The organism is Microbacterium sp. NPDC057659, from assembly GCF_042799915.1.
Lineage (GTDB): Bacteria > Actinomycetota > Actinomycetes > Actinomycetales > Microbacteriaceae > Microbacterium.
Map to the genome: position 1 here is coordinate 1,597,666 of NZ_JBHVHU010000001.1, position 220,576 is coordinate 1,818,241.

Sequence of the window (220,576 nt, forward strand, 5' to 3'; positions counted from 1 at the left end):
GGCGCCTGGTCGCCGAACGCATCGACGAGGAAGGGCACCAGCCAGTCGTCGACCTGCTCGAGCGGTGCGACGGAGATGCTATAGAAACGGCGCTGGCCGTCTTCGCGGACCGTGACCAGATCGGCGTCGCGCAGCACCTTCAGATGCTTCGAGACCGTGGGCTGGCTGACCCCGAGCTCGCTGACGATCTCGGTGACGCTGGTGCCGCCGTCATCCTCGTTCTCACGGCGCAGCAGGAGCTGGAGGATGTCGCGCCTCGTGCCGTCCGCGATCACGTCGAAGATGTCCGTCATGTGTTCAGGGTAGCCCGCAGGGTGACCCTCGCCTAGCCTGCCGAGGCCGCGCGGCCCCACGGAGTACCATGACGGAGGTCCGGCGGGCACCGCCGCCCGGGTCTCAGACGGAGAGGGGGTCCGATGTCGAGCAGCGCGCCGGCATCCGCTTCTCACGTCTCCCTGCGCTGGCTGGGATCACAGCTCCGCCACTTCGTCACGTCATCGCCGTCGCGCTTCGCGATCGTCGTCTTCGCACTGCTGATCCTGCTCTGGACCACGCTGCTGTCACTGCCGATCGCCTCGGCCGCGGGCACGGTCACCGCACTCAGCGACGCGCTGTTCACCGCTGTCTCCACCATCTGCGTGACGGGCCTGTCCACGGTCGACATGAGCGCGCACTGGTCGCCGTTCGGGCACGCCGTGATCTTCATCGGCGTCAACATCGGCGGCCTGGGCGTGCTGACCCTGGCCTCGCTCATGGGCATGGTGATCTCGAAGAAGCTCGGTCTCAGCGCCAAGCTGATGGCGGCTGGCGACACCAACCCGCTGCGCGCGCACGGCGGTGCGGTCAACGAGAGCCAGACCGTGCGCCTCGGCGAGGTCGGTCAGCTGCTCACGACCGTCGCGATCTCGGCGCTCATCATCGAGATCGGCCTCGCCGTGCTGCTCTACCCGGCACTGGTGCTGGCCGGCGTCGACCCCGTCTCGGCTCTCTGGGAGGCGCCGTACTTCGCGGCCATGTCGTTCACCAACACCGGGTTCGCCCCGAACGACGGCGGCGTGGCAGCGTTCGCCGACGACTACGTGGTGTTGATCCTGCTCATGGCCGGCGTCTTCCTCGGCAGCATCGGGTTCCCCGTCATCTACTCGCTCGCCAAGCACCACTGGCACTTCAAGCGCTGGTCTCTGCACGCGAAGCTGACCATCGTCACCACCGTGCTGCTGTTCTTCGTCGGAGCCGCGGTCTTCCTGCTGCTGGAGCACAGCAATCCGAAGACGTTCGGCTCGATGGACGCCGTCGACACGACGGTACAGGCGTTCTTCCTGTCCGCCATGACCAGATCGGGCGGCTTCAACGTCATCGACATGAACGACCTGTACGGCTCGTCGATGCTGGTCGCCTGCATGCTGATGTTCGTCGGCGGCGGCTCGGCATCGACCGCGGGCGGCATCAAGGTCACCACGCTCGCCGTGCTGGCGATCGCGGTGTGGTCCGAGGCGAAGGGCCGCCAGTCCGTGCAGGTGTTCGGCCGGCGCATCCCCAGCGACGTGCAGCGCGTGGCTCTCAGCGTCGTCGCCTGGGGTGCGACGATCGTGGCGATATCGACCGTCGCGATCACTCAGATCACCGGCGACGACGTGATCGACGTGCTCTTCGACGTGATCTCCGCGTTCGGCACGGTGGGCCTCACTTCAGGAGTGACCGAGACGCTGCCGGAAGCCGGCTCGTACATCCTCGCGGCCACCATCTTCATGGGGCGCGTTGGTACAGTGACTCTCGCCGCGGCGGTCGCCGCGACATCCCGATCGCAGCTCTACTCGCTGCCCGTGGAAAGGCCGATCGTTGGTTGAGATGGTGCGGGGAGACTCCCCGGTGCTCGTCATCGGACTCGGGCGCTTCGGCGCCGCCTGCGCGGGCGAGCTGGACCGGCTCGACCGCGAGGTGCTGGCCATCGACGGCGACCTCGAACTCGTGCAGAAGTGGTCGGAGCGCGTCACGCACACCGTGCAGGCCGATGCCCGCAACCTGGACGCGCTGCGGCAGATCGGCGCGCAGGACTTCCAGGTGGCCGTCGTCGCGGTGGGCTCGCTGATCGAGGCATCCGTACTGATCACCGCGAATCTCGTCGACCTGAAGATCCCGCAGATCTGGGCGAAGGCCGTCTCGCAGTCGCACGGCAAGATCCTCGCCCGCGTCGGCGCGAACCACGTCATCTACCCGGAGCGCGAGGCCGGCGAGCGCGTCGCGCACCTCGTCTCGGGCCGCATGCTCGACTTCATCCGCTTCGACGATGACTTCGTGCTGGCCAAGATGTACCCGCCGAAGTTCATCCGCGGCGTGCGGTTGAACGAGTCCGGCGTGCGCACCAAGTACAGCGTGACCGTGGTGGGGGTGAAGAGCCCAGGCAAGCCGTTCCGCTACGCGGAGGCCGACACCGTGGTGACCAACCACGACCTGATCATCGTCTCGGGCACCAACAGCGACATCGAGCGCTTCGCCGGCCTCGACCGCTGACGCTCAGGCTCCGGCTGCGAGTTCGCGGGCCCGCGCCAGCGCCGCATCCGTGGCCGCTGCGAACACCTCGTCGAGGTGCGCGTCCTGCAGCACGGCGACCGCGCGCTCCGTGGTGCCCTTGGGGCTGGTGACGCGGCGGCGCAGCTCGGCCGGATCCTCGCCGGATGCGTCGAGCAGAGCGGTCGCGCCGATGAAGGTCTGCTCGGCCATCAGGCGGGCGTCCGCCTCGGAGAAGCCTTTGCCGATCGCGGCCTTCGTGAGCTCCTCGATGAGCAGGAAGACATAGGCGGGGCCGGAGCCCGAGATCGTCGAGAGTGCGTCGATCTGCGACTCGGGCACCTCGATCACGGCGCCGACGGTCTCGAACAGGCGCCGCACCAGCGCCATGTCGTCGGCCGTCGCCGCGGCTCCGGCGGCGAGCCCGGTCACGGCCTTGCCGACCGTGGCGGGGGTGTTCGGCATCGAGCGGATCACGTGCGCGTCGGCACCGAGCACGCTCGCGAAGGTGTCGAGCGTGACGCCGGCGGCGAGGCTCACGACGATCGCATCCGGGCGCAGCGAGGGCGCGATCTCGCGGAGCAGGTCGGGCACCATCACCGGCTTCACGCCGACCAGAAGGATGCGGGCGGACGCCGCGGCATCCGCGTTCCCCTCGGGACGCTCGGCGAGAGCGATGCTCGTCACGCCGGGCAGGGCGGCGAGCGCCGCCGCCTTCTCGGCGGTGCGGTTGGTCGCCGTGATCCCATCCGTGCGGATGCCGGAGGCGACGACCCCCTGCAGGATCGCGCCTCCCATCGAGCCGGCGCCGAGGAATGCGAGGGATGGGAGCGTGTCAGCCATGTCTCCATCCTCCCGCATTCGAGGACCGTAGACTCGTGCCATGAGTGCATCCGGCGGCAGCAAGGCGATCATCGCGGCGTTCCTGGCGAACATGGGTATCGCCGCCGCGAAGCTCGTCGCTTGGGCGCTCTCGGGCTCTGCGTCGATGCTCGCGGAGGGCATCCACTCGATCGCCGACTCCGGCAACCAGCTGCTGCTGATGCTCGGCGGACGCAAGGCCAAGAAGACCGCCGATCGCTCGCATCCGTTCGGCTACGGGCGCGAGCGGTACGTGTACGCATTCGTCGTCTCGATCATCCTGTTCTCGCTCGGTGGCCTGTTCGCGATCTACGAGGGCGTCGAGAAGATCACCCACCCGCACGCCCTCGACCCGGTGTGGTGGTGGCTGCCGATCGTCGTGCTGGTGATCTCGATCGGCCTGGAGTCGTTCTCGCTGCGCACCGCGATGCGCGAGAGCAACCAGGTGCGCGAGAAGGGGCAGTCCTGGTTCTCGTTCATCCGCCGCGCGAAGGCGCCCGAGCTGCCGGTCGTGCTGCTCGAGGACATCGGCGCGCTGACCGGTCTGACCTTCGCGCTGCTCGGTGTGGGCCTCACCGTGATCACCGGCAACTCCGTGTTCGACGCGATCGGCACGCTGATGATCGGTACCCTGCTGGTGCTGATCGCACTGATCCTCGGCATCGAGACGAAGAGCCTGCTGGTCGGCGAGGGCGCCACCGACGCCGACTACGTCAAGATCGTGGATGCGATCAACGGCGGTCCCGAGATCGAGAAGCTCATCCACATGAAGACCCTGTACCTGGGTCCGGACGAGCTGATGGTCGCCGCGAAGATCGCACTCACCCAGAACAAGACCATCCGCGAGGCCGCCGACGACATCGACGAGATCGAGAAGCGCATCCGGGCCGCCGTGCCCGTCGCCCGCGTGATCTACATCGAGCCTGACATCTACCGTCCCTCGCTCGACCCGGAGCCCTCCACCGACGCGTTCGTGCTGAAGTCGGCGGACTGACGGCGTGCAGCCGCTGCTCGACGACCTGGAACGGCTGATCCGGGAGGATCCTTCGCGCGTGCGCGCTCGGCTCGACGAGCAGCCCGACCTGGCGCAGACCGTCGGCCTGATCGACCCGGCGACCGCGGCCGAGCATTGGACGCAGCTGTGCGCGCCCTCCGCCGGGACGTCCGGGCACTGGAACGCCGGCCCCGCGCGCGTCGCACTCGAGACCGCCCCGGAGGTGTACGGGAACCTCAACGGCATCCCCGCCGACGACAAGGATGCCGCCTGCCGCATCCTTCTCGAGCGGATGCTGGCCGACGTGGAGCAGCTGACGCCGGCGGCGCGCGAACAGCTCGGACGCGTCGCCGCCGAGCTGCGCCGTGCGGCGCGGGCGCACCTGCTGTCGCTGTTCCTCGACGGCGGCGTCCCGCGCGCCGCGGTGTCGTTCGGCGACCCGGACGCCGCGCGGCTGGTCGTCGTGCTCGCGCACGGGATCGTCACAGACCTGGACAACCTGCCGGAGTGGGCGCGCACCGCACGCCGGATCCGATCGCAGGTGGCCGACGCCGCGGACGTGCCGCACGACGCCGTCGCGGTGATCGCCTGGTTCGGGTACGACTCCGGCACGCACCTGACCGCTCTCGGCACCTCGCATGCGACCGTCGGCGCAGGTCGGCTGGCCGGCCTGCTCGCCGGCATCCGGCACCGCGCGCCGGGTGCGCATGTCGCCCTGGTCGCCTATTCGTACTCGTCGACGATGGCCGGCGAGCTGATCGAGGGCGGGGGCGGACGGCTCGTCGACGACCTGTTCTCGATCGCCTCGGCCGGGATCACGGCCGAGGCCGCCGACGCGATCGAAGCCGACCTGTACGCGAAGGTGTTCCGGTTCCACGCGACCGAGTCGCTGGACGACGGGGTCGCGCCGCTCGGGCGGATGTCGCAGCATCCGATCGATCCGCGCGCGGTTCCCGGGGCTGTGGTCTATGAGTCCGATGGCGGACCGGTGGGCGGCCGCGAGGGGATCGCAACGATCGGACACGCCTCGCACACCCCGACGGACAAGCCGGACGAGCCCGGGTACTTCGACCCGCGCGCGGAGTCGTTCCTGTATCTCGTCGCGACGCTCGCGGAGCGGCTCTGACGCTTCGGCCGGGGAGCCGGTCAGCGGCGGGCTTCGAAGAAGTCCCGGAGCAGAGCGGTCGCGGCATCCTCCCGCACGCCGCCGACGACCTCGGCACGATACGGCAGACGTCGGTCCCGCAGTACGTCGTACATCGAGCCGGAGGCGCCGGCCTTGTCGTCCCAGGCGCCGAAGACCACTCGCCCGATGCGGGCCTGCAGGATCGCGCCCGCGCACATGATGCACGGCTCGAGGGTGACCACCAGCGTGCACTCCTCGAGGTTCCAATCGCCGGTGGCGGATGCCGCAGCGCGCAGCGCGACGACCTCCGCGTGCGCCGTCGGGTCGTGGGTCTGCTCACGCAGGTTGCGCCCCTCGCCGATGATCGCGCCCGTGCTGTCGAGCACGACGGCGCCGACCGGCACGTCGCCGGCCTCGCCCGCCTCGACGGCGAGCGCGAGCGCGCGGTCCATCGCGGAGAGGTCGGCTGCGGTCACGGGACAAGTCTGACATCCGTCCGCGGGAGGACGCCGGAGGCACCGGGTTCAGACCACGGGTGGATGCCCCTGCGACGGCCGACGCGTAGCGTCGGAGACATGGACAGCACACAGGCCCTCGTGATCATGATGATGACGCTGCCGGCCCTCATCGGCTCGGCGATCGTCGCCGCGAACGCCCAGAGGATCAACGCCCAGTGGCGGGAGCGGAAAGCCGCGAAGCGCGCGGCGGCATCCGCAAAGTAATCTGTATCCATGCGCGTTCACGTGGCCGACCACCCTCTCATCACCCACAAGCTCACGGTGCTGCGTGACCAGGGCACTCCGTCGCCCGTGTTCCGCCAGCTGACCGAGGAACTCGTCACGCTGCTCGCCTACGAGGCGACCCGCAACGTGCACGTCACCCCGATCGAGATCCAGACCCCGGTCACGAAGACGATGGGTGTGCGGATCGCAGAGCCGCGCCCGATCGTGGTGCCGATCCTGCGCGCAGGACTCGGCATGCTCGAGGGCCTGGTCAAGCTCATCCCCACCGCCGAGGTCGGATTCCTCGGCATGGTGCGCGACGAGGAGACCTTCGAGCCGACCACCTACGCCGAGCGACTGCCCGACGACCTCAGCGACCGGCAGTGCTTCGCGATCGACCCGATGCTCGCGACCGGCGGCTCGCTCGGCGCCGCGATCCAGTTCCTCTTCGACCGAGGGGCGAAGGATGTCACCGCGATCTGCCTGCTCGGCACGCCGGAGGGCGTCGCCGCGATCGAGAAGCTCGTCGGTGATCGCGACGTGACCCTCGTGCTGGGCGCGCTCGACGAGCGACTCAACGAGAAGGGCTACATCGTGCCCGGTCTCGGCGACGCCGGCGACCGGCTGTACGGCACGGTCTGAGTCCGGCCCGCCGCGAGGATCCGTCCTGTCCCGGGCGGATGTCCGGTCCTCGAGAACGCTGAGCCGCGAAGGAGAAGATCTTGGGCGCCGGAGAGCTGTGGGATGTCACGGACGCCGACGGGGTGCCCACGGGCACGACCTTCGAGCGCGGGACGCCCGGTTGGCCGCCGGAGGGCGGATTCCACGTCATCGGCAGTGTCTGCGTGCGCCGCGATGACGGGATGCTGCTGCTGACGCAGCGCGCAGCGTCGAAGGACTGCCCGCTGGACTGGGAGTTTCCGGGAGGCAGCGTGCTGGCCGGTGAGACGAGCGTCGAGGGTGCTGCCCGGGAACTGCGCGAGGAGACGGGGATAGCTGTGCCCGCCGAGTCACTGGAGTTCGTCGGGCGCTTCGCCGAGGAATCCGCGCTCATCGATCTGTACGTCGCGACGGCGGGGCCGGATGTCGTGGTCACGGTCGATCCCGTCGAGGTTGCTGCGGCGGAGTGGCTCGCTGTCGACGACGTCGAGGCGCGCTGGCGCGACGGGCTGATGGCACCGCCGTGGGAGCCGCGACTCGATGCGCTGTGGGCGCCGCTGCGGGCTGTCCTCGACGGGCGCTGAGGAACGCGTGTCCATCGCCCGGAACAGGAGATCCTTCGAGAACTGCACGCAATTCGTGCATTCGTCCTGTTCTGGGCGGATCTCCTGCGCTCGGTGACGTGCGCGACGCCCCGTCAGGATCCTCAGACGGTCAGGAGGTAACTGCGCTCGTCGCCGTATTGGGTGAATCCGGCGCGGGCGAGGATCGGGGCGGAAGTCGAGACTCTGCCTTTCACGAGCGCGGTGGTCGCGCCGAGCTCGGCGCCGACGCGGAGACGCTCGGCGAGGACGGCGCGGTAGGCGCCGCGGCCCCGGTACTCGGCCAGCGTGGCGGCTCCCCAGAGACGGACGAAGCCGTCGACGACCGTGCAGCCGCCCGCGCTCACGGGACGTCCGTCGAGACGGGCGACCACTCGCGCGCCCTCGCCTGTTTCGAGCGCGTGGGTGACCTCCGCGAGCTCCTGTTGCAGACCCTCCGCATCGAGCGGCTGCTGCTTCCACACCGGGACGTTCACCAGGTCGACGTCACGGACCTGGGCCAGCGTGCGGACGACCTCGACCGTAGCATCCGCCGGCGTCTCGATCGGGTCGCCGGGAACCGGCCGCGCGAACACGGTGACGGTGTCGTCGTGGACCGCGCCCCGGCGACGGAACTCCTCCTCGAGGTCCGGACGGTCCGACGGGTTCGTCCAGAACGTCAGGCGGGTCTCGCCCCAGGCACGGGTGCGTTCGATCGCGTGGTCGACCACCGCCGCGGCATCCGATGAGGAGCGCACCTGCGAGGCGCGCACCCCGCCGCCGAACCGGGCGGGATACCGTACGAGCTGCAGCTCGGTGCTCTCCTGCTCGCTCCCCCGCGGGAACCACACCCACGCGGCGGAGGCTCGGAGGATCTCGTCGTCGCTGTGCACGTCAGTGATCTAACTGCCCTCGTGATCCGCACCCACGAGGCGGGCGAAGGCGCTGAGGCGGGCGACGCCCTCGGGCGTCCAGGGCAGGTCGTCGAGCAGGGCCGGCGAATGCACCAGGTAGGCGATGCTCTTCGCACGCGAGATCGCGACGTTCAGGCGGTTCTGCAACAGCAGGAACTCCGGGCCGCGCGGTGCATCCCTCCCGCTCGAGGCGGCGAGTGAGGTGATCGAGACGACCGCTTCCTTGCCCTGGAAGTTGTCCACGGTGCCGACCGCCACCCGGCCGAATCCGGCGGCGGCCAGAGACTCGTGGATCAGCTGTTTCTGCGCGTTGTACGGCGCGACGACGATGATGTCCTCCTGCTCGAGGGGGCGCGGTGCAGCATCCGTCATGCCGTCGGCATAGGGGCGGCCGAGCAGGTCGCGAACGATGCGCACGACCTCGTCGGCCTCTTCCGGCGACTGCGTGGCGTTGCCGCGGTGTCGCACCGGTACGACGTGCAGCCCGGGCTCGATTCCGTCGACCAGACGTCCCTCGGTGCCAGGCGCCGAGGCGAGCTGTCCGGCGTAGGACAGCCGGGAGACCGGCTCGGCGACGGCAGGATGCATCCGCCATGACGTCGCGAGGAAGTAGCCGTGCGCCGGGTCGATGACCTGCATGCCGGCCATGACCCAGCCCAGCGCGGAGGTGTCGACCGGTTCGGGGTGGGTGCCCTGGCTGACCTGCGGCAGCTGCTGCGGATCGCCGAGCAGCAGCAGGCGCTGCGCGCCCGCCGCAACGGCGATGGTCGACGCGAGCGAGAACTGACCGGCCTCGTCGATGACGAGCAGATCGAGTCCGCCACGCTCGACGCGGCGGCTGTTCGCGAAGTCCCAGGCGGTGCCGCCGACGACGAATCCCTCCGGATGCTCGGCGATGAACGCGGCCATCCCGTCCTTGGGGATGACCGTGTAGCACGGATCGGCCTCGTCGTCCTTGGGTTTCTTCGCCACCTGCACGGCCGGCACGCCGTCCGCCACGACGCGTTCGAGCAGGGTCTCGACGATCGCGTGCGACTGCGCCACGACGCCGACCTTGAAGCCGTGGTCGCGCACCAGCCGCGCGATCACCTGCGACCCCGTGAACGTCTTGCCCGTTCCAGGCGGGCCCTGCACGGCGATGTAGCTGCGATCGAGGTCGAGGATGCCGCGCACGATGGCGTCGATCGTGCGGTCGTCGGCGTCGCCGGTGACCTCGGGCAGCGGCGCCCCCGAGAGCGTGCGGGGTACGGTACGGCGCAGGATGTCACTCGCGGCGTCGTGCGGGAACGACGGGGCAGTGCGGTGCACGGCATCCGCCCACTCCTCGATCGCCTTCTGCTGATTGCCGACGTTCGGTGGCGAAGCGGGCGTGAGCGCGATCGGCAGTTCGGACCAGGTCTCCCCCTGCACGGCGCGCTCACGGACGACATAGCCGTCGTCGAGCACTTCGACGACATCGACCTCGTGCGGCACCTGGATCACCCGCGACGGCGCCTCGAGGAAGAACGGCGCGGGCATCGGGTACAGCGCGAACGGCCGCCCGCCGACGCCGATCGTGCTGCCCGGTGCCACTTCGCCGCGCAGCTCGATGAGCCGGGTGAGTGAGCGCCCACTCTCGCCCAAGCCCCAGTCCTCGCGCACTGCGCTGCGCGCGGCGTCCACGCGCAGCACATCCCGGGTGCTCTCCCACATGGACACCGGTTCGCGCAGCCTCTGGAAGTGCGACTGCCAGAAGCTCTTCGTCTCGCGAGGGTGGTAGTCGATCGCCGCGGCGGCGACCCGGTACACCTCCGCCTCGGTCTCGACCGCCGCGGCGGCCGCATCGGCCATCAGGGCGACGGACAGCGGCGAGGGCTCGTATGCGCGGCTCTCGGGCTCGTCGGGCGGCGCCGGCAGCACGCCCTCCTGCTTCGCGAGGCTGATCAGCCAGTCGCGCAGACGCCGGGTCGAGACGCAGTCGTAGCGGTTGTAGTCGGCCAGGTCGTCGAGGATGCCGCGCGCCTCGGCATCCTGCCCGTCGGCGAGCAGCGCGCGCGCCTGCACGTACTTGACGATCGAGTCGTCGCCCTTCTGCACGTCGCTGGTGCGCACCTCGTCGCCCATGTAGAGCGGCTCGAGCTTCTTGATCGAGTACGACCGCGACCCGATGCGCACGGACCGCAGCACGAGCGGGTAGAGATCGACGAAGACGCCCTCGCGCAGCAGCCTGTCGACGTCGGCCTCACCGACGCCGTAGCGGGCCGCCATCGCGGACAGGTGCGAGGTCTCGTACGGCGCGTAGTGGTAGATGTGCATGTCAGGGTGCGTCTGCCTGCGCAGCTTCACGAACTCGAGGAAGTCGAGCAGCGCCTGCCGCTCGTCATCGAAGGTGTGCGCCCACAGCGCGGAGTACTGCTCGGAGTTGTCGACCCAGCCGAACAGGTAGTCGATGCCCCACTCGGGCTTCTCGCCCTCTTCGCGGACGGGCTCGGTGTAGAGCGGGTCGCCCTCGAAGTCGAAGAAGATGTCGCCCCTGCTGGGCCGCGGCAGCAGGCCGATCGCGTGCGAGGAGACGAGCTCGAACGGCGGCGGCACGCTCGGGTCGTCCCCGACGCCGAGCTGTAGGCGCGCCTGCGCCCGCAGGGCCTGGAACGTGTCTGTGTTCATGCCGTCCGGGGCATCCGCTGCGCTCGCGAGGTCGTCGATGGTGCGTACGCCGGCGGCGCGCAGCCGCTGCCGCTGCACCGGGCGCATCCTCGCGACCATCAGTAGATCGCGGTGCGCGAGCACCTGCTCCTCGCACGTGGCGCAGCGGCCGCACGCGGTGATCTGCAGGTCGCCGCGGTCGTCGCCCCACGCCAGCGGCGCGCCGGCCGCACCGTCTTCGATGCGCCGGTCGGCGATGAGCGCGCGCAGTCGCGCCCGCCGCACGTGGAACAGCGGCAGCAGGTCGTCGACCCGATGGATGCTGGTGCTGCCGTCGCCGAGCAGCAGATCGACCTCATCGGCCCGCGGGATGCCGAGACGGTCGAGCTGGTCGACGTATGCCGCGAGCTGCATGAGGGCGGTGACCCGCGCGGTGCGGGCGAGCTTGGTGTCCTGCACCCGCCAGCGGAGGTCGGTGTCGCGCAGCAGGAAGTCGGCGAAGCCGACGAACTCGTCGGTCGCGAAAGCGGCCTGGAACACGACGGATGCCTCGGAGCGCAGAGCCCGCTCGGTGTCGGCCACGACCGCGGCGAGCGCCTCGGCATCGGTGGACGAGACCTTCGGCAGCTCGACGACGCCCGGGCCGCCGTCGACGGACGTGCCGAGGTCGGCGAAGTACCGCTCGAGCGTACGACGCTCGTGCACGTCGCCGAGCTGCGCAGCGCGCGCCAGCGTGGCGTCTTCCGGCTCTTCGACGGCGGGGACGCGGCCGAGCTTCGCGTCGAGCGCACGCGCCCAGGCGAACTCGCACTCGGCGGCCGCCTTCAGGTCGCTGGCGCTCCAGACGACCCTCGTCGCGACGTTCTGCTCCGTCCTGATGACCCGCACGGAAGCCCCTCTCTACTGCCTGATCCGAGGCTATCGGCAGGGTCGGACACCGCCTCTCGTCAGCGCCACCACTCGTCGTCGGGTGTGACCGGCAGGTGCCGCTTGTGCTGCGTGGACAGGTACTTGCCCTCGATGCGACTCGCCACGTCGTCCGAGACCGGACGCTGCTCGAGGTAGTCATCGATCTCGTCGTAGGTCAGACCGAGCTCGTCCTCGTCGGCACGACCCGGCTGACCGTCGAGCAGGTCGGCCGTCGGTACCTTCAGGTAGAGCCGCTCCGGAGCGCCGAGCTCACGGAGCACCGCGCGCCCCTGACGCTTGGTCAGGCCCGACAGCGGCAACAGGTCCGCGGCACCGTCACCGAACTTGGTGTAGAAGCCGGTCACGGCCTCGGCCGCGTGGTCGGTGCCGATGACCAGCATCCGATCGTGACCGGCGAGCGCGAACTGCGTGACCATGCGGATGCGGGCCTTGATGTTGCCTCGGTTGAAGTCGGTGATATCGGCGCCGAGCGCGTTCTCGATGTCCTTCTCGACGCCGTCCACGCCGTTCTGGATGTTCACCTCGACGCTGCGGTCGGCGGCGATGAACTCCAGTGCGGCGTCGGCGTCGGCGGCGTCGTGCTGCACACGGTACGGCAGCCGCACAGCAAGGAACGACGCCTCCCCGCCTTCTGCGCGGATCTTCTCGACGGCGAGCTGCGCGAGCCGGCCGGCGAGGGTCGAGTCCTGTCCGCCGGAGATGCCGAGCACGAACCCCTTCGCCCCCGTTGCGGCAAGGTAGTCGGCGAGGAAGCCGACCCTCGCGTCGATCTCGGTGCGCGGGTCGATCTCGGGCTTCACTCCGAGAGCCTCGGCGATCTGCTGCTGCATGGTCACGGGCGTCCTCCTCCGATGGGTGCATCCAGTCTGTACCTGAGAGGATGGATGCGTGAAACTCCTCGTCGCCGCACTCGCCTCCGAACTGCAGGCCTTCCCCGCAGAACTCCCCGGTTTCGACCGTCTCGTCACCGGGCCGGGCAAGCTCAAGGCCGCCTACGGCCTGACCCGTGCGCTCGACGCCGCCGCGTACGACGAGATCCTCGTGGTCGGCACGGCCGGCGCCGTGGACGACGACTTGGAATCGGGCGTCTACGAGGTCAGCGCAGCGATCCAGCACGACGTGCAGGACCTGGACGGCGTCGTCGGGCAGCACGTCTCGCTGCCGTCGCACGTCGAGACCGGACGCGACGGGCACACGATCGCGACCGGCGACATCTTCGTCGACGACGCGGATGCCGTGGCCCGCATCCGCTCCCTCGGCGGTGTTCTCGTCGACATGGAGACGTTCTCGTACATCTGGGTCGCGCAGCAGTTCGGCGTGCCGATCCGTGTGCTCCGTGCCGTCTCGGACCGCGCGCAGGACGGCGCGACGCAGCTCTGGGACGAGGTCGTGGCGGCGTGCAGCGCCCAGCTCTGGGAGCGCGTGAAGGACGAGTACCCGGTCTAGACCGGAGCGTCGATCACGCTCGGCCCGTCGGGCAGGGTGCGCACCGTGAGCTGCGCAGGGATCTGCTCCTGCATCGCCTCGACATGACTGATCACGCCAACCGTGCGTCCGCCCTGGCGCAGCTCGTCGAGCGTGCGCATCGCGACCTCGAGGGTGTCGGCGTCGAGTGAGCCGAAGCCCTCGTCGATGAACAGGGTGTCGAGCCGGATGCCGCCGGCCCTGGCCGTGACGACCTCGGCGAGCCCGAGCGCGAGTGCCAGCGAGGACAGGAACGTCTCGCCGCCGGACAGCGATCGCGCCGGCCTGGTCTGGCCTGTGAAGCCGTCGAACACGACGATCCCCAGGCCGGAGGCCTTGCCGTGCGACGCCAGCGCGTCGGAGTGCTGCAGCTGGTAACGGCCGGCTGACATCTCGTGCAGGCGCAGGTTCGCGGCCTCGACGATCTCCTCCAGCTCGGCGGCGAGCACGAACGTCTCGAGGTTCATCTTGTGCGTGTTCGCGCCGCGTCCGGCGAGCGTGTCTGCGAGGCCACGGAGCACGTCGTACTCGGCCTGCTGCTCGGCGCCGGCCGCATGCTCGGATGCCGCGGTGTCGGTGAGGCCGCGCAACTGCGTGACCGTGCCACGGGTGCGGTTCGCGGCATCCACGGCGGCGGTCCAGGTTGCGCGGGCGTCGGTGGCGGCCTGCTGTGCCGGGGCGAGGTCGATGGCTTCTTCTGGCAGCATGCGCAGCTCGAGGTCGAGCAGGATCTGCCGCTCGGTGCCGAGCGCGATGGCGTGGGCGGAGATGCGGTCTTCGAGGGCGGCGAGTTCGGCCGGGGCCAGCAGCGCCGCCTCGGCCGCGGTCACCTCGTCGAACGGCGAGTGCTGGAGCGCTGTGCTGCGCTCCGCCAGAGCCTCGGATGCTGCAGTCGCGCGTGTCTCCCGATCATCGACCGCGTCGGCGAGGGCGACGGCGTCCGCCGCCTGCTCGGTCACCAGCGCGATGCGGGCGGCCACGGACGGATGCTCGCCCCTGGCCTGCGCGATGAGGACCTCGGCCTCACTCGCGGACTGTTCGGCGAGGGCGAGCTGCTCGCGCGCCGCGGAGACCTGCTTCTCGGCGTCGGCACGACGCTGCTCGTTCTCGTCACGGCGGGTCGTCGCGGCCTGCAGCTCACCCTCGAGCGCGATCGCCTGTTCGACGGCTGCGGACGCGGCGGCGAGCTCGGTCGTCGCGGCCTCGAGCTCGATCACGGCCTGTTCGACCGTGCGCCCGTCGGCACGCTCTCGGACCGCCGCAAGCGCGGCGCGCATGCTCGACTCGTGGTCTGATGCGGTTCGCTCGGCGGCTGCCGCGGCGTCGCGGACGGCCTCGGCCTGGGCGATGTCGTCTGCGGAGACCGGGTCCACGTGCTCGGCCGGGCTCGGATGTTCGGTGGAACCGCACACCGCGCACGCCTCGCCGGGGACGAGCGCGGTGGCCAGCTCCCCCGCGTATCCGTCCAGGCGGCGCCGGCGCAGCGCGGTGAGCGCGCTCTGCGCGGCGGTGTGCGCGGTGCTGGCCTCGAGAACCGCACGTTCCGCTTCGGCCTGCGCTGCGGACTGCTTCTCGACATCGACGGCCGCGGCGCGGCGGCGCTCCGCATCGGCCTTCGCCCTGGTCAGGTCATCGAAGCGGTCGCCCTGGCGGCGGGCTGCGTCACGGCGCTCGGTGAGGTCGGCGAGCTGCGCCGGGAGCTCCTCGCGCTCGCGCTCGACGGCGGCGAGAGCGTCCGTCGCGTCCGCGACGGAGTGACGGGCGGATGCCACAGATTCGGCGCGCGCCGCGCCCTGCTGCTCGAGGTCAGCGGCGCGCTGCCACGCCCCGACCTCACGGATGCGGGCGGACGCCCAGGCGCGGAGAGCGGCGGCCTCGCCCGTTTCGTTGTTCCCGTCGATGATGTCGACGCCGTGAGCATTCCAAATCGTCCGGGTCTCGTGCTCGGCGTCCGCTGCGACGGCGCGGGCCTTCTCCGCGCGCGACGCGGCCTGGATCACGCTGCGCAGCGCCTCCGCGGCGCGCGCACCGTCACGTCGCTGCACGGCATCGGCGATCTCGGCCTGCTGCGCATCCAGAGCGGCCAGAGCGGTGCGCGCCCTGTCACGCTCGGCCTGCGCCTGCCGCACCTCCTTGGCCCCTGCGAGGCCGGCATCCGCCGCCGCGAGTGCCTTCTCGGCCTCGTCACGATCGGCCTCCAGTCGCTCGGCACGGTAGTCGCCGCGGGCGAGCGCGCGACGCAGTGCATCGATCCGCGCATCGGTGTCCGCGCCCTGCACGAACTCGGCATCGCCGCCGAAGCCGCCCTCGATGACAAGGACCTCGGCCTGTTCCAACCGGGCGTCGACCGTCGCCCGGCGGGTTCCGAGCGCCTTCTCGGCGATCCGGCGGCGCTCGTCGAACCGCGCCTGGTAGTCCTCGAAGCGCTCGGTGCCGAACAGCCGACGCAGCAGCACCTGCCGCTTGCTGCTGTCGGAGAGCAGGAAGTCGGCGAACCGGTTCTGAGCGAGCAGGATCACCTGCAGGAACTGCTCCTGGGTGAGCTGCAGGATGTCGGCGAGCTCGTTCCCGACATCGACCGCGCGTGCTGCGCGGCCCACCCAGCCGGCATCCGTCCGCTCCTCGAGCGAGACCGCGGCCGCCTGCTTCGTGAGCCCGCCGCCGCGCTTGGCGGGGCGCAGGTACTCGGGCGAGCGCGTGACGCGGAACCGCCCGGCGACGGTGCTGAACTCGACGACGACCTCGGTGGGTTCATCGGGTTGGCTGTGGTCGCTGCGCAGCCGCTTCTCGCCGTCCTTTCCATATCTCGGGACTCCGCCGTAGAGACCGAAGCAGACCGCGTCGAGGATCGACGACTTGCCCGCCCCTGTTCTTCCGCCGATCAGGAAGATGCCGTCGTCGGAGAACGCGTCGAAGTCGACGATCTGACGTGCCCGGAACGGGCCGAACCCCTCGACCTCCAGGCGATGCAGCCTCACACGAGCGCCTCTGCGCGCACGCGGTCGTCGAGCACCTCGCGGATCAGCTCCGCCTCGCGCTCGCTCGCCCCCGCTCCGGCGCGGACGTGCTCGAGGAAGGCTTCGATGCGCTCGGTGTCGGTCACGGCGCCGTGCAGGCGCTGCGCGTAGGACTGCTCTTCCGCGGCGTCGGCTCCGACCGGAGCGTGCTGCACGAGCGCGCAGAACGGGAACCGCTCGCGCAGCCGCCGCATGGGCTCGAGCTGCGGCACCGTGTCGGTGTAGACCGCACACACCCAGTCATCGGCGTGCGCGGCGACGTTCTCGTCGGAGAGGATCTCGTCGAGGGGGCCGGTCAGCGTGATCAGGCGGCGCGGCACCGGCAGGGGCAGCCATTCCGTCGACGCCAGCCCATCCGCATCCAGGTCGACCAGCCAGGAGCCGCGCTCCTTGTGCTGCTCGCCGAAGCTGTAGTGCAGCGGCGCGCCGGAGTACCGCACCCGGTCGCTGAGCTGCTGACGCCCGTGGATGTGACCGAGGGCGACGTAGTCGGGTCCGTCGAACACGGCGAGGGGCACGACGTCGAGCCCGCCCTGGCGGACTTCGCGCTCGAGACCGGCGGTGGCGTCGACCCCCGCGGCGAAGCAGTGCGCGATCGCGACCGCGCGCCCGGGGTTCTGCGCCATGCCCTCGCGCACCAGCTCGAGCGCGTGCGCCATGGTCTGAGCCTGGTTCTTCAGCGACGCCTCCGGCCAGTGCTGCCGGACGATCGCCGGTTCGAGGTAGGGGATGCCGAAGAACTGCACCGGCCCGTGCTCGTCGGAGAGCGTGACAGGCGTCTGGATCGCCGTCGGATCGGTCAGCACGTGGATGCGCTCGCGCAGCAGCCGCGAGTGGAACCCCAGCCGCGCTGCGGAGTCGTGGTTGCCGCTCGTGACGATGACCGTCGCCCCGGTCTCATGCAGGGCGACCAGCGCGTCGTCGAGCAGTGTGTAGGCCGAGGCGGCGGGCGTCGCGGAGTCGAAGACATCACCCGCGACGATCACGACGTCGACGTCGTTCTCGCGCACCTGCACCACCAGCGCCTCGAGCACGGCGGCGAGCGCATCGAGCGTGGCGTGACCGTGGAAGGTGCGCCCGATGTGCCAGTCGGAGGTGTGCAGGATTCGCATACTCCCAAGGTACGGAGAGCCTCCGACATCGCCTTCGAGGCATGCCGAGCACAGGAGCGGAAGATCCCCTGACCCACCCTCGTCACGACGACCGGCACGGGGTGATACGACATGCGCTGTGCGCTGTCACCGGTGCGGTGTGCGGGGCTGCATCGTGCAATCGATGGGCTGCCCTCCGCCCGGAGTCGACCGACTTGCCCCGCCGGTCAAGGGGGTGTGCCCGCTTCGTCGTGACTACCGACTTCCGCTCTACTCGTCCAGATCGTTCCCCCAGTTCGCCTGCTGGATGCTGTTGTCGAGCTCGCGCAGCTCTCGCGCGACGTCATCCGCTCTGGTGTGCAGCTCGCCCACGGGGAGTGCCGGGAGCTGACGCAGCTCCGAGCGCATCTGACGCAGGTATGCACGATCCGAGCCGGAGGCAGCCGCCGCGGCATCCGACAGCAGCGAGTGCCGCAGGCGGAGCACGTCGCGGGTGGCGAGCGCGTCGGTCATCGTGCCCTCGCCGACGGTCACGCGACCGTTGGTCGCGTTGATCCGGCGGATCAGGTCGCGCAACTGATCGAGCGCGGCATCCGCCTCGACGAGCAGTGCGGACGCGTCCTCGGCGGGCTCCTCACCCTCCTGATAGCGGGCGCTGTCCGCGATCCTCTTGCGAAGCTGCTCGATGCGTCGCTGCAGATCGGAGCGGACGGACAATGCCTCGGCGAGTCTCATCCCGCCATGCTCACACAGCCCGGCACGCGGATGCCAGAGCCGGCCGGGAATCCCCGCAATCAGCGCCGGCGCAGCAGGGCCTGCTTCTCGGGGTGCAGCTCGAACCAGTCCGCGACGTACCAGCACACCGGATCGATCACGCGGTCGCCGCGCGACTCGATGTCGGCCACCGCGCCCTCGGTCACCACGGCCGCGTAGCCGCGGCCACGGAACGTCGGGATCGTGAAGGCCCTGGTCAGCGCAACCGTGCGTCCGTCGTCGCGATAGTCCAGCACGCTCACGAGAGTGCCGTCGTGCATCAGCGTGTAGCGGGAGGCATCCTTCTCATCGGTCAGCTGGAAACCCTCGGTCTGCGCGTCGATCGTCACAGATCAACGGTACGTCCGAAATCGGCCCTTCGTCTCGCTCTCGCGGATCCTGAGCGAGGGAGCCTGCGACCGAGACGAAGGGCGCTCAGGAACCGGGGAGCGCGACCAGGTGCCCGTCGCCGACGTCCCGGAGCTCCGGCCGCAGAGCATCCGGATCGTCCCACTCCCTGCTCGCGCGACGGCCGCGGCGCTTGCCGCGCTGTCGCGGATCGGCGATCGGCACGGCCGCGAGCAGCTCCTGCGTGTACGGATGCTGCGCAGCGCCGAAGATCTGGTCGCGCGTGCCCTGCTCGACGATCTGCCCGCGATACATGATCGCCACGCTCGTGCACATGTGCTCGACCACGCTGAGGTCGTGCGAGATGAACAGGAACGAGGTGCGCTGCTGGTCGCGCAGGTCGGTCAGCAGGTTCACGATCTGCCCCTGCACCGAGACGTCCAGCGCCGAGACGGGCTCGTCGGCGACCACGAACTCGGGCTGCAGCGCCATGGCCCGCGCGATGACGATGCGCTGCCGCTGTCCGCCGGAGAACTCGTGCGGGTAGCGATCGAGAGCGTCTTCCTCCATGCCGCACTGCTCGAGCACCTCGATGACGCGGTCGCGCTCGTCCTGCTTCGTCGCCAGGCCGTGCGCGCGCATAGGCTCGCCGATCGCGGCGGCGATCGACAGCCGGGGATTCAGCGCACTGAACGGGTCCTGGAAGACGTACTGCATCTTCGGCCGCAGCCTGCGCAGCTCCTTCTTTCCGAGGCCGAGGATCTCCTCGCCGCGGAACCGCACCGACCCCGAGGTGGGCTCGTGCATGCGCAGCAGCGACTGCCCGAAGGTGGTCTTGCCGCTGCCGGACTCCCCCACCAGGCCGAACATCTCGCCCTCGCGGATGCGCAGGGTCACGCCGTCGACGGCCTTCACGGTGCGCTTCTGCGCGCCGCGCCCCTCACCGCGCGACACGAAGTGCTTGACGATGTCGGTCGCCTCGACGAGAGGCGCATCGGTCACGGTGGCGCTCATGCCGAGGCCTCCGCTCCGGCGAGCGCCAGTCGGCGCACCTCGTCGGAGATCGTCGGGAGCCGGTCCAGGCGCTGGCCCGGCATCGGGCGAGCCTTCAGCAGCGCGTCGGTGTACGGATGCTGCGGATTCTCGAACACCGAGAACACGTCGCCGCGCTCGACGACGTGCCCGCCGTACATGACCAGCACCGAGTCGGCGACCTCGGCGATCACGCCGAGGTCATGGGTGATGAACAGCATCGCCATGCCGGTCTCGTCGCGCAGATCGAGCAGCAGGTCGATGATCTGCGCCTGGATGGTGACATCCAGCGCCGTGGTCGGCTCGTCGGCGATCAGCACCCGCGGGTGACAGCACAGCGCCACCGCGATCATGGCGCGCTGCAGCATCCCGCCCGACATCTCGTGCGGGTACGACCGCATGATCCGGTCGGGGTTGGGCAGACCCACGCGTCGCAGCCACTCCACGGACTGGTCGTGCGCATCGCCGACGCTCACGCTCTCGTGCGCCCTGATCGTCTCGATCATCTGCTTGCCGACCGTGAACACCGGGTTCAGCGAGCGCATCGGCTCCTGGAAGATCATGCCGATCTCGGAGCCGCGCACCTTCTGCAGCGCGGTGCCCTTCATCTTCAGCACGTCTTCGCCGTCGAGCAGCACCCTGCCCGAGAAGATCTCACCGGGCTCGTCGATGAGGTTCAGCAGCGAGAGCGAGGTGATGCTCTTGCCAGAGCCGGACTCGCCGACGATGCCGAGCACCTCGCCGGCGTGCAGGTCGAAGCTCACGCCGTCGACGACGGTGCGGGGGCCGTTCTCGGTCGGGAACCGGACCGAGAGGTCCTCCACCTGGACGAGCAGGTCTCCCATGTCACTCACTTCTTCATCCTCGGGTCGAACACGTCGCGCATCCGGTCGCCGAACACGTTGATCGCGGCGATCGTGATCAACAGGGCGACGCCGGGCGGCACCCACAGCCACCAGTGCTGCTGGAAGTCGATCAGGTTGTTCGCGGCACTGATCATGTTTCCCCAGGACGCGTTCGGCGGCATGACGCCGAGTCCGAGGAAGCTGAGCGCCGACTCGCTGAGGATGCCGGAGGCCGTGCTCAGCGTGGCCACGACGATCAGCAGCGGCATCACGTTCGGCAGCAGGTGCCGGAACTGGCGCGACCTCGCGCTCAGGCCGAGCACCTCGGCCGCGCGCATGTACGGCGCCTCGCGCAACGACAGCACCTGACCTCGGATGAGGCGGGCCAAGGACGGCCACCCGATCAGACTGAGCAGCAGCATCACGTAGTAGATCCGGGTGGAGGGATCGACGCTGTTGGCGGACAGCACCGCCGCGATCACGATCAGCAGGGGCAGACCGGGAATGGCCATCAGCAGGTCGGCCGCGCGCATGATGATCGAGTCGACCAGGCCGCCGTAGTATCCGGCGATGATGCCGAGCACGGCGCCGATCAGCAGCGAGAGCAGCATCGACGCGATGCCGATGGTCAGCGAGAGGCGCCCCGCGAGCATGAGCCGGGTCAGCACGTCGCGGCCGTAGCTGTCGGTGCCGAGCCAGTGGTCCATCGTCGGCTCGTGGTCCGCGATGCGCAGGTTGATCTCGTCGCCGGTGTACCCGGTCAGCAGCGGGCCGACGAAGCTGAACAGCAGCATGAACACCAGAGCGGCCAGGCTGATGCTCGCCGCCGGCATCCGCAGCAGGCGGGCGAAGGAATCGCCCCACAGCCCGCGGCGCTTGCCGTTCCTCTTCCGGGGCGCGGGCGCGGGCGCCTCGGCCGCGGGGCCGAGCCCAGGGTCGGCGACCTGCGTGACGATGAGTTCTCCGCCGCCGCTCATGAGGCCCTCCCCGAATCGATGAGCCGGACCCTCGGGTCGGCGACCGCGTACATGATGTCCGCGAGGAAGCTGCCCAGCACGGTGAGGAAGGCGAGCAGCATGGTGATGGTCATCAGCACGTCGTAGTCCCTGGAGAACACGGAGTCGAGCTGGAGCTTTCCGACACCGGGCCAGCCGAAGATCGTCTCGGTGATGATGGCTCCGGCGAACAGTCCCGGCAGTTCGAAGGCGAGCAGCGTGATCGCCGGCAGCAGTGCGTTGCGCAGGCCGTGCGAGAACACCACCGAGCGCTCCTTCAGGCCCTTCGCGCGCGCGGTGCGGATGTAGTCCGCACGCAGCACCTCGAGCATCCCGGTGCGGAAGTAGCGGGTCAGCGACCCGGCGCCCAGGAAGGTGAGGATCGCCACGGGCAGGACCATGTGCCGCATGACCTCGAACACATACGCGGCACCCGTCGAATTGCTCCCGGTGTCGGTCATACCGCCGGCCGGCAGCCAGTGCAGGTCGATGGCGAAGATCTTGATCATCATCAGGCCGATGAAGAACGACGGGATCGAGAGCGAGGCGAACAACAGGATCGTGACGAGCTTGTCGAACCAGGAGTATTGGCGGGTCGCGGCCAGCACACCGGCGATGATCGCGATGATCCAGGTGAGCACGAAGGCGGCGAACGCGACGATGAAGGAGTTCCACATCAGCGGGCCGAGCACGTCTGCGACCGGTCGCTTGTACACCAGCGAGAAGCCGAAGTTGCCGTGCAGCATGTTGCCGAGCCAGAGGAAGTACCGCACGATCACGGGCTTGTCGAGGCCGGCGAGGGCGCGGAGCTCGGCCTTCTTCTCGGGTGTGAGGCTGCGGTTCGAGCTGTAGTAGTCGCCTGGCATGAGGGTGAAGAGCCAGAAGACGAGGATCGAGACGCCGAGCAGCAGCGCTGCCATCACGGCGAATCTCTTGATTATGTATCGGGTCATTGCACGCAGAGTGTCGGGGGCGTGGACGCACGGAATGCTTCCGGGCGGGGGTCCACGCCCCGCCCGGAAGCATCCTACGTTTTACTGCGCGATCTTCAGCTGCGCGAGCGCCAGCGCGGCGTCATCGGCGCCCGTGGAGTACTTCGCGCCGCCCTCGATCCGGGCGTTCCACGCCGAGATCGACTTGCGGTAGTCGAGCAGGATCGTGGGCGGATCCTCGCTGAGCACCTTGTACAGCTCGGCGTAGATCTTCTGCCGCTTCTCCTGATCGAAGGTCGACGTGCCTTCCTTGATGAGCTTGGTGACCTCGGGGTTCGAGTATCCGGAGACGTTGATGTCCGGGTCGTCGGTGCCGAACTCGCTCACCGCGTCGTTGGGGTCGGACAGGCCGCTGGTGCGGAAGCCGGCCAGGTCGTAGTCGCCGTTGTAGAGCCTGTCGAAGGCGGTGTTCGAGTCGAGCACCTCGGGCACGAAGTCGATCCCGAGCTTGGTGTACGTGCTCTCCGCGATCGGGATGACAGGGTCGTCGTCCTTCGTGGTGATGTACGACAGCTTGAGCTTGACGCCGTCCTTCTCGCGGATGCCGTCCGAGCCCTTCTTCCAGCCCGCCTCGTCGAGCAGCTTGCCCGCCTTCTTCGGGTTGTACTCGTACTTCGTCACGCCCTTGTCCGTGAAGGACCACTGGGTGGGCGCCGCATACACGTCGGCCACCTGGCCGAGGCCCTTGTACTTGGCGTCGATGATCTGCTGACGGTCGAGGCCGTAGTACAGCGCCTTGCGGACCTCGGTCGACGCGAGCGCAGGCTTCTTGTTGTTCACCCAGATCTCACCCATGTCGGGCACGACGGCGGCGCGGATGTTGGCGAACCCGAGGCCCTGCAGCTCCTTCAGCACGGCCGGGTCGCTGCCGAAGCCGCCCTGGTCGATGTCGCCGTTCTCGAAGTTCTGCAGTGCGGCGTCGCTCGAGACCACCTTGAAGATGAGGTGCTCGATGGAGGGCTTGCCCGAGTAGTAGTTCGGGTTCGCGGTGTAGCGGATCTCCTGCCCTTCGACGTACTTGTCGAAGGCGTAGGGGCCGGCGCCGAGCGGCTTGGCGTAGAGGGCCTTCAGGTAGTCGAGCTGCCCCTTGACGTAGCCCTTGCCGTAGTACGCCTTCGAGATCACCTGACCGCCGAGCGTGCGCAGCGCGAGGGGGTTCTGCTTCTCGGTGGTGATCTTGATGGTCTGCTTGTCGACGACGTCGAGGCCGGAGAGCGAGGTGGCGGAGCCCTTCTTGTACTCCTCCGTGCCCTTGATCACGATGTCGCTGAAGTCGGTGCCGCCCGCGTACTGCGGGTCGTTGAGCAGGGTGAGGGTGAACGCCACGTCGTCGGCGGTGACCGGCGATCCGTCGCTGAACTTCGCACCGTCGCGGATGTGGAACGTGTAAACGAGTCCGTCGTCCGAGACCTCCCATTTGTCGGCGAGATCGGCGACCGCCTCGCCCGACTTGTCGGTGACGACCAGGGAGGCGAAGATCGGCTGCACGGCGTTGCCGTCCCAGCCGTTGTCGTAGAAGCCGGGCAGGAAGACGCCGCCGGGCGCGCTGATGGTGCTGACGAAGGTGTCGGTGCGGGCGTTGGCCGCTGCCGGGCTCTTGCTCGGGTCGGTCGCCTTGTAGAACTCGTCCTTCATGGAGCTGAGGTCGTTCTTGCCGGCATCCGGCCCGGGGTCGGCGGTGGCGGCGCATCCGCCGAGGGCGAGGACGCCCACCAGCAGTGCCGCGGGGGCGAGGATGGTTCTCTTCGTCAGTCTCATGAGCGGTCCTTTTCGAACACGGTGTCGGGGAGTGGGTGTTCTTGACCGTAATCCTGCGGAAGCGCGCATGAGCAAAGTCGTGACGGGGTGTTACAGATTCGGGATACCAAACCTGGCTCCGGGTCACGTTTTGACATGACGGGTCATGATCAGCAATAATCCCCCCATGACCACCATCGCACGTTCTTTGTCCGCCCAGGAGGCGAACAGGACTGCCGGGATGATGATGCCCGGTCGCGTTGGCATGTGTTGCCGAATGTGTTGCTAAGGCGCAACCACCCTTCTCCGCTCACCTCTTCCGCCATCTGCGGGGCGTGAGCCAGGGCACCGCACCCGTGTGCCTTTCTTTCCGGCTCCGCCCGGTCTTTCTGCAACGCATCAGAGCCATCGGCTCGCATCCCCTTTGAGGATCCATCATCATGTCGAACACCGCCCTTCTCGAGCGTCCCGTCACCGCCCCCGTCCGCATCGTCTCCCCCGCGGATGCCGCTGCCGATCTGCCCTCAGTCCGTTCGCCGCGCGGCTTCGCGCTCTACGTCGGCCTCGATGAGATCAAGGCCGCCGAAGCCGGAGTGAGCCTGCCGGTGCTCGTCGACGCGCTGCGCCGCACGCTCGCCGAGCTCGCCCCGGGCGCCGAGACCCACGCCACCGTCGCCCTCGCACCGCACGGCTCCGGCGGCCGCGACCTCGACGTCGTCCGCCTCGCCCTGCAGGAGCCCGGCGCGATCGCCCGCTCCAAGGCCGCCGTCGAGGAGGAGAAGGACGAGGAGCTCGGCGTCGTCGTCGACATCTCTCGCAAGCGCGTCCTCATCGACGGCGAGTCCGCGGCGTTCACCTACAAGGAGTTCGAGCTGCTGCAGTACCTGGTGCTGCGCGAGGGCCGCACGATCGAGCGCTCCGAGCTGGTCGGTGCGCTGTGGCAGGCCAGCGACGAGGAGGCCGCCCCCGGCGAGCGCACCATCGACGTGCACGTGCGCCGGCTGCGCGCCAAGCTCGGCCGCTACGAGGACATCGTGCGCACCGTGCGCGGTGTCGGCTACCGCTTCGACCGCCACGCCGACGTCGTGATCCGCTACGGCCACGGCACTCCCTCGCCCGACCGCTTCTGATCGCGTTCACCTCCGGCTCTGTCAGGAGCCGGACGTAGAGTGAGCGCATGACCCTGACAGCGGAACCGCGCGAGCGCGCGCCGCTGCAGACCACCTACTCTCCGGATCATCCGCTCGACCTGATGAGCACGGTCGGCGTGCTGCGGCGGGGCGACAAGGATCCGACGATCGCCATCGACGGCGCCGTCATCTGGCTCGCGCTGCGGACGGATGCCGGTCTCGCGAGCCTCGCGCTGCGGGCGATGCGCGGCGAGGTGCACGCCTCCGCCTGGGGGCCGGGCGCGGCGGAAGCACTGGACGCCGTGCCCCGACTCTGCGGGGCGGATGACGACTCCGCCGGGTTCGATGCATCGCGGCATCCGCTCATCGAGGAGTCGGCCAGACGCCATCCCGGCCTGCGCCTGTCCCGCACCGACCGCGTGTTCGAGGCACTCGCGGGCTCGATCCTCGAGCAGAAGGTGACCGGCCTGCAGGCCTACGGCTCCTGGCGGCAGCTCGTCTCGCGCTTCGGCGAGCGCGCCCCCGGGCCCACCCCGCGACCGCTCTTCGTCCCGCCGACCGCGGCCGGGTGGCGCAGCATCCCGTCCTGGGCCTGGCATCGTGCTGGCGTGCAGCCGCCGCTCTCGCGCACCCTCGTGCGCGCCGCGGAGCGCGGCGACAGCGTCGAGCGCGCCGTGCTCCGAGCCTCCGACGGCCCGGAGCGCGACCGGGTGCTGACCAGCCTGCCCGGCATCGGCCCGTGGACCTCGGCCGAGACGCGCCAGCGCGCGCTCGGCGACCCCGATGCGGTGAGCGTCGGCGACTACCACCTCGCCCATCACGTCGGCTTCGCGCTCACCGGCTCGCGCACCGACGACGACGGGATGCTCGAGCTGCTCGTCCCGTGGGCGGGCCAGCGGCAGCGTGCCGTGCGGCTCATCCTCGCGAGCGGCGTCGTCGAACCGCGCCGGGGTCCGCGTCTCGCCCCCGAGGACCACCGACGCCGCTAGGGTGACTCCCATGGACAACAAGCGACGGGGCCGGTTCGCCTGGCTGGGCGGCAGTGTGGTGCTGCTCGTACTGGGAGTGATCTTCGGACTGATCCTGCAGAACGTCTGGCTCGGGATCGCGATCGCCGTGTTCGTCTCCCTGATCTGGCTGATCGCCGTGGAATCCCGCCGCGGAGGGAATCAGGGCGTGAACGACGAGTCCCACGGCCAAGAGGTCTGATCAGAACTTTTCTCGCGGTCGTGTCGATCCCCGGTGTTCTCGTTCGACGTCTGAACAGAGGGTGACATCGGGTCGCCGCCGACGAGAGGATCGATCATGACGCAGTACTTCCTGACCGTGCCGCACGACACGGCCACTGAACCGACGATGGAATCGATGCAGGAGTTCGACCCTGCCGAGCTCGAGGCGGTGCTCGCCGCCGTGGACGCGTTCAACTCCGAGCTCAAGGAGGCCGGCGCGCTCGTGTTCGCCGCCGGACTGAACCCGCCGTCGACCGCGAAGACGGTCGACGCGACCTCGGGCGAGGTGCGGGTGCTCGATGAGCCGTTCACCGTCGCCGATTCGTACGTCGGCGGCTTCTGGGTGATCGAGGCGCCCGACGACGAGGCCGCTCTGGTGTGGACCGCGAAGGCGTCCGCGGCATTGCAGGGCCGCATCGAGATGCGTTCCGTGCAGGAGATCCCCGAGGGCTGAGCGGAGCCGGAGGACGGGGCCGCGCGATCGCGCGGCCCCGTCCTCCGTGTCAGTAGTAGACCGCGAGCAGGCCGTGCGGCCCCTCGATCACTTGCACAGGGGTGTCGAAGACCCGGGTGAGCACCTCGTCGGTCATGATCTCGGCCGGGGTACCGAACTCGACGACCTGTCCGTCGCGCATCGCGCAGATGCGGTCGGCGTAGTGGCCGGCGAAGTTGATGTCGTGCAGAACGATCACGATCGTGCGGCCGAGCTCGTCGGCAGCGCGGCGCAGCTGCGCCATCATCCGCACCGCGTGCCTCATGTCGAGGTTGTTCAGCGGCTCGTCCAGCAGCACCACGTCGGTGTCCTGCGCGAGCACCATCGCGACGTAGGCGCGCTGGCGCTGCCCGCCTGACAACTCGTCCAGGTATCGGGTCTCCAGCTCGGTGAGGTCCAGGAACTCGATCGCCCGGCTGATCGCCTCCTCGTCCGCCACGGTCAGCCGCCCGCGGGAGTGCGGGAACCGGCCGAAACCGACCAGCTGCCGCACGGTGAGCCGGGTGATGAAGTGGTTCTCCTGGCGCAGCACCGAGACGACCTTGGCGAGGTCCTTCGACCTGCTGCGGGTGACGTCGAGCCCGGCGACCTCGATCGTGCCGGCATCCATCCCCAGCAGCCGCCCCGCCATCGTGAGCAGCGTCGACTTGCCGGCTCCATTGGGTCCGATCAGCGCGGTGATCCCGCCGGACGGGATGCGCAGATCGATGGGTCCGATGCTGACCGAGTCGGAGTAGTCCTTGCGGACTCCGGCGATGGCGAGCGCGGTCACAGGCGCCCCTTTCTGAGGATGACGAAGAGGAAGATGCTCCCGCCGACCAGCTCGATGATGATCGAGACGACGCCCTGCGCGGAGAACACGTGGCGCATGACGAAGTAGGCGCCGGTGAGGATCGTGAACGCGGTGAGCACCGCGATGGGGAACACGAAGCGGTGGTCGTAGGTGTCGGCGAACTGGTACGCGAGTGTCGCGACGAGGAAGCCGAGGAAGACCATGGGGCCGATCAGCGCGGTCGAGGTCGCGATGAGCACGGCGACGAGCGCGAGCACGATCATCAGCATCCGCCGGTGGTTCAGGCCGAGCGAGGTCGCGGCATCCGCCCCCAGCGCCATGACGTTGAGTCTTCGCGATGACACCCAGAGACCGGATGCCGCCAGCAGCACGAGCGGGATCGCGATGGGTAGCGTCGCCGGATCGGCGTTCGCGACGCTGCCGAACAGGCGCGCGGTGAGCACGTCGAACTCGCTCGGCGTGAGCAGTCGCTGCATGAAGGTGGAGACGGCGCCGAGCCCTCCCCCGATCACGATGCCGATCAGCAGCATGATCTGCAGGTTCGCGTAGCGCCCCGAGAGCAGCCACCCGTAGAGCGCGACGGCCAGGCCGACCATTATCGACACCTGCAGCACGAACTGCCACGGGCCGCGCAGCGCGGTGACGCCGGCCACGCCGAGCACGTAGACGGCCGTGGTCTGCACGGCGACGTAGAGCGCGTCGAAGCCCATGATCGACGGCGTGATGATGCGGTTCGCGGTCACGGTCTGGAACGCGACGGTCGCGGTGGCCTGCGCGACCGCGACGATCGCCAGCACCACCACGGTCATCACGCGCAGGCGTGCGATGCGCCAGAAGCCCTCGGTGCCGACCGGCATCGGATTGCCGTAGGCGAGCAGCCCGAAGGAGAACAGCAGAGAGAGGATGCCGAGGACCGCCAGCACGATGATCATGCGGCGCCTCGCGCCGGGGGCTGACAGCGGGCCGGAGCCGCGGATGCCTGGCATCCGTCTTTCGGGAACAACGGTCCTAAGCACGGCGACGCTGCCTCAGGAGCAGGACGACGAAGACGGCTGCGCCGACGACGCCGAGGATCAGTGACACCGGCACCTCGAAGGGCCGGACCACGGTGCGGCCGATGAGGTCGCAGAGGGTGACGATGCCGATGCCCAGCACGCACACCCAGGGCAGATTGCTGCGCAGGTCGTCGCCGCGGATCATCGAGACGATGTTCGGCACGATCAGTCCGAGGAACGGCAGGTTGCCGACGACCACCGTCACGACGCCCGTCGCGACCGCGATGAGCACGGTGCCGAGCAGCACGATGCGGCCGTGATTCAGTCCGACGGAGGTGGCGACCTCCTGTCCGAGGCCGGCCACCGTGAAGCGGTCCGCGGCGACGAACACCGCGGCGCCGACCAGGGCGACGATCCAGAGCAGCTCATACTGGCCGCGCAGCACCGAAGTGAAGCTGCCGGCGAACCAGACACCGAGACTCTGCAGCGTGTTGGTCTGCAGCGCGATGAAGGTCGACAGGGCACCGACCACCGCGCCGAGCATGATGCCGACGATCGGGACGATCAGCGAGGAGCGCAGCGACACCCGGCGCAGGAACAGGAAGAACACCATCGTGCCGACGAAGGCGGCGAGCACGGCGCCGGCCATGCGAACCGGGATCGGCGCGCCCGGCCACAGGATCATCACGGCGAGCAGGCCGAGACCCGCCCACTCGGTGGTTCCTGTGGTGGTCGGCTCGACGAAGCGGTTCTGCGTGAGCAGCTGCATCACCAGGCCGCACATCGCCATCGCCGCGCCGGCCAGCACGAGCGCGATCGTGCGAGGGATGCGGGTGATCGCGAACATCTCGGCGCCGCCATCCGCGCCGAGATCGTAGACGCCGGTGAACAGCGAGAGCGCGAGCAGCACGGCGACGACGAGAATGCCGATCAGCAGTGCCGGGTCGAACAGCCGCCCGCGCGTGGTGCGGGTGGGCGGTGATGGTGCGGTGATGGTCGTCATCGTGAACCTTGGCGACGTCCTTCGTCTCGCTTCGCTCGCTCAGGATCCGGATGTACGGACCCTGAGCGAGGAGCGCAGCGACGAGCGCCGTACTGAGCGAGCGCCAGCGAGACGAAGTGACGAAGGGTGGTCAGGCCTTCGCCTTCTCCAGCGCCTTCGCGAAGTCGTTGAAGAAGGTCGTGTAGGTCTGGATGCCCTCGTTCAGGTACGTGTCGACGGGCATGTACACGATCTGCGCGTCCTTGACCGCGGTGACGCCCTTGAGCGCCTCGGAGTTCTCCAGGATCTGGGCGGCCTGCACGTAGTCGGGCTCCTCAGCGGCGAAGACGGCGTCGCGGTCCATGACCAGGATCCAGTCGGGGTTCGCCTTCGCGATCGCCTCGACCGAGATGTCGTCGCCCTGGTGATCGTCGGTGGCCCCCTCGACCTCGAGAGCGGGGGTCAGGCCGAGGATGTCGAACACCGGGCCGAGCGTGCGGCCGACCTTGGGCGCGACATAGCCGATCTCGCCACCGGACGTGGTGACGGCCATCACGGTGTCACCCTCGTCGTAGGCCTTCTTCGCCTTCTCGATCGACGCGTCGAGCTTGTCATTGAGCTTCTTCGCCTCCGCCTGCTTGGCGAAGATGTCGCCGAGTGCGGTGGTCTGACGCTTGAGCTCGGCGTCGAAGGGCTGGCCCTCGCGCGGCTCGAGGTCGATGATCGTGGCATCCGGGACGAGCGAGGCGATCGCCTCGCCGTGCTGCGTGAAGCGCTGGCCGTTGATGACCAGGTCGGGGTCGGCGGCGACGACCAGCTCGAGGTTCGGCTCGCGGTGCGAGCCGAGGTCGACCAGGCCCTCCTGCGTCTTGTACGAGACGGTCTCGGGCATCAGCGACACGGCGGCGGCGGAGAGCTCGATGCCCCACTCGTCGAGGGTCTGGAAGGTGCGGTTGTCGGTCGCGACGACGGATGCCGGCGGCGTGGCGATCTCGTGGCTGCCGGTGTTGTCCTCGATCGTGACGGATGCCGCGGCTGCGGGAGTCTTCTGTTCGGCGGCGGGCTTCTCGGAGGCGCACCCGGCGATCGCGAGCAGAGCCGCGGTGGCCAGGCCGGTGACGGCGAGAATTCGGGGCACGGACATGGAGGGACTCCTTGCTGTGGGGTGTTGAAGATAGGTAAGCCTTACCTATCTCGGCTAAGGTAGCAGTATGACCTCCCCGACCGTCAAATCGTCCGGATTCCGTCTCGAGCGCCACGGACTCGACCTGCGGTTCCGCTCAGTCACACTCACCGCTCGCGAGCGAATCGCCCCCGATTACGTGCGGGTGCGCCTCTCCGGCAGCGACCTGGAGGGGTTCGACTCCCCCGGTTGCGACGACCACATGCGCCTGTTCTTCCCGGCCGGCCCGGTGTCTTCGGTCGAGGAGATGCGCGCCGCTCCCAGTCGCGAGTACACGCCGCTGAACTGGGGGGAGGACTGGCTCGAGGTGGAGTTCGCCGTGCACGGCGACGAGGGCGTCGCGGCCCGGTGGGCCGCCACGGCGCCGCTGGGATCGACGATCGGCGTCGGCGGACCGCGCGGCTCGCAGGTCATCGAGGGCACCCCGGACTCGTGGATGCTGGCCGGCGATGAGACCGCGATCCCGGCGATCCGTCGGTTCGCCCGCGCCCTGCCCGCGGATGCCCCTGCCCGCATCGTCGTCGAGGTGACGTCGGCGGCCGACGAGGTCTGGATCGACGCGCCCGTCGCCGTCGAGTGGCTGCACCGCCGCGGGGCCCCCGCCGGCTCCGCGCTGATCGCATTCCTGAACGGGCTGACCGCGGCCGACCGCCCCGGTGACGACCCCTTCGCATTCATCGCCGCCGAGCAGCAGATCGTGAAGCCGGGCCGCGCCCTGCTCGAGCGCTGGGGGATCCCGTCCGAGCAGGCGATCGTGAAGGGCTACTGGAAGCGCGGCGAGGCCGAGTACCACGCACCCCACTGAGCCCTCGGCTCCCTAGGCTGGACTCGTGCCGCATCCGATCGCCCCGCAGGACAGACACGACGCCTTCCCCGCAGAGCCCACCGGCACCGCGGTGCTGCTGCTCGCCGGGTCGAGCGGACGCGTCGAGGCCGAACGGGCCGACCTGCTCGCCGCGCAGGGCGCACAGGTCAGGGCCATCCGCTGGTTCGGCGGTGAAGGTCAGCGACCGGCTCCACACGAGGTGCCGATCGAGCTGTTCGCCGAGCAGCTCGACCTGCTGAGAGCCGAGGCCGATCGTGTCGTGATCTTCGGCACTTCGTTCGGCGCCGAGGCGGCGCTGACGACGGCGAGCCTCGTGCCGGTCGACGGGGTGATCGCCGTCGCACCCTCATCGGTCGTCTGGGCCGGTGCCGCCGACGGCGCGTGGTCTTCGCATTGGACGCACGGCGGAGTTCCGCTCCCCTGCGTCGGCTTCGACCCGGACTGGGCGCCGGACTCCGAGCCGCCGTCGTTCTGTCCGCTGTACGCCTCGAGCCTGCTCCGCTTCCCCGAGGACGCGGCTGCCGCCCGCATCCGCGTCGAGGACATCGCCGGTGACGTGCTGCTGGTCGCCGGCGGCGACGACCTGGTGTGGCCGGCCGTCGACTTCGCCCACAGCATCGAACGCGACCGAGCGGCTGCGGGGTTGCGCACGACCGTCGTGACGCACCCGGATGCCGGGCACCGGCTGCTGCTGCCGGGCGAGGCGCCCGCCGCCGGCGGCATCCGCATGGCGCGAGGCGGAACGCCCGAGGCCGATGCCGCTCTCGGAACTGCGGCCTGGCCCGAGGTGCTCCGGATGCTGGCGAACCCCTAGACTCGTGCGCATGGGTTCTTTGATCATCAGCGCGCAGTTCGGCGCGCCCCAGCAGATGATTCGCGAGCGCCGCGCCTGACGGCGCGCTGACGCTCACTCATCGCGCGCCGTCTCCGGATGCCTTCCCGCACCCGGAAGCGCGGTCTCTCGCATCCCGCGGGCCGGTCACCGATCGGCGTCCCTTCCGGGTGCTCCGACTCTTCAGGAGCAACCCATGCGTTCCGTTCACGGCGGCCGGCACGAACTCGGCCAGAACTTCCTCGTCCACACGCCCACCCTCCGCAGCATCCGCGACCTCGTCGCCGCGACCCGCGGTCCGATCCTCGAGCTCGGCCCCGGTGACGGCGCCCTCACCGCCGAGTTGATCTCGCTCGGCCGCGACCTGCGCGCGATCGAGATCGACGAGCATCGCGTGCATCGGCTGCGCCGCCGGCATCCCGGACTCGACGTGCAGCACGCGGATGCGCTGCGTGTGAGGTTCGACCGCCCGGTCGTGGTGGGCAACATCCCGTTCCACATCACGACTCCCCTGCTTCGCCGGCTGCTGGCGCAGCGCGACTGGCAGCACGCCGTCCTGCTCACGCAGTGGGAGGTCGCGCGCAAGCGCGCCGGTGTCGGCGGGGCGACGATGATGACGGCGCAGTCCGCGCCGTGGTACTCGTTTCAGCTGCACAGCCGCGTGCCGGCGCATCGGTTCCGCCCCGTCCCCTCGGTCGACGGCGGCATTCTGTCGATCACCCGTCGCGGCTCACCCCTGCTGCCGGCATCTGCGCAGCGCGGATACGAGCGGTTCGTCCGAGACGTCTTCACCGGGCGCGGGCGCGGTCTGGAGCGGATCGTGCGCGCGCTCGGCGGCAGCGCCGGTGCGGTGCGCCGAGCCGGGATCGCCCCGGATGCGCTGCCGCGCGACCTCTCCCCGGAGCAGTGGGCAGCGCTGTGGCAGGGCCTCGGTGAACGGTGAGTGATGCCTCTTGCGGATGCCCCGGCGGCGGCGAATACTGGTCGGCGCCGGGCATCCGGCAACCAACCCGGAAGGCGAACCCATGGCCGTTCTCAATCCGTATCTCTCGTTCCGCGACAATGCCCGCGAGGCGATGACGTTCTACCAGTCTGTGCTCGGCGGCAAGCTCGACCTGGTCGAGTTCTCGTCGTTCCCGCAGATGCCGCAGGACCCGGGCGACGCGAACAAGATCATGCACTCCTGGCTCGCGACCGAGGACGGCATGGTGCTCGCCGGCTCCGACACTCCGAAGGGCATGGAGTACCAGGAGCCGCAGGGCATCTCCGTCTCGGTCAGCACTCAGGACGACGACCGGGCGCAGGCGATCTGGGACGGGCTCGCCGACGGCGGCACCGTCGGCATTCCCTTCGAGTCCGCGCCGTGGGGCGGCCGGTTCGGCATGGTCACCGATCGGTACGGCATCTCCTGGATGCTGTCGGTCGACGCCATGGAGTGATCAGCCCGCGAACTCCAGTTCATCGAGGGAGCGGATGCCGGTGACATCGGGCGTCCGCTCTCCGTCGCGCACGAGGTGCACGGCGTGCAGCCCCGCGGCGAGCGCGCCGTGCACGTCAGCCTCGAGGGAGTCACCGATCATCACGGCCTCGGGTGCGGCGACACCGATCCGTTCGAGTGCTGCATCGTAGGCACGCCGGTCGGGCTTGCCTGCCGGCAGTTCGGAGGAGCACACGATCACGTCGAGGTGCGGACGGAGACCGAAGCGATCGATCTTTCCGTGCTGCTGCGCACGGTCGCCGTTGGTGAGCAGCGCCACGATCAGCCCCGCCTCTCTCGCACGAATCAGCGACGGCACGGCGTCGCCGAACCGCTGCAGTCCGGCCACGTATCTGGTGCCGTACGCGGCGAAGACCTCTGACGCTTCATCGTCCGTCAGTTCCCTGCCGAGGAACTCGCGCACCCGCTCGCGCCGCTGGTCCTCGAATCCGATCTCCCGAAGTTGATATCGCCGGTAATGCCTGTCGGCGATCTCCTCCCAGCGTGCGACGACGCGGTCGTCGACGATGCCGAGTTCAGCGGCGAACGCGACGACGGCGGCATTCTGCGCCGTGCGATGGTCGAGCAGCGTGCCGTCCAGGTCGAAGATCGCAGCGCGCAGCGCGAGATGGGAGAGCATTCCCTCAGCTCTCATCCATGACGGCGGCGATGGCTTCGATCTCGACGAGCTGATCCTCGTAGCCCAGTACAGTGACGCCCAGCAGCGTGCTCGGCACGTCGTGGTCGCCGAAGGCGTCGCGGACCACTTCCCAGACCGCACCGAGATCTTCCCGGTGCGTCGAGGCGACGAGCACCCGAGTGCTGATCACATCTGTGATGCCGGCGCCGGCAGCAGCCAGCGCCTCCTTCATCGTGCCGATGCACGTGGCGGCCTGCCCCGCGTAGTCGCCGACCGCGGCAGTGGTCCCGTCATCGTTCAGCGGGCAGGCGCCGGCGAGGAAGATCAGTCGCGCGTCCTTCGGCGCCGTCGCGGCGTAGGCGTACTGGGCGACATCGGACAGCGCGGAGGCGCGGATGAGCGAGACGGCGGTCATGATGCCAGTCTGCCGTGCTCGAGGATGTCGGCGGCATCCGCAAGACTGTCGGCATGGCGACCTTCGATCATCTCGGCCTGTCCGTGGCGGACGTGCGGCAGGCATCCGATCAGCTCGACCCGGTACTGACCGCGCTGGGCTACACGCGCGCGTACAACGCGCCCGACCACGCCTACTGGCGGCAGACGGATGAGCCCGAGATCCTGCTGTACCCGGCACGCGAAGAGGGGCAGCACGTGCACGGTCGTGTCGGCTGGCAGCACATGGCGTTCGAGGTCGGCTCGCGGGACGAGGTCGACCGGCTGCACGCGATCGCGACGGATGCCGGCTGGACCGCCGTGCGCGAGCCCAAGGAGTACCCGCGGTTCACCGAGCGGTACTACGCGTCGTTCGTCGAGGACGACAACGGCATCCGCTTCGAGTTCATGCACAACCCGCCGCGCGACACGCCTGGGGGCTGACCGGCGCTACGGCAGACTGTCGCGCATGCCTGTTCTCGATCACCTCGGCGTGACCGTCGTCGACCTCCCCCGCGGCATCGCCCAGTTCGATGCTGTCCTCACCGCGCTCGGCTTCGAATACGAGGGCCAGATCAAGCAGTCCGCCGCCTGGTGCAAGGACGACGAGACCGAGATCATCGTGTTCGGCCCTCGTGATGCCGACGACGCCGACCCGCATCTGCACGGGCGACCGGGCTGGCAGCATCTCGCCTTCGCCGTCGACTCCCGCGAGGAGGTCGAGCGGATGCACCGGGTCGCCGTCGACGCCGGCTGGAGCGTCGTGCGGGAGCCGAAGCTCTTCCCCCGGTTCAACGACCGTTATTACGCGTCGTTCGTCGAGGACGACAGCGGCATCCGCATCGAGTTCATGCACAACCCGCCTCGCGAGTCTTGACTGCCCGGCATCCGATCCCCTACTGTTGCAAAGCTGTGCCGACCGGCGCAGCATCCAGCCGAGGAGACGACGGAATGACTGCACTGCGCGCCCTTCCCGCGGTCCTTGCCTTCCCGCAGAAGCGCAATGACCGCGACGAGTCGTACCCTCCGGCGCGCGCCGTGTGACAGCATCCGCTGTTCCCCGCCCCGCACCGTCAGGTCCGGGGCTTTTTTCATGACCTTCCCGTGACCTGTGGCTGAACACCTCACAGAAGGAAAGGAATCATGGAGAGGCTCTCCGCACGGCTGCTGTCGTGGGCTTCGCTGATCGACGAGAAGACGCTCGACCAGGCGAAGACCACGGCGCGCATGCCGTTCATCCACCCGCACCTGGCGCTGATGCCGGATGCGCACCTCGGCAAGGGGGCGACCGTCGGATCGGTGATCCCGACTCTGGGCGCGATCATCCCCGCCGCCGTCGGTGTCGACATCGGCTGCGGCATGATCGCCGTCCGAACGCAGTTCACAGAGAGCGCGCTCGTCCAGCGCGATCTCGCCCCGCTGCGAGAGGCCATCGAGCGGGCCATCCCTCTCTCGGCAGGCCGGTACAACCGCAAGGTGGTCGCCACCGCCGAGCCGCGGATCGCGGAGCTGGAGAGCCTCGCCGAGAAGAACGGCTTCGACCCCGAGGCCTACGCGGGCAACTGGCGGCTGCAGCTGGGCACGCTCGGCTCCGGCAACCACTTCATCGAGGTGTCGGCCGACGAGCTCGGCCGGATCTGGCTGTTCCTGCACTCCGGTTCGCGGGGCGTGGGCAACAGGATCGCCACCCATCACATCGCGGTCGCGCAGCGGCTGGCGAAGCAGTGGTGGATCAACCTGCCCGACCCCGACCTGGCCTACCTGGTCGAGGGCACGCCCGAGTTCACCCGGTACATCCGGGAGCTGCGGTGGGCGCAGCGGTTCGCGCTGCTGAACCGGGAGGAGATGATGGACAGGGTCGTGCGGCAGGTGTCGGAGTTCGTCGGCACCGCGGTGGACGAGCAGGAGCGGATCAACTGCCACCACAACTTCACCGAGTCGGAGAAGCACTACGGCAAGCAGGTCTGGGTGTCCCGGAAGGGCGCCATCCAGGCCGACGCCGGGCGGCCCGGGCTCATCCCGGGTTCCATGGGAACCGCTTCGTACGTGGTGGAGGGACTCGGCGACCCGCAGTCGCTGAACTCCTCACCGCACGGCGCGGGCCGGGAGTACTCCCGGTCCGCCGCGCGGCGCACGTTCACGCACGAGCAGCTGCGAGAGGCGATGACCGGCATCGAGTTCCGCGACACCGACGCCTTCATCGATGAGATCCCGCAGGCCTACAAGCCGATCGACACGGTGATGGCGGATGCCGCGAGCCTGGTGCGGATCCGGCACACGCTGCGGCAGCTCGTCAATGTGAAGGGCGACTGAGTGACCTCCGGGCCCGTCAGTTCAGGACGGGCTCGGATGTCTCGGCCTCGGCGCGGTCGGTGAAGGCCTGCTTCGGCACGAAGCAGAGGATCACCGCCGCGGCGAGCGCCGTCGCACCGCACACCACCCACACCGTCACGTAACCGGCGAAGGAACCCGCGGTGCCCTCGACGGCGGCTCCAGAGACGCCATGCAGCAGCGCGATGCCGAACACGCACGAGGCGATCGCTCCGCCCACGGTCTTCACCGAGTTCGTCAGGCCGGTGGCGACGCCGGTCTGCGTCGCCGGGGCAGCGGATGCCGCAGCGGCGGGCAGAGCGGCGACCAGGGCTCCGGAGCCCAGGCCCACCACGACCATGTTCGTCACGACCTGCACATACGTCGCGTGCAGTGGCAGGAACAGCAGGAACCCGACGCCCACCAGCACCGATGCCCCGATCAGCGTGATGCGCGGCGTCAGTCGGCGGGCCACCAGCGGGAACAGCAGGGCCCCGACGATCATCGCGATCAGGTAGACGCCGATCAGCAGCGACGTCGCGAAGCCGGTGGTGCCCAGACCGTAGCCGTACACCGACGGGTCGGTGCGGGCGAAGGTCGAGAGCGGCGCCTGGGCGCCGAGCACGCTGACTCCGAACAGTCCGGCGGTGAGGAAGACCGGTCCGAGAGCCGGGGAGCGGAACATCCGCACGTCGATGATCGGGTCGTCATGCCGCAGCTCCCAGAGCACGAACGGCACGACGAGCACGAGGCCGAGCAGCACGACGGCCCAGGACCACGGGTTCACCAGCCCGCCCTCGAGGCGCAGCAGGCCGAGCCCGCCGGTGAACGCCACCAGCGCGAGCGAGATCAGCACCAGTCCGACAGTGTCGAAGACGCCGCCGGTCGGCTCGGGCGACTCCTTGACCCCGAACAGGATCACGAAGAAGCACAGCACCACCATCAGCGCCGGCACGAGCAGCACCACCATCAGCGGCAGTGCATCGACGAGCGCGCCGCCGACCAGGGCACCGAGGATCGCGCCGGTCTCGAGCGCCGCCACGAGCAGGCCCGCCGCGCGGGCGGTGATCCCGGAACGGGCATCCATCCGCCGAGAGCGCGACCAGATCAGCGCGATCTCGAGAGGCAGCCACACCGTGTAGAACCCCATCAGCGCCCAGCCCGCGAGGAACACGACGAACGAATCGGTGAAGGGCAGCACGAGGGCGGCCGCGGCGGTGAGGGCGGTCGAGATCAGCAGCATCCGCTTGTGGCCCACCATGTCGCCGAGCTTCGCGAACGCGGGGACGACGAGGGCGGACAGCATCAGCTGCGCGCCCTCGAGCCAGTTCACGTCGGCGTCGTGGATGCCCAGGTGCCGGGCGATGTCCGACAGCATCGGCGTGTAATAGCCCTGGATGACGCCGCTGGTGAACTCGACGAAAGCCAGGAAGCCGACCACGGTCGCGAGCGCGCCGAGAGTCTTGGTGCGCGACATCGCGCCTCCTCGAAAAGGTACGTGCCCTCGGGTAGGGCGCTCTACTGTAACCCCTCGATGAGCGCACGGTGGAATCGCTCCCCGCGCTCGAGGGCCGCGATCTGGACGCTCTCGTCGACGCCGTGGATCGCCGCGCGCTGCGCGCTCGACATCTCCAGGGGCGCGAACCGGAACACGGAGGGCGAGAAGCGGTGGAAGTGCCGCGAGTCCGTCGCCGCCATCATCACGTACGGAACGGCCGGGATGCCCGGATGCGAGACCGCGAGCGCCTGCTCGAGTAGACCGAAGGCCGGAGTGTCGGTGCGCGATTCGGGTGACGGCTCGCTCGCATCGACGAGGCGCACCGAGACCAGCTTGTCGGCGACCCGGCGGCGCACCCGGTCCGCCGCCTGTGCCGTCGTCTCGCCGAGCGCGATCCGCAGGTTGAGGATGGCGGATGCCTGCGACGGGATGACGTTCGCGGCGGTGCCGCCGGACTGCATGGTGGCGGCGACGGTGGTGCGCACGAGCGCGGCGGGCTCGCCGCCGAGCGCGGCGAAGACCCGGGCATTGAGCCATGGGGCGGCGGCGAGGGCGCGCAGCAGGAGCCGGGCCGGTCCTTTCGCGGAGCCGGACAGCTGCTCCAGCATCCGACTCACGGCCTTCGGCGTGCGCGCGCGGAACGTCGACGGGCCCAGCCTGTCGACGGCGCGCGCGACGCGGCGCACGGCGGTGACCGGCGGCGGGGTGGACGCGTGCCCGCCGTCGCCGCGGGCGGACAGCTCGATCGTGGCGATCCCCTTCTCGCCGACGCCGATCATCGCCGCGCTGCCGGGCACGAAGGGCAACGGGGCGTCGACGACGGCGCCGCCCTCGTCGACCACCAGCCACGGCACGATTCCGCGCTCCTGGAAGGCCGAGGCGATCGCCTGCGCCGCAGTTCCGTAGGTCTCCTCGTTGCCGCCGAAGGACAGGTAGACGTCCCGGGCGGGCGTGAAGCCTGAGGCGAGCAGATTCTCGACGGCTTCGATCACGACGATCAACGGGCCCTTGTCGTCGAGCGCGCCACGTCCGTACACCGAGCCTTCTGCGATCCGGCCCTCGAACGGCGGGTAGGTCCACGAGTCGGTCTCGTCGACGGGCACGACGTCGTAGTGCGCCATCAGGACGAGCGGTCCATCGGATGCCTCTGCGCGGCCCTTCCAGTGGAACAGCAGGCCGAACTCGGTATGACGTTCCAGGGTCAGGTGCTCGTGCGTGAGCGGGTACAGCTCGGCGAGCAGGGCGACGAACGCGTCGAAGGGCTCGGCGCCGCGGCGATCCAGCTCGGCCGACACCGTCGGCAGCTGGATCATGCGAGAGAGGCGCTCGGCGATGCCGGGGCGGGGCGGGACTTCGGGCATCTGGCCATCGTACGTCCCGGGGAGCACGTCCTTCGTCTCGTCGCTGGCGCTCCTCGTTCAGGATCCGGGGTGGGAACCGGGGTGGGTCCTTCGTCTCGTCGCTGGCGCTCCTCGCTCAGGATCCGAGGTGGGAACCGGGGTGGGAACCGGGGGGTCCTTCGTCTCGTCGCTGGCGCTCCTCGCTCAGGATCCGGGGTGGGAACCGGGGTGGGTTCGCACCCGGGTCCTGAGCGAGCGGAGCGAGACGAAGTGACGAAGGGCGTGCTTCACGCCAGGGTGAGGAAGAGCTTCTCCAGCTCAGCCAGGTCCGGAGCATCCTCGCCGGCATCCGCGGCATCGGCCACGCAGGTGCGCAGCGCGGTGCTGATCACGGCGAAGCCGGCGCGGTCGATCGCCTTGCCCACTGCGGCGAGCTGGATGACGACGTCGCGGCACTCGGCGCCGGACTCCATCGCCTCGATGACGCCGGTCAGCTGACCCCGGGCGCGCTTGAGCCGGTTCAGGGCCGACTTCAGGTCGGCGTCGGTCGGGTCCATGGCAGTCATGCGAACTCCTTCGTCGTCATCTGCACGCCGGCGCTCCAGGTGAGGTAGCCGCCGTCGAGGTTGCGCACGTGGCGGCCGCGCTGCGCGAGCAGCCGGGCCGCGGTGTGGCCGCGCTGACCGACCTGGCAGTGCACGATCAGGTCACCCTCCGGAAGGTCGGCGGTGCGCAGCTCGTCGACCGGGATGTGGACGCTGCCCGGGATCGCGCCGGCGTCGTTCTCGGCGGCGGAGCGCACATCGATCAGAGTCGCCCCTGATGCCAGCGCCTCGTACAGCTCGTGCCACTGGATCGAGTGCGTCAGACCGGTGGCGTTGTTGTCGGCGATGTAGCCGAGCATGTTCACCGGGTCCTTCGCCGAGCCGTACTGCGGCGCGTAGGCGAGCTCGAGCCGGCTCAGCTGTGAGGCGGTCAGCCCCGCCTGCATGGCGGTGGCGATCACGTCGATGCGGCGATCGGCGCCGCGGCGACCGATCACCTGTGCGCCGAGGATGAGGTCGGTGCACGGGTCGACGAGCAGCTTCATGGTCAGGCGCTCCGCGCCCGGGTAGTACCCGGCGTGGTCGGTCGGGTGCGCGTGGATGACGCGGTGCGAACGCCCCGCGGCGATCAGGCGGCGCTCGCTCCAGCCCACCATCGCGACGGCGAGGTCGAAGACGCCGATGATGGCGACGCCGGCGGCGGACTCGCTCTCGACCGGCATCCGGTCGAAGAGCCCCTCCTCGGCGGCGATCACGTCGGCCGCGATGCGGCCGTGCCTGTTGGCGAGCCCTGCCATCGTGACGAGGGTCGGCTCGCCGGAGACGGCGTCGAGCTTCTCGGCGGCGTCGCCGACGGCGAGGATCCGCGGGTCGGCGGTGCGCTGGTGGCCGTCCACGCGGATGCCGCCGGTGGCGCCCGCCTCGAGGCCGGCGGCCGTGAGCAGGGACCCGGAAGGGCGGACGCCCCTGGCATCGATGACGATGTCGGCGGCGATCGTGCTGCCGTCGTCGAGATGAACCCCGTCTGCGTCGATGCTCTGCACCGTGGTGCGGGTGCGCAGTTCGACGCCGTGCGCACGCAGCTCGTCCACGACGACCGCGGCCATCTCCGGGTCGAGCGGGCTGAGCGGGTGCGCTCCGTGCTGCACCAGCGTGACGTCGAGTCCTCGGCGCACGAGGTTGTCGACGGCCTCGAGGCCGATGAATCCGCCGCCGGCGACGACGGCAGAACCGGATGCTCCCGCGGGCAGCGCGTCGAGCACCGCCGTGATGTGATCGACGTCATCGATCGTGCGAAGGGTCGCGACGGCGGGGCCGCCCGCCGCCGCCTCGAAGGTGCTCACAGGGGCGGCACCCGTGGCGATGATCAGATGGTCGTAGGCCTCGCTGGAGACCGCACCGGTGCGCACGTCGCGCACCTGCACGGTGCGGGCGCTCCGGTCGATCGAGACCACCTCGGTTCCGGTGCGCACGTCCAGGTCGAAGCGCGCACGCAGCGACTCCGGGGTCTGCAGCAGCAGCGACTGCCGGTCGGAGATCACGCCGCCGACGTAGTACGGCAGCCCGCAGTTCGCGAAGCTGACGTAGTCGCCCTGCTCGATCACGACGATCTCGGCGCTCTCGTCGAGTCGGCGCAGTCGCGTGGCCGCAGACATCCCGCCTGCGACACCGCCCACGATGATCACCCGCACGTCAGGCCTTCCCGAAGAGCTTTCCGAAGAATCCGACCGGTGCCGACTCGTCGTCGTGCCCGGAGCACCACTGGGCCGCCGGCACGGTCTTCTTCACACTGTCGACGTGCTGGCCGCATCCAGCCCACGTCGTCTTTCCACACGTCTTGCACGTGACTGCTCGGCACATGTCCGCCGCCCTTCTCTTACGATACCCCCGAGGGTATCAGGCATACCCCTGGGGGTATGCTGAACGTCCTTCGTCTCGTCGCTGGCGCTCCTCGCTCAGGAGCCGGAACCAGACTCTGAGCGAGCGACGACGCCCCCGGATCCTGAGCGAGCGACGAAGGAGCGAGACGAAGGAGCGAGACGAAGGGCGGGCAGATCAGCGCAGCGCGTTCGCCTCGATGAAGGCACGCAGTGCCTGCTCGTCGTCGGGGAGCTCGGTGACGTGCTGCGGCGCAGCGAGCATCTCCTGCAGCTCCGGCGAGTAGTCCAGGTCAACGCCGATCGCTTCGGCGATGGTCTCGGCGAACTTCTGCGGCTTGGCGGTCTCGAGCACCAGCATCGGCACGCCGTCCTCGACGTGCTCACGGGCGATCCGCACGCCGTCGGCGGTGTGCGGATCGATGATCTCGCCGGTCGTCTCGTGCACGGCCTTGATCGTCGCGAGCCGATCGGCGTGCGTGGACGTGCCGCTGACGATGCCGAACTCGCTCTCGAAGCGCGGCTGCTCTGCCGACAGGTCGAAGTACCCCTGGCGCTCGAGGTCGGCCCAGAGCTCGACCACGCGCGAGGCGTCGCGGCCGACGACGGCGTAGATGAACCGCTCCAGGTTCGACGCCTTCGAGATGTCCATCGAGGGGCTCGACGTGGCGAGGGTGTCGGCGGCGGACCTCGGGCGGTAGACGCCGGTGCGGAAGAACTCGTCGAGAACGTTGTTCTCGTTGGCCGCGAGCACGAGTCGGCGCACCGGCAGCCCCATCCGCTTGGCCCAGAAGCCGGAGAGGATGTTGCCGAAGTTGCCGGACGGCACGGTGAACGACACCTCGGTCGGACCCGTGGCATCGGTCGCGCGCAGCCAGGCCCAGAAGTAGTAGACGACCTGCGCGGTGATGCGCGCGAGATTGATGGAGTTGACCGCGCCCAGGCTCCAGGTGCGCTTGAACGGCACGTCGCCGGCGAGCGCCTTGACCAGGTTCTGGCAGTCGTCGAAGACGCCCTCGATCGCGATGTTGTGCACGTTCTCGTCGGCGAGCGAGTACATCTGCGCGCGCTGGAAGGTGCTCATCCGGCCCTGCGGGGAGAGCATGAACACCGACACGCGCTCCTTGCCGCGCAGCGCGTGCTCGGCGGCGGACCCGGTGTCGCCCGAGGTCGCGCCGACGATGTTCAGCACGCCGTCCTTGCGCTCGAGCACGTACTCCATGACCTGGCCGAGGAACTGCATGGCCATGTCCTTGAACGCCAGCGTCGGCCCCTCGCTGAGACCGACGAGCGTGAGCCCGCCGTCGATCGTGCGCAGCGGCACCACGTCCGCCGGGAAGTCGGCGTAGGCGGCCGCGGTCATGCGGGCCAGGTCGTCGCGCGGGATGTCGGTGGCGAACAGACCGAGCACCTCGGTGGCCAGCTCGGGGTAGGAGAGCCGACGCCAGGAGGCCAGCGTGCCGGCATCCACATGGGGAAGCTCCTCCGGAACGGCGAGTCCGCCGTCGGTGGCGAGGCCCTCGAGCAGCGTCTCGGAGTACGGCAGCGGCGCCATGCCGCCGCGGGTGGAGATGAACTGCACGGGGACTCCTCGGGGTCGCGGAACCCCATTCTCTCAGGATCCCGGGCGCGGCGAGGCCGCGTGACATCCTTCGTCACTTCGTCTCGTCTCGGGTCCTGAGCGAGCGGAGCGAGACGAAGAGCGCTCAGGATCCGGAGGCGGTACGGACGTAGTGCAGGAACAGCTCGTCGCCGGAGCGGAGGACAGATGCCAGACGCATGCCGGTCGGCTCAGCCGGGTGGCCTGCCGTGATGCGGCCCGCGTCGCCCGCGTCGAGCGTCGGTGCGAGCGTGAGGTGCAGCGCGTCGACGGCGCCGGCGGCGACGAACGACGCGAACACGTGCGGGCCGCCCTCGCCGTGCACGTGCCGGATCCCGCGGGCGGCCAATTCGGCGCGCACGCGGAGCGGATCGACGTCACCCTCCCCGCACGCGATCACGTCCGCGACATCCGCGAGTTCTCCTGCCTGCGCTCCGGCAACCGTGCAGATGATCGGCCGCACCGGTGCCTCGGCGAACATCGGCGACGCCGGGTCGAGGTCCAGGCTGCGCGAGATCAGCACGAAGACCGGATGCGCGGCGAGACCCCGAGACTCGCGCCACGCGACGGATGCGTCGTCGAGCCGCATCCCGCCGTAGCCCTCGGCGCGCGCGGTGCCGGCGCCGAGCAGGATCGCGTCGGCCGGGCGGCGGAGAAGGTCGAACAACCGCCGATCGGCCGCGTCCCCCAGCCCACCGGACCGGCCATCGCGGGTCGCCGCGCCGTCGATCGACGCGATGAAGTTCATCCGCAGCCAGTCGCGGCCCTCCGGCATCGCGGTCAGCGCGAGCAGCGCCTCGTCGTCGAGTTCGGATGCCGCTCCCGGCCACAGCAGGTCCATGTCAGACATTGTGGGTCGGATGCGTGTTGTGCTCCAGTCGCACGGGCTGACGCCAGCCCAGGATCGCCTCGGTCATCCGCACGGCGTCGACGGTCTCAGCGACGTCGTGCATCCGCACGATCCGCGCCCCGGCGAGGATGCAGGCCACCATCGCCGCGAGCGATCCGGCCTGCCGCTCGCCTTGCGGCCGGTCGATCGATTCGCCGATGAAGTCCTTGTTGGACACCGCCACCAGCAGCGGGTAACCGCAGGTCGCGAGCTCCGGCAGCCGACGGGTGATCTCCAGCGAGTGCAGCGTGTTCTTGTCGAGATCGTGGCCCGGGTCGATGATGATCCGGTCGCGCGGCACCCCGGCATCCTCTGCGCGGGCCGCCCGCTCGAGCAGGAAGGCGCGCACCTCGCCGACCACGTCGTCGAAGCGCGCGGCCGGCTTCTCGGCGCGTGGCGGGCCGACGCTGTGAGTGATCACCACGTGCGCGTCGCTCGCCGCGACGACTCCGGCCATGCGCGGGTCGCCGAGCCCGCTGGTGTCGTTGATCACCCCAGCTCCGGCGGCGATCGCCGCCTCGGCGACGGCGGCGGAGTTCGTGTCGACGGAGATCACGACACCGGCATCCGATGCGGCGATCGCCTCGACGACCGGCACGACCCGATCGATCTCCTCGGCGACCGATACCGCGGGTCCGCGGCCGAACGGCACGCCGCCGACGTCGACCCAGTCGGCGCCCAGCTCGGCGGCGCGCAGCGCGCTGGCGACCGCGTGGTCGAGGGCGAAGTTCACGCCATGGTCCGAGAACGAGTCCGGCGTGCGGTTCACGACAGCCATCACCGCGACCTGGCGGTCGAAGTCGAAGGTGCGTCCGCCGATGCGGCGCACCCCGGCGGACACGGTGGCCGGCCCTGCTTCCACGGTCATCGTGCAGTCCCCACGCTGTCGCGCACGGCGTCCGAGGCGTCCCAGTCGTTGGCCTGCATCGCTGCGACCACCGTGCCGCCGGACACCCAGTAGGCGCGGAAGGCGCCGCCGTTCGCGACATCCGTGTCGCCCTCGACGTCGACGCGGTCGTACCCCTCCGGGCCGACGCTGCCGAAGTACTCCATGCCGAGGTCGTACTGGTCGGTGAAGAAGTACGGCAGGTGCGTGTACGGCTCGCCGGCTCCGAGCAGGTTGTGCGCCGCGACCTTGCCCTGTTCGATCGCGGTGTCCCAGTGCTCGACGCGGATGCGGCGTCCGAGCACCGGGTGGTCGTGGTTCGCGACGTCACCGATCGCGTAGATGTCGGGATCGGAGGTGCGCAGGGTCGCGTCGACGAGGATGCCGTTGTCGGTGGCGAGCCCCGCGGCCTCAGCCAGCCCGGTGTCCGGAGCGGCGCCGACTCCGACGACGAGCACGTCGGCGGCGGCCATCTCGTCCTCGGTGACCGAGGTGCCCAGGCGCAGGTCGACGCCGTGCGCCCGGTGCAGGTCGGCGAACACCGTCGCGACCTCGGGACCGAGGACTCGCACCAGCGGAAGATCGGCGACCTCGTAGACGGTGACGCCGGCTTCCGCGTTGCGGGCCGCGGCGGCGACCTCGAGTCCGATCCAGCCGGCGCCGACGATCACGACCTTCGCGCCGGGAACGAGGCGCTCCTTGAGTCCGGCGCTGTCCTCCATGGTGCGCAGGTAGACCGGCGCGGCGACGCGGTCGGCGACGTCGAAGTGCCGGGGCTGCGCGCCGGTGGCGATCAGCAGCCTGTCGTAGTGCACGACCTCGTCACCGGCCGTGACGGTGTGCGCGGCGGGATCGATCGAGGTCACGCGAGTCCCGGTGTGCAACCGCACGTCGTGTGCGGCGTACCAGTCCGCATCGTGCACGAGCGCGGCCTCGACGGTCTTCTTGCCGAGCAGCACTTCCTTCGACAGCGGCGGTCGCTCATAGGGCGGATGCTGCTCCGCGGCGAAGACCACCAGCCCTCCGTCGTACCCCTTCTCACGCAGTTCGGTGACGGCGGTGACGGCGGCCAGGCCGCCGCCGATGATCACGATGGTCATCATGCTCTCCTCTCGGTGACGAGCGCCAGGAACTCCGAACGCGAGCGGGCGTCGTCGCGCAGCACGCCACGCAGTGCCGAGGTCTTCGTGGCCGCTCCCCCGGCGCGGGCGCCGCGCAGAGTCATGCAGCTGTGCGTCGCCTCGATCACCACGCCGACGCCGCGCGGCTGCAGGTGCAGCGCAAGCGCGTCGGCGACCTGCACGGTCAGGCGCTCCTGGGTCTGCGGCCGACGGGAGAAGTGGTCGACCATCCGCGGGATCTTCGACAGCCCGACGACACGGTCCGCCGGCAGGTACGCGACGTGCGCGACGCCGCTGAACGGCAGCAGATGGTGCTCGCAGACCGAGTGCACCGGGATGTCGCGGACGAGGACCAGTTCGTCGTAGCGGTCGGTGTTCGCGAAGGTGGTGAAGTCGAACGGCTGCGGGCTGAGCAGCTCGGCGTAGGCGGCGGCGAAGCGCTTCGGGGTGCGGGCCAGATCCGGGGTGTCGGGGTCGTCGGCGTCGATGCCCAGAGCGCGCAGCAGCGCGTACGCCGCGACCTCGGCGGCTTCCAGATCCATCGCGCGAGGAATCGCGTGTATCCGCACTCTGTCCTCGGCCGGGACGGCCGCATCGTCTTCCTCGGCGTATGCCAGCGACAAGGTCATGACGGCCCTCCTCGGTTGCTTCTTCCATTGAAGACCCCACTCCGTTCTAAAGTCAACAGTCCTGTTTTTTAGATTCGCCTCCACCTTTCGATCGAGAAGCATCTCCATCGGATTCCCGATCCGCTCGCCGCCGGACTCCGGTGTGCTGGACTGGTGCCGAGATTCCTTCGTTCCCTCCCCCAAGCCCTCACCTCGCGCCGCGGCGCGTGGGTCTCCCTCATCGCCGGCGTCCTGGTGCTGATCGCGCTGATGGGCGCCTTCGGTCGAGTGACACTCGATGCTCGCAGCAGCATCGCCCCGGCCGACTCCGAATCGGCGCAGGTCACCGCGCTCGAGCAGCGGTTCCCGGATGCGGATCGGCAGGCGCTCCTGGTCGTCGCGAGTCGCGACGACGGCGGCGCCCTGACCGCGGCCGACCTTCAGGCGCTCGCGGCTCTCACCGACCCGATCGCGACCGAGACCGGGGAGGACGTCGCAGGCCCGATCCCCAGTGACGACGGCGCGGCCGCCGCACTGCAGGCGACCGTGTCGGCGGGTGATGACGAGGCCGAGGCTGCCGTCGACGGCGTGCGCGATGTCGTCGCGCAGCATCCGATCGACGGCGTGACCGTGCAGGTCACCGGCGGCCCGGCCTTCGGTGTGGATGTGGCGGCGGCGTTCGACGGCGCCGACTTCACGCTGCTGCTCGTGACGATCCTGATCGTGGCGCTGCTGCTGATCATCACGTACCGATCCCCCGTGCTGTGGCTCGTGCCGCTCGCCGTCGTCGCGTTCGCCGACCAACTGGCGAGCAAAGTCACCGCGGCGATCGGCAACGCCCTCGAGCTGCAGTTCGACACCGGCATCGTCAGCGTGCTGGTGTTCGGCGCCGGTACGAACTACGCGCTGCTGCTCGTCTCGCGCTACCGCGAGGAGCTGCAGCGCGACGATGACCACCGTTCCGCACTTGCCACCGCCTACCGTGCGACGGCCCCGGCGATCCTCGCGTCGAACGCGACCGTCGTGCTGTCGCTGCTGACGCTCGTGCTCGCCGTGATCCCTGGCACCCGAGGACTCGGTGTCGCCTCAGCCGTCGGCCTGCTGATCGCCCTCGCGGCCGTGCTGCTGGTGCTGCCGCCGGCGCTGGCGGTGTGCGGTCGCGGACTGTTCTGGCCGTTCATCCCGCGACCCGGCCGCGCGGCGGGTGAGGGACGTGCCTGGCGCACCGTCGCCAGGTCCGTCGTGCGCAGGCCGTGGCTTCCGCTCGTCGGTGGCGTGGCTCTGCTCGCGGTGATGGCATCCGGGCTGCTGGGCGCCTCGATCGGGCTCAGCCAGGTGGAGAAGTTCCGGGTGCCGTCCGAGTCGGCCGCCGGACTGGAGGTGCTCGGCGATCATTTCCCGCCGGGTCTCGCGCAGCCGATGATCGTGATCGCCGATGCCACGGCGTCCGATGAAGTGACCACTGCGATCGAGGGCGTCGACGGCGTCTCACGGGTCACGCCGGCCGGTGAGAGCACCGATGGCGAGCTCGCGAAGCTCGTCGTCACCGGCGACGCGGCACCGGGCACCGCCGAGAACCGGGCACTGATCGAGGACGTCCGCGATGCCGCTCACGACGTGTCCGGCGCGGACGCCCTCGTCGGCGGACAGGGCGCGGCCGAACTGGACGCCCGCGCCGGGAACCTGCGCGACTTCCTGGTGATCGCGCCGCTGGTACTGCTCGTCTCGCTCGTCGTCCTCGTGCTGCTGCTGCGGGCCCTGGTCGCCCCGATTGTGCTGCTGCTGGTGAACGCGGTGACGGCGATCGCGGCGATCGGCGCCGGCGCGTGGCTCAGCCGGGTGCTGTTCGGCTGGGACGCCCTCGACCTGCAGGTGCCCCTGCTGGCGTTCCTGTTCCTGGTCGCCCTCGGCGTCGACTACACGATCTTCCTCGTGCACCGCGCTCGCACCGAGGCTGCCGTCGCGGGCACCCGGGAGGGCATGGTGAACGCGCTCGCAGCGACTGGCGGCGTGATCACCAGCGCCGGCGTCGTGCTGGCCGGGGTGTTCGCCGCCCTCGGGATGCTGCCGCTCGTCACGCTCGGGCAGATCGGCCTGATCGTGGGGATCGGCGTTCTCGTGGACACGCTCGTGGTCAGGACGCTCGTCGTCCCCGCGCTGTTCTCGGTCATCGGGGATCGGATGTGGTGGCCCGGTCGAGTGCGCTGCGCGTCATCCGTGCCGGATGCCTCGGACGACGACGCCGTGCCGGATGCCGCGGACGAGTCCCCCGTCCCGGTGGCCTGACGCTCGGTTGCAGGCCGGGGCGCACCCGTGCTCAGGCCTGCGGCCCCACGTGGCACCAGGACAGGTCGAATCCCGACAGCGTGCTCAGCGGCTTGCCGGATCGCAGGTCGATCAGCTCGGTGTGCACCTTCTTGGGCAGCGGCAGGAGCAGCTCGTCGTAGGGGTTGTCGGTGAGATCGGGCGTCACCGTCACCGCCGCATACTGACCGCTCGGTGAGACGCACGTCTGCAGAACGGCGTCGTCGTCCCCCAGCTCGAGGATCGGCTCGGCCGCGCCGTCCGGCGCGACCGTGATCACCTTCTGCCCGATCGGCATGCCGACCTCGTCGCGCTGCACGACCAGCTGCAGCGCGCCACCCGGGTACGGCACGACGTCTGCGGGCGGACCGTAGTCCGGGTCCGTGCTCGGCATCGGCTTCTCCGACCCGTCGGTGAGGTTCAGCTCCACGATCTCGCCTGTCGCGCGCTCGACGATCGCCGTGAACGTGCCCCGCGCGACCCCGAGGAGCTGCGCTGCTGTGCCCATCGGCTGCACTCCGGCATCGCCGGTGGGGTCCTCGACGGACAGTGCGCCGTCGAAGTCGAGGAACACGAGCGACGAGGTGTCGGGGACGAACTGCCAGTCGTCGATGCCGACCTCCTTGCCGGCGACCTTCACTATCCGCGGATCGCCCTTGCCGGACAGCGGCTGGGTGACCAGCAGGCTCGCGCGGCCAGAGGTCTCGGTGAGCTCGGCATCGGAGTAGGTGTATCCGACCAGATCGCCTCGTTCCGAGACCTGCAGGGTCGAGACGATCCCCTTGCCGGGGAGCTTCAGCTCACGCTCGCCGGAGCCGTCGCGATTCATCACGAGGAGCCGCGATCGGTCATCCTCCTCGACCGCGACGACCAGTCTCGTCGCCGTGGCACGGAAGTCGTCGATGCGCGGAGCACTGAACACGGCGACGCCCTTCTCGCCGGTGAGGTCGGTGCGGAAGATCGTGTCGTCCTTGTCGCTGCGCTGCAGCAGGAAGGCCTGCGAGTCGGGGGTCGTGAACGCCGTCGCGAGATCGGAGGACGGCCCGCCGCCGGCGCGCTGGGCACCGGCGACCCGCACGGAGTACCGGGTGGAGTCGTCGAGCGGCACCGTGAAGCGGATGCCCACGCTGCGACCGGCCGCGTCGATCGTGAACGGCACCGCCGGCTCGACGGTGACCTGCGACTCGTCGATCGCGGCGAGCGGCTGGTTCGCGGTCAGGATCACGCGGCTGCCGGAGGACTCGATCGCCTGCTTCGGGTCGACCTGCACGGCCGCGATGCGGGGCCCCTGCAGCAGGCTCGCGGCGGAGAGGCATCCTCCGACGAGCAGCAGGATGCCGAGCACCGCCGCGACCACGGTTCCGAAGCGCCGGGAGCGGGATCTTCCCCTCGCTCCGGTCTCGCTCTCTGCGGGTCGAGCGGGTTTCGCACCCGCATCCGTCGAGACCGGGACAGAAGGACGTCCGGCATCCGAGGTGACGCCCGCATCCTCGGCACGGGCAGCGGCCTCGGCACGCGCAGCGGCCTCGCGCGCAGCGCGGAGCTGGGCGCGCGTGAGCGGCTGGTCCCCCGACCCGGATCCGTCAGTACTCATACGGGTCCTTCGGCTCGGCGACGCGCTTCACCGAGGTCGGCTCGATGCGCAGGGCGCCGCCGGCGCCGGCCTTCACCGTGCCGGTGACCTCGATCCAGTCCCCGGTCTTGTACGAGCCGGTCTTCGCGTCGACGGGCACGGATGCCGGACGCGCGTCGATCACGCAGTGCGTGATCACCATTCGGGTCAGCCCGAGCGCACCCTTCTCGCCGTCCGATGGAGTGACGAACCCGGTCAGGGTCACCGTCGCGCCGTCGTAGTTCTCCGGCCGGGTGGCGCTGGCGAACACGTTCGCCCAGTCGCCGACGCCGAAGGTCGTGGTGTCGGCGACGCCGAGGGCGACGTCGTCCGCGCCGGCGAAGAGCACCGTGCTCTCGCCCGCGCGCTGCATGGCGATCTCGGCGGACAGCGACGCCGGCGGCAGGAACAGCGCCGCCAGCGCCACAGCAGAGGCGAGGATGCCTGCGGTCCACGCCCCGACCCGCGACAGCGCTCGCCGGCCGGCGTATCCGGCATCCTCGTCGTGACCGTGACCGTGATCGTGACCGTGGTCGCTCTCCGCACCCAGCGGCAGGATGCACGTCCACACGGCGCCGATCAGCAGCAGCACGGCTGCCGCCGCGGCGAACCACACCGTGTCGGGGCTGATGTACAGCGTGAGCCGGCCCGTGATGGCGAGCCCCAGGGTGACGACGGCGATGACGGAGGCGAGGCCGACGCCGAGCCAGCGCGACCCGAGGGCGCGCCTGCGTGCGGAGCGATCGAGCTCAGACAAGGACGTTCACCGCCATCCCGATCGTGAAGGCGGCGAGCAGCACCACCGCGACGATGACGCCGAGCACCCGCCAGCGGAAGGTCGTGCGCAGCAAGGCGAGCATCTTCACGTCGACGAGCGGACCGACCAACAGGAAGGCGACGATCGCGCCGGGCGAGAACGTCGACGCGAACGAGAGCGCGAAGAACGCGTCCACATTCGAGCAGATCGCGACGGTCATCGCGAGAGCCATCATCGCCACGATCGACAGCGCGGGGTTCGATCCGATGGCGATCAGGACCTCGCGCGGCACGAGCACCTGCACGGCGCCGGCGATCGCGGAGCCGATGACCAGCGCGGGCATGACCGCGCGCAGCTCGACGAGGAACTGCGCGAGGCTGCGCCGCACCGGGCTGCCGGGCTCATGGTCGATCAGCTCGCAGGTCGCGATGAAGCGGTCGGTCAGCAGGCCGTCCTGGTCGGGATGCAGGCTGTAGATCCAGCCGATCAGGTTGGCGATGAGGAAGCCGCCGACCAGACGGGCGACGAGGATCCCGGCATCCCAGCCGAAGGCCGCGTGCGTGGTGAGGATGACGATCGGGTTCACGATCGGCGCCGCGATCAGGAAGGTGAGCGCCTCGGCCGGAGCCAGCCCGCGCATCATGAGGCCGCGCGCGAAAGGTACGTTGCCGCACTCGCACACCGGCACCACCATGCCCAGCAGCGACAGCACCCCGCGTCTCGCCCAGGCGTTTCGGGGCAGCCAGCGCTGCAGCGCGTCGGGGGGCAGCCACACCTGGACGACGATCGACAGCACCACGCCGATGAACACCCAGGGCAGCGCCTCGATCAGCACACTGAGGATGAGGGTCAGGCCGTCCTGCATCCGCGTGGGAAGCGCGTCGGCGAACAGGGACGGCGCGAAGCGGTCGATCAGCAGCAGGATCGCGAGGACGCCGGCACCCACGCCGACGCCGATCCACGGAGAGCGGCGCCGGGTGTCGTGCGTGTGCGCGAGGGCGACGCTTCCGGGCATGAGAATCATTCTCCACAACCCGGACTCCTGAAACCCTGAATCTCCTGTCACACTTCACTCCCGTCATCCGACACCTTCAGTGAGAGCCGCAACGACCGGCTCCGGAAGGAACGACGATGACCAGGATCGACATGTCCAGGACCAACAAGCTCGGCTACGCGGCCGTGATCGGCATGGAGGCGTACTCGCGCAAGGCCGTCGAGCCGCGCCTGTACGAGCTCATCAAGCTGCGCGCCTCGCTGCTGAACGGCTGCGGCTACTGCGTGGACATGCATGCGACCGACGGCGCGAACCGCGGCATCCCGCAGCGCACGCTGCACGCCGTCGGCGCCTGGCAGCATGCGCGCGGCTTCTTCTCGGAGGCGGAGCTGGCCGCACTGGCGCTGACCGACGCGATCACGAAGCTCGGCCCCGACACGGTCACCGATGAGGTCTGGAATGCCGCCGCGGCGCACTTCGACGAGGGCGAGCTGGGCGCGATCGTCATGGCCATCAGCACCATCAACGTCTGGAACCGCATCGCCATCGCGACGGCGATGGCACCGCCGATCGACGACAAGCACCCGATCGTCTGAGGGCCCGGCTACGTTAGGGGGCATGACCCTCGCAGCCACCCCCGCCACCCGCGCCTGGGAGGCGGAGCGGGGGCGGCTGATAGGCATCGCGTACCGGATGCTCGGCGACTTCGGCCATGCCGAGGACGTCGTCTCCGAGGTGGCCATCGAGGCGCTGAACGAGGAGCGCGCCGGAGAGCGGGTGCGCTCCTGGCCGGCCTGGCTCACCACGGTGTGCGTACGTCGCACGATCGACCGGGTGCGCTCGCTGGCCGCGTCCCGCGAGGAGTACACCGGGCACTGGCTGCCAGAGCCGGTCGCCACCTCGCGGCTGCCCGAGGACGCGGTGGCCGACCGCGAGCTGCTCTCGATCGCACTGCTGCACCTCGCCGAGCAGCTCGCACCCGACGCCCGCGCGGCGGTCGTGCTGCACCGCGCGTTCGGGATGTCGGCGGTCGAGATCGGCGAGATCCTGGAGCGCTCCCCCGCCGCCGTGCGGCAGCTGATCTCGCGTGGCGAGCGCCGGCTGCGGATCTCGCCGGACGACGCGGATGCTGCCGAGGCGCCGCCCGCCGACCCCGCCGCGCTCGCGAACCTGGTGACGGCGATCGAGGGCGGCGACATCTCCGCCGTGCTGGACCTGCTCACCGACGACGCGATCCTCTGGAGCGACGGCGGCGGTCGCGTGCGCGCGGCTCTGAACCCGATCTTCGGCGCCGACAAGGTGCGCCGCTTCTTCCTCGGCGTCACCGAGAAGGCGATCGCGCACGACCCCGAGCATCCGTTCTCGGTCGCGATTCTCGACGCGAACGGCGAGCCGGCCATCGCTCTCACCCACTCCGGCCGCACCGATGTGCTCGCGCTCGAGTTCGACGCGGAGGGCCGCATCCGCGGCATCCGTCAGGTGTGCAATCCCGACAAGCTGCGGTTCGTGCTCTGACCGCTACCGCGCAGCGAGCGCGAGCGCAGCGGCGACCACGGGCTCGTGCCGTTCGCGCATCGCCTCGTTCCACCAGCCGGCCAGGTGCAGCGTCGCGATGCGGAAGACGAGGGCGCGCAGCACGAGCTGCGGCCAGTCCGGGTCGTCGCCGGCCGTCTCCAGCAGATCGAGCGACACGCCGTGCCAGCACACCGCGTCGGCGACGGCGATCGCCGCGGCCCAGCGCACCGGGCGCCAGTACGGCGCCCAGTCGATGATCGTGGGCGGCTCCGGGTCGGCGAACAGCACGTTGCCGAGCAGGTCGCCGTGGATGAGCTGAGAAGCGGATGCCACGGGGCGAAGTGCGTCGCTGATCCTGTTCAGCATGGGGTCGTCGAGGAGCGGCTCCTCCTGCCAGGCCATCCGGTCCGACCGCGACCACGGATCGTCCGCAGCATCGATGAAGTCGGGACGGGGCAGGTGCGCGATCGCGCGGTGGAACGCGCCGCCCGCGGCGATGACGTCGAGCACCCTGGTCTCGTCTGCCGCGCCGGGCATCCGGGTCCAGGCCTCCCAGCCGTCGATGCTCCAGGCGCCGCTCGTCGAGCGGATCGGCCGGGCGGTGCGGAATCCTGTGTCATGCGGGAGCGTCGCGAGCACCTCCGAGTGCCAGTCCCCCTCCACGGGATCGCCCATCGGGCGCAGGACGACGTCGCCCGCGAGCCAGGTGGTCCCTCGCCCTCCGGGCAGAAGCCGCGCCGCCGCGGGGTCCGCGCCGAAGGCGGTGATGATGGCGTCGGAGGGCCGGGGCGCAGGCATTCCCCGAGCGTAGCGGCGGCGTGTGTCACATTTCGGGTCTCTGCCACGACATTCTGGTGAGGCCGCGCACGGCGGCAGGACGAGGAGGTGCGCGATGCGGATCGCGATCGCGGGAGGAACGGGAACCGTGGGGCGCCACGTCGTGGCCGCCGCGCAGGATCGAGGACACGAGGTCGTGGTACTGGCGCGCTCGACGGGCGCCGACCTGATCACGGGGAGCGGGCTGGACGACGCGCTCACCGGTGTCGACGTCGTGATCGACACGAGCAACACGACGACGCTGTCGGCGTCGAAGGCGCGCGCGTTCTTCGAGACCGCCTCCAGGAACCTGCTCGCCGCCGAGCAGCGCACGGGCGTCGGCCACCACGTGGCACTGTCGATCGTCGGCATCGATGACATCGACGCCTCGTACTACGCGGGAAAGCTCGCCCAGGAGCGCATCGTCGCCGCAGGCGCCGTGCCGTACACGATCGCCAGGGCTGCACAGTTCCACGAGTTCGCCGGGCAGCTGCTCTCCGCAATGCGCGGGCCGGTCGCGCTGATGCCGAAGACGCTGATGCGCCCCGTCGCCGCCCGCGAGGTCGGGGCGCACCTGGCCTCGGTCGCCGAGGCCGCGCCCGCCGGGCGCGCCACCGATCTCGTCGGACCGTGCGATGAGGTGCTCGCCGATCTCGCCAGACGCCAGCTCGCGCACGACGGCATTCGCCGCCGCGTGCTCGAGGTGCGCCTGCCAGGACGCTACGGCGCCGGGCTGGCCTCGGGTTCGCTGCGCGGCACGGATGCTCGGATGGAGGGGCGCATGACGTTCGACGAGTGGCTGCAGAGCGAGGACCACCGGCACTGATCAGGAATCGAGAACACCCCGGAGCGCCGTTCCCGTAGCGTGCTTCACAGAGACGGAGGACGACATGGCCGGTAAGACGACGAACGCCGGGCTGTCAGCGCAGGAGCGCGCGGCGGTCAAGCAGCGCGCGCAGGAGCTGAAGCTCCAGGCGAAGCGCGAGAAGGAGGCCGGTAAGGCCGCGGCCGAGAAGGCCGACCAGCTCGCGAAGATCGCCGAGATGCCGGGCGGCGACCGGCAGATGGCGGAACGGCTGAGCGAGATCGTGGCCGCCGCGGCGCCCGGGCTCGCGCCGCGGCTGTACTACGGCCAGCCCGGTTGGGCGAAGGACGGCAAGGTCGTGGTGTTCTTCCGCAGCGGCCAGTTGGACAAGGACCGGTACTCGACCCTGGGGTTCAGCTCACGTGCTGCGCTCGATGACGAGGGCGGACTGTGGCCGTCCGCGTTCGCGATGCAGGATCCGACCGAGAAGGCGTGGCAGCAGGTCACCGACCTGGTGCGGAAGGCCGCCGGCGCCTGACCTTCAGAACAACGACCGGGGCAGCACGCCCTCGTGCTCGAGCAGCCAGCGCTTGGTGGCGAGGCCCTCACCCGGTGCGCCGCCGGAGTAGCCGCCCAGTCCGTCGCCGGCCACGACCCGGTGGCAGGGCACGATCAGCGGGATCGGGTTCGCTCCCATGATCGAGCCGATCGCGCGGGCGGGAACGTCGGTGCCGCTGCGCGCGGCGAGCTCGCCGTAGGTGACGGATTCGCCGTGCCCGACCGTGTCGTGCAGCGTCTCGAGCACCGCCCGGGTCACCGACGTCTGCCTGCCCAGGCCGATCGGCAGGTCGAAGGCCGCCAGCTCGCCGGCGAAGTAGGCGTCGAGCTGCTCGAGCGCTGCGCTGAGCAGGGGGTCGCCGCCGGATGCGGGGATGCTCGTGGTCCAGGTGACGCGGGTGATCGAGGCGCCGTCGCTCTCGACGCCGATCACGCCGACGGGGCTCTCGAGCAGGCCGAACGAGGTCATGGCTCGAGCGTAATCGGGGTCTCCGACACTTCGGCCGCCTGGGCGCATCACGTCTGAGCGGGGACACTCGTTCCCGGGCTGGTGGGCTCAGACGAACATGACCCGGCGGGGTGCGGCGTCGGTGTAGTCGCGGCCGTCGGGCGCGGTCCAGATGACGGCGCCGTCGGTGGCGATGCGCGCGGTCCATCGGAACCGTTCGGGCACCGAGGGGTGTTTGAGCTGATGGTGCGCGGCGCAGAAGTGCGCGAGGTTGTCGATCGCGGTCGCCCCACCGAGGGCATGGTCGTGGTTGTGGTCGATCTCGCATGAGGCCGCGGGTCTGCGGCATCCGGGGAATCGGCAGTGCTGATCTCGGGCGCGCAGGAATCTGCGCATGCCGTCGGTAGGTGAATAGGCATCGGTCTCGACGATCATGCCGGTCGGATCTAGGAAGAGCCTCGCCCATCCGGAACTTCGGCCGGCGAGTTCCCGCGCGACGTCGGGATGCACGGGCCCGATCCCGTCCATCTCGGCCATCCGGTCGTCGGCTCCGGCGAGGGTGCCCGCGGCGACCGTGACCTGGATGCGGGCGGTGATGCCGTCGAGCCCGGTGCCGGAGAGCTCGGTCGGGTCGGCGCCGAGCAGCAGGTCGGCGAACAGGTCAGCGCGGATCTGATCCAGCGTGCGCTCGCCGGCACGGTGCGCGTCGTCGTCACGGTTCAGGTCGGCGAGGCAGGCATCCATACGGGCGAGGAGGTCCTCGGCCGGCTCGGGGTCGGAGGGGAACCATTCGTCGTCGGGGTGCCCGAAGAACGGACGGCCCACGTCGGCCGGCCCGTCGCCGGGGCCGCCGACGGACTCCGCGGCGAGGAACGCCTCCACCCGGGCAAGAAACTCCTCGATCGAGTCGGGGTCATCGGGCAGCCGATCCGCCCATCCGGCGTCGTTCTCCTCGGCGAGATCATCGTCGCCGTCGTCGATGTCATCGATCGCGGCTCCAGCATCCGACGATCCGGCATCGGACGCCTCGTCGCTCGCCGCCGGCTCGGCGCTCTCGGCCTTCTCGGCGCGCACGACCTCACGGACAAGCTGGTCGAGCCGATCACAGATCGCGAACGCGAGGTGCTCAGGAAGCACCGCTGTCAGGCGCGCCAGGCCGTCCTCGATCGACACGATCTGCACGCACCGCTCCGACGCCGCCCGTTCATGCCTCTCCCGCGCCGTCTCACCCAGCAGCGCTGCCACGAGCTGGCGGGCACGCGTCCCGGTGCGCGCCGGGGAGTCCATCTCGGCGAACGCGAGCACTGCGGCATCGAACAGCGCCGTCATCGCCGGGTCGACCGCGCCGTTGCGGACCGCCTCATCGATCGCCTCGGCTGCCCGAACGATCTGACGGACGTGCCCGATCGTGATCCGGCCGTCCCGCAGCGCGTCCAGCACGGCCGGGTGATGATCGGTGAGCGCCCGCGCCGCGGCGAACGCCGACTCCACCGTGCCCTTGGCCAGGTGCCCCGTCGCGGAGAACTCCGCGATCATCGACCGATGGATCGACTCCCGCGCCAACTGGTGCTCCGCGACATCCGCGTCGAACAGCACCTGGCGCGCAGCGAGCAGTTCAGCGGCCCGCGCCTCCATCTGGTCGATCTCGCGCCGGCACGCAGCCCAGGCATCGAGAAGAGCGTCCCGCTCTTCGAATCTCGACACCTCGTTCACACATCTACCATAGAACATATCTACGAGCATGACAAGAGGTGATCCCGGCCTTTCTCAGCGTATCCGCGTCCTCCGACGCTGAAGCTCGAGGGCGCTCCTCGCACCGGAATCAGCCTCACCCGCTGCCACCGCCTTCGCGGCATCAGACGCGGCTTCCGCACCGTGTGCGCGCACGCGTCGGCTGTCGACTCCCTGCGTTCGATCGCCCGCGACCAGCGCGCCCTCGCGCCCAGGCCGCGCAACGCGGCCGTGGCACATGTCGCGCTCGGCGTGCTGGTCGGCGATGACGCCCCGGTTGGGGGGACCGGTCGCCCCGCCGCGATCAGCGTGCGAACGGCCTCGGTGAGCTCATGCTCCACCTTCGACGAGACCCCGCCGCACGAACGACGAGTCACGGGGCCGTCACGTGCGAGGCCGCGCAGCGTGCCCTGGCACACGTCACGATCGGCGGCTCGTCGGCGAGGTAACCCCGGAAGGCCCGCTGCGCCGGTCATCCACACTGAGCACCGGCGCTCAGTCGAGCAGGTGCCGCAGGTAGCGGCCCGGTTCGTCGAGGTAGGAGCGCCAGTGCCGCACCAGTTCGAGGTCGCCCCATTCCGCCTCGCGCAGCCCCCATTCCCCGACCTCGAGGATGCGGGCGCCGGGGAGCGCGGCGAGCACCGGTGAGTGCGTGGCGCAGAGCACCTGGCCGCCGTCGGCGACGATGCGCTGCAGCACCGAGATGAGGCTCAGCGTCGACCCGAACGACAGCGCGGCCTCCGGCTCGTCGAGGCAGTAGAAGCCGGGATCCGAGAAACGTGAACCGAGCAGCGCGAGGAACGACTCACCATGGCTCATCTCATGGAACGGGACGTCTGGCAGCCCGGTCGAAGGGTTCTCCTCGAGGTACGTGTAGAACGAGTGCATCGTCTCCGCACGCAGGAAGAAACCCCAGCGGTCGGCGCCCACCCCGCGCTGGATGCGCAGCCAGTCCGACAGCGGCGACTCGGTGGGTCGAGTGCTGCGCCGCGCCTGCCGCGAACCACCCTCGGGCGAGAGACCATAGGCGATCGCGATCCCCTCGACGATGGTCGACTTGCCGCTGCCGTTCTCGCCGACCAGGAACGTCACGCCCGGGTCGAGGTCGATCCCGTCCTGCAGCACCTGCGCCACAGCCGGGATGCTGGTCGGCCACTCTCCGCTCGGCGGCGGGGCGTCGTCGTTCGGACGCACCGCGACCACCGGCTGCTGCCTTCGCAGCCCTCCCTGCTCCCAGTACGAACTCATGCGCCCCTCCCCTGTCATGCTCCCGCGGTCCGCGCCGGCAGGTGCATCGTCGCGAGCCGTGCCGGGTCGATGATCGACACGATGTCGATCATGCGGCCATCGGCCACCGTGCACAGCATCAGAGAGATCGGCTTGCCGTTCGTGCCCCAGACCAGGATGCCCGGTTCGCCGTTCACGCTCACCCGACGCGCCTCGAGACGGTCGGGATCGCCACGGCGGACGGCCGCAAGCACCTCGTTGGCGCCGATCCGCACAGTGTGGCCCCTCGGCGTGTGCCGGTGCCACGTGACATCCGGATCGAGCAGCCCCAGCAGCGCGTCGAAGTCGCCGCCCCGCGCCGCTGCCAGGAACGCGTCAACGACCGCGCGCCGCTGACGCAGTCCGCCGTTCGGGCGCGGAGTGCCCTGCACCTTGCGGCGAGCGCGACTCGCCATCATCTTCGAGGCATCCGTCGTCGTGCCGACGATCGTCGCCACCTCGGCGAACGGAACCGCGAACATGTCGTGCAGCACGAACGCGAGACGCTCCTCCGGACGCAGGGATTCGAGCACGACGAGCAGCGCCAGTCCGAGCGAGTCGGCCGTCTCCGCGGCATCCTCCGGCAGCTCGAGGTCTTCAGTGACGACCGGCTCAACGCGCGACCAGTCGTCGAGCTGCTGCTCGCCGCGCGTCGCGCGTCGGCGCAGCATGTCGATGCAGATCCTCCCGATCACCCTCGTCAGCCAGCCGGCGAGGTTCTCGATCTCGTCGCCGTCGTGGCCGGCCAGCCGCAACCAGGTCTCCTGCACGGCATCCTCGGCATCCGCCCGCGAACCGAGAGCTCTCGTGGCCACAGCCACCAGCCGTGCGCGGTGCTGCTCGAAGTCGGCGGCGAGTTCGTTCTCATCCATCTCGGTTACCTCCGGTCGGTGTCATCCGTCATCACTGTGACGAGCCCCGAGGGGCCGACGTAACGAGAAAGGCAAGCAGATGAACATCGCACTGTGGATTCTCACCGGAGCACTCGCCCTCGCCTATGGCACCGGCGGCGCCAGCCAGATCCTGCTCACCAAGGCACGCTACCGCGCCATCGCACCGAGCCAGCACTGGGTCGACGACTTCAGCGCCGGCAAGATCAAGGCCATCGGCACGATCAAGCTGATCGGGGTCGCGGGGCTCGTCCTGCCTCCGCTGGTCGGCGTCCTGCCGATCCTCTCGCCGATCGCAGCCTGCGGCCTGGCGCTGCTGATGTCGGGTGCCGCGACCACCCGGTTCCGCCGCAGCGAATGGGCCTACCTGGCCGGCGACACCGCCTACATGCTGGCCTTCATCTTCGTGGCCTGGGGCCGGTTCGCCCTCGCGCCGTACGGTAGCTGACTCAGGGCAGCTGAGCGCGCACCCCGACGATGAAGTCGTCGACGTTGGGCAGGTGCGCGCGCACGCTGCGCTCGGCGTCCGCCGCGACATCGGGATGCCCGGCCGCGGCGACCACGACCGCGTCGCCCTGCAGACGATGCCCGACCCAGCGCAGCCGCAGCCGCTCGATGCGCTCGACGCCGTCGACGTGCTCGATGGCGTGCTCGGCGCGGTCGACCAGCTCGGGCTCCACACCGTCGAGCAGCCGTCGGCCCACGCTGCGCACCGTGCCGATGAGCAGCACGAAGATCGCCGCCGAGATGACGAGTCCGATGATCGGGTCGGCCAGGGGGAAGCCGAGCAGCACGCCGATCCCGCCGATGACCACCGCGAGAGAGGTGAACCCGTCGGTGCGGGCGTGCACGCCGTCGGCGACGAGCGCCGCCGACCCGATGCGCCGGCCGACGCGGATGCGGTAGATCGCGACGGCCTCGTTGCCGAGGAAGCCGATGACGCCGGCGGCGATCACCCAGCCGAGGTTGTCCAGTGGCTGCGGATGCAGGATGCGATCGATCGACTGCCAGGCGGCGACCACGGCGGAGAGCGCGACGACGAAGACGATGAACAGGCCCGCGAGGTCCTCCGCCCTGCCGAATCCGTAGGTGTAGCGACGGGATGCCGCGCGGCGGCCGAGCACGAACGCGATCCAGAGGGGCACCGCGGTGAGCGCGTCCGAGAAGTTGTGGATCGTGTCGGCGAGCAGCGCGACCGACCCGCTGAACGCGACGACGACGCCCTGCAGCACGGTCGTGAGCAGCAGCAGCACGAGGCTCACCTTCAGAGCGCGGATGCCGGCGCTGCTGGCCTCCATGGCGTCGTCGATCGAGTCGGCGGCGTCGTGCGTGTGCGGCACGAACAGACCGTAGAGGAATCCCTTGAACCCGGTCGGGTGCTCGTGCGCGTGATCGTGGCCGTGCGAGTGGCCGTGCTCGTGCCCGTGATCGTGCGAGTGCCCGTGGCCGTGCTCCGCGTGCGTGTGCGTCGCGGTCATGCGCCTGCCCGCTCCTCGTGGTGGTGCCGCGGCACGCCCCCGAGGGAGTGCTCGGCCTGGAAGATCGCCGAGGCGACGAGCTCGGAGGCGTGCTCGTTCTCGAGCCGGTAGAACACCCGCTGGCCGTCCTGCCGGGTTGAGACGATGCGGGCGAGGCGCAGCTTGGCGAGGTGCTGCGACACGGCTGCCGGGGACTTGTCGACGATCTCGGCGAGGTTGTTCACCGACAACTCGCCGGCGTCCTGCAGGGCGAGGATGATGCGCACCCTGGTCGCATCGGCCAGCATCCCGAACACCTCGACGGCGAGCTCGACGAACGAGCTGTCCGGGGTGTATCCGCATTGCCGCTTATCTGCACTCATACGCAGATACTAATACAAAGATCTCTCGTGAACTCCCCTTGAGCTTGACCTTGGGTCAGGGTTCACACTCGCCGCAGCGCCACCGGAACGGCGGCCGACACCGAGAAGGAGAAGTACGATGACCATCCCCCAGACCTCCCCGACCACCTCCGCACAGGACCGCCCTGAACTGCAGAGCATCCTCGACGACATCGTCGCGTCGGGCATCACCGGGATCACCCTGCGGGTGCACGACGAGCACGGCGACTGGACCGGTGCCGCAGGCGTGAGCGAGATCGGCCGCGACGCGCTCCCGCCGGTCGACGGGCATGTGCGCGTCGGAAGCAACACCAAGACCTTCACGGCGGCGCTCGCGCTGCAACTGGTGGGTGAGGGCCGGATCTCGCTCGACGCGCCCGCCGCCGACTACCTGCCGGAGTTCGGCATCGACCCGCGGATCACGGTGCGGATGCTGCTGCAGCACACCAGCGGGGTGTTCAACTTCACCGGCGAGTACTACCCCGACGGCACGGTCGTCTCAGGCATCGCTGCGACCACCGCCGGCAAGGAGTGGGTGGACAACCGGTTCACGACCTACTCCGCCGAACACCTGGTGCGACTGGCCCTGTCGAAGCCGGCGCGCTTCGAGCCGGGTACCGACTGGAGCTACTCCAACACCAACTACGTGATCGTCCGGCTGATCATCGAGCGGGTCACCGGGCACACCGTCTCCGAGGAGATGCATCGGCTGATCATCGCCCCGCTGGGCCTGGTCGGCACGTCAGCGCCGTCCACGACGACCGAGATCGCCGAGCCTCACGCGCACGCCTACTACCGGTACGACGAGGACGGGCAGCAGGTCACCGTCGATGTCACGGAGCACAACCCGTCGTGGATCTCGAGCGGCGGCGACATGATCTCCACCTCCCGCGATCTGCAGGCGTTTCTCACCGCGCTGGTCACGGGGCGTCTGCTTCCCGCCGAACTGTTCGCCGAGATGCGCACCACCCGCGCCACGCCGATCCCGGGCATGGAGTACGGCCTGGGCATCTTCGTACAGGACCTCGGCGAGGACGGCACCGTCATCACCCACAACGGCGGGGCGGCCGGCCACGCGGCCCTGATGTACTGCACGCCGGACGGGCGGCGCAGCATGACCGCGACGCTGAACTACATCGACGACGCGGCACTTTCCCTGGCGATCCCGTTCCAGCAGGGCGGACAGCGGCTCGTCGACGCCGTGTTCCGCGGCTGAGCGTCGAGGATCGGGCAGGCTGGGCGGATGAGCACCGGACTCACCATCGGACAGGCGGCTGCCTTCGCCGGCGTGACCGTCAAGACCGTGCGGCACTACCACAAACTCGGTCTCGTCGATGAGCCGCCACGGGACTCGTCCGGTTACCGCCGCTACGGATCCTCGGAGCTGCTGCGGCTGGTGCAGGCGCGCACGCTCGCGGGCGCGGGGGTCCCCCTCAGCGAGATAGCCCCACTGCTCGACGCCGACGACGCGGAGTTCTCCTCTGCGCTCGTCGGCGTCGAAAAGCAGTTGTCCGAGCGGATCGACGAACTGATCGCGCGCCGGGACACACTCCGCCGTCTCTCGGACGGCGATAGAGCGCTGCTCCCGGAGCGGGCCGCCGCGTTGCTCGAGCGACTGCCAGCACACGGCTTCACCGCCGAGGAGATCACCGCCGCACGAGAGGGGCTGATCCTCGCCAAGGCGCTGGTGCCCGAGGCCTTCGAGGAGCACCTCGCGGCAGTGGAGACCGCCATGGCCGACACGGCGTTCGTCGCGCTCAGCCGACGCGTGGCCGAGACCGCCGCGTGGCGCGTCGACGATCCCCGCATCCCTGCCCTCGCCGAGGAACTGGCGGACCACTATCTCGCCAATCCTGCGCAGCTGAAGATCGTGACCGGGCTGCAGGCGCGTTCCGATACGGCCGCCAAATACCGCGTCGTGCGCGACTTCGGCGCGGACGAGGGCACAGCCGGTGAGCGCCTGGCGGCGCTGGTCGAAGCACGGTTGCGCGCGGAGGGCGTGCGCATCCCCAGACCGGACTGAGCCGGAAATGCAGGTCGCTCCGGAACGGTTGCACCCGGTGAGGATCGCGCAGTTCAGAGGAGGACAGCGACATGGACTACGGCCACGAGCTCCGGTTCGGCACCTTCATCACGCCGGTGAACAGCGATGCGCAGCAGCCGGTGCGCCTCGCCCAGGCGAGCGAGGACCTCGGCTACGACGTGGTGACGTTCCAGGACCACCCGTATCAGCCGGCGTTCCTCGACACGTGGACGCTGATGTCGTTCGTCGCGGCCACGACCTCGCGCATCCACATCGCGCCCAACGTGCTGAATCTGCCGCTGCGGCCGGCACCGGTCACGGCGCGAGCCGCGGCATCCCTCGACCTGCTCTCCGGCGGCCGCTTCGATCTCGGCCTTGGTGCGGGCGGGTTCTGGGACGCGATCGAGGCGATGGGCGGACGCCGGCTGACGCCGGGCCAGGCGGTGGACCAGCTCGACGAGGGCATCGACGTGATCCGCGGAATCTGGGATGCCGGCAATCGCGAGCACTTCCGCGGCGGCGAGTACTACCCGGTCGACGGCGCCAAGCGGGGCCCGGCGCCCGCGCACGACATCCCCATCTGGCTGGGCGCCCTGAAACCGAGGATGCTGCGGCTGCTGGGCCGCAAGGCGGACGGCTGGTTGCCCTCGCTCGGTTATCTGAAGCCGGGAGATCTGGCCGCGGGCAACGCACGCATCGACGACGCCGCCTCCGACGCCGGCCGCGACCCGGGCGAGATCCGGCGGATGCTGAACGTCGGCGGCGACCTGCCCGCCGAGCGGCTCATCGAGCTCGCGATCGAGGACGGTGTGAGCACCTTCATCCTGGTCGGCGACGACGTGACGGCCATGCAGCGCAATGCCGAGGAGATCATCCCCGCAGTGCGCGAGGCAGTCGCCGCCGAGCGCGCCCGACGCGGCACGGCCCCGGCATCAGCACGCAGCGCCGCAGCGCTCGCCCTTCGGAGCCCGCGCATCGACTACGACGCCATCCCCGCCTCGCTGCGCGACCACGCCGTCGAACCCGGCGACTTCGAGTACCGCACCGTGAAGTCCACATACCTGCGAGCCGGGTCGCCCGGACTCGTGCTGCGCCCGCGCACGGAGGACCAGGTCGCCGATGCAATCGGCTTCGCGCGCGACCATCGCGACGTGCCGCTCGGCATCCGCAGCGGCGGGCACGGCATCAGCGGCCGCAGCACCAACGACGGCGGAATCGTGATCGACCTCAAGGCTCTGAACGGCATCGAGGTGCTCGATGAAGACGCGCGCCGCGTGCGCGTAAGCGCGGGGGCGCGCTGGACGGATGTCGCGCAGGCGCTCGCCCCGCACGGGTGGGCCCTGTCCAGCGGCGACTACGGCGGGGTCGGGGTGGGCGGACTCGCCACCGCCGGCGGGATCGGCTTCCTCGCCCGCGAGCACGGCCTGACCATCGACCATCTCGTCGGGGCGGACGTCGTGCTCGCGGACGGCTCGCGCGTGCGGGCATCTGCTGACGAGCATCCGGACCTGTTCTGGGCGCTGCGCGGCGCCGGCTCGAACATGGGCGTCGTGACCGCTTTCGACTTCGAGGCCGACGCGATCGGCGAGGTGGGCTGGGCGCAGCTGGCCGTCGACGCCTCCGAGATCGCCGGGTTCCTCACCGGCTTCGGCCGAGCGCAGGAGACTGCACCGCGCGACACGACGATCTTCGTGATCCTGCACACCCAGGGCGCGCAGGTGATCGGGCGGATGTACGGCGTCGTCGACTCCGACGTGCCGGACACGATCGTGGAGCGCCTGCAGCCGTTCGCCGACGTGGCGCCGCTGGTCGGGCAGCAGGTGAGCCTCGCGCCCTACGCGTACATCATGGCGAACGCGTCGGATGCGGCGCACGACGGCCAGGGCGAACCCCTGTTCCGCTCCGGCCTGGTGGACCACCTCGACGAGGCGGTGGCCGCGGCCGCCGCCGTGCTGGTGCGCACCCCCGGCACGCACTGGTTCCAGATCCGATCGGTCGGCGGTGCGGTGGCCGACGTGCCGGCTGACGCCACCGCTTACGCGCACCGCACCGCGAACTTCGCGATCACGGCGTCCGGAGCCGGCACCGCGTTCGACCGGGCGTGGAACGATCTCGCCGCACACTTCGAGGGGCTGTACATCAGCTTCGAGTCCCGATCGGATGCCGCGCTGCTGGAGCAGGCCTATCCGGCGGCGACACTCGACCGGCTGCGCGAGGTCAAACGCCGCTACGACCCGGACGGCCTGTTCCGCGACAACTTCAGCGTGCGGGGCTGAGATCGGCGCGAGCCCCGGCATCCCGCGTGCGACCCACCCTCTGAGCGCGGGTCGCACGCGGGACCCGGGCTGTCGGCGGGATCTCGCGGCGCACGACCTCGAGCACGGCGTCGAGCGCGGCATCCGATTCCAGCACCCGGCTGTGGCCGGATCCCTCGGTCTCGATCAGCGCGACCTGTGCCGGGTTCTGCTTCGCGAGCCGGCGACTCTCGGCGATGTCGGCCATCTGATCGCCGCGGTCGTGCACGATCGTGACCGAGAGCCCGGGCGAGAGGGCGCCGCCCAGCAGGTCGTACCGCCCGTCGAGCACGTAGCCGCGGCGGCGCAGCCGGCCGGCGAACCAGGCCTCCTGCAGTCGCATCGCGCTGCCTCCGAGACCCGCCATCCTGGCGAACTGCTCGCTGAGGTATCCCACTCGCAGGATCGGCGCGATGGCGACGATGCGGCTGGTGATCCCGGCATCCGCCACCGCGGCTGCGACAGCGAGGGTGCCGGCGGAATGCGTGACGATCGCGTGGAAGCCGCCCTCGCGGCGGGCGAGCGCGTCGATGACCGCGCGGAACTCGCCGACGTGGGTGCGGCGACCGGGCGAGTCACCGCTGGCGGGGGCGTCGAAGCCGATGACACGGTAGCCCTCGGACCGCAGCTCGCGCACGACGGCGGCGAACTGCGCGGCGCGGCCGCGCCATCCGTGCACGACGAGGACGGTGCGCTCGCCGGCGCCCCATTCGTAGACGACGACGCGTCGTCCGGCGACGATGATGCTCTCGCGGCGAGCGGCGTCGTGCGTCGCCTGCTCGCGCTCGTGCACCGGCCGCCTGGGGCCGAGCCCGAGGTAGGCCGGGTAGGTGAGTCCCGCGGCGAGCGCGGGGGCCAGCATGTCGATCGAGCGGATCACAGTACTCATCACGGATCTCCTAAACAATACGTACGGCCGTTCACTTAGTTATGTGGACGATCGTACTGATATATTCGAGACATGACAACCCCCGTGATCGACGGTCGCCGGGCCAGAGGAGACCGCACTCGCCACGCAGTGCTGGCGGTCGGTACGCAGCGCGCCACGACCGAGGGCTTGAACGGCGTCTCGATCGCCCAGCTCGCCGCAGCGGCCGGAGCCAGCAAGAGCGGCGTCGCCGCTCTGTTCGGGTCGAAGGAGCAGCTGCAGCTGGCGATCGTCGCCGATGCCAAGCGCGTCTTCACCGAGGTCGTCGTCGACCCGGCGCGCATCCACCCCCGCGGGCTGCGGCGACTGCGCGCCCTGGTGCGCGCCTGGGTCGACTACTCCGCTGGCCGCACGTTCGCCGGCGGATGCTTCTTCCTCGCCGCCTCCACGGAGTTCGCCTCACAGCCCGGCGCCGTGCACGACGCGATCTCGGAGGCGATGCACCTGTGGCGCTCGTACCTCGACATCTCGGTCGCGCAGGCCATGGACGACGGCGATCTGCCGCGCCTGGAGGACGCCGCGCAGCTGAGCTTCGAGCTCGAGGCGCTGCTCTCGCAGGCGAACCGCACCTCGCTTATGCACGGCGGCGACGAACCGTACCGCCGCGCCGAGCGCGCGATCGTCGAGCGCCTGCAGGCCCTCGGCGCGAAGGACGCGTCACTCGAGATCGAACTGGGTCCGCGCCCGAGGGTCTGAGTTCGACCGATACGCTGGAAGGCGCTGTCTGTGCGATCTGAGGGGGCAACACGTGGCGCTGCCGGATTCCGTCTTCGAGGCCAAGCGTCGGGCCGACCCTCGAGCCGTGCTGCGCGTCGTCGCGCACGACGAGCCGGCCGACCGTCTGCCGCAGGACGCCTCGGCATGGGTGGGCCGCAGCACCTCAGTGCCCAAGGTGCTCCTCAAGACGGCACTGGTCATCGCGATCACCGTCGGCGGCGTCTGGGTCGTGACCGTCAACGCCTGGGACCATGACGGGTTCTTCCCGTGGTACTGGAACGTGATCTGGACGATCTTCCCGTGGGTGTTCCTCGGCCCGCTCTGGGCCGGATACTTCCGGTCGCTCTCCCGCAAGCCCGCGAACGACCGTTTCCGCAAGGAGTACCCCGCGGCGCGCAGCACCGCGACGGCGACGGTCGGCCGGATCCTCGCCACGAAGCTCTCGCAGACCGATTCCGGCGGGGTCGCCGACTATGTTGCATCCGTCGCCGACGCGAACGGCGAGATCATCGTGAACCGGCTCGCGACCGGCGCGACGTTCGCGCCCTTCGAGGCGCCGCAGCCGGGCGAGCCCGTCCACCTGTGGCGGTTCCCCGACGGATGGACGCTGATCCAGGCCGCTCGCGGCGGGGTTCGGGTCACGATCTCGGATGCCGGCGGCGATGCGCTGGCCGCGCAGCTCGAGCGGCTCGCACGCCTGCATCGCGCCGGTGACCTCACCGACGAGCAGTTCGACCTGGCGAAGCAGAAGCTGCTCGCCGGCTGAGCGACGGGAACACCGGCGACCTCAGCGCCGCGCGAGAACCGGATGCGGCACCGCGCGGTACGCGGCGACCGACGCCAGTGCGAGCCACGCCCACCCGGCCAACACCGCCAGCCAGAGCAGGCCGACCCCGAACGGCGATCGTGCCAGTGCCCCGCCCGCGACGAACGCGACGATGATCACGGCGCCGGCGATCCGGGACCACAGCGCGGCCTGCGCCGACGCGTTCCTCGCCAGCCACGGAGCGGCCACGAACGCCGCCGCTCCGAGAGAGGAAGCCGATCCCACCGAAGACGAGGTGCAGCATCCCCGACATGGTGAACGCGCCACCGCCCGCGCCGGGCGGGAAGTCGGCCGTCGCATCGGGTGGGAAGACCGCGCTCATGATGAGGCAGACGCCGTAGACCGCGACGAGCACGGCGGCCGTGCGCGGCCACGCCGGAGTGCGGAGCATCCCGACGGCGGCGACGAGCGTCATCAGACCGGCCAGCACGAGGTTGGTCGCCTGCAGCCAGCCGAGGTTCCCGAGCAGCAGCATGCTGAGCGCGTCGCGGTTCAGCGCGAAGCCGGGACGGGTGAGAGCCAGGATCAGCCCGAAGATCAGATAGAACGGTCCCGCGACGACGCCCCACCCGAGCATCGAGCGGGTGACGGCGGCGGCGCGGTCGAACCCGTCCGCCTGTGATGCAACAGCCATGTCGAACTCCTTGTCCTCCGTGCCCTGATCGATGGGTCAGGTGCGCTTCCTGTGCGCGGCGAGGAACGCCTCGGCGGCCTGCGCTGCCTGCTGTTTCCGCTCCCGCACAGACGGGATCCAGCCGGGGTGGAACATTGCGCGATCCAGCGATGGCCCCAGGGTGAGGAAGGCGAGCCGGGATGCCGCGGCAGAGGCATCCGTCACGTCGATGAGCCCCTTCTCCCCCCAATCCTGCACCGCACCGGCGAGCGCTCCGATCGCTCGCTGCGGCCCCCACGTGTAGTACTCGTGCGCGAGGTCGGCGAACTGATCCGCCTCGGCGATGAGCAGACGCCGCAATGCGAGAACCTGCGGCTGCATCACGGAGTCCAGGTAGGTGCGGGTGAGCCGTTGCAGCGTGTCCTGCAGCTGAGCGGTGGTCTCGGGCGCCGGTTCCAGCACCGCCGAGAGCACCTGGAGGATGCGGTCCGAGGCGCCGATGATGCCCAGTGCCAGCTCGCGGAACAGCGTCTCCTTGTCGGAGTACTGCTTGTACACGGTCTGCTTCGACACCTGCGCATCCGCTGCGATCTGATCCATGCTCGTCTTCGCGTACCCCTGTCGCAGGAACAGCGCGAGCGCAGCCTCGGTGATCTGTCGGCGCTTGAGCGCCGTGCGTCCGTCCTCATCGGTCGCCATGACGCGATAGTACTGGACCGTCCAGTACTTTGCCAGCCCCTTTCCGGACGACGCGACTACGCTTCTGTGAGGGCCCCGGCAGTGCAGGGGCGTCACCCCGGGCCGGCACACGGCCCGCCGTTCGTGAAGAGGATGCCCACCGGATGACCACGGATGCCACACCGTCGCGACGCCACGACCTGCCCCGCCGGCTGAGTCGATCGCGGGTCATCACGCTCGCCCGCATCCTGCTGCCGACCTGGGACGGATCGCTGGCCGCGCTGACCGCCGAGCTGCGCGCCGAGTCCGGGCTGACGGACGGCGCGTTCCGCACCCTCTTCCCCACCGACAGCGCCCTGCTGCACGCGGTCGATCTGGAGCTGATCGAGGAGTGCGCACAACGCGTGCGATCCGCGGCGGAGACCTTCGACGCCCGTGAACACGACGGTGAGGACCTCGTGCTCGCTCTGTCGATCGCACTGGCCGAAGCGCGTCCGCTGGACTGGAGCTCACTCACCATCCGGCTGCGGGAACGCCAGCTGGCGGCATCCACGGGTGCGCGGAGCGAGGATGTCATCGAGTCCGAGCGCGCGTTCCTGCCTGCCCTGCTCGATGCCTTCGAACTGCTGCTCTCGCAGATCGGCCGCGAGTTCGAATGGCAGCCAGCACTCGGCGTGCGCGTCGTCATCCTGACCTACGAGCGCTCCTTCGAGTCGTGGATCATGTCGGGCGGCGACGAGAAGTCGTTCGCCGGTTCACCGTTCGTGCGGCAGACGCTGCCGGCGCTGCTGGTCGGGGTGAGCCGGGCCGTCGAGGGCTAAGGTGTTAGGAATTGTTGCAGCACCCGCCCGGGAGGGGACATGCACGCCGCAGCGCGCCATGATGCGATCCTGAGAGAGCTCGAGCTGCGAGGCTCGCTCCTGACCTCCTCGTTCGCGGAGCGCTTGGGCGTGACGACGATGACCCTGTGGCGCGATCTCGTCACGCTCGAGGAGCGCGGCTTGATCACCCGCGTGCACGGCGGGGCCGTCTCACCGGCGGTCGCCCAGCAGCAGTCGGCCGCCCCGGATGGCGGGCGAACGATGACCCGTCCGGTCGCGACGATCGGGATGATCGTGCCGAACATCCGCTACTACTACCCGGCGGTGATCCGGGGCGCGAGCCAGGCCGCGCGCGAGCTGAACTGCCGACTCGTCGTCGGCGCGACGAACTACTCCCCCGATGAGGAGCGACGCCAGGCGAAGCGCCTCATCGCCGCCGGGGTCGATGCCCTGATGATCACACCGCACGACAGCATCCGCCAGGCGAGCGCGCTGCAAGCGCTGCTGGAAGACGCTCGGATCCCCGTCGTGATCGTGGAGCGATCAGTGGACGACGCGGTCGCGGGCCGCCTGGAGTGGGTGCGCTCGGACCACGCGTACGGGGCGGAGATCGCCGTCAAGCACCTCGTGGAGAACGGCCACAGCCGCATCGCACTGGCGGCACGGGATGCGGCCACGACGGCCGGTCTGATCACCGGCTACGAGCGCGCCATGTCGGCGATCGGCGCCCCGGACGGACACCGGCTGCAGCGGCGCCTCCCCGACCCGCCGCAGGGCGACGGTGTCGTGCTGAGCGAGCTCGAGGCTCTGCTCGACGACTGCCTGCGGGCGGACATCACTGCGGCGATCCTGCTCGGCGACGCCGACGCCATGGCGTTCACCGACCTTGTGCTCGAGCGCGGCCTGCGCATCCCCGAGGATTTCGCCGTGATCGCCTACGACGACGACGTGGCCGCATTCGCCGCGGTCCCACTCACCGCAGTGGCGCCGCCGAAGCACGAGCTGGGCCATTCCGCCCTGCGCCTCTGCTTCGACCGACTGCGCGAACAGCCGGGAACTGCACACACCGTCGTGCGGATGACGCTGCTGCCGACCCTGTATGTGCGCGATTCGACCGTGCGCTGAATGTTAGGTTCTGTTAGATAACAGGTGTTCACCTTTGTGACCTCGTCGCCACGTCTCAGGATGGGGAACCGCAAGGTCCCGATTCAAAGGAGAACCCCACATGTCTTTGCGCCGCACCCTGATCGCCGCCACGGCGCTGCTCGCCTCCGGCGCGCTGCTGGCAGGATGCTCGTCCGCCCCCTCCCCCGCCTCCGCACCCACCAGCACCGAGAAGGCGAAGGGCGAGGTCACCTTCTGGTCGTCTCTGAGCGGGATGGCCGACGTGGCCGCCGCCTTCAACAAGACTCACCCCGACATCACGGTCACGTTCGAGGAGATCCCCCAGGCCGCTTCCGGCGGCTACACGAAGTTGTCGGCAGCGATCGGATCCGGCACCGGACCCGACGTCGTCGGCATCGAGTACAACCGGCTCACCGACTTCGCCGCCTCCGGTCAGCTCACGCCGCTGGACGGCCTCATCCCGGCGAAGACGATCGGCGAGTACCCGAAGAACATCCGGTCGCTCGTGCACCTCGGCGGCGACACCTACGCGATGCCCTACGACGCCCCGCCGATGATCATGTGGTATCGCCAGGACGTGCTCGACGCCGCGGGCGTGGCCTCCGCGCCGAAGACCTGGGCCGAGTTCGAGGCGGCCGCTCGTGCGGTCAAGAAGTCGAACCCGAACGCGTACCTGACCAGCTACTTCACCGCCGAACCACAGCTGGCGCCGATGGCCTGGCAGGCCGGCGCCACCTGGTTCGCCGCGAAGGACGACAAGTGGAAGGTCACGATCGACGACAAGGCCACGACGAAGATGGCCGCCTTCTGGCAGCGCCTGATCGACGAGGACCTCGTCAAGAAGCAGCCCGGATTCAACGACGAGTGGACCTCAGATCTGCAGAAGGGCGTCGTGGCCGGCTGGCTGGGCGGTTCATGGGGCGCCTCGGCGCTGAAGACCCGCACTGAGCCTGCGAACCAGCAGGGCAAGTGGATCGCGGCGGTTCCCCCCACCGAAGACGGCAAGGCGAGCGGCTCGCTGAACGGCGGCACGAGCTTCGCCATCCCGAAGACCAGCAAGAACCCGGCAGCAGCCGCCGTGTTCCTGAAGTGGCTGACGACCACGAAGGAGTCCGTCACCGCACGAGGCGCTGTCGGAACCGCCTACCTCGCCTACCCCGGCCTGAACGACGCCGCGAAAGCCGTCGCCCCGACCGACTACTACGCGAACGACATCTACCAGGTGTTCGACGAGGCGTACGCGGGTCTGCGTCCGTGGGCGTGGGGACCGAGCTACGCGGTCACCGAGACCGCGTTGAAGAACGCCGTCACGAGCGAGCCGGCCATCCCCGCGTCCGTCACCAAGACGCAGGCCGGCACCGTCAGCGGGCTGGAGCAACTCGGGCTGGACATCGCAGAATGAACTCCGCCAGACGGTCGCTCCCGGGCACCGGCGGACGCACGGCAGCCCTGTTCCTGACCCCCTTCCTGGTGCTCTTCGCGGTCACGATGATCGCGCCGATCGCCTACGCGATCGGGATGAGCCTGTTCGTCGAGCGCCGAAGCGGTCTGGGCTTCGGTGCCACGACGACGGAATTCGTCGGGCTCGGCAACTACCTCTCCGTGCTGTCCGACGACACGTTCACGCAGGGGTTCGGCCGTCTGGCGCTCTACTGCCTGATCTACGTCCCGACGCTGCTGTTCGCGGCGCTGGCGCTGGCCCTGCTGCTGGATGCCGCAGCCGCGCGCCTGCGGCGGATGTTCCAGCTGCTGCTGTTCCTTCCGCACGCTGTCCCCGGCGTGATCGCCGCACTGATCTGGGCCTACCTCTACACGCCGGGCGTGAGTCCGATCGTGAACGTGCTCGCCGCGGGTGGCATCTCCATCGACTTCCTCTCGGTGCATCTGGTGCTGCCGTCGATCGTCAACATCTCGGTCTGGGAGTGGACCGGATACAACGTCGTCATCCTGTTCACCGCGCTGCAGGCCGTACCGCGCGAGGTGCTCGAGGCCGCCCGCGTCGACGGCGCAGGCGAGATCCGCACCGCCCTGTCGATCAAGACCCCCCTGGTGTGGCCGGCCATCAGCGTGGCGCTGCTGTTCACGGTGATCGGCTCGCTGCAGCTGTTCACCGAGCCGAAGATCCTGTCCTCGGTGACCACGAACGTCACGAGCACCTGGGTGCCGAACATGTGGGCCTATGAAGCGGCGTTCGTGCGCAACAACCTGCCCCAGGCCGCGGCGGCCTCGATCATCCTCGCGCTGCTCGCCGCCGTCCTGTCCTGGTTCGTCACCCGGTTCACCGCGAAGGAGGGTCAGCGATGACCGCCGTCCTCGATCGTCAGGCCGCTCCGGTCGCCTCCCCTGCCACCGGCATCCGTCCGCCGCGCCGGAACCGTCGCGGCGGGAGCCGCGACGCAGCGTCCCGCCCCTCCGGTCTCGTCGCTGTCAACGGCCTTCTGATCGTCGGCTCGGCCTACATGATCCTGCCGCTGCTGTGGCTGGTGTTCGCGGTCTCGAAGACCGCATCCGGCCTGTTCGACGGAAACGCGTTCTCGTTCGGCGGCGCGTTCCTGCAGAACCTCGGCAGGCTCGTCACCACGGATGACGGCATCTTCCTGCGCTGGCTGCTCAACAGCATCCTGTACGCAGGGATCGGGGCTGTCGTCGGCGGGCTGATCTCGGTGATGGCCGGGTACGCGTTCGACAAGTTCGCGTTCCGGGGCAAGCGTTTCCTGTACGGCGCCGTGCTGATCGGCGTGCTTATCCCGAACACCGCCACGGTGATCCCGCTGTATCTGCTGGCTGCGGCATCAGGTCTGACGAACACGATCTGGGCGATCATCATCCCCTCGCTGTGCAACCCGTTCAGCGTCTATCTGGCCAGGATCTTCAGCGCGGGCTACCTGCCCGCAGAGGTGCTCGAGGCCGCCCGCGTCGACGGCGCCGGACCGATCCGCACCTTCCTCAAGGTGTCACTGCCGATGCTCGTGCCCGGCTTCGTCACGATCGCGCTGTTCCAGTTCGTCGGGGTATGGAACAACTTCATGCTGCCGCTGATCATGCTGCAGAACCGCGACCTGTTCCCGACGAGCGTCGGCATCTTCCTGTGGCAGTCGCAGGCGCCGCAGAACCCGGAGTTCTCCACCCTGGTCATCGCCGGCTCGTTCCTGTCGGTGCTCCCGCTGCTGGTGGCCTTCATCTTCCTGCAGCGCTTCTGGCGCGCGGGACTCTCGGCGGGGAGCGTGAAATGACTGCACGACTGAGCGTCGCGTTCGCGATGTCCGCGGTGTCGCTCGAGCGGGTCTTCCCACCCGAGCGCCAGGCGGCGATCGCCGAGATCGCGGAGATCCGCGGCATCCTCACCGAATTCGATTCGGCGGATGCCCTGGGCGTGCTCGCCGAGGTCGAGGTGATCGTTACCGGGTGGGGTGCCCCCGTCGTCGATCTCGCCGTGCTGGACGCCGCGCCGCGGCTGCGCGCGGTGCTGCACTCCGCCGGATCCGTCAAGCCGTACATCGCCCAGGCCGTGCTCGATCGCGGCGTGCAGGTCAGTTCAGCGGCAGCCGCCAACGCCGTGCCCGTGGCCGAGCACGCGGTCGCGATGATCGTGCTGGCGGGCAAACGCGCGCTGCCGATCGCTGCGCGCTACCGCGAGGTCCGCGCCTACTTCGACATCGAGGCCGCGTTTCCCGGCATGGGCAACTTCGGCAACCGGATCGGTATCATCGGCGCGTCCAAGGTCGGTCGGCTGGTGCTGGAGAGGCTGCGCGCCTTCGAGTTCGAGGTGGTCGTCTACGACCCCTTTCTGACGGATGCCGAGGCCGCTGATCTCGGAGCGGTGCGCGTGAGCCTGGACGAGCTGCTCGCCACCAGCGACGTCGTGTCCGTGCATGCCCCGCTTCTGCCGTCGACGATCGACCTGATCGACCGTCGCGGGATCGGGCTGATGCATCCCGGTGCGACTCTGATCAACACCGCACGCGGCGAGATCATCGACCAGGCCGCGCTGACGGAGCGGGTGGTGGCCGGCGAGATCTTCGCGGTTCTGGATGTCACGACGCCGGAAGTGCTCGACGCGGATGACCCGCTCTACGCATCGGACCACGCGATCGTCACACCCCACATCGCCGGTTCGATGGGGCGGGAACTCGGTCGCCTGGCGCGATCCGTGCGCGACGAGCTGGTGCGCCTGAGCGCCGACGAGCCGCTCGCGCACGCGATCGACGCGCGGGCGCTCGCGATCACCGCGTGACGGCTCAGGTCGTCGCGGAGACGATCAGGCTGATCACCGCGAGCAGCGGGAGGGTGCCCTGCACTGCGGCCGCCCGCGCCTTGGACGCATCCGAGAGGATGAGCACGAGCGCGGCTGCGAGCATGGTTCCGGTTCCTGCCAGCATCAGCGCGATTCCGACCGCCGTGCCGCCCGAGAGCGCGATGACGATGCCGATCACCGTGATCACGGCGAGGAACAGGTTGTAGAACCCCTGGTTGAACGCGAGCGCCTTCATCGTCTGCGCGTCCGCCTCGGAGGGGACGCCGAAGACGCGACGGGTGGACGGGTGCGTCCAGCGAACCGACTCGAGCACGAAGATGTACACGTGCAGCAGCGCCGCGACTGCGGCGAGCACGATTCCGAGGATGAGGAACATGATGTGACACACCGTAGTCCCATTCGGGCGTTCCGCGGCTACCCCGGCCCGTCCGGGTGCGCGAGGTCGTAGGCACGCGACAGCTTCTGCGGCACGACCATGCGCCAGGCATCCACGACGAACTCCCTCGCCTCGGCGGGGTCCAGCGCCGCCAGGTCGGATCGCACCCAGTGGAACCGCATGTCCGACGGCGACGGCATCGAGAACTTGTCCGGCTGCCCGCCGACCAGCCCCTCGCGCATCTCCTTCGGGAACCCGAACTCCATCGTGCGCTCGTCCGCCGAGAACGCGACGTAGACCAGCTGGCCGACCCGGAACTTCACCCGGCCGCGGACGAGCACCTCGTACGACCGCTCCAGCGTCGAGCCGAGAGCGCGTACATCAGCGATGGTCGCCATCGCCTCAGGATACGACCGCCCTCAGACCTCGAGATGGCGGCGCAGCGACGCCGAGATCCCGTCGAGCTGCTCCAGCTGCTCGGCGCTCAGCGCATCGATGAACAGCTCCCGCACCGCACGCAGGTGCGGGACGGACCCGGCCCGGAACGCCTCACGTCCGGCATCCGTCGCCAGGACGTCGACGCCGTGTGCGACGTCGGCGCAGGGAGTGCGGGCGATCAGGCCGCGCTTCTCCATCCGGCCGAGATGGTGCGAGAGCCGGCTGCGCTCCCAGCCGATCATCGACGCGAGCTCCGAGGAGCGCAGCGTGAATCCCGGTGCCTCGGTCAGGGCGAGCAGCACGCGGTAGTCCCCCGACGAGAGCGCCGACTCGGCCAGCATCCGACCGCCCAGCCGGGTGCGCAGCGCCTCAGAGGTCTCGACGTAGTCCCGCCACACCCGCAGCTGCTCAGGCGTCGGCATGGTGCGGCGTTTCTCGCTCATCGACCCTCCCGGAATTGATACGTCAATTCAATTGTTGCAGCATCATGCGTCCGCCGGGACGATCCGGCGGCGTTTTCTCTCACAACGGATCGTCCGGCACGTACCTGCCGGTGAAAGGAAGAAGAGATGGCTACTGTCACATTCGAGCAGGCGACGCGAACCTACCCCGGCGTGGCGCGCCCCGCAGTGGACAAGTTCGACCTGGAGATCGCCGACGGCGAGTTCCTCGTTCTCGTCGGCCCCTCGGGCTCCGGGAAGTCCACGACGCTGCGCATGCTCGCCGGCCTCGAAGAGGTGGGCGCCGGCCGCATCCTGATCGGCGACCGCGACGTCACCGACGTGCCGCCGAAGGACCGCGACATCGCCATGGTGTTCCAGAACTACGCGCTCTATCCCCACATGACCGTCGCCGAGAACATGGGCTTCGCCCTGAAGATCGCCGGCGTCGGCAAGGAGGAACGCGCAGCCCGCGTGCTCGAAGCCGCCGAACTGCTGGATCTGGTGCCCTTCCTCGAGCGCAAGCCGAAGGCGCTCTCGGGCGGCCAGCGTCAGCGCGTCGCCATGGGTCGCGCGATCGTCCGCCAGCCGCAGGTGTTCCTCATGGACGAGCCGCTGTCGAATCTCGACGCCAAGCTCCGCGTGCAGACCCGCACCCAGATCTCGTCGCTGCAGCGCCGCCTCGGCGTGACCACGGTCTACGTCACCCACGACCAGGTGGAGGCTCTGACCATGGGCGACCGTATCGCCGTCCTCGCCGACGGTCTCCTGCAGCAGGTCGGCACCCCGCGCGACCTCTACGAGCACCCGCGGAATCTGTTCGTGGCCGGCTTCATCGGCTCCCCCGCCATGAACCTGTTCCCGACGGATGTCGCTGACGGCGGCGTGCGGTTCGGCTCCTCGATCGTCCCGATCGAGCGGGATGTGCTCGCAGATGCCGGCCCCCGGGTCATGATCGGCGTGCGCCCCGAGGACGTCGAGATCACGTCCGATCCGAGCCAGGGCCTCACCGTGATCGTGGACCTGGTCGAGGAGCTCGGGGCCGACGGCTACCTCTACGGCCACGCCACCGTGGACGGCGAGCGCGTCGACGTCATCGCCCGCGTCGACGGGCGGGTGCACCCGAACGCCGGCGACACCGTGCACGCGACACCGAAGCCGGGCCGCGTGCACCTGTTCCATGTCGAGAACGGGCAGCGTCTCAACGAGGCCGTGTCCGGCTGAACGCGAGTCGCGGAGGCGAGCAGGAGCATCCCGCCGAACATGGGAATTGACACGTCAATACATGTGTTGCACCTCGATGATGGGCCGGATGCTCCGGCCGAGGGAAGGTCGTGAGGCGATGTCCACCGAGGCGTCAGGATTCGAGTTCGGGCTGAACTCCTTCGGAGACGTGGCCACCGACGGCGGTCGCGTGCAGACCGATGCCGAGGCGGTGCGCCTGCTCGTCGAGGAGGCGCAGCTGGCCGAGTCCGTCGGCCTCGACGTCTTCAGCGTCGGCGAGCACTACAAGCAGGATCAGGTCGACTCGGCGACGCCTGTCGTCCTCGCGGCGGCCGCGCAGGCGACCTCGACGATCGGACTCGGCACCTCGGTCACCGTGCTGTCCACGCAGGACCCGGTGCGGCTCTACCAGGAGTTCGCGACCGTGGACGCCATCTCCGAGGGACGCACGCACCTCGTGCTCGGCCGTGCCTCGGCGATCGAGTCGTTCCCGCTGTTCGGCTACGACATCGCCGAGTACGAGGCGATCTTCGAGGAGAAGCTCGACCTGTTCCTGCGCCTCATGCATGAGGATCACGTCACTTGGTCCGGCAGGTACCGCGCACCGCTCGACGACGTCCGCCTGCACCCGCGGATGCCGGAGGGCGGCGTTCCCGCATGGATCGGCATCGGCGGCAGCCCCGACTCCGTCGTCCGCGCCGCCAGGCACGGGCTGCCCCTGATGATGGCGATCATCGGCGGCCGGCCCGAGCGCTTCGCCGGGCATGTGGAGCTGTATCTGCGGGCGCTGGCGAAGTTCGGCCACCAGGAGCTGCCGATCGCCCAGCACTCGCTCGGTCTGATCGCCGAGACCGACGATGAGGCGAAGAACGTGCACTGGAAGCACTGGCAGCCGGTCGTCACCGAGATCAGCAAGGAGCGCGGCTTCTACCCGCCGACACCGGAGCGCTACGCCGAGGAGATCGAGTCCGGCGCGCTCTATGTCGGCTCGCCCGAGACCGTCGCGCAGAAGATCGCCGCCGCGGCCAGGGCGAACCACCTGTCGCGCTTCGACCTGAAGTACGACCTGCGCCACCTCCCCCGCGAGGTGCGCGAGAGCAGCATCCGGCTCTTCGGCGAGAAGGTCGCGCCGCGCGTCAAGGAACTCCTCACCGAAGACCCCGGAGACTGGTACCTGACCCGGCGCCCGGTCGCCCAGATCACGAAGGACGGAAAGTCAGTCCATGTCTGAGAACCTCACCGACAGCAGCATCCGCACCGTCGGCATCCTCGGCGCCGGCAAGGTCGGCACGGTGCTCGCGCGGCTGGCCGTCGCGGCCGGCTACCGCGTGCTGATCGCGGGCTCCCGCGACCCGGAGCGCATCGCGCTGACGATCGAGGTCCTCGTGCCCGGCGCGACCGCCGTGCACGCCGACGAGGCGATCCGTGAGGCCGACGTCGCCGTGCTCGCACTGCCGCTCGGCAAGCACCAGAACCTGCCCGCGGATCTGCTCGACGGCAAGCTCGTCATCGACACCATGAACTACTGGTGGGAGACCGACGGCATCCGCGACGACCTCAGCGACCCGCGCACCTCGACCAGCGAGATCGTGCAGGAGTTCCTCGACGGCGCGCGCGTCGTGAAGGCCCTGAACCACATGGGCTATCACGACCTCGACGAAGAGGCCCGGCCGGCCGACGCCGCAAGACGCAAGGCGATCGCGATCGCCGGCGATGACCAGGCGGATGTCGCCGCGGTGGCCGCCTTCGTCGACTCCCTCGGCTTCGACCCGGTGCTGGCCGGGCCCCTCGCCGCGGGCGCCGTGCTGCAGCCCGGCAACCCCGCCTTCGGCGCGAACCTGCCGGCCGACGAGCTGCGTGCTCTGATGGATGCTGCGCCGCAGCAGCATCCGGTGCCGGTGAGCTGACCGGCACGGATCGGATCCGCCTCAGACTTCGGAGTCGAGTGCGCTGCGCACCTCGCGTTCCTCCTCGTCTGTGAGCCCGGCCTGCCGTGCCACATCGCGGCTCCGCTCGTACTCGAGTGCGCCCGCGAGGGTCTCCGCCAGCGGGCGCGTCTCCAACCCGGCGGCACGGGCGCGGGCCGTGTCCATCGTGGCGAACCAGCGCCAGTCCTGGTCTGCGATCCACAGCGGCATCGACTTGGGCCCCATCCACTGTCCGATGCCGAGCTCAGCCATCCGCTCGAGCGGGACGAGTCTCAGCGGGGCGCCGCTGCGTGCGACCTGCCTCGACGTCTCGAGGACCTCACCGAGGGTCGTCATCGGCCCGGTCGCGTTGAACACACCATCGATCCGCTGCTCGGCGGCGGTGATCAGCCAGCTCGCAAGATCGCGGACGTCGATCAGCGCAACGGGGAAGTCGAGGTCGTCCGGGGCAATCACGTCGTCGCCGGTCGGCGATGCGAAGCGCCACGGCCAGTAGCCGGTGCGGCCGGAGGCATCGCCCGGCCCGCCGATGAGACCTGAGCGAACGATCGTCGCCGAGGACGCGGCTCCCGAGATCAGGCGCTCGCATGCCACCTTCGCCGGCCCGTACGCCTCCATCGACTCCATCACGTCACCGTCGAGAGGGTCCAGGAGCGCGGCGTCCTCGGACTGCTCGGCCCGATCGAATGAGGCGTACACGTTCCCCGTCGACACGAAGACCCAGTGCCCGGCATCGAGGTCCCGCACAGCACGGCGGACCTGACCGGGGTGACGCGACACATCGATCACGGCATCCCAGCGCCGACCGGTCGCACGAACGAGCCCGTCCTCCTCGTCGCGATCGGCTGCGATGAAATCGACGCCTTCGGGCGCGCGCGAGGTGCCGCGCGCGAGACAGGTGACTGCGTGCCGGCGGGCGACCGCCTCGCTCGCGATCGCACGCCCCAGGAATGCAGTACCGCCGAGAATCAGGATCTCCATGGCTCGATGCGACCATGCCCCGCGGTGCACTGTCCAGCGATTCCGCTCACGGCAGACGGTCCGCTGAGTCAGCCGTCGACAGGCGCGGCGTGGGTCGCGGAAGGATCCACCCCGCGCCGCACGAGCTCGGCGCGCGCCCGGTCGAGCCCGCCGTGCTCGAGGCCGGCCAGCGCCGAGCTGCCCGACCACACGACGGCTCCCCTGCGGCGCACGGTCACGTCGAGGGTTCCGGCGAGGTGCTCGAGCGCACCGGCCGTGTTCTGTTCCTCGGAGGGCAGCGGCACCGGCAGCACGCACGACGCCCCGCGCGGCGCCGTGCCGGTGACGTCGATCGTCCACCCGAATCCCCGGCCGTGCAGCATCCACCGCTCGTCGTCGACGACGGCGCGCACCGGGCTGACGCCCGGGTTGCCGAGCCGGACGATGCGGCCGCCGGGCAGCCGCACGACCAGCCCCGTCACCTCGGTGCGGAGGGGGCCTGCGTGCACCTGCCCTCCGGCGAACGCCACGCAGGCGTCCCGCTCGGCGAAGCCCTGCGCCTGCCCCCACCACCAGGAATCGGGGAACCCCTCGCGGCCCCAGTTCTTCTCAGCGTAGATCTGCGCGTCGCACAGCTCCCATGTCTCGTCCCCCAGCGTCGCGGTGCCGTTCACCCGCCCGCCGAGCAGCCACGGATGCCAGTACTGGTTCAGCGCCGGCACGGACTGGAAGACGCTCGACCCGCCGAACGCCCGATGGGGCCAGCGCAGCGGGGTGCTGATCGTCACGTCGAGGCGGGCATCCGGCCCGAGGTCGACGTGCAGGAACCGGTCACTGCCGTGGAACGCGTGACCGGCGTGTGCTCCGATGTCGCGACGATCGGCATATGCCGTCGGATGCTCGGCCACTCGCAGGAACCGACCGGGATGCGCGGCGTACCCGAGCGTCGACCAAGGTCCGTGCGGACCGCGATTGACGCCGTTCAGGGCGATGATCGCACGGCCATTCGTGGCATCCGTGATGCGCCAGAAGTAGCCCTCCATCGCGACGCCGGGGTGCGCGGGCAGCGGACTCTGGAACGGCAGATCCGCCCCGGTCGATCGGTACCACCCGCGCAGACCCATGTGCGTTGTCTAGCACGGTGCGGTGCGCCGGGGAAGGTTCAGTCGCGCTCCCAGGGCAGCTTGACCAGCGGCAGGATGTAGATGCGGCCGTTGATGGCGACCGGATGCTTCGCCATGAACTCGGCTGCCTCGTCGATCGAGTCCGCGGTGATGAGGTCGTAGCCGGCGAACCACTCCTTGAACTCCGGGAATGGTCCGTCGGTGATGAGGGTCTGGCCGCCACGCACGGCGACGGACTTCGCCTGTTCGGCGCCCGCGACCGGCGCGCCCATCTCGAGGCGGCCCGCGGTGTTCCCCTCGGCGGCCCAGCGCTCGAGGATCGCCTGGTCCTCGTCCTGCGGCAACTCGGTGCCGGTCGGGTCGGACATGTGGATGACGAGGTACTTGCTGCTCATGATGGTGCTCCATTCGGGGTTGCGAGTTGGTTGCGTCGGCGGATGAGGTGTGCGGTCTCGGCGGCGTTCCCGGCCAGTTCGATCGCGCGGTCGTAGGCGGACCGCGCGTCTGCGGATCGGCCGGTCGCCCGCAGCAGTTCCGCACGGGTGGCGTGGTAGGCGTGGAAGCCGTCGAGCCTGTCGGCGAGCCGGTCCACGATCGCGAGGGCGACGTCGGGCGAATCGTGCTCGGAGATCGCGATGGCCTTGTTGAGGGTGACTATCGGGCTCGGATCGACCTCCTCGAGGCGGGAGTACAGCGTCACGATGCGGGCCCAGTCGGTGTCACGCGCATGCGGCGCCGTGACGTGGACGGCGTTGATCGCCGCGAGCAGCAGGTACCGACCGGGGCGGATGCTCGGCGCCGCATCCAGCAGCTGGAGGCCCTCGGCGATCAGCACCCGATCCCATGCGCCGCGATCCTGCTCGTCCAGCCGCACCAGTTCGCCGTCTGCCGAGACGCGCGCCGCGGAGCGCGCCTCGGTCAGCAGCATCAAAGCGAGCAGCCCCGCCACTTCGGGATCGTTCGGGAGGAGCTCCCGGGTGAGCCGGGTGAGCCGGATCGCCTCGGCCGTCAGTTCTCGCCGGATCGGAGGCATGTCCGGCCCTGTGGCGAGGTATCCCTCGTTGAAGACCAGGTAGAGGACAGCGAGGACGCCGTCGATGCGAGCCGGAAGGTCCTCCGCCGCAGGGATCGTGAACGGGATGCCGGCCGAGGTGATCTTCGCCTTGGCGCGGCTGATCCGCTGCCCCATAGTCGTGTCCTGCACGAGGAACGCGTGGGCGATCTCGGCGACGGTGAGCCCGCCGAGCATCCTCAGCGTCAGCGCCACGCGTCCCTCCAGCGGAAGTGCCGGATGGCAGCAGATGAACAGCAGCCGCAGGCGATCGTCCTCGATGACGCCGACCGGCGGGGCCGGTTCCGGATCATGCAGCATGATCGCCTCCCGGTGCTTGTCGTCCCGGTGTGCCTCCCGCCGCAGCCGGTCGATCGCCCTGCGATTGGCGGTGGTGGTCACCCACCCGGCCGGGTTCGGCGGGATGCCGTGATCCGGCCAGTGCTCGACGGCGGCCGCGAACGCGTCGGCCGTCATCTCCTCGGCCAGATCGAGGTCGCCGAACCGCCGGGTGAGCCCCGCGACGATCCGCGCCCACTCCTCCCGGTGCACGCGCGTGATCGCCGCCATCGCGTCCGCTGAGCTGTCCTGATAGAGGGTCATCGTTCATCTGTACTACGCCGCTCGGCGATGCGCTCGGCGACCACACGGCGTCGTTCGGCCTTGACCATTGCACGCTCGGTCTCGAGGCGGTGGATGAGGATCGCTCCCATCGAATCCATGTACATGCGAGAAGCCCTTCCAGATCGGTCCGGATCTGTTTCGTCCGGTTATCAAGACCACGAACGACGATGGGCGGTTTCGACACCCGTGCGCCGATTCGGAATCCTCACGATGTTTCCGTGACCAAACCGTTGCTTTTCGTTACCTCGCCGTTATAGAGTGATCGCACGGTGAATGTTTGCTGTGGCATCCACCGCATGTGATTGCAGGACCTCTTGGTGCAAGGGACAAGGGCCGGTCGGGAGCCTCTCCGACCGGCCCTCAATCATGTCCGCGCTAATCTGTGATGATGACCGATCGCCAGCTCGCCCTGCAGGCGTGGGAGAGCCTCTTCCGCGCCCAGCACGAGCTGTTCGCCGAGATGATCACCGACTTCGACGGCGCCGACGTCACCCAGGCCGAGTACGACGTGCTGCTCACGGTCGTGCGCTCCTGTGAGATGACCGCCCGGCTGCGTGATGTCACCGCGAACATGCTCATCAGCCAGCCCAGCGTCTCGCGCCTCGTCGACCGGATGGTCAGCCGCGGCCTGATCACGAAGGCCGCCGATCCGGAGGACGGCCGCGGCTCACTGCTGACCGCCACCGAGGACGGCGCACGCACTTTCCGCGTGCTGGCGGCTTCGCACGGCCGTTCCATCGCCGAGAAGATGTCGAGACTGGATGCCGATGAGCAGCGCACCCTGCTCGCCCTGACGGAGAAGCTCCGCGGGCTGTGATCCACGGGGAGTTCTCCCCATCTGCAGCATCCGCCGGTATCTGGCAAGGTGGTCGGCAAGGGACTCCACTGGGGAGTTCAGGCTGGAGGGCCCCTTGGAGATCGCCGCGCTCGTCGGAATCCTCATCACTGTCGGAATCGCACTCGCGTTCGTCGTCGTCCTGGTCGGAATCGTCGCGCTCTTCGCGCGCAGCTGGATCAAGGTCGCGCGAGCAGACGAGGCGCTCGTGATCTCCGGCCGCAAGCAGAAGGTGCAGCGGGCCGTCGTCAACAGCGACGGCAGCACCAGCTCCGAGCTCGCGGAATCGCCGGTCACGGTCATCGTGAACGGCAAGGCCGTCGTCAACCCGATCACGCAGCGCCACGAGATCATCTCGCTGCGCTCGCGCCAGGTGTCGCTGAACGCCGAGGCGCAGTCGCTCGACAGCGTCACGCTGAACGTCGACGGCGTCGCCATCGTGAAGATTGGCTCCGACCCGCTGTACGTGCGCCGCGCCGCTGAGCGCTTCGCCTCGCAGGACAAGGCCATCGAGCAGTTCACCACCGAGCAGCTCGAGGGCGCGCTGCGCGGCATCGTCGCCACGCTCTCGGTCGTCGAGCTCATGCGCGAGCGCAAGAAGTTCTCCGATCAGATCGCTTCGGACGTCTCCCAGGAGCTGGCCGAGCAGGGTCTGATCCTCGACTCGTTCCAGATCAAGGGCATCACCGACAAGGTCGGGTACATCCAGTCGCTCGGCGCTCCCGAGATCCAGGCCAAGCGCCAGTCCGCCGAGATCTCGCAGACGAACGCCGATCGTGCGATCAACCAGAAGAACATCGCCAACCAGGAAGCCAACCTGATCGAGCAGACCGCGCTCGACACCAACACGGCGAACGCGAACGCCGGCATCGGCCGCGCCCGCGCCGAGGCCGAGCAGGCCGAGCAGCTGGCCCGCGCGCAGGCCGAGCAGGCCGTCCTGCAGCAGCAGGCCGAGAACAAGCAGGCTCAGCTGGATGCCGATGTGAAGCGCGTCGCCGACGCGCAGCGCTACGAGGCCGAGACGAGGGCTCAGGCCGACCTGTTCACGCGCGAGAAGGCCGCCGAGGCTGCCGCGATCGAGCAGGTCAAGCAGGCCGAGGCGCGCACCCGCATCGCCGAGCAGCAGGCGCAGGCCGACAAGGCCCGGGCGGCCGGTGAGGCGGCCGCTGCTGAGGCGAAGGCCGCCGGTGAGGCCAACGCGCTGCGCGCCCAGGCCGACGCGGAGGCCGCGGCCCGCCGGGTGCGCGCCGAGGCCGAGGCCGCCGCCATCCGCGCCGAGGGTGAGGCCCGCGCGGCCGCCGTCGAGGCGGAGGCGAAGGCCATCGCGTCGAACCAGGAGGCGTTCCTGTCGCAGCGCGTGCTCGAGGTGCTGCCCGCGATCATGGGCGAGTTCGCCAAGGGCTACGCGACGATCGGCAACGTGTCGATCATCGGGGGCTCCGGCGAGGACGGCGCCTCCAGCGTCGTCGGCGGCGACAACGCCAAGGCCATGCGCGCCGTCTTCGACAGCGTCAACGCCGCGACCGGCCTCGACCTCGCTGCGATCATCCAGGGCCAGGCCGTCGGCCGTGGCTTCGGCGCAGGCGTCGCCCAGGCGTCGGAGGATGCCGCTCCTGCGGCGCCCCTCCGCCCCGCGAAGACCGTCGAGGTCGTTCCCGAGGACTGATCACGTCAACGGAGGGCGCGGATGCTGCGGCATCCGCGCCCTCCGCGTGTCCGGACGTCCTAGGCGGCGGTCACGATCGGCGGCTATGCCTTTCGCTCGGAGACGCGGGCCCGGATCCAGTCATAGCCGTCGGGGTCGGTGAAGGCCCCGTCGGCGGCGACGGCCAGGCGGTGCGATCCGGTTCCCGCGGCGTCGCATCCGACCTGCTTGGCGAGGGCCGCCCGCTTGTAGAGGGCCAGCTTGACGGCGCCGGTGTCGAACTCGACGTAGGAGGGGAAGCTCTTCGCGACCGTCAGACCCTGCTCCTGGTAGAAGCTCTTGCTCGCCTTGACCTTGTCGACGCCGAGCAGCAGCACGACCCGTTCGATCTCGCCGGTCGCCGGTCCGGTCGCGGTCTTCTTGGCGCTGGCGACCTGCCACGTCGTGCCGTCCGGCGCCCGGAATGATCCGCCGTAACCCCACAGACTCTTCGCGACCGGCTTCAGGACCTGGGCGCCCGCGGCGAGCGCACGGGCGAACACCGCGTCGACGTCACCCGGCTGCACGAGGATGAGGGAGGGCGCGAAGCCGCGGAAGCCGGAGCTCGGCTGTCCGCTCGGCCGCACGGTGACGCGGTCACCCAGGCGAAGGGCGTCTCGGTAGAAGGACTCCGCGGCCAGGATCTCGTCCTGCGGGACCTCGATGGTGATGCTGTGAATGTTCATGCTTCGAGGCTAGAAACGCAGCTCAGGCGGGGCTTCTCGATTCCTGACCGATGCCGGGGACGCGAGAGACTGGACCGGTGACTTTCGACCTGGCGAGGATCGGTGAGGGGCTCGCGTTCGCGGGCGCCCTCGACGACCTGACCGCCGCGCTCGACACGAGTACGGCGGTCGTGGTGAGCGCGCCGCCCGGGACCGGAAAGACCACGCTCGTCCCTCCCCTGCTCGCCTCGCGCGCGAGGGGACGCGTGATCGTCACGCAGCCGCGCCGCGTCGCCGCGCGAGCGGCCGCTCGGAGGCTCGCGCAGCTCGACGGCTCGCCGCTCGGAACGAGGGCCGGGTTCACGGTCCGCGGCGAGCGCTCGGTCAGCAGCGACACCCGGGTCGAGTTCGTCACCGCCGGCGTGCTGCTGCGTCGGATGCTGGATGACCCGGGCCTCGACGGCGTCGACGCTGTCGTCATCGACGAGGTGCACGAGCGGGCGCTGGAGACCGACCTGCTGATCGGTCTGCTCGGCGAGGTGCGGGAGTTGCGCGACGACCTCGTCCTGATCGCGATGTCGGCCACGCTCGACGCCGCTCGCATCGCGGAGGTGATCGACGAGCCGGCTCCGGTGGTCGAGCACACGGTCGCCGCGCATCCGCTCGCCGAGCGCTGGGCGCCGAGTCCGGTGCCCCGGCTGGACGAGCGCGGCGTCACCCGCGGTTTCCTCGACCATGTCGCGCGCACCGCGGCATCCGGTGCTCGCGACCTCGAGGAGGGCGACACGCTGGTCTTCGCGCCGGGCGCGTGGGAGGTCGCTGAGATCGCCCGCCGCCTGCGCGACGAGGCCCGCGGATTCGACGTGCGCGAGCTGCACGGTCAGATCCCGTCCGCCGAGCAGGATGCGGTGATCCGCGGGCGCGCGCCGGAAGACGCGCCGCGCATCATCGTGACGACGTCGCTCGCCGAGTCGTCGCTCACGGTCCCCGGGGTGCGACTCGTCGTGGACAGCTGCCTGTCGCGGTTCCCGCAGCGCGACGCGGCCCGCGGCATAAGCGGGCTGGTCACCGCCGGCGCCGCGCGGTCGTCGTGCGTGCAGCGCGCGGGCCGCGCGACCCGGCAGGGGCCGGGAACCGTCATCCGCTGCATCGACGAGCGCACCTACGCGGCGGCTCCCGCACGCCCGGCTCCCGAGATCGCGACCGCCGATCTCGCCGATGCCGCGCTGCTGCTGGCCTGCTGGGGCGCACCGGGCGGCACCGGGCTGAGGCTGATCGACCCGCTGCCCGCCGACGCGCTGGCCGAGGCGCGGAGCGTGCTGCACGACCTGGGCGCAACCGACGACGACGGCCGGGCGACGGCCGAGGGACGCAGGCTGGCCCGAATCCCCGTCGATCCGCGACTCGCCCGCGCGCTGGTCGACGGCACGGAACTCGTCGGAGCCGAACTCTCCTCGGAGGTGGTGGCGCTGCTCGGCGGTGAGATCCGCGTGCCCGATGCCGACGTCGCCGCCGCCGTCGTCGCGCTGCGGAACGGCCGAGGTCCGGATGCCCGGCGGTGGGCGCAGGAGGCACGGCGCCTGCGGCGCTTCGCGCCACCATCCGACGCGAGGAGCGGTGTCGACGACGCGGGGCTCGTGATCGGGCTCGCGTTCCCCGGACGCATCGCGCGGCGGGTTGACCGCACGGCTGAGGGTGCGACGTTCCGGCTGGCATCCGGCACTCGCGCCGGCGTGCGCGGCACACTCGCCGGAGCCGAATGGCTGGCGGTCGCCGACGTCTCCCGTGCATCGGGGCGGGCCGCCGCCGGCTCCGGGGCGCTCATCCGCGCCGCCGCTGTCATCACCGAAGCGCAGGTGGAGCGCGCCGCCGACCACCTCATCACCGACCGCGTCGAAGCGGAGTTCGTGAAGGGCCGCGTCGCGGCACGCCGTGAGCGCCGGGTCGGCGCAATCGTGCGCGCCTCGGTCCCGGTGCGCGCGACGGCCGAAGAGGGCCGCGCCGCCGTGCAGCGCGCGCTGCACCGCGACGGGCTCGGCGTGTTCACCTGGTCGGATGCCGCGGATGAACTGCGCCGCCGGCTCGCCCTGCTGCACCGCGCGATCGGCTCGCCGTGGCCGGACATGTCGGATGCCGCACTCACCGACGCCCTCGACACCTGGCTCGGACCCGAGATCGACGCCCTCGCCGGCGGCGCCCCTGCCGGCCGCATCGACCTGGCATCCGCTCTGCGCCGGCTGCTGCCCTGGCCGGCCGCCGCTGAGTTCGACGTGCTCGCTCCGGAGCGGCTCGAGGTTCCCAGCGGCTCCCGTATCCGCATCGCGTACCCGCCGATCGACGACGAGGGCGCCCGGCCGGTCGTCGCGGTGAAGCTGCAGGAGTGCTTCGGCTGGGCTGAGACGCCGCGCCTGGCGGGCGGACGCGAGCCCGTGCTGTTCCACCTGCTCTCCCCCGCCGGACGTCCGCTCGCCGTCACCGACGACCTCGCGTCGTTCTGGTCCGGCCCCTACGCGCAGGTGCGTGCCGAGATGCGCGGCCGCTATCCGAAGCATCCGTGGCCCGAGGACCCCTGGGCCGCTGCGCCGACGCGTCACACGAAGAATCGCGCGGCACGCGGGGACTGACGCGAAGCCGGCTCGGAGGATGTCGCGAGAGGATGCACTGTGCCCTCTTCGCACCGGCCCTGACGCATGAGCACCTGCTCACCGCGCGGGCGAGGCACCGGAAGCGCTCGCCGGCTCCGGGGCGTCCTGCGGCAGGCGACGGATCTTCGGGAGCCGTGAGGCGAGGGCGACGATGAGCTGAGCGGCGAACACGACGACCGCCGCGACCAGGCACCAGTCGAGCCCGAAGAGCGCGGAGGTCACCGCTGCCAGTCCCGCCCCGAGCGGACGCGCGCCATAGGTCGACACGATCATCAGCGAGGACACCCGCCCGAGCAGCGGCAGCGGGGTGACCGCCTGACGCAGCGCCGTCGTCGAGATCGCCCACAGCACCGGACCGAACCCGAACAGGAAGAACGCTGCGAAGACGATCTGCGATGACGGGATCCAGAGCGTCGACATCAGGAAGACGGCCGCGAGAAGACCGCAGATCGGCCCGACGATCATCAGAGCGCCGAGCGGAAGCCGGGCCGAGAGCCAGCGCACCGCGAACGCGCTGAGCAGGCCCCCGGCGCCGGAGACTCCGAGTGCGATGCCGACAGTCGCCGGAGTCATCCCGACCCTGTCGATCGCGTGCACCATGAAGACCGCCTGCACGAGGAACCACCCGATGTTGAAGATCATCGAGGTGAGGATCATCGGCCGGAGCAGCTCGTGCCGGAGTGCGAAGCGAAGGCCCTCGCCCAGGCTGCGGAATGCGAGCTCTCGTCGCTTCGCCGCCGGACGCACCGGGAGGGCGAGGCGGGAGAGCAGGGCGACGGCGGCGCCGCACACGACCGTCGCCACGATGAACGCCGTACTCGCGCCCACGAACGACACCAGCGCCCCGCCCAGCGCGGGTCCGGCGATGTAGGCGGTGCTCCGCCCCAGTTCGATCCATCGATTCGCATCGACCAGACGCTCTCGATCGACCAGAGCCGGCACCGTCGCGGGAACACCCACGCTGAATGCGACCGTGCCGATCGCCCCGATCAGCCCGAGTGCGAGGAGTGCAGGAAACGTGAGCGCGCCGAGCAGCAGCAGTGCGACGACGCTCAGCAGGGTGACAGCGCGCAGCATCTCGGCACCCAGGAGGAAGCGACGTGGCGAGTGGCGATCGACCAGCAGTCCGAAGGGGATCGCCAGCAGCAGGAACGGCAGCGTCTGCGCCACTTGCAGCAGCGCGGTCTCCGTCGCTCCCACACCGAGGACGACCACTGCCGCGAGCGGCGCGGCGGCCAGGGCGAGCTGCTCGGCGGAGAGGGTGAGGGCGCTCGCCGAAGACAGGCGGGTGAACGCGGAAGGGAGCGGCGGCCGGTCGGTCATGGGTCGATTCCAGCAGCGGAGCCCCGCGGATGCTGGCGGAAATCAGCCCTCGCGCGCTACGGCGTCCGCCGCCGCAGGGTGAGCGGGGCGAGCACCAGGAACGCGACGGCGAAAGCCACCACGATGAGCACGGGCTGCCAGACGTCCCACCCCTCGTCGCCGGCGGTCACCGCGTTGATGGCGTCGATCGCATGGCTGAGCGGCAGCCAGTCCGAGATCGCGTAGAGCACGTCGGGCATCTGGTCGCGCGGCATGAACAGCCCGCCCAGGATGATCTGCGGGAACACCAGCACCGGCATGAACTGCACGGCCTGGAACTCCGTCTGCGCGAACGCGCTCGCCAGCAGCCCCAGGGCGGTGCCCAGCACGGCATCGACGACGGCGACCAGGCCCAACTGCCAGAGCGGGCCGTCCACGTTGAGCCCGCACACGTACACCGCGAACGCGACGGTGATGACGGCCTGCAGCACCGCCATCAGGCCGAACGCCAGCGCGTAGCCGAGGATGAAGTCGGCCTTGCCCAGGGGTGTCGACATCAGCCGTTCGAGAGTGCCGGAGCGGCGCTCGCGCAGCGTGGTGATCGAGGTGATCAGGAACATCACGATGAACGGGAACAGTGCGAGGATCGCGCCGCCGAACTGGTCGAACACCCCGTCCTGGTCGGTGAACAGCCAGGCGAACAGGCCCACCAGCAGACTCGGTGCGATCACCATCAGTGCGATCGAGCGCGGATCGTGCCGCAGCTGCTCGAGCACGCGCCCGGCGGTCGCGAGCAGCCGGCGGGGGGTCACGAGCCCGCTCCCCGCTGCGAGCGCCGCGTCGGCGGATGCTGCTTCTCGTCGCGCGCGATCAGGGCGAGGAACGCGTCCTCGGCATCCGGCTCTCCGGTGTCCTCGAGCAGCGCGGCCGGCGTGGTGTCGGCGATCAGCCGGCCGTCGCGCATGAGCAGCAGCCGGTCGCAGCGCCGAGCCTCGTCCATGACATGGCTCGACACGATCAGCGTGGTCCCGGCATCCGCTATTCGACGGAACATGCCCCACAGCTCGCTGCGCAGCACCGGATCGAGGCCGACGGTCGGCTCGTCCAGCACCACCAGTTCCGGGCTGCCGAGCAGGGCCGCCCCCAGCGACACCCGCCCGGCCTGCCCGCCGCTGAGGCCTGAGACCTGCTGCTTGGCGTGGTCGCGCAGTCCGACCTCGTCGAGCACCCGGTCGACGTCGCCGCGTGGGGCACCGAGGACGGATGCGAAGTACTGCAGGTTCTGCCGCACGGTCAGGTCGCTGTAGACCGCGGCGCCCTGAGTGCCGTAGGCGACCCTGTCGCGCAGCCCCCGCGACCCGGCGGGCTCACCGAGAACGGTGACCGCGCCGTCCTTCACCTTCTGCACGCCCACGATGGCGCGCAGCAGCGTGGTCTTGCCGCATCCGCTGGGCCCGAGGAGTCCGGTGATCTCGCCGCGCGGGATCGCCACGTCCAGCCCGTCGAACACGGTGCGGCGCCCGCGCCGCACCACCAGGGCGTCGACCGTCACCGCCGGAGCATCCGTCATGGGTGAATAGTGCGCCCTGCGGGCGCCCCGGTCAATGACCCGCGCCGCGTCCTCTGCTCGGACCCCTGCCGCGACCGGCGCCTACGCGTCCGGGCGGCTGCCTCGAACACAATAGGATTGCGCTCATGCTCATCATCGGCCTCATCCTCTTCGGAATGATCATCGGCGCTGCGGCCCAGTGGCTGCTCGGCACCAGCAAGGGCAAGAAGGTCGACTGGGCGCTGGCCTGCGCCGCAGGGCTGATCGGCTCCTTCGTCGGCGGTCTGCTGATCAGCCTGCTCAGCGGCGACGGCCTCGAGCTGCGGCCGAGCGGCATCATCGGCTCGCTGGTGGGCGCCCTGATCGTCACCGCCGTGTGGGTCGCCTGGAACCGCAGCCGCGCGAAGAAGTGACGCGGCGGGGCAAGCTGCCGGGACTCGGTCAGCCGGCGAAGGAAGCTTCGCGGATCTGTTCCAGCGCCCGCGCGGTCGGCGTCCCCGTGATTCCCCTGACTGGGCCCTGATACAGCAGCCGACCGCCGTGCCGCCCCGCACCGGGGCCGAGGTCGATCAGCCAGTCGGCCCGCCGGATCACCGCCGGATTGTGCTCGATGACGACCACCGTGTGCCCTTGATCCTTCAACGCCACGAGCATCCGGAACAGCGTATCCACATCAGCGGCATGCAGCCCGGTCGTCGGCTCGTCGAGCACGTAGAGCGCAGGTTCGGTCTGATCCCTCAGCTCGGCCGCGATCTTCACCCGCTGGCTCTCGCCGCCTGACAGCGTGTTCAGCGGCTGCCCCAGTCGCAAGTAACCCAGACCGATGCCGTCGAGATGTGCGAGGGCGGTGCGGATCCGCGGCGACGGCAGCCGTCCGACAGCCTCCGCCACGGTCAGATCGTCGATGTCGGCGATGCTCAGGCCGTCGACGGTCATAGCCAGCACCTCCGGGCGATAGCGGCGGCCCCCGCACGCCTCGCAGGGTGTCTCCTGCCCCTCCATGAATGCGAGATCGGTGTAGGTCACGCCGAGTCCGCCGCATGCTGGGCATCCGCCCTCCGAGTTCGCGCTGAACAGGCCGGGGGCGACGTCGTGCGCGTCGGCGAACATGCGGCGCAGGGGCGTCGCGATTCCGGTGTACGTGATCGGCGTCGACCGCCGGTTGCCGGCCACGGGGCGCTGGTCGATGACGACCGCGCTGTGCTGCGCCACGAGTTCGGCCGCGAGACTGGACTTTCCCGAGCCTGCGACTCCGGTGAGCACCGTCAGCACTCCCGCCGGAAGATCGAGCGACAGGTCGTGCAGGTTGTTGCGCCGAGCGCCCCGGACACCGATCCACCCCGTCGGCTGCTTCCGGTCTGCGGGCGCGGGCAATGGCGCGCGCAGCGCGCGGCCGGTCGCACTGTCCGCACGAAGGAGCGCCTCGTACCCGCCCTGGAACACCAGGCGGCCGCCGCCCTCCCCCGCGGCCGGGCCTATCTCGACTACCTGGTCCGCGGCCGCCATCACAGCAGGGTCGTGCTCGACCACCAGCACCGTGTTGCCCTTGTCGCACAGGTCACGCAGCAGTCCGATCATGGCGTCCACGTCGGCTGGGTGCAGCCCTACCGTCGGCTCGTCGAAGACGTAGAGCATCTGGGTCAGACTCGAACCGAGGTGCTTCACGGTCTTGATCCGCTGCGACTCGCCACCCGAGAGGGTCGGCGTCGCCCGGCCGAGGTTCAGATATCCCAGTCCGATCGAGACCATCGCGTCGAGCCGTTGCACCAGCGCCTCGCACACGGGTGCCACGGCGGGTTCGTCGATCCCCCGCACGTACGCGGCGAGCTCCGTCACCTCCTGCTTCGCGAGCTCGACGATCGTGCGGCCATGCACGGTCGCTGTGCGGGCCGCCTCGTTCAACCGGTCTCCACCGCAGTCCGGACAGGGCTCGGCCCTGGTGAACTCGCGCACCACGGCGGCCTTGCGCTCGGAGATGTGATCGCCAGTGTGCAGGTGGATCCGTTCGAACCGTGGCACCACTCCTTCGTAGTCCTTCGGCGCACCGCTGCTGAGCCTGGCCATCGCCTCCCCGCCGTACAGCAGGGCCATCCGCTCCTCCTCGGTCCACTCGCGCAGCGGAGTGTCGAGGTCGAAGCTGCCGGCGTCGGCGTACAGACGGTAGAAGTAGCCGCCGTGCCCGAACCCCGGCACGAGAATCGCCCCCTGCTCGAGCGAACGGTCCAGATCGAGGAACCGGTCCACGGCGCTGGTCACTATCTCGCCGAGGCCGGCGCAGCGGGCGCACATGCCGGAGGGGTCGTTGAACGAGAACGCCGTCGACTCCCCGACATGCGGCGTGCTCAGCCGCGAGAACAGCAGGCGCAGGTGAGTCCAGGCGTCGGTGACGGTTCCCACCGTCGAGCGGGCGTTGCCGCCGATCCGTCTCTGGTCGATCACCACCACCGGCGAGATGCCCGATATCGCGTCCACCGCCGGACGCGTCCACTTCGGCAGCCGGTTGCGTGCGAACGGCGGGAACGTCTCGTTCAACTGATACCCGGCTTCGGCGGCGATCGTGTCGAAGACGAGCGAGGACTTGCCCGAGCCGGACAGGCCGACGAAAACGACGAGTTCGCCGCGCGGGATGTCGACGTCGATTCCGCGCAGGTTGTTCGTGCGCGCTCCTCTGATGCTGATCATGTCGCTCATGTCGCCAGGCTAGGCCGCATTGCGGCCTGATCATGTCCGCAATTCACTCTATTCTCGAGTCATGGCGGACGTCACGAAGCGGATGCTCGACCTGCTCTCCGCCCTGCAGACCGGGCGCGAGTACGGCGGACCGGAGCTCGCCGCGCTGCTCGAGGTGAGCACGCGCACCCTGCGGCGCGATGTCGAACGGCTGCGCGACTACGGGTATCCGGTGCAGACCAGACCTGGACCTGCCGGCGGCTATCGGCTGGTCGCCGGGGGATCGATGCCTCCCCTGCTTCTGGACGACGACGAAGCCGTGGCTGCGCAGGTCGCTCTGACGATCGTCGCGGCGATGCAGGACTCCGCTCCGGGAACGATCTCCGACAGCACCGCGCGCGCCCAGGCAAAGCTCGATCAGTTCCTGCCCGCACGACTGCGCCCACGGGCGATCGCGCTCCGCGATGCCGTCGACATCTCGTGGCCGGAGACCCCCGCTGTCGACCCCAGGATCCTCGGCACACTCGGCGATGCGATCTCCCGGGGCAGGATCGTGCGGTTCCGCTACCGGGGCGGAGATGCCGCCATCGCCGGAGAACGCCGGGTCGAGCCGTACCGCCAACTGCACCGGCACCTGCGCTGGTACCTGCTCGCCTGGGATCTCGATCGCGAGGCCTGGCGCACGTTTCGGCTGGATCGCCTGTCCGACCTCGAGGTGTCGACGTTCGGGTTCGCCGCCCGGCCGTTGCCCGACGAGTCCGCGGATGCGCATCTGACCGCCGCGCTGAGGCGCGATCGCACCCGGGTGGTGCTGGATGTACAGGGCCCCGCGGATGCCGTGCGCGACGCACTGCCGTGGGAGGACCTCGAATTCGACCAGGTGGAGGAAGGACGCACCCGCGTCGCGCTGCACGTCGCCGACTGGCCCTGGTTGGTTCACGCTCTCGCGGTTCTGCCACCCGCTGTGGTGGTGGAGCCCGCGATCTTCGCCGCCGGCATCCGATCGTTCGCCGAACGGGTGCTCAGCACTCGATGACGTTGACCGCGAGGCCGCCCTCGCTGGTCTCCTTGTACTTCGTCGACATGTCGAGGCCGGTCTGGCGCATGGTCTCGACGACCGCGTCGAGCGACACGTAGTGATGCCCGTCGCCGCGCAGCGCCAGCCGCGCAGCGGTGACGGCCGTGGATGCCGCGATCGCGTTGCGCTCGATGCACGGGATCTGCACGAGCCCGCCGATCGGATCGCAGGTGAGCCCGAGGTGGTGCTCCATCGCGATCTCGGCGGCGTTCTCGATCTGCCGCACCGTGCCGCCCATCACGGCGGTCAGGCCGCCCGCGGCCATCGCGCAGGCCGAACCGACCTCCGCCTGACAGCCGCCCTCGGCGCCTGAGATGGACGCGTTCGCCTTGAACAGCGAGCCGAGCGCAGTGGCGGTCAGCAGGAAGCGACGGATGCCGCGGCGGCGGTTGGCCTCTGCGACGGCGTCGGGGTCCTCGATCGCGCCGATCGCGACCAGCGAGGCCTCGGCGCCGAACCCGAGCAGCGCGCTGCCGACGAGCTCGCCGTAGGGCGTGACCGCATTGCCGGCACCCAGGCCGGAGTCGGCGAGGAAGCGCCACCAGTACATCGCGACGGCGGGCAGGATGCCGGCTGCGCCGTTGGTCGGCGCGGTGACGACGCGGCCGCCCGCGGCGTTCTCCTCGTTCACGGCGAGCGCGAACGCGCCCAGCCAATCGCCCGGGATCTGCGCGTGTCCGTCGGACTCGGCCCCCTCGAGCTGCTCGCGGATGTCGGATGCCCGGCGCTTGACCTTGAGCATCCCGGGCAGCGTGCCGCCGTTGTGCAGGCCCGCGTCGACACAGGAGTACATGGCGTCCCAGATCGCGTCGAGCCCCGCCGCGACCTCCTCCTCGCTGCGCACGGCCATCTCGTTGGCACGGGCGATCTCGGCGATCGTCAGCCGGTTCTCGTCGCAGAGCGCGAGCAGCTCCTCGGCGGTGTCGTACGGGTAGGGCTGCACGGCGGGCGAGACCCGCGCCTCCTCGCCGTCGCGGCGGATGAACCCGCCGCCGATCGAGTAGTAGGTCTCTTCCTGCACCGGGGCGCCGTCCGCGTCGAGCGCGTGCAGGGTCATCGCGTTCGGGTGGCCGGGCAGGCGGGTGCGCGGCACGAACGAGACGTCGTCCTTGGCGAACCGGATCCTGCGCTCGCCCGCGAGCCGCAGGTCGCGGCCCTCCGGCCAGGTGCTCCACAGGGCGCGCACGTCGTCGGGATCGCAGGTCTCGGGGTGCAGATCCTGCAGACCGGCGAGCACGGCGTCCGGCGTCCCGTGTCCCAGACCGGTCGCGCCCAGCGAGCCGAACAGTTCGCACGTGACACGCTCCACCCGCTCGAGCAGGCCGTCGGCGCGCAGGCGGGCGGCGAAGTCGACTCCGGCCCGCATCGGGCCCACGGTATGGGAGCTCGAGGGTCCCACACCGATGGAGAACAGGTCGAAAGCCGAGACATACGCAGTCACCTCTCCAGGGTACGCGCTCCGCTGGTGACGCGTGACATATCACGAGCAGAATGCTCAGGCGCGACTCAGAGGAACGCGCCGATCGCCTTGCCATCGAAGCCAGCGGCGAACACGATGGAGATCGCCGCCGATCGCGGCACCGACCGTTGCGAACAGAATGAGTGCGTCGGCTGAAGATCGAGAGCTGCAGGGCGTTAACCCTCCCGTCACGAGCGACCGTTTTGCTGGGATCACCCGCGCGCCCCTGCGCGGCCGAAAGGAATCCCTCCGTGAAGAAACGCTCTGTCTCCCTTCTCGCCTGCGTCGTCGCGGGCATCGCCATGTTCGGAGCCGTCCCCGCGACGGCCGCGACGCCGCCCCTCCCCGCCCCGGCGACCCGCGATCTCACCGTGGTGTCGTACAACATCCACCACGCACAGGGCGCCGACGGTGCGCTGGACCTCGAGCGCATCGCGCAGGTGCTGGAGAGGTCCGGCGCCGACGTGATCGGCCTGCAGGAGGTCGACCGCCATTTCGGCGCCCGCTCCGACTACGTCGACCAGGCTGCCTGGCTGGCGGATCGACTCGGGATGTCGTACTGCTACTCCGCCAATCTCGACCTCGACCCCGAGGCCGGCCGGACCGAGCGACGCCAGTACGGCACGGCGATCCTCTCCGCCTACCCCATGGGCGACTGCGAGAACACCCTGCTGCCGAATCAGCCCGGTGGCGAGCAGCGCGGCCTCGCCCAGGCGGATGTGCGCGTCCGCGGTGTCGAACTGCGCGTGTACAACACGCATCTGACCCACCAGAGCCAGCAGGGTCGTCTCGACCAGGCCGCGGTGTTCAACGAGAAGGCGCGGTCCGCCGGGCTGCCCACGGTGCTCATCGGCGATCTCAACGCCGAGCCGAGCACACCGGAATACGACGTGTTCACGCAAGTGCTTTCCGACGTCTGGCCGGTCGTGGGTGACGGTCCGGGATACACGTTCGACAGCGACAACCCGATCGGGCGGATCGACTACGCGCTCACCTCCGCCGACGTGACGCCGATCGCAGCCGAGGTCATCGCGACGCTCGCCTCCGACCACATGCCGCTCGTGACCGAGGTCGCACTGCCGCACCCCTCGTCGAACGGAGCCGGCAACCGCTGAGCCAAGGATCGGCTCCTCATGTCCGGGCGGGGTCCTCGAGGCTTCGCCCGGACCTCAGGCCGTCGGCAGGCTGATCACGAAGGTCGCGCCCTCCCCGGGGACGACCTCGATCGTGCCGCCGTGCGCCTCGACCACGGCGCGGGCGATCGCCAGGCCCAGGCCGGTGCCCCCGCCATCCCCGCGCGAGCGGGAGGTGTCGCCGCGCGCGAAGCGGTCGAACGCCGCCAGGTCGTCGGGCAGGCCAGGGCCGTCGTCAGCGACCTCGAGCTTCACGGTGCCGTCGTCCGCCGCGATGCGCACCCCGACCGTCGTGCCGGGCGGTGTGTGCAGCCGGGCGTTGCCGAGCAGGTTGTCGACCACCCGGCGCAGATCGGCGGCGTCGCCGCTGACGATCGCCGGATCCTCGCCGAGCTCCATCGACCAGGCGTGGTCGGGGCCGGCGGTCCGTGCGGCCGCGACGGCTTCGGCGACCAGCATCCGCAGGTCGACGTCGACGCGCGTCATCGCGGGGAGCGCATCGAGCCTGGCGAGCATCAGCATCTGGTCGATGAGCGAGCTCATCCTGGTGCCCTCCGCGTCGATCAGCGCGGCGTTGCCGCGCATCTCGTCCGGTTCGGCTCCGGCGCGCTCGGACAACTGCGCATAGGCCCGGATGCTGGTCAGCGGTGTGCGCAGCTCGTGGCTGGCATCCGCCACGAACCGGCGCGTCGCCTGCTCCCCCGCCTCGCGCTCCGCGAGCGCCTGCTCGACGTGATCGAGCAGATCGTTGAGTGCGGCGCCCACCTGGCCGACCTCTGCGGTGGAGGCGATGTCGGCGTCGGCCACGCGCGGTGCGAGACTCACCTCGCCGCGGCCGAGGGGCACGTCCGTCACCTCGGCAGCCGTGCTCGCCACGCGACGCAGCGGCCGCAGCGCGCGGCCCATGGCGAGGGCCGCCGCCAGGATCGCGAGCAGGATGCAGGCGAGGCCGACCAGCACGACGACGAGGCCGAGCCTGCTGGTCGCCGCGGTCACCTGCTCCAGCGGCAGACCGGTGACGACGACCGCGTCATCGGATGCCGCACGAGCCGCGACCCGGTACGAGCCGAGGTCTCCGCCCAGGTCGACAGTCTGCGGAGCAGCACCGGCCGGCACAGACGCCAGCTCGTCCTGCTGCTCTGCCGTGAGATCGTGTCTGGTGCCGTTCGCGTCGATCCAGCCACCGACCGCGAAAGCGTCGTCGCGGAACACCGCCGTGACCGTGCCCGGCGACTGACCCGGCGCGCCGACCAGGTCGTCGCGATGGGGAGACTGCGGCGCACCGGGCGGGCGCAGCCCGCTCACCATGTCGGCACCGCGCTGGGCGGCCCCGTTCAGCCGGTCGTCGAGCTGCCCGAGCAGATAGTCGTTCAGCGAGACGACCGACACCACGCCCACGACCACGCTCGCCGCTGCGACCAGCGCCGAGGCGATCAGCACGACCTGCACGCGCAGGCTGCGGGCGCGCTTCACGGCGCCACCTTCAGCACGTAGCCCACCGTGCGCACCGTCTCGAGCCGCACTGCCTCACTCGCGGCGAGCTTGCGCCGAAGGCTCGACACGTAGACCTCGACGAGGTTGGAGTCCGTCCCGAAGTCGTATCCCCAGACCGCCTCGAGGATCTGCGAGCGTCGCAGCACACGGCCGGGGTTGTTCGCCAGCAGGAGCAGCAGCTCGAACTCGGTCGCGGTCAGGTCGAGCGGCTCGCCCGCGAGCGAGGCGGTCACGGCTGCCTTGTCGAACGAGAGGTCGCCGACGTGCAGCACGGATGCCGCGGGCTGGGCGATCGCGGCCGCGGTGCGGGCGAGCACGCGGACGCGGGCCTGCAGTTCCGGCACCGCGAACGGCTTGGTCAGGTAGTCGTCTCCCCCGGCCCGGAGGCCGGCGATCCGGTCGTCGTGGCCGTCCAGCGCGGTGAGGAACAGCACCCGCACCTCGGGGCGGATGGCTCGGATGCGGTCCATCGTCTCGAGTCCGTCGATGCCGGGCATCATGATGTCGAGCACCACGACGTCGGGCTGGAACTCGCGCACCGCGAGCAGCGCGTCGCGGCCGCGGTTCTCGACCCGCACCTCCCAGCCGTCGACGCCGAGCGAATTCGCGACGGCTCCGGCCAGAGGCACCTCGTCGTCGACCACGAGCACGCGCGCCGGGCTCCCGTCGGCGCGGAGCACCGGCGGGAGCCCGAGCGAACCGCCTGCCATGGTCATGTCCTGATCCTTGCGCACGTCGTTCTCCTTTCGCGAGCGGCGCCTCCGTCGCAGTTCGTCCCGTTGCGGCGTCGCCCGGACCGCTCGACTGATCCGATCGCGCATCGTCCGGCTTCGACGCGACCTCGCGTCGACCCTCCAGTCCGCTCACCTACTGATGCGCCCAGAGCATCAGTAGGTGAGCGCATCGCCAACTGAGCGCGTGGCCCAGCCCCGGTCGCCCCGCGACGTACGCGGGTGACCGCGACGAGACGAGCACACCACCGCTGAATGCGTCGCCATCGATGGCGCTCGCGTCGCAGTTAGTCCCGCTCTGGGCGTCGGATTCCGGGACGAAGTGCGACCCGACCCGTCACTGAGGTGCAGTGGCCGGTCCACGCGAACGCCATCGCGGTTCAGCGACCGCTCGGGGCTTTGGTGAGGTCGTAGACCGTGACGCCGCCGACGGTCTGGGCGGTGAAGTTCGCCTCGACCCAGGACTGGATCTCGGAGTTCCCGCCGCCCATCCCCATGCCGCCCCCGGCGATGAAGAAGTGGATGCGGCCGTCGTCGACGTACTGCTGGAACTGAGCGAGGGTCGGTGACGGATCGCTGCCGTTGAAGCCGCCGATCGGCATCACGGCGTCACCGGTGGCGAGCTGGTACCCGGCCGCGGACTGCGAACCGATGGTCGCGGCCACCCAGGTGTACTGCGAGGCATCCTTCTCGAGCAGCGCCTGCAGCTCGGGATCGACCGTGGACGCCTCGAGCAGACCGCCGGCACCGCCGCCGCGCCCGCCCTCGAAGCCGCCGGGCATGGCGCCCTCGGAGCCGCCGGGCATCGTCGGAGGCGTTCCGCCGTTCTGACCGGTGCCGCTCCCGCCCGGGAACCCGCCGCCGAAACCACCCGCACCGCCCTGCGTTCCGTCGGAGCCACCCTGGCCCCCGCCGTTCGGCATTCCGCCGGGGCCACCCTGACCGCCGAAGCCGCCCATACCGCCCTGCACCGACGGCCCCGCCGTCACGATCGACCCGGAGTGCCCGGTGCCGACGGTCTGCAGCGTGTACGCGGCCGGAGCCAGCAGACCGCCGATGATCAGCGCAGCGGCGGCCGATGCGGTCAGCACCCGCGAGCGCGGCGGCAGCAGCACGAGCGCTGCGCCGACGACGGACACGACGAGCACGACGACCTTCATCCACGGCATCCAGCTGCCGGAGCGCTCCAGCAGCACCCATGCCCAGCCGGCCGTGATCAGCGCAGTCGCGGCGAGCAGGATGCGGATCCACAGCCGGTCCCTGTGCGCGAACACGACCACGGCGCTCGCGCCGAGCAGCCCAGCCAGCGGAGCCGCCAGCGCGACCGTGTAGTACGCATGGAAGATCCCGGCCATGAAGCTGAACGCGAGCATCGTCACGATCAGCCAGCCGGCGAACGCGACCAGCAGGATGCGCCGGGGGTCGCGCCTCGGTGCGCGCCCGATCAGCACCATCGCACCGGCGAACAGGATCAGCGCGGCCGGGATCAGCCACGAGATCTGCCCGCCGATCTCGTTCAGGAACAGCCGGAACAGCCCGGTCTCCCCCCACATGCCGCCGCCGGCGCGCCCGCCGCCACCGACGCTGCCGACCTCGTTCCCTGTGATGCGCCCGAGTCCGTTGTACCCGAAGGTCAGCTCGAGGAAGCTGTTGCTCTGCGAGCCGCCGATGTACGGACGGGCCGAGGCCGGGACGAGCTCGACGACCGCGACCCACCAGCCCGCCGACACGATCACCGCACCCAACGCCGCGAGCAGGTGCCAGAGTCGCTTGAGCAGCGGCACCCCCGCGAACGCGAAGTACACGCCGGCGAGCACAGGAAGCACGAGGAACGCCTGCAGCTGCTTGGTGAGGAACCCGAAGCCGACCGCGACACCGGCCAGCAGCAGCCAGCGCAGCCGTCCGCCGTCGATCGCCCGCAGCGTGAGCGCCACCGACGCGGTGAGCAGCAGGAGCAGCAGGGCATCGGGGTTGTTGAACCGGAACATCAGGGCCGCCACCGGTGTGAGGGCGAAGACGCCGGTCGACAGCAGTGCGGCTCCCGCTCCGAAGCGCTTGCGCACCGTGAACAGGATGATCGCCGCGGTCGCGACACCCATCAGCGCCTGCGGCAGCAGGATGCTCCAGGAGCTGAGCCCGAACACCCGCGCCGACAGCTCCATCACCCACAGGCTGGCCGGCGGTTTGTCGACGGTGATCGAATTGCCGGCATCCGACGACCCGTAGAAGAACGCGACCCAGTTCTGGGTGCCGGCTTGGACGGCGGCGGAGTAGAACGCGTTCGCCCAGCCGCTCGCGGCGAGGTTCCAGACGTACAGGATGCCGGTGAGCAGCAGAGCGCCGGCGTACGCCGGGGCCTCCCAGCGGGAGCGGATGCGCGCCGCAGGCAGCGCGTCCGCGGCAGGCGGGGCCGGGGCGAACCCGGCGGGCACGGGGAATGATGCGGTGGTCATGAGCGGTTCGCCTCCTGAGCGATCATCCGGTGTCTGGTGGACAGGGTCTCGATGCGCGTCTCCGGCGGTGGACCGCCGTGGCCTCGATCGCGGAACACCCACAGCCGCAGCAGCGCGAAGCGCAGCACGGTCGCGACGAGGTTGGCCGCGGTGAGCACCCCGACCTCGAGCAGCGGACCCGGGTTCGGATCCGCGGCCTGCAGCAGCACGAGCGATCCGGAGGTCAGTGCCCACGCCATGCCGAACACGACCAGCCCCTGCAGGTGGTGCGTGGCGACGCGCGATCTGCCGCGGATGCCGAAGGTGAACCGCCGGTTCGCCGCCGTGTTCGCGACCGCCGTCGTCAGCAGTGCGAGGAAATTCCCCGCCTGGGCGGTGAGGAACGTCTGGAACAGCAGGTACACGAGCGCATAGGCCACGGTCGAGAGCACCCCGATCACGCCGAAGCGCAGCACCTGGGCGAGCAGCGGCACCGGCGGCTGCTCGAAGGGATGCCGCCCGAGATCGCGGTAGATCTCGTCCACGGGCACCCGCCCACGCGCGAGGCTCAGCCCGACGCGAGCCATCCCCTTCAGGTCCTCGGTCGCCGTGGGGATGACGTCGACTGAGCTGTGCGGGTCGTCGATCCAGTCCACCGGCACCTCGTGGATGCGCAGCCCCGCCCGCTCAGCCAGGATCAGCAGCTCGGTGTCGAAGAACCAGTTGTCGTCCTCGACGTACGGCAGCAGGCGCTGCGCAGCATCCGCTCTGATCGCCTTGAAGCCGCACTGCGCATCGCTGAACCGCACCCCGAAGGTGCCGCGCAGCAGGGCATTGTACGACCGCGAGACGAACTCGCGCTTCCCGCCGCGCACGATCCGCGAGGCGCGCGCCAGACGCGAGCCGATCGCGAGGTCGGAGTGGCCGGACAGCAGCGGCGCGACCAGCGGGCGCAGCGCGCGCAGGTCGGTGGAGAGGTCCTCGTCGACGTAGACCAGCACCCGGGCGGGCGACGCCGCCCAGACCGCCTTCAGCGCCCGGCCTCGGCCCTTCTGCGGCAGGTGCACGGCGACGACTCCGTCGAGGGTCGCAGCCAGGTCGTCGGCGATCTGCGCTGTGGCATCGGTGCTCGCGTTGTCGGCGATGGTGATCCGCCAGGTCGCCGAGTCGTCCTCGCTCAGATGCTCGTGCAGCAGCGCGATGCACTGCGCGAGTGTGTCCTGCTCGTTGTACACGGGCACGACGACGTCGAGGTCGAGGTCGAGAGGCGGCTGCGAGGAGGTCATGCGACCATGCTCGGCAGCCCGCCGTCAGGGACCCTGTGGCGACCCTATGCCGGGGATAAAGGCTCTACAGGCTGCGCACGCGAGCGAGGAACTCCGCCGTCGCCGGATGCTGCGGAGCATCGAAGATCTGCTCCGGCGGCCCCTGCTCGACGAGCACGCCCTCCTTGAGGAACACCACCCGGTCGGCGACCTCTCGGGCGAAGGACATCTCGTGCGTGGCCATCACGATCGTCGTGCCTCGGCGCTTCAGCTCACGGACCAGATCGAGTACCTCGCCGACCAGCTGCGGGTCGAGGGCGCTGGTGATCTCGTCGAGCAGCAGCACTTCGGGCTCGGTCAGGATCGCACGCACGATCGCGACGCGCTGCTGCTGTCCGCCGGAGAGCCGGTCGGGGTACTCGTCGGCCTTGGCGCCCAGTCCCAGCGACTCCAGCAGCTCGCGGCCGCGGGCGCGCGCCTCGGATGCCGGCCGGTGGTGCACCTTACGGGCGGCGAGCGTGACGTTGTCGAGCACGGTCATGTGCGGGAACAGGTTGAAGTGCTGGAAGACCACGCCGATCCGTGCGCGCACGGAGTCGGCATCCACCCGCGGGTCGGTGATGTCCTCGCCCTGCAGGAAGATCTGGCCGTCGTCGACCTGCTCGATGAGATTCATCGTCTTCAGAAGCGTCGATTTTCCCGACCCGGACGCGCCGATCAGCACGACGACCTCATGCGGCGTGACCGCCAGGTCGAGCCCGCGCAGTACGTCGTGGTCGCCGAAGCGCTTGCGCACGCCGCGGGCCTCGATCACGGGGATGATGCTCATACGACTCCTCCGGCCTGCTCGCGCTTGTTGAGGCGTGCGGTGACGCCGTCGGTCAGACGGATCATCGGCCAGCTCAGCGCGATGAAGAACAGCGCGGCGACGATGTACGGGGTGTAGTTGTAGGTCTCGGCGACCTGCAGCTGCGCGGCGCGCACGGCGTCGACGACGCCGAGGATCGAGATGAGCCCGACGTCCTTCTGCATCGACACGAAGTCGTTCATCAGGGCGGGGATTACCTTGCGCACGCCCTGCGGGATGACGACCATCCGCAGCGTCTGCGCGTGGCTGAGGCCGAGCGATCGCGCGGCGACGCGCTGCGACGGATGCACCGCCTCCATGCCCGCACGGAGCACCTCGGCGACGTAGGCCGAGTAGCTGATGACGATGGCGATGGTTCCCCAGAACACCGGGGGCATCCGCGGGAAGATCATCAGGGCCGGGATGCCGTAGCCGACCAGGTACAGCACGATCAGCACCGGCACTCCGCGGAAGAAGTCGGTGTACGCCGCAGCGAGGGTGCGCAGCGGGAAGAACACCGGGCCGCGCAGCGTGCGCATGACCGCGAGCAGGGTGCCGAGGATCGCGACGCCGACGGCGGCGATCAGCAGGACGACGATGTTCACCAGCAGGCCCTGGAACACCGGGCCGATGCTCGCCAGCGCGACCTCGGGATCGAAGAAGGTCTCGCGCACGACCGTCCACCCGGGAGTGTTCACCAGGATCGCGACGATCACGCCGATCAGGACGACGCTGCTGACGAGGGCGATCAGGACCGATCGCGTGGTGGCACGGCGCCGCAGAGCGCGGCGTGACAGCTCGAGGTCGCTCGGCTGCCACGTCGCGTCGGCGGTGGTGGTGCTCACTTCAGGACGGGGACGTCGACCGCGTCGCTGAGCCACTTCTGCTGCAGCTCGTCGAGGGTGCCGTTCTCGCGCAGGGTGTCGACGGCCTTCGAGACATCGGCGGTCAGCGCGGAGCCCTTCGGCAGCACGAAGGCGAAGTCGTCGCCGCCGTCGGTGCTGGCGAACTGACCCGAGACGGTGGCGTTGTCGATCTGCGCGCCGGTCACGTAGAACGCACCGGGCAGGTCGGTGACCATCGCGTCGATCTGGCCGCTCTTCAGCGCAAGCACGACGTCGTCGACGGTGTTGAAGACGCTGAGGTTCTTCTCGCCCAGCTGCGCCTTGGCGACCGTGTAGCTGGTGGTGCCGGCGGCGACGCCGACCTTGATCGTCTTCAGCTCGTCGATGGACGCGGCCTTCGCGGCGGGCGAGTCGTTCAGCACGACGACGGCCTGCGTTGTCGTGTAGTACGGCGACGAGAAGTCGACGGCCTTCTTGCGCTGGTCGGTGACCGAGAACTGCTGGATGTTGACGTCCCAGTCCTTCGGTCCGGGCGCGATCGCGGCGTCGAAGCCGGTGCGCACCCACTCGATGTCCTTCGCGTCGAAACCGAGCTCCTTGGCGACGGCGTTCGCGACAGCGCCCTCGAAGCCCTTGCCGTTCTCCGGCTTGTCGTCGACGAACCACGGCTCGTAGTTCGGCTCGCCGGTGGCGATCGTCAGCTTGCCCGCGGTGACCGTGGGAAGCGAGCCGTCGCCGGCGTCAGCCGACGGCGCGGCAGAGGAGGTGCCGGAACAGGCGGCGAGGGAGACGGCGGCCGCGACCGCGATGACGGAGAGCGCGGCACGACGGAGGGTGCGGGAAACGGGCACGGTTCACTCCTGAAGAGAGGTCGGGTTCGGGTTCAAGGGTACGTCGGCGGCGAGTCGCCAGTCTGCGAAGTCGAAACCTGGCGACACGAAGCACGAGACGAGCACTTCCGCGTCGTCGAGCGGGCGGGCGGCCTGCCACACTCCGGCTGGTACGAGCACCTGCGCAGCCTCGCCGGGGCCGAGCACGATCGGAGTCGCCTCCGCCGGCTCCGCGCCGTCGCCTCCCAGGCTCAGTTCGAGCCGGCCGGGCCCGTGCCAGAGCCACAGTTCGTCGCTGGTGACGACGTGCCAGGCGCTGCTCTCGTCCGGCTGCAGCAGGTAGTGGATGCAGGTGCCGGCCGGGCGCGCGCCGTTCGGCGTCTCGACGGCGATCGGGCTGGTCCAGGTGCGCCGGAACCAGCCGCCCTCGGGATGCGGGGCGAGGTCGAGGCGTTCGGCTGTCGCTGGTCTCATGGTCTGTCCTCCTTCTTCGCCGGGTCCTGAGCGCCCTTCGTCTCGTCGCTGCGCTCCTCGCTCAGGAACCGCGCAGACTGCGGGAACGAGGATGCCGCATACCGCACCTCGCCCGCCACGACGGTCGCCGCGGCGTGACCCGCGCCCGCCTCGACGAGCTCGGCGATCGCGTCGGGCCCTGCGGGCACGTCGAAGAAGGTCAGGTCGGCGAGCGCGCCCACCGCGAGGTAGCCGGTGCGGTCCGGCCCCACGTCGATGCCCATCGCGTGCGCGCCGCCGATGGTGGCAGCGCCCAGCAGCCGGGCGTGCAGGTCGCGATCGGTGTAGCCCTGCGAGCGCGCGATGCGCGCCAGCTCCGCGACATCCGCCATCAGGTCGAGCGACGGGCTGGACGAGAGCGAGTCGGTGCCGACGGCGATCGGGCTGCCCTCGCGCAGATAGGCGGCGATCGGCGGCTCCTCGAGCCCGATCACGGCGTTCGACCGCGGGCACAGCGCGACGGCGGTGCGCCGCTCGCGCAGGATCGCGCGGTCACGCGCGCTCATGTACACGCCGTGCGCGATGTGGCAGTCCGGGCCGAGCACACCGAGCTGGTCGACGAACTCGGTGGCGCTGGTGCCGAAACCGGCCTGGCGCAGCTCCTGGAAACTGGCCAGACCCGCGGTGTGCCAGGCCTGCGGATGCTCGTGGGCGAATTCGTTCTCGAAGGCGGCCTCGCCGAGGTGGATGTGGATGCGCCCGCCGCGCTCGCGGACGATGTCGGGGATCTCCAGCAGCGGCTCGATGTCGAGCGAGTACGGCGCGTGCGGTGACAGGCCGGTTCCGGGCGGAGTGGGCAGGGCGTCCAGCGCCTGCTCCACCTGCGCGCGCCCGGTGCGCGCCCAGTCCGCGTTGGTCCAGCTCATCACCTCCCAGTAGGTGATCCCGTGCAGCCGCGCGTCGTGCAGAGCGGATGCCGCGGACGGGTCGGTGACGACATCGGCGACCGCCGTGGTGCCGCTGCGCAGCGCCAGCTCGGCTCCTGCCGCAGCATCGGCCGCCCAGTCCCTGCCACCCTCGTAGACCGGATTGAACGCGGCGACCCAGTCGTCGAAGCCGGTGTACCGGCCCTGTCCGACGACGGCCATACCGGTGTACTGCAGGTGCGTGTGCGCGTTGACGAGGCCCGGAGTCAAGATGCCCGGCCAGTGCACCTCGTCGTAGGAGGCGCCGCGCTCGTCGAGCGATCGGAGCACCCAGGTGCGCTCGCCGACGTGCACGATGCGCCCGTCGCGCACGGCGACCGCGCCGTCGGGGATCGGAGGCGCGGTGACGGGCACGACGAGCCCGGCGGAGTAGACGGTGATCATGCCTGGTCCCCTCGATACCGCGGCGAGCGCCAGTCGGCCTGTGCCGCTACCTGCGCCGTGCTGCGCTCGTCGATCCGGTCGCCGCGGGCTGCGAGGGCGGCACGGGCGATCGCGGCATCCGCCTCAGCCGGGAACGGGTGCAGGCCGGGTGCGAGTCCGGCGGTGAGCAATTGCTCAATCGCGCCGAGCTGCACGGCGAAGGAGAGGTCCATGATCTCGATCGGGTTGCCTTCGGCGGCGGCCAGGTTCACGCAGCCGCCTCGGGCGATGAGGAGGGCGCCCTCACCGGCGCGATCGAGGTGCTCCCCCGCCGGGATCAGCGCGGACGGATCGAGGTCGACTTCGCCGGGCACCCCGCCGGCGACGGCCACGATGCCGGCGGCGCGCAGTGTCGCGGCATCCACCGTGTGCGGCGCACCGGTCGCGGAGACCACCAGCGCGCCGGGCGCGAGGTCGCGCAGCGGTCCGATGCGGAAGCCGTCGTGCGCGGCCTTCAGCGCGCGCACCGGATCGGTCTCGGCGACGGCTATCTCGGTGCCGAGTGCGCGCAGATGCGCGGCGACGCCCTCGCCGACCGGACCGTAGCCGATCACGACGGCGGGCTGGTCGCGCACGCCGATCCCGGCGGCGTCGAGCACATCGGCGATCGCGAACACGCACGACTGGCCTGTGCCGTAGCGGTTGTCGAAGGAGGTCTTCATGGCGGCGTCGTTCACGGCGATCACGGGGATGTTCAGCAGCCCCTCGCGCTCCATGACGCGCAGCGGCGTGAGGCCGCTGGTGGTCTCCTCCGCCGCGCCGCGCAGGGTGCCTGCGATCCCCTCTTCGTGCGCGAGGCGGATCAGGTGCGATCCGTCGTCGAGCAGCAGGTCGAACCCTCGCCGGAGGAAGGCGATGGCTGCGGCGCGCTCGGCGGCGCCGGTGAGCGCCGGATCCCCGTCGACCGGGATGCCGCGGTCCCGCAGCACGCGGGCCACGTCGACGTCGATCTCGTCGGGATGCGCATAGACGGCCACCTCGGCACCGGCGTCGTGCAGCAGCAGCGCGAGCTGCGCGGTCTTCGGCTCCAGCACCATGGCGATGCCGATCCGGATGCCGCGCACCAGACCCTCGTCGCGCAGCCGCGCGGCCACCAGGGTTGAGACCGGCATGTGCGCGCCGGCGCTGTCGACGCGGTCCTCCGCCGTGATGCGCGCCGGCAGAGGGGCGCCGTCGACGACGATCACGGGAGTCTCCCCCGTCACGAACGTGACACCGCTGTCGCCGAGGTGCCCGCCGAGCGCGCGGATCAGACAGCGAAGCTCGTCCGCGATCGCGTCGTCACCCTTCACCGCGAAGGCACGACCCGCGACCAGCAGATTGGTCTCGCGGGCGAACCGCCGCACGAGACGCTCGGCGGTGACGCGCTGTTCGGTCATGAAGCTCCCCAGGGAAGACGAAAGCCCCGGACACCGTCCGGGGCTTCCTATACTGTCTCAACACAGTGCGCGCCTGGAGGGACTCGAACCCCCAACCTTCTGATCCGTAGTCAGATGCTCTATCCATTGAGCTACAGGCGCACGGCCCTCAGCGGGCCGAAGAAAAGCCTACAACAGGTTCCCCAGGAACACGAATCGGGGCCGATTCAGCTCTTCGCGGCGGTCTTCCGGCCCCATCGCGAGGGCTTCTCGGCCTTGGCTTCGGCCTTCGCCGCCTCCTTGGCGAGCTTGTCCGCCTGCTTGCGCCGACTGCGCTGCTGCGACGACAGCGCCTGCAGGTCGACGAGCTTCAGCGCCTGCATCCGCGCCTCGCGCATCGACGCGTACTGCGGGTCCTGATCGGGTCGCATGCCCTCGACGCGCAGCCGGCGGTCGAGGTTGCCTCGGACGTCGGCCCAGGCCGCCGCTCGAGCCGACTCGACCAGTTCGCGGAGCTCTTCCGGGTCGTCGGCCATCTCGCGCAGACGCTGCGCGACGGCGGTGGACTGGCGCGCCCGGCGCTTGAGATTGCGCACGTCGCGATCACGGTAGTCGTGGGTTCCCACCGGGTCGGAGTGGCGGCCCTTGGCGCGCTTGCGCAGCGCGGCGAGGTGCTCCGCCGCCTCGTCGGACTCGGCAGCCATCGCGCGCAGCACATCGCGCGCATCGCCGGAGTACTTGTCGAGGTCGAACGCGCCGCCCTGGGCGATCGTTCCGACGAGGATGTGGTTCTTCACAGCGAGGCGCGCCGCCGATGTGGCGATCGCGACGCCTTCCGCGACCGCATCCGCTGTACGTCCCACGACACCTCCTGTCATGAGCGTACCCGGCGGGTCCGACGTCGGGACAGCCCCGAGTCAGTCGGTCGCCGTGACGACCCCGCCCCAGAGCAGGACAGCCTCGTCACAGGCCGACTGCAGATGGGCCCGGTTCAGCTCGCACACGCGCGCCGCATCCCGCTCGGCGAGTGCCTCGACGATCGCGTGGTGCGCGCCGATGTGGGCGCTCAGGTCGGCGTTGCGACCGAAGGCGCGGCGGAACCGGGTCTCGAAAACCCGCATGACCTCGTTGATCATCTGGTTGCCCGACAACTCGACCACCGCGCGGTGGAAGCGTCCCGAAGCGAGATTCGTCTGCACGACATCCCCCGACCTCGCGGCCTCCTCCTCCTCTGCGAGCAGGGCGACGACTCCGGCAAGCCCGTCCGCCTCCCAGTTCTCGGCGGCGACCGCGAAGGCCGCGTTCTCGATCGCGATGCGCACGACCCCCAGTTCGCGCACGTCGTGCGCGGTGAAGTCGCGTACAACTGCCCAGGTGCGCGGTCGCGAGAGCACGATCCCCTCGACGTTCAACCGCCTGATCGCCTCGCGCACCGGCAGCCGCGAGACGTGCAGCTCCGCCGCGATATCCCGCTCCACGAGTCGCGAATTCGGCAAGCGCCTTCCCAGCACGATGTCGTCCCGCAGTACGCGTGTCACGCGCTCTGATTCCAGTTCCCCAGGCCCCCGCCCCATGGATGGATTCAAGCACGCCTCGCGCAATCTGCAAAAGATGATGTCCGCGGCACCATCTCAGCTCGGCGCATAGCGCCTGATCCCGTCGACAACCGCCGATCCGACCGTACGCACATTGTCCTCCCTCGGAGCAGCGCGCGTCATCCGTGAAGTCACGGAGATACGGGACTCCGAGTCAGGCGCGCCGCTCGGTCAGGCGCACGGTGACGACGTCTCCGGTCGCCTTGGCGATGCGCCGACGCACGGCGGCGGTGATCGGCAGCTTGTGCGTGCCATCGCCGAGGGCCATGAAGGAGCTCTGGAAGGGCTCGCCGTCGACGGTTCCCGTCACCTTGACCAGCCCCCGCGTTCCGAAGAACTCGGCCGAGCCGTCCATCTGCACGTACGTCCACCCGCCCTTCGCGTCACTCGTCACGAGCGGCGCCGTGAACGTGACGTCGATCGGTCCGACCTTCTTCGCGTCCATCTTCGTATCCTTCCCTGGTTCCGTCGATTCAGTGCAGCAGCCCGACGACCACTGCGATGAGCAGCAGCTTCAGCAGCCAGTCCCCGCTGTGCAGGACGGCCGTCGGCACCGGCGCACGATCCCACCCGACCGAGCCGGCGAGCAGCACGACGGGGAACGCGAGCCAGAGCACCAGCGCGAGCAGCAGCGAGCCGGGGAGGTCGAGGAGCCCGGCCTGCGCGGCGACCCAGGCGAAGCCGGAGGCGAGCACGGCGGTGCGAACGAGCTCGGCGACGATCTTCAGCGGCCCCGGGCGGTCGCGCTCGACCGCGCGGCCGCCGGCGATCCGCTGCTCGAGCGGCGTGGCCAGCATGTAGTAGACGGTGCTGAGCACGAACGCGGCGATGGTCGCGACAGCGATGCCGATACCGATCATGAGGATCATCTCCTTTTAGTACTGGAGAGTACGCTATACCCTCATTTGCGTACTTTCCAGTACTATTTGAGGATGATGGCGACGACCGAACAAGCCCAGCCGCTGCGACGTCGCGGCCGGCCCGGTGGCCTCGACGGCGCAGAGCTGCTGTCCGCCGCGCGAGAGGTCTTCCTGGACGAGGGCTTCGCGTCCGCGACGATGGACGCCGTCGCCGCATCCGCCCGCATCTCGAAGCAGACCCTCTACCGCCGTTTCGGGTCGAAGGAGGAGTTGTTCGCCGCGGTCGTCGCGGACTGGGTCGAGCGCGGTCGCGATGCCATGCGCCCTCACCTGGAGCGCCTGCTCGCCGCACCGGACGTGCGGACAGGGCTGAGAGAACTCGCCGACGTGCTGCACGCGGGGGTGCTCAGCGTCCCCGTCGTGAGGATGCGAGGCCTGGTGATCGCCGAAGCGGAGCGGCTGCCCGAGGTCGCAGCCGACTACGTGCGACTCAGCTGGGACCGGAATCTGGCACAGCTCGCAGAGGTGCTCGATGAGCTCAGCACGCGCGGGCACCTGGCCATCGCGGATGCGCCCTCGGCCGCACAGCAGTTCACCTGGCTGGTGCTCGCCGCCCCGCTCGACCGCATCACGCTGACCGGGGGCGCCGAACGCCCCACCGCCGCCGGGCTCGCGGCGATCGCCGACGACGCCGTGGAGACGTTCCTGGCCCGCTACGCACCCTGACCCGACGTTTCAGGGTCAGACCCGGCGGAACTCCGAGACCATCGGGCAGTCGAAGGGGTCGCGAGCGGCGAGGCCGACACGGTTCAGGTAATCGATGACGATCGCGTACGACCGCCAGAGCGACGTCTCCGTGTACGGCACCTCGTTGGCGCGGCAGTAGTCGCGCACTATCTCCCGCGCCTGCGCGAGGTGGGGCCTCGCCATGCTCGGGAAGAGGTGGTGCTCCACCTGATAGTTCAGACCGCCCATGAGCCAGGTCGCCCACCATCCGCCGCGGATGTTGCGCGAGGTGCGCACCTGCTTCGAGAAGAAGTCCAGCTTCGCGTCGCGGTCGATGACGGGCATGCCCTTGTGGTTCGGGGCGAAGGAGGCGCCCATGTAGACGCCGAAGACGGCGAGCATCACGCCGACGAACGCGAAAGCCATGCCCACGGGAAGCAGCAGGAAGATCGGGGTCAGGATCAGCGCGAACCGCGCCGCGATCATCCCGACCTCGGCCCAGCGCCCCTTGACCTCACCCCGGCCCGCGAGATGGCGGAAGCTCAGCACGTGCAGGTTGATGCCTTCCAGCGTGAGCAGCGGGAAGAACAACCAGCCCTGCTTCCGAGTGATCAGGCGGCGGAGGCCCCTCGCCTGCGCGGCATCCTCGTCGAGGAACGAAATCGTGTCGACCTCGATGTCGGGGTCCTTCCCGACGCGGTTCGGATTGGCGTGATGCCGGCTGTGCTTCGAGTCCCACCACGAATAGCTGATGCCGACGAAGGACGCGAGCACGCGTGCCAGGCGGTCGTTCGCGGGACCTGTCGCCAGGATCTGCCGGTGCGCGGCCTCGTGCGCGAGGAACGCGACCTGGGTGAACAGCACGCCCAGCGCTCCGGCGATGAGCAACTGGAACCAGCTGTCGCCGAACAGGATGAAGCCGGTGATCGCACCGCCGAAGGCGAGGGCGATGGCCGCACCGACCGCGGCGTAGAACCAGGGGGCTCGACGCAGCAGACCGGTCTCGCGGACGACCTGCGAGACGTGCGAATACGCACGGGTGATCGGCGGGAAGTCCTCCGCACGGGCGTAGGTCTGACGGATGGGTCCGAGTGTCGCGGGTGCGACGGTGGATGCAATGGAGATGATCGGCGCCTTAGGTGTGGCCGACCGTCGGGAACGATCGGGACGAAGCCAAAGGCGGCTGCCGATCGCTTCCCCTCACAGTACGCGGGGGCACATGCCGCAACCTGCATGGATCCCGACATGCGGAACGGGCGGCCGGACCGAGGTCCGACCGCCCGTTCGCGTCAGTGATCGGAGATCAGAGGGGACGGATGTTCGCCGCCTGCATGCCCTTGGGGCCCTGCTCTGCGTCGAACTCCACCTTCTGGTTCTCGTCCAGGCTGCGGTATCCGTTGCCCTGGATCGCGCTGAAGTGCGCGAACAGGTCGGCGGAGCCGTCGTCCGGAGCGATGAAGCCGAAGCCCTTGTCTGCGTTGAACCATTTGACGGTGCCAGTGGCCATGACGTCATTCCTTCGTTGTCTGGGACCACGGGAGTGATCCGTGAAACCGCGTCGGCGACGCCGGCGCGGGGTATGGAGCTGCGCGGACAGGTGGTCCGCCGCAGGGGTCGCGTGGGCCTCGAGCGCGCTGCGCGCGGCATCCAGGGAAGCGGATGCGGCGAGGTGCTCGCCGATGGGCCCGAAGACGAGAACGTGGTCGTCGGAGTCGACGACGACATGGCCGGCGTACTCACCGTCGCGCGTGGCGACGTGAACGTCGTGATCGGCCTGGCGCCAGGAGAGCGCCGAAGCGGGTGCTGCAGAGATGAAGATGTGTAACAGTCTTTCAGTGATTCGCGATCCGCGCCATCTTTGGTGGGCCGCAGAGGAAGTCGGTGTGGCAGGCGCCTCGTGGGCCCTGTATGTGGGGACGGAGGGAGACCCTCAACGCCGTGTGACCTCTCACTCTAGCAGGTGGTGGCTGGGAGTCAGTCGCGCGAGGTCGCGTTCACGCTTCCGGAGCGCTCCTGACCGCTCAGGCGCGCGATGGCGGCCATCATGCGCTCGGTGATCTCGCGACGCGCCCTGCCGTCGGGAATCCCCTCGAGGTCGGTCAGGTCGAGCGGCTCCCCGAAATGCACCTCGACGCGAGGCTTCCCCGGCAGCAGGTGGCTCAGCGGCTTCACCGAACCGGTGCCGATCAGTCCGACGGGCACGACAGCCGCGCGCGTGTCTCGCGCCATCCAAGCCGCGCCGCCGTGTCCGTCGTGCAGCTTCCCGTCCCGCGAGCGGGTGCCCTCGGGGAACACCGCGAACACGCTTCCCGCACGAAGGATGCTGCTGCCCGCGTCGAGCGCGGCACGCGCGTCCCGCCCGGTCGCCCGGTGCACCGGCACGCCGCCGATCGAGCTGAAGAACCAGCGCTTGAACCGTCCCAGCATCCCCCGGCCGGCGAAGTACGACGCCTTGATGAGGAACTGCACCGGCCGGGTCGCGGACGTCGGGATGATGAGTGTGTCGAGCGACGAGAGGTGATTGCTCACCAGCAGCACGGCTCCGTGCTCGGGCAGGTTCGCCCGGCCGACGATGCGGGGACGGTACATCACCCAGAACACCGGCCGCAGGATCGTGCGCCCGATGAAGTAGACGGCACCGGGCCGCGGGACGGGAGCGGGGGTTGGCGAAGCGGTTGCGGTCACCTCCCTAACCTATCCGGCGGCGGGATTCGGACTACCGCCGTTCAGCAGTTATGATTGACGAACGTGCGCAGTCAAGGCTTCGCACATGGAGACGTCGCATAGTCAGGCCTAGTGCACCACCCTGCTAAGGTGGAGTCCCCTCACGGGGACCGAGGGTTCAAATCCCTCCGTCTCCGCCAACGCGAAAAGGCCCCAGGACGAAGTCCTCGGGGCCTTTCGCATGGGCGCGATCGCACTCCTGATACGTTCTGCTCAGGAGGTCCCCATGCCTGAACTCGACATCGCGATCGACCCGCACTCGGCGACGCCGCCGTTCGAGCAGCTCCGCGAAGGACTGCGCGATCGGATCGCGAGCGGTGCGCTGCGCCCGGGCACGAAGCTGCCTCCGGTGCGGACTCTGGCGACGTCACTGGGCCTCGCCGCGAACACGGTCGCGCGCAGCTATCGCGAGCTCGAGGCGGACGGTTTCGTCGAGACACACGGAAGGGGCGGCACGGTCGTCGCCCCGCAGCTGGACGCACCGCAGCGACACCAGCGGATGCTGGAACTCACCCGCGAGTACGTCGCCGCAGTGGAGGCCCTCGGCGTGGATCGCGCCGAGATCCCCGGGTACGTGGACCGGGTCTGAGCCTGCGCTACCCCTTCACGGCTCCCCCGAGACCCGCGGAGCGCAGGAAGACCGACTGGAACATCAGGAACATCGCGATCGGGATCAGCGTGGCGATCGCGAGAGCGGCCAGGAACACGTCGAGCTCGGTCTGGGACTGCACGGCGGGCAGCCGCACGGAGAGCGGCTGCACCGCGGGATCCGGCAGTACGAGCATCGGCCACAGGTAGTCCTTCCAGGCCGCGATGATCGCGAACACCGACACGACCCCCAGGATCGGCTTCGACATCGGCAGCACGATCGACCAGAACAGCCGCACCGGGCCCGCGCCGTCGGTCCTCGCCGCCTCGAACACCTCCCTCGGGAGCGCGTCGAAGAAGCGCTTGACCAGCAAGATGTTGAACGCGTTCGCCGCCATCGGCAGCCAGACGGCGAGGTAGTTGTTCAGCATCGATTGGCCGACCAGCGGCGGGTTCACGATCGTGAGGTAGAGCGGCACGAGCAGGACGATCCCCGGGATGAAGAGGGTCGCGAGCACGAGCGCGTTCAGGATCGGCGCGTACCTCGGCTTCAGCACCGACAGTCCGTAGCCCGCGGTCGTCGCCACGAACAGCTGGAAGAACCAGGCGCCCACGGCGAGCAGGATCGTGTTCCAGAAGTAGTGCGAGATGCCCACGTCGTTCCAGGCGGATGCCACGTTGGCCCAGTCGACCCCGTTGGGCCACAGGGCGAACGGCTGCGAGAGCGTGTCCTGGGTCGGGGTGATCGCCGACTTCAGCAGCCACAGGATGGGTCCCAGACCCGCGATGACCAGGGTGATCGTGAGGAACACGTGGGTGGCGCCCATCCCGAACCGTGTCGCGGGCTTGCGCCGGTCGGAGGCGGAGACGATCGAGCGCTCGCCCTGGTCCTCGGCCGCGCGGCGGGCGGACCTGCGCTCGGAACGGCGTGCGACGGCGGTGGTCATGAGTTGCTCCAGCGATTGGTGAGCTTGAAGTACAGCCAGCTGAGCAGCGCCAGCACGATCGCGAGCAGCACCGACACCGCGGTGGCCTCGCCGTATGCGCCGCCGAGACTGTTCCGGAAGGCCTTGTCGTAGATGTAGAGCAGGATCGTGCGCGTCGCCCCGGCCGGTCCTCCACCGGTGAACAGGAAGGGTTCGAGGAACACCTGCGCCGTCGCGATGATCTGCAGGATCAGCATGATGAAGAGGATGCCGCGCAGCTGCGGCAGCGTCACGTGCCATATCTTGCGCCAGACTCCGGCTCCGTCGACCTCGGCCGCGTCATAGAGCTCCGGCGGGACTCCGAGCAGCGCCGCGAGGTAGATGATGATCGACCCGCCGGCACCGGCCCAGGTGGCTTCCAGCACCAGCGAGGGCATGGCCTGCACAGCATCCTGGATCCAGGGCTGCGGAGGGATGCCGACCCAGCCGAGCACCGTGTTGAAGACGCCGTTCGGGTCGGCGGAGTAGAAGAACTTCCACAGCAGCACCGCGACGACGGGCGGAATGACGACGGGCAGGTAGGCGAGGGCGGAATAGAACCCCTTCGCCCTGCGCACCTCGCTCATCAGCACCGCCATCAGCAGCGGCACCGGGAACCCGAAGATCAGCGCCAGCACCGCGAACCACAGCGTGTTCAGCACCGCTTCGCCCAGCAGAGGGTCGGACAGCACCTTCACGTAATTGTCCAGGCCGACCCACTGCGAGGTGATCAGGTTGGTCTTCTGCAGGCTCATCACGACCGACTGCACGATCGGCGACCAGCTGAACACCGCGAACACGACGATCATCGGCAGCAGGAAGAGCAGATTCCACAGCCCGCCGCCGCGGTACCAGGTGACGGGGTTCCGTCGCGTGCGGCGCCGCGGTGGCGCCGTCATCGGCATCTCCTCCGCCGGCGCCCGTTCGAGCAATGCCATCGTGCCTCTCCTGCTGTGTCTGTCGGGTGAAGAGCGGGGCGGGCCGGCCGGACCGGCTCGCCCCGTTCGTCCTCACTGGTCCAGCAGCGCCTGCGCGTCGGACTGGGCCTTGGTGAGCAGCGCGTCGATGTCGGCGTTCTGCTGAGTGAGCACGGACTGCACCACGGAATCCAGCAGTGCGTACACCTCCTGCGTCTTCTTCTTCGGCTCGCCCACCGGCGTCTGATCCCAGATGTTGTCGGTGAACGGCGTCATCTGGTCGCGGGGCACGTTGATGTACGGCTCGATCCAGGTCAACGACTCCTCGTACAGCTCTCGGCTCAGCACCGGGAGCACCGGGGTGCCGACGGCCTGGTCGGAATCGGCCAGTGCCTTGGCATCCTGCACTGCGGCGTCCTTGTCCATCAGCTTCTGCATGTAGTACCAGTCGATCCAGGTGACCGCCGCATCCTTCTTCGCCGCGTCGATCTTCGGGCTGATCACCGCGACGTCACCGCCGCCGAGCGTGCCGGGGTCGTCGCCCTCGACGGGGACCACGGCCAGACCGTACTGCTCCGGCTTCATCCCGAAGTCGCGCACCAGCGCGGTGTACACATCCGATCCCGAGGTGTACATGCCGAGGTTGCCTGCGGCGAACTCCTGGTTGATCGTGCCCCAGTCCAGGTTGAACTTGGATCCGAACGACTTGTCCTCCCAGCGCACGTCGTGCAGGAACTGCAGCGCCGCCTTCGTGGCGTCGTTGTCGATCGACGAGGTCGCCGAGCCGTCTTCCTTGTCGGTCTGGGTGCGTCCTCCCCGCGCCACCGTCGCTGCGGTCAGCTGCCAGCCGCCGGTGTTGTTCGCCGCCATCTGCGCATAGCCGGCCTTTCCGGTCTTCTCGGCGATGATCTTGGCGTCGGCGCGGATCTCGTCCCACGTCGTCGGGGGCTTGTCCGGATCGAGTCCCGCCGCGGTGAAGAGATCGCGGTTGTAGTGCAGGCCCATCGCGTACGCCTGACGGGGGAATCCGTAGATCTTCTTGTCGGATCCGGTGACACCGTCGAGGATCACCGGGTTGAACTGGTCCTCGTAGCCGAGCTTCTTCATCGCGTCGGTGACGTCGGCGAGCTGCCCGTTCTCGAGCAGTGTCTTGGTGTCCGTGAACGGGACGGTGAAGACGTCCGGCAGGCTTCCGCCCGCGAGCTGCACGGCGAAGGTCGGTCCCTTCCATTCGTACTCGACGCCGATGATGTCGATGTCGGGGTACTTCTTCTCGAACTGCTTCTCCTGGTCGGCGAACGCCTTGTAGGCCGCGGCATCCGCTCCGGGCGGGAAGGTCGCGACTCGCAGCTGGATGCGCCCGCCGTCGCCGCTGTCAGCGGGGCCGGCGGAGCATCCCGCCAGAGCTCCCGCCGTCGCGAGCACGGCGATGCCCGCGACGAGGATCCGTGTTGACTTCATCGTCTTTCCTTCCGAGGTGGGGATGCCGGTTCCGGCGCTCCCGGTGATTGCAGGGTGTGCGATTGTGACTGCTGTGCTCCGGGGAGCGCCGGCTCAGAGCGCGAGCCAGAGGGATGTGTCGGGTTCGAGGGACCCCGCCGTCGGGGCGCTGGAGAGCAGCACCTCGCGATGAGCGGGGATCGGGATGGCTGTCGCCGACAGGTTCGTGACGCAGAGGGTCGACTCTCCGCGACGGAACGCGAGCACGTCGGCTCCGAGCTCCAGCCAGGTCAGCCCCTCGTCGGCGAAGTCGGGAAGGTCGCGCCGCAGTGCGATCGCGGCGCGATACAGGGCGAGCATCGACCCGGGGTCATGCTGCTGGGCCTCGGCTGTCAGCCCGCCCCAGTCCCCCGGCTGCGGGAGCCACGGCGTGCCTCCGAAGCCGTATGGCGATGCCGTGCCCGACCAGGGCAGCGGCACGCGGCATCCGTCGCGTCCTGGGTCGACGCCCTGGGAGCGGAAGTGCATCGGATCCTGCAGCACCTCCCGCGGGAGCTCCACCTCCGGCAGGCCCAGTTCGTCGCCCTGGTAGATGTACAGGCTGCCGGGCAGAGCGGCGACGAGCAGCGCCGCGGCCCTGGCGCGGCGGTTCCCGCGTTCCAGATCCGTCGGGATGCCGAAGCGCTTGCGCTCGAAGGCGAAACCCGAATCGGCGCGGCCGTATCGCGTCACCGGACGCGTGACGTCGTGGTTGGAGAGCACCCAGGTGGCGGGGGCGCCGATGGGAGCATGCGCGGCGAGAGTGCGCTCGATGCTCGCCCTCATCGCCCGCGCGCTCCACGGCTGGGTCATGAAGTCGAAGTTGAACGCCGTGTGCATCTCGTCGGGACGCAGATAGCGGGCGAAGCGCGCAGCATCGTCCAGCCAGACCTCCCCGACCAGCACTCGTTCGCCGGGGTACTCGTCCGCGACCGCCCGCCAGCCGCGATAGATGTCGTGCAGTTCGTCCCTGTCGATGTGCGGGTGCGTGCCCGGAGCAGCGGCGCCGTCAGGCAGCGCCGGCAGAGCGGGGTCCTTCACCGGCATCGCCGCGGAGTCGATCCGCACACCGGCGACGCCACGGTCGAACCAGAACCGCAGGATGTCCTCGTGCTCGCGGCGCACGTCGGGGTGGTTCCAGTTGAGATCGGGCTGCTGCGCGGTGAACAGGTGCAGGTACCACTCACCGGGTCGCCCTTCGGCGTCGACCGTTCGCGTCCACGTCTCGCCCTGGAAGCTGGACACCCAGTCGGTCGGGATGCCCGACCCGTCATCGCCTCGACCGGGGTGGAACCAGAACCGCTCCCGCTCCGGGCTGCCGGGGCCCGCCTGCAGTGCGCTGCGGAACCATTCGTGCTGCTCCGAGACGTGGTTGGGCACGATGTCGACGATCGTGCGGATGCCGAGATCCAGCGCCTCTGCGATGAGCAGCTCGGCCTCTTCCAGGCTGCCGAAGCGCGGGTCGATGTCGCGGTAGTCGGCCACGTCGTAGCCGCCGTCCGCGAGGGGGCTGGGATACCAGGGCGTGAACCAGATGGCGTCGACGCCGAGGTCCCGGAGGTAGCCGAGGCGGGACCGCACGCCGGCGAGGTCACCCGTGCCGTCGCCGTCGCCGTCCGCGAAGCTGCGCACGTAGACCTGATAGATCACGGCGGTGCGCCACCAGCCGGCGTCTTCAGGAACGGTCGCGGGTGGGGCGGATGCGATCGGCGGAACTTCGGTGTCCACGGAACTCCTCGTCATCGATGAGCGGGTGATCCGAATGTAGCTTTCCCCACGAGCAATTGCAAGACTTGAATGAAATCACGCAAATAGATGACTACGGTCGCAGACGTGACAGCGTCACGGCGCGACGAACCACCGGCACCGCGTCGCGTGTGAGCCGCTTCCGAGGTGCGTCAGCCGCGGGCCGGCCCCGTCGACGACCGCAGCACCAGCTCGGGCTCGAACAGCAGCTCGGTGCCCGACTCGGCGCCACCCGCGATCTGCGACAGCAGCAGCTCGATCGCCGCCCGTCCCATCGCCTCGATCGGCTGGCGGACAGTGGTCAGCGGCGGCTCCGTGCATCCCATCAGCGCGGAATCGTCGAAGCCCACCACGCTGATGTCCTGCGGCACGCGCAGCCCTGCGCGCCGGGCAGCCCGCACGGCCCCGAGCGCGAGGGGATCGCTCGCGCACACGATGGCCGTCGCTCCCGCGGCGATCAACCGCGCTGCTCCGGCCTGCCCGGATTCCAGCGAGTACAGGCCCCGCGCGATCAGTCCCTCGTCCAGGTTTCCGCCCAGTCGCTCTAGAGCGGCACGCGCGCCGGCGGCCTTCCGCTGTGAGGGCAGGTGGTCGGCGGGACCGAGGACGAGCCCGATCCTGCGGTGCCCGAGCTGATGCACGTGCAGCACGGCCTGCTCTGCGGCGGCGACGTCGTCGGTGGACACGGTCGGGAAGTCCAGTTCCGGGATCCGTGCGCTCACCATGACCGTGGGGAGGTTCACGGCCTTGAGACGGGCGTAGTGCTCGTGCGGGGCATCCGCCTGCGTGTAGTTGCCCCCGAGGAACACGACCCCGGACACCTGCTGGGCGAGCAGCAGGTCGACATAGTCGGACTCCGTCACCCCGCCGGCGTTCTGCGTGCAGAGCAGCGGCGTGTAGCCGTTCTGGGTCAGCCCGCCGCCGATGACCTCGGCGAATGCCGGAAAGATCGGATTCTGCAGCTCGGGCAGCACCAGTCCGACCAGGCGCGCACGCTCACCGCGCAGCTTCGTCGGACGCTCGTAGCCGAGCACGTCGAGGGCGGTGAGCACGGCCTGCCGCGTGGCATCCGAGACGCCGGGCTTGTCGTTGAGCACGCGACTCACGGTCGCCTCGCTCACACCGACCTTGCGAGCAACCTCGGCCAGACGCTTAGACATGACGCAAGTTTACGCAACTGCTTTCATCGGAACGCAAATATCTGCGCGTGCTGGGCCTAGCGTCCGTTGCCGTTGGAGCAGGTCCGGGCGTCGGCGTTCTGGCCCTTGACGTTCGGCGGCAGGTCGACGGCGCCGTCGGTCGCCCCAGGGGTGGGTGTCGCCGGGGCGGTGGGCGCGGTGGTCTGCCCCGGGGCGTCCACCACGCCCTCCTGCGCGCCACGCTGGTGCGTGACCTGCAGCGGCCGGTTCTCGGCGATGGCCGTCCACATCGCCTCGGCGGAGACCTCGTCGGGGATCACCCTGGACTTGTTGCTCGGATCGTCGAACACCGGGTACTGCAGGAAGACGTAGTCCGACGGCGGCACGTCCTTCAGCGCCAGACCGACCTGGGCGATCCGCATCGGGTTGAGATTGTCGCTCAGCTCGGAGCGCTGCACCCCGATCTGTGCCAGGTGCAGCAGGGTGCCCACATTGCCCAGCACCTCGGCACTGGTCACCTTGCGCACCAGACTCGACATGTACTGCTGCTGGTTGCCGATGCGGCTCAGGTCGCTGCCGCCCACCAGCCCGTGCCTCGTGCGCAGGAAGTTCAGCGCGTCCAGCCCCTTGAGCGAGTGCGTCCCCGCCGTCAGGTGCAGGTTGGTGTTCGGGTCGTCGATCGGCTTCGCCAGGCACACCTCGACGCCGCCGATCGCGTTCGTGATCTCGATCACGCCGCCGAACGTGAGGGATGCCGCGAAGGTGACCTTCTGGCCGCTGAGCTCGGCCACCGTCCTGGCCACGCAGTTCAGTCCGCCGCGGCCGTACGCCTGGTTCATCGCCGCCCGGCTGGTCTTCCCGTGCACGGTGCCGTTCTCGTCGGTGCACTCCGGCTGCGCCACCATCATGTCGCGCGGGAAGCTGACCACCGTGACCCTGCGAGGATCGTTCGACACGTGCACGAGCAGGTTCACGTCGTTGAGCTTGCCAGACTGCTCCTTGTCGCTGCACCGCTTCCCGAACAGGTGCGCGACATCCTTCTCGCATTTGTCCAGGCCGGTGAGCAGCACGTTGAAGCCGCCCTCGTACGCCCCGATGTCGGGCGGGAGCTCCCCCGGGTCGTCGAGTGCCACACTGTTGGCCGCGGCGGTGCCCGCCAGATGTGTCACGACGAACGCGGCGACCCCCATGGTGCTCACCAGCAGCACCGCGACGGCGATGCCGGCCAGCGACATCAGCTGCCCGAAGGCCCGGGGCGTGCGCTGCGGCCCATGCCGCTGGATCGGCTTCCGTCTCCTCGAACCCACCAGGTGCACCCCCTGTCGCGGCCCTCGCCGGGTCGGAGGGTAGCCCTCACCCTACCCGCGGGTGCGCCGAAGCCCCCGCAGGCCCACGCGCAGTGGTGCGGGTCAGCGCCGGACGTTGCCGTTCGAGCAGGTCTGCTGCGCGGCCGAGTTGCCCTTGACCGACGACGGCAGCTGCGCCACATCGGGAGCGGCCGTGGCACCGGGGTCGGCGGTCGCCGGCGGCGTGGTGGCCTTCGGCGCGTCCTCGACCACGACACCTTCGTTCTTGGTGTTCTTGTGCGTGATCTCGAGCTGCTTGTTCGCCGAGATCGCCGCCCACATCTGCTCGGCGGAGTCGTACTCCGGCACCACCTTGTTCGGGTTGTCCGGGTCCTCGGCGGTCGGATACTGCACGAACACGATGTCGTTCAGCGGAACGTCCTTCAGGGCGAGACCGATCTGCACCAGCTTCATCGGGTCGGCGAGAGTGGTGCTGGTCTTCAGGTTGCGCACGGCGGTGTCGGCCAGCTTCAGCATGACGGGGATGTTGCCCAGCGTCTCGCTGCTCATCATCTTGCGAGCGAGACTCGACATGTACTGCTGCTGGTTGCCGATGCGGCCCAGGTCGGAGCCGTCGCCGACGCCGTGCCTGGTGCGCAGGAACTGCAGCGCCTCGAGACCGACGACGGTGTGCTTGCCCGCCGCCATGTCCAGACCGGTGTACTTGTCCTTGATCGGGTTCGCCAGGCACACCTCGACGCCGCCGATCGCGTTCGTGATCTCGATCACGCCGCCGAAGGTCACGGATGCCGCGAACTGGATGTCCTCACCGGTGAGCTCGGAGATCGTCTTGGCGACGCAGCTCAGCCCGCCGTACTCCCAGGCCGAGTTGAGCGGCTGCTTGCTCATCGCCGAGCTGACGCGGCCCGACTCGTCGGTGCACGACGGGATGGGGATCATCATGTCTCGCGGGAAGCTGACCGCAGTCACGCGCCGCGGCTCCGCGGACACGTGGACGAGCAGGTTGACGTCGTTGAGCGTGCTGTCGCCCTCACGGCCGTCGCAGCGCTTGCCGAACAGATGCGCGTACTTGGCCTCGCAGGTGTCGACACCGGTGAGCAGCAGGTTGAATCCGCCCTCATACGCACCGATGTCCGGCGGCAGCGCCTTCTGACCCTCGAGCTCGACCGCGTTCGCCTGCACCGTCGAGGTCAGGCCCAGGAGCACGTAACCGCCCACCGCGAAACCGCTGACCAGCACGACGACGGCGAAGATGCCGACGATCTTCAGCAGCTGACCGACGAAAGACGGGCTCGCCTGCTGGCCGTGACGGGCAAGGGGACGCCGCGACGTGCTCGACTCGCTCAATCGGTGCCCTTTCGGTCTGGTGCGGAGGGTGCGGGATTCGAACCCGCGGAACATCTCTGCTCACTGGTTTTCAAGACCAGCTCCATCGGCCGCTCGGACAACCCTCCCGATCCCGGCCGGAGCCGGACGATCAGGCGTCGAGTCTATCCGGTTTCCGCGGAAGGCCGGATGAGCCGACGTTCATTCTCCCGTGCTCACCTGGAGAAACACTGGGGAGCGACCCGCCTCCTGCTCAGCGCGCGGCGACCAGCAGCGAGTCCAGGGCGAGCGCGAGGCCGCCCTCCTCCACCGTGACGGTGACCTCACCGGCGGCGGCCTTCACGACGTCCGGGGCCTGGCCCATCGCGACGGCGCGGCCCCCGCCGCGCAGCGACCAGCCGAACATGCCCAGATCGTTGCGTCCGTCGCCGGCCACCAGCACCCGCTCCGATGCATGGCCGAGGCGCTCGCGCACGCGCGCCAGCGCGGTGCCCTTGTCGACGCCCTGCGGAGCGATGTCGAGCCACGCGGTCCAGCCGATCGCGTACGAGACCTCGTTCAGACCGACCTCGGCGACCAGGTCGTGGAAGTAGTGCTCGTCCTGGCCGGGGGCGACGACGACCACACGCGAGACCGGCTCGGCCGACAGTTCGGCGAACGGCACCTGACGGGCGCCGTCGAGGGTCCAGTCGTCGAGCTGTTCGGTGAACAGACGCTGGCCCGAGCCGAGCTCGACCATGTACCGGGCATCCGGAAGCCGCTCGCCGAGCAGACCGAGCACCTGCGAAGGGTCGAAAGTCTCGACGTGCCAGCGCTCCCAGGCGCCGGCGACCCGGCGCATCGTGACGGCGCCGTTCGAGCAGACGACGTATTCGGGCTCGAGCCCGAGCGCCTCCAGGTGCGGGCGGGTGCCGCCCCAGCTGCGTCCGGTCGCCAGGGTCACGATGTGCCCGGCGTCGCGCAGCCGGCCGATGGCCGCGGGCACGCCGGGGCTCATCGTCTCGTCCTCGAGGATGATCGTGCCGTCGACGTCGAGCGCGACGAGCCAGGCGTCGGATGCGGGGAACGAGGCGGCCGTCATGCCTGCACCGGCTCCAGCACCTCGAGGCCGCCCAGGTAGGGGCGCAGCGCCTCTGGCACGCGCACCGAGCCGTCCGCCTGCTGGTGCGTCTCGAGCAGCGCGACGATCCAGCGGGTCGTGGCCAGCGTGCCGTTCAGCGTGGCGACGTGCTCGGTCTTGCCTGCGGTTCCTGAGCCCGACGAAGGATCAGGACGGTGCCGCACATCGAGCCGGCGCGCCTGGTAGGTCGTGCAGTTCGAGGTCGACGTGAGCTCGCGGAAGGCGTCCTGCGTGGGCACCCATGCCTCGATGTCGTACTTGCGCGCGGCGCTCGAGCCGAGGTCACCCGCGGCGACGTCGATCACGCGGTACGACAGGCCGAGTGCGGTGAGCATCTCCTCCTGCAGCGCCACCAGACGCAGGTGCTCGGCCTCGGCGTCCTCCGCGGTCGTGTAGACGAACATCTCCAGCTTGTTGAACTGGTGCACGCGGATGATGCCGCGGGTGTCCTTGCCGTACGAGCCGGCCTCGCTGCGGTAGCAGGTGGACCATCCGGCGTACCGCAGGGCGCCCTTCGACAGGTCGACGATCTCGTCCTTGTGGTAGCCGGCGAGCGGCACCTCGCTGGTGCCGACCAGGTACATGTCCTGCGCCTCGAGGCGGTACACCTCGTCGGCGTGCTCGCCGAGGAAGCCGGTGCCCTGCATGATCTCGGGGCGCACCATGGTCGGCACGATCATCGGAGTGAAGCCGTTCTGCAGCGCCTTGTCGAGCGCCATGTTCATCAGCGCGATCTCGAGGCGCGCGCCGATGCCCTTGAGGAAGTAGAACCGCGAGCCGGACACCTTCGCGCCGCGCTCCATGTCGATCGCGTCGAGCAGCTCGCCGATCTCGAGGTGGTCGCGCGGAGTGAAGTCGAATGTCGGGATGTCGCCGACGCGGCGCAGCTCGACGAAGTCCTCCTCGCCACCGGAGGGCACGCCGTCGATGATGACGTTCTCGATGCGGTCGAGCGCCGCGGATGCGGCATCCGCAGCCTCGGTCGCCGCCTGCTGCGCCTGCTTGACGCGCTCGGCGAGCTCCTTGGCCTGCGCGACCAGCGCGGCCTTCTCGTCCTTGGGCGCCTTCGCGACCTGCTTGCCGAATGCGTTCTGCTCGGCGCGCAGCTCCTCGAACGACGTGATCGCTGCCCGGCGCGATCGGTCGGCCTCGATCGCGGCGTCGACGGATTCGGGCGCGTTCCCGCGCGCGATCTGAGAGCGTCGGACGGTGTCCGGTTCGTCACGGAGCAGAGCGAGGTCGATCATTCAGCAAGTCTACCGGCGAGGCTCCCGGCCGAAGATCGAGCGGAGCGAGCGGCGACGTCCCACCGCCGGACCGCATTAGAGTGGCGACATGAGCACCCACGGCACCCGGCAGTCGCACGCCGCGCTGGTGTTCAACCCGATCAAGGTCGATGAGAAGCGGCTGCACGTCGCGCTGAAGGCGGCCTCGCGGCGGCACGGCTGGTCGCCGCCGAAGTTCTACGAGACGACCGTCGAGGACGCCGGTCAGGATGCCACCAGGCAGGCGATCGAGCACGGCGCTGCGACCGTCCTCGTCGCGGGCGGGGACGGCACCGTGCGCGCGGTCTCCGAGGCGATCGCCGGAACCGGCGTGCCGCTCGCGATCGTGCCCAGCGGCACCGGCAACCTGTTCGCCCGCAACCTCGAGCTGCCGCTGGGCGACCCCGAGAAGATGATCGACGCCGTGTTCAGCGGCAAGACGCACGCGGTCGACATCGGCTGGGCGCACCTCACCCGCGAGGACGGCAGCACCGCGGAGCACGGGTTCGTCGTGCTCGCCGGCATGGGCCTGGATGCCGCGATGATCGCGAACACGAACTCGAACCTGAAGAAGCAGGTCGGCTGGGTGGCCTACGTCGACGGCGCGGCGCGCTCCCTGCCAGGAGCGAAGCCCTTCCGCACGGTCTACCAGGTCGATGACCGGCGGCTGCACACCGTCAAGGTGCAGAGCATGCTGTTCGCGAACTGCGGCGCTCTGCCGGCGGGCATCGCGCTGGTGCCGGATGCCTCGATCGACGACGGCACCCTGGATGTCGCAGTCATCCAGCCCACCGGAGCGTTCGGCTGGCTGGGTGTGTGGCGGGGCATCTGGTGGGACAACTCCGTGCTGCGCCGGTTCCGCGCCGGCCGCCGGGTGCTGGAGCGCCGCGGGCGCAACACGTCGATCCGCTACTTGCGCGGCGCGACGGCGGAGGCCGCCATGACCGAGCCGACGTCGATCGAGCTGGACGGCGACGAGTTCGGCGAGGCCGTGCGCATCCGCTGCCGCATCGATCAGGGCGGACTGCTGCTGGTGCTGCCGGAGCAGCACGACACCAGTCGGTTCTGAATCAGCGCATCACGTCGACGGTGCCGCTGAGGTTGTCGCCGGTCAGCGTCAGCGCGAACGCGGCGTCGTCGTCGACGGGCTGCTCCAGTCCGATGAGGGTCACCCGCGGCGCCATGTCCATCGTGCAGACGCGGTCGCTCTCCGCGAAGGTCACCGTCGCGCCGGCATCCGACTGCTCGACGCCTGACACGATCGGCGGGCAGCTCGAGGAACCCCAGGTGAGCAGTGCGATCCCGGAGTCGTCGAACCATCCGGCCGACGGCTTCATCGAGGTCGCCCCGGCGGGCTCGGCCGGCAGGGCGTCGAGTTCGGCGTCGTCGGTGAGATCGCCGTACACGACCTTCACCTCGACGTCCTTCGTGACGTCGACCTCGACCGGCATGACGGACAGCGACGCGCGCGGGGCGAGGTCGCTGGTGCAGGCGGCCTCCTGATCGACATCGGCGAGCGTCACCTCGACGGTCTGCCCGTCGGAGGATACCGACTGCATCTGCGGGACGCAGGTCGACGATCCATAGGTCACGACGGCGAACGAGCGCCCCTCGTCGAGCCAGGCCACCTCCACATCCCCGGCATCCGGGGAGGAGCCCGATGTGCTCGTCGGCGCCGGAGCGCTGGATGCGGGTCCGGCGGGCGACTGCGCGCACCCGGCCAGTCCCGCCATCAGCAGGACGCCGGCGGCGAGCGCGGAGGTCGTGTGGAGGATGCGCGTGCTCTTCATGCCTTCACGGTACCGGCATCCGCTGACGTCCGCCCTGGCTACTGCAGGGCGGACGTGAGCCGCGCGAGGTTGTCGAGCACGGTGGAGCGCAGCGGCTGCTGCTCCCACTCCTCGAGGGTGAGCTCGCGACTCAGGCTGCGGTACTCGTCCTCGACGGCGCGCATCTCGGCGACGAACTCCTCGCCGCGCACGAGCATCGAGATCTCCATGTTCAGGCCGAAGGAGCGCATGTCCATGTTGCTCGACCCGATCACCGCGACGTCGTCGTCGATCGTGAGCGACTTGGTGTGCAGGATGAACGGCTTGCGGTACATCCAGATGCGCACGCCGGCCTTCAGCAGCACCTCGTAGTAGCTGCGCTGGGCGTGGTAGACCATCGCCTGATCGCCCTCCTCCGAGACGAACAGCTCGACCTGCACGCCCCGGTCGCAGGCGGTCGAGACCGCCAGCAGCAGCGCCTCGTCGGGCACGAAGTAGGGGCTGACCATCATGATCTTCCGCTTCGCGCCGTAGAGCAGCCCGAGGAAGAGCTGCAGGTTGTTCTCGGCCTCGAACCCGGGGCCGGAGGGCACGATCTGGCAGTCCAGATCGCCGCTGCCGGTCTCGACCCTGGTGATGTCGATGCCCTCCGGCACGCGGTCGGTCTCGGCGTAGTAGTCACTGAGGAAGACGGCGTTCACACTCGCGACGATCGGCCCGTCGACCTGAACCATCAGGTCGACCCAGTGCAGACCGCGCTTGATGTTCTTGCGCAGGTTGTACGACGAGTCGGTGATGTTCTGCGAGCCGACGAATGCGGTCTTTCCGTCGACGACGAGCAGCTTGCGGTGGTTCCGCAGATCGGGACGCTGCCAGCGACCCTGCAGCGGCTGCACCGGCAGCATCTCGTGCCAGTCCGCGCCCATCGCCTTGAGCCGCTTGCGGGTCTGCTTGTACTTCGGCTTGCCGCGGTTGGCCCAGAAGTCCAGCAGCACGCGTACCGGGATGCCGCGGGCCGCGACCTCTTCGAGCGCGCGGAAGAAATTGTCGGTCGCGGCATCCGCCTGCAGGATGTAGAACTCGACGTGCACGTACTCGGTGGCCTCGCGGATGGCGTCCGCCATCGCGTCCAGCGACTCCTGATAGTCGGCGATGAGATGGGCTCCGTTGTCACCGGCGAGCGGCATGGCGCCGAGTCGCTGGTTCATCAGCACCAGCGGCGGGAACCAGTCCGGTGCGTTCGGTCGCAGGGTGCCGAAGCGCAGGTTGCTGGAGGTGTCGGCGATGTACTCGTTGATCTGCGCCTGTTTGCGGCGACGCGCGCGCGGCAGGCGCGGGTTTCCGATCAGCAGGAAGAGGATGATGCCGATCTCGGGCAGGAAGAAGATGGCCAGCAGCCAGGCCATCGCCGAGGTGGGCCGGCGGTTGCGCGGGATGACGATGATCGCGGTGATGCGGATCGCGAGGTCGATCACGGCGATGACGGCGACGATCCACCACGGCCAGTTGCTGGTGTTGATCATCCCCCGCCTCCGTCAGTCGCTCGCATCAGCGTAGCGGCTGGCTGGGACGCCGTCAGGAGGCGCGAGGAGGCAGGCCGCGCCGTGCGCGCTCTTCCGCCTCGATCTCGGCGTGCACCTTGCGCTCGGTGCGGTCGGAGCGCAGGATGCCGCGCAGCACGAAGTAGAACACGAGGCAGACGGCGATGGTCGGAAGGATCGACCAGATCACTGCAGTCCAATAGCTGTCCACCCCTCCATCGTACGCGTGTTCCACCCTCCCTCCCCACCGGGGGTATCCGCGCGGATGCTGCACAGGGCGGGTCTTCACGCCGAAGCGGGACCCGCACATCCGAGCACCCTCAGGGGATGGACACGATCATCAAGGCATCGGATGCCGCAGAACTGCTCAGTCTCGTCCCCGCGCTCGCGGGCTGCACCCCGACCCGCAGCCTGGTGCTGCTGCCGTTCCACGGCACCCGCGCACCCGGAGTGCTGCGGATGGATCTTCCGCCCGGCGGCGACGATCCCTGCGACTTCGTCGACGCGGTGCTCGACCTGATCGGGCAGGTGCACGGCTGCGACGCGATCGCGCTGGTCGTCTACTCCGATGAGGATGCCACTCCCACGCGCGACGGTCTCGTGCTGCCGCAGTCGCTGCTCGTCGAGCATCTGCTCGGCAGCGCCCACGAGGCGGGGTTCCGCATCGTCGAGGCATTGTGCATGCTGCCGTCGGGGTGGAGCGACTACCTCGATCGGGAACCCGCGCTGCACCCGCTCTCCGAGATTCCCGCGGCGCCCGATCTGCCCGGCGTCGACGTCGCGGCCGACCAGCACACGGGCACCGAGCTGCCGCAGGCCGACTTCGCCGCACGCCAGCGGGTCGGTATGGCGCTGCACGATCTGGACGCCGTGCTGGAACGGTTGCGGTGCGGCGGCGCACAGCTCGGCGCAGATGAGAACCCGCAGGCGATCGGCGCGGCGGTCATGCTCGACGACATCCCCGCGTTCGCCGAGATGCTGCTGGAGGGCGAGGAGGATCCGCCGCCGTTCGCGTGCGCCGCGCTGCTCTGGTGTCTGCACCGCCCCGCGCTTCGCGACGCCGTGCTGGTGCAGTGGGCGAGCGATCATGCCACCGGCATGCGCGCCTTCGATGCGCAACTGGGGCACGCGCAGCACGGTGCCGCGACGCCGGACGAGATCGGCGACATCTTCCTCGGCCGCGCCGGCGACCCCGATCCGACCCGACTGCGCGGGGCGCTGGACGTCGTGCGGTACGCCGTCGCCTGCGCGCCGCGCGACCTGAAGCCCGGCGCCCTGGCATCCGCCGCCTGGCTGTCGTGGGCGCTGGGCAGGTCGACGCACGCCGACGCCTACCTGCGGATGTCGCAGCAGATCGACCCGGAGCACGGCCTGACCGGCCTGCTGCTGCGCGTGCTCGAGGCCGCGCTGCTGCCGATGTGGCTGATGGCGCGCGGAGAGCGCCTCGCGGCGCGGGCCGGATGACCGGCGCCGCGCTGCTCGGCCCGGCGGGCGCTACTTGACCAGCGGGAAGAGGATCGTCTCGCGGATGCCGAGGCCGGTGACGGCCATCAGCAGACGGTCGATGCCCATGCCCATGCCGCCCGTGGGCGGCATGCCGTGCTCGAGTGCGCGCAGGAACTCCTCGTCGACGCGCATCGCCTCGAGGTCGCCGCCCGCGGCCAGCTTGGCCTGCTCGATGAAGCGCTCGCGCTGGATGACCGGGTCGACCAGCTCGGAGTAGCCGGTGGCCAGCTCGAAGCCGCGCACGTACAGGTCCCACTTCTCCACGACGCCTTCGATGGAGCGGTGGTCGCGCACCAGCGGAGAGGTGTCGACGGGGAAGTCCATCACGAAGGTGGGACGCACCAGGCCCGGCTTGACGAAGTGCTCCCAGAGCTCTTCGATCAGCTTGCCGTGCGTGGCGTGCGGCGGCAGCTCGACCTCGTTCGCCTCGGCGAACGCGATCAGGTCCGCCAGCGAGTCCTGCGGGGTGAACTCGCGACCGGCCGCCTCGGAGAGCGATCCGTACATCGAGATGCGGTCCCACTGGCCGCCCAGGTCGTACTCGGTGCCGTCTGCCCAGGTCACCGTGGTGGAGCCCGCGACCGCGATCGCCGCGTTCTGCACGAGCTCCTGGGTGAGGTCGGCGATGCCGTTGTAATCGCTGTACGCCTGGTAGGCCTCGAGCATCGCGAACTCGGGGCTGTGCGTGGAGTCGGCGCCCTCGTTGCGGAAGTTGCGGTTGATCTCGTAGACGCGCTCGATGCCGCCGACGACGGCGCGCTTCAGGTACAGCTCCGGCGCGATGCGCAGGTACAGCTCGGTGTCGAACGCGTTCGAGTGCGTGATGAACGGACGAGCGGATGCCCCGCCGTGCTGCACCTGCAGCATCGGAGTCTCCACCTCGAGGAAATCATGGCTGGTGAACGTGGCGCGCAGGCTGGCGTTCACCGCGGCGCGGGCGCGCACCGTGGTGCGGGCCTGGTCGCGCACGATCAGGTCGAGGAAGCGGCTGCGCACGCGGCCCTCCTCGCTGAGCTCGCCGTACACGTTCGGCAGCGGCAGGATCGCCTTCGACGCGATGGTCCAGTCGTCGGCCATGATCGACAGCTCGCCGCGACGGCTGGAGATCACCTCGCCGTGCACGAACACGTGGTCGCCGAGGTCGACGAGCTCCTTCCACGCGGCGAGGGACTCCTCGCCGACGTTCGCGAGCGAGATCATCGCCTGGATACGGCTGCCGTCTCCGGCCTGCAGCGTGGCGAAGCAGAGCTTGCCGGTGTTGCGGCTGAACACGATGCGGCCTGCCACGCCGACGATGACGCCGGTCTCGGCGCCGGCCTCGAGCTCGCCGTACTCGGCACGAAGCGCGGGGATGGTGTGCGTCACCGGAACGGAGACCGGGAACGCCCCGCCGGCGGCATCCGCACGCTCGGCGATCAGCTTGTCGCGCTTGGCGAGGCGCACCTCGCGCTGCTCGAAGGTGTCGTCCGCCTCGGCGGTGTCGTCAGTGGGCGCGGCTGCGGTCGCGTCGGTCATGTGCGGGCTCCTCGAAAGTCGCCCTCCAGTCTACCGGCGCACCCCTGTGCGTCCCGCGGGGCCCGTTCGGGCTCCACCGGGGTCAGGCCGAGGGCGCCGCATCCGCGATGCTGCCGCGGTCACGCAGCACCGCCGGCTCGATCGCGATCACCTCGGAGGCGTGATCCGTGATCTCCGCGATGATCGCCGCCGCCGCCCTCCGGCCCAGTGCGAACGGATCGCGCCAGAGCGCCGAGATCTGCGGCGTCGTCGCCTCGCACAGCGGGGAGTCCTCCCACGAGACGAGGCTGAGATCCTCGGGCACCGCCACCCCGTCGGCACGGGCGCTGCCGAGCACGGCCACCGCGAGCTGGTCGTTGTCGGCGATGATCGCGGTCGGGTCCTCACAGCGCAGCATCCGCCAGGCATCCGCCGCCTCGTCGGCGCCGTAGCGGGTGTGCATGACGGACAGCGGAATGAGTCCTGCTTCGGTCATCGTCGACCGGTACGAGTCGGCGCGCACGATCGCGTGCGCGAAGTCCGCGGGGCCGGCGACGTAGGCGATCCTGCGGTGCCCGCGGGCGACGAGCATCTGCACCAGCGCCGCCATCGGCGATCCGTCGTCGGCGCCCACCACCGCGATGTCGCCCTCCGCGTGCTCGCGCCCTCCGACGAGGGCGGCGGGCGTGCCGAGCGCGTGGAGCACCTCGGGCCGGGGATCGTCCAGGCGCGGGTCGACCACGATCAGGCCGTCGACGCGGCTCTGCGCCGCCCAGAGCCGGTAGACGTCGATCTCGGATTCCAGCGACTCCGCGATCTGGAAGGTGAGGGTCAGACCGCGCGGCGAGAGCTCCGACTGGATGCCCGCGATGAACCGCAGGTAGAACGTGTCCCTGGCCAGCTCGTCGGCGCCGCGCGCGAGCACCAGGCCGATCGACCCCGTCCCCTGCCCGGCGAGAGCCCGCGCCGCGATGTTCGGCTGCCACCCGCGCTTGCCCGCGGCCTCGATGATCCGCGCCCTTGTCTCGTCGCCGACGCCGGGTTTGCCGTTGAGCGCGTAGGAGATCGCGGCATGAGAGACGCCGAGCTCCGCGGCGAGGTCACGCATGGTGAGCCGCTGCTGGCGTGGTCCCGGCGTCGTCACCCTGCGAATGTAGCGTGCGCGCCTGCGAACTCGAAAGCGACGCGGAAAAGGTTCGGGAAGAGCCCTTTACTCCTGTTCACTTAACCGGGTAATCTACCGGCGAGCCGCGCCCGCGGCACTCGGAAGGAGTACGAGGACGTGCACAAGAGACGGATTCTGACGATGGCGTCATGCCTCGCGGCGGCGGGAGCACTGCTGATCGCCCCGGCCGCTGTCCAGGCGGCCGACGCCAGCACAGGCCCGGTCGTCGTCGACGGCGGGTTCGAGTCGGGGCAATGGGGCGCGCAGACCCAGCACAACCACGCCGCGCTGGTCACTCCCGGCGCCGACGGCACCGGAACGGCCGCCCGCATCGGCCTGGCCTACGCCGACGCGACCAGCAAGACCCCGATCGACGGCAACCTCCCGGTGCGCGGCACCGGGGTCGACCGCGGCATGGTCAACAAGACGGTGACCGGTGTGAAGCCGAACACCACCTACGAGTTCTCGGTCGCGCTGAAGGGCCAGGGCATCCGCTGGGGCATCTTCGACACCGAGAACGCGCCCTACTACCGCGGCCTGGCCCGCGGCGACGGCGGAGGCGAGTACGCGGCGGGCATCACCACGCCCGGCGGAGGCACCCAGTGGTCGACATACAAGACGACCATCACCACCGGTCCGCGCACCACCGAGCTGAACGCCTTCTGCTTCGTGGGCGGCAACACCTCCCCCGCGTACTGCGACGACTTCACCGTGACCGAGGTCGGTCCCGCCGAGAAGCCGCAGCAGGCGCCGGCCGGCTGGGAGGCCCCGCCGCTCGGTGCGAACGGATACCCGGTCACGATCCCCGCCGTGCAGAGCTTCACCCCCGACAACGGTTCCTGGAAGGGCTCGGTGCAGCGGATCGTCGTGGACGAGGCATCCGCCGACAGGATCACCGACGAGGCGGACCTCGGCACGGCGAGCCTGCGCGAGCTGGGCGTCACCGACGACGCGACACTCACGGTCGGCACCGCTCCCGCCGGTAGGAACAGCGTGTTCGTGAAGCTCGGCGACGTCCCGATCCCCGCGGACGCACCGGCCAACGCCCGGAAGCTCTCGGACGAGGCGTACGCGATCGAGTCCACGACGGACGGCATCGTGATCACCGCCGGTGGCGAGGCCGGAGTGCTGTACGCGTTCAGCACACTCGGGCAGGCTCTGCAGAGCACCAAGGCGGCAACCGGGGCGACGACCCTCCCCGCCGGCACCGCGGTGAACTGGACCGATATGCGCTTCCGCGCCCTGCAGGTCGACTCCGGTCGGCGCTACTACTCGATCGCGTGGCTGAAGGACCAGATCAAGGACCTCGCCTGGACGAACATGAACACCATGGTCCTGCGCGTGAAGGACGGCCAGGGCCTCCGTGTGGAGAGCGACGTGTTCCCCGAGCTGGTCGATCACCTGCCCGACGGCGGCTCCTGGTCGAAGGCCGAGATCGCCGACCTGGTGTCATTCGCCAAGCGGTACCACGTGACGATCATCCCCGAGTTCGACATGCCCGCCCACGCGACTCTCGACGCGAAGGTGTTCCCCGAGCCCGGCTACATGCTGGCCGGCGAGGCGTACAACTACTCCCGCGAGGACGTCCGCAAGCGACTGGCCGACGTGGCCGTCGAGATGGGCGAGACGTTCCAGTCGCCGTACGTGCACATCGGGGCCGACGAGTTCATGGCCCTCGACTCGCAGACGGTGCTGCAGGACTGGATCCGCACCGAGACCGGGAACGCCGCGGCGACCACCCGTGACTCGTACGCCTGGTTCCTGAACTACGTCAACAAGGCACTGAAGGATGCCGGCCGGCACACCATGGTGTGGAACGACCAGCTCAACGGACGAAACAAGATCGTTCCGCTGGACAAGGACATCACCGTCATCTTCTGGGCCGAGATCTACGGCTCCGTCGACGCGAACGACCTGCTCGCGGAAGGCCGTCAGGTGGTGGGCTCCTCCTCCGATCTGTACCACGACCTCTGGCCGACCATGGGCACCGCCGACCTCACCTCGGGCGACACCCGCAACGGCTCGGTCATCAACCGCCCGCTGCCGGAGTACGCCTGGAAGAACTACAGCAACCCGTACACCTTCTCGGGTGGCTGGGGTGCTCCGTACGAGGCGAAGCCTGAGCTTCGCGACGATGTCGCAGGGCAGTTCTTCCCCATCTGGGACGACGCGCACGGCTGGGCGCCCGAATCGGTGCTGACGAACACCCTGATGCCGCGCCTGCGCCTGTTCGCGCAGACCGTGTGGAACTCGCCGCAGCAGGTCGACTCGTTCGCATCCTTCGATCCCTACCTGCGGTTCCTCGGCCATGCTCCGTACTTCGGCGCCGAACCCGTGTTCCAGGCGCCTCGCACCCCGGAGTGGACGCTCGAGGCATCGTCGTCGCCGGCGGCCGGCTCCGAGGTCCGGCCCGGCACCCCGGTGACCTGGACGGTCACGGCGAAGGCGTCGGATGCCGCGGTGAAGGATGCCACGGTGAAGATCGACCTGTCCGATGTGTCGGACAACACCGCCCCGGTGACCGTGCGCGCCGGCTCCGGGAAGGTGACGCTGAAGGGCGCCACCGCCACCTGGACCGGCGACATCCCCGCCGACGGCACGGTGCGGATCACGGTGTCCGCGCGGATCACCGGCCCGGTCGCGAAGCCCGGATCAGACCGGAACAACACCGTCGCCCTGACCGTCGACGGATCGGCCGCGCGCGCCGTGCTCACCGGCTGCGAGGGATGCACCGGAGAATCCCTGACCGTCGTCAAGTAGCGCGATGACCGCAGCGGGGCCGTGCCGGGAATCCGGTCCGGCCCCGCTCGGCTCAGCGCTCGAGTTCCGCGCGGAGCACGAGGCCCGCGCGCCGCATCACCTCGAGTGCACGATCGCGGGCGGCTGCGCCACGCTCCCAGTTGATCAGCACGGCGTAGGCCAGGCGCCGCTCCGGCGACATGACAAGGCCGACGTCGGCGCGCACGGTGCTGATCGTGCCGGTCTTGTTCCACAGCCAGAGGTCACGGTCGAAGAGATAGTGCGCGAGCGGATCGAGCCCGAACGCCGAAGCGACCATCGACAGATCCATCCCGGCCCCGAGCCAGCGCTGCAGCAGGTCGCGCGAGGAGGCGTCGAGGTCATCGCCCCGCGCGGTGCGCGTCACGAAGCGCACCATCTCCTCCGCGTTCGCGTGCGACAGCGTGCGCGGGGCGCCCGGAGGCAGCGGCCAGCGCACGACGTCGTCGAGCCCGGAGTGCGCGTAGCCGAGCTCGCGCGTGTGCGCCTGCACCGTGTCGAGTCCGATCACCCGGCACAGGGTGTTGGTCGCGGCATTGTCGCTGGTCGCGCCGATGAGCGCCGCCACGTCGTACAGCGACAGCGTGTCCTGCTGCAGCAGGTACCAGATGCCGGAGTTGTCGAACTGCTCGACCGGGCGACGGGTGACGCGGTCGTCGAGGCTGCGTGAGCCCTGCTCCGCCTCGGTCAGCAGACGGTGCAGCAGGAAGATCTTGCCGACGCTCGCCGTGTCGAGCACGCGGTCGGGATGGTGCCGGAACAGCTCCGCGCCGGTGTCGATGTCCGCGGCGAGCGCCGACACGGCGAGTCCGGGGAATTCCTGCTCCAGCTCTTCGAATCCGATCGTCACAGCGGCACCCGCTCTCCGCGCGCGAACGCGCTCCACCGGCCGCGCCACGGCTCCCCGCTCCCGGCGAGCAGCACCTCGTCAGCCGCAGTGTCGACCACCGCGGTGACGAAGGTCCAGATGTCATCGGAGCGACCGAGGACGCCGGGGGTCCGCAGCGCCGCGAACACCTCGTCCGCGGTCGCCGGTGTCCCGCATCCGTTCAGCACGCCCAACCTGTTCCTGCTCTCCTGCAGCCACTCGTCGTCGTCGGGGACGGCAAGACCGTCGGCACTGCCGTCGATCAGGCGCAGATGGTTCGTGTGCCGATAGGCGCCCGACGCGCGGGCCACCCGGCCTCCGGCGTTCTCGATGAGATCGGCCCGCCCGCCGGCATCCGCGACGTCGAAGGCGAAGCCGCCGGCGCACGGCACCTTGGACAGCACCACGCGTGCCGCGTCACCGCTGTGCCGGCGCTGCGCGTGCCGGGCGACGAAGTGCCGTCCTGCACCGTCGGTGTTCGCAGTGACCACGGGAACGTGGTCCATCCCGAACGCGAGACCTGCCGTCGTCGTGACGAAGGCGTTCGAGGGCAACATCCCCGGGTACCAGACGGCGGTGACCGCAGGATCTCCCTCGATGTCGAGGGTGACCAGCCGGATCTCCTCGTGCAGCTCGCCGTCGCCGTCCTCGTTGTGCCCCATCAGCACACCGGCATCCGTGGTCAGCGCGAGGTCGCTGCATCCGGTGCCGTCCCTGCCCAGGTCACCGCGCAGATTGCGCGCCCACATGTCCCGCTCCGAGATGCCCGCGCCCTCGGCGATCCAGGCGAGTTCCTGCGATTCGACGGGCAGCAGCCGCCTCGTCGACGCGATGACCGCGTCGAGCCGTTCTGCGATGCCGTCCGCTCGGCGCACCTGCGCCTCCCAGGTGCCGCCCGGCAGGCCGCGGAATGCGCGGATCGCATCGGCATGCTCGCGGCCGAGAGCACGCAGGACCTCCTCGCGCCCACCTCGGAACACGCTCCAGGCCAGGCCGGAGACGGGTTCGAGGTGGCTGATCTCCATCAGAGGTCCCTGACGTCCGGCGCGGGATCGGATGCCTCGCGCAGCGCGCGCTCGACCGTGGACTGCACGAGCGCCGAGAGATAGCCACCGGGGTTCTCCACGCCGATGCCGCGCAGCAGCCCTGTGGCCTGCCCGATGATCGAGCGGGAGAACTCCGATGCCGTGGCGATCGCCTCGGCATACGCCGCGCGATCCTCCTCGGCGACGACGACCGGCTCGCAACCGAGCTCCACGGCGAGCGCCTGCGCGATCGGCAGCACCGCCGCGGGCGCGGTCACCGCCGCGTACGACGCCTGGAGCTGCCGCAGGTCGACGGTGGTGCCGGTGAACGAGATCGCGGGATGCACGGCCAGCGGGATCGCCCCGCGCTCGGCTGCCGGGCGGAGCACCTCGATGCCGTACTCGGGGTCGGTGTGCAGCACGAGCTGGCCCATCTGCCAACCGCCGGTCGCGGCGAGACCCGCGACGAGGTCGGGCAGCTGGTCGTGCGGCACCGCGAGGACGACCAGTTCGCTGCGGCGCACGACCTCGGATGCCTCGAGCACCTCCGCTCCGGGCAGCACCGCGGCCGCCCGGTCGTCATCCGAACCCGAGGTGATCCCGGTGATCGCGTGCCCGGCTCCGGCGAGTGCGGCGCCGATCACCGGCCCCACCCGCCCCGCGCCGATGATGCCGACACCGAGTCGTCCGTTCCGAGTCATCCGTCGATGCTAACGCCGTGGGTCACAGCTCAGAGCGCGGCGTCGTCGCGGGCCAGACCGGTGACGTGCGCCCTCAACTGCTCGCCGATCGCGCGCATCGCGTCGATCACCGGCGCGCGCAGGTCGGCCTCGCTGCCCTTCCAGTTCGCGGCCACGGCGTACGCCACGGTCGCTGCAGGGCCGGTGAGGTGCCCGGTGTCGATGCGTGCGAACGACGTGCTGCCCGTCTTGTGACGCAGCACCATGTCCTGGTACTCGGGCTCGACGTGCGCGAGCGGGTCGAGCAGCAGCGAGTCGGCGACCATCGAGGTGTCGGCGTTCGCGGCGAGCCAGGTGAGCACCTGCTCGCTCACCTCGGGCGAGATCACGTCGCCCGCGCCCAGCCGGCGCATCACGTCGGCGAGCTCGGCGCCGGTGCCGAAGGACGGCGTCCACGGCAGGTCCGGCGTGCGCTCGGAGCGGATGTAGTCGTGCAGCGCGGTGTCCTCGTACCCGAGTGAGGGGGCGACCGCGCGCACCTCCTCCAGCCCGCACAGCGCGATCAGCGCGTTGGTGGCGAGGTTGTCGCTGAACGCTCCGACGAACAGGGCCGCGTCCCACACCGACACGCGCTGATCCCGCATCCGGTACAGCAGCCCGGAGTCCTCGACGACGTGCTCCGCGGGGATCGGCACGACCTGATCCGCCGACAGTGATCCCTCGGCGAGCCGCCGCGCCACCTCGATCAGCAAGAAGATCTTGCCGATGCTCGCGGTCTCGCACTGCTGGTCCGGCGTGTGCTCGGCGAGCACGGCGCCGGTCTCGGTGTCCACGACCCGGATCGACCAGGTGACCCGCTCGTCCAGCTCCGGCAGCTCTATCGTCATCGCAGTTCCTCTCCGACGACGAGCCGGATGCCGGAATCCCCGGCCTCCAGCGCACCGTCCACGTTCATCGGCACGCTCAGCGCGTTCGGGTCGTGCCCGAAGCCCTGTTCCCAGAGCACCGGCCTGCCGAGCTCGGCGAAGTACTCGGTCATCAGCGCCTTCACCCCGTCGAGCTCCGCACAGTTGTGCCACGAGCCGAGCACGATCGCGGATGCCGCGGCGATGCGCCCCGCTCGCACCAGGGCGTTCAGGAATCCGTCCAGCCGGTAGAGCTCCTCGTCGATGTCCTCGAGGAACAGGATGCCGCCGGGCGCGACCGCCGACTCGGGCGCGCCGAGCGCGCCCGCGAGCAGGGCGAGGTTGCCGCCGGTGAACCGGCCGGATGCGCTGCCCGGCACCATCACCTCGGTCGCGGGCCCGACGATCTCACGCCCGCCCCACGGCTCGAACAGCCAGCGATGCACGTCGTCGCGGATCACCTCCGAGTCGCGGAACACGTCGTTGCCCGGCATCGGGCAGAACAGCGTCGGCGCATCGAGGTGCACGCGGAAGGCCTCGTGCAGCGCGGTGATGTCGGATGATCCGGTGAGCAGCTTCGGCCTTCCGTCACGGCGCAGCGCGGCCCCGCGCATCAGGTCCCAGTCGATCCCGTCCAGCAGCCGCATCGCCCCGTACCCGCCGCGCACGCACACGACAGCGGCGGTATCCGGATCGAGCCAGGCGTCGACCAGATCGTCACGGCGCCCGGCATCCGGCCCTGCGAGGTACTTCGCCCGCGGATGCGGGTGCAGCACGTGCTCGCCGACGGTGACCTCGAGTCCCCAGTCGCGGTAGTACCCCACCGCGCGCTCCAGGCTCTCGGCGTCACCGAGGCCGGAGGGCGTGATGAAGTGCACCCGGTCCCCCGCCTGTAGCGGAGCCTGGGTCAGGTACGCGTGCCGGTCCGCTGCCACGGCCGTACCGCTCATGCCCCGGTCCGCTCGATCGTCGGAGCCGCGGCGAGCAGGCGCCTGGTGTAGTCGTGCTGCGGGTCCAGCAGCACCTGCTCGGTGGTGCCGTACTCCACGATCTCGCCCTCCAGCATCACGGCCACGGTGTCGGCGATGTTCCACGCCAGCCCGAGGTCGTGCGTGATGACCAGGGCGCTCAGCCCGAGGCGATCGCGCAGCGACAGCAGCAGCGCGAGGATCTCGCCGCGCACCGAGGCATCCAGCGAGGCGACCGGCTCGTCGGCGACGAGCATCTGCGGGCCGAGTGCGAGCGCCCCGGCGATCACCGCGCGCTGACGCTGCCCGCCGGAGAGCTCCTGCGGGATCGCCGTCATGAACCGCTCCGGCGGCGTCAGCTCGGCATCCGTCAGGCTCTGCGCGACCCGCTCGGCCTCGTCGCCGGGATAGCGCTGCACGCGCAGCCCCTCGGCGACGGACTCGTAGATGCTCAGCTTGGGGTTCAGCGCCGCTGTGGGATCCTGCAGCACCATCTGCACCTCGTTGCGGAACGCGCGCAGCGCCTTTCCGCCGCGCGGCAGATCCTGTCCTCGGAACCGCACGGACGAGGGCTCGTCCGCGTGCTGCAGTCCGACGAGAGTGCGCGCCAGGGTCGTCTTGCCAGAGCCGGACTGGCCGACCAGCGCGAGGATCTCTCCTCGGCGCACCTCGAGGTCGACGTTCTTCACCGCCCGCAGCGACCGGCCGCGGCCGTGGAAGGTGACGTTCAGCCCCTTCGCCTGCAGCAGCACCTCGTCGGTCAGCCCCTGCTTCTCGGCCGCATCCGCCGGGCGCTCGCGCCGGGTCACCGGGTTCAGGCGGGACGCCGGATCGCCGATGGTCGGGAACGCGTCGGCGAGCTGCTTCGTGTACGGATGCTCCGGCTGCAGGCACACCCGCAGAGACTCCCCCACCTCGACCAGTTCGCCGTCGCGCATCACGGCGATCCGTTCGCAGGCGGTCGCGAGCACTGACAGGTCGTGGCTGATCATCAGCATCGAGATGCCGCGCTCGGTGACCAGCGCGCTGATCATCTCCAGGATCTGCTTCTGCACGATCACGTCGAGGGCCGTGGTCGGCTCGTCCGCGATGATGATGTCGGGCTCGCAGGCCAGCGCCATCGCGATCATCACGCGCTGCTTCTGGCCGCCCGACATCTCGTGCGGATACGAGTCGATCTTCTGCGGCGCGAGGTCGACGACGCGCAGCAGCTCGGCGACGCGCGCCTTGCGCTCCTTCTCGGTGCGCCAGGCGTCCGTGACGTGCAGCTCGAGCGCCTCCGTGATCTGCTGGCCCACGGTGCGGACCGGGTTCAGCGAGTGCATCGCGCCCTGGAAGATGATCGACGCGTCGGCCCAGCGCAGCGCGCGCAGCGCGCCGAAGTTCAGCTCCGTGACATCCGTGTCGCCGACGAGCACGCGGCCGGTGAGCTTCGCGTTGGCCGGCAGCAGGCGCAACACGCTCATCGCGAGCGTGGACTTGCCCGAACCGGACTCGCCCGCCACGCCCAGAGTGCCGCCCGCGGGCAGCTTCAGCGAGATGTTCTTCACCGCGTGCACCTCGCCGCGGCCGCCTCGGCCCGAGGTGCGGTACGTGATCGAGACGTCGTCGAAGGTCAGATCCGGCATCTCAACGGCTCCTCAGGGTCGGGTTGATGATGTTCTCCACGGCACGGCCGACCAGGGTGAAGGCCAGCACCACCAGCACGATCGCGACGCCGGGGACGAGCACGTACCACCAGTAGCCTGCTGTCGCCGCGGAGTAGTCCATCGAGTTCTTCAGCACCGAGCCCCAGGACTGCATGGTGGTGTCGCCGAGGCCGAGGAACGACAGCGTCGACTCGGCGATGATCGCCGATCCGACGGTGAGCGTGGTGTTCGCGAGCACGAGCGGCAGCACGCCGGGCAGCAGGTGCTTGACGATGATGTGCCAGTGCCCCGCGCCGAGCACCCGGGAGCGCTCGATGTAGTCGCGCGACTCGACCGACAGGGTCTGCGAGCGCACCACGCGGGCGGTGCCCGCCCACGAGGTGAGGCCGATCGCGATGACGATCGTCCACACGCCGCGAGTGAGGACCGAGGAGAGCACGATCGCGAGGATCAGCGACGGCAGCACCAGGAAGAAGTCGATGATGCGCATCAGCAGTCCGCCGGTCCAGCCGGTGAAGTGCCCGGCGCCGATGCCGACGATCGTGCCGATGAACATCGACACGGCGGTGGCCGCGAAGCCGACGATCAGCGAGACCTGCGCGCCCCACACCATGCGCACCCAGATCTCGCGACCCAGGTGGTCGGTGCCGAGCGGATGCTCCCACGACGGCGGCGCGAAGCGCGGCGCGTCGACGAGCTTCGTGGCATCCAGCATCCATGCCGGCGCGAGGAGCGGCGCGAGGATCGCGACGACGATCACGACGACGAGGAAGATCAGGCCGGCCATGCCGGTGCGGCTTCGGGCGAATTCACGGCAGAAGGCGCCGAACGCCTTGCGGCGTCGCGCCCAGGCCATGCTGCGCGGGGAGCGCGTGATGGTGGCGGTCTGGGCGCTCATGCGTGCCTCACTCTCGGGTCCAGCACACGGTAGATGAAGTCGGCGATGAGGTTCATCACGATGATGATCGCCGAGAAGACGACGAAGGTGCCCTGCAGCAGAGGCAGGTCAGGGCCCTGGATGGCCTCGAAGGTGAGCTTGCCGAGGCCCGGCCAGGAGAACACCGTCTCGACGGTGACCGCGCCGGCGATCAGCCCGCCGAGATGCATGAACACCAGGGTGACCGCGGGCAGCAGCGCGTTCGGCACCGCGTGCCGGCTGCGCACCAGGTCGTCGCGCAGGCCCTTCGCCCGTGCGGTGACCAGGTAGTCCGCGCTCTTCTCCTCCATGACGGATGCCCGCATCACGAGCACGTACTGGGCGTAGACGACCGCGACCATGGTGATCACGGGCAGCACCATGTGCGAGATCACGTCCAGGATCTGGCCGATCACATCATCCGGCGGATTCGGCGAGGTCATCCCGCCGGTGGGGAACCAGTGCAGCGTCCCTCCGAAGACCATCAGCAGCAGCAGGCCGAGCCAGAAGGTCGGCACCGACCACAGCACCAGCGAGGTGCCGGTGGTCATCTTGTCGAACCGCGACCCGTGCAGCCATCCGGCCTTCTGCCCGAGCCAGAGACCGAGTGTGATCGCGATGACCGCGGCCGTGCCGGTGAGCAGGATCGTGTTCCAGAAGTACTCGCCGATCAGCGACGAGACCGACTGCTTGTACACGTAGCTCTCGCCGAAGTTCAAGGTGAACACGTTTCCGAGATAGGTCAGGAACTGCTGCCAGAGCGGCTGGTCCAGGCCCATCTGATGGCGCAGCTGCTCGATCTGCTCCGGAGTCATGATGCGATCCTTGGCGATCGACGCCACAGGGTCGCCGGGCAGGATCTTGAAGGCGAAGAACCCGAGGAGGATCACCATCGCCAGGCTGATCAGCGCACCGCCGATCTTCGTGAGCGCGTACTTCAGCGCGGGGACGCCGCGCGGCGCCTCGCCCTGCTCCTCCAGGATGACGGCCTCCGTGGCCGGCACCGCATTCGACATCTGCGTCTCCTTCTGCTGTCGCCGAGATGGCGGGGGCCCGGTCAGGCCCCCGCCATCCTGGTCAGGGTGTCATTCGACGTCGGCGCTGTTCCGGCGTCGCATCACGAGGAAGATGATGCCGCCGATCACGATGACGGCGATCACCACTCCGGTCACGATCAGGCCGACGTTCGGGCCGCTGTCCGCAGCCGCGGCCTCATCACCGACGGCGGCGACCGTCAGGTAGCCCCAGTAGCCGGACTGGTTCGCGATGATGCCGTCCTTCTTCGGCATGAGCGAGAAGTCCTGGAATCGGTCGGAGCGGTACGCCTCGAGGCTGTTGGCGTACCAGGTCGCGATCTGCGGGGTCGCGGTGTAGTTCATCTCCAGCATCTCGCGCACGATCGCCTCGCGCTTGCTCTCGTCGACCTCGGTGTGCTGCTGCTGGTAGAGCTTGTCGAACTCCGGGTCGCACCAGCCGTCCTGCGAGGTGCCGCCCGTGCCGTCGGTCTTGGTGGCCAGGCCCGAGCAGGTGTTGATGCCCAGTTGATAGTCGGGGTCGGCGCCCTGGCTCCAGCCGCTGACGTACATGTCGTAGTTGCCCTTGGTGGTCTCGGCGGAGATCGTGTCGGTGTCGGACGACTCCACCTTGATCGTGATGCCGATGTCCTTCATCCACGGCACGAAGTACTCGGCCAGGGACTGCTCGAGAGGTGCGCTCGAGTCGGCGAACAGGCGCAGTTCGAGCTTCTTGCCGTCCTTCTCGCGGATGCCGTCGGAGCCCGCCTTCCAGCCGGCCTCGTCGAGCTTCTGCTTCGCGGCTTCGGGATCGAACTTCATGATCACCTTGTCGTCCGCCGGCAGCGTCCACTTCGGGTACGAGGCGGGGATGAAGCTGGTGGCCTCGACGCCGTAGCCGCCGAGCACCTTGTCGAGAAGCGTCTTGGTGTCGGTGCCGAGGCGGATCGCCTGGCGCACGGCCTCGTCCTGCAGCGCGGGGTTGCCGTTGCCGTAGGGAGTGCCGTCCTGGGTCTTCGCTCCGACGTTGAAGCTGAGCGCCGTGTAGCGGCGGCCCTGGCCGGAGTGGGTGGTGATGCCCTTGACGCCGTCCAGCGCCTCGAACTGGGTCGAGGTGAGCCCGGTGACCATGTCGACGTCACCCGAGCGCAGCGCCTGCACCTGGGCGTCGGAGTTCGTGTAGTAGACGTACTGGATCTTGTCGATCTTCGGAGCGCCCTTCCAGAACTCCTTGTTCGCCTTCAGCACGATCGACTGGTTCGCCTTGTAGCTCTCCAGCAGGAAGGGCCCGGAGCCGACGACGTCCTTGTCGTTCGCGTACTCCGCGGGGTTGTCGATCTTCTCCCAGATGTGCTTGGGCACGACGGGGATCTCGACCCCGGGGTTCGGCGCCTGCGGGTCCTTCATCTTCAGCACGACGGTCTTGTCGTCGGGCGTCTCGATCGAGTCGAGGTTGGCGAGCAGTCCGCCGTTGGCGACGCCGAGGGCCGGGTCGTCGATCATCGACTGGTAGGTGTAGGCGACGTCGGCCGAGGTGATCGGCTCGCCGTCTGACCACTTCAGGCCGTCCTGCAGCGTGAAGGTCCAGGTCTTACCGCCGTCGGACGGCTCCCACTTCTCGGCGAGCCCCTTCGTGGGCGAGCCGTCCTCCTGCGAGTTCTGCACGAGGAACTCGTACGTGTACCGCAGGATGTTCGTCGGTGTCAGGTAGATCGAGGTGAACGGGTTGAACGAGTCCACGAAGCCCGAGGTCGCCACACGCAGCGTCTTCGCGTCGGATTTGGAGGGCGAGGCCGTGGAGTCCGCGGCATGGATGCCGGCGGGGCCGGCGGCGTTCGCGACCGTGGCGGGGGCGACGACCATCGCGGCGGCCGCCGCCACGCACAAGGCGCGGACCAGGAATTTACTGTGACGAGTTCGCATCAGGGTCCTTCTCTCGGTGCGGAGCCGTGGGGAGGCGGCCCCTGGGGATTCAGTTATAGAACCGCACGCCAGCGCTCTGGTCAACAGATTCGTACCAGATCGTTGCCTTCGAAGGGAGACTCGCGATGTCATCCTCGACTTCTCGCGATCGGTTTCTCGGCGGCTGCGTTGACGCGCCTACAGCCTACGACACGTGTCATGCCTTGGGGAAACAGGTTTCCGGAGCGTTGCGATCATGTGAACTGGGCCATCGGCACAGCCTTGACAGCACACCACCGAGCGACCGATGATCCGTTACAGATCATCGGTCTTAACTTTTAGGGAGCCTCCGTGTCGACTCCGACCACGTCCACCGTCCCGCTCACGACGCCGAGGTGGCGCACCCGGCTCCTGCGCGCCGATCCTCAGATCGGCTGGGAGGGGCGAACGTGGACGTCCGCGGTGCTGGAGCCCGGCTTCGCCGCCGATCAGGCGATCGCGTCGTGGAACGCGGATGCCGGGGTCGCGGCGCACGTCGAGATCCGTGCACGTGATGTCGACGCTACCTGGTCGGAGTGGCTCCCCCTCGCCGACTGGGGCGAGGCGGGCGCGCGTCGCAGCCCCGAAAACGCCTCGGATGACATCTCGGATGCCGCGAATGCCGCGCCGTTCGTGGACACGGACGTGCTGAAGGCTGCACCGGAGCATCCGTTCGACGCCGCCCAGCTGCGCATCACCCTCGACGGGCGAGACGGCGGCTCGTCGCCCCTGCACCTGGCCGCCGTGAGCTTCACCGCGCCGGCCGACGCCGGCCCGCTCGAGGACGACGCGGCTGGAGGTGCGGTCGGCGCGGCGGCCGCGCTGCAGCCGCTCTCGCAGCGCGCGTATCCGAAGCGCGACGACCTGGGCGGCGGCGGTCCGGTGTGGTGCTCCCCCACGTCGCTGACGATGGTGCTCACCGCCTGGGGCGCCGAGGTGCCGGAGTCCCCCGCGGATGCCCCGGACGGAACGGACCCGCACGTGCCGTGGGTGGCTCGCGCGGTGTACGACACCACCTACGTCGGCACGGGAAACTGGTCGTTCAACACCGCGGTGGCAGGCACCCTCGGCTTCGACGCGCTGGTGACCCGGCTGCCGTCGCTGCGCGACGCGCGGGCACTGACGGATGCCGGCATCCCGGTGGTCTCGTCGATCCGCTTCGCCGACCGCACCGAACTCCCCGGCGCCGACTACGAGGCGCCCACCGGTCACCTCGTCGTGATCCGCGGCTTCACCCCGTCGGGCGACGTGCTGGTCGCCGACCCGGCGAGCCCCGGCGGTCCCGAGGGCCTGCGGACCTATCCGCGGGCGGCCTTCGACACCACCTGGTCGCGCAGCCGTCGCACGGTGTACCTGGTCGTCCCGCGCGGGCTCGAGCTGCCGGATGCTCCGGGCGATGGGGCCTGGTAGCCGCCGGTCAGACCGCGGCGAGCACAGCCTCGAGCAGGTCGATGCGGGCGGCCAGCGACGACAGCGAGGCGTGCTCGCCGACGGCGTGCGCTCCGCCGCCGCGCGGCCCGAAGCCGTCGATCGTCGGGATGCCGAGGCTGCCCAGCAGGTTCGCGTCGCCCGCGCCGTCGGCCGGTCGTCCGTCGACCGGCTGACCGATCCGGCGGCCGGCATCCGCGACCAGCGCGAGCAGGCCCTCGTCGGCCGCGGAGGGGCTCCACGCCGGGCGGTGGCTCAGCACGACGGTCTCGACGACGGCACCGGCACGCACCGGCACCAGCGCGCGCAGCGCGCCGAGCACCCGGTCCTCGGTGGCGCCGTCCAGGAAGCGCAGCCCGATCTCGGCCGCAGCCTCCGCCGGCACGACATTCGCCCGCCCGCCGCCGCTGATCGTCCCGACGTTGCAGAGCACCTCCGACTGCAGTGCCGAATCGGCCACGACGGCCCGGATCGCCACGAGCTGGTCGACGAGCTCGTCGATCGCCGAGATCCCGGCATCCGGGTCGAGCGCCGCGTGCGCGGCGCGGCCGCGCACCCGCACGCGCAGCCGGGTGCTGCCGCGCCGTCCGACCTTCATCGCGCCGTCGGGATGCGGCGATTCGAAGCCGATCGCGCCCGCGACGCCCGCCGCGCACTCCCGCAGCAGGTCCTGCGAGTGCGGCGAGCCGATCTCCTCGTCGCTGACCAGGATCGCGCGCACGGCCCGGTGCCGGCGACCCCGCAGCCGCTCCACGGCGGCGATCATCGCGACCAGGCCGCTCTTCATGTCGTAGACGCCGGGACCGCGGACGACGTCGCCGTCCTCCACCCAGGGCACCTCACCGGCGAGAGTGCCTCGCGGCCAGACGGTGTCGGTGTGCCCGACCAGCAGCAGCGGAGCACCCTCGCCACGCACCTCGGCGACGAGATGAGGACCGGTCGTGCCATCGACCAGACGCACCGAGGCACCGGCATCCGTCCACCACTGCGCGAGCAGCGCGGCGATCTCGCGTGCCGCGTCGACGTCCGTCGAGGGGGACTCGATCTCGACCAGCCGGCGCAGTCTCGCCAGCACGCGGTCTGCTTCAGCATCCGTCACGATCGCCCCTCTCGTACGTTGTTATGGAACATATCGCATGATCGATCGCCACGGACTTCTCAGCTATCCTCGGTCTTCCGATCAGATTCCAGTGGAATATAGGATACGTATCATGCACGACGCACCGGGGCGACGGTACCATTGCGCGACGCTGCGCAGCCATCCTGAGCTGCACGCCGCCGCCGAACTCTACGCGCGCGTCTTCGACTACGACACCCCCGATCTGCACCTGAACACCAACCTGCTCAGTGCGCTGGTGCGCAACGGCGGCTCGGCGATCGGCGCCCGCACCGAGGACGGCGAGCTGATCGGATTCGCCTACGGCTTCGCCGGCCGCGACCGCGAAGGCTCCGAGTTCCACTACTCGCAGGCCGCCGTGGTCGACCCCGCGCACCAGAGCGCCGGCGTCGGACGACTGCTCAAGTACGCCCAGCGGGACGTCGCCCTGGGTTGGGGGCAGCGCCGGATGCGGTGGACCTTCGACCCCTCTCTGGCTCGCAACGCGCACTTCAACTTCAACACCCTCGGTGCCGAGGGCATCGGCTACGAGGACGACTACTACGGCCGCCCTGGCACCGACCGCATCGTCGTGGAGTGGGCGCTTGACCGGCACCACGACCCCTACGCCGCGGAGCGGGCGCTGCAGCCCCCGGCCTTCGAACCCGACGACTGGGGACGGCAGGTCCCCGCAGGAGACGACGCGATCTGGCTGCCGGTCCCCGCAGAGCCGGGAGACTCCGCCGTGTGCCGCACAGTGCGTGCCGGACTGCGAGAGATCGTCACAGACGGTCGCGTGCTGGTCTCGTGCACGAGAATCGACGACAGGACCGCCGCGCATCTCGCGGTGCGCCGCCTCGACGAGGAGGAAGAGTGAGCGCGAAAAGGCCCCCCGCCCAGCACCCGCAAGACGAGGACGCCCACGACCGGACACTCGTCTCGCCGGAGGAGCGATACGGCGAGCGCATCCGCACCAACGTCTCGGCCGAGGCGCTGCAGGCGCGTGTGATCGAGGCGGAGACCCGCTCGCTGGCGCAGACCTTCGACGAGCTCTCGCGCACCGGAGACGTGCCCCGCGCGGCGACGCTGATCCTCGGCGCGCGGCGCCGGTACATCGGCGGGCAGGGCAAGGCTGCGGCATACGCCGAGCTGCTCGGCGCCGATCTCTCGGCCACCCTCTCGAACGTGTTCCTCGTCGACGGCAGAGCGCTCACGCCGCTGACCGTGCTCACCGATGTGCGCGTCAGCGACGTGCTCGTGGTGTTCTCGATGCGCCGTTACCGGGAGGACACCGTACGGTTCGGCGAGCTGTTCCGCGAGGCCGGCGGCCAGCTGGTGGTCATCACCGACAGTGAGGACGCGCCCCTGGCATCCGTCGCCTCGGCCCTCATCCGCGTGCACACCGGGTCGGCGTCCTACGCCGACTCCCCCACCTCGGTCGCCGCGGTCTGCCACCTGCTGTCCACGCTCACGACGGCGAGCGCCAAGGGTGCGCGGCGCCGGCTGGCGGTGCGCGACCGGTTCGGCAGCGACCTGGGCCTGTACCACCCCGGCCCGCTCACCGGCCCGGCCGCGGGAACGGAGCCGCAGGGATGAGGATCGATCGGCTGCGCCTGTTCGAGGTCTCGCTCCCGCTCGTGCACGGGTTCCAGACCAGCTCGCACCGCAAGACGGGCCTCGACCACATCCTGATCGAGGCGACGGATGCCGAGGGCCGGGTCGGCTGGGGCGAGATCGCCTCCCCCGCAGACCCGTTCTACGGCTCCGAGACCACCGAGACGGCGTGGACGATCGCGCTGCGCCACCTGGTGCCCGCCGCGCTCGGCGCCGAGTGGGAGACGCCGGAGCAGCTCGAGACGAGCTGGCGACGGGTGCGCGGCCACGAGTTCGCGAAGGCCGGGTTCTCCGCCGCGGGCTGGGACCTTCATGCCCGCGGCCATGGCCTGTCCCTCGCTGAGGACCTCGGCGGCACCCGCGAAGAGGTGGTCGCCGGGGTGTCGCTCGGCATCGAACCCAGCATCGACGACCTGCTCGTGCAGGTGCAGCACCAGCAGGATGCCGGGTACGGCAGGGTCAAGCTCAAGATCGCTCCGGGCTGGGACGTGGAGCCCGTGCGGGCGGTGCGCGCCGCGCATCCGGAGCTCGACCTGCACGTCGACGCGAACGGCGCCTACCCCGACGACGATGAGTCCACCGCGGTGTTCCGAACCCTCGACGACGCGCAGCTGACGATGATCGAGCAGCCCTACGCTCCCCGCGACTTCGTGGCGCACGCGAGACTGCAGCAGAGCATCGCCACGCCCATCTGCCTCGACGAGTCGGTGGTCGACCTCGGCGATCTGCGCACCATGCTGGCGCTGGACGCCGGCCGCATCCTGAACATCAAGGTGTCGCGGATGGGCGGGCTGTCGGTGGCGCGTGCCGCGCACGACATGGCGGCGGATGCCGGCGTTCCGGTGTGGTGCGGCGGCATGCACGAGTTCGGGGTGGGCCGCGCGGCCAATGTGGCGATCTCGTCGCTGCCGAACTTCACCCTGCCCTCGGATGTGTCAGGCTCGGACAAGTACTTCGCCCGCGACGTGGTGACTCCCGCGATCTCGGCGCACGAGGGCCGGGTGACCGTGCCCGGCGCCCCGGGGATCGGCTTCGAGGTCGACCTGGACTGGGTGCGGCAGAACACCTCCCGCAGTTTCGACACGGACAGGAGCGACGGATGATCCCCGTCATCGACGGCCACAACGATCTCGCCTGGGAGCGCCGCGAGCGCTTCGGGTCGACGACCGAGGGCCTCGACGGTCCGGTGCCCTCGCTGCACACCGATCTGCCGCGGCTGGCCGCCGGCGGTGTCGGCGGGCAGTTCTGGTCGGTGTGGGTGGACCCTGCACTCGTCGGCGCCGAGCAGGTCACCGCGACGCTGGAGCAGATCGACTTCGTGCATCGGCTGGTCGCGGCATACCCCGACCGACTCGCCGCCGCACGCACCGCCGCTGACGTGCGGACGGCGATGGCCGACGGCCGGATCGCCTCGCTGATCGGCGTCGAGGGTGGTGCCCAGATCGACGGGTCGCTGGGGGTGCTGCGGCAGTACGCGCGTCTCGGCGCCAGGTACATGACGCTCACCTGGTCGCACACGATCGCGTGGGCCGACTCGGCGACCGACGAGCCGCAGCACGGCGGGCTGACCGATTTCGGGCGCGACGTGGTGCGGGAGATGAACCGGATCGGCATGCTGGTCGACCTCGCGCACGTGGCGCCGACGACGATGCGCGACGCCCTCGCCGTGACCACCCGTCCGGTCGTGGTCACGCACTCCTGCGCGCTCGCACTGTGCGATCATCCACGCAACGTGCCGGACGACGTGCTGGCCGCGATCGGAGCCCAGGGCGGCGTCGTGATGGTCGCGTTCGTGCCCTCGTTCGTCTCGCAGACCCGACGCGAGTGGGTGCTGGCGGGCGAGCACGGCGAGCCGCCGTTCGTCGGGATCGCGGATGTCGCGGACCACATCGAGCACATCCGCGACGTCGCGGGCGTGCACGCGGTCGGACTCGGCGCCGACTACGACGGCACCGGGTCGATGCCGACCGGGCTCGACGACGTCTCGCGCTACCAGGACCTGCTCGAGGAGCTTCGCTCCCGCGGCTGGTCGCAGGAGGACCTCGAGGCCGTCGCGCACGGCAACGTGCTGCGCGTGCTCGAGGCGTCGGATGCCGACCACACGGCGTTCCTCTCCGGCACCGCCGGTGAGCCGGTGTCGGTCGCCCCGTCGGTGGATGTCGCACAGCGCACCGAAGCCCAGGCGCCGCGGGTGCTGGTCGTGGTGAACGCCGAGACCTCCGGGCCGCGCCGACTCGGCCACTGGCTCGAGGAGGAGGGGCTCGCCGTCGACGCCGTGCTCGGATCCGACGGTCTGCCCACCGACCTGAGCGGCTACGACGGACTGGTGATGCTCGGCGGCGGGCTGATGCCCGATGACGACGACCGCGCTCCGTGGCTGGCGCAGGAGCGCGTGCTCGCCCGTGAGGCGATCGATGCCGACCTGCCCACCCTCGGCATCTGCCTGGGCGGCCAGCTGCTCGCCCACGTCGCGGGCGGCGAGGTGCGCGCCTCGTTCGGACCGAAGGAGCGCGGCGCGACGCTGATCACACCCTCGCCCCATGGATCGGAGGACGCCCTGTTGTCGGCGCTCGAGGATGCCGCGCACATGATCGAGAACCACCAGGACATGATCACGGCGCTTCCGCCGGACGCGGTGCTGCTCGCCTCGAGCGCGGCGGTCGAGAACCAGGCCTTCCGGCTCGGCGCGCACGTGCGCGGGCTGCAGTTCCACCCCGAGGTGGGCGCGGAGGATCTCACCCGCTGGCAGGAGCCGACCACGCGCGCGGAGGGCGACCGCCCCGTCGCGGAGCTGCTCGCAGAGGCCAGGGCCGTGGACGGCGTCAACACCCGTGCGAGCCGGGCGATGGCCGCGGCCTTCGCCGCCGAGGTGCGCGCAGCCGCTGCGGCCAGGGCATGACCGGCTCCGCTCACGAGCCGCTGGCCGCGCATGCGGCGGCCGCGCTGACCGAGAGGCTGGATGCCGCGACACTGCGGCGATCCCCGGCATCCGTCGCCGCGGTGACCCTGCACGGCGAGGTCGTGGCGGTGCACGCGCACGGCGAGCCGCGCCGTGACGGCGCGGCGACCGAGCCGGGCACGGTGTTCCGGATCGCGTCGATGTCGAAGAGCTTCCTCGCCGCGACCGCGCTGTCGCTGCGCGACGAAGGCCTGCTCGACCTGCACGCGCCGATCGCGCAGTACGTGCCGGAGGCCGCCGCGGCGCGCCACGACGGCCGCCCGGTGCGGATCACGCTCGACACGCTGCTCAGCAACCGCTCGGGGCTGCCTGAGGACAACGCCTGGGGCGACGAGCACCTCGGCGAATCGCGGGAGTTCATCGGCGCGCTCGTCGGTGAGGGACTCACCCTGTCGGCGACGACGGCGACCGAGTACCAGTACTCCAACGTCGGGCAGTCGCTGGTGGGTCGCGCGATCGAGGCCGTCACCGGACGCCCGGTCGAGGACGTCATCAGGGAGCGGATGCTCGCCCCGCTGGGGCTCGCCGACACCAGGGCGTCCGCCGACCTGTATCCCGCCGGAGCCGACCTCGCGCGCGGCTTCCGCACCTTCGACGACGGCGACTCCTTCGTGCCGGAGCCCTACGTCGGCACCGGCGCGCTGGGCTGCATCGGCAGTCTGTTCAGCACGGTCGCGGACATCGCCGTGTGGATGGAGTTCCTCGGCTCGGGGTTCGATCCGGATGCCGCCGACGCCGTGCTCTCCGCCGCCTCACGGCGCGAGCTGCAGGTCGCGCACACGCTGATCTCGCCGGTGATCAGTCAGTTCACGGGCGCCGATCTCGACGGCGCCGGGTACGGGTACGGCCTGGTCGTCGAGCATGATCGTCGCTTCGGCCGGATCGTGCAGCACGCCGGCGGCCTGCCCGGATTCTCGTCGCACATGCGCTGGCACCCGGCCACCGGGATCGGCGTCGTCGTGTTCGGCAACTCCGACCAGTTCGGCGCCGGAGGGATCGCCGGCGCCGTGCTGCACGACGTGCTCGGCCGGGTCGACGCCCCGGCCGCCAGCGTGCGTCCCTGGCCCCAGACGGTCGCCGCCGCGCGCCGCATCGACGACCTGCTGCGCGCAGGACGGTCGGATGCCTGGGATCAGGCCGGCCCGCTCGCCCGCAACGTGCTCCGCGATGTGCCCGCTGAGGTGCGCGCGGCGCGGCTCCGTGCCGCCCTCGAGCGGACCGGCGAGCCACTGGCGGATGCCGCGCCTTTCGAAGAGCGCGTGGTCGCGGCGGCCGACGCCTCCGCGCTGCGCTGGACCGTGCCCTGCCGCGCCGGCGCACTGGTGTGCGACGTGCGGATGGTCGGACTGCACGACCCGATCGTGCAGTCCATCGACGTGCGGGTCGCCGGCGAGACCGGCCGCAAGCCCGAGGGCGAGGCGGCCCGGGTCACCGACCACTGCCGGGTCGTGCTGGACTGACTGACCTGCCCGGGTCCTGAGCGAGCGCCCTTCGTCTCGTCGCTGGCGCTCCTCGCTCAGGACCCGGGGATGGGACCGAACGGCGTCAGCCCGCTGTCTCCGCCCAGCGGTGCGAGGTGTCGCGGGACGCGGCGGCCACAGCGGCCTGCGCCACCTCGTCCACGAGCCGCATCGTGTCCTCGCGCTCCAGCCCCGAAAGACGACCCGACACCGGGCCCGTGACCGTGTGCACCTGGGCTCCACCGACGCTCTGGGCGCGGGCGAGCGGACCCTGGTGCACGGCGATCCCCTGCATCCGGGCCAGCGGGAACACCGCGAGCTTGCGCCACAGCACGCCGCGGCGCATCATCAGCGCGAAGTCGCTGACGGCGTAGCCCTGGCGCTTCCAGCTGAACGGGTGCGTCCAGCGCGCCCGACGCGCCGTCGTGCGGTACGGGTCGCCGGCGACGGGGCCGAGCACGCCGTGCTCCCAGATCAGCGGGATGACCGAGGGCGGAGCATCCGGCAGCACCAGCGCGAGCACCCGCTCGACGTCTGCGCGCTTCCCGACCGGCAGCACGATGTTGAACTGCTGGGCGGTGCTGGACTGCTGTGCCGAGGCGCTCTTGCCCGACATCCGGTTGATGCGCACCGACCACCAGCCGAAGGGCCGCCAGAGCAGCGGCTGCACGACCTCGACGGCGAAGATGCGGCCCGGCGGCAGCGTCTCGGTCACCGTGGTGAGCAGGCCGAAGGTGAGGCGGATGCCGTTCTCGGTCGGCGCGATCGAGTAGCGCAGCGACCGCGAGATCTGCGCCCACGCGATGCCGACCGCGGCGAGGACCATCGGGACACCCACGGCGAGTCCGATTCCGAGCACCACGGCGCTGCGGAGCACCTCGCCGTCGGCGAGGGACGAGATGACGACCGATCCCATCACCACCAGGAACATCAGGCCGAAGAACACCAGCCAGACGATGCCGTTGATCACGTGCGATCCGACCAGGCGCCCGGTCGGGATCTTCACGACGCTCTCGGGCGCGACGTCGGCGAGGTCGACCCCGGCGATCAGATCGTTCACGCCGGAGTTCACGGAGCCGACGAACTGCTGCCGCATCGTGCCCGGAGCGGCGGGTGCGGCGGGCGCGGTGCCCGCGACGGCGGCGAGGCGCGCGGACCGCGCACCGGATGCCAGGCGCAGGATGTCGGCCCGCACCGATTCGGCCTTCGCCGTGGCGAGGTACTCCAGCTCGACGTTCGCGTCGGTTCCCGCGCCGACGACTTCGACCTTGGCCAGGCCGATAAGGCGGGCGACGAACGGCCGGGTGAGGTTGACGCCCTGCACGCGATCCAGCGGCGCGCGGCGCTGCGAGCGGAACACGATGCCCTTGCGCACCTCGACGTGCGATCCGGTGATGCGGAACTGGTGGAAGCGCCAGATCACCCAGAAGATCACGATGACGACGATCAGGAGCGCGAGCACGCCGAGCAGTGCGACCAGGGCGAGGTTGTTGGCCAGCACCCAGTCGACCGGATCGCCGTCCGGCATGTCGCCGATCGCCTCTTCGGGGGCGAAGATGCCGACCAGCCAGTTGATGACGCGGTCGCGCATGTTCGAGATGATCAGGCCCGCGGCGATGATGAGCACCAGCCCGCCCTTGAGCAGCGGGGTGAGCGGATGCATGCGGTGCCACTCGCCGTCGGCGAGGGTCGACGAGCCGCCGTGGGCGAGCACCGTCGGGGCGGGGCCCTGTGCGGGAGGCGGGACGGGTGCGCTCACAGTCCGGTCCGGCGGGTCTCGGCGACCTGGATGAGGGTGTCGCGCAGGGCTTCGGCGGCCGGCTGGTTCAGGCCGGGGATCTGCACACCGGTCGTCGCCGCGGCGGTCACCATCTTCAGCTGAGCCACGCCGAAGGCGCGATCCAGCGGGCCGTGCGTGATGTCGACGAGCTGCAGACGACCGTAGGGGACGGCGACCATGCGCTGCCACAGAATGCCGCGCCGGAACACGATGTCGTCGGAGCGCAGCATGTAGCCGATCGCCTTGGCCTGGCGGGGCAGGATGATCATGGTCACCAGCGTGATCACGATCAGGACACCCGCCGGGATCCAGGCCCAGGTCTGCTCGAAGGCGAAGGAGAGCACCGCGGCTGCAGCCGCCAGCAGCACGATGAACAGCGTGTTCTGCACCATCTGCGAGGCGACGTAGCGCTGCGAGATCTGGTGCCAGGTGCCGTCCAGAGCGAGAGCCCCTTCGGAGCGCGGTGTTCGCAGCGCCTCGTAGTTGCCCTCGTCGAGCACGGCGGGTTCGGACACGGGGTTGGCCGGTGCGGTGGGCGCCGGATCCGCGACGGGAGTCGGCGGCACGATCGCGGCGGGCGGAGCGGCCGGTGCCGGCTGCGGCGCGGGCGGTGCCGCAGGCGATGCGGCCGGCGCAGGCTGTCCAGCCGGTGCGGGCGCCGCAGCGGGCGGCTGCACCGGAGGCGCGGGCGGAGCCGGCGGGCTCACCGGCGGGACAGGCGCACCGGGCTCGTTCTGGTCACTCGGCGGGGTCGTCTGGCTCTCGGTCATCGGGGTCCTTCGGCAGGGTGCAGAACTGTTCAGCGAGGAGTGCGGCGGCGATCAGCACGATCGATGCGACCACCACGGCGATGGTCGCCACAGTCGACCCTACCGGCGGAGCGACCGGACGCGACCAGAGGTACGCGCCGAGCCCGGCGCCGAAGCCGAGCAGGATCGCGCCGAGCAGGCTCGAGGCCCGCGCGAGGGTCGCGGCGCGCAGCGCGCGGAACGGGTCGATGCGCGTGCCGCCGCGCACACTGCGCCGTACGGGGAGGGCGAGCAGCACCACCACGACGGCGAGCACCACGAGCAGCACGGGCAGGAAGATCGACGGCGTGAACGTCGCGCGCCCCGACACGGTGAGGAAGTGGTCGACCGCGAAGCCGGCCGCTGCGCCGAGCAGCGCGAGCACGGCCAGTACGCCGGCAGAGGTGCGCTTCACCGCGCCGCTCCCTCGTCTCCGAAGTCACCGTCGGCATCCGCGCGCAGCGCCGCCACCAGGTCGGCGACCCGCCCGTGGCCCGGGAGCACAGCATCCGGATCGAGCGACAGCCACGGCTCCAGTACGAACAGCCGCTCCGCGGCGCGCGGATGCGGCACCAGCAGGTGCGGCTCCTCGCTCGCGAACGAGCCGTAGGCGATCAGGTCGAGGTCGAGGGTGCGGTCGCCCCAGCGCTCGCGGCGCACCCGGCCCTGCTCCTCCTCGACGGCGTGCAGCATGCCGAGCAGCACCTCGGGGGCGAGGCGGGTGGTCACCAGAGCGACGGCGTTCAGATAGCGCGGCGCATCCGGGTCGGGGCCGTCCAGGTGCACGGCGACGGTCTCGATCGGCGCCGACATGCGCACCTCCTCGACCAGCGGCAGGCGGCGCAGCCGCTCGGCCGCGCTCTCCAGCGCTTCGCCGCGGTCGCCGAGGTTCGAGCCGAGCGCGACCACGGCGACCTCGGGCTCGCGGCCGGGCCGCGGGTCGGGGAAGCCCGAGAGCTGCGTCAGGGTGCGGTCGGGACGAGGATGCTTCACGCCTGTGCCCTCCCCCGAGTGACCGAGACCGACACGTCGGCGAAGTTCAGCGGGATGGGTGCGTGCGGCTTGTGCACCGTGACCTGCACGAGCTGCACCCGGTCGTCGTCGAGCGCGGCGTCGGCGATGCGCTCCGCGAGGGTCTCGATGAGGTTCACCGGCTCACCGGCCACGATCGCCGCGACCTTCTCGGCCAGTTCACCGTAGTGCACCGTGTCGGTGACGTCGTCGGATGCAGCGGCATCCCGCAGCGGCAGATGCAGGGTGAGGTCGATCGTGAACTCCTGACCGTCCCTGCGCTCGTGCTCGAACACGCCGTGACGCCCGAACACGGTCAGCCCGGTCAGCGTGATCTGATCCATGAAGTCCACGCCCCCAGCCTACGAGTCCTGCGCTCTTCCCGTTTCGAATCGCCTGACTTGCTGCTTCTGGACCCGAAAGGCAGCAAGTTGCGCGATTCGAAAGCCGTGGGAAGGCGTCAGCGCCCCGCGTCGCCGTCCCAGGCGCCGACCACCGCGAGAGCATCGCGCGTCGCGCCGACGTCGTGCACGCGCACCGCCCAGACACCGGCGCGTGCGGCCAGCACGCTCGTCACGGCCGTCGCGAGGTCACGGCGCTGCTGATCGGGATCGCCGCCGAGCGTCTCGGCGAGGAACCTCTTCCGCGATGTGCCGATCAGCACCCGCGAGCCGAGCGCGACGATCTCGTCGAGGCCTCGGAGCACCTCCCAGTTCTGCTCCCCGCTCTTCGCGAAGCCGATACCCGGATCGACGATCACCCGCGACGGCGCGATGCCGGCACTGGCCGCTGCGGCGATCCGCTCGCGCAGCTCCCCCGCGACCTCGCGCGCGGCCCGCGTGTACTGGGCCCGCGCGTACATGTCGGCGGATGGTCCACGCCAGTGCCCGATGGCGATGTCGGCGCCCGTGGGCGCCACGGCCGTCAGCATCCGCTCGTCGGCGAGACCGCCGGAGACGTCGTTCACGATGCGGGCGCCCGCCTGCACGGCGGCGACGGCGGTCTCGGAGTTCAGCGTGTCGATCGAGACCGGGATGCCGGCATCCGCCAGTGCCTCGACGATCGGCAGCACCCGAGCCTGCTCCTCGGCCACGGGGACGCGCGCAGCGCCGGGTCGGGTGGACTCGCCACCCACGTCGATCACGTTCGCGCCCTCGGCGCGCATCCGGTGCGCGTGCGCCAGCGCCTTCTCGGGATCCATGTGGCGCCCGCCGTCGCTGAACGAGTCGGGGGTGATGTTGAGGATGCCCCAGATGCCGGTCATTCGGCGCCCCACGCGGTGGGTCCCGGTCCCGCGCCGATCAGCGTGATCAGCTCGGTCCGTGCGACGGGATCGGCGTATGCGCCGCGGGCGGCGATGGTCAGCGTGGATGCCTCGGGCTGGCGACCTCCGCGCATCGTGACGCAGCCGTGCGTGGCATCCATCACGACCAGCACGCCGCGGGCGTCGAGGTGCTCGGCGATCGTGTCGGCGATCTGCTCGCCGAGGCGCTCCTGCACCTGCGGGCGCGCGGAGAGGATCTCGACGACCTTCACCAGCGCGCCGAGCCCGACCACCTGCTCCCCCGGCAGGTACGCGATGTGCGCGTGCCCTGCGAACGGCAGCAGATGGTGCTCGCAGACCGAGCGGAATCGGATGCCGCGCAGCAGCACCGCGCCCGACGGCAGCGTCTCGGGGGCGGGGCCCCTCGTCACGCTGATGGTGTGCGCGAGCGGCGCCGCCGGATCCTCGTGGACGCCGGAGAAGTACTCCGAGTACAGCTCCGCCATCCGTGCCGGGGTCTGCCTGAGTCCCGGCCGGTCGGGGTCTTCGCCGATCGCCTCGAGCAGCTCACGGGTGAGCCGTTCGACGCGGGACTTGTCGACGGTCACGTCAGGCCGTCGCCGGTCGGGTGTGTCCCGCCTGCGGCTTCTGCCGCGTCGTCTCGGCGGGAGCCGTGGCCTGTGCGGCGATGCCGACCTCGGAGCGCTTCGGCACATCGATCGGCGGCAGAGCCGAGACCGGACGCTCGTCGCTGGAGAGCCACAGCGGGCGCTCCGGCAGCTTGCGGACGTCGGTGAAGATCTCCGCGATCTGGTTGTGGTCGAGGGTCTCCTCCTCGAGCAGCGCCAGCGCGAGGCGATCCAGGATGTCGCGGTTCTCGCTGATCACCTGGTAGGCCTCGTTGTGGGCCTGCTCGATGAGCGCGCGCACCTCGACGTCGACGCGCTCGGCGACCGACTCGGAGTACTCGCGACCGCGGCCCATGTCACGGCCGGCGAAGGGCTCGCCGCCCTCGGAGCCGAGCTTCACCGGGCCGAGCTCGGTGGTCATGCCGTACTCGATGACCATCTTGCGGGCGATGCTGGTCGCCTTCTCGATGTCGTTCGAGGCGCCGGTGGTGGGGTCGTGGAACACGAGCTCCTCGGCGACGCGGCCGCCCATGGCGTAGGTCAGCTGGTCCTGCAGCTCGTTGCGGGTGACCGAGTACTTGTCCTCGAGCGGAAGCACCATCGTGTAGCCGAGGGCCTTGCCGCGCGGCAGGATCGTGATCTTGGTGACCGGGTCGGTGTGGTTCATCGCCGCCGCGGCGAGGGCGTGGCCGCCCTCGTGGTACGCGGTGATGAGCTTCTCCTTGTCCTTCATCACGCGGGTGCGGCGCTGCGGGCCGGCGATCACGCGGTCGATGGCCTCGTCGAGGGCGCGGTTGTCGATCAGCTGCGCGTTCGAGCGGGCGGTCAGCAGCGCGGCCTCGTTCAGCACGTTGGCCAGGTCTGCACCGGTGAAGCCGGGCGTCTTGCGGGCGACGACCTCGAGGTCGACGCTCTTCGACAGCGGCTTGCCCTTGGCGTGCACCTCGAGGATGCGCTGGCGGCCCTTCAGGTCGGGGGCGTCCACACCGATCTGGCGGTCGAAGCGGCCCGGGCGGAGCAGGGCCGGGTCGAGGATGTCGGGACGGTTGGTAGCCGCGATCACGATGACGTTCGCGTTCGGGTCGAAGCCGTCCATCTCGACGAGCATCTGGTTCAGGGTCTGCTCGCGCTCGTCATTGCCACCGCCGAGGCCTGCACCGCGGTGCCGGCCGACGGCGTCGATCTCGTCGATGAAGATGATCGCGGGGGCGTTCTCCTTGGCCTGGTTGAACAGGTCGCGCACGCGGGAGGCACCGACGCCGACGAACATCTCGACGAAGTCCGAACCCGAGATCGAGTAGAAGGGGGCGCCCGCCTCACCTGCGACGGCGCGGGCGAGCAGGGTCTTACCGGTTCCGGGAGGGCCGTAGAGCAACACGCCCTTCGGGATGCGGGCGCCGATCGCCTGGAACTTGGCGGGGTCCTGCAGGAACTCCTTGATCTCCTGGAGCTCCTCGATGGCCTCATCCGCGCCGGCGACGTCGGCGAACGTGACCGTCGGGCTCTCCTTGTTGACCAGCTTGGCCTTGGACTTGCCGAACTGCATGACCTTGCTGCCGCCGCCCTGCATGGAGGACAGCAGCCACCAGAACAGGAGGCCGAGGATGATCATCGGCAGGAAGATCGAGAGGAAACCGCTGAACCAGCTGGGCTGCGGCACGACATCGTTGAAGCCGTCCTTCGGCTCGGCCGTGTTGACGGCCTCGACGATCTCGTCGGCGCGCGCCTGCGTGTAGTAGAACTGCACGGACGTCGCGTCCTTGAAGGGCTTGGACAGCTCCATGTCGACACGCTGGTCGCCGTCGGTGGTGACGACCTTGGTGACGGTGGTGCCGTCGAGCAGCTTCAGACCCTCTGCGGTGGTGATCGTCTGCGGTGCGCTGAGGTTCGAGATCAGCAGGAAGCCGCCGAAGAGCAGCAGGCCGATCAGCGCCACGTAGATCAGCGGGTTCCGGGAGACCTTCTTGACATCCATGATCCGATCAGCGTACCGCCCGAAGCTGTGGCTTCCGCTGGGATTCGCCGTGGGCGTACCCCGCGCCCTGAGCGAGCGAAGCGAGCGCCGTACTGAGCGCCCTTCGTCTCGCTCCGCTCGCTCAGGAACCGCGAACGGAGAAAAGATCAGGAGTAGACGTGCGGTGCGAGCACGGCGACGTCGCGCAGGTTGCGGTAGCGCTCGGCGAAGTCGAGCCCGTATCCGACGACGAACTCGGTGGGGATGTCGAAGCCGACGTACTTGCAGTCGATGTGCACCTTCGCCGCCTCGGGCTTGCGCAGCAGCGCGAGCACCTCGATCGACTCCGCACCGCGGGACTCGAAGTTCTCCAGCAGCCAGCTGAGCGTCAGGCCCGAGTCGATGATGTCCTCGACGATGAGCACGTGCTTGCCGTGCAGGTCGGTGTCGAGGTCCTTGCGGATCTGCACCACGCCGCTGGACTTGGTGCTGGCGCCGTAGCTCGACACGGCCATGAAGTCGATCGGCGCGTGCATGGGCAGGGCGCGCGCGAAGTCGGCCATCACGACGAAGGCGCCCTTGAGGACGCCGACCAGCAGCAGATCCTTGCCGGCGTAGTCGTCGGCGACGCGTGCCGCCAGCTCATCGAGCTTCGCTCGGATCTGCTCCTCGGTGACGAGGATCTCTGAAAGGTCGTCCTGGATCTCGCTGGCGCGCATGGATCGATTTTAGGCGACGGATCCGGGGCATCCGCACTACTGTGAGCGGTGATGCGGGCGCCCGTCCCGCAAGGGGAGCAGGAAAATGGACATCAACGACATCCTCACGCAGGTGCCGATCGACGACATCGCCAAGAAGTTCGGCGTCAGCCCCGAAGTGGCGACGCAGGCGGTCAAGGAGGGCGGCGCTGCCCTGCTCGGCGGGCTCGCGAAGAACGCGGAGAGCGATGAGGGTTCCGCGGCGATCGAGAGCGCGCTGAGCCGGCACGAGGGCTTCTCCGGAGCATCCTCGGTCGACGACATCGACGAGGCCGACGGCGGCAAGATCGTGAAGCACGTCTTCGGCGACAAGGAGTCGGATGTCGCGCAGGCTCTGAACGCCTCGGACAAGACGGCGGGCGGCATCGACTTCGGCAAGCTGCTTCCCGTGCTCGCACCGATCGTGCTCGGTCTGATCGCGAACGCGAACAAGGGCAAGGCGGCGGGCGGTGGCGGCATCGGCGATGTCATCGGCGGTCTGCTCGGCGGCGGCGACCAGCAGGGCGGCAGCGCCGGCGGCGGACTCGGCGACATCCTGGGCAACCTCGGGGGTCTACTCGGCGGCGGGTCGCAGGGCGGCTCTGGTGGCGGACTCGGCGACATCCTCGGCGGCCTCTTCGGCGGCAAGAAGTAGGTCAGTACGTCGCCTCGGGTCCTGAGCGAGCGAGGAACGCGTCACGCTCCCTCGGGTCCTGAGCGAGCGAGGAACGAGCGAGACGAAGGGCGCGTCCTTCGTCTCGCTCGTTCCTCGCTCGGGATCCGGGTGCCGGCATGCCGGGTCAGCGGGCGGTGAAGACGATCTGCCCACCCGCGCGGCGGGCGGTGCATCCGGGCAGGTCGATGGGGCCCTGACCGGACCAGTCGGTCACCAGGCGCGCGACCTCGACGGTCTGCACGCGCGTGAGGCTGACACCGAACTCGCTGTCGACGACCAGCCGGATGATGCGGTTGCGCAGCGCGGCCGGGTTCGCCGAGAGCGCGGCGACGCTCACCGAGATGCCTGCCTCGGCGTGCTCCACGATGTCCTCGATGGTCTCGTGGATCATCTCGTCGAACGCCTCGGCGTCTTCACGGAGCTGCTCGGCGGTGCGGGCGAGGGCCTCGGCGATGCCGGGCCCGAGTTCCGTCTCGAGCACGGGCAGCACCCGCTCGCGCACCCGCACGCGCGTGAATCGAGGGTCGAGGTTGTGCGGATCGTCCCAGAACTCCAGATCGGATGCCGCGCACGCGGCGCGCGTGGTCTGACGCCTGACTCCGAGCAGCGGGCGCAGCCACACGGTGCCGTCCTCGTCCTCGCGGCGCGGCGCCATCCCCTGCAGGCTGGCCGCGCCGGAGCCGCGGGCCAGGCCCAGCAGCACGGTCTCGGCCTGGTCGTCGAGCGTGTGGCCGACGAGCACCGGAGCATCCTCACGCACGGCGGCCGCGCGGAGGGCCGCATGTCGGGCATCCCGTGCCGCGGCCTCCGGGCCGCCGGCGGAGTCGACGTCGACGCGGACGATCTCCGCACGGATCCCGAGACCCTCCGCGGTCGCGGCCGCCGTGGCCGCGGCATCCGCCGAGCCCTCCTGCAGACCGTGGTCGACGGTGACGCTGATCACCTCGATGCCACGCGAGCGCGCCTCGAACGCGGTGGCCGCTGCGAGCGCGAGCGAGTCGGCGCCGCCGGAGAGCGCGACGATCACGGTGCCGCTGTCGGGGAGTGCCGCGCGCACGGCCCGGCGCACTTCGGCGACGGCGGGGTCGAGGGATCCTTCTGCCACATCCCCACGGTAGTGGCCCGGTCGCCCGGAGTAGGCTTGTCGGCGGCATCCCACCGTCTTCCGGCATCCGCAGATGCCGTCATAACAAGGAGAGAACGCATGGGCGCACACGACGCCGTCATCGAGATCCCGCGCGGCAGCCGCGTGAAGTACGAGGTCGACCACGAGACCGGTCGGGTGCACCTCGACCGCGTGCTCTACACGACCTTCGGCTACCCGGCCGACTACGGCTACTTCGACAACACGCTCGGCGAGGACGGCGACCCGCTGGACGTGCTGGTGCTGCTCGACCACCCGATCTACCCGGGCGTCGTCGTGAACGTGCGTCCCGTCGCCGTGCTGAAGATGAGCGACGAGGCCGGCGGCGACGACAAGCTCGTGGCCGTGCTCTCGAAGGACCCGCGCTGGGCACACATCCACGACGTGGACGACCTGCCCGAGCACACCAAGGCCGAGATCTCGCACTTCTTCGAGCACTACAAGGACCTCGAGCCCAACAAGTGGGTCAAGGTCGACGAGTGGGGCAACGCGGCCGAGGCCGACCGCATCCTGCACGAGGCGATCGAGCGCTTCGCCAACGAGGGTCACTGACACCTCGTCCTGACATACGAGAGATCCCCCGGTCCTGAGGGCCGGGGGATCTCTCGTATGTCAGGGGCGCTCAGACCGAGACGCCGCGAGCCGCCATGAACGTGATCGGGTTGATGGCGGCGCCGTTCCGGTAGACCTCGAAGTGCAGGTGGCAACCGGTGGATGCACCGGTGGTGCCGGCGTAGGCGATGACCTGGCCGGCACGGACGTGCTGACCGGGCCTGACGACGGTGCCGCCGTTGCGGATGTGCCCGTAACCGGTGCCGATCCCGCCGCCGTGCTGGATGCGGATGTAGTTGCCGTATCCGCCGTTGTAGAACGCGGCGTCCACCGTGCCCGAGTGCGCGGCGTAGATCGGCGCCCCGCAGCCGTTGGCGAGGTCGACGCCGTGGTGGAACGCGGAGCAGCTGGGGCACGGGCGCGGGCGCGGGCCGTACCCGGACGCGCGGTGGCCGCCGTGCGGGCGCACCCAGCCACTGGCGGTGGGCCGTCCGCCACCGCCACCGCCACCGCCGCCTCCGCCGCCACCGGCTGCTTCTTCCCTGGCGCGACGAGCGGCCTCCTCGCGACGGCGCTTCTCCTCGGCCGCCTTGCGGATCCGCTCGCCCTGTTCGTAGGCGGCGACCGTCTTCGCGGTCTGATCCTGCAGAGCGGCCAGCTGCGCCTGCAGCGTGGTGAGGTTGGCTTCGCTCTCGTCGAGCGCCGCCTGTGCGGCATCCGCTGCCTGCTGGGCCGCGATCATCTTCTGCTCGGCGACCTTCTGCAGCCGGTCGCGCTCGTCGCGCGCGATTCGCGCCTTGTCGCTGAGCGACTGCGCGGAGTTGCGGGCGGCGACGGCGTTGTCGTACACCGACTGGTTGTACTCGAGGAGCTTGTCCATCGTGCCGAGCCGCGAGAGCAGCCCGTCGGCGTTCGCCGCAGAACCGCTGAAGAAGAGCTCGAGGGCGGAGTCCTCGCCTCCGTTGCGGTAGAGCTGGGTGGCGACCTGACCCGCCTTCGCGGAGGTCTCCTCGGCGAGCTTGGCCTGTTCGTCGGCCTGGGACTGCAGGTCGTCCGCCTCCTGCGCGGCGTCGAAGAACTCCTGCTGGGCGACGAAGAACTCATCGCCCGCCTTCTCGGCGGCGGCCTTGGTCTGCGCGACCTTGGCGGTGAGGCCCTGGATCAGGCCCTGGATGCGGGTGACCTCACCGGCCTTCGCCGCCTGGTTGGCCTTGGCCTTCTGGACATCGTCCCAGCTGGGGTAGCTCGCCGCATGGGCGACGCTCGCGCCGACGCCGGCGCCGAAGACGCCGAGAGCGGCGACGCTGAGCGCACCGATGGTCAGGGCGTTGCGTCGCGTGACGCCGCCGGGCGCGCGGAGACTGCGGCTCTCAGCGGGCGTCGGAGCACATCCGCAGTCGGCGTCAGCTGTGGCGTCGGCTGGGTATCTCTCGTCGTTCACACGGCTCCTTTCGCCGGTTTCACAGGTGCCACACTAACAACATCCTTCACATCTGCAACAGACAGGCACCGGTGTCGCGGTCGCCGACGGGTGCCGTCGGGCACGGCTCACCACCCCCATGGTGCCCCGAAACACGCCCGAGTGACAGAGGCCACGCCCTCGATTCGCGTTTTGGGAAGAAGTTCGCTTATGCTTGAGCGTCGGCAAGGGAACCCCAGGGTTCAGCCCGGCCCCATCGTTTAGTGGCCTAGGACGCCGCCCTTTCACGGCGGTAGCACGGGTTCGAATCCCGTTGGGGTCACTCCATCCGATACAATTTAATAGTTATGGCCCTGTAGCGCAGTTGGTTAGCGTGCCGCCCTGTCACGGCGGAGGTCGCGGGTTCAAGTCCCGTCAGGGTCGCTCCTAGCGATGAGCCTTCTTTCGAGGAGGCTCTTCGTCTAAGACGCGGCAGATCATGATGTGCCGTGAGGCTCTGTAGCTCAGTTGGTAGAGCGTTCGACTGAAAATCGAAAGGTCACCGGATCGATGCCGGTCGGAGCCACAAGGACCGTCGTTACAACGGTCCCAGAAACCCTCGCCTAGCTTCTACATGGCGGGGGTTTTGCTTTGCCCTGGCGCGATCAGCCGGCCTCCTCACTCCGCTCCGGCAGATGCAGACGCGTGAGATACCTCTCCGTGCGCAGTGGAGCACCCCGTCGATCCAGGCGCGAGACGAGCACAATCACCCCTGTGACCAGCGGGATCGCCCAGGCCGCGGGCTGCACGAGCAGCGAAGCCGACGAGCCCAGCCATGTCGAGGCGGCGAGAGATCCGGCGACGATGAGCGCGCCGACGAGCATCCCTGTGATCGCGCCTCGTGCGGTCAGCCGACGCCACCAGACTCCGAGGAGGATCACCGGTGTCAGGCTCGTGGCCGCCATCAGGAACACCGTGCCGACGCTGGAGACCAGCGCCTCGGGCCCTGTGACCAGCGCAACGCACAGCGGAGCGATGACGCAGAGCACCGCGGACAGACGGAATGACCTCACCGAACCGTCGAACATGTCCTGGCTGATCACCCCGGCGAGCGACACCACCAGACCCGATGACGTCGCCAGGAACGCAGCGAATGCGCCGGCAACCACGATCGCTGTGACCACGGTCGCGATCGGCTCCGGGAGCACCCGCGCGGGTAGCGCGAGCACGACGGTGTCGGCAATCCTGGCCTCAGCGAGGTCGCTCGCCGCGACCCGGGCAATCAGCCCGAGCGTGCCCGACACCGCATAGAAGAAGCCGATCATCGCGACCACGAGCACTGTCGTCCTCCGCGCAGACCCTCCGTCGGGACTCGTGTAGAAACGCACGAGCACGTGCGGCAGGCCGATGGTGCCCAATAGCAGCGCGATCATCAAGGATGCCGTGGAGTACGGATCCGTCGCTGATGGCCCCAGGTGCACTGGGAACGCCAGCACGGCCTCGGGCGAAGGCTGCCGCCCGGACAAGGCAATGAGAATGACGACGACAGGGATGGCCAGCGCGAGGAGCTTCACCCAGTACTGCATCGCCTGCACGACGGTGATGGCCCGCATCCCGCCGGCCGCTACGACGCCCGACACCACGACGGCGACCACGACCGCGCCGACCCACGACGGCACGTTCGCGACCACCTGCAATGTCAGCGACGCCCCGTGCAGCTGCGGGACGATGTACAGCCAGCCGATCACCAGAACCAGCAGGCTGGTCAGCCGGCGAACGGCGCGCGACTCCAGACGGGCCTCGATGAAATCCGGGATCGTGTATGCCCCGCTGCGTCGCAGCGGCGCCGCAACGAACAGTAGGAGCAGCAGATATCCGGCGGCGTATCCGATCGGGAACCAGAATCCGTCAGAGCCGACGAGAAGAACGAGACCCGCAAGGCCGAGGAAGGTCCCTGCGGACAAGTACTCGCCACTGATGGCCGACGCGTTCCACACCGGCCGCACGCTGCGCGATGCCACGAAGAAGTCTCCGGTGGTGCGACTCAGGCGAACGCCCATCACGGCGAGGATGACGGTTGCGGCGAGTACCAGGGCGACGGCGGCCAGTGCGGGGACGACACTCATCGCGCCTCCCCTTCTCCGTCGCCCTCCACCTCGGTCAGCACCCGGAACCGTCGTTCGTTGCGTGCCGCGTTCCGGGCGAACACGATGGCGAACAAGAGGATGACCGGATAGTAGGCGTAGGCCTGCAAGAGCCACGACATGGGCACTCCGAACATCACCGGATCCACGGTGCTCGCGAGGACCATGATCGCCGACGTGAGCAGCAGCGACACCAGGACGAAGCCGATCAGGCAGGCGCACGCCAGACGGAGCTGTGCGCGCATGAGGTCGTTCAGAAAGACGGACTCGGCCTCGCGTACTGGAGCACCGGGCAGCGCGATGCCGTGTGTGCGGACGGCATCCGCAGCGAGGATGTCCGGATCGAACGCGACGCGCACCCGGCGTGGCCGGTCATCGTCAGCGCTCTCGCTCATCAGGCATCCACCCTCACCAGCCGGGCGCGCACGGAAGGGATCAGCCGCCGGCTCACCGGCAACTCGATCTCCGGCAGTCCGACCATCGGCACGGGACCGGTGAGTCGCACCTCGGTGACGGCCTCCACCTGCACGAGGTACGACCGGTGGATGCGCACGAACCCGGCGGCCGACCACCGTCCCTCGAGCTCGGAGATGGGAATGCGGACGAGATGGCTGGCGCCGGTCTCAGTCCACAGTCGGGAGTAATCTCCCTCCGCTTTCACCCAGCGCACATCGCCCCGCCGCACGAGCCGCACTGACTGCCCCGATGACACCGGAAGGGTCTCGTCATCGGCACCTTCGGCAGGCTCGCCGGTCCGCCTGTCCTCGAACAGCCGGTCGATCGCGCGCTGCAGGCGTTCCGGACGGACGGGCTTGAGCACGTAATCCAGGGCATGGACGTCGAACGCCTCGAGCGCACTGGCATCGTCTGCCGTCACGAACACCACGGCCGGGCGCTCGGCGAACCGGTCCAGAGCGCGCGCCAGATCGAACCCGTCCACGCCCGGCATGTGGATGTCGAGGAACACCGCGTCGACCGCCTCGATCGACAGCGTGCGCAGGGCGTCGGCGCCACTGGACACCGCGTGGATCGCGCCGATCCTGGCATCCATCTCGAGCAGCGCGACGAGCTCGGCCAGCGCCGGTGCCTCGTCATCGGCGACGAGTACATCCACGATCATGGCGCATCCGTCTCATGCAGCGGTTGCGACTTCGGAATCCGCATCCGGACCATGGTACCGGCGTCGAGATTCGTCTCGACGATGAGTCCGCCCTCTGCGCCGTACAGCCGCCGCAGGCGCGTGTCGACGTTGCGCAGACCGACATGGGACGTGCCCACGGGTTCGGTGAGAGCCCGCTGTACACGCCGCGGGTCCATCCCCGCCCCGTCGTCCTCCACCGAGATCTCGGTGTGGGTTGTCTCGTCGGCAGCCGCGATGATGATGCGACCACCGGCGGCGAGAGGTTCGAGGCCGTGCCGCACCGCGTTCTCCACGAGCGGCTGCACCGACAGAAAGGGAATCACTGTCGACAGCGTCTCTGGCGCGATCTGTAGACGCACGTCCAGCCGGTCCCCGAATCGCGCGCGCTCGAGCTGGAGGTAGTTGCGGATGCTGCCGAGCTCCTGCGCCAGGGTCGCGAACTCCCCCTTCTGCCGGAATGAGTACCGGGTGAAGTCGGCGAAGTCGAGCACGAGCGTCCTAGCCCGCTCAGGGTCGGTGGTGATGAACGATGCGATCGCGGCTAGGGAGTTGTAGATGAAGTGCGGGCTGATCTGAGCACGCAGGCTGCGCAGTTCCGCCTCGGCCAGGCTCGCCCGCGAGTCCTCCAGCTCGGTCAACGCGATCTGCGCCGCGCACCATTCCGCGACCTCTCCCGTGGCGCGGACGAGGGGGCCGCGGACGGTCTCCGCGAAGGCGATGAGCACTCCTCTGCCCTCCCCATCGACGGTCATCGGCGCCCCGATGGCTTCGAACGGGCCGTCATCCCTGCGACGACGCGGGAAGACCTGGCGACGCCTCGTCTCGCGCACCCGGGCGGCGATCCGCTGCGCTGAGTGCTCCAGCCCGCTGACAGACCCGTCGACGGCGACGGTTCCCTCCGCGGTCACGAAGGCGACCGCCTGCACTCCGAGCAGGTTCCGCAGGTGACGGGCGGCGCGCACCAGGTCGGGCCCGCGATCCGCGCGCAGCTCGGCGGCCGCGAGCCCAGCGAGGTGCAGCGTCCGGCTCGTCGCGCGCTCCGCCTCACCGCCGAGGACTCGTGAACCCCGCGCCAGACGCAGCACCCAGAGGGCCACGAGGGCGATCATCGCCCCCGCGGCCACTCCGAGTGCGCCCGCCACCAGCGCCTGGTCGGTCATGTGCCTCAGCCTATGGCCGAGTCAGCAGCATCGTGCGCCCGGATTTCGGTCCTGCTCCGCCATCCGATCGCACCAGAACTGGCGTTCCGTCGGGACCGCGGCGTCCGGGTGGTGCCTGCGCTGGTGCGCCACGAAGTCCGCGTAGGCACGGTCGCCCATCAGAGCGGTGAAGTACCAACGGATGCCCGAGAGGGCGGCCCGCACCCGCCGCCCGAACGCGGCGGATGCGGACGAGGTCCCGATGACGGACATCAGTGGTGCCCCGACTCGCGCGAGATGCCGCTCTCGGCCTCGTACACCTGCCACCGCGCCTCGAGCTCCCGCTCCGACCGGGTGGTGATCAGGCCCGCCGGCGCGAAGCGCCGGGACGGCACCGGAGCATCCTCGCCGTCGTCGGTCGCATGCCGGCGGATGGACATGATCGCCGATCCCGCCGCGACGATGATGACGACGATCGTCAGCACGACGAAGATGATCGACAATGTGCCCTGCACCGCGGTGTTGCGGATCACGGCCTCGACCATCTCGGGCGTGCCGAGACTGCCGTCGCCCGCCGCCTCGGCGGACCGGTACTTGGCGTTGTTGGCCCAGTATCCGATCGCTGGCACCGGCGAGAAGATCTTGTACATCGACGCCGTGATCGTGATCACGGCGGTGAAGGCCAACGGCACTCCGATGATCCACAGCCAGCGCACGTAGCTCGGGCCCCGCTTGGCCACGATGGCGAAGACCACGGCCAGCGCGATCGCGGCGAGCAGCTGGTTGGCGATACCGAACAGCGGGAAGAAGGTGTTGATGCCGCCGAGCGGGTCGGTGACGCCGAGGATGAGGATGTACCCCCAACCGGCGACCATGATGGCGGTACAGATCCACACCCCGGGGCGCCAGCTGATGTCGCGGAACTTCGGCACCCATGCGCCGATCGAGTCCTGCAGCATGAAGCGGGCCACGCGGGTGCCCGCATCGACCGCCGTGAGGATGAACAGCGCCTCGAACATGATCGCGAAGTGATACCAGAAGCCCATCAGGGCGGTCCCGCCTCCGATCTGCTGCATGATGTGCGCGAGGCCGAGGGCCAGCGTCGGCGCGCCACCGGTACGGGAGATGATGGTCTCCTCCCCCACGGCGGCGGCCGTCGAGGTGAGCATGTCCGGTGTCAGCTGTACGCCGGTGAGGCCCAGCGAGTTGACGAACGCCACCGCATCCTCGGGCGTTCCTCCGGTCAGCGCGGTCGGCGCGTTCATCGCGAAGTAGATGCCCTGGTCGATCGAGATCGCGGCGACCAGCGCCATGATCGCGACGAACGACTCCATCAGCATCCCGCCGTACCCGATGAACCGGGTCTGCCGCTCCTTCTCGACCATCTTCGGGGTGGTCCCTGAGGAGATCAGCGCATGGAAGCCCGACAGCGCACCACATGCGATCGTCACGAACAAGAAGGGGAACAGCGGCCCGGAGAACACCGGACCTAGGCCGGTGAACGCGAAGTCCGTGAACGCGGGCACCGTGATCTCCGGGCGCACGATCACGATCGCCGCCGCGAGCATGACGATCACGCCGATCTTCATGAAGGTGGACAGGTAGTCGCGCGGGGCCAGCAGCAGCCAGACGGGCAGGATGGCCGCGATGAACCCATAGATGATGATCCCCCAGGCGATCACCGAGCGGTCAAGGTGGAACATCGCCTGTCCCCACTCCGTGCCTGCCACGACGCCGCCGCCGATGATCGCGGCGATCAGCAGGACGAAGCCGATCAGCGACACTTCGGTGATCCGGCCGGGACGCAGGAAGCGCAGGTACAGCCCCATGAAGATCGCGATGGGCAGGGTCATGGCGACGCTGAAGACGCCCCACGGGCTCTCGCCGAGGGCGTTGACGACCACGAGGGCGAGGATCGCGACGATGATGATCATGATGAGTAGCGACGCGATGATCGCTGCCGTCCCGCCGACCTTGCCCAGCACGTCGCGTGCCATCTGCCCGATCGAGCGCCCTCCGCGGCGCATCGAGAAGAACAGCACGGTGTAGTCCTGCACCGCGCCGGCGAGCACGACGCCGACGATGATCCAGATGGTGCCGGGGAGGAATCCCATCTGCGCCGCGAGCACGGGGCCGACCAGGGGGCCGGCGCCGGCGATCGCGGCGAAGTGGTGCCCGAAAAGCACGCGTCGGTCGGTCGGGACGTAGTCCTTGCCGTCGTCGCGGATCTCGGCGGGCGTCGCGCGGCGATCGTCGGGGCGGGTGATGTACTTCTCGATGACCTTCGAGTAGAAGCGGTACCCGATGAGGTAGGTGCACACCGAGGCGAAGACGAACCAGATCGCATTGACCGTCTCACCGCGGATGAAGGCGAGCATTGTCCAGGCGACACCGCCGAGCAGGGCGATGGCCGCCCACACGACGATCCTGAGGGGCGTCCAGCGGGCATCGCGCTTAAGTTCCGCCTCGGGAACGGCGACGGGTGGGATGTCAGGCGCCTTCTCCGCGGCGCGTGCGCCGTCGCCGGCGGCAGGGATTGAGGTCATGTTCTCCTCCTTGAGACTGTTTCGGGTGTTCGGGTGGGCATGCGCCCGGGAATAGGGCAGCCGGCGCATCCGTCGAGCGGACGCGCCGGCCATGGCCCCGGCGGATCAGGCCATCCGCTTGGATAGCTTCCAGGCGGCGTCGACGAGGCGGTCGACGTCGTCCTTCTGATGGAAGAGATGGGTCGACACACGCACCGGACTGTGCTTCGCCGCGTCGCCGATGACAGGCACCGAGGTGTTGCGGATCTCGATCCTGTACTCGTCCAGGAGGCGAGCGACGAAATCGGCGGACTTCTGCGAGTTCTTCACGTCCGCCGGGTTCTGGAAGGGGTTGAATCCGGTCAGCGCACACGTGAGCCTGGCATCCGACTTCGCTGAGTAGAGCGCCGAGGCGCCCCAGCGCTCGACGATCTGCTCCTTCAGGTGATCGCCGAGGCCGACGATGTGATCCTGGATGCGCTGGCGCCCGATCTGGTCCCAGACCTCCCCGGCCTTCTGCACGCCGGCGTTGAGCGCCTTGCTACCGTTGCCGACGGACTGCAGATACTTGCCGATGTCCTGGGACTGGTCCCGATTGCGCAGATCCACAGACCCGTCCGTCGGGTAGCCCGACGACACGATGGGCCAGAACTCCGGCAGCGGGTTCGGGTTCGCCGCGTTCACACGGTTGCGGATGTAGAGGATACCGGTTCCCCCGGGCCCGCACTGCCACTTCGCGGCGGAGGCCGCCAGGAAGTCGACTCCGAGTTCCCGGAAGTTGTAGTTCATCATCCCGGGGATGTGGGCACCGTCGACCAGCGTGGGGATCCCGTGCTCCTGCGCGAGCACAGCGAGTTCCCTGATCGGCAGCATCGTGCCGGTGAGGTACGTCGGTGCTGAGAACATGATCAGTTTGGTGCGGGTGGTGATTCCGGCGCGGAACAGAGCGACGTAGTCCTCGGCCTTCTGCTGGTCCCCGATCGGTAACTCCACGCGCTTGATCACGACGCCCTGACGGTCGTGCAGCATCGCGAGCGGGGTGTTCCCGCCACCGTGCTCGTGGTTGGTCGTCAGGATCTCGTCGCCCTCGCGCAGATTCAATCCGAGCAGCGCCTTGGACATGCCGTCCGAGGTGTTGTGCGTGATCACGATCTCGTCCTTGTCGACGCCGTGTGCGGCGGCGATGGCCTGGCGCACATCCGCGAAGTCGCTGTAAGCAGCCTCGGCGTCGCGTGCCACCTGCCGGTGGACGGCGTCGACGACGTCCAGAACCTGGCGCGGAGGCGAGCCGACGGTGCCGACGTTCATGTAGAGGATCTTCTTGTCGAGCACGAACATCTGCTCGACCTTCCGCCAGAACGCTGCGTCGTTGGCGGCCGGGACGACGGTGGTCGCCGCGTCCGCCGGTGAGGCGAGGCCGAGAGTGCTGAGGCCCACAGCGCCGGCTCCGGCACCGAAGAGCTTGAGCGCATTGCGGCGCGAGAATCCGGATGTCTGCATGTCCTGCATTTCCATGGTGATCATCTCCTATCGAACGGCGATCGCGCTGATCTCGACTTTTGCTCCCTGCGGCAGGGCGGCGACTTCGACGGTCGCTCGCGCGGGCGCAGCTTCGGTGCCGAAGTACTCGGCGTAGACCTCGTTGAATGCGGCGAAGTCATCGATGTCGGACAGATAGACGGTCGTGCTGACCACGTCGTCGAGGTCGAGCCTCGCCTCCTTCAGCACGGCCGTGATGTTCTTCACCGACAAGGCGGTCTGCTCGGAGATCGACTGGCTGTTGTCGATCTTCCCGACCTTCGGGTCGATGGGCAGCTGTCCCGAGACGAAGACCATCCGCCCGGCGGCGATCCCCTGCGAATAGGGTCCGATCGCGGCCGGGGCGTCGTCGGTCTGCAGGACCTTCTTGGAGGAGCCTGAAGAGTGCCCCGGAGCGGAGGACGTTTCCGGGGCGAAACCGCCCTGGAAACTGGTCGTCACAAGGCCTGTGACGATGACGGCCCCGGCGACGGCGACGACCATCGCCCGGGGGGAGGAACGGAATGTGAACAACTGGCTCTCCTTCGAGTTCGTCGGCACGACGCGCAGCATGCTCTGTGCGACATCGCGTGCTGTCACCGTAGAAATGCCGGCCGGGAACGCGCGACGGGCTCCGCCTGGCGATGCGCGTTCCTGCGACGAACGGCGTCGGATCTGCGACGAACGGCGCGTCGAATGTAAGCCGGGACGGCGCACACTCGACGAGGTTCGTGGTTCCGTCTGCTGCTTCTACCTCGTGGAGGTTCGGCTTTGTCCCGGCTTCGTGAGCCCCGCCATCCGGCGATCCAGCTCCGCAAGGATGCGGCGTGCCTCCGCCACGTCCTCCGGCGTGCCCTGCAGCTCGAACTCGAAGAGCACCGGCCGCCCGGACGCTCGAGCGATGTACCGGCACGCTGCCTGGTAGTGCGCACCGAAGTTGCGGTTGCCGGAACCCATCACGCCGACCATCAGGCGCCTCGTCCGGGGCCTCGACAGGAACCGCCGCGCAGGCTCGGGAATCGTGTCGTTCAGCGGATTGCCCGTGACGTACGACGGCGTCAGCAGCACCCACGGTCCGTCCGGAACGGACTGCCTCACCTCGCGCTTCGTCAGGTCGAAGACGGGGCGCTGCAGACGCTGGGCGAAGCTGCGCACCATCCCCGACGAACTCGAGGAGAAGTACACCGGCACCATCGGGATGTCGCGAGCCTCCATGCCTCCAGTCCACCACCGGACGGATGCCCCGAACCAGGCTTTCAGGCGTGAGAAAGGTGCGCCGGCAACCGCAGTGTCGGGACCCGAGCCGCTGCGGTCAACCCCCTCCCCTGTGCCGACCCCCGCGCTTACGTTCTTCGGACCGAGCAAAGGAGAGAGCATGAGTGATCCGACGAACACGCAGGGCACCCCGGGCCCCGACGAGCAGGCGGATGTCGCCTCGGGCGGCGCGCCGGAGGAACCCGACGAGCAGCACAAGCAGCGGAAGGTGCTCGATGAGGAGACGACCGACGAGAACGGCAAGCCGCTCGAGAACCCGTCAGGCGGCTGAACAGTGCCCAGATGGATCACCTGGATGCTGGTGGGGAGCGCAGCCACGATCGCATTCCTCGCCGGCGTTCGGGTCGGAGGTCAGCCTCCCTCAGGTGCGGATTCTCCGCACCCCGGCTATCACCGCAGCAGTTGAACGGTCATGAGTCGACTTCGTCCTCGAGCAGATTCAGATTGAGCTCGCCCGTCGCATTGAGCCGCGCCATCATCGCCTTGATCCGGCTGGTGCTCAGCTGAGGGAACTCGGACTTGTCGAAACCGAACTGCAGGGGGATGGCGGGGTGGATCCAGATCGTGATGCGCGCATCGGGTTCACCTTCCGGATGCAACCACGTCATCATGAAGCTCTCCTGCCTGCGGAGCTTCGTCGCTATGACGACTTTGACGTGCGCCAGAGTCACATCGTCAACGGTGATCGGTCCCGAGGTTCCGTCGTACTTGAGCCTGCCCATACTGAACCATAGAACGATCCCCACGATCTGGAGCGCTTCCAGAATCTTCCGAGTCTTTCAACCCCATTTGCTGTGCACCGAACCGGCGTGAGAGTCCTGGTATGGACGAGGCAGTATTCGAGACACAGACCGAGGTGTCCATCGACGGCACCACCTTCGTCCTCGAACGCGGGCAGGACATCGAGGATCTGAAGAGAAGGATCGAAGCGGCCGCGAACTCTCCTGCGCGCTTCGTCGAACTGGTCGTACGAGGTGGCATGCGGGTGAGTGCGCTGATCACGCCGCAGACCCGCGTCACCATATGCATGCGCGCGGCGGTGGGCACCAGCACTGAGCCTTTTTCTCCTCAGTTCATGGAGTGGGACCTCTGAGCGTCCACCGTCGACCGGACGGATGCTCCGCGCGGCACGCCGCGAGCATCCGCCAGTCAGGCGGCATCCATCCGGATCGGCAGATCGCGCATGACCACGACGTGGTCCAGCACAGCCGACCCCGGCGGCAGCGATTCGAAGAACGAGGAGCGCACGCTGTGGACCCGGGCCGGTTCGACGACCCAGCCGTCCGCGGCGAGCGCGACCGCTTCCAGAGTGCTGTCGTCGGTCCCACGCGACCAGCCGATCCGTCCGGATCGGTAGAAGTCTGAAGCAGCCTGGACTGTAGGGAAGAAATCGCTCTCCCACTCCCCACCGACCTCGACGTCGGCCGCGAGGTGAGCGTCGCCGGCATCCATCGTCAGCGCGTACCGGTCCCCGCTCTCATCGATCGTGAATCGCGCGTGCTGGTGCACGCCGGGGAACAGCCGGCCCCCGAACAGCACCGCGTGCCACGCCGTGCTGTGCCGCTCGAGGATGTACACGCCGGTGCGGGTCTGGCCGTCCTCGTCCCACTCGACCGCCATGCGGTGCGCGGTGTTCTCCGAGCGCAGGCCGAGCGACCCCGGCATCCACCCGGGCCGGATCGCGTCGAGGCCCAGCACGCAGAACCCGCCGAGCGCCTGACCTGCCACCAGCTGCGGACGCAGTGGCGCGGGCACGATCGTCCGCGCCACCTCCGGGTCGACCCGGTAGCTGACTAGCAGCCGGCGACGCAGGTGCGCGCGCACCCCGCGCACCACCGTCATGGCTGCACCGCCGCCGGTTCACCGGACGCCGGGCCTCGCCGGCGCCGCACCTCGCGCAGCACGATCTGCTCTGGACAGACCGTCGAGAGGAAGTCCCCCACCGACAATGCAAGGCGCTCCTCGGCGAGTGAATAGAGGATGCGGTTCGCGTCGCGCCGCTCGGCGACAAGGCCTGCGCCCCGGAGGATGCGCAGATGCCGCGAGATCGTCGGCCCGCTCACGGCGAACCGCGCCGCGATTTCGCCTGCAGCCTGTTCGCCGTCCTTCAGATCCTGCAGGATCTGCCGTCTCGTCGGATGCGCGAGCGCCTCGAAGACGCTGTTCACCTCATCGCTCATATTCGCAATATAGCACTCAAGCTAAATAGCTTCACGGGGCACCTGGGCGTCGTAGAGCTCAGGCCCCTTCGCCGGCCTCCCGGACGAGCGCGTCGGCCGCCTCGAGCTGGCCCTGGTTGTGCACGTGCGCACGCATGTGCTCGATCGCAGCGTCACGGTCGCCCGACTCGATCGCCTCGATCAGCTGATCGTGCTCGGCGACGGCCAGCTCCCAGTTGGCAGCGAGCGCCGGCACGAAAGCGCGGTAGCGGCGCACCTTGATCAGCAGGTCGCCGACGACCTCGACGATCGACGAGTAGCCGCTCGCACCGGCGATGGCGAGGTGGAACTCGGCGTTCAGATCGCTCAGCGCGACCACGTCCGGACGCCGCAACCCCCGCCGCATCTGCTCGTTGATGTCGCGAAGCCGCTCCACCACATCAGCGTCGAGCCCGTCCAGCGCGAGCGTCATCCCCAGAGTCTCGACCGACTCGCGGAGCAGGTAGATCCCGCGGACCTCGTGGAACGGGAGCGGTGCCACGCGCGGGCCCGCGTGCGGGGTCGTGACGACAAGCCCCGCACCCTCGAGACTCGACAGGGCCTCGCGGAGCGGGATCTTGCTCACGCCCAGCTGCCGCGCGATCTCGTCGAGGACGAGCCGATCGCCGGGCTGCAGTTCGCCGTTGACGATCGCGTCGGCGAGCTGCTGCCGGATCTGCGCCGCCTTCGTGTCGACGACCAGCGGCTTCGCGCTGAACAGTTCACCCATGCCACGTCCTCCACCCAAGCCGGTCGCTGCCCGGCACGTTCTCACGAGGAATCCTGCCACAGGTCGACAGCTTTCGCATTTCGTATATCGTGCTACTCACTACCCGCCAATCGCAGCCGCTCCATCACCGCGACCCGATGTCAAGGAGGACTCGTGGCAGTCGCCATCCCTACGACGCTGCGCCGCCGGCAGCGCAGTCTGTTCCCGCCGCTGCTCATCGCCCCCGCCGCGACGCTCCTCGTCGCGATCCTGATCTACCCGCTCCTCGCCGCGCTCGGCGATGCCTTCTTCGAGAGCAGCCTGCTCTACCCCGAGAAGACCTTCGTCGGACTCGCGAACGTCATCGACGCCCTCACCGGCGAGTTCCTGCCGCTGGCGGTCACGACACTCACGTTCTCCATCCCCGCCACGATCCTGCCGTACCTCGTCGGCCTGGTCGCCGCGCTCGGGCTGAACCAGCGGATGCGGGGCCGAGCCGCCCTGCGCAGCGTGCTGCTCTTCCCCTGGGTGCTGCCCGCCGTCGTCGTCAGCTTCCTCTGACTGTGGATCTTCGACGCGAACTACGGCGTGCTCAACGGAGTGCTGCGCAGCATGGGCGCTGAGACGGATGCTGCTCCCGAGAGTTCTCGGTCTCAGCATCCGTCCTCGCGAGAAGCGCGCTCAGCTGCCCCAGACCTCGGGGAACTGCGACGAGACGCCGGTGTTCCTGCCCTCGGCGTCGTAGGTGTAGAAGCCCTCGCCGTCGGCGATGCCGGTCTTGCCGTTGTCGATGCCGCGCTTGAGCACCTCGATGAACGGGCTGGGCTGCGGGTTGTTCGCCTGGATGTTGTAGGCGACGTTGAAGCCGACCACGTCGTAGATCTCGAACGGGCCCTGCGGAGACCCCGTCGCCTTGCGCCAGATGCCGTCGATGTCGGCGACCGACCCGACGCCGTTCACGTACAGCCGCGCACCGGCGTCGAGGAACGGGATGAGCAGACCGTTCAGCAGGTAGCCGGGCGACTCCTTGCGCACGCGGTACGGCACCAGGCCGATCTCGGTCGCGAACTGCACCAACGCGTCCAGCACGACCGGGTCAGTACCCGGATGCCCCATCACCTCGCCGGTGTTGAAGCGCCAGACCATGTTCGCGAAGTGCAGGGTGCCCAGTCGCTCCGGGCGACCCGTCGCGTCGGCGAAGGTGCTCGGCATGAGAGACGAGGTGTTCGTCGCGAAGATCGCTCCCGCCGGCGCGGACTCGCCGACCTGCGCCCACACCTTCTTCTTGAGCTCGAGGTTCTCGGGCACGGCCTCGACGACCACATCCGCGTCACCGACCGCGTCGGCGAGCACCGTCGTTGCGGAGATGCGGCCGATCGCCGCGTCGAACTTCTCGTCGGTGAAGTCCGGGAGATCGGTGCGGTAATGCCCGCGCATCCACTCCCACCGCGCCGGTAGCTTGGCGAGGATCTCGTCCGAGATGTCGTACGCCGTCACGTCCTTGCCGTGATACGCCGCCTGCATGATGATCTGCGATCCGAGCACTCCGGTGCCGAGCACGGCCACCTTCTGCATGTTCTCCACGTTCCGTCCTTTCGTCCGTCACTGGGCACAACGCCTGACGCGAGCATCGTATGCCGCCGGGTGTGCCGGGGCCAGGGCGGTGGGCCGGGCGAATAGGCTGGAGCGGATGGGCAGACGGACGACGCAGAGAAATCGTGCCCGCCGGACCTCGGGTCTCGTCAGCGTCGTCGTGATCGTGCTCCTGCTCGTGATCGGGCTCGCCTCCGGCATCCTCGACCAGGAGACGGATGCCGCTCCTGCACCGCCCGCGCCGGCCACCACGCAGCCCTCGGCACCGGCTCCCACGGCAACCCCTGGTTCCGCCCTCGACCTGCTCGCCTCGCTCCCCGTCAAGGGACGGGCCGCGAAGACCGGCTACGACCGGGCGCAGTTCGGCCCCCGCTGGCAGGACGTCGACCGCAACGGATGCGACACCCGCAACGACACCCTCGGCGCGCAGCTCACCGACCCCGTCCGTGACGGCCGCTGCAAGGTCACGGCGGGCACCCTCCACGATCCGTACACCGGCACGACGATCCACTTCGTCCGCGGTCAGGGCACGTCGGAGCTGGTGCAGATCGACCACGTCGTCGCCCTCAGCGACGCCTGGCAGAAGGGCGCGCAGGCGCTGACAGCCGAACAGCGGACCGCCCTCGCGAACGATCCGCTGAACCTGCTGGCCGTCGACGGCGCGTCGAACTCCCAGAAGCGCGACGGCGATGCGGCGACCTGGCTGCCGAAGAACAAGGACTTCCGCTGCGAATACGTCGCCCGGCAGATCGCGGTGAAGGCCCGTTACGACCTGTGGGTGACGCCGGCCGAGCACGACGCGGTCGCGCGCGTGCTCTCGACCTGCCCCGACGAGCCGGTTCCGACGCACTGACCACGAAGAAGGATGCCGCCCCCGAGAGCTCTCGGGGGCGGCATCCTCTGTCTGCGGCTCAGGCCTCGGGACGGTTGGCCCTCAGCACTTCGAGCCGGGCGCGGTACTCGGTCTCGTCGACGTCGCCCTTGGCGAAGCGGTCGGCGAGGATCTGCTCGGCGCTGCGCCCCTGCGCCTGTGCCCACGGGGCGTGCCCGCCGGGCGCAGCCTGCCAGGGGCCGCCCCAGTAGCGACGGCGGCGGACGATGAGCGTGATGAGCAGGCCCACGATGATGAGGAACATCACCGGCCCGATGAAGAAGAACGGCCAGAACGGAGCCCCGCCCCAGACGCCTGCGTGTGCGGCGACGGCCGCCGATGTTGCGAGCATGATGCCCTTCCTTCGATCCGATCGGCCGTGTCTCGACCGATGGATCCAGCCTCGTCATCCGGGGCTCCGGGCGAATCCGCCCCAGGGCGTCTCTTCGGGTACGCCCTCGGGAGTACTACTGCCAGCCGGGCGCGACCAGCCCGGTCTCGTAGGCGATCACCACAAGGTGCACGCGATCGCGCGCCTGCAGCTTCGACAGGATGCGCGACACGTGGGTCTTCGCGGTCAGCGGGCTGAGGAACAGCTCGGCCGCGATCTCGTCGTTCGTGCGCCCGAGGCCGACCAGTCGCAGCACCTCGCGCTCCCGTTCCGTGAGCACCTCCAGCGCCCCGGCGTCCGGCTCGCGCAGACCGACCGCCAGCCTGTCGAGCAGTCGGCGCGTGACACCGGGCGAGAGCAGCGCCTCACCCTCGGCGACGGCCCGCACCGCGCGCACCAGGTCGGCGGGCTCGGTGTCCTTCACCAGGAACCCCGCCGCGCCCGCGCGCACCGCGCGGGCGACGTACTCGTCCAGCTCGAAGGTCGTCACGATGACGACGTGCACCGCGGCAAGCGCAGGATCGGCCGCGATCTGCTCCGTGGCCCAGAGGCCGTCGCCCTGCGGCATCCGGATGTCCATCAGCACGACGTCGACCGGCGTCTCGCGGATGCGGGCGAGCAGTTCCTCACCACCGGATGCCTCGGCGACGACCTCGATGTCGTCCTCGGAGTCGAGCAGCGCGCGGAACCCCGCCCGCACGAGCAGCTGGTCGTCGGCCAGTGCGACCCGGATCATGATGCTCGCCCCCACGGCAGTTCGGCGACGACGACGGCGCCGCCGTCCGCGCCGTCCTCGAAACGGATGCTGCCGCCGAGCAGCCCTGCACGCTCACGCATGCCGAGCGCGCCGCCGTGCCCGGCATCCACCGGGTCGGCGCCGCCGAAGCCGCGGCCGTCGTCGGCGACGGTGACCACCAGTTGCGCGTCACGGCGCTCCAGCACGACGCTCGCGTGGATCGCACCAGAGTGCCGCACGATGTTGGTCAGCGCCTCCTGCACGATCCGGTAGGCGGCGAACTGCGCGGCCCTGCTCGGTGCGCTCGCGCCGAGACGGTCGTCGAGGGCGACTTCGAGGCCCGGCGTCGTCAGTCCGGCGATCAACCGCGGCAGCTCGGCGAGTTCGGCCTGCGGCACCAGCGGCGCCTCGCCGTCGCGCAGCACGCCCAGCACGCCGCGGACTTCCTCCAGCGCCAGCTTCGAGGTGTCCTTCACGTTCTGCAGCGCGGCGCGCGCCTGCTCCGGATCCTTGTCGAACAGGTGCAGCCCGACGCCGGCCTGCACGTTCATCTGCGACAGCGCGTGCCCGAGAACGTCGTGCAGCTCGCGCGCGATGCGCACCCGCTCCTGCTCCTCCGCGCTCTGCCTGCGCCGCAGCGCCTCCGCCTGCATGGCGGCGCGGCGAGCACCACGGGTGCGCAGCATCGTGCCGATCGCGAAGCACAGCGCCAGGGCGACGGTCACACCGACGATCGCTCCGGGGAACCAGGTGCGATCGATGAGCATGCCGATCAGCAGAGCGGCGGTCCAGCCCGTGCCGACGGAGACCGCGGCCCAGATGATCGCGCCCCGTGCCACGGCGCCGACCACCGCGAACGCGAGGGCCACGTACGGCGGTCCGGGAACGGGCGTGGTGAGCACATCGAGCAGGGCGAAGGCCGCGACGACGGCCACGGTCGGGCCGGGGAGTCTGCGCGCGGCGAGCAGAGCGAGCGGGCCGGCGAGGGCGAGCAGCAGGTGCAGCGCCAGAAGACCGGGCGCCGCATGGTGCCCCGCACGCGCCGACATCCACACCGCCGCCGGCACCTGGATCAGGAAGCTCAGCACGACCGGACCGATCAGCCGCATCCGTCGCCCGATCGGCGCGGGCGGCCCCCAGGCGGCACCGTCCCCGAACGCGGGAACGTGCTGGGGATCCGACATCCTCCGATGCTAATCGCGGGGCGCGCGCAGCGGCATCCGACTGCGGGCGACCGTTCGTGTACTCCCGGGGGAGTACACGAACTCCCTACCTGACTCGCACGGCCGAGGGCTGGATGGTGATCCCCACCCGCGTCACCTCACCGAGCTCGTCTCCGTCCACTTCGAACTCGCGCGGCTCCGCGAGCTCGATCGTCAGTTCCCGGAATCGGCTATGCGCCGTCGATCCGCTGCTCTCGGCGCGCTCGACGTCGCCGCGGCCGCTCAGCAGACGCTTGAGGCCGTTGTCCCAGGCCATGTTCTTCATGGTGTCCAGCCAACCGGCCACGCCGTCGGCGCGGAGGACGAGCAGGTCGAGCTCACCGTCCGCGGGGTCGGCATCGGGCAGCAGAGTCACTCCGCCCTGCAGCATCCCGCAGTTCCCGACGATGACGGTGTGGGCGTTCTCGTGCTCCTCCGCCCCGTCGACGCCGACCCGCAGGTCGATGACCTCGCTCGCGGAGAGGGCCCGACCCAGCGATTCGACATAGGCGAGCCATCCCGCTCTGTCCTTCAGATCGTCATCGGTCTCCGTGATCATGTGCGCGTCGATGCCGAATCCCGCCATGACCGCGAACGCGCGCCGCATCGTGCCTTCCGCACCGGTGACGTCCGCCCAGCCGACGTCGATTGGCTCCGCGGTGCCGGTGAGCGCGCGGGAGAACGCGGCGCCTGGGTCGTTCATGGGAATGTCCAGATTGCGTGCCAGCAGATTCCCGGTGCCCAGGGGGATGATGCCCAGCTCGGCCTCTCCTCCGGCCTCCGCGAGGTGCTCGACGACCGCGCGGACGGTGCCGTCACCGCCGGCGGCGAGAAGCAGCTCCGCTCCGTCGGCGAGAGCGCGCTGCGCGGCCTCCCGGCCGGCGTCCTCCGCACTGGTCTCGTACCACGCGAGGTCCTCGGCCGAGGCCGCGGACACCTCACCGAGGGCTGCCTCGAGATCCGACCTGTCGATCTTGCTCGGATTCCAGATGATGCCGATGCCGCTCATGCGTTCCTCCCTCTTCCGGGATGCCTGACCTGATGCCGAGGATACTCACACGGATGCTCCGCACCTTGCGGACATCACCGCTGCATCGACCGCCACCCGCGGAGATCGCGGATGCTGACAGGCGACGGCGATGCCGGCGGGGCATGCGACACTGGGCGGATGACGGATGATCCGCGCCAAAAGCGACGCCTGCCCGAGACGCTCGACGCGCTCCAGCTCGCGGAGCATCATCCGCAGTTCCGGGTCGATGTGGAGCGCATCCGGTTCTCGCCGTACTACTCGCGACTGTCCGCCGTGACCCAGGTGATCTCGCAGGCGGGCGCCGGGCTCGCCGTGCACAACCGGCTCACCCATTCGATCAAGGTCGCCGCCGTCGCGCGCGGCATCGCGATGCACCTCTCCACCCGTGATGACGCCGACGGAGCGGTCGTCGCGGAACTCGGCGGGGCCGACCCCGTCGTCGTGCAGGCGGCTGCCGCGGCGCACGACCTCGGGCATCCGCCCTTCGGGCACCTCGGCGAGCAGACGCTCGATCGGCTGGCGCGCGACAGGTTCGGCCTCGCCGAGGGTTTCGAGGGCAACGCGCAGACGTTCCGCATCATCACCCGTCTCGACGAGCACGACAGGGCTGGAGGGGGACTCAATCTCACAGCCGCGGTGCGCGCCGCGGTGCTGAAGTACCCGTGGCTGCGCGGTGAGGGCGGACCGCGCCGCGGCGGTGCGAGCAAGTTCAACTTCTACGCGCTCGACGAGCAGGATGCCAGGGCAGCCCTGTCCGCCTACCCGCTGATCGAGCGAGGGCAGCAGACCGTCGAGTGCTCGATCATGGACATCTCGGACGACATCGCGTACTCGCTGCACGATCTCGACGACTTCTACCGAGCGGGTCTGCTGAGCGCAGGTCCGCTCGCCGCCGAGTTCCGCAGCTGGCATCGTGACCTCGCCGCGCTGCGCACCCTGCCCGCGGAGACCCTCGCCGCGAACACGAGGACTCCCGGACACTCGCTCGAACTGCTCTGGCGCCGGCTGCGCGAGAAGGATGCCTGGATCGCCGACGCCGACGCGTTCGGCGACGCGGTGGCGAAGGTCAAGTCCGATGTCATCGAGGGACTGCTTGCGGAGCCGTTCGACGGCTCGCTCGCAAGCGAGCGGGTGCTGGCCCGATTCACGACCGAGTGGATCGCGCGGCTGCAGTCCTCCGTCGAGGTGCACCGGCATCCCGACATCCGCGCAGGGCACGTCAGCCTCGACCGGAGCGCGTGGCACGAGGTCGCGGTGCTGAAGTTCCTGCACGAGCGCTTCATCCTGGAGCGCCCCGACCTCACGGTCTATCAGCGCGGACAGGCCACCGTGCTCGAGCGCCTGGTCGACGGTTTCACGGCCTGGCTCGACGACCCACGGGATGCCCGGCGTGCGCCCCGCCGACTGCTCGACCTGGTGGAGCTCGCCACCGACGACTACGGCCGGCTCGGCATCGTGGACGGGATGGACCGGCTGGCCCGCGGCCGCGGCATCATCGACTACGTCGCCTCGCTCACCGACGCGCAGGCCGGGTCGCTCGACGCGCTGCTCGCCGGCCAGACCGAGCGGCTCTGGGAGGCCGGGCAGGGGCTGTAGTCAGCCGATCCGCTCGACCGGCTGCCGCAGGATCGTGCGCAGCTTCTCGGGCGCCGCGCGGCGCGGGTCGCCGAGATAGATCTCGTGATGCCGCCCCGTCATGCGCAGGCCGTTCTCGGGGATGAACCGGCTGTGCAGCTCGTCGAGCACCGGCCCCTCGGCGTCGTAGGGACCGACGTGCAGGGTCTGCACGCTGAGCCCCTCGTCGTAGGTCTCGAAGCGGACGGCGTCGAGGGCGGCTGTGGCCTTGGCGCGCGCAGCATTCCTCGCGATCTCGACGTGCTCGGCGGTGATCCAGTCCGGCACCATGATCATCACCGTCCAGTCCCAGCGGCTCTTGTCCCTGGCGCTCGTGAACGCATCCATGTCGTCGGCCGACCACAGGGCTTCGAGCGGCATGACCGTGTGGTCGAGGCCGAGCTCGCGCCTGCTGAAGAACTTCAGGCTGTAGGCGAGCGGATACAGAGCGCCCACCGCGTCGCGGTACTCGGGGGCGGTGTTCGGATCGCCATGGCCGTCGACCATGAGGAAGCTCATCGCCGGCACGGTGAGCACCTTGAACCGACCGCGCACGGCGCGGTAGCTCTCGATCTGCTTCTTCAGGTCGACGGCGGGCATGAGATCTCCTCGGTCAGGACGAGTATGCCCGAGCCCTCCGACTCCGGTCGCTCAGCGCTGGCCGGCGGGCTGGCGGATCGCGGCGTTGATGCGGTTCCAGACGTTGATCGCGCCGATCTCGAACAGCAGCGCCGAGATCTGGCGCTTGTCGAACGCCTCGGTCATGCGACCCCAGAGCTCGTCCGAGATCGGGTCGTGGTGATCGGCCAGGCGCGTGATCGCCTCGGCGAACTCCAGTGCGACGCGCTCGCGGGCGGTGAAGTACGGAGCATCCCGCCATGCCGCGACGGCGGCGATGCGCTCGGGGCTCGCGCCGTCCTCGATCATCTCGCGGGTGTGGTCGACCGCGCACCAGCTGCATCCGTTGATCTGACTTGCCCGCAGGCACAGCAGGTGCAGCAGCGGCTCGGGCACGCCCGCGGTGCGGGCGACCTTGTTGAGCCCGGTCAGGGCATCCAGCCCGCCTTCCAGCAGGAAGGCCGGGTGCGGCATCCGGGCCTTGTGCGCGACGATCTCGTCGTGGTCTGCGGGGGTGGTGATGATGTCGGTCACGATGTCTCCTCGGTGGTTCCGGCGCCGCGTCATCGGCACTCACTAAGGTGACTCCGGGACCGAGAGGAATGTGACATGTCCGAGCAGAAAATTCTCGCAGAGCGTTTCGATGCCGAGCGACCGCGCCTGATCCGCATCGCGGAGCGGATGCTCGGATCCCACGCGGATGCCGAGGACGCAGTGCAGGATGCCTGGCTGCGGGTCTCCCGCGCCGGCGACGACGACATCGAGAACTTCGCGGGCTGGGTCACCACGATCACGTCGCGGATCTGCCTCACCGAGCTGCGCTCGCGGTCCTCACGGGGAGAGAGCTCGCTGGACGAGGGCCTGCCCGAGCCGCAGGTGCTGCCCGCCGGGGCCACGCCGCACGGCGCGGCCGAGATGACGGATGCCGTGAGCAGCGCGCTCGACGTGGTCATCGACCGCCTCGGGCCAGCTGAACGGGTCGCCTTCGTGCTGCACGATTCGTTCGAGGTGCCGTTCGAGCAGGTGGCCGAGATCCTGGACAGGACACCGGATGCCACGCGGCAGATCGCCAGCCGCGCACGACGGCGCCTGCGGGCGGAGCGTCCGGGCGGAGCGACCGACCCGCGGGTGCTGCGCCGCGTGGTCGACGCCTTCTTCGCTGCGGCGAGCGCGGGCGACTTCGACCGGCTGGTCGCCGTGCTCGACCCCAGCGTGGTGCTGCGGGCCGATTCCGGTGCCTCGGCGACGACGATCGTCCGCGGCGCTGCGGCCGTGGCGGGCAACGCGCTGATGTTCGCGACGCCGAACGCCGTGCTGGTGCCGGTCTTCGTGGACGGGCGCGCCGGCGTGATCGTCACGGTCGACGGACGGCCGGTGTCGCTGATGGCGTTCTCGGTGCTCGACGACCGGGTGGTCGCGATCGACGCCTACGCCGGGCCGCGCCGGCTCGCGGAGGTCGCGCTGCCGGTCTGACCGCGCGACTCAGCTCACGCGGAACGTCGCTTCGAGAGCGCCGTCGGTCAGCATCACGTCGATCGAGGAGCGCGGTGCGCCGGCGTACTTGCGCTCCATCTCGGCGCTGATCGCCTGCTGCACCGCGTCGTCCGCGGCGATCGGGGTCAGCGTCACGTCCACGCGCGGGAGCTCGAGCGCCGCGGCACGGTCGACCTCGGCGATCGCGCCGTCGCCCATCGCGAAGGCGGCCGGGCGCCCGGCGCGCACATGACGGCACCACCACCCGGCCTCGCCGTACGCCGAGCGGATGTACGGCACTCCGTCCACGACCATCGACCAGATCGGCGTCGCGAGAGGATCACCGTTCTGCTTGCGGGTCACGATCGCGACCACCTCGGTCTCGTCCAGCAGGGTCACCAGCTCTTCGGATGCCATGGGTTCGACGCTACAGCCTGGGCGGGGTCGTGGCGCCGGAGCGCCGAGGAGGCGCGGCGCCAACAGGCGCCGCGCCTCCTCCCCTTCGAATCACGCGACCTGCTGTCTGGCCCCCGGATGCAGCGCGTCAGGCGATTCGCGACCTCAGCCGTTGAAGCTGTCCGGGTGCGGGCCGGTGCGGCCGTCGCGCTCGAGGCCGTCGATCGCGGCGAGCTCGTCGGCGGTCAGCTCGAAGTCGAACACGTCCAGGTTCTCGGCGATGCGCGACGGCGTCACCGACTTGGGGATCACCACGCGGCCCTGCTGCAGGTGCCAGCGCAGCACCACCTGGGCCGGGCTCTTGCCGTGTGCGGCTGCTGCGGCCAGCACGGCGTCGTCGCCGAGCACGGCGCCCTGCGCGAGCGGGCTCCACGCCTCGGTGACGATGCCGCGGGCCTCGTTCGCCGCGACGACGGCCCGGTTCTGCAGCGCGGGGTGCAGCTCGACCTGGTTCACGGCCGGAACGATCCGACCCTCGCCGGAGATCTGCTCGAGATGCGCCGGCTCGAAGTTCGAGACGCCGATCGCACGGACGCGGCCGTCGGCGTAGAGCTTCTCCAATGCGCGCCAGGTCTCGGGGTACAGACCGCTGGCGGGCGTGGGCCAGTGCACCAGGAACAGGTCGAGGTACTCCAGCCCGAGCCGCTCCAGCGCCTCGTCGTAGGCGCGCAGCGCGTTGTCGTAGCCGTGGTCGCTGACCCACACCTTCGAGGTGATGAACAGCTCCTCGCGGGGCAGACCCGACTCGGCGATCGCGCGGCCGACACCCGCCTCGTTGCCGTAGATGGCGGCGGTGTCGATGCTGCGATAGCCGGCCTGCAGCGCCGCGGCGACCGCGGCAGTGGTCTCGTCGTCCGGCACCTGGAAGACGCCGAAGCCGAGCTGCGGCATCCGGATGCCGTTGTTCAGGGTGATCTGGGGAATCTGAGCGTTCATGAGCTCTCTCTTTCCGATGGAGGTTCAGTGGGCCGCGGCGAGCGCGGTGGTGTCGACGGGGGCCGCGTCAGCGGAATCCGGGCGGGTGCGGACGGCGAGGACGGCGGCGACGATCATCACCGCGAGGGCGACGACGGTGAAGGCGGCGCCGATCCAGATCGGCGAGGTGTAGCCGAGGCCAGCGGCGATGCCGAGGCCTCCGGCCCAGGCACCGAGCGCGTTGCCGACGTTGAAGGCGCCGATGTTCGCACCGGAGGCGAGCGTGGGCGCACCGCCGGCGTAGTTCATGATGCGGCTCTGCAGGCCGGGCACGGTGCCGAAACCGAAGCCGCCCATGAGCGGCAGGATGATCGCGGTCGCGACCGGCGATCCGGCCAGCAGCCCGAAGGCCACGAGCACGACGGTCAGAGCGCCGAGGAAGGCGACGATGGTGCCGTCGATCGAGCGGTCGGCCAGGCGCCCGCCGGCCCAGTTGCCGACGACGAGTCCGGCGCCGAACAGCACCAGCAGCCAGGGGACGGCGGATGCCGCGAAGCCGGACACCCCGGTCAGCGTGTAGGCGATGTACGTGAAGGCGCCGAACATGCCCCCGAAGCCGAGCACGGTGACGACCAGCGACAGCCAGACCTGACCGGAGCGGAATGCACTCAGCTCGCGGCGCAGGCTGACCTGCACCTCGCCCTCACCGCTGCTCGGCACCAGGAGGAGGATGCCGAGGAACGCGATGACGCCGATGATCGAGATCGCCCAGAAGGTGGAGCGCCAGCCGAGCTGCTGACCGAGGAAAGTGCCGAACGGCACGCCCAGGACGTTCGCCGTGGTGAGCCCGGTGAACATGATCGCGATCGCGCGGGCCTTCTTGGCGGGCTCGACGAGACCGGTCGCGACGACCGAGCCGATGCCGAAGAACGCGCCGTGGCAGAGGGCCGCGATGATGCGGCCTGCGAGCGCGGTGCCGTAGTCGGGGGCGACCGCGGTGAGCGCGTTGCCGACGATGAACAGCACCACGAGGCCGAGCAGCACGGGCTTGCGCGGCAGGCGGACTGTGGCGGCGGTGATGCCGAGGGCGCCCACCACGACGGCGAGGGCGTAGCCCGAGATGAGCCAGCCGGCGGTGGCCTCGGTGACTCCGAAGTCGGCCGCCACCTCGGGCAGCAGCCCCATGATGACGAACTCCGTGAGTCCGATGCCGAACGCTCCGATGGCGAGAGCGAGAAGTCCGAGTGGCATCCGATGCCTCCTGCTAAGATAGTTGCAAACGCGGGATATTGCGTTGATGAACACAATCATTGCACACGCAACTAATCCGCGCAAGCAACTACTTTTGGAGGCATGATGGGCATCGCCGATGACGCCGTCGAGATCCGGGCGCGCGGCTGGCGCACCCTCGCCGCCCTGCACAACCTCATCGACGTCGAACTGGAGCGGGCGCTGGGTGCCGAGGGGCTCTCGGTCGTCGAGTACACCGTGCTCGACGCGCTGAACCGCCAGGACGGCTGGCACATGCGCATGCAGCAGCTCGCCCGGGCCACCGCACTGAGCCCGAGCGCGACCACCCGCCTGGTCACCCGTCTCGAGGATCGCGGTCTGCTGACCCGCATCCTGTGCGTCGACGACCGGCGTGGCATCTACACGGAGCTCACGCCTGCGGGGCAGGAGCTGTACGAGCGCGCGCATCCGATCCACGACGAGACGCTGGAGCGCGTCCTCGGCGAGGCCGAGGGGCAGCCCGAGCTCGCCCCCGTCGTACACGCCCTGCAGGGCACCACCGCCGCCGTCTGACGCATCCGATCGGAAGGACCACCATGCGCGCAACCGTCTATGACCGCTTCACCCGCGACTTCGATTCACTCGAGGTGCGTGAGCTGCCCGAGCCCAAGGTGGCGCCGGCTTCGGTCCTCATCGAGGTGCACGCCGCCGGCGTGAACCCGGTGGACTGGAAGCTCATGGCCGGCGGGCTCGACCCGATCATGCCGACGATGTTCCCTGTGATCCCCGGTTGGGATGTCGCCGGCGTGGTCGTCGCGGTCGGCATGGACACCCCCGAGTTCAAGGTCGGCGACGAGGTGCTGGCCTACGCGCGCCCCGACGTGGTCGGCGGCGGCACCTTCGCAGAGCGGGTCGACGTGCCCGTGCGGGCGGTCGCGCACAAGCCGGCATCCCTGACCTGGGAGCAGGCCGGCGCGCTCCCCCTCGCCGGCGGCACCGCGCTGCGCTCGGTCGACGCGCTCGGCGACCTCGACGGTCGCACGGTGCTCATCCACGGCGCGGCGGGCGGCGTGGGCAGCTTCGCCGTGCAGATCGCCGTCGCACGTGGCGCACGGGTGATCGGCACGGCGTCCGAGCGCAATCACGACGCGCTCCGGGCGTACGGCGTGGAGCCGGTGGTCTACGGCGATGGGCTCGCCGAGCGGGTGCTGGCGCTGGCCGGCGGCCCGGTCGACGCGGTCGCCGACTTCGTGGGCGGTCAGCTCGAGACGACGCTCGCGGTGCTGCGAGTGGGCGGCGCGCAGGTGTCCGTCGCCGACCCCGGTGTGGTCGCGCACGGCGGCCGGCACATCTGGGTGCGCCCCGACGGCGCCGAGACCGCCCGCCTCGCCGCCATGGTCGAGCAGGGAAGTCTGCAGGTCGAGATCGCCCGCACGTACTCCCTCGACGAGGTCCCCGACGCCTTCCGCGCCAGCGCCTCCGGACACACCCACGGCAAGCTCGTCATCGTCCCGTAGCCACCACGGCGAGAAACCACCTCCGGCCTCAGAAACCATGCCTCACATGGTTTCTCGAGGGGGAAGTGGTTTCTCGCGGATGCCGGAGGTTCAGGCCCCGATCTGCGCGCGCACCTTCCGGCCGGCGAGCAGGGCGTAGAGGCCGACCGACACGATGAGGCCGACCGGCACCGACAGGTCGAGTCCGCCCAGCGCGGCGCCCCACGGACCGGACCACACCGTGGTGGAGAGGAACATCGCCGTCGCGAAGCCGCCGACGACCACCGAGACGAGCCCCGCGACGCCGAACCCGCCGAGATACCAGAACATGCCGCCCGGTCGCTCGTCGAACAGGTCGTCGCCGTCGTATCGGTTGCGGCGCAGCACGATGTCGGCGACGTAGACGCCCATCGTCGGCACCGAGATGATCAGCAGGAACTGCAGCATGAGGTTGACGGCGCTGATCAGGTCGGATGCCAGCACGAGGACGATCGTGAACGCGCAGCCGAGTGCGCCGATGAGGATCGCCGAGGGGATGCGGCGGATCGGGACGCCGATCGACTGCAGCGCCATGCTGGCCGTGTAGGTCGTCATCCCGTTCAGCGAGATGCAGTTCACCAGCACTCCGAGCACGAACAGCGGTGCGAGCCAGGCCGGCAGGTTCTCGAGCAGCGAGTACTCGATGCCGTTCTCGAGGGTCTCCGGTCCGACCGTGCCGCCCAGCACGACGCCGAAGGCGGTGATGAGCACGGCCGGGAAGAGCTGCCCCAGGGCGGTCGCGCCGATGATGCCGGAGGCCTTCGTCTCGCGCGGCAGGTAGCGGGCCATGTCGGCGCTGTTGCTGAACGACAGCGGCGACGACGCCATCAGGGCGAAGGCGATGGTGATGCTCGCCCACAGCGGCATCCCCTCGAGCGGCGCGGGCTGCGCGAAGCCCCAGTCCAGCACGGGTGCGATGAAGCCGATCACCAGCGCGAAGATCACGAACAGGCCGATCGAGATCGCCATGTACGCCTTGAGGATCAGTGCGTGGCCGTAGACCGCGACGAGCACGGTGATCGCCGAGACAACGACAGCCACCAGGATCGGCGCCAGGACCGGGTCGGGGAAGCCCCAGCGCTTCAGCAGCTCGCCGCCGATGAACGAGGCGGCCACCCAGTTCAGCGCGAGGAACACCCCGGAGATGAACCAGCCGTAGAACGCGATGACGATCTTGTTGCCGTGGATGCCGTAGATCGCGCGCTGGATCACCGACCCCGAGGTGCCGGCGGCCGGTCCGGAGATCGCGACGATCCCCGGCAGGATCGCCAGGACGCTCGAGACCAGCACGACCAGCAGCGCCTGCCAGATCTCCAGTCCCAGCACGAGGGTCAGCGAGGCGCCGACCGTGATGTTGAGCACGCTGACGCCGGGTGCGGACCAGACGAAGAACAGGTCGCGCGCCCTGCCGTGGCGCTGCGCGTCGTCGATGAGCTCGATGCCGCGGGTCTCGGGGGTGTTCGCCGCGTCGACGAACTCGGTTCCGGGCTCCTGCGCGGCGTCGCGCAGGAGAGGAACGGCGGATGCTTCGGACATTGAAGGCCTTTCGAGGTGGTCGCCCGGTGCGTCGCTGCAGGGGGCGGTTCGGGTTTCAGTGCGTCGGGTCAGGGTCGCCGGTAGGCGGTCTCGCCATGCACCAGGGTGAGGAGCACGGCGCCGGTGAGCAGGTCGTCGGTCGGTGCGGACAGCGGGTCGATGTCGAGCACGGCGACGTTCGCGAAGAAGCCGGGGGCGATCCGCCCGTAGGCCTCGTCGATCGCGCCGACGTGGGCCGCACCGGAGGTCGCCGCGGCGAGCGCCTGTGCGGCGGTGAACGCGCGCTCCGGATGGTAGGCGGGCAGCGCGCTGTCGATCGACGAGCGGCCGGACATCGCGATGAACAGGTTGTGCAGAGCCTCGTGGGGTGCGGTGGGGGCGTCGGTGCCGAGAGCGACGGGGACGTCGACGTCGCGGAACCAGTGCCACGGGAAGCCGTCCTCGGCGCGCTGATCGCCGAGCACCGCCATCCAGTTGTCCAGGATGGCGGGGTCGCAGTGCACGGGCTGCATGGACGCGGCGATGCCGTGCTCCCGAATGCGTGCGACCGTCGCGGGGGTGACCGATTCGAGGTGCTCGATGCGGGGTCGCCGGCCGGTGGCCGTGCCGTTCGCCCGCTCGCAGGCCTCGACGAGATCTACGGCGAGGGCGCTGGCGGCGTCGCCGATCGCATGCATCGCGAGCTGCAGGCCGGCGCGGTCGGCGGCGATCGCGACGGGCGTGGCGGCCTCGCGGCTCCAGATGGGGTCGGCGTTCGAGCCGTCGGCGTAGGGCCGCACCATGGCGGCGGTGCAGGCGTCGATCACGCCGTCGAGGATGAACTTCACCCCGACGACCTTCAGCCAGGGCGTGCCCGTCGCGGCCAGCTCGTCGCGCAACTGCACGGCGCGCTCGACCTGGGCGAGGTCTGCTGCCGGGTCGCCGGTGGAGCTCAGCCACCAGTGCGCGGTGACCGGGAAGGGCAGTCGCCCGTCGCGATCCAGCCGGCGCCGCAGCGCCGCGATCCCCTGCTCGGTCATGCCCATGTCGGCGGCGCCGGTGACACCGGCGGACAGGTAGGCGGCGAAGGCGCGGTCGAGATGCCCGTCGACCTCCTCGTCGGTGCGGATGCCGTCGAGGTAGTCCCCGAGCAGATCCATCGCGGCCGTCTCCAGCAGGAAGCCTGTGGCGTCGCCGTTCGCGTCTCGGACGACCTCGCCACCGATCGGGTCGACGGTGTCGCGGTCGATGCCGGCGGCGTGCAGCGCGGCCGTGTTGACCCAGGTGCTGTGCAGATCGTTCGCGTCGAGGAACACCGGGATGTCGTCGATCACCGCGTCGATCATCGCCGCGGTCGGCTGGGTGATGCCCTCCGGCAGCGCATCGAACAGCCAGCTGACTCCTTCGATGATCGCGGCATCCGGGTTCGCCTCACGCGCCTCGCGGAGCCGCTGCTGGATCTGCTCGACCGAGGTGCAGTCGCGCAGCTGCACCTTGCCCTGCGCGTGGCCGAACATCGCCAGGTGGGCGTGGGCCTCGATCACGCCGGGCATCGCGAAGGCGCCGTCGAGGTCGACGACCGCGGCATCCGCGCCCGCTGCCTCGCGCACGTCGGCCTCCGTGCCGACGGCGAGGATGCGATCGCCGCGGACCGCGAACGCGGACCGGAGCGGAGCATCCGCCAGCCCGTCGAAGACGACAGCGTTGCAGTAGACGGTGGTCTCGGTCATGGCGGGATCCTCTTCGATCGGTGTGCGAACGGTCAGAGCGCGAGCTCGATGTGCGGGCGTGTGGTGTTCTCGGCGGGGGTGCCGTCGAGGATGTCGGCGCGGCGTGCAGCGGGGTCGAGCACGACGGTCGCGAGACTCGCCCAGCGCTGCCCCATCGGCAGGGCGAGGTCGGGCACGCAGGTGACGGGCGGCTCGCCGTCGCCGGTGACGAGGGCGGCACGCAGCTGAGCGGCGTCGGCCGGCGCGGCACCGGCCGTGAGCCGGTCGCGCAGGAAGTCCCAGCGCTGGCCGGAGTCGGGTTGGTACAGCCAGGTCTTCTCCTCGGCGGCGGGCTCGGCGGTGAGGAAGTGGTTGGTGCGCAGCCAGGTGCCGTCGGTGATCGCGGGGGCCTCGAACACGCCCTCGGGGCTGATGTCGAGCAGGACGGCGTCCCCGGTCTCGTCGAACAGCGCGAACGAGCCGGAGCTCGTCACCGGCGCCTCGCGCACCAGTTCGACGGCGTGCGCGACGCTGGTGGCCTCTTCGAGGACGAGCGCGGCGAGCACATGGATCGGGATGCCCTCCGGCCGGTCGGCGCGGTGCCCGAGGATGTTGAAGTGCAGGGCGACGCCGGCGCTGTTCACGCCGATCTTGCCGAGGATGCCGCACTCGGTGAGCCCGGCGTAGTCGTGGACGCCGCCGCGGGAGACGATCGTGTGCCAGTACGGCGCGATCTCCATGTGCCAGTCCCAGGTCTGCACGCCGAGGGTGTGCGCGCGCCCCTGCTCGTCGCGGATGGACCGCACGATGGTCGAGCACTCCCCCGGCGGCACGGCGACGCTGCGGGACAGGATCTCTGTGCGGCCGTTCAGTGCGGCGATGCGCCACAGCTCGGCACCCGCACCCGCGGCGATGCCCTCGATCTGCGCACGCAGCGCCGGACGGTGCGCGCCGATCGCCTCGAGCAGCCGCTCCGCGTCGTCGCGGACCACGGTCTCGTCGATGCCGCCGAGGCGGAACAGGCGGTCGTACGCCTCGATCGTGCCGGGCAGGGTCTCGTGCAACTGCCGGCCGCGGTCGGCGCCGCGCGCGAACGGATCGGCATCGGAGACGATGATCTGCAGTCGCTGATCGGGGCGGGGGAACGGCGATGTCATGAGAGTTCCTCTCCAGGGAGAGCGGGCGTGCGCGGCGGTGAGGTGCGGCGGTCGCCTGTGGCCTCGAAGGCGGCAGCCAGGCGGAGCAGTTCGGTGTCGTCCCAGCCGCGTCCGGCGAAGGTCAGGCCCACGGGCATCCCGATGTCGGCCATCGTGCCCATCGGCACGGTGACCGTCGGGATGCCGAGGTGGCGGATGGCGAGGTTGCCGTTCGCGACCCAGACGCCGTTGCGCCAGCCGGCGTCGGCGGATGCCGGGTTCACGTCCATGTCGGCGGGGCCGATGTCGGCGACGGCCGGGAAGACCACGGCATCGAGGCCGAGGCCGTCCATCCACTCCTCGAGGTCGATGCGCCGGGTCTCCTCGAGCCCGCGCACGCCCTCCGCGAGGTGCGGGATGTCGGTGAACGCGGCGTGCGGGCGGTCGCGCACGAAGGACGGGTACTCGGCGATGTCGTCGTCGAAACCGGTGTACCGGTCGGGCAGCGCACCCTCGGGGTGCGGGAAGATGCGGGCGCCGTCGACGAGGTCCAGCCGGTCGAGTGCGGGGTCGCCGTTCGCCCGCAGGAAGTCGTCCCAGGCCCAGGCCGAGAGATCCTCGATCTCGGAACGCAGGAACCGCTCGCTCACAAGGCCGCGCGTCTTCAGTGTCGGGGCTCCGGCGCGGTCGCCCTCGTAGTTCGTCACCGCGGGGAAGTCGACCTCGACGACCTCGGCGCCGGCGGCCTCGAGGTCGCGTCGCGCCTGCTCCCAGAGCGCGATGACGGATGCCCTGGTCTCGATCCGCTGCCCGGTCGGGCCGCCGATCGTCGTTCCCGACCCCGCATCCGGGTCGGCGTTGATGTACATCCGCGGCACGCCGAACCGGCGGCCGGCGAGCACCTGCCGCGGGTCGCCCGCGGCGAGCGCCCGGTACGACGCCGGCCGCACCTCGGATGCCGCGGGGATCGTCACCCACGGCTGCCCGCGCCAGAAATCGCCGCGCACGTCCGCGTCATCGGCCACGACCACGTCGAGCACCTCGAGCAGATCGGCCATGCTGCGGGTGTGCGGCACCACGACATCCATCGTCGGCACGAGCGGCCAGTTGCCGCGCACCGAGATCACGCCGCGCGACGGGGTGTAGGCGCACAGCGCGTTGTTCGACGCGGGCGCGCGTCCGCTGGACCAGGTCTCCTCACCCAGGCCGAACGCGGCGAAACTCGCCGCGGTCGCGGTGCCGGATCCGTTCGACGACCCGGAGCCGAACGCGCTGGTCAGCCAGTCGGCGCTGTAGGGACTCTCGGCACGGCCGTAGACGCCGCGCTGCATGCCGCCATTGGCCATCGGGGGCATGTTGGTCAACCCGAGGCAGATCGCGCCTGCGGCGCGCAGCCGCTCGATCGTGAACGCGTCGCGCTGGGCGACCAGGTCGGCGAAGGCCGGCGATCCGGATGCCGCGGTGAGGCCGGCCACGAGGTAGCTGTCCTTCGCCGTGTACGGGATGCCGTCCAGCGGGCCCCTGGCCTCGCCGGCAGCGCGCCGGGCATCGGATGCCGCGGCCTCGGCCCGCGCTGCGGGATTGCGGACGACGACCGAGTTCAACGCGGTCTCGGTCCCGGGTCCGTCGTAGGCCTCGATGCGCGCGAGGTACGCGTCGACCAGGTCGACCGCGGTCGCGGCACCGCTCTCGAGCGCGGCGCGGAGGTCGGCGATGGAGGCCTCGACGACGTCGATCATCGGAGCACCGCCGGCTGCTGCTGGGTGATGCAGTGGATGCCGCCGCCGCGGGCGAAGATCGGGCGGGCATCGACCGTGACGATGCGGCGGCCGGGGTAGGCCTCCTCCAGGATCCCGCGGGCCCGGGCATCCGCCTGCGGCTCGCCGAAGCCGCAGGCGATGACGCCGCCGTTCACGACCAGGTGGTTGACGTAGCTGTAGTCGACGAACTCGCCGTCGGCGCGCAGGGCGGCCGGCGCGGGCAGGTCGGTGATCTCGAAGGATCGGCCCGCGGCATCCGTCTGGGCGGCGAGGTGCTCGCGCAGTTCACGGGTGACGGCGTGGTCGGGGTGTGCGGCATCCGTCTGGGAGTGCAGCAGCAGGCGACCCGGAGAGGTGATGGTGGCGACGATGTCGACGTGCCCGTTGGTGCCGAGCTCCTCGTAGTCGGCGGTGAGGCCGCTCGGCAGCCAGACGACCTTCTCCGCACCGATCGTGCGGGCGAACTCCGCCTCGACGCGCGCCCTGTCGGCGAGCGGGTTGCGGTTCGGGTCGAGCTGCACGGTCTCGGTGGCGAGCACGGTGCCCTCGCCGTCGACGTGGATGCCGCCGCCCTCGTTGACGAGCAGGCTGGACACGAGCTCGGCGCCGACCGCGCCGGCGACGATCCGGGCGTGCTGCGCGGCCTGCCGCCACTCGGCCCAGGCGGGTGCGCCCCAGCCGTTGAAGATCCAGTCGACGGCACCGAGCACGCCTGGTCGCTCATCGTCGACGACGAAGGTGGGCCCGGAGTCGCGCAGCCAGAACTCGTCGACCGGGGCCTCGATGATGTCGACGGCGCCGCCGAGCATGCGGCGGGCGCGGGCGGTCTCGGTCGGGTCGACGAGCAGGGTGACGGGTTCGAACTCGGCGACGGCGAGCGCCGTGTCGGCCCAGGCGCGGTAGCCGCTCTCCTGGTGCTCCTCCCCCGTGCCCAGCGTGACGCCGGCTCGCGGGAAGGCCATCCAGGTGCGCTCGTGGGGGTCGCCCTCGTGCGGCATCCGCCAACCCATACTGTCCTCCTCGACCTATTGATCGTGCGATCAATAACTTTAGGCGACAGTAGTAGGCTGACCGCATCATGTCAACCGCCGAACGCCCCCGCGCCCGACGCAAGGCACCGCAGGAGCGCGCCGCCGAGATCTCGGACGCCGCGCGCGCCCTCGCCCTGGAAGCCGGCATCAGCGCCGTCACGCTGCGCGGCGTCGCCACTCGCGCCGGAGTCACTCCTGCGCTCGTCGCGCACTACTCCGACGGCATGGACCGGCTCGTCGCCGACGTGTTCCAGCGCATCGTCGCCGACGAGCGCCGCGAGGTGGCAGCCCTCGTCGCCGTTCCCGACACCGCCGCGGCCAGCATGGACGCGCTGCTCGACACGATGATCGACGGCACCCGCGACGACGTCACCCTGGTGTGGGTCGAGGCGTGGGCGCACGGCCTGCGCAACGAGCCGCTCGCGCAGGCCGTCCGCACCGAGATGGATGCCTGGCGCGACCTGATCCGCGACGTGATCATGCGCGGTGTCGACTCCGGCGAGTTCCGCACCCCCGATCCGACTGCCGCAGCCTGGCAGATCCTGGGCATGGTCGACGGGCTGAACGCGCAGAGCCTGGTGCGCTGGGGCGACTCCCAGGCCCGCGGCTCGATGCTGCACGCCGCCGTCGGAGGGGTGCTCGGCTCGGCCTGAGCCCCGAGAAACGCCTCCCGGCACGAGAAACCGCCCGGCACGGCATTTCTCACGCTGCACGGTGGTTCTCGCGAACGGTATATGCGGGACGTCAGCGCCGCACCGGCTGCCGGATCACCAGCACCACGACCACGGCGACGAGGATCACCGTGGTCAGCGCCACGGGCAGCGGCAGCACGGCATCGACGAGCACCAGCACCGCTCCTCCCGGCACCACGATGTTCACCAGCCGGTCCGCATTCGCGCGGATCGCGATCCACCAGATCGCCAGCAGGAACACCGCGATCGGGATCGCCACGGCGAACGCCGCGACCAGCGGTTCCGCCTCTCCGGGCTTGGTGAGCATGTCGATCTGCAGCTCGATCCCCACCGAGAACGCCGCGGCCGCGGCCAGCACGAAGTAGTGCACGTAGCCGTAGCGGATCGAGCCGCGCAGCGTGGTGATCGCCCGGTGATGGGGCGGCCAGAAGTAGATCCACCACATCGACGCCGCCGAGATCAGCGTCAGAGCGGCGATCGAGATCAGGGACCACGTCGACTCGACCTTGTCGAGCGCGCCGATGACGGCGTTCGCCGACGCGAGGATCGTCTCACCGAGCACGATCAGGGTGAACAGCGAATAGCGCTCGGTGATGTGGTGCGGATGCCACGGGGTCTTGTTCTGCGACTCCGCGATCACCGGCACGGCGAGCTCGGCGCCGGCGAGCACGAAGAACACCGGCATCTGCCATGCCGACGGCAGCAGCAGGAACAGCAGCCAGAGCACCTGGGCGATGCCGATCCCCACCGCGTAGAACAGAGCGGTGCGCCGGTAGTCGGGATTCGCGCGCGCTGCGCGCAGCCACTGCGAGATCATCGCCACGCGCATGATCACGTAGCCCAGCACCAGCACCACGTAATCGCCGGACTCGTAAGCCGGCCCGATGCCCGCCGCCAGCACGAGCACGCCGCTCATCTGCACGATCGTCATCACCCGGTACAACCAGTCGTCGTTGTCGAACGAGGTGGCGAACCAGGTGAAGTTCATCCACGCCCACCAGATGCCGAAGAACACCAGCACGTAGGTGAGGATGCCGTTCGCGAGATGCCCTTCGGCCAACTGGTGGTGCAGATCGGCCGAGGCGATGCTCACCGCGACGACGAACACCAGGTCGAAGAACAGCTCGAGCGAGCTGGCCGCGCGATGCGGCTGATCGGGGTCGCGCGGCAGCATCCTGCTCAGCCGGAACCGGGTCGTCGTGGTGTCGCTCACGGCGACAGAGTAGCGGCTACAGCTCGCCCGGCCGCATCGCCTCGGCGTCGATCGCGCGGATGATCCGCTGACCGGCGGTGTCGGTGGAGGGCTCGGATGCCGCGGCATCCGCCTTCCTCGCGCCGCGAGGCGCGTAGACGACGAGTGCGTGGAACAGGAAGCGCGCGAAGAACGCGACCACGAGCGAGACGGCCGTCGCCAGCACGCTGGAGATGTGCCAGCTCTCGACCATCAGGGCCATCACCGGGATGCGCACCGCCGCCTCGACGTTGTTGAACGCGAAGGATGCCGCGAACCGCACCCACACCCCGCGCGCGTCGGCGCGCAGGTCGGCGAAGACGAAGCGCTCCTGCAGCAGGAAGTTGCCGATGATCGTGGCCTCGGCGCCGATGATCGCCGCCCAGATGTAGGGCATCCCGGCCCGGGTGAGTACCCACATGATGCCGATGTTCGCCACGGCGCCGAGCAGGCCGATCATCGCGAACAGGCTCATCTTGCCGAACCGCAGCCGCGCCAGGTGCGCGATGAACGTCGCCCCCTGCCGCAGCGACGCCTTCGACGTTCCGTGCCGCCGCTCACCGAACGACATCGGCACCTCCGCGATGCGCACGTCGGAGCGCACCAGGATCTCGAGCAGGATCTTGAAGCCCTGCGGGCGCAGCTCGTCGACGTCGATGCGGTGGCGGTCGACGAGGAAGTATCCGGTCATCGGGTCGGTGCTGCGCCACAGCCGGCGCGGGAACATCGCCTTGGTCAGCCAGGTCGCGCCGCGCGAGACACCGAAGCGCACGGCTGTGCCCAGCCCGTCGGAATCGCCGCCGCCCACGTACCGCGAGGCGGCGACGACGTCGGCGTCACCCCTCTCGTGCCTGGCGACCAGCTCGGGCAGCAGCTCGGGCGGATGCTGCAGATCGCCGTCCATCACGATGCAGATGTCATGCGCGGCCTGCTGCAGGCCCAGCACGACCGCGCCGCCCAGGCCCCCGGTGTTCTGCTCGCGATGGATGCCGCGCACCGGGATCCTCGCCGATGCCGCGACCCGCTCGATCTCGGCCATGGTGTCGTCGGAGCTGTCGTCGACGAAGAGGATCTCGGCGGTCCGCCCCTCGAGGGCGCGCGTCGCGCGTTCGACGAGCTCAGCGACGTTGTCGCGCTCGTTGAACGTCGGCACGATCACCGTGACGGCTTCAGCCAACAGCGTCCCCTCCTGTCGCGCGGGCATACGGCACTCCATGGTGTCACGACCGCCTGTGTAAGGTGGCACGGGCCAAGGAACGCACGCTGTACACGAAGACGAACGAGGACGAGATGACGCTTCTCAGACAATCCGCACACTGGTGGAGGGAGAACCGTCTCGCCGCCGCCGCGGGCCTGATGGCCCTGTTCATGCTGGTGTTCACGGTCGGCGGCGCGGTCGGCGCCGCCAAAGCCGCCGACGACTCGGCCTCGGTGAAGGGCAAGACCTTCACGATCGCCACCGACACCACCTGGGCGCCGTTCGAGTTCCAGCGCGACGGCGAGCTCCGCGGCATCGACATCGACCTCATCAAGGCGGTCGCCGAGGACCAGGGCTTCACGGTCAAGGTCGACGTGCTCGGCTTCGACGGCGCTCTCGCCGCCGTCACCGCCGGGCAGGCCGACGCCGTGATGGCGGGCATGTCGATCACCGACGAGCGAGAGAAGACCTTCGACTTCTCCAACCCGTACTTCGACTCCGGCATCCAGATGGCCGTCGCCGCGGATGACGACACCATCAAGGGGTACGACGACCTGAAGGGCAAGACGGTCTCGGCCAAGACCGGCACCGAGGGCTACGCCTTCGCCGAGAAGCTCGGTAAGGAGATCGGCTTCACCGTCACCGGCTTCCAGGATGCGGCCGACGCGTACAGCGACGTGACATCCGGCAACTCCGTCGCCACCTTCGACGACTACCCGATCCTCGCCTACGGCATCGCGACCGGCAACGTGGCGCTGAAGACCGTCACCGATCAGGAGAAGGCGTCCAGCTACGGCATGGCCGTGAAGAAGGGCGACAACAGGGCGCTGCGCCTCGCCTTCAACGCCGGCCTGAAGAACGTCATCGCCGACGGCACCTACCAGAAGATCCTCGACGACTACCTCGGTGAGGATGCCCCGGACGCGAAGACCATCGGCGGCGGCAAGGCCGCCCTCGGCAACGCGAAGCTCGACCCGGGCAAGCCAGGCGAGCTGCCGAAGAACCCGGGCTTCGCCACCGACACCCCGGTCACGCACGGCACGTTCACCATCGCGACCGACACCACCTTCGCCCCCTTCATCTATCAGCTGGACGGGAAGAACGTCGGCATCGACATGGACCTGCTCCGCGCGATCGCGGCGAACCAGGGCTTCGAGGTCGAGGTCAAGACACTCGGCTTCGACGCCGCGCTCGCGGCTCTCACTGCGGGGCAGGCCGACGGCGTGATCGCCGGCATGAGCATCACCGACGAGCGCAAGCAGGTCTTCGACTTCTCCGATCCGTACTACTCCTCCGGCGTGCAGATGGCGGTCGCGAAGGACAGCGACATCAGCTCGTACGAGGATCTCAAGGGCGAGCGGGTCGCGGTAAAGACCGGCACCGTGGGCTACGACTTCGCCAAGGAGCTCGGCGCCAAGATCGGCTTCAAGGTCAACGCCTTCCAGGACTCCGCCGACATGTACAACGACGTCGCGACGGGCAACTCGGCGGCGACCTTCGAGGATGCCCCGGTGCTGCAGTTCGGCATCGCCTCCGGCAACGTGCCGCTGAAGATCGTGACCGATCCCGAGCCCGGTGCCGACTACGGCTTCGCCGTGAAGAAGGGCGAGAACGCCCAGCTGCTCGCGATGTTCAACGAGGGGCTGAAGAACGCCAAGGAGTCCGGCGCCTATCAGCAGATCATCGATCGCTACCTCGCGATCGACGACGCGGATGCCTCGGACAACTCGTTCTGGACGCTGCTGCAGGCGTCCTTCCCGCCGCTCATGCAGGGTCTGCTGCTGACGCTGCTCGCGACGGCGCTGTCGATCGTGTTCGCGATGGTGCTCGGCATCCTGTTCGGCATCATGAAGCTCTCCGGGAACGCCTTCGTGCGGTTCCTCGCCAGCGCATACGTGAACATCTTCCGCGGCACCCCGGTGCTGGTGCAGGCGTTCTTCTTCTACTTCGGAGTCCCGGCCGTCACCGGGCAGCCGCTGGACGCGCTCACGGCCGGCGTGATCACGCTCTCGCTGAACGCGGGCGCCTACATCACCGAGATCGTCCGCGGCGGCGTGCAGTCGGTGGATCCGGGCCAGATGGAGGCCGCGCGCTCGCTCGGCCTGGGCTGGGGCGCGTCGATGCGGCGCGTGGTGATGCCGCAGGCGTTCAAGATCATGACGCCGAACCTCATCAACCAGTTCATCATCACCCTGAAGGACACCTCGCTGCTGTCGGTGCTCGGCTTCGCCGAGCTGACCTACCAGGGCCGCATCGTGATCGCGTCGACCTTCCGCTCCTTCGAGATCTGGATCGTCGTCGGAGCGATGTACTTCATCGTGATCTGGCTGCTCACGGTGCTGTCCAACTGGTTCGACCGCAAGTTCAACAAGTAGGGGATGACCATGACGAACAGCGAACCCGCATACACGCGTCCTGTCTCCACGACCGGCAATCCGATCGAGGTGCGCGACCTGCACAAGTCGTTCGGCAAGAACGAGGTGCTCCTCGGCATCGACCTGACCGTGGCCAACGGCGAGGTCATCGCCGTGATCGGCCCGTCCGGGTCGGGCAAGTCCACCCTGCTGCGCTGCCTGAACCGCCTCGAGGAGGTCACCAGCGGCGAGGTGCTCATCGTCGGCGAGAACATCGCCACGGCGAAGGGCAAGGAGCTGGACGCCGTGCGGCAGCGCGTCGGCATGGTGTTCCAGCACTTCAACCTGTTCCCGCACATGACGGCGCTCGAGAACGTGATGCTCGCCCCGACCGAGCTGCGCAAGCTCAGCAAGGCGAAGGCCCGCGAGCGCGCCCTCGAGCTGCTCACCCGGGTGGGCCTCGCCGACAAGGCGGATGCCCGGCCCGCATCGCTCTCGGGCGGCCAGAAGCAGCGCGTGGCGATCGCCAGGGCGCTGGCGATGAGCCCCGAGATCATGCTGTTCGACGAAGCCACCAGCGCGCTGGACCCCGAGATGGTCGGCGAGGTGCTGCAGGTGATCCGCGACCTGGCCGCCTCGGGCATGACCATGGTGCTGGTCACGCACGAGATGGGCTTCGCGCGCGAGGTCGCCGACCGCGTGGTCTTCATGGCGGACGGCAAGGTGGTGGAGAGCTCAGCGCCGGCCGAGCTGTTCGACGACCCGAAGGAGGCCCGCACCCGGGACTTCCTGTCCAAGGTGCTCTGAGCGGCTGGGCGGGCACGGCGCCCACCCAGCCGAGCGGCCGTACGCTGGAAGCATGACGACTCCCGCATCCGACAGCATCACCATGTTCGGCGCCGACTGGTGCCGCGACTGCATCCGCACCAAGAAGCAGCTCGACGAGCTGGGTGTCGAGTACACCTACGTCGATCTGGTCGCCGACCCGGCAGCCGCGGATGTCGCCAAGGAGATCTCCGGCCGCACCAACATCCCCGTGGTCCTCTACCCGGATGCCTCGCACCACGTCGAGCCCTCGAACGCCGACGTCGAGTCGAAGCTGCGCGAGCTCTCGCTGATCTGAGCGACTCGTGGTCGCCCTTCGTCTCGCTTCGCTCGCTCAGGATGCGGGGCTCGGCTACTCGGATCCTGAGCGAGGAGCGCAGCGACGAGACGAAGGACGCTCGGCGACCGCAATCCTGAAACTCGGTCTCACAACAAGCGGGACTGCGGCGTAGGCTGAGACGAAGGCCCCGAAGGAGACGATGATGACTTCCCCCGCCCCCGCGAAGAGCACAGCCACCGCGGCATCCGTCCTCGACGACGCCGAGCGCGAGCGACTCGACGCCGCGATCCGCGACCTTCAGGCGGGATCCCGCACCTGGGCCGCCCTCACCGTCGCGCAGCGCGTGACGCTGCTGCGCGCGGTGCGCACCGCCACCGCCGCGAACGTCGAGGACTGGGCGCTCATCGCCGCCGAGTCCAAAGGCCTGAACGCCGCCCATCCGCTGCGCGGCGAGGAGTGGCTGAGTGGCCCGTACAGCGTGCTCGGCGCGCTGGACGCCTACATCGACACACTCACGAAGATCGCCGAAGGGCGCGGAGCTCTGGACGGCATCCGTCTCGGCCGCGCGCCGGGCGGCCGAGTCGCGGTCGATGCGTTCCCGCTGACCGGCATGGACAAGTTCCTGCTGCAGGGCTTCACCGGGCAGGTCTGGCTCGAGCCCGGGATCACGCCCAACGCCGCTCGTCGCGAGGCCGGCCTCGGCCAGCTCTCCCCCGGCGAGAACGGCGGCGTCGGCCTGGTGCTCGGCGCAGGCAACATCACCTCGATCCCCGTGCTGGACGTGCTCTACGAGCTGCTCGCGCACAACCGTGTCGCGCTGCTGAAGGTCAACCCCACGCAGGACGCCCTCGTGCCGGTGTACGAGCGGGCGTTCGCGCCGCTCATCGAGCCGGGTCTGCTGCGCATCGTGCGCGGCGGCCCTGCGGCCGGCGCCTATCTCACCGGTCACGACGACCTGGTGCACGTGCACATCACCGGATCCGCGGCCACGTTTGACGCGATCGTGTGGGGCACCGGCCCGAATGCGAAGCGGCGCCGCCGTGAGAACCGCCCGCAGCTGAAGAAGCCGATCACCGCCGAGCTCGGCGGCGTCTCGCCGATCATCGTCGTGCCCGGCGAATGGTCCGACGCCGACCTCACCTTCCAGGCCGAGCACGTCGCCACCATGCGACTGCAGAACTGCGGACACAACTGCATCGCCGGTCAGGTCGTGCTGATGTCGGCGGACTGGCCGCAGAAGGAGCAGTTCCGCGCCGCGCTGCGCCGCGCGTACGCCGCGGCTCCGGATCGCCCGATCTGGTACCCGAACTCGGATGCCCGGATGTCGCAGGCCGCCGGGGACTATCCCGACGCACTGCAGCTGGCCGACCGGCTGCTGGTCGAGATCGGTGCCGACGACGATCCGACGGCACTGGAGAACACGGAGTACTTCGCCCCGGTGCTGGGTGTGGAGGAGCTGCCCGGCCTGGGTCAGGAATTCCTCGACGGAGCGGTCGCGCACGCCAACGACAAGCTGCAGGGCACGCTCGGCGCCAATGTGATCATCGACCCGGCCACCGAGAAGAAGCTCGGCAGCGGGTTCGGACGCGCGATCGCCGACCTGCACTACGGCTCGATCGCCGTGAACACCTGGACGGCGTTCGGATTCATCACGCCGACGATGACCTGGGGCGCGTTCCCCGGTAACACCATCGAGGACGTCGGCAGCGGGCTCGGCGTCGTGCACAACGCACTGCTGCTCGACGGCGTGGAGCGCTCGGTGGTCCGGGGACCGTTCCGGCCCTTCCCGCGTTCAGTGCCCGTCGCGAACGGCGGCGGTCGCGTCACGATCCTGCCGAAGCCGCCGTGGTTCGTCTCGGCCCGCACGGCTGCGACGGTGAGCGAGGGCCTGACCCGCTTCCGCGCCGAGGGCGGCATCGGCACGCTCGTGAAGACGCTGCTGGCAGCGCTGCGCGCCTGAGATCAGGGGCGACGTCCTTCGTCTCGTCGCTGCGCTCCTCGCTCAGGATGCGAAGCTGAGCTCCTCGGGTGGGGGTCAACGTCTGTCAGGGCCGGAAGCCGTCGGTCGCGGCGCGCAGCGCCGCGGCGTTGCCCGGTTCGGACGCCGAGTGGCCGGCGTCGTCCACCACGACGAACTCCGCCTCGGGCCAGGCCCTGTGCAGATCCCAGGCCGTCATCATCGGCGTGCACACGTCGTGCCGGCCCTGCACGATGACGGCGGGGATGTGCCGGATGACGTCGACGTCCTCGATGAGCTGCCCCTCCCGCATCCATCCGCCGTGCAGGAAGTAGTGGTTCTCGATGCGCGCGAACGCCGTCGCATGCTCCGCCTCCGTGGTCGACGCGATCTGCGCGGCATCCGGTCGCAGCGTGACCGTCGACGCCTCCCAGCGCGTCCACGCGATCGCCGCGGGCACGTGCACCGCCGGGTCGGGGTCGCTGAGCCGGCGGTGGTACGCCTGAATCAGCCGGTTGCGCTCGAGCACCGGGATCTGCGCGAGATAGTCCTCCCACAGATCGGGGAAGATCGCCGAGGCCCCGCCCTCGTAGAACCACTCCAGCTCGTGCCTGCGCAGGGTGAAGATGCCCCGCAGCACCAACTCGGTCACCGCATCCGGGTGCGTCTGCGCGTAGGCCAGCGCGAGCGCGCTGCCCCAGGAGCCGCCGAACACCTGCCACGCGCTGATGCCGAGGTTGCGCCGCAGCAGCTCCATGTCGGCGACCAGGTGCCAGGTGGTGTTGAACCGGAGGTCGGCGGCTGGATCGCTGACGTGCGGAGTGCTTCGGCCGCATCCGCGCTGGTCGAAGAGCACGATCCGGTAGACCTCGGGATCGAAGAACCGGCGCTGCCACGGTGACGTGCCGCTGCCCGGCCCGCCGTGCAGGAACACCACCGGCTTGCCGTCGGGATTGCCGCTCTGCTCCCAGTAGATGCGATTGCCGTCGCCCACGATGAGCTCGCCGGTCCCGTACGGTTCGATCGGCGGATACAGTGCGTCCAGATCCATCCTTCAACCCCCCGGTCGTTCGGACTGCGTCCTCTTCAACCTAGCCCGGCTACAGCTTGTCCCCCGGCACTGAGAAGGTGTCGCAGACGTCGAGGCCGTTCTTGTACCCGTCGGCGAACCAGGCCTGGCGCTGCTCGCTGGTGCCGTGCGTGAAGCTCTCGGGGTTGACGAAGCCGGACTGCTCCTGGATGTGGTCGTCACCGACGGTGAACGCCGCGTTCAGGGCATCCTTGATCTGCGCCTCGGTCGGCTTCTCGAGGTACGGGTTGCCGTTCTTGTCGCGCTGATCGGTGATGTCGCCGAGCCAGGCGCCGGCGTAGCAGTCCGCCTGCAGCTCGGTGCGCACCCCGTTGCTCGCGGGCCCGGTGCCGTTGTTCGGGTACTTGTCCATCGTCCCGGTGATGTTCTGGATGTGGTGCCCCCACTCGTGCCCGACGATGTACAGCTGCGCAAGCTCGCCGGCGGATGCCCCGAACTGCTGCCTCATCAGCTGGAAGAAGGTGGGATCGAGGTAGACGCCCTGCTCGGGCGGGCAGTAGAACGGCCCCACCGCGTTCGACGCCGTGCCGCACTGAGTGGCCGTCTGCCCGTCGACGACGGTCAGCGTCGGCGCGACGTAGCCCTTGACGTGCTGCGCCCAGTAGTCGTTCAGCACGACCTCGGCGCCCGCCATGCGGCAGTCGTCGTTGGTGTTCGCATCTTCTCCGGTCTTGCACTCGGTCAGCGTGCCGCCGTCGGATGCCGAGGGCTGCTGCTCCCCTCCGGACAGGCCGCCGACCAGGCCGGACAGGTCGATGCCGAACAGCGGCCCCGCGAGCAGGGCGATGATCGCGACGATGCCGACAGCGCCGCCGCCGGCTATCGCCGTCGTCCGCCCTCGCCGACGCGTCTTGTTGCCGGAGATGTCGGCATCAGGATTGAACGTCATGCTGAAAACGTACCCCGCGCCACGCGCCACGCATACGTCATAGGCTCGATCCATGGCGACCACCATCACCCTCACCGGAGCCGGCGGACAGATCGGCTATGCACTGCTCTTCCGCATCGCAGCGGGCGATCTGCTCGGGCCGGACGAGCACGTCCGGCTGCGACTGCTGGAGATCCCGCAGGGCCTGAGAGCGGCGGAGGGCGCCGCCCTCGAACTGCAGGACGCCGCATTCGGGCTGCTCGACGACGTCGAAGTCACCGATGACGCGTCGGTCGGCTTCGACGGCGCCAACCTCGCACTGCTGGTCGGCGCCCGTCCGCGCGGACCAGGGATGGAGCGTGGCGACCTGCTCGCGGCGAACGGCGGGATCTTCGCGCCGCAGGGTCGCGCGATCGCCGCGCACGCGGCATCCGATGTGCGCGTGAGCGTGGTGGGCAACCCCGCCAACACGAACGCCCTGATCGCCGCGGCCGCGGCCGACGGCGTGCCCGCAGAGCAGTTCAGCGCCCTCACGCGGCTCGACGAGAACCGCGCGCGAGCACAGCTCGCGGCGGCGCTCGACGTGCCCGTCTCCGACATCCGCGGGGTGACGATCTGGGGCAACCATTCCGCGACCCAGTACCCCGACATCTCGCATGCGACCGTCGCAGGTCGCCGCGTGACGGATGCCCTGGCCGGGCGCGTCGGCGACGTGGACTCCTGGCTCGACGACACGTTCATCCCCAGAGTCGCGAAGCGCGGCGCCGAGATCATCGAGGTCCGCGGGTCGTCCTCGGTGGCATCCGCGGCGAGCGCGACCATCGATCACGTGCGCGACTGGGTGCAGGGCGCCGAGTGGACCAGCGCCGCCATCGTGTCCCGCGGCGAGTACGGCGTACCCGAGGGTCTCGTGTCCTCGTTCCCGGTGCGCTCCACCGGCGGCAGCTGGCAGGTCATCGAGGGGCTGGACATCGACGAGCGGTCGCGGACGCGCATCGACGCCTCGGTCGCAGAACTCCTAGACGAGCGCGAGGCCGTGCGCGCGCTCGGACTGCTCTGAGGGGCGGACCTTCCCTCGCGAGTCAGGCAGAATAGGGGAAGGAGGTACGGCGATGGACGACGTGACGAGCAGCCCCGGGCGACCGGCGGCGATCGAGGACGCGCTGACCAGCCCGCTGAATCTGCCTCACGCGGCCGCTCAGTGCCCGAAGTGCTTCACCGAGCTGCAGCAGAACGACAACTGGTGGTCGGCTCGCCCTGACGGGGCGAAGCTGGTCGGCCTGGTCGTGAGCCGCGACGGCATGCCGTCCGTGGTCGAGCAGCGCGACGATCTCACCCGCTTCGGCGTGCCGATCGAGGGGTTCCGGCATCCGGCCCCCGAGATCCTGGAGAGCTGGGGCGACCGCCTCGCCCGCCTGATCGACACCCTGGTCCCCGGCGACGTGCTGGTCGTCGCGACGATCCACGCGCTGGGCCGCGACATCGACGAGGAGACCCGCACCGTCGCCGAGCTGCGCCGCCGCGGCATCATGGTGAAGGTGCTGAACCACCACGCCCGGCACCTCGCCGACGCGGGACGCTGAGAACCGCGGTCAGCCCCCGGTGGCGAGCAGCTCGTCGCGCAGCGACGGCGGATGCTCGGCACTGAAGTACGACGCCGCGACGAACTCGTCGAACAGCGCGCACATCATGTTCTCCAGCTCGCCCAGCGGCGTGGAGAAACGTGCCATCACCATCTGCTTGGTGCCGGGCACGGCGATCCAGTAGTCGGCGATCAGCCGCAGGGTCCCGTCGGCCTCGCTGCCGTCCTGGACGGGTTCGACCCGGTGCGTGCGCAGCGCCGGACCTGATGGCCCGCGCACCTCGACCATCGAGGCGTGCGCGACCGGGTCGATCCGCTTCAGCCCCTCGGCCATCACCTTCAGCACCGTCTGCGGCGCGGTGCCGATCGCGGGGCTCATCCGCAGGTCGGCCGGCTCGAAGACGAGCAGCGTCACCGGCAGCGGCGTGCCCACGGCGATCTCGGTCGCGAACATGATCGCCCGCACGTCGCCCTGTGCGCCGGCCGCGGCGGCGTCTTCCAGCCCGCGACGCACCCGTGCACGCTCGGCGGCGCGATCGTCCGCGACACCGACGGCATCCTTCGCGATCCGGCCAATGGATGCAGCGGTGGCATCCTCGCTGGAGAGATCGACGGAGAACCAGCGCCCTGGCAGGCGGAAGCGCAGTTCGGGGCGACTCATTCGGGGGCCCTCCAGTCACCGTAGCGGTCGGTCATGCCCGTCAGGCTGACACCGGCCTGGCCCGCCTCGGTGGAGCTCAGCGGGCTGAGCTGTTCGGCCGCGGCCCGCAGGTCGACCCCCTCACCGTCAGCTGTCCCGCCGATCAGCTCGATCGTGTTCGGCTCCCACGGGAGCGTCTGCCAGATCGTCTCGACGACCGCATCCAGCTCGTCACTCGTGAACGGCTCAGCGGAGTCGGTGACGAAGCCGACGCTGAGCCGGTACCCGACCCCGTTGCGCGACCGTCCCAGGTCATCCACCTCCACGACGCGCGGCACCGCCTCTGTCACGGCAGCCGCCACATCGCCGTAGTCCGCCGGCCCTTTCTCCGCCTTGATGGTCTCCGACAGGACGCCGCACCCCACGAGTCCGCTGCTCAGCAGTGCACCCATCAGTGCGACGGCGAGGAGGCGGCGCCTCACGGGCGATCCGCTGGCGGTCACTTCGGCGCCGTCCACGCGCCGTAGCGGGACTTCATTCCGGTCAGGCTGACGCCGGCCTGGCCGGCATCGTTGGCACGGAGCGGGCCGAGCTCCTCGGCTGCCGCCCGGAGGTCGACGATCTCATGCCCGTCGGCCGTGTCTGCTCCCGCGGTGAGCTTGATCGTGTTCGGCTCCCACGGCAGCGACTTCCAGATCGCCTCCACGACCGCGTCCAGCTCTTCGGGGGTGAACGGCTCTGCGGAGTCGGTCACCAGCCCGAGGCTGAACCGGTACCCGAATCCGTTCTTGGACCGCGCGGGGTCACGGACCGCCACGACCCTCGGCACAGCTTCCGTCACCGCGCTCGACACGTCTCCGAAGTCCACGGTCGCCTCCTCTGAATGGTCTGGGGTCTGCTGGGGGACGCCGCATCCGGTCAACGCGCCGCCCATGAGTGATCCTGCCAGCACGACGGCGAACAACCCGCGCCCGGCAGCACCCGCTCTCTTCGACATCATTCGGTCCAGTGGTAGTACGACGTGTCCACGTACCCATCTTCGTTGAAGAAGTTCGCCAGGTCGGGATGGTTCGCCTGCACCTCGGCCATGTGGTTCTGATAGGTCGTCGAGTAGTCGTCCGCGTTGTGTGCTCCGGCGTCCACCCCGAGCACGGGGTTCGGCTCGGGCGGATCGACCCGGATCGACGTCCAGTTCGATCCGTGCTCGACACTGTCGAAGTCACCGGCGATCGCATCCAGACGAGGCACCGGGTCGCCGTTGTGCTGCACCGACACCACGTCGATGTCGTCCGGGATGGGCATGTGATCGATCGGCGCGCCGGAGGCGACCACGGCCTGCCAGTTGTAGTCCGAGTTGTACGCCGCGAGGTGTCCGGCCATGATGCCGCCCTGGCTGAAACCGACGAGCATGACCGGGTCGTCCGGGGAGATGCCCGCCTGATCCATCGCCTCCAGCACCGCACGCTCGTACTGCGTCTGCAGCGCAGGGGTCAGCATGAGCGCGAGGTTGCTGTCCAGGTCGTTCACGGCCCCCTGGTCGCCGAAGCGCGACAGCCACTCCTGCGTGCTCGGCAGAGTGACGGTGTAGTACCAGCCGTCCGGGCCGAGCACCTTGGTGATCTTGACGACCGTGTCGGTCTCTCCGCCCAGCCCGTCCACCTCGCCGGTGCCGTTGAGCACGGTGGCCAGGGTCGGATCGTTCGGCTTGTCCTCCGGGTTCGCGTACGGATCAGTCTCGCTCACCTTCGGGGTGTCCTTCAGCACGTCCGACAGCACGCTCCAGATCAGGAAGCCGGCGAGCACGGCGGCGATCACGGCACCGATGATGAGACCGATCGTGCCGAACAGCGCCCCGATCGCGACGATGAGGAGCAGCACGACCAGCGCCCCGAGGATCGCGACGATGGTGTCGGCGATCTTCTTGAGCAGGTTGACGACGTCCTGCAGGAAGTCGTCGATCCAGTCGGCGATTCCGGCGAGGAAGTCTCCGATGTCGGAGAAGAAGTCGCCGACCTTGTCCCAGAAGCCCTCATTGGTCGAGTCGATCGCCGCGTCGATCTTGCGGATCGCCGCCTCGGCTGCGGCATCCATGGCCTCGCGCGCGGCGTCGATCCGCGCACGGGCCGAGCCGACGTCGGCGAGTGCGTTGTCGGCGGCGCGCTGGGCGCCGGGGACCTGGTCGGTGAGGGACGGCGCGGGATCGTCCGCGGCGTTCACCCGATCGTTGAGATCCTCGAGCGCGCGGTCGGCGCGGCTCTGCGCGACCAGCGCGTCGTCGAGGTCGTCCTGCGCGCGATGCGCATCCTCGTGGGCGGCCGTGAGGGCGACCGCGTACTCGGTGATCGCGTCGGCGGTGCCCTTGTAGCGCGGATGGATCCGCTCGAGATCCGAGGAGATCTGCTCGTTCTGCTCGTAGAGGGCCTGGACGGCCTTGCCCTCGTCGTCCTGCACGATGCCGCGCAGGTCCTGGATGACGCTGAGGATGACCTCGGCGGATGCGACGAGACCCGCTGCGCGGGAGGTCAGCTCGGCCGGCTGGCCGGGAAGGACGCTCATGTACTCCTACTTCCCGTCCTGGGCCATCTTGTCGTCGAGATCGCGGAATGTGTCGACGATCGCCTGCATGAAGTCGGCCTGCGATCGCAGGTTGTCGCGCAGCTCCTCGCGGGCGATGTCCCACTTGCCCCCGAAGTCCTCGATCTTGTTCGCGAGCCCGCCGTGGCCGGTCAGACCGCCGATGTCGTCGGCGAAGTCCTCGGCGTCATCGAAGGTCGTCGCCAGTCCCTTGGCGGTGTGCGCGGTCGACTCCAGCCGGTCGAGATCCATCCTGACGTCCGTCATGCCGCTCCCCCGTCCTTCGTCGCCGTGCGCCGCAGCAGCTCGCCGAGCGCGGCATCCGCCGCCTGCACCTCGGCGCGGAGCGCCGCGGCATCCTCCGCCGTCTCGGGCACGCGCACGCGCAGCCCGTCAAGCGCTTCCCTCACACTGTCGTCTGACATGCCATTCCCCCTCGAATGCCACGAACGGCCGGCGCCATCGGCACCGGCCGCCCGTGCGGAAACGCTCTCGGCTCAGTTGCCGGCGAGCTGCTGATCCAGATCCTGGATCGCACGCATCATGCCCAGCAGCGACTCAGACATGTCGTTGATACCATCCACAGCCTGCTTCAGACCCGTGGTCAGCTCACCGTAACCCTCACCGAACTTGCCCGACGCGTGCTGCGTCTTGAAGTCCTCACCCAGCAGGTTGTCCACCTGCCCCTTCAGAGTGTCCAGCTGACCCTGAATGTCATCACGAGCCTGCGACAGCGACGACGCCACCTGCTCCATCTCCGCATAAGACGCACCGAAATCGGCCATCGTCAA

The 220,576-nt window shown here is 69.8% G+C and carries 222 protein-coding genes and 6 tRNA genes (1 of these 228 cut by a window edge); 78 read left to right on the forward strand and 150 right to left on the reverse strand.

Annotation, left to right across the window (positions count from 1 at the left end; genetic code table 11):
- On the reverse strand, positions 1-293 hold the 5' portion of the coding sequence (locus ACFVAE_RS07550; RefSeq protein WP_378889854.1) for an ArsR/SmtB family transcription factor. It extends 118 nt beyond the left edge of the window; only the first 293 of its 411 coding nucleotides appear in the window; the start codon lies at positions 291-293; its stop codon lies off the left edge, out of view.
- 123 nt (positions 294-416) lie between these two features.
- Between ACFVAE_RS07550 and ACFVAE_RS07555 the strand changes: the two genes are divergently transcribed.
- Together ACFVAE_RS07555 and ACFVAE_RS07560 are read left to right on the forward strand one after the other, a co-directional pair.
- On the forward strand, positions 417-1,847 hold the full coding sequence (locus ACFVAE_RS07555) for a TrkH family potassium uptake protein (RefSeq protein ID WP_378889857.1): 1,431 nt from the start codon (positions 417-419) through the stop codon (positions 1,845-1,847).
- A 1-nt stretch (position 1,848) separates the two neighbouring features.
- Positions 1,849-2,511, forward strand: a complete 663-nt coding sequence (locus ACFVAE_RS07560) for a potassium channel family protein (RefSeq protein ID WP_378889860.1) — start codon at positions 1,849-1,851, stop codon at positions 2,509-2,511.
- Positions 2,512-2,514: 3 nt separating this feature from the next.
- Here ACFVAE_RS07560 and proC read toward each other — a convergent pair whose 3' ends face one another.
- The gene (gene proC / locus ACFVAE_RS07565; RefSeq protein WP_378889863.1) at positions 2,515-3,351 is read right to left on the reverse strand and encodes a pyrroline-5-carboxylate reductase; all 837 of its coding nucleotides are present in this window, start codon (positions 3,349-3,351) and stop codon (positions 2,515-2,517) included.
- 40 nt (positions 3,352-3,391) lie between these two features.
- Between proC and ACFVAE_RS07570 the strand changes: the two genes are divergently transcribed.
- Entirely contained in the window at positions 3,392-4,363 is a 972-nt protein-coding gene (locus tag ACFVAE_RS07570; RefSeq protein WP_378889866.1) for a cation diffusion facilitator family transporter, read from the forward strand.
- A gap of 4 nt (positions 4,364-4,367) precedes the next feature.
- A complete protein-coding gene (locus ACFVAE_RS07575) occupies positions 4,368-5,489 on the forward strand; it encodes an alpha/beta hydrolase (protein ID WP_378889869.1) in 1,122 nt (373 codons plus the stop codon).
- A 20-nt stretch (positions 5,490-5,509) separates the two neighbouring features.
- Here ACFVAE_RS07575 and tadA read toward each other — a convergent pair whose 3' ends face one another.
- Positions 5,510-5,941, reverse strand: a complete 432-nt coding sequence (tadA, locus tag ACFVAE_RS07580) for a tRNA adenosine(34) deaminase TadA (RefSeq protein ID WP_378890542.1) — start codon at positions 5,939-5,941, stop codon at positions 5,510-5,512.
- A 123-nt stretch (positions 5,942-6,064) separates the two neighbouring features.
- Here tadA and ACFVAE_RS07585 point away from each other — a divergent pair, with 123 nt between their 5' ends.
- From ACFVAE_RS07585 to ACFVAE_RS07595, 3 genes are all read left to right on the forward strand, one after another.
- A complete protein-coding gene (locus tag ACFVAE_RS07585) occupies positions 6,065-6,211 on the forward strand; it encodes a hypothetical protein (protein WP_378889872.1) in 147 nt (48 codons plus the stop codon).
- A 9-nt stretch (positions 6,212-6,220) separates the two neighbouring features.
- Complete coding sequence (gene upp, locus ACFVAE_RS07590) at positions 6,221-6,853, forward strand: uracil phosphoribosyltransferase (RefSeq protein ID WP_378889874.1); 633 nt, start codon at positions 6,221-6,223, stop codon at positions 6,851-6,853.
- 80 nt (positions 6,854-6,933) lie between these two features.
- Positions 6,934-7,455: an NUDIX domain-containing protein gene (locus ACFVAE_RS07595; RefSeq protein ID WP_378889877.1), complete on the forward strand. Its 522-nt coding sequence runs from the start codon at positions 6,934-6,936 to the stop codon at positions 7,453-7,455.
- Positions 7,456-7,577: 122 nt separating this feature from the next.
- Here the strand turns inward: ACFVAE_RS07595 and ACFVAE_RS07600 are convergent, their stop codons facing one another.
- The 3 genes from ACFVAE_RS07600 to nadE are packed head-to-tail and all read right to left on the reverse strand — an operon-like array spanning position 7,578 to position 12,751.
- Entirely contained in the window at positions 7,578-8,345 is a 768-nt protein-coding gene (locus tag ACFVAE_RS07600; RefSeq protein WP_378889880.1) for a GNAT family N-acetyltransferase, read from the reverse strand.
- 9 nt (positions 8,346-8,354) lie between these two features.
- The gene (locus ACFVAE_RS07605; protein ID WP_378889883.1) at positions 8,355-11,879 is read right to left on the reverse strand and encodes a TM0106 family RecB-like putative nuclease; all 3,525 of its coding nucleotides are present in this window, start codon (positions 11,877-11,879) and stop codon (positions 8,355-8,357) included.
- Positions 11,880-11,938: 59 nt separating this feature from the next.
- Entirely contained in the window at positions 11,939-12,751 is an 813-nt protein-coding gene (gene nadE, locus ACFVAE_RS07610; RefSeq protein ID WP_378890544.1) for an ammonia-dependent NAD(+) synthetase, read from the reverse strand.
- 58 nt (positions 12,752-12,809) lie between these two features.
- On the opposite strand from nadE, the gene ACFVAE_RS07615 reads away from it, so the two are divergent.
- Positions 12,810-13,367 carry a nucleoside phosphorylase gene (locus tag ACFVAE_RS07615; RefSeq protein WP_378889886.1) on the forward strand — a complete coding sequence of 186 codons (558 nt, stop codon included), beginning with the start codon at positions 12,810-12,812 and terminating at the stop codon, positions 13,365-13,367.
- Here the strand turns inward: ACFVAE_RS07615 and ACFVAE_RS07620 are convergent.
- The 9 genes from ACFVAE_RS07620 to ACFVAE_RS07660 all read right to left on the reverse strand — a co-directional run bounded on the left by ACFVAE_RS07620 (position 13,364) and on the right by ACFVAE_RS07660 (position 24,216).
- Positions 13,364-16,363, reverse strand: coding sequence for an AAA family ATPase (locus tag ACFVAE_RS07620; RefSeq protein ID WP_378889888.1), 3,000 nt, complete (start codon positions 16,361-16,363; stop codon positions 13,364-13,366). The genes ACFVAE_RS07615 and ACFVAE_RS07620 overlap by 4 nt on opposite strands.
- On the reverse strand, positions 16,360-17,514 hold the full coding sequence (locus ACFVAE_RS07625; RefSeq protein WP_378889891.1) for an exonuclease SbcCD subunit D: 1,155 nt from the start codon (positions 17,512-17,514) through the stop codon (positions 16,360-16,362). The genes ACFVAE_RS07620 and ACFVAE_RS07625 overlap by 4 nt, the downstream gene beginning before the upstream one ends.
- Positions 17,515-17,763: 249 nt before the next feature.
- Positions 17,764-18,228: a DIP1984 family protein gene (locus ACFVAE_RS07630; protein ID WP_378889894.1), complete on the reverse strand. Its 465-nt coding sequence runs from the start codon at positions 18,226-18,228 to the stop codon at positions 17,764-17,766.
- Positions 18,229-18,287: 59 nt separating this feature from the next.
- A complete protein-coding gene (locus ACFVAE_RS07635; protein WP_378890547.1) occupies positions 18,288-18,527 on the reverse strand; it encodes a GNAT family N-acetyltransferase in 240 nt (79 codons plus the stop codon).
- A 154-nt stretch (positions 18,528-18,681) separates the two neighbouring features.
- The gene (locus ACFVAE_RS07640) at positions 18,682-19,608 is read right to left on the reverse strand and encodes an ABC transporter ATP-binding protein (protein WP_378889897.1); all 927 of its coding nucleotides are present in this window, start codon (positions 19,606-19,608) and stop codon (positions 18,682-18,684) included.
- Positions 19,605-20,471 (reverse strand): ABC transporter ATP-binding protein, encoded by an 867-nt coding sequence (locus tag ACFVAE_RS07645; protein WP_378890550.1) that lies wholly within the window; start codon positions 20,469-20,471, stop codon positions 19,605-19,607. Before ACFVAE_RS07645 ends, ACFVAE_RS07640 begins: the two co-directional genes overlap by 4 nt.
- A gap of 5 nt (positions 20,472-20,476) precedes the next feature.
- On the reverse strand, positions 20,477-21,448 hold the full coding sequence (locus ACFVAE_RS07650; RefSeq protein WP_378889900.1) for an ABC transporter permease: 972 nt from the start codon (positions 21,446-21,448) through the stop codon (positions 20,477-20,479).
- Positions 21,445-22,419, reverse strand: a complete 975-nt coding sequence (locus ACFVAE_RS07655) for an ABC transporter permease (protein ID WP_378889903.1) — start codon at positions 22,417-22,419, stop codon at positions 21,445-21,447. Before ACFVAE_RS07655 ends, ACFVAE_RS07650 begins: the two co-directional genes overlap by 4 nt.
- Positions 22,420-22,500: 81 nt before the next feature.
- Entirely contained in the window at positions 22,501-24,216 is a 1,716-nt protein-coding gene (locus ACFVAE_RS07660; protein WP_378889906.1) for an ABC transporter substrate-binding protein, read from the reverse strand.
- Between the two features lie 419 nt (positions 24,217-24,635).
- On the opposite strand from ACFVAE_RS07660, the gene ACFVAE_RS07665 reads away from it, so the two are divergent.
- The 4 genes from ACFVAE_RS07665 to ACFVAE_RS07680 all read left to right on the forward strand — a co-directional run bounded on the left by ACFVAE_RS07665 (position 24,636) and on the right by ACFVAE_RS07680 (position 27,008).
- Positions 24,636-25,325, forward strand: a complete 690-nt coding sequence (locus tag ACFVAE_RS07665) for a winged helix-turn-helix domain-containing protein (protein ID WP_378889909.1) — start codon at positions 24,636-24,638, stop codon at positions 25,323-25,325.
- A gap of 47 nt (positions 25,326-25,372) precedes the next feature.
- Positions 25,373-26,314, forward strand: a complete 942-nt coding sequence (locus tag ACFVAE_RS07670) for a DNA-3-methyladenine glycosylase family protein (protein ID WP_378889912.1) — start codon at positions 25,373-25,375, stop codon at positions 26,312-26,314.
- 10 nt (positions 26,315-26,324) lie between these two features.
- Complete coding sequence (locus ACFVAE_RS07675) at positions 26,325-26,534, forward strand: hypothetical protein (protein ID WP_378889914.1); 210 nt, start codon at positions 26,325-26,327, stop codon at positions 26,532-26,534.
- Positions 26,535-26,630: 96 nt separating this feature from the next.
- Complete coding sequence (locus ACFVAE_RS07680) at positions 26,631-27,008, forward strand: YciI family protein (RefSeq protein ID WP_378889917.1); 378 nt, start codon at positions 26,631-26,633, stop codon at positions 27,006-27,008.
- Positions 27,009-27,057: 49 nt separating this feature from the next.
- Here the strand turns inward: ACFVAE_RS07680 and ACFVAE_RS07685 are convergent, their stop codons facing one another.
- The 4 genes from ACFVAE_RS07685 to ACFVAE_RS07700 form a co-directional block, all read right to left on the reverse strand.
- Positions 27,058-27,819 (reverse strand): ABC transporter ATP-binding protein, encoded by a 762-nt coding sequence (locus ACFVAE_RS07685; protein ID WP_378889920.1) that lies wholly within the window; start codon positions 27,817-27,819, stop codon positions 27,058-27,060.
- Positions 27,816-28,826 (reverse strand): iron chelate uptake ABC transporter family permease subunit, encoded by a 1,011-nt coding sequence (locus tag ACFVAE_RS07690; RefSeq protein WP_378889923.1) that lies wholly within the window; start codon positions 28,824-28,826, stop codon positions 27,816-27,818. The genes ACFVAE_RS07685 and ACFVAE_RS07690 overlap by 4 nt, the downstream gene beginning before the upstream one ends.
- A gap of 22 nt (positions 28,827-28,848) precedes the next feature.
- Positions 28,849-29,838, reverse strand: coding sequence for an ABC transporter permease (locus ACFVAE_RS07695; protein WP_378889925.1), 990 nt, complete (start codon positions 29,836-29,838; stop codon positions 28,849-28,851).
- A 130-nt stretch (positions 29,839-29,968) separates the two neighbouring features.
- Entirely contained in the window at positions 29,969-30,961 is a 993-nt protein-coding gene (locus ACFVAE_RS07700; RefSeq protein WP_378889928.1) for a siderophore ABC transporter substrate-binding protein, read from the reverse strand.
- A 67-nt stretch (positions 30,962-31,028) separates the two neighbouring features.
- Between ACFVAE_RS07700 and ACFVAE_RS07705 the strand changes: the two genes are divergently transcribed.
- From ACFVAE_RS07705 to ACFVAE_RS07720, 4 genes are all read left to right on the forward strand, one after another.
- Positions 31,029-31,805 (forward strand): siderophore-interacting protein, encoded by a 777-nt coding sequence (locus tag ACFVAE_RS07705; RefSeq protein ID WP_378889931.1) that lies wholly within the window; start codon positions 31,029-31,031, stop codon positions 31,803-31,805.
- Positions 31,806-31,830: 25 nt separating this feature from the next.
- Complete coding sequence (locus tag ACFVAE_RS07710; protein ID WP_378889934.1) at positions 31,831-32,640, forward strand: acyl-CoA thioester hydrolase/BAAT C-terminal domain-containing protein; 810 nt, start codon at positions 31,831-31,833, stop codon at positions 32,638-32,640.
- A gap of 214 nt (positions 32,641-32,854) precedes the next feature.
- On the forward strand, positions 32,855-33,601 hold the full coding sequence (erm, locus tag ACFVAE_RS07715; protein WP_378889936.1) for a 23S ribosomal RNA methyltransferase Erm: 747 nt from the start codon (positions 32,855-32,857) through the stop codon (positions 33,599-33,601).
- Between the two features lie 82 nt (positions 33,602-33,683).
- Entirely contained in the window at positions 33,684-34,097 is a 414-nt protein-coding gene (locus ACFVAE_RS07720) for a VOC family protein (protein WP_378889939.1), read from the forward strand.
- Here ACFVAE_RS07720 and ACFVAE_RS07725 read toward each other — a convergent pair whose 3' ends face one another.
- Together ACFVAE_RS07725 and ACFVAE_RS07730 are read right to left on the reverse strand one after the other, a co-directional pair.
- Entirely contained in the window at positions 34,098-34,775 is a 678-nt protein-coding gene (locus ACFVAE_RS07725; RefSeq protein ID WP_378889942.1) for an HAD family hydrolase, read from the reverse strand.
- A 4-nt stretch (positions 34,776-34,779) separates the two neighbouring features.
- Positions 34,780-35,193, reverse strand: a complete 414-nt coding sequence (locus ACFVAE_RS07730; protein ID WP_378890553.1) for a RidA family protein — start codon at positions 35,191-35,193, stop codon at positions 34,780-34,782.
- 50 nt (positions 35,194-35,243) lie between these two features.
- Here ACFVAE_RS07730 and ACFVAE_RS07735 point away from each other — a divergent pair, with 50 nt between their 5' ends.
- The 3 genes from ACFVAE_RS07735 (at position 35,244) to ACFVAE_RS07745 (ending at position 37,520) form a co-directional block, all read left to right on the forward strand.
- Positions 35,244-35,651, forward strand: a complete 408-nt coding sequence (locus ACFVAE_RS07735; RefSeq protein ID WP_378889945.1) for a VOC family protein — start codon at positions 35,244-35,246, stop codon at positions 35,649-35,651.
- A 25-nt stretch (positions 35,652-35,676) separates the two neighbouring features.
- Positions 35,677-36,084, forward strand: a complete 408-nt coding sequence (locus tag ACFVAE_RS07740; RefSeq protein ID WP_378855669.1) for a VOC family protein — start codon at positions 35,677-35,679, stop codon at positions 36,082-36,084.
- A gap of 266 nt (positions 36,085-36,350) precedes the next feature.
- Positions 36,351-37,520, forward strand: a complete 1,170-nt coding sequence (locus tag ACFVAE_RS07745) for an RtcB family protein (protein WP_378889948.1) — start codon at positions 36,351-36,353, stop codon at positions 37,518-37,520.
- Positions 37,521-37,536: 16 nt separating this feature from the next.
- On the opposite strand, the gene ACFVAE_RS07750 is transcribed toward ACFVAE_RS07745, so the two are convergent.
- The 9 genes from ACFVAE_RS07750 to folE (ACFVAE_RS07790) form a co-directional block, all read right to left on the reverse strand.
- Entirely contained in the window at positions 37,537-38,994 is a 1,458-nt protein-coding gene (locus tag ACFVAE_RS07750) for an MFS transporter (protein WP_378889951.1), read from the reverse strand.
- 41 nt (positions 38,995-39,035) lie between these two features.
- A complete protein-coding gene (locus ACFVAE_RS07755; RefSeq protein ID WP_378889954.1) occupies positions 39,036-40,376 on the reverse strand; it encodes a M20/M25/M40 family metallo-hydrolase in 1,341 nt (446 codons plus the stop codon).
- A 266-nt stretch (positions 40,377-40,642) separates the two neighbouring features.
- The gene (locus ACFVAE_RS07760; protein WP_378889957.1) at positions 40,643-40,921 is read right to left on the reverse strand and encodes a metal-sensitive transcriptional regulator; all 279 of its coding nucleotides are present in this window, start codon (positions 40,919-40,921) and stop codon (positions 40,643-40,645) included.
- Positions 40,918-42,591, reverse strand: coding sequence for an FAD-dependent oxidoreductase (locus tag ACFVAE_RS07765; protein ID WP_378889960.1), 1,674 nt, complete (start codon positions 42,589-42,591; stop codon positions 40,918-40,920). The genes ACFVAE_RS07760 and ACFVAE_RS07765 overlap by 4 nt, the downstream gene beginning before the upstream one ends.
- A gap of 364 nt (positions 42,592-42,955) precedes the next feature.
- A complete protein-coding gene (gene thrC / locus ACFVAE_RS07770; protein WP_378889962.1) occupies positions 42,956-44,359 on the reverse strand; it encodes a threonine synthase in 1,404 nt (467 codons plus the stop codon).
- Positions 44,360-44,483: 124 nt separating this feature from the next.
- On the reverse strand, positions 44,484-45,218 hold the full coding sequence (locus ACFVAE_RS07775) for a pyrimidine reductase family protein (protein ID WP_378889964.1): 735 nt from the start codon (positions 45,216-45,218) through the stop codon (positions 44,484-44,486).
- 1 nt (position 45,219) lies between these two features.
- Positions 45,220-46,134, reverse strand: a complete 915-nt coding sequence (gene folP, locus ACFVAE_RS07780; protein WP_378889967.1) for a dihydropteroate synthase — start codon at positions 46,132-46,134, stop codon at positions 45,220-45,222.
- Positions 46,131-47,252, reverse strand: a complete 1,122-nt coding sequence (locus ACFVAE_RS07785; RefSeq protein WP_378889970.1) for an NAD(P)/FAD-dependent oxidoreductase — start codon at positions 47,250-47,252, stop codon at positions 46,131-46,133. Before ACFVAE_RS07785 ends, folP (ACFVAE_RS07780) begins: the two co-directional genes overlap by 4 nt.
- On the reverse strand, positions 47,252-47,815 hold the full coding sequence (folE, locus tag ACFVAE_RS07790; RefSeq protein ID WP_378889973.1) for a GTP cyclohydrolase I FolE: 564 nt from the start codon (positions 47,813-47,815) through the stop codon (positions 47,252-47,254). The genes ACFVAE_RS07785 and folE (ACFVAE_RS07790) overlap by 1 nt, the downstream gene beginning before the upstream one ends.
- 240 nt (positions 47,816-48,055) lie before the next feature.
- Here folE (ACFVAE_RS07790) and ACFVAE_RS07795 point away from each other — a divergent pair, with 240 nt between their 5' ends.
- Positions 48,056-50,167 (forward strand): MMPL family transporter, encoded by a 2,112-nt coding sequence (locus ACFVAE_RS07795; RefSeq protein WP_378889976.1) that lies wholly within the window; start codon positions 48,056-48,058, stop codon positions 50,165-50,167.
- A gap of 31 nt (positions 50,168-50,198) precedes the next feature.
- On the opposite strand, the gene ACFVAE_RS07800 is transcribed toward ACFVAE_RS07795, so the two are convergent.
- Genes ACFVAE_RS07800 through ACFVAE_RS07810 form a run of 3 tightly spaced genes read right to left on the reverse strand, consistent with a single transcriptional unit; the run spans position 50,199 to position 53,569 of the window.
- Positions 50,199-51,779: an Ig-like domain-containing protein gene (locus ACFVAE_RS07800; protein ID WP_378889979.1), complete on the reverse strand. Its 1,581-nt coding sequence runs from the start codon at positions 51,777-51,779 to the stop codon at positions 50,199-50,201.
- Entirely contained in the window at positions 51,769-52,554 is a 786-nt protein-coding gene (locus tag ACFVAE_RS07805; protein WP_378889981.1) for a TIGR03943 family putative permease subunit, read from the reverse strand. The genes ACFVAE_RS07800 and ACFVAE_RS07805 overlap by 11 nt, the downstream gene beginning before the upstream one ends.
- The gene (locus tag ACFVAE_RS07810; RefSeq protein WP_378889984.1) at positions 52,547-53,569 is read right to left on the reverse strand and encodes a permease; all 1,023 of its coding nucleotides are present in this window, start codon (positions 53,567-53,569) and stop codon (positions 52,547-52,549) included. Before ACFVAE_RS07810 ends, ACFVAE_RS07805 begins: the two co-directional genes overlap by 8 nt.
- A gap of 116 nt (positions 53,570-53,685) precedes the next feature.
- On the opposite strand from ACFVAE_RS07810, the gene ACFVAE_RS07815 reads away from it, so the two are divergent.
- Positions 53,686-54,144: a carboxymuconolactone decarboxylase family protein gene (locus ACFVAE_RS07815; protein WP_378889986.1), complete on the forward strand. Its 459-nt coding sequence runs from the start codon at positions 53,686-53,688 to the stop codon at positions 54,142-54,144.
- 22 nt (positions 54,145-54,166) lie between these two features.
- Positions 54,167-55,063: a sigma-70 family RNA polymerase sigma factor gene (locus ACFVAE_RS07820; protein WP_378889989.1), complete on the forward strand. Its 897-nt coding sequence runs from the start codon at positions 54,167-54,169 to the stop codon at positions 55,061-55,063.
- Positions 55,064-55,066: 3 nt separating this feature from the next.
- Here the strand turns inward: ACFVAE_RS07820 and ACFVAE_RS07825 are convergent, their stop codons facing one another.
- Positions 55,067-55,861: a TIGR02569 family protein gene (locus ACFVAE_RS07825; protein WP_378889991.1), complete on the reverse strand. Its 795-nt coding sequence runs from the start codon at positions 55,859-55,861 to the stop codon at positions 55,067-55,069.
- 94 nt (positions 55,862-55,955) lie between these two features.
- Here ACFVAE_RS07825 and ACFVAE_RS07830 point away from each other — a divergent pair, with 94 nt between their 5' ends.
- Both ACFVAE_RS07830 and ACFVAE_RS07835 read left to right on the forward strand, forming a co-directional pair.
- Positions 55,956-56,705, forward strand: coding sequence for an SDR family oxidoreductase (locus tag ACFVAE_RS07830; RefSeq protein ID WP_378889993.1), 750 nt, complete (start codon positions 55,956-55,958; stop codon positions 56,703-56,705).
- Positions 56,706-56,769: 64 nt separating this feature from the next.
- Positions 56,770-57,222, forward strand: coding sequence for a DUF1801 domain-containing protein (locus ACFVAE_RS07835; RefSeq protein WP_378889996.1), 453 nt, complete (start codon positions 56,770-56,772; stop codon positions 57,220-57,222).
- A 3-nt stretch (positions 57,223-57,225) separates the two neighbouring features.
- Here the strand turns inward: ACFVAE_RS07835 and ACFVAE_RS07840 are convergent, their stop codons facing one another.
- The 4 genes from ACFVAE_RS07840 to ACFVAE_RS07855 form a co-directional block, all read right to left on the reverse strand.
- On the reverse strand, positions 57,226-57,711 hold the full coding sequence (locus tag ACFVAE_RS07840) for a methylated-DNA--[protein]-cysteine S-methyltransferase (RefSeq protein WP_378889999.1): 486 nt from the start codon (positions 57,709-57,711) through the stop codon (positions 57,226-57,228).
- 87 nt (positions 57,712-57,798) lie between these two features.
- Positions 57,799-59,403, reverse strand: a complete 1,605-nt coding sequence (locus tag ACFVAE_RS07845; RefSeq protein ID WP_378890001.1) for a DUF222 domain-containing protein — start codon at positions 59,401-59,403, stop codon at positions 57,799-57,801.
- A gap of 513 nt (positions 59,404-59,916) precedes the next feature.
- Positions 59,917-60,669 (reverse strand): AAA family ATPase, encoded by a 753-nt coding sequence (locus tag ACFVAE_RS07850; RefSeq protein ID WP_378890003.1) that lies wholly within the window; start codon positions 60,667-60,669, stop codon positions 59,917-59,919.
- A gap of 14 nt (positions 60,670-60,683) precedes the next feature.
- The gene (locus tag ACFVAE_RS07855) at positions 60,684-61,559 is read right to left on the reverse strand and encodes a sigma-70 family RNA polymerase sigma factor (protein WP_378890005.1); all 876 of its coding nucleotides are present in this window, start codon (positions 61,557-61,559) and stop codon (positions 60,684-60,686) included.
- Between the two features lie 79 nt (positions 61,560-61,638).
- Here ACFVAE_RS07855 and ACFVAE_RS07860 point away from each other — a divergent pair, with 79 nt between their 5' ends.
- Positions 61,639-62,025, forward strand: a complete 387-nt coding sequence (locus ACFVAE_RS07860; protein WP_378890007.1) for a DoxX family protein — start codon at positions 61,639-61,641, stop codon at positions 62,023-62,025.
- A gap of 1 nt (position 62,026) precedes the next feature.
- On the opposite strand, the gene ACFVAE_RS07865 is transcribed toward ACFVAE_RS07860, so the two are convergent.
- Positions 62,027-63,055, reverse strand: a complete 1,029-nt coding sequence (locus ACFVAE_RS07865) for a cation diffusion facilitator family transporter (protein WP_378890009.1) — start codon at positions 63,053-63,055, stop codon at positions 62,027-62,029.
- Positions 63,052-63,417: an ArsR/SmtB family transcription factor gene (locus ACFVAE_RS07870; protein ID WP_378890011.1), complete on the reverse strand. Its 366-nt coding sequence runs from the start codon at positions 63,415-63,417 to the stop codon at positions 63,052-63,054. The genes ACFVAE_RS07865 and ACFVAE_RS07870 overlap by 4 nt, the downstream gene beginning before the upstream one ends.
- A 118-nt stretch (positions 63,418-63,535) precedes the next feature.
- Here ACFVAE_RS07870 and ACFVAE_RS07875 point away from each other — a divergent pair, with 118 nt between their 5' ends.
- The 3 genes from ACFVAE_RS07875 (at position 63,536) to ACFVAE_RS07885 (ending at position 67,734) form a co-directional block, all read left to right on the forward strand.
- The gene (locus ACFVAE_RS07875) at positions 63,536-64,651 is read left to right on the forward strand and encodes a serine hydrolase domain-containing protein (protein WP_378890013.1); all 1,116 of its coding nucleotides are present in this window, start codon (positions 63,536-63,538) and stop codon (positions 64,649-64,651) included.
- A gap of 27 nt (positions 64,652-64,678) precedes the next feature.
- Positions 64,679-65,458 (forward strand): MerR family transcriptional regulator, encoded by a 780-nt coding sequence (locus ACFVAE_RS07880; RefSeq protein WP_378890015.1) that lies wholly within the window; start codon positions 64,679-64,681, stop codon positions 65,456-65,458.
- Positions 65,459-65,529: 71 nt separating this feature from the next.
- Entirely contained in the window at positions 65,530-67,734 is a 2,205-nt protein-coding gene (locus tag ACFVAE_RS07885) for an LLM class flavin-dependent oxidoreductase (RefSeq protein WP_378890018.1), read from the forward strand.
- Here the strand turns inward: ACFVAE_RS07885 and ACFVAE_RS07890 are convergent.
- Positions 67,718-68,641 (reverse strand): alpha/beta hydrolase, encoded by a 924-nt coding sequence (locus tag ACFVAE_RS07890; protein ID WP_378890020.1) that lies wholly within the window; start codon positions 68,639-68,641, stop codon positions 67,718-67,720. The two genes, ACFVAE_RS07885 and ACFVAE_RS07890, sit on opposite strands and share 17 nt — an antisense overlap.
- A 72-nt stretch (positions 68,642-68,713) precedes the next feature.
- Here ACFVAE_RS07890 and ACFVAE_RS07895 point away from each other — a divergent pair, with 72 nt between their 5' ends.
- The gene (locus ACFVAE_RS07895) at positions 68,714-69,376 is read left to right on the forward strand and encodes a TetR/AcrR family transcriptional regulator (protein ID WP_378890023.1); all 663 of its coding nucleotides are present in this window, start codon (positions 68,714-68,716) and stop codon (positions 69,374-69,376) included.
- Between the two features lie 52 nt (positions 69,377-69,428).
- Complete coding sequence (locus tag ACFVAE_RS07900; protein ID WP_378890025.1) at positions 69,429-70,163, forward strand: SHOCT domain-containing protein; 735 nt, start codon at positions 69,429-69,431, stop codon at positions 70,161-70,163.
- On the opposite strand, the gene ACFVAE_RS07905 is transcribed toward ACFVAE_RS07900, so the two are convergent.
- Together ACFVAE_RS07905 and ACFVAE_RS07910 are read right to left on the reverse strand one after the other, a co-directional pair.
- Positions 70,114-70,857, reverse strand: coding sequence for a DUF998 domain-containing protein (locus ACFVAE_RS07905; RefSeq protein ID WP_378890027.1), 744 nt, complete (start codon positions 70,855-70,857; stop codon positions 70,114-70,116). The two genes, ACFVAE_RS07900 and ACFVAE_RS07905, sit on opposite strands and share 50 nt — an antisense overlap.
- Positions 70,858-70,893: 36 nt before the next feature.
- On the reverse strand, positions 70,894-71,535 hold the full coding sequence (locus tag ACFVAE_RS07910; RefSeq protein ID WP_378890029.1) for a TetR/AcrR family transcriptional regulator: 642 nt from the start codon (positions 71,533-71,535) through the stop codon (positions 70,894-70,896).
- A 143-nt stretch (positions 71,536-71,678) separates the two neighbouring features.
- Here ACFVAE_RS07910 and ACFVAE_RS07915 point away from each other — a divergent pair, with 143 nt between their 5' ends.
- From ACFVAE_RS07915 to ACFVAE_RS07940, 6 genes are all read left to right on the forward strand, one after another.
- Positions 71,679-72,335 (forward strand): hypothetical protein, encoded by a 657-nt coding sequence (locus ACFVAE_RS07915; RefSeq protein ID WP_378890031.1) that lies wholly within the window; start codon positions 71,679-71,681, stop codon positions 72,333-72,335.
- Between the two features lie 39 nt (positions 72,336-72,374).
- The gene (locus tag ACFVAE_RS07920) at positions 72,375-73,460 is read left to right on the forward strand and encodes a substrate-binding domain-containing protein (RefSeq protein ID WP_378890034.1); all 1,086 of its coding nucleotides are present in this window, start codon (positions 72,375-72,377) and stop codon (positions 73,458-73,460) included.
- Between the two features lie 100 nt (positions 73,461-73,560).
- Positions 73,561-74,862: an ABC transporter substrate-binding protein gene (locus tag ACFVAE_RS07925; RefSeq protein WP_378890036.1), complete on the forward strand. Its 1,302-nt coding sequence runs from the start codon at positions 73,561-73,563 to the stop codon at positions 74,860-74,862.
- Complete coding sequence (locus tag ACFVAE_RS07930) at positions 74,859-75,764, forward strand: carbohydrate ABC transporter permease (protein ID WP_378890038.1); 906 nt, start codon at positions 74,859-74,861, stop codon at positions 75,762-75,764. Before ACFVAE_RS07925 ends, ACFVAE_RS07930 begins: the two co-directional genes overlap by 4 nt.
- A complete protein-coding gene (locus ACFVAE_RS07935) occupies positions 75,761-76,693 on the forward strand; it encodes a carbohydrate ABC transporter permease (RefSeq protein ID WP_378890040.1) in 933 nt (310 codons plus the stop codon). Before ACFVAE_RS07930 ends, ACFVAE_RS07935 begins: the two co-directional genes overlap by 4 nt.
- Positions 76,690-77,694 carry a hydroxyacid dehydrogenase gene (locus tag ACFVAE_RS07940; RefSeq protein WP_378890043.1) on the forward strand — a complete coding sequence of 335 codons (1,005 nt, stop codon included), beginning with the start codon at positions 76,690-76,692 and terminating at the stop codon, positions 77,692-77,694. The genes ACFVAE_RS07935 and ACFVAE_RS07940 overlap by 4 nt, the downstream gene beginning before the upstream one ends.
- A gap of 4 nt (positions 77,695-77,698) precedes the next feature.
- Here the strand turns inward: ACFVAE_RS07940 and ACFVAE_RS07945 are convergent, their stop codons facing one another.
- The 3 genes from ACFVAE_RS07945 to ACFVAE_RS07955 are packed head-to-tail and all read right to left on the reverse strand — an operon-like array spanning position 77,699 to position 78,972.
- Positions 77,699-78,091 carry a DUF1304 domain-containing protein gene (locus ACFVAE_RS07945; protein WP_378890045.1) on the reverse strand — a complete coding sequence of 131 codons (393 nt, stop codon included), beginning with the start codon at positions 78,089-78,091 and terminating at the stop codon, positions 77,699-77,701.
- Between the two features lie 38 nt (positions 78,092-78,129).
- Positions 78,130-78,489 carry an MmcQ/YjbR family DNA-binding protein gene (locus ACFVAE_RS07950; RefSeq protein WP_378890048.1) on the reverse strand — a complete coding sequence of 120 codons (360 nt, stop codon included), beginning with the start codon at positions 78,487-78,489 and terminating at the stop codon, positions 78,130-78,132.
- Positions 78,490-78,510: 21 nt separating this feature from the next.
- Positions 78,511-78,972 carry a MarR family winged helix-turn-helix transcriptional regulator gene (locus ACFVAE_RS07955; protein ID WP_378890050.1) on the reverse strand — a complete coding sequence of 154 codons (462 nt, stop codon included), beginning with the start codon at positions 78,970-78,972 and terminating at the stop codon, positions 78,511-78,513.
- A 126-nt stretch (positions 78,973-79,098) separates the two neighbouring features.
- Here ACFVAE_RS07955 and ACFVAE_RS07960 point away from each other — a divergent pair, with 126 nt between their 5' ends.
- The 3 genes from ACFVAE_RS07960 to ACFVAE_RS07970 all read left to right on the forward strand — a co-directional run bounded on the left by ACFVAE_RS07960 (position 79,099) and on the right by ACFVAE_RS07970 (position 82,100).
- Complete coding sequence (locus ACFVAE_RS07960) at positions 79,099-80,193, forward strand: ABC transporter ATP-binding protein (protein WP_378890052.1); 1,095 nt, start codon at positions 79,099-79,101, stop codon at positions 80,191-80,193.
- Positions 80,194-80,281: 88 nt separating this feature from the next.
- Positions 80,282-81,424, forward strand: coding sequence for an LLM class flavin-dependent oxidoreductase (locus tag ACFVAE_RS07965; RefSeq protein ID WP_378890054.1), 1,143 nt, complete (start codon positions 80,282-80,284; stop codon positions 81,422-81,424).
- Complete coding sequence (locus ACFVAE_RS07970; RefSeq protein WP_378890057.1) at positions 81,417-82,100, forward strand: NADPH-dependent F420 reductase; 684 nt, start codon at positions 81,417-81,419, stop codon at positions 82,098-82,100. The genes ACFVAE_RS07965 and ACFVAE_RS07970 overlap by 8 nt, the downstream gene beginning before the upstream one ends.
- 21 nt (positions 82,101-82,121) lie before the next feature.
- Here the strand turns inward: ACFVAE_RS07970 and ACFVAE_RS07975 are convergent, their stop codons facing one another.
- From ACFVAE_RS07975 to ACFVAE_RS07995, 5 genes are all read right to left on the reverse strand, one after another.
- Positions 82,122-83,102 carry an NAD-dependent epimerase/dehydratase family protein gene (locus tag ACFVAE_RS07975; protein WP_378890059.1) on the reverse strand — a complete coding sequence of 327 codons (981 nt, stop codon included), beginning with the start codon at positions 83,100-83,102 and terminating at the stop codon, positions 82,122-82,124.
- 68 nt (positions 83,103-83,170) lie between these two features.
- Entirely contained in the window at positions 83,171-84,205 is a 1,035-nt protein-coding gene (locus tag ACFVAE_RS07980) for a tocopherol cyclase family protein (RefSeq protein ID WP_378890061.1), read from the reverse strand.
- Positions 84,206-84,243: 38 nt separating this feature from the next.
- Positions 84,244-84,600, reverse strand: coding sequence for a YciI family protein (locus ACFVAE_RS07985; RefSeq protein WP_378890063.1), 357 nt, complete (start codon positions 84,598-84,600; stop codon positions 84,244-84,246).
- A complete protein-coding gene (locus ACFVAE_RS07990) occupies positions 84,597-85,859 on the reverse strand; it encodes an RNA polymerase sigma factor (RefSeq protein ID WP_378890066.1) in 1,263 nt (420 codons plus the stop codon). Before ACFVAE_RS07990 ends, ACFVAE_RS07985 begins: the two co-directional genes overlap by 4 nt.
- Positions 85,856-85,984: a hypothetical protein gene (locus tag ACFVAE_RS07995; protein ID WP_378890069.1), complete on the reverse strand. Its 129-nt coding sequence runs from the start codon at positions 85,982-85,984 to the stop codon at positions 85,856-85,858. The genes ACFVAE_RS07990 and ACFVAE_RS07995 overlap by 4 nt, the downstream gene beginning before the upstream one ends.
- A 284-nt stretch (positions 85,985-86,268) precedes the next feature.
- On the opposite strand from ACFVAE_RS07995, the gene ACFVAE_RS08000 reads away from it, so the two are divergent.
- Together ACFVAE_RS08000 and ACFVAE_RS08005 are read left to right on the forward strand one after the other, a co-directional pair.
- On the forward strand, positions 86,269-86,697 hold the full coding sequence (locus ACFVAE_RS08000; RefSeq protein WP_378890071.1) for a MarR family winged helix-turn-helix transcriptional regulator: 429 nt from the start codon (positions 86,269-86,271) through the stop codon (positions 86,695-86,697).
- A gap of 94 nt (positions 86,698-86,791) precedes the next feature.
- Positions 86,792-88,381: an SPFH domain-containing protein gene (locus tag ACFVAE_RS08005; protein WP_378890075.1), complete on the forward strand. Its 1,590-nt coding sequence runs from the start codon at positions 86,792-86,794 to the stop codon at positions 88,379-88,381.
- Positions 88,382-88,464: 83 nt separating this feature from the next.
- On the opposite strand, the gene ACFVAE_RS08010 is transcribed toward ACFVAE_RS08005, so the two are convergent.
- Positions 88,465-89,085, reverse strand: a complete 621-nt coding sequence (locus tag ACFVAE_RS08010) for a VOC family protein (protein ID WP_378890078.1) — start codon at positions 89,083-89,085, stop codon at positions 88,465-88,467.
- 50 nt (positions 89,086-89,135) lie between these two features.
- Here ACFVAE_RS08010 and hrpB point away from each other — a divergent pair, with 50 nt between their 5' ends.
- Positions 89,136-91,688: an ATP-dependent helicase HrpB gene (gene hrpB, locus ACFVAE_RS08015; RefSeq protein WP_378890080.1), complete on the forward strand. Its 2,553-nt coding sequence runs from the start codon at positions 89,136-89,138 to the stop codon at positions 91,686-91,688.
- Between the two features lie 78 nt (positions 91,689-91,766).
- Here hrpB and ACFVAE_RS08020 read toward each other — a convergent pair whose 3' ends face one another.
- Genes ACFVAE_RS08020 through ACFVAE_RS08030 form a run of 3 tightly spaced genes read right to left on the reverse strand, consistent with a single transcriptional unit; the run spans position 91,767 to position 94,581 of the window.
- A complete protein-coding gene (locus ACFVAE_RS08020) occupies positions 91,767-93,032 on the reverse strand; it encodes an MFS transporter (RefSeq protein WP_378890083.1) in 1,266 nt (421 codons plus the stop codon).
- A gap of 56 nt (positions 93,033-93,088) precedes the next feature.
- Positions 93,089-93,823: an ABC transporter permease gene (locus ACFVAE_RS08025; RefSeq protein WP_378890085.1), complete on the reverse strand. Its 735-nt coding sequence runs from the start codon at positions 93,821-93,823 to the stop codon at positions 93,089-93,091.
- The gene (locus ACFVAE_RS08030) at positions 93,820-94,581 is read right to left on the reverse strand and encodes an ABC transporter ATP-binding protein (RefSeq protein WP_378890088.1); all 762 of its coding nucleotides are present in this window, start codon (positions 94,579-94,581) and stop codon (positions 93,820-93,822) included. The genes ACFVAE_RS08025 and ACFVAE_RS08030 overlap by 4 nt, the downstream gene beginning before the upstream one ends.
- Positions 94,582-94,706: 125 nt before the next feature.
- On the opposite strand from ACFVAE_RS08030, the gene ACFVAE_RS08035 reads away from it, so the two are divergent.
- On the forward strand, positions 94,707-94,973 hold the full coding sequence (locus tag ACFVAE_RS08035; RefSeq protein WP_378890090.1) for a GlsB/YeaQ/YmgE family stress response membrane protein: 267 nt from the start codon (positions 94,707-94,709) through the stop codon (positions 94,971-94,973).
- A 28-nt stretch (positions 94,974-95,001) separates the two neighbouring features.
- Here ACFVAE_RS08035 and ACFVAE_RS08040 read toward each other — a convergent pair whose 3' ends face one another.
- Positions 95,002-97,251 (reverse strand): excinuclease ABC subunit UvrA, encoded by a 2,250-nt coding sequence (locus tag ACFVAE_RS08040; protein WP_378890093.1) that lies wholly within the window; start codon positions 97,249-97,251, stop codon positions 95,002-95,004.
- A 61-nt stretch (positions 97,252-97,312) separates the two neighbouring features.
- Between ACFVAE_RS08040 and ACFVAE_RS08045 the strand changes: the two genes are divergently transcribed.
- Positions 97,313-98,266, forward strand: coding sequence for a helix-turn-helix transcriptional regulator (locus ACFVAE_RS08045; RefSeq protein ID WP_378890096.1), 954 nt, complete (start codon positions 97,313-97,315; stop codon positions 98,264-98,266).
- Here ACFVAE_RS08045 and ACFVAE_RS08050 read toward each other — a convergent pair.
- A complete protein-coding gene (locus tag ACFVAE_RS08050) occupies positions 98,253-99,749 on the reverse strand; it encodes an L-serine ammonia-lyase, iron-sulfur-dependent, subunit alpha (protein ID WP_378890099.1) in 1,497 nt (498 codons plus the stop codon). The genes ACFVAE_RS08045 and ACFVAE_RS08050 overlap by 14 nt on opposite strands.
- A 269-nt stretch (positions 99,750-100,018) precedes the next feature.
- Here ACFVAE_RS08050 and ACFVAE_RS08055 point away from each other — a divergent pair, with 269 nt between their 5' ends.
- Positions 100,019-100,882: an endonuclease/exonuclease/phosphatase family protein gene (locus tag ACFVAE_RS08055; RefSeq protein WP_378890101.1), complete on the forward strand. Its 864-nt coding sequence runs from the start codon at positions 100,019-100,021 to the stop codon at positions 100,880-100,882.
- A 54-nt stretch (positions 100,883-100,936) separates the two neighbouring features.
- Here ACFVAE_RS08055 and ACFVAE_RS08060 read toward each other — a convergent pair whose 3' ends face one another.
- The 15 genes from ACFVAE_RS08060 to ACFVAE_RS08130 all read right to left on the reverse strand — a co-directional run bounded on the left by ACFVAE_RS08060 (position 100,937) and on the right by ACFVAE_RS08130 (position 115,028).
- Positions 100,937-102,208, reverse strand: coding sequence for a sensor histidine kinase (locus ACFVAE_RS08060; protein WP_378890556.1), 1,272 nt, complete (start codon positions 102,206-102,208; stop codon positions 100,937-100,939).
- Between the two features lie 161 nt (positions 102,209-102,369).
- Positions 102,370-103,110, reverse strand: a complete 741-nt coding sequence (locus ACFVAE_RS08065; RefSeq protein WP_378890104.1) for a response regulator transcription factor — start codon at positions 103,108-103,110, stop codon at positions 102,370-102,372.
- Positions 103,111-103,505: 395 nt separating this feature from the next.
- A complete protein-coding gene (locus tag ACFVAE_RS08070) occupies positions 103,506-105,578 on the reverse strand; it encodes an ArnT family glycosyltransferase (protein ID WP_378890107.1) in 2,073 nt (690 codons plus the stop codon).
- On the reverse strand, positions 105,575-106,843 hold the full coding sequence (locus ACFVAE_RS08075) for a glycosyltransferase (RefSeq protein WP_378890110.1): 1,269 nt from the start codon (positions 106,841-106,843) through the stop codon (positions 105,575-105,577). Before ACFVAE_RS08075 ends, ACFVAE_RS08070 begins: the two co-directional genes overlap by 4 nt.
- Before the next feature lie 64 nt (positions 106,844-106,907).
- A complete protein-coding gene (locus ACFVAE_RS08080; RefSeq protein WP_378890113.1) occupies positions 106,908-107,651 on the reverse strand; it encodes an amino acid ABC transporter ATP-binding protein in 744 nt (247 codons plus the stop codon).
- Positions 107,648-108,514, reverse strand: a complete 867-nt coding sequence (locus tag ACFVAE_RS08085; RefSeq protein ID WP_378890116.1) for an amino acid ABC transporter permease — start codon at positions 108,512-108,514, stop codon at positions 107,648-107,650. The genes ACFVAE_RS08080 and ACFVAE_RS08085 overlap by 4 nt, the downstream gene beginning before the upstream one ends.
- Positions 108,511-109,365 carry an ABC transporter substrate-binding protein gene (locus ACFVAE_RS08090; protein ID WP_378890119.1) on the reverse strand — a complete coding sequence of 285 codons (855 nt, stop codon included), beginning with the start codon at positions 109,363-109,365 and terminating at the stop codon, positions 108,511-108,513. Before ACFVAE_RS08090 ends, ACFVAE_RS08085 begins: the two co-directional genes overlap by 4 nt.
- Before the next feature lie 3 nt (positions 109,366-109,368).
- On the reverse strand, positions 109,369-109,818 hold the full coding sequence (locus tag ACFVAE_RS08095) for a cupin domain-containing protein (protein WP_378890122.1): 450 nt from the start codon (positions 109,816-109,818) through the stop codon (positions 109,369-109,371).
- Positions 109,815-111,167: an amidohydrolase family protein gene (locus ACFVAE_RS08100; protein ID WP_378890124.1), complete on the reverse strand. Its 1,353-nt coding sequence runs from the start codon at positions 111,165-111,167 to the stop codon at positions 109,815-109,817. Before ACFVAE_RS08100 ends, ACFVAE_RS08095 begins: the two co-directional genes overlap by 4 nt.
- Complete coding sequence (locus ACFVAE_RS08105; RefSeq protein WP_378890127.1) at positions 111,164-112,585, reverse strand: adenosylhomocysteinase; 1,422 nt, start codon at positions 112,583-112,585, stop codon at positions 111,164-111,166. The genes ACFVAE_RS08100 and ACFVAE_RS08105 overlap by 4 nt, the downstream gene beginning before the upstream one ends.
- A 68-nt stretch (positions 112,586-112,653) precedes the next feature.
- Positions 112,654-112,726 (reverse strand) — tRNA-Arg (locus tag ACFVAE_RS08110).
- A gap of 65 nt (positions 112,727-112,791) precedes the next feature.
- On the reverse strand, positions 112,792-113,427 hold the full coding sequence (locus ACFVAE_RS08115) for an asparagine synthase (protein WP_378890129.1): 636 nt from the start codon (positions 113,425-113,427) through the stop codon (positions 112,792-112,794).
- Between the two features lie 54 nt (positions 113,428-113,481).
- Positions 113,482-114,138, reverse strand: coding sequence for a GntR family transcriptional regulator (locus ACFVAE_RS08120; protein ID WP_378890131.1), 657 nt, complete (start codon positions 114,136-114,138; stop codon positions 113,482-113,484).
- A 175-nt stretch (positions 114,139-114,313) separates the two neighbouring features.
- Positions 114,314-114,604: a DUF1905 domain-containing protein gene (locus ACFVAE_RS08125; RefSeq protein ID WP_378890134.1), complete on the reverse strand. Its 291-nt coding sequence runs from the start codon at positions 114,602-114,604 to the stop codon at positions 114,314-114,316.
- Between the two features lie 28 nt (positions 114,605-114,632).
- Positions 114,633-115,028, reverse strand: coding sequence for a DUF1761 domain-containing protein (locus ACFVAE_RS08130; protein ID WP_378890137.1), 396 nt, complete (start codon positions 115,026-115,028; stop codon positions 114,633-114,635).
- Positions 115,029-115,091: 63 nt separating this feature from the next.
- On the opposite strand from ACFVAE_RS08130, the gene ACFVAE_RS08135 reads away from it, so the two are divergent.
- Complete coding sequence (locus ACFVAE_RS08135) at positions 115,092-115,745, forward strand: TetR/AcrR family transcriptional regulator (protein WP_378890139.1); 654 nt, start codon at positions 115,092-115,094, stop codon at positions 115,743-115,745.
- A gap of 15 nt (positions 115,746-115,760) precedes the next feature.
- On the opposite strand, the gene ACFVAE_RS08140 is transcribed toward ACFVAE_RS08135, so the two are convergent.
- The gene (locus tag ACFVAE_RS08140) at positions 115,761-116,870 is read right to left on the reverse strand and encodes a fatty acid desaturase family protein (RefSeq protein WP_378890559.1); all 1,110 of its coding nucleotides are present in this window, start codon (positions 116,868-116,870) and stop codon (positions 115,761-115,763) included.
- A 178-nt stretch (positions 116,871-117,048) separates the two neighbouring features.
- Positions 117,049-117,252 carry a cold-shock protein gene (locus tag ACFVAE_RS08145; RefSeq protein ID WP_116242632.1) on the reverse strand — a complete coding sequence of 68 codons (204 nt, stop codon included), beginning with the start codon at positions 117,250-117,252 and terminating at the stop codon, positions 117,049-117,051.
- A gap of 33 nt (positions 117,253-117,285) precedes the next feature.
- Here ACFVAE_RS08145 and ACFVAE_RS08150 point away from each other — a divergent pair, with 33 nt between their 5' ends.
- Positions 117,286-117,570, forward strand: a complete 285-nt coding sequence (locus tag ACFVAE_RS08150; RefSeq protein WP_378890142.1) for a hypothetical protein — start codon at positions 117,286-117,288, stop codon at positions 117,568-117,570.
- 149 nt (positions 117,571-117,719) lie between these two features.
- On the opposite strand, the gene ACFVAE_RS08155 is transcribed toward ACFVAE_RS08150, so the two are convergent.
- Positions 117,720-118,430: a lysophospholipid acyltransferase family protein gene (locus tag ACFVAE_RS08155; RefSeq protein WP_378890144.1), complete on the reverse strand. Its 711-nt coding sequence runs from the start codon at positions 118,428-118,430 to the stop codon at positions 117,720-117,722.
- Between the two features lie 87 nt (positions 118,431-118,517).
- Between ACFVAE_RS08155 and ACFVAE_RS08160 the strand changes: the two genes are divergently transcribed.
- Together ACFVAE_RS08160 and ACFVAE_RS08165 are read left to right on the forward strand one after the other, a co-directional pair.
- Positions 118,518-118,609: transfer RNA gene (locus tag ACFVAE_RS08160), tRNA-Ser, on the forward strand.
- A gap of 86 nt (positions 118,610-118,695) precedes the next feature.
- A complete protein-coding gene (locus ACFVAE_RS08165) occupies positions 118,696-119,058 on the forward strand; it encodes a GntR family transcriptional regulator (protein WP_378890147.1) in 363 nt (120 codons plus the stop codon).
- 7 nt (positions 119,059-119,065) lie between these two features.
- On the opposite strand, the gene ACFVAE_RS08170 is transcribed toward ACFVAE_RS08165, so the two are convergent.
- The 10 genes from ACFVAE_RS08170 to serS form a co-directional block, all read right to left on the reverse strand.
- Positions 119,066-120,004 carry a carbohydrate ABC transporter permease gene (locus ACFVAE_RS08170; protein WP_378890150.1) on the reverse strand — a complete coding sequence of 313 codons (939 nt, stop codon included), beginning with the start codon at positions 120,002-120,004 and terminating at the stop codon, positions 119,066-119,068.
- Positions 120,001-120,960, reverse strand: a complete 960-nt coding sequence (locus ACFVAE_RS08175) for a carbohydrate ABC transporter permease (RefSeq protein ID WP_378890153.1) — start codon at positions 120,958-120,960, stop codon at positions 120,001-120,003. The genes ACFVAE_RS08170 and ACFVAE_RS08175 overlap by 4 nt, the downstream gene beginning before the upstream one ends.
- 72 nt (positions 120,961-121,032) lie before the next feature.
- Entirely contained in the window at positions 121,033-122,400 is a 1,368-nt protein-coding gene (locus ACFVAE_RS08180) for an ABC transporter substrate-binding protein (protein ID WP_378890155.1), read from the reverse strand.
- A 93-nt stretch (positions 122,401-122,493) separates the two neighbouring features.
- Entirely contained in the window at positions 122,494-124,161 is a 1,668-nt protein-coding gene (locus ACFVAE_RS08185) for a glycoside hydrolase family 13 protein (protein ID WP_378890158.1), read from the reverse strand.
- 155 nt (positions 124,162-124,316) lie between these two features.
- Positions 124,317-125,324, reverse strand: coding sequence for a LacI family DNA-binding transcriptional regulator (locus ACFVAE_RS08190; protein WP_378890161.1), 1,008 nt, complete (start codon positions 125,322-125,324; stop codon positions 124,317-124,319).
- A 56-nt stretch (positions 125,325-125,380) separates the two neighbouring features.
- Complete coding sequence (locus tag ACFVAE_RS08195) at positions 125,381-126,610, reverse strand: LCP family protein (protein WP_378890164.1); 1,230 nt, start codon at positions 126,608-126,610, stop codon at positions 125,381-125,383.
- 102 nt (positions 126,611-126,712) lie between these two features.
- Positions 126,713-127,957, reverse strand: coding sequence for an LCP family protein (locus ACFVAE_RS08200; protein WP_378890167.1), 1,245 nt, complete (start codon positions 127,955-127,957; stop codon positions 126,713-126,715).
- Between the two features lie 22 nt (positions 127,958-127,979).
- A tRNA-Ser gene (locus ACFVAE_RS08205) sits at positions 127,980-128,064 on the reverse strand.
- Between the two features lie 125 nt (positions 128,065-128,189).
- The gene (locus ACFVAE_RS08210; protein ID WP_378890169.1) at positions 128,190-129,017 is read right to left on the reverse strand and encodes an HAD family hydrolase; all 828 of its coding nucleotides are present in this window, start codon (positions 129,015-129,017) and stop codon (positions 128,190-128,192) included.
- A complete protein-coding gene (gene serS / locus ACFVAE_RS08215) occupies positions 129,014-130,303 on the reverse strand; it encodes a serine--tRNA ligase (RefSeq protein WP_378890172.1) in 1,290 nt (429 codons plus the stop codon). Before serS ends, ACFVAE_RS08210 begins: the two co-directional genes overlap by 4 nt.
- Before the next feature lie 88 nt (positions 130,304-130,391).
- On the opposite strand from serS, the gene ACFVAE_RS08220 reads away from it, so the two are divergent.
- Positions 130,392-131,390 carry a diacylglycerol/lipid kinase family protein gene (locus ACFVAE_RS08220; protein WP_378890174.1) on the forward strand — a complete coding sequence of 333 codons (999 nt, stop codon included), beginning with the start codon at positions 130,392-130,394 and terminating at the stop codon, positions 131,388-131,390.
- A gap of 1 nt (position 131,391) precedes the next feature.
- Here ACFVAE_RS08220 and ACFVAE_RS08225 read toward each other — a convergent pair whose 3' ends face one another.
- Genes ACFVAE_RS08225 through ACFVAE_RS08235 form a run of 3 tightly spaced genes read right to left on the reverse strand, consistent with a single transcriptional unit; the run spans position 131,392 to position 133,842 of the window.
- A complete protein-coding gene (locus tag ACFVAE_RS08225; protein WP_378890177.1) occupies positions 131,392-132,111 on the reverse strand; it encodes a hypothetical protein in 720 nt (239 codons plus the stop codon).
- 38 nt (positions 132,112-132,149) lie between these two features.
- Positions 132,150-133,613 (reverse strand): cardiolipin synthase, encoded by a 1,464-nt coding sequence (gene cls / locus ACFVAE_RS08230; RefSeq protein ID WP_378890178.1) that lies wholly within the window; start codon positions 133,611-133,613, stop codon positions 132,150-132,152.
- A 52-nt stretch (positions 133,614-133,665) separates the two neighbouring features.
- Positions 133,666-133,842, reverse strand: a complete 177-nt coding sequence (locus tag ACFVAE_RS08235; protein WP_378855446.1) for a hypothetical protein — start codon at positions 133,840-133,842, stop codon at positions 133,666-133,668.
- 116 nt (positions 133,843-133,958) lie between these two features.
- On the opposite strand from ACFVAE_RS08235, the gene ACFVAE_RS08240 reads away from it, so the two are divergent.
- A complete protein-coding gene (locus ACFVAE_RS08240) occupies positions 133,959-135,095 on the forward strand; it encodes a DUF4192 family protein (protein ID WP_378890180.1) in 1,137 nt (378 codons plus the stop codon).
- A 30-nt stretch (positions 135,096-135,125) separates the two neighbouring features.
- On the opposite strand, the gene lysS is transcribed toward ACFVAE_RS08240, so the two are convergent.
- Together lysS and ACFVAE_RS08250 are read right to left on the reverse strand one after the other, a co-directional pair.
- Positions 135,126-136,652, reverse strand: a complete 1,527-nt coding sequence (gene lysS, locus ACFVAE_RS08245; RefSeq protein WP_378890183.1) for a lysine--tRNA ligase — start codon at positions 136,650-136,652, stop codon at positions 135,126-135,128.
- An 82-nt stretch (positions 136,653-136,734) separates the two neighbouring features.
- Positions 136,735-137,775: a LacI family DNA-binding transcriptional regulator gene (locus ACFVAE_RS08250; protein WP_378890185.1), complete on the reverse strand. Its 1,041-nt coding sequence runs from the start codon at positions 137,773-137,775 to the stop codon at positions 136,735-136,737.
- 162 nt (positions 137,776-137,937) lie between these two features.
- Between ACFVAE_RS08250 and ACFVAE_RS08255 the strand changes: the two genes are divergently transcribed.
- On the forward strand, positions 137,938-140,556 hold the full coding sequence (locus ACFVAE_RS08255) for a family 20 glycosylhydrolase (protein WP_378890188.1): 2,619 nt from the start codon (positions 137,938-137,940) through the stop codon (positions 140,554-140,556).
- 52 nt (positions 140,557-140,608) lie between these two features.
- On the opposite strand, the gene ACFVAE_RS08260 is transcribed toward ACFVAE_RS08255, so the two are convergent.
- From ACFVAE_RS08260 to ACFVAE_RS08300, 9 genes are all read right to left on the reverse strand, one after another.
- The gene (locus ACFVAE_RS08260) at positions 140,609-141,424 is read right to left on the reverse strand and encodes a serine hydrolase (protein ID WP_378890190.1); all 816 of its coding nucleotides are present in this window, start codon (positions 141,422-141,424) and stop codon (positions 140,609-140,611) included.
- The gene (locus ACFVAE_RS08265; protein WP_378890192.1) at positions 141,421-142,467 is read right to left on the reverse strand and encodes a C45 family autoproteolytic acyltransferase/hydolase; all 1,047 of its coding nucleotides are present in this window, start codon (positions 142,465-142,467) and stop codon (positions 141,421-141,423) included. Before ACFVAE_RS08265 ends, ACFVAE_RS08260 begins: the two co-directional genes overlap by 4 nt.
- The gene (locus ACFVAE_RS08270; RefSeq protein WP_378890195.1) at positions 142,467-143,168 is read right to left on the reverse strand and encodes a DUF2520 domain-containing protein; all 702 of its coding nucleotides are present in this window, start codon (positions 143,166-143,168) and stop codon (positions 142,467-142,469) included. Before ACFVAE_RS08270 ends, ACFVAE_RS08265 begins: the two co-directional genes overlap by 1 nt.
- A gap of 29 nt (positions 143,169-143,197) precedes the next feature.
- Positions 143,198-144,034 carry a serine hydrolase gene (locus ACFVAE_RS08275; protein WP_378890198.1) on the reverse strand — a complete coding sequence of 279 codons (837 nt, stop codon included), beginning with the start codon at positions 144,032-144,034 and terminating at the stop codon, positions 143,198-143,200.
- Positions 144,031-145,002, reverse strand: coding sequence for an LD-carboxypeptidase (locus tag ACFVAE_RS08280; protein ID WP_378890200.1), 972 nt, complete (start codon positions 145,000-145,002; stop codon positions 144,031-144,033). The genes ACFVAE_RS08275 and ACFVAE_RS08280 overlap by 4 nt, the downstream gene beginning before the upstream one ends.
- Positions 144,999-146,648 (reverse strand): ATP-binding cassette domain-containing protein, encoded by a 1,650-nt coding sequence (locus tag ACFVAE_RS08285; protein WP_378890203.1) that lies wholly within the window; start codon positions 146,646-146,648, stop codon positions 144,999-145,001. The genes ACFVAE_RS08280 and ACFVAE_RS08285 overlap by 4 nt, the downstream gene beginning before the upstream one ends.
- A gap of 1 nt (position 146,649) precedes the next feature.
- A complete protein-coding gene (locus tag ACFVAE_RS08290) occupies positions 146,650-147,567 on the reverse strand; it encodes an ABC transporter permease (protein ID WP_378890206.1) in 918 nt (305 codons plus the stop codon).
- A complete protein-coding gene (locus ACFVAE_RS08295; protein WP_378890209.1) occupies positions 147,564-148,601 on the reverse strand; it encodes an ABC transporter permease in 1,038 nt (345 codons plus the stop codon). Before ACFVAE_RS08295 ends, ACFVAE_RS08290 begins: the two co-directional genes overlap by 4 nt.
- A gap of 69 nt (positions 148,602-148,670) precedes the next feature.
- On the reverse strand, positions 148,671-150,521 hold the full coding sequence (locus ACFVAE_RS08300) for an ABC transporter substrate-binding protein (protein WP_378890212.1): 1,851 nt from the start codon (positions 150,519-150,521) through the stop codon (positions 148,671-148,673).
- A gap of 330 nt (positions 150,522-150,851) precedes the next feature.
- Between ACFVAE_RS08300 and ACFVAE_RS08305 the strand changes: the two genes are divergently transcribed.
- A complete protein-coding gene (locus tag ACFVAE_RS08305) occupies positions 150,852-151,949 on the forward strand; it encodes a C39 family peptidase (RefSeq protein WP_378890214.1) in 1,098 nt (365 codons plus the stop codon).
- A 7-nt stretch (positions 151,950-151,956) separates the two neighbouring features.
- Here the strand turns inward: ACFVAE_RS08305 and ACFVAE_RS08310 are convergent, their stop codons facing one another.
- On the reverse strand, positions 151,957-153,066 hold the full coding sequence (locus tag ACFVAE_RS08310; protein ID WP_378890216.1) for a M20/M25/M40 family metallo-hydrolase: 1,110 nt from the start codon (positions 153,064-153,066) through the stop codon (positions 151,957-151,959).
- A 112-nt stretch (positions 153,067-153,178) separates the two neighbouring features.
- On the opposite strand from ACFVAE_RS08310, the gene ACFVAE_RS08315 reads away from it, so the two are divergent.
- Genes ACFVAE_RS08315 through ACFVAE_RS08335 form a run of 5 tightly spaced genes read left to right on the forward strand, consistent with a single transcriptional unit; the run spans position 153,179 to position 159,096 of the window.
- Complete coding sequence (locus ACFVAE_RS08315; protein WP_378890218.1) at positions 153,179-153,940, forward strand: GNAT family N-acetyltransferase; 762 nt, start codon at positions 153,179-153,181, stop codon at positions 153,938-153,940.
- Positions 153,937-154,659, forward strand: coding sequence for a MurR/RpiR family transcriptional regulator (locus ACFVAE_RS08320; RefSeq protein ID WP_378890220.1), 723 nt, complete (start codon positions 153,937-153,939; stop codon positions 154,657-154,659). Before ACFVAE_RS08315 ends, ACFVAE_RS08320 begins: the two co-directional genes overlap by 4 nt.
- Positions 154,656-155,780, forward strand: coding sequence for an o-succinylbenzoate synthase (menC, locus tag ACFVAE_RS08325; RefSeq protein ID WP_378890223.1), 1,125 nt, complete (start codon positions 154,656-154,658; stop codon positions 155,778-155,780). Before ACFVAE_RS08320 ends, menC begins: the two co-directional genes overlap by 4 nt.
- On the forward strand, positions 155,777-157,576 hold the full coding sequence (locus ACFVAE_RS08330; RefSeq protein WP_378890225.1) for a membrane dipeptidase: 1,800 nt from the start codon (positions 155,777-155,779) through the stop codon (positions 157,574-157,576). Before menC ends, ACFVAE_RS08330 begins: the two co-directional genes overlap by 4 nt.
- Positions 157,573-159,096, forward strand: coding sequence for a serine hydrolase domain-containing protein (locus ACFVAE_RS08335; protein WP_378890227.1), 1,524 nt, complete (start codon positions 157,573-157,575; stop codon positions 159,094-159,096). Before ACFVAE_RS08330 ends, ACFVAE_RS08335 begins: the two co-directional genes overlap by 4 nt.
- A gap of 85 nt (positions 159,097-159,181) precedes the next feature.
- Here the strand turns inward: ACFVAE_RS08335 and ACFVAE_RS08340 are convergent, their stop codons facing one another.
- The 9 genes from ACFVAE_RS08340 to hpt form a co-directional block, all read right to left on the reverse strand.
- Complete coding sequence (locus tag ACFVAE_RS08340) at positions 159,182-160,855, reverse strand: PH domain-containing protein (protein ID WP_378890230.1); 1,674 nt, start codon at positions 160,853-160,855, stop codon at positions 159,182-159,184.
- Positions 160,852-161,646 (reverse strand): PH domain-containing protein, encoded by a 795-nt coding sequence (locus ACFVAE_RS08345; RefSeq protein ID WP_378890233.1) that lies wholly within the window; start codon positions 161,644-161,646, stop codon positions 160,852-160,854. The genes ACFVAE_RS08340 and ACFVAE_RS08345 overlap by 4 nt, the downstream gene beginning before the upstream one ends.
- On the reverse strand, positions 161,615-162,079 hold the full coding sequence (locus ACFVAE_RS08350) for a DUF3180 family protein (protein WP_378890236.1): 465 nt from the start codon (positions 162,077-162,079) through the stop codon (positions 161,615-161,617). The genes ACFVAE_RS08345 and ACFVAE_RS08350 overlap by 32 nt, the downstream gene beginning before the upstream one ends.
- Entirely contained in the window at positions 162,076-162,657 is a 582-nt protein-coding gene (gene folK / locus ACFVAE_RS08355) for a 2-amino-4-hydroxy-6-hydroxymethyldihydropteridine diphosphokinase (protein WP_378890239.1), read from the reverse strand. The genes ACFVAE_RS08350 and folK overlap by 4 nt, the downstream gene beginning before the upstream one ends.
- Positions 162,654-163,019 (reverse strand): dihydroneopterin aldolase, encoded by a 366-nt coding sequence (gene folB / locus ACFVAE_RS08360; RefSeq protein ID WP_378890562.1) that lies wholly within the window; start codon positions 163,017-163,019, stop codon positions 162,654-162,656. Before folB ends, folK begins: the two co-directional genes overlap by 4 nt.
- 116 nt (positions 163,020-163,135) lie before the next feature.
- A complete protein-coding gene (folP, locus tag ACFVAE_RS08365; RefSeq protein WP_378890241.1) occupies positions 163,136-163,939 on the reverse strand; it encodes a dihydropteroate synthase in 804 nt (267 codons plus the stop codon).
- Positions 163,936-164,547, reverse strand: coding sequence for a GTP cyclohydrolase I (gene folE / locus ACFVAE_RS08370; protein ID WP_378890244.1), 612 nt, complete (start codon positions 164,545-164,547; stop codon positions 163,936-163,938). The genes folP (ACFVAE_RS08365) and folE (ACFVAE_RS08370) overlap by 4 nt, the downstream gene beginning before the upstream one ends.
- A 1-nt stretch (position 164,548) precedes the next feature.
- A complete protein-coding gene (gene ftsH / locus ACFVAE_RS08375; protein ID WP_378890247.1) occupies positions 164,549-166,543 on the reverse strand; it encodes an ATP-dependent zinc metalloprotease FtsH in 1,995 nt (664 codons plus the stop codon).
- A 146-nt stretch (positions 166,544-166,689) separates the two neighbouring features.
- Complete coding sequence (gene hpt / locus ACFVAE_RS08380; protein WP_378890250.1) at positions 166,690-167,241, reverse strand: hypoxanthine phosphoribosyltransferase; 552 nt, start codon at positions 167,239-167,241, stop codon at positions 166,690-166,692.
- A gap of 85 nt (positions 167,242-167,326) precedes the next feature.
- Between hpt and ACFVAE_RS08385 the strand changes: the two genes are divergently transcribed.
- The gene (locus ACFVAE_RS08385; protein WP_378890253.1) at positions 167,327-167,914 is read left to right on the forward strand and encodes a DUF937 domain-containing protein; all 588 of its coding nucleotides are present in this window, start codon (positions 167,327-167,329) and stop codon (positions 167,912-167,914) included.
- Positions 167,915-168,059: 145 nt separating this feature from the next.
- Here ACFVAE_RS08385 and tilS read toward each other — a convergent pair whose 3' ends face one another.
- Positions 168,060-169,040: a tRNA lysidine(34) synthetase TilS gene (gene tilS / locus ACFVAE_RS08390; protein WP_378890255.1), complete on the reverse strand. Its 981-nt coding sequence runs from the start codon at positions 169,038-169,040 to the stop codon at positions 168,060-168,062.
- Positions 169,041-169,139: 99 nt separating this feature from the next.
- On the opposite strand from tilS, the gene ppa reads away from it, so the two are divergent.
- Positions 169,140-169,631: an inorganic diphosphatase gene (ppa, locus tag ACFVAE_RS08395; RefSeq protein ID WP_378858346.1), complete on the forward strand. Its 492-nt coding sequence runs from the start codon at positions 169,140-169,142 to the stop codon at positions 169,629-169,631.
- A gap of 70 nt (positions 169,632-169,701) precedes the next feature.
- Here ppa and ACFVAE_RS08400 read toward each other — a convergent pair whose 3' ends face one another.
- Positions 169,702-171,072 carry a M23 family metallopeptidase gene (locus ACFVAE_RS08400; protein ID WP_378890258.1) on the reverse strand — a complete coding sequence of 457 codons (1,371 nt, stop codon included), beginning with the start codon at positions 171,070-171,072 and terminating at the stop codon, positions 169,702-169,704.
- Between the two features lie 228 nt (positions 171,073-171,300).
- Between ACFVAE_RS08400 and ACFVAE_RS08405 the strand changes: the two genes are divergently transcribed.
- The 3 genes from ACFVAE_RS08405 (at position 171,301) to ACFVAE_RS08415 (ending at position 171,616) form a co-directional block, all read left to right on the forward strand.
- Positions 171,301-171,373, forward strand: a tRNA-Glu gene (locus ACFVAE_RS08405).
- Positions 171,374-171,400: 27 nt separating this feature from the next.
- Positions 171,401-171,474 (forward strand) — tRNA-Asp (locus ACFVAE_RS08410).
- Positions 171,475-171,543: 69 nt separating this feature from the next.
- Positions 171,544-171,616: transfer RNA gene (locus ACFVAE_RS08415), tRNA-Phe, on the forward strand.
- Between the two features lie 79 nt (positions 171,617-171,695).
- On the opposite strand, the gene ACFVAE_RS08420 is transcribed toward ACFVAE_RS08415, so the two are convergent.
- From ACFVAE_RS08420 to nrdI, 9 genes are all read right to left on the reverse strand, one after another.
- The gene (locus ACFVAE_RS08420) at positions 171,696-173,156 is read right to left on the reverse strand and encodes a cation acetate symporter (RefSeq protein ID WP_378890261.1); all 1,461 of its coding nucleotides are present in this window, start codon (positions 173,154-173,156) and stop codon (positions 171,696-171,698) included.
- Complete coding sequence (locus ACFVAE_RS08425; protein ID WP_378890263.1) at positions 173,153-173,569, reverse strand: heavy metal transporter; 417 nt, start codon at positions 173,567-173,569, stop codon at positions 173,153-173,155. The genes ACFVAE_RS08420 and ACFVAE_RS08425 overlap by 4 nt, the downstream gene beginning before the upstream one ends.
- Positions 173,569-174,294, reverse strand: a complete 726-nt coding sequence (locus ACFVAE_RS08430; protein WP_378890266.1) for a LytR/AlgR family response regulator transcription factor — start codon at positions 174,292-174,294, stop codon at positions 173,569-173,571. The genes ACFVAE_RS08425 and ACFVAE_RS08430 overlap by 1 nt, the downstream gene beginning before the upstream one ends.
- Positions 174,291-175,475 carry a sensor histidine kinase gene (locus ACFVAE_RS08435; protein ID WP_378890268.1) on the reverse strand — a complete coding sequence of 395 codons (1,185 nt, stop codon included), beginning with the start codon at positions 175,473-175,475 and terminating at the stop codon, positions 174,291-174,293. Before ACFVAE_RS08435 ends, ACFVAE_RS08430 begins: the two co-directional genes overlap by 4 nt.
- A gap of 21 nt (positions 175,476-175,496) precedes the next feature.
- Positions 175,497-175,727 carry a YbdD/YjiX family protein gene (locus ACFVAE_RS08440; protein ID WP_378890271.1) on the reverse strand — a complete coding sequence of 77 codons (231 nt, stop codon included), beginning with the start codon at positions 175,725-175,727 and terminating at the stop codon, positions 175,497-175,499.
- Positions 175,727-178,000 (reverse strand): carbon starvation CstA family protein, encoded by a 2,274-nt coding sequence (locus ACFVAE_RS08445; protein WP_378890274.1) that lies wholly within the window; start codon positions 177,998-178,000, stop codon positions 175,727-175,729. The genes ACFVAE_RS08440 and ACFVAE_RS08445 overlap by 1 nt, the downstream gene beginning before the upstream one ends.
- 105 nt (positions 178,001-178,105) lie before the next feature.
- On the reverse strand, positions 178,106-179,494 hold the full coding sequence (locus ACFVAE_RS08450; protein ID WP_378890276.1) for an aminotransferase class V-fold PLP-dependent enzyme: 1,389 nt from the start codon (positions 179,492-179,494) through the stop codon (positions 178,106-178,108).
- Between the two features lie 12 nt (positions 179,495-179,506).
- On the reverse strand, positions 179,507-180,097 hold the full coding sequence (locus ACFVAE_RS08455; protein WP_378890279.1) for a RidA family protein: 591 nt from the start codon (positions 180,095-180,097) through the stop codon (positions 179,507-179,509).
- Between the two features lie 150 nt (positions 180,098-180,247).
- Positions 180,248-180,712, reverse strand: a complete 465-nt coding sequence (gene nrdI / locus ACFVAE_RS08460) for a class Ib ribonucleoside-diphosphate reductase assembly flavoprotein NrdI (RefSeq protein ID WP_378890281.1) — start codon at positions 180,710-180,712, stop codon at positions 180,248-180,250.
- A gap of 160 nt (positions 180,713-180,872) precedes the next feature.
- Here nrdI and ACFVAE_RS08465 point away from each other — a divergent pair, with 160 nt between their 5' ends.
- Positions 180,873-181,043 (forward strand): hypothetical protein, encoded by a 171-nt coding sequence (locus ACFVAE_RS08465; protein WP_378890284.1) that lies wholly within the window; start codon positions 180,873-180,875, stop codon positions 181,041-181,043.
- Positions 181,044-181,182: 139 nt separating this feature from the next.
- On the opposite strand, the gene ACFVAE_RS08470 is transcribed toward ACFVAE_RS08465, so the two are convergent.
- Positions 181,183-181,494: a hypothetical protein gene (locus ACFVAE_RS08470; protein ID WP_378890286.1), complete on the reverse strand. Its 312-nt coding sequence runs from the start codon at positions 181,492-181,494 to the stop codon at positions 181,183-181,185.
- Between the two features lie 134 nt (positions 181,495-181,628).
- On the opposite strand from ACFVAE_RS08470, the gene ACFVAE_RS08475 reads away from it, so the two are divergent.
- A complete protein-coding gene (locus ACFVAE_RS08475; RefSeq protein WP_378890288.1) occupies positions 181,629-181,865 on the forward strand; it encodes a hypothetical protein in 237 nt (78 codons plus the stop codon).
- 56 nt (positions 181,866-181,921) lie between these two features.
- Here the strand turns inward: ACFVAE_RS08475 and ACFVAE_RS08480 are convergent, their stop codons facing one another.
- From ACFVAE_RS08480 to ACFVAE_RS08490, 3 genes are read right to left on the reverse strand one after another with little or no spacing between them, the layout of a single operon-like run.
- A complete protein-coding gene (locus ACFVAE_RS08480) occupies positions 181,922-182,614 on the reverse strand; it encodes a DUF2071 domain-containing protein (RefSeq protein WP_378890291.1) in 693 nt (230 codons plus the stop codon).
- Entirely contained in the window at positions 182,611-182,952 is a 342-nt protein-coding gene (locus tag ACFVAE_RS08485) for a metalloregulator ArsR/SmtB family transcription factor (RefSeq protein ID WP_378890293.1), read from the reverse strand. The genes ACFVAE_RS08480 and ACFVAE_RS08485 overlap by 4 nt, the downstream gene beginning before the upstream one ends.
- Positions 182,953-183,010: 58 nt before the next feature.
- Positions 183,011-183,700 (reverse strand): GntR family transcriptional regulator, encoded by a 690-nt coding sequence (locus tag ACFVAE_RS08490; RefSeq protein ID WP_378890295.1) that lies wholly within the window; start codon positions 183,698-183,700, stop codon positions 183,011-183,013.
- Positions 183,701-183,853: 153 nt separating this feature from the next.
- On the opposite strand from ACFVAE_RS08490, the gene ACFVAE_RS08495 reads away from it, so the two are divergent.
- A complete protein-coding gene (locus tag ACFVAE_RS08495; protein WP_378890298.1) occupies positions 183,854-184,240 on the forward strand; it encodes a carbohydrate ABC transporter permease in 387 nt (128 codons plus the stop codon).
- A 120-nt stretch (positions 184,241-184,360) separates the two neighbouring features.
- Here ACFVAE_RS08495 and ACFVAE_RS08500 read toward each other — a convergent pair whose 3' ends face one another.
- The gene (locus ACFVAE_RS08500; protein ID WP_378890565.1) at positions 184,361-185,254 is read right to left on the reverse strand and encodes a 3-hydroxyacyl-CoA dehydrogenase; all 894 of its coding nucleotides are present in this window, start codon (positions 185,252-185,254) and stop codon (positions 184,361-184,363) included.
- 115 nt (positions 185,255-185,369) lie between these two features.
- Here ACFVAE_RS08500 and ACFVAE_RS08505 point away from each other — a divergent pair, with 115 nt between their 5' ends.
- Positions 185,370-186,125 (forward strand): HNH endonuclease family protein, encoded by a 756-nt coding sequence (locus ACFVAE_RS08505; RefSeq protein ID WP_378890301.1) that lies wholly within the window; start codon positions 185,370-185,372, stop codon positions 186,123-186,125.
- A 58-nt stretch (positions 186,126-186,183) separates the two neighbouring features.
- Here the strand turns inward: ACFVAE_RS08505 and ACFVAE_RS08510 are convergent, their stop codons facing one another.
- The 4 genes from ACFVAE_RS08510 to ACFVAE_RS08525 form a co-directional block, all read right to left on the reverse strand.
- The gene (locus tag ACFVAE_RS08510) at positions 186,184-186,495 is read right to left on the reverse strand and encodes an SHOCT domain-containing protein (protein WP_198346557.1); all 312 of its coding nucleotides are present in this window, start codon (positions 186,493-186,495) and stop codon (positions 186,184-186,186) included.
- Between the two features lie 115 nt (positions 186,496-186,610).
- Complete coding sequence (locus ACFVAE_RS08515; RefSeq protein ID WP_378890303.1) at positions 186,611-187,270, reverse strand: response regulator; 660 nt, start codon at positions 187,268-187,270, stop codon at positions 186,611-186,613.
- Positions 187,267-188,454, reverse strand: a complete 1,188-nt coding sequence (locus ACFVAE_RS08520) for a sensor histidine kinase (protein WP_378890306.1) — start codon at positions 188,452-188,454, stop codon at positions 187,267-187,269. Before ACFVAE_RS08520 ends, ACFVAE_RS08515 begins: the two co-directional genes overlap by 4 nt.
- An 85-nt stretch (positions 188,455-188,539) precedes the next feature.
- A complete protein-coding gene (locus tag ACFVAE_RS08525) occupies positions 188,540-189,481 on the reverse strand; it encodes a diacylglycerol/lipid kinase family protein (protein ID WP_378890308.1) in 942 nt (313 codons plus the stop codon).
- 159 nt (positions 189,482-189,640) lie between these two features.
- On the opposite strand from ACFVAE_RS08525, the gene ACFVAE_RS08530 reads away from it, so the two are divergent.
- Positions 189,641-191,098: a deoxyguanosinetriphosphate triphosphohydrolase family protein gene (locus tag ACFVAE_RS08530; RefSeq protein WP_378890311.1), complete on the forward strand. Its 1,458-nt coding sequence runs from the start codon at positions 189,641-189,643 to the stop codon at positions 191,096-191,098.
- Here the strand turns inward: ACFVAE_RS08530 and ACFVAE_RS08535 are convergent, their stop codons facing one another.
- Positions 191,099-191,716 (reverse strand): GyrI-like domain-containing protein, encoded by a 618-nt coding sequence (locus ACFVAE_RS08535; protein ID WP_378890314.1) that lies wholly within the window; start codon positions 191,714-191,716, stop codon positions 191,099-191,101. It lies immediately after the preceding gene.
- Positions 191,717-191,767: 51 nt separating this feature from the next.
- Positions 191,768-192,268, reverse strand: a complete 501-nt coding sequence (locus tag ACFVAE_RS08540) for a carboxymuconolactone decarboxylase family protein (protein WP_378890317.1) — start codon at positions 192,266-192,268, stop codon at positions 191,768-191,770.
- Between the two features lie 75 nt (positions 192,269-192,343).
- Between ACFVAE_RS08540 and ACFVAE_RS08545 the strand changes: the two genes are divergently transcribed.
- The gene (locus ACFVAE_RS08545) at positions 192,344-193,207 is read left to right on the forward strand and encodes a sigma-70 family RNA polymerase sigma factor (protein WP_378890320.1); all 864 of its coding nucleotides are present in this window, start codon (positions 192,344-192,346) and stop codon (positions 193,205-193,207) included.
- Between the two features lie 9 nt (positions 193,208-193,216).
- Here the strand turns inward: ACFVAE_RS08545 and ACFVAE_RS08550 are convergent, their stop codons facing one another.
- The 3 genes from ACFVAE_RS08550 to ACFVAE_RS08560 all read right to left on the reverse strand — a co-directional run bounded on the left by ACFVAE_RS08550 (position 193,217) and on the right by ACFVAE_RS08560 (position 195,829).
- Entirely contained in the window at positions 193,217-193,624 is a 408-nt protein-coding gene (locus tag ACFVAE_RS08550; RefSeq protein WP_378890322.1) for a DUF2255 family protein, read from the reverse strand.
- A 144-nt stretch (positions 193,625-193,768) separates the two neighbouring features.
- Positions 193,769-194,599 carry an aldo/keto reductase gene (locus ACFVAE_RS08555; RefSeq protein WP_378890325.1) on the reverse strand — a complete coding sequence of 277 codons (831 nt, stop codon included), beginning with the start codon at positions 194,597-194,599 and terminating at the stop codon, positions 193,769-193,771.
- 24 nt (positions 194,600-194,623) lie between these two features.
- A complete protein-coding gene (locus ACFVAE_RS08560) occupies positions 194,624-195,829 on the reverse strand; it encodes an MFS transporter (RefSeq protein ID WP_378890328.1) in 1,206 nt (401 codons plus the stop codon).
- 105 nt (positions 195,830-195,934) lie between these two features.
- Between ACFVAE_RS08560 and ACFVAE_RS08565 the strand changes: the two genes are divergently transcribed.
- Together ACFVAE_RS08565 and ACFVAE_RS08570 are read left to right on the forward strand one after the other, a co-directional pair.
- Positions 195,935-196,381: a MarR family winged helix-turn-helix transcriptional regulator gene (locus tag ACFVAE_RS08565; protein WP_378890568.1), complete on the forward strand. Its 447-nt coding sequence runs from the start codon at positions 195,935-195,937 to the stop codon at positions 196,379-196,381.
- A gap of 23 nt (positions 196,382-196,404) precedes the next feature.
- Complete coding sequence (locus ACFVAE_RS08570) at positions 196,405-197,325, forward strand: NADP-dependent oxidoreductase (protein ID WP_378890331.1); 921 nt, start codon at positions 196,405-196,407, stop codon at positions 197,323-197,325.
- A 90-nt stretch (positions 197,326-197,415) separates the two neighbouring features.
- Here the strand turns inward: ACFVAE_RS08570 and ACFVAE_RS08575 are convergent, their stop codons facing one another.
- The 5 genes from ACFVAE_RS08575 to ACFVAE_RS08595 all read right to left on the reverse strand — a co-directional run bounded on the left by ACFVAE_RS08575 (position 197,416) and on the right by ACFVAE_RS08595 (position 204,473).
- On the reverse strand, positions 197,416-198,879 hold the full coding sequence (locus tag ACFVAE_RS08575) for a purine-cytosine permease family protein (protein WP_378890334.1): 1,464 nt from the start codon (positions 198,877-198,879) through the stop codon (positions 197,416-197,418).
- 68 nt (positions 198,880-198,947) lie between these two features.
- Positions 198,948-200,588, reverse strand: a complete 1,641-nt coding sequence (locus tag ACFVAE_RS08580) for an amidohydrolase (protein WP_378890335.1) — start codon at positions 200,586-200,588, stop codon at positions 198,948-198,950.
- 32 nt (positions 200,589-200,620) lie between these two features.
- Positions 200,621-201,724, reverse strand: coding sequence for a C45 family autoproteolytic acyltransferase/hydolase (locus tag ACFVAE_RS08585; RefSeq protein ID WP_378890338.1), 1,104 nt, complete (start codon positions 201,722-201,724; stop codon positions 200,621-200,623).
- Entirely contained in the window at positions 201,721-203,442 is a 1,722-nt protein-coding gene (locus tag ACFVAE_RS08590; protein WP_378890341.1) for an amidase, read from the reverse strand. Before ACFVAE_RS08590 ends, ACFVAE_RS08585 begins: the two co-directional genes overlap by 4 nt.
- Positions 203,439-204,473 (reverse strand): agmatine/peptidylarginine deiminase, encoded by a 1,035-nt coding sequence (locus ACFVAE_RS08595; protein ID WP_378890343.1) that lies wholly within the window; start codon positions 204,471-204,473, stop codon positions 203,439-203,441. Before ACFVAE_RS08595 ends, ACFVAE_RS08590 begins: the two co-directional genes overlap by 4 nt.
- Positions 204,474-204,541: 68 nt before the next feature.
- On the opposite strand from ACFVAE_RS08595, the gene ACFVAE_RS08600 reads away from it, so the two are divergent.
- Positions 204,542-205,147: a TetR/AcrR family transcriptional regulator gene (locus ACFVAE_RS08600; protein ID WP_378890346.1), complete on the forward strand. Its 606-nt coding sequence runs from the start codon at positions 204,542-204,544 to the stop codon at positions 205,145-205,147.
- 91 nt (positions 205,148-205,238) lie between these two features.
- Here ACFVAE_RS08600 and ACFVAE_RS08605 read toward each other — a convergent pair whose 3' ends face one another.
- Complete coding sequence (locus ACFVAE_RS08605; RefSeq protein ID WP_378890348.1) at positions 205,239-206,399, reverse strand: low temperature requirement protein A; 1,161 nt, start codon at positions 206,397-206,399, stop codon at positions 205,239-205,241.
- 16 nt (positions 206,400-206,415) lie between these two features.
- Complete coding sequence (locus tag ACFVAE_RS08610; protein WP_378890351.1) at positions 206,416-207,621, reverse strand: glycosyltransferase; 1,206 nt, start codon at positions 207,619-207,621, stop codon at positions 206,416-206,418.
- Between the two features lie 86 nt (positions 207,622-207,707).
- Here ACFVAE_RS08610 and ACFVAE_RS08615 point away from each other — a divergent pair, with 86 nt between their 5' ends.
- The 4 genes from ACFVAE_RS08615 (at position 207,708) to ACFVAE_RS08630 (ending at position 213,034) form a co-directional block, all read left to right on the forward strand.
- On the forward strand, positions 207,708-209,990 hold the full coding sequence (locus ACFVAE_RS08615) for an ABC transporter substrate-binding protein/permease (protein ID WP_378890354.1): 2,283 nt from the start codon (positions 207,708-207,710) through the stop codon (positions 209,988-209,990).
- Between the two features lie 3 nt (positions 209,991-209,993).
- The gene (locus tag ACFVAE_RS08620; RefSeq protein WP_378890357.1) at positions 209,994-210,776 is read left to right on the forward strand and encodes an amino acid ABC transporter ATP-binding protein; all 783 of its coding nucleotides are present in this window, start codon (positions 209,994-209,996) and stop codon (positions 210,774-210,776) included.
- A 52-nt stretch (positions 210,777-210,828) separates the two neighbouring features.
- Entirely contained in the window at positions 210,829-211,092 is a 264-nt protein-coding gene (locus ACFVAE_RS08625; protein ID WP_236126540.1) for a glutaredoxin family protein, read from the forward strand.
- 184 nt (positions 211,093-211,276) lie between these two features.
- Positions 211,277-213,034 carry an aldehyde dehydrogenase family protein gene (locus ACFVAE_RS08630; protein WP_378890359.1) on the forward strand — a complete coding sequence of 586 codons (1,758 nt, stop codon included), beginning with the start codon at positions 211,277-211,279 and terminating at the stop codon, positions 213,032-213,034.
- Between the two features lie 85 nt (positions 213,035-213,119).
- Here ACFVAE_RS08630 and pip read toward each other — a convergent pair whose 3' ends face one another.
- Entirely contained in the window at positions 213,120-214,082 is a 963-nt protein-coding gene (gene pip, locus ACFVAE_RS08635; RefSeq protein WP_378890362.1) for a prolyl aminopeptidase, read from the reverse strand.
- A gap of 49 nt (positions 214,083-214,131) precedes the next feature.
- Positions 214,132-215,010, reverse strand: coding sequence for a neutral zinc metallopeptidase (locus ACFVAE_RS08640; protein WP_378890365.1), 879 nt, complete (start codon positions 215,008-215,010; stop codon positions 214,132-214,134).
- Positions 215,011-215,062: 52 nt separating this feature from the next.
- Here ACFVAE_RS08640 and ACFVAE_RS08645 point away from each other — a divergent pair, with 52 nt between their 5' ends.
- Both ACFVAE_RS08645 and ACFVAE_RS08650 read left to right on the forward strand, forming a co-directional pair.
- Positions 215,063-216,049: a malate dehydrogenase gene (locus ACFVAE_RS08645; RefSeq protein WP_378890368.1), complete on the forward strand. Its 987-nt coding sequence runs from the start codon at positions 215,063-215,065 to the stop codon at positions 216,047-216,049.
- 52 nt (positions 216,050-216,101) lie between these two features.
- Positions 216,102-216,572, forward strand: a complete 471-nt coding sequence (locus tag ACFVAE_RS08650) for a recombinase family protein (RefSeq protein WP_378890370.1) — start codon at positions 216,102-216,104, stop codon at positions 216,570-216,572.
- 9 nt (positions 216,573-216,581) lie between these two features.
- Here the strand turns inward: ACFVAE_RS08650 and ACFVAE_RS08655 are convergent, their stop codons facing one another.
- The 7 genes from ACFVAE_RS08655 to ACFVAE_RS08685 all read right to left on the reverse strand — a co-directional run bounded on the left by ACFVAE_RS08655 (position 216,582) and on the right by ACFVAE_RS08685 (position 220,570).
- The gene (locus tag ACFVAE_RS08655) at positions 216,582-217,232 is read right to left on the reverse strand and encodes a hypothetical protein (protein ID WP_378890372.1); all 651 of its coding nucleotides are present in this window, start codon (positions 217,230-217,232) and stop codon (positions 216,582-216,584) included.
- Positions 217,229-217,693, reverse strand: coding sequence for a hypothetical protein (locus ACFVAE_RS08660; protein ID WP_378890375.1), 465 nt, complete (start codon positions 217,691-217,693; stop codon positions 217,229-217,231). The genes ACFVAE_RS08655 and ACFVAE_RS08660 overlap by 4 nt, the downstream gene beginning before the upstream one ends.
- A gap of 17 nt (positions 217,694-217,710) precedes the next feature.
- A complete protein-coding gene (locus tag ACFVAE_RS08665; protein WP_378890378.1) occupies positions 217,711-218,079 on the reverse strand; it encodes a hypothetical protein in 369 nt (122 codons plus the stop codon).
- A gap of 128 nt (positions 218,080-218,207) precedes the next feature.
- Complete coding sequence (locus ACFVAE_RS08670; protein WP_378890380.1) at positions 218,208-219,767, reverse strand: hypothetical protein; 1,560 nt, start codon at positions 219,765-219,767, stop codon at positions 218,208-218,210.
- 6 nt (positions 219,768-219,773) lie between these two features.
- Positions 219,774-220,052 (reverse strand): hypothetical protein, encoded by a 279-nt coding sequence (locus ACFVAE_RS08675; protein WP_378890383.1) that lies wholly within the window; start codon positions 220,050-220,052, stop codon positions 219,774-219,776.
- A complete protein-coding gene (locus ACFVAE_RS08680) occupies positions 220,049-220,210 on the reverse strand; it encodes a hypothetical protein (RefSeq protein ID WP_378890385.1) in 162 nt (53 codons plus the stop codon). The genes ACFVAE_RS08675 and ACFVAE_RS08680 overlap by 4 nt, the downstream gene beginning before the upstream one ends.
- A gap of 72 nt (positions 220,211-220,282) precedes the next feature.
- Positions 220,283-220,570 carry a WXG100 family type VII secretion target gene (locus ACFVAE_RS08685; protein WP_157310106.1) on the reverse strand — a complete coding sequence of 96 codons (288 nt, stop codon included), beginning with the start codon at positions 220,568-220,570 and terminating at the stop codon, positions 220,283-220,285.
- Between the last annotated feature and the right edge of the window lie 6 nt (positions 220,571-220,576).

What these genes read in the sequence shown, in the direction of transcription:
- lysS (WP_378890183.1), bottom strand. Translation starts at nt 136,652, where the DNA reads ATGACCGACGCGACCGCAGCCGCGCCCACTGACGACACCGCCGAGGCG.
- ACFVAE_RS08385 (WP_378890253.1), top strand. Translation starts at nt 167,327, where the DNA reads ATGGACATCAACGACATCCTCACGCAGGTGCCGATCGACGACATCGCC.
- tadA (WP_378890542.1), bottom strand. Translation starts at nt 5,941, where the DNA reads ATGGACCGCGCGCTCGCGCTCGCCGTCGAGGCGGGCGAGGCCGGCGAC.
- ACFVAE_RS08020 (WP_378890083.1), bottom strand. Translation starts at nt 93,032, where the DNA reads ATGACCGACCGGCCGCCGCTCCCTTCCGCGTTCACCCGCCTGTCTTCG.
- ACFVAE_RS07985 (WP_378890063.1), bottom strand. Translation starts at nt 84,600, where the DNA reads ATGAGCAGCAAGTACCTCGTCATCCACATGTCCGACCCGACCGGCACC.
- ACFVAE_RS07940 (WP_378890043.1), top strand. Translation starts at nt 76,690, where the DNA reads ATGACTGCACGACTGAGCGTCGCGTTCGCGATGTCCGCGGTGTCGCTC.
- ACFVAE_RS08315 (WP_378890218.1), top strand. Translation starts at nt 153,179, where the DNA reads ATGCACGACGCACCGGGGCGACGGTACCATTGCGCGACGCTGCGCAGC.
- ACFVAE_RS08330 (WP_378890225.1), top strand. Translation starts at nt 155,777, where the DNA reads ATGATCCCCGTCATCGACGGCCACAACGATCTCGCCTGGGAGCGCCGC.
- ACFVAE_RS08060 (WP_378890556.1), bottom strand. Translation starts at nt 102,208, where the DNA reads ATGGTGAGCGGGCTGCGCCCGCCCGGTGCGCCGCAGTCTCCCCATCGC.
- ACFVAE_RS07955 (WP_378890050.1), bottom strand. Translation starts at nt 78,972, where the DNA reads ATGAGCGAGAAACGCCGCACCATGCCGACGCCTGAGCAGCTGCGGGTG.
- ACFVAE_RS07980 (WP_378890061.1), bottom strand. Translation starts at nt 84,205, where the DNA reads ATGGGTCTGCGCGGGTGGTACCGATCGACCGGGGCGGATCTGCCGTTC.
- ACFVAE_RS08225 (WP_378890177.1), bottom strand. Translation starts at nt 132,111, where the DNA reads ATGAAGAGCACGCGCATCCTCCACACGACCTCCGCGCTCGCCGCCGGC.
- ACFVAE_RS07865 (WP_378890009.1), bottom strand. Translation starts at nt 63,055, where the DNA reads ATGACCGCGACGCACACGCACGCGGAGCACGGCCACGGGCACTCGCAC.
- ACFVAE_RS07555 (WP_378889857.1), top strand. Translation starts at nt 417, where the DNA reads ATGTCGAGCAGCGCGCCGGCATCCGCTTCTCACGTCTCCCTGCGCTGG.
- ACFVAE_RS07970 (WP_378890057.1), top strand. Translation starts at nt 81,417, where the DNA reads ATGTCTGAGAACCTCACCGACAGCAGCATCCGCACCGTCGGCATCCTC.
- ACFVAE_RS08145 (WP_116242632.1), bottom strand. Translation starts at nt 117,252, where the DNA reads ATGGCCACTGGCACCGTCAAATGGTTCAACGCAGACAAGGGCTTCGGC.
- ACFVAE_RS08685 (WP_157310106.1), bottom strand. Translation starts at nt 220,570, where the DNA reads ATGGCCGATTTCGGTGCGTCTTATGCGGAGATGGAGCAGGTGGCGTCG.
- ACFVAE_RS07670 (WP_378889912.1), top strand. Translation starts at nt 25,373, where the DNA reads ATGACCCTGACAGCGGAACCGCGCGAGCGCGCGCCGCTGCAGACCACC.
- ACFVAE_RS07745 (WP_378889948.1), top strand. Translation starts at nt 36,351, where the DNA reads ATGGAGAGGCTCTCCGCACGGCTGCTGTCGTGGGCTTCGCTGATCGAC.
- ACFVAE_RS07660 (WP_378889906.1), bottom strand. Translation starts at nt 24,216, where the DNA reads ATGAGACTGACGAAGAGAACCATCCTCGCCCCCGCGGCACTGCTGGTG.
- ACFVAE_RS07830 (WP_378889993.1), top strand. Translation starts at nt 55,956, where the DNA reads ATGCGGATCGCGATCGCGGGAGGAACGGGAACCGTGGGGCGCCACGTC.
- ACFVAE_RS07815 (WP_378889986.1), top strand. Translation starts at nt 53,686, where the DNA reads ATGACCAGGATCGACATGTCCAGGACCAACAAGCTCGGCTACGCGGCC.
- ACFVAE_RS08640 (WP_378890365.1), bottom strand. Translation starts at nt 215,010, where the DNA reads ATGACGTTCAATCCTGATGCCGACATCTCCGGCAACAAGACGCGTCGG.
- ACFVAE_RS07725 (WP_378889942.1), bottom strand. Translation starts at nt 34,775, where the DNA reads ATGCTCTCCCATCTCGCGCTGCGCGCTGCGATCTTCGACCTGGACGGC.
- ACFVAE_RS08095 (WP_378890122.1), bottom strand. Translation starts at nt 109,818, where the DNA reads ATGAGACCAGCGACAGCCGAACGCCTCGACCTCGCCCCGCATCCCGAG.
- proC (WP_378889863.1), bottom strand. Translation starts at nt 3,351, where the DNA reads ATGGCTGACACGCTCCCATCCCTCGCATTCCTCGGCGCCGGCTCGATG.
- ACFVAE_RS08100 (WP_378890124.1), bottom strand. Translation starts at nt 111,167, where the DNA reads ATGATCACCGTCTACTCCGCCGGGCTCGTCGTGCCCGTCACCGCGCCT.
- ACFVAE_RS07800 (WP_378889979.1), bottom strand. Translation starts at nt 51,779, where the DNA reads ATGAGTACTGACGGATCCGGGTCGGGGGACCAGCCGCTCACGCGCGCC.
- hpt (WP_378890250.1), bottom strand. Translation starts at nt 167,241, where the DNA reads ATGCGCGCCAGCGAGATCCAGGACGACCTTTCAGAGATCCTCGTCACC.
- ACFVAE_RS08440 (WP_378890271.1), bottom strand. Translation starts at nt 175,727, where the DNA reads ATGTCCGTCATCGGGACCTCGTCCGCATCCGCCGCGTTCGGGCGGCGG.
- ACFVAE_RS08295 (WP_378890209.1), bottom strand. Translation starts at nt 148,601, where the DNA reads ATGTCGAATGCGGTGCCGGCCACGGAGGCCGTCATCCTGGAGGAGCAG.
- ACFVAE_RS07910 (WP_378890029.1), bottom strand. Translation starts at nt 71,535, where the DNA reads ATGGCGACCGATGAGGACGGACGCACGGCGCTCAAGCGCCGACAGATC.
- ACFVAE_RS08275 (WP_378890198.1), bottom strand. Translation starts at nt 144,034, where the DNA reads ATGACGATAGAGCTGCCGGAGCTGGACGAGCGGGTCACCTGGTCGATC.
- ACFVAE_RS07695 (WP_378889925.1), bottom strand. Translation starts at nt 29,838, where the DNA reads ATGACGACCATCACCGCACCATCACCGCCCACCCGCACCACGCGCGGG.
- ACFVAE_RS08425 (WP_378890263.1), bottom strand. Translation starts at nt 173,569, where the DNA reads ATGAGCGAGAGCGCTGACGATGACCGGCCACGCCGGGTGCGCGTCGCG.
- ACFVAE_RS08545 (WP_378890320.1), top strand. Translation starts at nt 192,344, where the DNA reads ATGTCCGAGCAGAAAATTCTCGCAGAGCGTTTCGATGCCGAGCGACCG.
- ACFVAE_RS08470 (WP_378890286.1), bottom strand. Translation starts at nt 181,494, where the DNA reads ATGGGCAGGCTCAAGTACGACGGAACCTCGGGACCGATCACCGTTGAC.
- folB (WP_378890562.1), bottom strand. Translation starts at nt 163,019, where the DNA reads ATGGATCAGATCACGCTGACCGGGCTGACCGTGTTCGGGCGTCACGGC.
- ACFVAE_RS07945 (WP_378890045.1), bottom strand. Translation starts at nt 78,091, where the DNA reads ATGTTCCTCATCCTCGGAATCGTGCTCGCCGCAGTCGCGGCGCTGCTG.
- cls (WP_378890178.1), bottom strand. Translation starts at nt 133,613, where the DNA reads ATGATCAACACCAGCAACTGGCCGTGGTGGATCGTCGCCGTCATCGCC.
- upp (WP_378889874.1), top strand. Translation starts at nt 6,221, where the DNA reads ATGCGCGTTCACGTGGCCGACCACCCTCTCATCACCCACAAGCTCACG.
- ACFVAE_RS08030 (WP_378890088.1), bottom strand. Translation starts at nt 94,581, where the DNA reads ATGACGGATGCTCCGGCGGTGACGGTCGACGCCCTGGTGGTGCGGCGC.
- ACFVAE_RS08185 (WP_378890158.1), bottom strand. Translation starts at nt 124,161, where the DNA reads ATGACGAGGAGTTCCGTGGACACCGAAGTTCCGCCGATCGCATCCGCC.
- ACFVAE_RS07990 (WP_378890066.1), bottom strand. Translation starts at nt 85,859, where the DNA reads ATGACCCTCTATCAGGACAGCTCAGCGGACGCGATGGCGGCGATCACG.
- ACFVAE_RS07705 (WP_378889931.1), top strand. Translation starts at nt 31,029, where the DNA reads ATGACCTCCCCGACCGTCAAATCGTCCGGATTCCGTCTCGAGCGCCAC.
- ACFVAE_RS07690 (WP_378889923.1), bottom strand. Translation starts at nt 28,826, where the DNA reads ATGCCAGGCATCCGCGGCTCCGGCCCGCTGTCAGCCCCCGGCGCGAGG.
- serS (WP_378890172.1), bottom strand. Translation starts at nt 130,303, where the DNA reads ATGATCGACCTCGCTCTGCTCCGTGACGAACCGGACACCGTCCGACGC.
- ACFVAE_RS07750 (WP_378889951.1), bottom strand. Translation starts at nt 38,994, where the DNA reads ATGTCGCGCACCAAGACTCTCGGCGCGCTCGCGACCGTGGTCGGCTTC.
- ACFVAE_RS07645 (WP_378890550.1), bottom strand. Translation starts at nt 20,471, where the DNA reads ATGGGAGACCTGCTCGTCCAGGTGGAGGACCTCTCGGTCCGGTTCCCG.
- ACFVAE_RS08105 (WP_378890127.1), bottom strand. Translation starts at nt 112,585, where the DNA reads ATGACCGAACAGCGCGTCACCGCCGAGCGTCTCGTGCGGCGGTTCGCC.
- ACFVAE_RS07930 (WP_378890038.1), top strand. Translation starts at nt 74,859, where the DNA reads ATGAACTCCGCCAGACGGTCGCTCCCGGGCACCGGCGGACGCACGGCA.
- ACFVAE_RS08445 (WP_378890274.1), bottom strand. Translation starts at nt 178,000, where the DNA reads ATGACCTCAATCCCTGCCGCCGGCGACGGCGCACGCGCCGCGGAGAAG.
- ACFVAE_RS07920 (WP_378890034.1), top strand. Translation starts at nt 72,375, where the DNA reads ATGCACGCCGCAGCGCGCCATGATGCGATCCTGAGAGAGCTCGAGCTG.
- ACFVAE_RS07735 (WP_378889945.1), top strand. Translation starts at nt 35,244, where the DNA reads ATGGCGACCTTCGATCATCTCGGCCTGTCCGTGGCGGACGTGCGGCAG.
- ACFVAE_RS08075 (WP_378890110.1), bottom strand. Translation starts at nt 106,843, where the DNA reads ATGACCTCCTCGCAGCCGCCTCTCGACCTCGACCTCGACGTCGTCGTG.
- ACFVAE_RS08120 (WP_378890131.1), bottom strand. Translation starts at nt 114,138, where the DNA reads ATGGGGCGGGGGCCTGGGGAACTGGAATCAGAGCGCGTGACACGCGTA.
- folP (WP_378889967.1), bottom strand. Translation starts at nt 46,134, where the DNA reads ATGACCGTGGAAGCAGGGCCGGCCACCGTGTCCGCCGGGGTGCGCCGC.
- ACFVAE_RS08045 (WP_378890096.1), top strand. Translation starts at nt 97,313, where the DNA reads ATGGCGGACGTCACGAAGCGGATGCTCGACCTGCTCTCCGCCCTGCAG.
- ACFVAE_RS08570 (WP_378890331.1), top strand. Translation starts at nt 196,405, where the DNA reads ATGCGCGCAACCGTCTATGACCGCTTCACCCGCGACTTCGATTCACTC.
- ACFVAE_RS07880 (WP_378890015.1), top strand. Translation starts at nt 64,679, where the DNA reads ATGAGCACCGGACTCACCATCGGACAGGCGGCTGCCTTCGCCGGCGTG.
- ACFVAE_RS08515 (WP_378890303.1), bottom strand. Translation starts at nt 187,270, where the DNA reads ATGATCCGGGTCGCACTGGCCGACGACCAGCTGCTCGTGCGGGCGGGG.
- ACFVAE_RS07570 (WP_378889866.1), top strand. Translation starts at nt 3,392, where the DNA reads ATGAGTGCATCCGGCGGCAGCAAGGCGATCATCGCGGCGTTCCTGGCG.
- ACFVAE_RS08625 (WP_236126540.1), top strand. Translation starts at nt 210,829, where the DNA reads ATGACGACTCCCGCATCCGACAGCATCACCATGTTCGGCGCCGACTGG.
- ACFVAE_RS07925 (WP_378890036.1), top strand. Translation starts at nt 73,561, where the DNA reads ATGTCTTTGCGCCGCACCCTGATCGCCGCCACGGCGCTGCTCGCCTCC.
- ACFVAE_RS07995 (WP_378890069.1), bottom strand. Translation starts at nt 85,984, where the DNA reads ATGTACATGGATTCGATGGGAGCGATCCTCATCCACCGCCTCGAGACC.
- ACFVAE_RS07760 (WP_378889957.1), bottom strand. Translation starts at nt 40,921, where the DNA reads ATGACTGCCATGGACCCGACCGACGCCGACCTGAAGTCGGCCCTGAAC.
- ACFVAE_RS07675 (WP_378889914.1), top strand. Translation starts at nt 26,325, where the DNA reads ATGGACAACAAGCGACGGGGCCGGTTCGCCTGGCTGGGCGGCAGTGTG.
- ACFVAE_RS08070 (WP_378890107.1), bottom strand. Translation starts at nt 105,578, where the DNA reads ATGACCACCGCATCATTCCCCGTGCCCGCCGGGTTCGCCCCGGCCCCG.
- ACFVAE_RS08430 (WP_378890266.1), bottom strand. Translation starts at nt 174,294, where the DNA reads ATGATCGTGGATGTACTCGTCGCCGATGACGAGGCACCGGCGCTGGCC.
- ACFVAE_RS07835 (WP_378889996.1), top strand. Translation starts at nt 56,770, where the DNA reads ATGGCCGGTAAGACGACGAACGCCGGGCTGTCAGCGCAGGAGCGCGCG.
- ppa (WP_378858346.1), top strand. Translation starts at nt 169,140, where the DNA reads ATGGGCGCACACGACGCCGTCATCGAGATCCCGCGCGGCAGCCGCGTG.
- ACFVAE_RS07950 (WP_378890048.1), bottom strand. Translation starts at nt 78,489, where the DNA reads ATGGCGACCATCGCTGATGTACGCGCTCTCGGCTCGACGCTGGAGCGG.
- ACFVAE_RS07935 (WP_378890040.1), top strand. Translation starts at nt 75,761, where the DNA reads ATGACCGCCGTCCTCGATCGTCAGGCCGCTCCGGTCGCCTCCCCTGCC.
- ACFVAE_RS08525 (WP_378890308.1), bottom strand. Translation starts at nt 189,481, where the DNA reads ATGAGCGGCATCGGCATCATCTGGAATCCGAGCAAGATCGACAGGTCG.
- nadE (WP_378890544.1), bottom strand. Translation starts at nt 12,751, where the DNA reads ATGCAGCAGCAGATCGCCGAGGCTCTCGGAGTGAAGCCCGAGATCGAC.
- ACFVAE_RS08345 (WP_378890233.1), bottom strand. Translation starts at nt 161,646, where the DNA reads ATGACCGAGAGCCAGACGACCCCGCCGAGTGACCAGAACGAGCCCGGT.
- ACFVAE_RS08480 (WP_378890291.1), bottom strand. Translation starts at nt 182,614, where the DNA reads ATGACGGTGGTGCGCGGGGTGCGCGCGCACCTGCGTCGCCGGCTGCTA.
- ACFVAE_RS07890 (WP_378890020.1), bottom strand. Translation starts at nt 68,641, where the DNA reads ATGAGTACTGTGATCCGCTCGATCGACATGCTGGCCCCCGCGCTCGCC.
- ACFVAE_RS08465 (WP_378890284.1), top strand. Translation starts at nt 180,873, where the DNA reads ATGAGTGATCCGACGAACACGCAGGGCACCCCGGGCCCCGACGAGCAG.
- ACFVAE_RS07680 (WP_378889917.1), top strand. Translation starts at nt 26,631, where the DNA reads ATGACGCAGTACTTCCTGACCGTGCCGCACGACACGGCCACTGAACCG.
- nrdI (WP_378890281.1), bottom strand. Translation starts at nt 180,712, where the DNA reads ATGGAGGCTCGCGACATCCCGATGGTGCCGGTGTACTTCTCCTCGAGT.
- ACFVAE_RS08285 (WP_378890203.1), bottom strand. Translation starts at nt 146,648, where the DNA reads ATGCCGGATCTGACCTTCGACGACGTCTCGATCACGTACCGCACCTCG.
- ACFVAE_RS07820 (WP_378889989.1), top strand. Translation starts at nt 54,167, where the DNA reads ATGACCCTCGCAGCCACCCCCGCCACCCGCGCCTGGGAGGCGGAGCGG.
- ACFVAE_RS07625 (WP_378889891.1), bottom strand. Translation starts at nt 17,514, where the DNA reads ATGCGAATCCTGCACACCTCCGACTGGCACATCGGGCGCACCTTCCAC.
- ACFVAE_RS07700 (WP_378889928.1), bottom strand. Translation starts at nt 30,961, where the DNA reads ATGTCCGTGCCCCGAATTCTCGCCGTCACCGGCCTGGCCACCGCGGCT.
- ACFVAE_RS07975 (WP_378890059.1), bottom strand. Translation starts at nt 83,102, where the DNA reads ATGGAGATCCTGATTCTCGGCGGTACTGCATTCCTGGGGCGTGCGATC.
- menC (WP_378890223.1), top strand. Translation starts at nt 154,656, where the DNA reads ATGAGGATCGATCGGCTGCGCCTGTTCGAGGTCTCGCTCCCGCTCGTG.
- ACFVAE_RS07585 (WP_378889872.1), top strand. Translation starts at nt 6,065, where the DNA reads ATGGACAGCACACAGGCCCTCGTGATCATGATGATGACGCTGCCGGCC.
- ACFVAE_RS07875 (WP_378890013.1), top strand. Translation starts at nt 63,536, where the DNA reads ATGACCATCCCCCAGACCTCCCCGACCACCTCCGCACAGGACCGCCCT.
- ACFVAE_RS08240 (WP_378890180.1), top strand. Translation starts at nt 133,959, where the DNA reads ATGGACACGATCATCAAGGCATCGGATGCCGCAGAACTGCTCAGTCTC.
- ACFVAE_RS07855 (WP_378890005.1), bottom strand. Translation starts at nt 61,559, where the DNA reads ATGGATGAGAACGAACTCGCCGCCGACTTCGAGCAGCACCGCGCACGG.
- ACFVAE_RS07785 (WP_378889970.1), bottom strand. Translation starts at nt 47,252, where the DNA reads ATGACCATCGTGATCATCGGCGGCGGCCTGGCCGCCGTCACCGCCGTC.
- ACFVAE_RS07915 (WP_378890031.1), top strand. Translation starts at nt 71,679, where the DNA reads ATGACCACGGATGCCACACCGTCGCGACGCCACGACCTGCCCCGCCGG.
- ACFVAE_RS08560 (WP_378890328.1), bottom strand. Translation starts at nt 195,829, where the DNA reads ATGCCACTCGGACTTCTCGCTCTCGCCATCGGAGCGTTCGGCATCGGA.
- ACFVAE_RS07905 (WP_378890027.1), bottom strand. Translation starts at nt 70,857, where the DNA reads ATGGCTGTTGCATCACAGGCGGACGGGTTCGACCGCGCCGCCGCCGTC.
- ACFVAE_RS07870 (WP_378890011.1), bottom strand. Translation starts at nt 63,417, where the DNA reads ATGAGTGCAGATAAGCGGCAATGCGGATACACCCCGGACAGCTCGTTC.
- ACFVAE_RS07960 (WP_378890052.1), top strand. Translation starts at nt 79,099, where the DNA reads ATGGCTACTGTCACATTCGAGCAGGCGACGCGAACCTACCCCGGCGTG.
- ACFVAE_RS08675 (WP_378890383.1), bottom strand. Translation starts at nt 220,052, where the DNA reads ATGACGGACGTCAGGATGGATCTCGACCGGCTGGAGTCGACCGCGCAC.
- ACFVAE_RS08680 (WP_378890385.1), bottom strand. Translation starts at nt 220,210, where the DNA reads ATGTCAGACGACAGTGTGAGGGAAGCGCTTGACGGGCTGCGCGTGCGC.
- ACFVAE_RS08575 (WP_378890334.1), bottom strand. Translation starts at nt 198,879, where the DNA reads ATGTCCGAAGCATCCGCCGTTCCTCTCCTGCGCGACGCCGCGCAGGAG.
- ACFVAE_RS08505 (WP_378890301.1), top strand. Translation starts at nt 185,370, where the DNA reads ATGGGCAGACGGACGACGCAGAGAAATCGTGCCCGCCGGACCTCGGGT.
- ACFVAE_RS07740 (WP_378855669.1), top strand. Translation starts at nt 35,677, where the DNA reads ATGCCTGTTCTCGATCACCTCGGCGTGACCGTCGTCGACCTCCCCCGC.
- ACFVAE_RS07895 (WP_378890023.1), top strand. Translation starts at nt 68,714, where the DNA reads ATGACAACCCCCGTGATCGACGGTCGCCGGGCCAGAGGAGACCGCACT.
- ACFVAE_RS08010 (WP_378890078.1), bottom strand. Translation starts at nt 89,085, where the DNA reads ATGAACATTCACAGCATCACCATCGAGGTCCCGCAGGACGAGATCCTG.
- ACFVAE_RS08335 (WP_378890227.1), top strand. Translation starts at nt 157,573, where the DNA reads ATGACCGGCTCCGCTCACGAGCCGCTGGCCGCGCATGCGGCGGCCGCG.
- erm (WP_378889936.1), top strand. Translation starts at nt 32,855, where the DNA reads ATGCGTTCCGTTCACGGCGGCCGGCACGAACTCGGCCAGAACTTCCTC.
- ACFVAE_RS07650 (WP_378889900.1), bottom strand. Translation starts at nt 21,448, where the DNA reads ATGAGCGGCGGCGGAGAACTCATCGTCACGCAGGTCGCCGACCCTGGG.
- ACFVAE_RS07965 (WP_378890054.1), top strand. Translation starts at nt 80,282, where the DNA reads ATGCTCCGGCCGAGGGAAGGTCGTGAGGCGATGTCCACCGAGGCGTCA.
- ACFVAE_RS08585 (WP_378890338.1), bottom strand. Translation starts at nt 201,724, where the DNA reads ATGACATCGCCGTTCCCCCGCCCCGATCAGCGACTGCAGATCATCGTC.
- ACFVAE_RS08255 (WP_378890188.1), top strand. Translation starts at nt 137,938, where the DNA reads ATGGCGTCATGCCTCGCGGCGGCGGGAGCACTGCTGATCGCCCCGGCC.
- ACFVAE_RS08565 (WP_378890568.1), top strand. Translation starts at nt 195,935, where the DNA reads ATGGGCATCGCCGATGACGCCGTCGAGATCCGGGCGCGCGGCTGGCGC.
- ACFVAE_RS08040 (WP_378890093.1), bottom strand. Translation starts at nt 97,251, where the DNA reads ATGAGCGACATGATCAGCATCAGAGGAGCGCGCACGAACAACCTGCGC.
- ACFVAE_RS08035 (WP_378890090.1), top strand. Translation starts at nt 94,707, where the DNA reads ATGCTCATCATCGGCCTCATCCTCTTCGGAATGATCATCGGCGCTGCG.
- ACFVAE_RS08530 (WP_378890311.1), top strand. Translation starts at nt 189,641, where the DNA reads ATGACGGATGATCCGCGCCAAAAGCGACGCCTGCCCGAGACGCTCGAC.
- ACFVAE_RS08615 (WP_378890354.1), top strand. Translation starts at nt 207,708, where the DNA reads ATGACGCTTCTCAGACAATCCGCACACTGGTGGAGGGAGAACCGTCTC.
- ACFVAE_RS08290 (WP_378890206.1), bottom strand. Translation starts at nt 147,567, where the DNA reads ATGAGCGCCCAGACCGCCACCATCACGCGCTCCCCGCGCAGCATGGCC.
- ACFVAE_RS08130 (WP_378890137.1), bottom strand. Translation starts at nt 115,028, where the DNA reads ATGATCCTCATGATCGGTATCGGCATCGCTGTCGCGACCATCGCCGCG.
- ACFVAE_RS08175 (WP_378890153.1), bottom strand. Translation starts at nt 120,960, where the DNA reads ATGGCATTGCTCGAACGGGCGCCGGCGGAGGAGATGCCGATGACGGCG.
- ACFVAE_RS08210 (WP_378890169.1), bottom strand. Translation starts at nt 129,017, where the DNA reads ATGACGGCCGCCTCGTTCCCCGCATCCGACGCCTGGCTCGTCGCGCTC.
- ACFVAE_RS07850 (WP_378890003.1), bottom strand. Translation starts at nt 60,669, where the DNA reads ATGAGTTCGTACTGGGAGCAGGGAGGGCTGCGAAGGCAGCAGCCGGTG.
- ACFVAE_RS07825 (WP_378889991.1), bottom strand. Translation starts at nt 55,861, where the DNA reads ATGCCTGCGCCCCGGCCCTCCGACGCCATCATCACCGCCTTCGGCGCG.
- ACFVAE_RS08620 (WP_378890357.1), top strand. Translation starts at nt 209,994, where the DNA reads ATGACCATGACGAACAGCGAACCCGCATACACGCGTCCTGTCTCCACG.
- ACFVAE_RS08600 (WP_378890346.1), top strand. Translation starts at nt 204,542, where the DNA reads ATGTCAACCGCCGAACGCCCCCGCGCCCGACGCAAGGCACCGCAGGAG.
- ACFVAE_RS08435 (WP_378890268.1), bottom strand. Translation starts at nt 175,475, where the DNA reads ATGACCGACCAGGCGCTGGTGGCGGGCGCACTCGGAGTGGCCGCGGGG.
- ACFVAE_RS08490 (WP_378890295.1), bottom strand. Translation starts at nt 183,700, where the DNA reads ATGGGTGAACTGTTCAGCGCGAAGCCGCTGGTCGTCGACACGAAGGCG.
- ACFVAE_RS08520 (WP_378890306.1), bottom strand. Translation starts at nt 188,454, where the DNA reads ATGTCGGATCCCCAGCACGTTCCCGCGTTCGGGGACGGTGCCGCCTGG.
- folP (WP_378890241.1), bottom strand. Translation starts at nt 163,939, where the DNA reads ATGACCGGCATCTGGGGCATCCTCAACATCACCCCCGACTCGTTCAGC.
- ACFVAE_RS08645 (WP_378890368.1), top strand. Translation starts at nt 215,063, where the DNA reads ATGGCGACCACCATCACCCTCACCGGAGCCGGCGGACAGATCGGCTAT.
- ACFVAE_RS08265 (WP_378890192.1), bottom strand. Translation starts at nt 142,467, where the DNA reads ATGGAGATCAGCCACCTCGAACCCGTCTCCGGCCTGGCCTGGAGCGTG.
- hrpB (WP_378890080.1), top strand. Translation starts at nt 89,136, where the DNA reads ATGCCGGGGACGCGAGAGACTGGACCGGTGACTTTCGACCTGGCGAGG.
- ACFVAE_RS08000 (WP_378890071.1), top strand. Translation starts at nt 86,269, where the DNA reads ATGACCGATCGCCAGCTCGCCCTGCAGGCGTGGGAGAGCCTCTTCCGC.
- ACFVAE_RS08630 (WP_378890359.1), top strand. Translation starts at nt 211,277, where the DNA reads ATGACTTCCCCCGCCCCCGCGAAGAGCACAGCCACCGCGGCATCCGTC.
- ACFVAE_RS08270 (WP_378890195.1), bottom strand. Translation starts at nt 143,168, where the DNA reads ATGACTCGGAACGGACGACTCGGTGTCGGCATCATCGGCGCGGGGCGG.
- ACFVAE_RS08300 (WP_378890212.1), bottom strand. Translation starts at nt 150,521, where the DNA reads ATGCGAACTCGTCACAGTAAATTCCTGGTCCGCGCCTTGTGCGTGGCG.
- ACFVAE_RS08450 (WP_378890276.1), bottom strand. Translation starts at nt 179,494, where the DNA reads ATGGAAATGCAGGACATGCAGACATCCGGATTCTCGCGCCGCAATGCG.
- ACFVAE_RS07655 (WP_378889903.1), bottom strand. Translation starts at nt 22,419, where the DNA reads ATGACCCGATACATAATCAAGAGATTCGCCGTGATGGCAGCGCTGCTG.
- ACFVAE_RS07885 (WP_378890018.1), top strand. Translation starts at nt 65,530, where the DNA reads ATGGACTACGGCCACGAGCTCCGGTTCGGCACCTTCATCACGCCGGTG.
- ACFVAE_RS08280 (WP_378890200.1), bottom strand. Translation starts at nt 145,002, where the DNA reads ATGAGCGGTACGGCCGTGGCAGCGGACCGGCACGCGTACCTGACCCAG.
- ACFVAE_RS08670 (WP_378890380.1), bottom strand. Translation starts at nt 219,767, where the DNA reads ATGAGCGTCCTTCCCGGCCAGCCGGCCGAGCTGACCTCCCGCGCAGCG.
- ACFVAE_RS07810 (WP_378889984.1), bottom strand. Translation starts at nt 53,569, where the DNA reads ATGCCCGGAAGCGTCGCCCTCGCGCACACGCACGACACCCGGCGCCGC.
- ACFVAE_RS07640 (WP_378889897.1), bottom strand. Translation starts at nt 19,608, where the DNA reads ATGAGCGCCACCGTGACCGATGCGCCTCTCGTCGAGGCGACCGACATC.
- ACFVAE_RS07840 (WP_378889999.1), bottom strand. Translation starts at nt 57,711, where the DNA reads ATGACCTCGTTCGGCCTGCTCGAGAGCCCCGTCGGCGTGATCGGCGTC.
- ACFVAE_RS07635 (WP_378890547.1), bottom strand. Translation starts at nt 18,527, where the DNA reads ATGCACGACGGCACTCTCGTGAGCGTGCTGGACTATCGCGACGACGGA.
- ACFVAE_RS08655 (WP_378890372.1), bottom strand. Translation starts at nt 217,232, where the DNA reads ATGAGTCGCCCCGAACTGCGCTTCCGCCTGCCAGGGCGCTGGTTCTCC.
- ACFVAE_RS07560 (WP_378889860.1), top strand. Translation starts at nt 1,849, where the DNA reads ATGGTGCGGGGAGACTCCCCGGTGCTCGTCATCGGACTCGGGCGCTTC.
- ACFVAE_RS08610 (WP_378890351.1), bottom strand. Translation starts at nt 207,621, where the DNA reads ATGCCCGCGCGACAGGAGGGGACGCTGTTGGCTGAAGCCGTCACGGTG.
- ACFVAE_RS08170 (WP_378890150.1), bottom strand. Translation starts at nt 120,004, where the DNA reads ATGACCACCGCCGTCGCACGCCGTTCCGAGCGCAGGTCCGCCCGCCGC.
- ACFVAE_RS07720 (WP_378889939.1), top strand. Translation starts at nt 33,684, where the DNA reads ATGGCCGTTCTCAATCCGTATCTCTCGTTCCGCGACAATGCCCGCGAG.
- ACFVAE_RS08555 (WP_378890325.1), bottom strand. Translation starts at nt 194,599, where the DNA reads ATGAACGCTCAGATTCCCCAGATCACCCTGAACAACGGCATCCGGATG.
- ACFVAE_RS08500 (WP_378890565.1), bottom strand. Translation starts at nt 185,254, where the DNA reads ATGCAGAAGGTGGCCGTGCTCGGCACCGGAGTGCTCGGATCGCAGATC.
- ACFVAE_RS07775 (WP_378889964.1), bottom strand. Translation starts at nt 45,218, where the DNA reads ATGGACCTGCTGTGGCCGGGAGCGGCATCCGAACTCGACGACGAGGCG.
- ACFVAE_RS08220 (WP_378890174.1), top strand. Translation starts at nt 130,392, where the DNA reads ATGAGCACCCACGGCACCCGGCAGTCGCACGCCGCGCTGGTGTTCAAC.
- ACFVAE_RS08135 (WP_378890139.1), top strand. Translation starts at nt 115,092, where the DNA reads ATGATGGCGACGACCGAACAAGCCCAGCCGCTGCGACGTCGCGGCCGG.
- ACFVAE_RS08165 (WP_378890147.1), top strand. Translation starts at nt 118,696, where the DNA reads ATGCCTGAACTCGACATCGCGATCGACCCGCACTCGGCGACGCCGCCG.
- ACFVAE_RS08650 (WP_378890370.1), top strand. Translation starts at nt 216,102, where the DNA reads ATGGACGACGTGACGAGCAGCCCCGGGCGACCGGCGGCGATCGAGGAC.
- ACFVAE_RS07860 (WP_378890007.1), top strand. Translation starts at nt 61,639, where the DNA reads ATGAACATCGCACTGTGGATTCTCACCGGAGCACTCGCCCTCGCCTAT.
- ACFVAE_RS08580 (WP_378890335.1), bottom strand. Translation starts at nt 200,588, where the DNA reads ATGACCGAGACCACCGTCTACTGCAACGCTGTCGTCTTCGACGGGCTG.
- ACFVAE_RS08180 (WP_378890155.1), bottom strand. Translation starts at nt 122,400, where the DNA reads ATGAAGTCAACACGGATCCTCGTCGCGGGCATCGCCGTGCTCGCGACG.
- folE (WP_378889973.1), bottom strand. Translation starts at nt 47,815, where the DNA reads ATGGATCTGGAAGCCGCCGAGGTCGCGGCGTACGCGCTGCTGCGCGCT.
- ACFVAE_RS08125 (WP_378890134.1), bottom strand. Translation starts at nt 114,604, where the DNA reads ATGGACGCGAAGAAGGTCGGACCGATCGACGTCACGTTCACGGCGCCG.
- ACFVAE_RS08190 (WP_378890161.1), bottom strand. Translation starts at nt 125,324, where the DNA reads ATGTCTAAGCGTCTGGCCGAGGTTGCTCGCAAGGTCGGTGTGAGCGAG.
- ACFVAE_RS07630 (WP_378889894.1), bottom strand. Translation starts at nt 18,228, where the DNA reads ATGAGACTCGCCGAGGCATTGTCCGTCCGCTCCGATCTGCAGCGACGC.
- ACFVAE_RS08510 (WP_198346557.1), bottom strand. Translation starts at nt 186,495, where the DNA reads ATGCTCGCAACATCGGCGGCCGTCGCCGCACACGCAGGCGTCTGGGGC.
- ACFVAE_RS08595 (WP_378890343.1), bottom strand. Translation starts at nt 204,473, where the DNA reads ATGGGTTGGCGGATGCCGCACGAGGGCGACCCCCACGAGCGCACCTGG.
- ACFVAE_RS08485 (WP_378890293.1), bottom strand. Translation starts at nt 182,952, where the DNA reads ATGAGCGATGAGGTGAACAGCGTCTTCGAGGCGCTCGCGCATCCGACG.
- ACFVAE_RS08535 (WP_378890314.1), bottom strand. Translation starts at nt 191,716, where the DNA reads ATGCCCGCCGTCGACCTGAAGAAGCAGATCGAGAGCTACCGCGCCGTG.
- ACFVAE_RS08080 (WP_378890113.1), bottom strand. Translation starts at nt 107,651, where the DNA reads ATGAGCATCATCCCCGTGATCGAGGCCCGCGGCGTGCGCAAGCGCTTC.
- ACFVAE_RS08065 (WP_378890104.1), bottom strand. Translation starts at nt 103,110, where the DNA reads ATGACCATGGCAGGCGGTTCGCTCGGGCTCCCGCCGGTGCTCCGCGCC.
- ACFVAE_RS08590 (WP_378890341.1), bottom strand. Translation starts at nt 203,442, where the DNA reads ATGATCGACGTCGTCGAGGCCTCCATCGCCGACCTCCGCGCCGCGCTC.
- ACFVAE_RS07665 (WP_378889909.1), top strand. Translation starts at nt 24,636, where the DNA reads ATGTCGAACACCGCCCTTCTCGAGCGTCCCGTCACCGCCCCCGTCCGC.
- ACFVAE_RS08550 (WP_378890322.1), bottom strand. Translation starts at nt 193,624, where the DNA reads ATGGCATCCGAAGAGCTGGTGACCCTGCTGGACGAGACCGAGGTGGTC.
- ACFVAE_RS07755 (WP_378889954.1), bottom strand. Translation starts at nt 40,376, where the DNA reads ATGCCCGAAGTCCCGCCCCGCCCCGGCATCGCCGAGCGCCTCTCTCGC.
- ACFVAE_RS08420 (WP_378890261.1), bottom strand. Translation starts at nt 173,156, where the DNA reads ATGAGTGTCGTCCCCGCACTGGCCGCCGTCGCCCTGGTACTCGCCGCA.
- ftsH (WP_378890247.1), bottom strand. Translation starts at nt 166,543, where the DNA reads ATGGATGTCAAGAAGGTCTCCCGGAACCCGCTGATCTACGTGGCGCTG.
- pip (WP_378890362.1), bottom strand. Translation starts at nt 214,082, where the DNA reads ATGGATCTGGACGCACTGTATCCGCCGATCGAACCGTACGGGACCGGC.